189 protein-coding genes, 1 tRNA gene and 2 pseudogenes (2 of these 192 only partly in view) are annotated in these 230,686 nt (G+C 50.0%); 91 read left to right on the top strand and 101 right to left on the bottom strand.

Annotated elements, in window-relative coordinates; all coding sequences use genetic code 11:
• From fliG to FIM25_RS01415, 12 genes are all read right to left on the bottom strand, one after another.
• Nucleotides 1-380, bottom strand: the start of a protein-coding gene (gene fliG / locus FIM25_RS01470; protein ID WP_139445425.1) for a flagellar motor switch protein FliG. It extends 619 nt beyond the left edge of the window; only the first 380 of its 999 coding nucleotides appear in the window; the start codon lies at nucleotides 378-380; the stop codon falls past the left edge of the window.
• A 99-nt stretch (nucleotides 381-479) separates the two neighbouring features.
• On the bottom strand, nucleotides 480-2,078 hold the full coding sequence (fliF, locus tag FIM25_RS01465) for a flagellar basal-body MS-ring/collar protein FliF (protein WP_139445422.1): 1,599 nt from the start codon (nucleotides 2,076-2,078) through the stop codon (nucleotides 480-482).
• A 30-nt stretch (nucleotides 2,079-2,108) separates the two neighbouring features.
• Nucleotides 2,109-2,411: a flagellar hook-basal body complex protein FliE gene (gene fliE, locus FIM25_RS01460; protein WP_139445419.1), complete on the bottom strand. Its 303-nt coding sequence runs from the start codon at nucleotides 2,409-2,411 to the stop codon at nucleotides 2,109-2,111.
• Between the two features lie 135 nt (nucleotides 2,412-2,546).
• Nucleotides 2,547-3,047, bottom strand: coding sequence for a flagellar basal body rod protein FlgC (gene flgC, locus FIM25_RS01455; RefSeq protein WP_218961209.1), 501 nt, complete (start codon nucleotides 3,045-3,047; stop codon nucleotides 2,547-2,549).
• Nucleotides 3,047-3,454, bottom strand: coding sequence for a flagellar basal body rod protein FlgB (flgB, locus tag FIM25_RS01450; RefSeq protein WP_139445418.1), 408 nt, complete (start codon nucleotides 3,452-3,454; stop codon nucleotides 3,047-3,049). The genes flgC and flgB overlap by 1 nt, the downstream gene beginning before the upstream one ends.
• Nucleotides 3,455-3,938: 484 nt before the next feature.
• On the bottom strand, nucleotides 3,939-5,291 hold the full coding sequence (locus tag FIM25_RS01445; protein ID WP_139445415.1) for a sigma-54 dependent transcriptional regulator: 1,353 nt from the start codon (nucleotides 5,289-5,291) through the stop codon (nucleotides 3,939-3,941).
• A 93-nt stretch (nucleotides 5,292-5,384) separates the two neighbouring features.
• Nucleotides 5,385-7,886, bottom strand: a complete 2,502-nt coding sequence (locus FIM25_RS01440) for a tetratricopeptide repeat protein (protein WP_139445412.1) — start codon at nucleotides 7,884-7,886, stop codon at nucleotides 5,385-5,387.
• 361 nt (nucleotides 7,887-8,247) lie between these two features.
• Complete coding sequence (locus FIM25_RS01435; RefSeq protein ID WP_139445411.1) at nucleotides 8,248-9,306, bottom strand: sigma-54 interaction domain-containing protein; 1,059 nt, start codon at nucleotides 9,304-9,306, stop codon at nucleotides 8,248-8,250.
• A 153-nt stretch (nucleotides 9,307-9,459) separates the two neighbouring features.
• Entirely contained in the window at nucleotides 9,460-9,837 is a 378-nt protein-coding gene (locus FIM25_RS01430) for a chemotaxis response regulator CheY (RefSeq protein ID WP_139445408.1), read from the bottom strand.
• Nucleotides 9,838-9,884: 47 nt separating this feature from the next.
• Entirely contained in the window at nucleotides 9,885-10,346 is a 462-nt protein-coding gene (locus tag FIM25_RS01425; protein WP_139445405.1) for a chemotaxis protein CheX, read from the bottom strand.
• Between the two features lie 139 nt (nucleotides 10,347-10,485).
• Nucleotides 10,486-10,842 carry a PilZ domain-containing protein gene (locus tag FIM25_RS01420; RefSeq protein WP_139445402.1) on the bottom strand — a complete coding sequence of 119 codons (357 nt, stop codon included), beginning with the start codon at nucleotides 10,840-10,842 and terminating at the stop codon, nucleotides 10,486-10,488.
• Between the two features lie 123 nt (nucleotides 10,843-10,965).
• Nucleotides 10,966-12,474 (bottom strand): HD domain-containing phosphohydrolase, encoded by a 1,509-nt coding sequence (locus tag FIM25_RS01415; protein WP_139445399.1) that lies wholly within the window; start codon nucleotides 12,472-12,474, stop codon nucleotides 10,966-10,968.
• Between the two features lie 276 nt (nucleotides 12,475-12,750).
• Between FIM25_RS01415 and FIM25_RS01410 the strand changes: the two genes are divergently transcribed.
• The 3 genes from FIM25_RS01410 to FIM25_RS01395 all read left to right on the top strand — a co-directional run bounded on the left by FIM25_RS01410 (nucleotide 12,751) and on the right by FIM25_RS01395 (nucleotide 16,553).
• Nucleotides 12,751-14,202, top strand: a complete 1,452-nt coding sequence (locus FIM25_RS01410) for a DEAD/DEAH box helicase (RefSeq protein ID WP_139445397.1) — start codon at nucleotides 12,751-12,753, stop codon at nucleotides 14,200-14,202.
• Between the two features lie 117 nt (nucleotides 14,203-14,319).
• Nucleotides 14,320-14,805 carry an Lrp/AsnC family transcriptional regulator gene (locus tag FIM25_RS01405; protein WP_139445395.1) on the top strand — a complete coding sequence of 162 codons (486 nt, stop codon included), beginning with the start codon at nucleotides 14,320-14,322 and terminating at the stop codon, nucleotides 14,803-14,805.
• Nucleotides 14,806-15,293: 488 nt separating this feature from the next.
• Nucleotides 15,294-16,553, top strand: coding sequence for a diaminopimelate decarboxylase (locus tag FIM25_RS01395; protein WP_139445392.1), 1,260 nt, complete (start codon nucleotides 15,294-15,296; stop codon nucleotides 16,551-16,553).
• A 441-nt stretch (nucleotides 16,554-16,994) separates the two neighbouring features.
• Here FIM25_RS01395 and FIM25_RS01390 read toward each other — a convergent pair whose 3' ends face one another.
• Nucleotides 16,995-19,184, bottom strand: a complete 2,190-nt coding sequence (locus FIM25_RS01390; protein WP_139445391.1) for an acetyl-CoA hydrolase/transferase C-terminal domain-containing protein — start codon at nucleotides 19,182-19,184, stop codon at nucleotides 16,995-16,997.
• A 620-nt stretch (nucleotides 19,185-19,804) separates the two neighbouring features.
• Here FIM25_RS01390 and FIM25_RS01385 point away from each other — a divergent pair.
• On the top strand, nucleotides 19,805-21,154 hold the full coding sequence (locus tag FIM25_RS01385; protein ID WP_139445390.1) for an acetyl-CoA hydrolase/transferase family protein: 1,350 nt from the start codon (nucleotides 19,805-19,807) through the stop codon (nucleotides 21,152-21,154).
• 606 nt (nucleotides 21,155-21,760) lie between these two features.
• On the opposite strand, the gene FIM25_RS01380 is transcribed toward FIM25_RS01385, so the two are convergent.
• From FIM25_RS01380 to FIM25_RS01370, 3 genes are read right to left on the bottom strand one after another with little or no spacing between them, the layout of a single operon-like run.
• Complete coding sequence (locus FIM25_RS01380) at nucleotides 21,761-24,829, bottom strand: efflux RND transporter permease subunit (protein WP_139445389.1); 3,069 nt, start codon at nucleotides 24,827-24,829, stop codon at nucleotides 21,761-21,763.
• The gene (locus tag FIM25_RS01375) at nucleotides 24,826-25,935 is read right to left on the bottom strand and encodes an efflux RND transporter periplasmic adaptor subunit (protein ID WP_139445387.1); all 1,110 of its coding nucleotides are present in this window, start codon (nucleotides 25,933-25,935) and stop codon (nucleotides 24,826-24,828) included. Before FIM25_RS01375 ends, FIM25_RS01380 begins: the two co-directional genes overlap by 4 nt.
• Nucleotides 25,932-28,358, bottom strand: coding sequence for a TolC family protein (locus FIM25_RS01370; protein ID WP_139445385.1), 2,427 nt, complete (start codon nucleotides 28,356-28,358; stop codon nucleotides 25,932-25,934). The genes FIM25_RS01375 and FIM25_RS01370 overlap by 4 nt, the downstream gene beginning before the upstream one ends.
• A gap of 639 nt (nucleotides 28,359-28,997) precedes the next feature.
• On the opposite strand from FIM25_RS01370, the gene FIM25_RS01365 reads away from it, so the two are divergent.
• Nucleotides 28,998-30,635 carry an NAD+ synthase gene (locus FIM25_RS01365; protein ID WP_139445716.1) on the top strand — a complete coding sequence of 546 codons (1,638 nt, stop codon included), beginning with the start codon at nucleotides 28,998-29,000 and terminating at the stop codon, nucleotides 30,633-30,635.
• Between the two features lie 114 nt (nucleotides 30,636-30,749).
• Here the strand turns inward: FIM25_RS01365 and FIM25_RS01360 are convergent, their stop codons facing one another.
• The 7 genes from FIM25_RS01360 to FIM25_RS01330 form a co-directional block, all read right to left on the bottom strand.
• A complete protein-coding gene (locus FIM25_RS01360; RefSeq protein WP_139445383.1) occupies nucleotides 30,750-31,460 on the bottom strand; it encodes an ABC transporter ATP-binding protein in 711 nt (236 codons plus the stop codon).
• A complete protein-coding gene (locus tag FIM25_RS01355) occupies nucleotides 31,454-32,230 on the bottom strand; it encodes an ABC transporter ATP-binding protein (RefSeq protein ID WP_139445381.1) in 777 nt (258 codons plus the stop codon). Before FIM25_RS01355 ends, FIM25_RS01360 begins: the two co-directional genes overlap by 7 nt.
• The gene (locus FIM25_RS01350) at nucleotides 32,227-33,183 is read right to left on the bottom strand and encodes a branched-chain amino acid ABC transporter permease (RefSeq protein ID WP_139445379.1); all 957 of its coding nucleotides are present in this window, start codon (nucleotides 33,181-33,183) and stop codon (nucleotides 32,227-32,229) included. The genes FIM25_RS01355 and FIM25_RS01350 overlap by 4 nt, the downstream gene beginning before the upstream one ends.
• Nucleotides 33,180-34,085 carry a branched-chain amino acid ABC transporter permease gene (locus tag FIM25_RS01345; RefSeq protein ID WP_139445377.1) on the bottom strand — a complete coding sequence of 302 codons (906 nt, stop codon included), beginning with the start codon at nucleotides 34,083-34,085 and terminating at the stop codon, nucleotides 33,180-33,182. The genes FIM25_RS01350 and FIM25_RS01345 overlap by 4 nt, the downstream gene beginning before the upstream one ends.
• Nucleotides 34,086-34,236: 151 nt before the next feature.
• Nucleotides 34,237-35,358, bottom strand: a complete 1,122-nt coding sequence (locus FIM25_RS01340) for a branched-chain amino acid ABC transporter substrate-binding protein (protein WP_139445374.1) — start codon at nucleotides 35,356-35,358, stop codon at nucleotides 34,237-34,239.
• 183 nt (nucleotides 35,359-35,541) lie between these two features.
• The gene (gene ahcY, locus FIM25_RS01335) at nucleotides 35,542-36,966 is read right to left on the bottom strand and encodes an adenosylhomocysteinase (RefSeq protein WP_139445372.1); all 1,425 of its coding nucleotides are present in this window, start codon (nucleotides 36,964-36,966) and stop codon (nucleotides 35,542-35,544) included.
• Nucleotides 36,967-37,532: 566 nt separating this feature from the next.
• Nucleotides 37,533-38,450: an ArsR/SmtB family transcription factor gene (locus FIM25_RS01330; protein ID WP_179953069.1), complete on the bottom strand. Its 918-nt coding sequence runs from the start codon at nucleotides 38,448-38,450 to the stop codon at nucleotides 37,533-37,535.
• Nucleotides 38,451-38,649: 199 nt separating this feature from the next.
• On the opposite strand from FIM25_RS01330, the gene FIM25_RS01325 reads away from it, so the two are divergent.
• The 6 genes from FIM25_RS01325 to FIM25_RS01300 all read left to right on the top strand — a co-directional run bounded on the left by FIM25_RS01325 (nucleotide 38,650) and on the right by FIM25_RS01300 (nucleotide 43,026).
• A complete protein-coding gene (locus FIM25_RS01325; protein WP_139445368.1) occupies nucleotides 38,650-38,964 on the top strand; it encodes an Hpt domain-containing protein in 315 nt (104 codons plus the stop codon).
• 17 nt (nucleotides 38,965-38,981) lie between these two features.
• Complete coding sequence (locus tag FIM25_RS01320) at nucleotides 38,982-40,127, top strand: PP2C family protein-serine/threonine phosphatase (protein ID WP_139445366.1); 1,146 nt, start codon at nucleotides 38,982-38,984, stop codon at nucleotides 40,125-40,127.
• 48 nt (nucleotides 40,128-40,175) lie between these two features.
• On the top strand, nucleotides 40,176-40,604 hold the full coding sequence (locus FIM25_RS01315; protein ID WP_139445364.1) for an ATP-binding protein: 429 nt from the start codon (nucleotides 40,176-40,178) through the stop codon (nucleotides 40,602-40,604).
• A gap of 137 nt (nucleotides 40,605-40,741) precedes the next feature.
• A complete protein-coding gene (locus FIM25_RS01310; RefSeq protein WP_139445362.1) occupies nucleotides 40,742-41,530 on the top strand; it encodes a class I SAM-dependent methyltransferase in 789 nt (262 codons plus the stop codon).
• A gap of 26 nt (nucleotides 41,531-41,556) precedes the next feature.
• Entirely contained in the window at nucleotides 41,557-42,441 is an 885-nt protein-coding gene (locus FIM25_RS01305) for a UbiA-like polyprenyltransferase (protein ID WP_246051946.1), read from the top strand.
• Nucleotides 42,442-43,026, top strand: coding sequence for a UbiX family flavin prenyltransferase (locus FIM25_RS01300; protein ID WP_139445360.1), 585 nt, complete (start codon nucleotides 42,442-42,444; stop codon nucleotides 43,024-43,026).
• 115 nt (nucleotides 43,027-43,141) lie between these two features.
• Here the strand turns inward: FIM25_RS01300 and FIM25_RS01295 are convergent, their stop codons facing one another.
• From FIM25_RS01295 to mnmL, 3 genes are all read right to left on the bottom strand, one after another.
• Nucleotides 43,142-43,957: a hypothetical protein gene (locus FIM25_RS01295; protein ID WP_139445358.1), complete on the bottom strand. Its 816-nt coding sequence runs from the start codon at nucleotides 43,955-43,957 to the stop codon at nucleotides 43,142-43,144.
• Nucleotides 43,958-44,364: 407 nt separating this feature from the next.
• Nucleotides 44,365-47,169 carry a PD40 domain-containing protein gene (locus tag FIM25_RS01285; RefSeq protein WP_139445354.1) on the bottom strand — a complete coding sequence of 935 codons (2,805 nt, stop codon included), beginning with the start codon at nucleotides 47,167-47,169 and terminating at the stop codon, nucleotides 44,365-44,367.
• Between the two features lie 487 nt (nucleotides 47,170-47,656).
• On the bottom strand, nucleotides 47,657-48,583 hold the full coding sequence (gene mnmL, locus FIM25_RS01280) for a tRNA modification radical SAM protein MnmL/YtqA (RefSeq protein WP_139445352.1): 927 nt from the start codon (nucleotides 48,581-48,583) through the stop codon (nucleotides 47,657-47,659).
• 160 nt (nucleotides 48,584-48,743) lie between these two features.
• On the opposite strand from mnmL, the gene mnmG reads away from it, so the two are divergent.
• From mnmG to FIM25_RS01235, 9 genes are all read left to right on the top strand, one after another.
• Nucleotides 48,744-50,618, top strand: a complete 1,875-nt coding sequence (mnmG, locus tag FIM25_RS01275) for a tRNA uridine-5-carboxymethylaminomethyl(34) synthesis enzyme MnmG (protein WP_139445350.1) — start codon at nucleotides 48,744-48,746, stop codon at nucleotides 50,616-50,618.
• A gap of 9 nt (nucleotides 50,619-50,627) precedes the next feature.
• On the top strand, nucleotides 50,628-51,233 hold the full coding sequence (locus FIM25_RS01270) for an ABC transporter ATP-binding protein (protein ID WP_139445349.1): 606 nt from the start codon (nucleotides 50,628-50,630) through the stop codon (nucleotides 51,231-51,233).
• Between the two features lie 10 nt (nucleotides 51,234-51,243).
• On the top strand, nucleotides 51,244-52,038 hold the full coding sequence (locus FIM25_RS01265) for an ABC transporter permease (RefSeq protein ID WP_246051944.1): 795 nt from the start codon (nucleotides 51,244-51,246) through the stop codon (nucleotides 52,036-52,038).
• Nucleotides 52,039-52,152: 114 nt separating this feature from the next.
• Nucleotides 52,153-53,043: a DnaJ C-terminal domain-containing protein gene (locus FIM25_RS01260; protein WP_139445344.1), complete on the top strand. Its 891-nt coding sequence runs from the start codon at nucleotides 52,153-52,155 to the stop codon at nucleotides 53,041-53,043.
• A gap of 137 nt (nucleotides 53,044-53,180) precedes the next feature.
• The gene (gene hpt, locus FIM25_RS01255) at nucleotides 53,181-53,699 is read left to right on the top strand and encodes a hypoxanthine phosphoribosyltransferase (protein WP_139445342.1); all 519 of its coding nucleotides are present in this window, start codon (nucleotides 53,181-53,183) and stop codon (nucleotides 53,697-53,699) included.
• Nucleotides 53,700-53,714: 15 nt separating this feature from the next.
• Nucleotides 53,715-55,766 carry a DUF3426 domain-containing protein gene (locus FIM25_RS01250; protein WP_139445340.1) on the top strand — a complete coding sequence of 684 codons (2,052 nt, stop codon included), beginning with the start codon at nucleotides 53,715-53,717 and terminating at the stop codon, nucleotides 55,764-55,766.
• A 91-nt stretch (nucleotides 55,767-55,857) separates the two neighbouring features.
• Nucleotides 55,858-55,934 (top strand) — tRNA-Met (locus FIM25_RS01245).
• Nucleotides 55,935-56,186: 252 nt separating this feature from the next.
• Nucleotides 56,187-59,135 carry an AfsR/SARP family transcriptional regulator gene (locus FIM25_RS01240; protein WP_179953068.1) on the top strand — a complete coding sequence of 983 codons (2,949 nt, stop codon included), beginning with the start codon at nucleotides 56,187-56,189 and terminating at the stop codon, nucleotides 59,133-59,135.
• A 315-nt stretch (nucleotides 59,136-59,450) separates the two neighbouring features.
• Nucleotides 59,451-60,329 (top strand): lipoprotein, encoded by an 879-nt coding sequence (locus FIM25_RS01235; RefSeq protein WP_139445336.1) that lies wholly within the window; start codon nucleotides 59,451-59,453, stop codon nucleotides 60,327-60,329.
• 50 nt (nucleotides 60,330-60,379) lie between these two features.
• Here FIM25_RS01235 and FIM25_RS01230 read toward each other — a convergent pair whose 3' ends face one another.
• The gene (locus FIM25_RS01230) at nucleotides 60,380-60,808 is read right to left on the bottom strand and encodes a hypothetical protein (protein ID WP_139445334.1); all 429 of its coding nucleotides are present in this window, start codon (nucleotides 60,806-60,808) and stop codon (nucleotides 60,380-60,382) included.
• Between the two features lie 172 nt (nucleotides 60,809-60,980).
• Here FIM25_RS01230 and FIM25_RS01225 point away from each other — a divergent pair, with 172 nt between their 5' ends.
• A complete protein-coding gene (locus tag FIM25_RS01225; RefSeq protein WP_139445332.1) occupies nucleotides 60,981-62,660 on the top strand; it encodes an IS1634 family transposase in 1,680 nt (559 codons plus the stop codon).
• 58 nt (nucleotides 62,661-62,718) lie between these two features.
• Here FIM25_RS01225 and FIM25_RS01220 read toward each other — a convergent pair whose 3' ends face one another.
• From FIM25_RS01220 to FIM25_RS01190, 7 genes are read right to left on the bottom strand one after another with little or no spacing between them, the layout of a single operon-like run.
• Entirely contained in the window at nucleotides 62,719-65,547 is a 2,829-nt protein-coding gene (locus FIM25_RS01220) for a M16 family metallopeptidase (protein ID WP_139445330.1), read from the bottom strand.
• 29 nt (nucleotides 65,548-65,576) lie between these two features.
• Nucleotides 65,577-66,746, bottom strand: coding sequence for a tetratricopeptide repeat protein (locus tag FIM25_RS01215; RefSeq protein WP_139445329.1), 1,170 nt, complete (start codon nucleotides 66,744-66,746; stop codon nucleotides 65,577-65,579).
• On the bottom strand, nucleotides 66,739-67,425 hold the full coding sequence (locus FIM25_RS01210; RefSeq protein ID WP_139445327.1) for an energy transducer TonB: 687 nt from the start codon (nucleotides 67,423-67,425) through the stop codon (nucleotides 66,739-66,741). The genes FIM25_RS01215 and FIM25_RS01210 overlap by 8 nt, the downstream gene beginning before the upstream one ends.
• Nucleotides 67,422-67,832 (bottom strand): ExbD/TolR family protein, encoded by a 411-nt coding sequence (locus FIM25_RS01205; protein WP_179953067.1) that lies wholly within the window; start codon nucleotides 67,830-67,832, stop codon nucleotides 67,422-67,424. The genes FIM25_RS01210 and FIM25_RS01205 overlap by 4 nt, the downstream gene beginning before the upstream one ends.
• Nucleotides 67,829-68,251, bottom strand: a complete 423-nt coding sequence (locus FIM25_RS01200; RefSeq protein ID WP_139445324.1) for a MotA/TolQ/ExbB proton channel family protein — start codon at nucleotides 68,249-68,251, stop codon at nucleotides 67,829-67,831. The genes FIM25_RS01205 and FIM25_RS01200 overlap by 4 nt, the downstream gene beginning before the upstream one ends.
• 2 nt (nucleotides 68,252-68,253) lie before the next feature.
• Nucleotides 68,254-69,615 carry a MotA/TolQ/ExbB proton channel family protein gene (locus tag FIM25_RS17485; protein WP_246051942.1) on the bottom strand — a complete coding sequence of 454 codons (1,362 nt, stop codon included), beginning with the start codon at nucleotides 69,613-69,615 and terminating at the stop codon, nucleotides 68,254-68,256.
• Nucleotides 69,615-70,376, bottom strand: a complete 762-nt coding sequence (locus FIM25_RS01190; protein ID WP_139445322.1) for a DUF3450 family protein — start codon at nucleotides 70,374-70,376, stop codon at nucleotides 69,615-69,617. Before FIM25_RS01190 ends, FIM25_RS17485 begins: the two co-directional genes overlap by 1 nt.
• A 53-nt stretch (nucleotides 70,377-70,429) precedes the next feature.
• Between FIM25_RS01190 and FIM25_RS01185 the strand changes: the two genes are divergently transcribed.
• The gene (locus tag FIM25_RS01185; protein WP_139445320.1) at nucleotides 70,430-70,720 is read left to right on the top strand and encodes a hypothetical protein; all 291 of its coding nucleotides are present in this window, start codon (nucleotides 70,430-70,432) and stop codon (nucleotides 70,718-70,720) included.
• A gap of 96 nt (nucleotides 70,721-70,816) precedes the next feature.
• On the opposite strand, the gene FIM25_RS01180 is transcribed toward FIM25_RS01185, so the two are convergent.
• Both FIM25_RS01180 and FIM25_RS01175 read right to left on the bottom strand, forming a co-directional pair.
• Nucleotides 70,817-72,688 carry an MFS transporter gene (locus FIM25_RS01180; RefSeq protein ID WP_139445318.1) on the bottom strand — a complete coding sequence of 624 codons (1,872 nt, stop codon included), beginning with the start codon at nucleotides 72,686-72,688 and terminating at the stop codon, nucleotides 70,817-70,819.
• A 77-nt stretch (nucleotides 72,689-72,765) separates the two neighbouring features.
• Nucleotides 72,766-74,607 (bottom strand): LTA synthase family protein, encoded by a 1,842-nt coding sequence (locus FIM25_RS01175; RefSeq protein WP_139445317.1) that lies wholly within the window; start codon nucleotides 74,605-74,607, stop codon nucleotides 72,766-72,768.
• Between the two features lie 320 nt (nucleotides 74,608-74,927).
• On the opposite strand from FIM25_RS01175, the gene FIM25_RS01170 reads away from it, so the two are divergent.
• From FIM25_RS01170 to FIM25_RS01140, 7 genes are all read left to right on the top strand, one after another.
• Nucleotides 74,928-75,227 (top strand): LysO family transporter, encoded by a 300-nt coding sequence (locus tag FIM25_RS01170; protein WP_139445315.1) that lies wholly within the window; start codon nucleotides 74,928-74,930, stop codon nucleotides 75,225-75,227.
• Nucleotides 75,224-75,829, top strand: coding sequence for a LysO family transporter (locus tag FIM25_RS01165; protein WP_139445314.1), 606 nt, complete (start codon nucleotides 75,224-75,226; stop codon nucleotides 75,827-75,829). Before FIM25_RS01170 ends, FIM25_RS01165 begins: the two co-directional genes overlap by 4 nt.
• A gap of 146 nt (nucleotides 75,830-75,975) precedes the next feature.
• Nucleotides 75,976-77,259 carry a class II fructose-bisphosphate aldolase gene (locus tag FIM25_RS01160; RefSeq protein WP_139445312.1) on the top strand — a complete coding sequence of 428 codons (1,284 nt, stop codon included), beginning with the start codon at nucleotides 75,976-75,978 and terminating at the stop codon, nucleotides 77,257-77,259.
• 115 nt (nucleotides 77,260-77,374) lie between these two features.
• On the top strand, nucleotides 77,375-77,878 hold the full coding sequence (locus tag FIM25_RS01155; RefSeq protein WP_139445310.1) for an NUDIX hydrolase: 504 nt from the start codon (nucleotides 77,375-77,377) through the stop codon (nucleotides 77,876-77,878).
• 160 nt (nucleotides 77,879-78,038) lie between these two features.
• Entirely contained in the window at nucleotides 78,039-78,428 is a 390-nt protein-coding gene (locus FIM25_RS01150) for a DVU0524 family FlgM-associated protein (RefSeq protein ID WP_139445308.1), read from the top strand.
• A 149-nt stretch (nucleotides 78,429-78,577) separates the two neighbouring features.
• The gene (gene flgM, locus FIM25_RS01145; protein ID WP_139445306.1) at nucleotides 78,578-78,883 is read left to right on the top strand and encodes a flagellar biosynthesis anti-sigma factor FlgM; all 306 of its coding nucleotides are present in this window, start codon (nucleotides 78,578-78,580) and stop codon (nucleotides 78,881-78,883) included.
• Between the two features lie 290 nt (nucleotides 78,884-79,173).
• Nucleotides 79,174-79,629 carry a hypothetical protein gene (locus FIM25_RS01140; protein WP_139445304.1) on the top strand — a complete coding sequence of 152 codons (456 nt, stop codon included), beginning with the start codon at nucleotides 79,174-79,176 and terminating at the stop codon, nucleotides 79,627-79,629.
• Nucleotides 79,630-79,909: 280 nt separating this feature from the next.
• Here the strand turns inward: FIM25_RS01140 and hisF are convergent, their stop codons facing one another.
• From hisF to FIM25_RS01120, 4 genes are read right to left on the bottom strand one after another with little or no spacing between them, the layout of a single operon-like run.
• Nucleotides 79,910-80,698 carry an imidazole glycerol phosphate synthase subunit HisF gene (gene hisF, locus FIM25_RS01135; protein ID WP_281279277.1) on the bottom strand — a complete coding sequence of 263 codons (789 nt, stop codon included), beginning with the start codon at nucleotides 80,696-80,698 and terminating at the stop codon, nucleotides 79,910-79,912.
• On the bottom strand, nucleotides 80,695-81,327 hold the full coding sequence (gene hisH / locus FIM25_RS01130; protein WP_139445302.1) for an imidazole glycerol phosphate synthase subunit HisH: 633 nt from the start codon (nucleotides 81,325-81,327) through the stop codon (nucleotides 80,695-80,697). The genes hisF and hisH overlap by 4 nt, the downstream gene beginning before the upstream one ends.
• Entirely contained in the window at nucleotides 81,305-82,147 is an 843-nt protein-coding gene (gene mazG, locus FIM25_RS01125; RefSeq protein WP_139445300.1) for a nucleoside triphosphate pyrophosphohydrolase, read from the bottom strand. The genes hisH and mazG overlap by 23 nt, the downstream gene beginning before the upstream one ends.
• On the bottom strand, nucleotides 82,134-82,682 hold the full coding sequence (locus tag FIM25_RS01120; RefSeq protein ID WP_139445298.1) for a CvpA family protein: 549 nt from the start codon (nucleotides 82,680-82,682) through the stop codon (nucleotides 82,134-82,136). Before FIM25_RS01120 ends, mazG begins: the two co-directional genes overlap by 14 nt.
• Nucleotides 82,683-82,981: 299 nt before the next feature.
• Here FIM25_RS01120 and FIM25_RS01115 point away from each other — a divergent pair, with 299 nt between their 5' ends.
• From FIM25_RS01115 to FIM25_RS01085, 7 genes are all read left to right on the top strand, one after another.
• On the top strand, nucleotides 82,982-83,992 hold the full coding sequence (locus tag FIM25_RS01115; RefSeq protein ID WP_139445296.1) for a PhoH family protein: 1,011 nt from the start codon (nucleotides 82,982-82,984) through the stop codon (nucleotides 83,990-83,992).
• 26 nt (nucleotides 83,993-84,018) lie between these two features.
• Nucleotides 84,019-86,379 (top strand): HD family phosphohydrolase, encoded by a 2,361-nt coding sequence (locus FIM25_RS01110; RefSeq protein ID WP_179953066.1) that lies wholly within the window; start codon nucleotides 84,019-84,021, stop codon nucleotides 86,377-86,379.
• Nucleotides 86,348-86,746, top strand: coding sequence for an rRNA maturation RNase YbeY (gene ybeY, locus FIM25_RS01105; RefSeq protein WP_246051940.1), 399 nt, complete (start codon nucleotides 86,348-86,350; stop codon nucleotides 86,744-86,746). The genes FIM25_RS01110 and ybeY overlap by 32 nt, the downstream gene beginning before the upstream one ends.
• 24 nt (nucleotides 86,747-86,770) lie before the next feature.
• Nucleotides 86,771-87,490, top strand: coding sequence for a pyridoxine 5'-phosphate synthase (locus FIM25_RS01100; RefSeq protein ID WP_139445291.1), 720 nt, complete (start codon nucleotides 86,771-86,773; stop codon nucleotides 87,488-87,490).
• Nucleotides 87,491-87,493: 3 nt separating this feature from the next.
• Nucleotides 87,494-89,062, top strand: a complete 1,569-nt coding sequence (locus FIM25_RS01095; RefSeq protein ID WP_139445289.1) for an NAD(P)H-hydrate dehydratase — start codon at nucleotides 87,494-87,496, stop codon at nucleotides 89,060-89,062.
• Nucleotides 89,050-89,535, top strand: coding sequence for a tRNA (adenosine(37)-N6)-threonylcarbamoyltransferase complex ATPase subunit type 1 TsaE (gene tsaE / locus FIM25_RS01090; RefSeq protein WP_139445286.1), 486 nt, complete (start codon nucleotides 89,050-89,052; stop codon nucleotides 89,533-89,535). Before FIM25_RS01095 ends, tsaE begins: the two co-directional genes overlap by 13 nt.
• 156 nt (nucleotides 89,536-89,691) lie before the next feature.
• Complete coding sequence (locus FIM25_RS01085; RefSeq protein WP_139445284.1) at nucleotides 89,692-90,924, top strand: aspartate kinase; 1,233 nt, start codon at nucleotides 89,692-89,694, stop codon at nucleotides 90,922-90,924.
• 63 nt (nucleotides 90,925-90,987) lie between these two features.
• On the opposite strand, the gene pyrF is transcribed toward FIM25_RS01085, so the two are convergent.
• Nucleotides 90,988-91,719 (bottom strand): orotidine-5'-phosphate decarboxylase, encoded by a 732-nt coding sequence (pyrF, locus tag FIM25_RS01080; protein ID WP_179953065.1) that lies wholly within the window; start codon nucleotides 91,717-91,719, stop codon nucleotides 90,988-90,990.
• Nucleotides 91,720-92,045: 326 nt separating this feature from the next.
• Between pyrF and FIM25_RS01075 the strand changes: the two genes are divergently transcribed.
• From FIM25_RS01075 to cobA, 5 genes are all read left to right on the top strand, one after another.
• Nucleotides 92,046-93,407, top strand: coding sequence for an HDOD domain-containing protein (locus FIM25_RS01075; protein ID WP_139445280.1), 1,362 nt, complete (start codon nucleotides 92,046-92,048; stop codon nucleotides 93,405-93,407).
• A 16-nt stretch (nucleotides 93,408-93,423) separates the two neighbouring features.
• Complete coding sequence (gene selA, locus FIM25_RS01070) at nucleotides 93,424-94,878, top strand: L-seryl-tRNA(Sec) selenium transferase (protein ID WP_246051938.1); 1,455 nt, start codon at nucleotides 93,424-93,426, stop codon at nucleotides 94,876-94,878.
• A complete protein-coding gene (locus FIM25_RS01065; protein WP_139445278.1) occupies nucleotides 94,875-96,122 on the top strand; it encodes a tetratricopeptide repeat protein in 1,248 nt (415 codons plus the stop codon). The genes selA and FIM25_RS01065 overlap by 4 nt, the downstream gene beginning before the upstream one ends.
• A gap of 105 nt (nucleotides 96,123-96,227) precedes the next feature.
• Entirely contained in the window at nucleotides 96,228-96,470 is a 243-nt protein-coding gene (locus FIM25_RS01060; RefSeq protein WP_139445277.1) for an FmdB family zinc ribbon protein, read from the top strand.
• A 429-nt stretch (nucleotides 96,471-96,899) separates the two neighbouring features.
• Entirely contained in the window at nucleotides 96,900-98,420 is a 1,521-nt protein-coding gene (cobA, locus tag FIM25_RS01055) for a uroporphyrinogen-III C-methyltransferase (RefSeq protein WP_139445275.1), read from the top strand.
• A 357-nt stretch (nucleotides 98,421-98,777) separates the two neighbouring features.
• Here cobA and FIM25_RS01050 read toward each other — a convergent pair whose 3' ends face one another.
• The 12 genes from FIM25_RS01050 to panC all read right to left on the bottom strand — a co-directional run bounded on the left by FIM25_RS01050 (nucleotide 98,778) and on the right by panC (nucleotide 110,536).
• Nucleotides 98,778-98,987 (bottom strand): YgaP family membrane protein, encoded by a 210-nt coding sequence (locus tag FIM25_RS01050; protein WP_139445273.1) that lies wholly within the window; start codon nucleotides 98,985-98,987, stop codon nucleotides 98,778-98,780.
• Nucleotides 98,988-99,050: 63 nt separating this feature from the next.
• Nucleotides 99,051-100,025: a biotin synthase BioB gene (gene bioB, locus FIM25_RS01045; RefSeq protein ID WP_139445271.1), complete on the bottom strand. Its 975-nt coding sequence runs from the start codon at nucleotides 100,023-100,025 to the stop codon at nucleotides 99,051-99,053.
• A gap of 49 nt (nucleotides 100,026-100,074) precedes the next feature.
• Complete coding sequence (locus FIM25_RS01040; protein WP_139445269.1) at nucleotides 100,075-100,683, bottom strand: hypothetical protein; 609 nt, start codon at nucleotides 100,681-100,683, stop codon at nucleotides 100,075-100,077.
• A gap of 107 nt (nucleotides 100,684-100,790) precedes the next feature.
• On the bottom strand, nucleotides 100,791-102,563 hold the full coding sequence (locus FIM25_RS01035) for a sensor histidine kinase (protein ID WP_139445267.1): 1,773 nt from the start codon (nucleotides 102,561-102,563) through the stop codon (nucleotides 100,791-100,793).
• 3 nt (nucleotides 102,564-102,566) lie between these two features.
• Nucleotides 102,567-103,265, bottom strand: coding sequence for a response regulator (locus FIM25_RS01030; RefSeq protein ID WP_139445699.1), 699 nt, complete (start codon nucleotides 103,263-103,265; stop codon nucleotides 102,567-102,569).
• 10 nt (nucleotides 103,266-103,275) lie between these two features.
• Nucleotides 103,276-103,935 carry a phosphate signaling complex protein PhoU gene (phoU, locus tag FIM25_RS01025; protein ID WP_139445265.1) on the bottom strand — a complete coding sequence of 220 codons (660 nt, stop codon included), beginning with the start codon at nucleotides 103,933-103,935 and terminating at the stop codon, nucleotides 103,276-103,278.
• 16 nt (nucleotides 103,936-103,951) lie between these two features.
• Nucleotides 103,952-104,713: a phosphate ABC transporter ATP-binding protein PstB gene (gene pstB, locus FIM25_RS01020; protein WP_139445263.1), complete on the bottom strand. Its 762-nt coding sequence runs from the start codon at nucleotides 104,711-104,713 to the stop codon at nucleotides 103,952-103,954.
• A gap of 50 nt (nucleotides 104,714-104,763) precedes the next feature.
• Nucleotides 104,764-105,690 (bottom strand): phosphate ABC transporter permease PstA, encoded by a 927-nt coding sequence (pstA, locus tag FIM25_RS01015; protein WP_139445261.1) that lies wholly within the window; start codon nucleotides 105,688-105,690, stop codon nucleotides 104,764-104,766.
• The gene (pstC, locus tag FIM25_RS01010) at nucleotides 105,687-106,580 is read right to left on the bottom strand and encodes a phosphate ABC transporter permease subunit PstC (protein ID WP_139445259.1); all 894 of its coding nucleotides are present in this window, start codon (nucleotides 106,578-106,580) and stop codon (nucleotides 105,687-105,689) included. The genes pstA and pstC overlap by 4 nt, the downstream gene beginning before the upstream one ends.
• A gap of 95 nt (nucleotides 106,581-106,675) precedes the next feature.
• On the bottom strand, nucleotides 106,676-107,491 hold the full coding sequence (locus FIM25_RS01005; RefSeq protein ID WP_139445257.1) for a phosphate ABC transporter substrate-binding protein: 816 nt from the start codon (nucleotides 107,489-107,491) through the stop codon (nucleotides 106,676-106,678).
• Nucleotides 107,492-107,798: 307 nt separating this feature from the next.
• Nucleotides 107,799-108,965, bottom strand: coding sequence for a methionine adenosyltransferase (gene metK / locus FIM25_RS01000; protein WP_139445255.1), 1,167 nt, complete (start codon nucleotides 108,963-108,965; stop codon nucleotides 107,799-107,801).
• A gap of 716 nt (nucleotides 108,966-109,681) precedes the next feature.
• Nucleotides 109,682-110,536 carry a pantoate--beta-alanine ligase gene (gene panC / locus FIM25_RS00995; RefSeq protein WP_281279274.1) on the bottom strand — a complete coding sequence of 285 codons (855 nt, stop codon included), beginning with the start codon at nucleotides 110,534-110,536 and terminating at the stop codon, nucleotides 109,682-109,684.
• 239 nt (nucleotides 110,537-110,775) lie between these two features.
• Between panC and FIM25_RS00990 the strand changes: the two genes are divergently transcribed.
• The 8 genes from FIM25_RS00990 to FIM25_RS00955 all read left to right on the top strand — a co-directional run bounded on the left by FIM25_RS00990 (nucleotide 110,776) and on the right by FIM25_RS00955 (nucleotide 119,055).
• Entirely contained in the window at nucleotides 110,776-111,831 is a 1,056-nt protein-coding gene (locus tag FIM25_RS00990) for a glucosidase family protein (protein WP_139445253.1), read from the top strand.
• A 16-nt stretch (nucleotides 111,832-111,847) separates the two neighbouring features.
• Nucleotides 111,848-112,570, top strand: a complete 723-nt coding sequence (locus FIM25_RS00985; RefSeq protein WP_139445251.1) for an acyltransferase — start codon at nucleotides 111,848-111,850, stop codon at nucleotides 112,568-112,570.
• Nucleotides 112,571-112,576: 6 nt separating this feature from the next.
• Nucleotides 112,577-113,233 (top strand): DUF4390 domain-containing protein, encoded by a 657-nt coding sequence (locus FIM25_RS00980; protein WP_139445250.1) that lies wholly within the window; start codon nucleotides 112,577-112,579, stop codon nucleotides 113,231-113,233.
• A gap of 15 nt (nucleotides 113,234-113,248) precedes the next feature.
• Nucleotides 113,249-115,471 carry a sensor histidine kinase gene (locus FIM25_RS00975; RefSeq protein WP_139445248.1) on the top strand — a complete coding sequence of 741 codons (2,223 nt, stop codon included), beginning with the start codon at nucleotides 113,249-113,251 and terminating at the stop codon, nucleotides 115,469-115,471.
• Nucleotides 115,472-115,539: 68 nt separating this feature from the next.
• Complete coding sequence (locus FIM25_RS00970; RefSeq protein ID WP_139445246.1) at nucleotides 115,540-116,880, top strand: sigma-54-dependent transcriptional regulator; 1,341 nt, start codon at nucleotides 115,540-115,542, stop codon at nucleotides 116,878-116,880.
• Nucleotides 116,877-117,449 (top strand): 16S rRNA (guanine(966)-N(2))-methyltransferase RsmD, encoded by a 573-nt coding sequence (rsmD, locus tag FIM25_RS00965; RefSeq protein WP_139445244.1) that lies wholly within the window; start codon nucleotides 116,877-116,879, stop codon nucleotides 117,447-117,449. The genes FIM25_RS00970 and rsmD overlap by 4 nt, the downstream gene beginning before the upstream one ends.
• Before the next feature lie 192 nt (nucleotides 117,450-117,641).
• Entirely contained in the window at nucleotides 117,642-118,139 is a 498-nt protein-coding gene (gene coaD, locus FIM25_RS00960; RefSeq protein WP_139445242.1) for a pantetheine-phosphate adenylyltransferase, read from the top strand.
• A 4-nt stretch (nucleotides 118,140-118,143) separates the two neighbouring features.
• Nucleotides 118,144-119,055, top strand: a complete 912-nt coding sequence (locus tag FIM25_RS00955; protein WP_139445240.1) for a selenium metabolism-associated LysR family transcriptional regulator — start codon at nucleotides 118,144-118,146, stop codon at nucleotides 119,053-119,055.
• A 105-nt stretch (nucleotides 119,056-119,160) separates the two neighbouring features.
• Here FIM25_RS00955 and FIM25_RS00950 read toward each other — a convergent pair whose 3' ends face one another.
• From FIM25_RS00950 to htpG, 17 genes and pseudogenes are all read right to left on the bottom strand, one after another.
• Complete coding sequence (locus FIM25_RS00950) at nucleotides 119,161-119,949, bottom strand: hypothetical protein (protein WP_139445238.1); 789 nt, start codon at nucleotides 119,947-119,949, stop codon at nucleotides 119,161-119,163.
• 97 nt (nucleotides 119,950-120,046) lie between these two features.
• A complete protein-coding gene (locus tag FIM25_RS00945; protein WP_139445236.1) occupies nucleotides 120,047-122,125 on the bottom strand; it encodes a polysaccharide biosynthesis protein in 2,079 nt (692 codons plus the stop codon).
• A 46-nt stretch (nucleotides 122,126-122,171) separates the two neighbouring features.
• Entirely contained in the window at nucleotides 122,172-122,720 is a 549-nt protein-coding gene (locus FIM25_RS00940) for a sugar transferase (protein ID WP_139445234.1), read from the bottom strand.
• A complete protein-coding gene (locus FIM25_RS00935) occupies nucleotides 122,717-123,655 on the bottom strand; it encodes a UDP-glucose 4-epimerase family protein (protein ID WP_139445232.1) in 939 nt (312 codons plus the stop codon). Before FIM25_RS00935 ends, FIM25_RS00940 begins: the two co-directional genes overlap by 4 nt.
• Before the next feature lie 346 nt (nucleotides 123,656-124,001).
• Nucleotides 124,002-124,754 (bottom strand): glycosyltransferase family 2 protein, encoded by a 753-nt coding sequence (locus tag FIM25_RS00930; RefSeq protein WP_139445229.1) that lies wholly within the window; start codon nucleotides 124,752-124,754, stop codon nucleotides 124,002-124,004.
• Nucleotides 124,755-124,930: 176 nt separating this feature from the next.
• Nucleotides 124,931-125,914: a GDP-L-fucose synthase gene (fcl, locus tag FIM25_RS00925; RefSeq protein WP_139445227.1), complete on the bottom strand. Its 984-nt coding sequence runs from the start codon at nucleotides 125,912-125,914 to the stop codon at nucleotides 124,931-124,933.
• A gap of 67 nt (nucleotides 125,915-125,981) precedes the next feature.
• Entirely contained in the window at nucleotides 125,982-127,097 is a 1,116-nt protein-coding gene (gene gmd / locus FIM25_RS00920; protein ID WP_139445225.1) for a GDP-mannose 4,6-dehydratase, read from the bottom strand.
• 25 nt (nucleotides 127,098-127,122) lie between these two features.
• On the bottom strand, nucleotides 127,123-128,442 hold the full coding sequence (locus tag FIM25_RS00915; protein ID WP_139445223.1) for an O-antigen ligase family protein: 1,320 nt from the start codon (nucleotides 128,440-128,442) through the stop codon (nucleotides 127,123-127,125).
• Nucleotides 128,439-129,392, bottom strand: a complete 954-nt coding sequence (locus FIM25_RS00910; protein WP_139445221.1) for a glycosyltransferase family 2 protein — start codon at nucleotides 129,390-129,392, stop codon at nucleotides 128,439-128,441. The genes FIM25_RS00915 and FIM25_RS00910 overlap by 4 nt, the downstream gene beginning before the upstream one ends.
• 33 nt (nucleotides 129,393-129,425) lie before the next feature.
• On the bottom strand, nucleotides 129,426-130,670 hold the full coding sequence (locus tag FIM25_RS00905; protein WP_139445217.1) for an O-antigen translocase: 1,245 nt from the start codon (nucleotides 130,668-130,670) through the stop codon (nucleotides 129,426-129,428).
• Complete coding sequence (locus tag FIM25_RS00900; RefSeq protein ID WP_139445215.1) at nucleotides 130,657-132,183, bottom strand: DegT/DnrJ/EryC1/StrS family aminotransferase; 1,527 nt, start codon at nucleotides 132,181-132,183, stop codon at nucleotides 130,657-130,659. Before FIM25_RS00900 ends, FIM25_RS00905 begins: the two co-directional genes overlap by 14 nt.
• Nucleotides 132,173-132,466 (bottom strand): hypothetical protein, encoded by a 294-nt coding sequence (locus FIM25_RS00895; RefSeq protein ID WP_139445213.1) that lies wholly within the window; start codon nucleotides 132,464-132,466, stop codon nucleotides 132,173-132,175. Before FIM25_RS00895 ends, FIM25_RS00900 begins: the two co-directional genes overlap by 11 nt.
• Before the next feature lie 187 nt (nucleotides 132,467-132,653).
• A pseudogene (locus FIM25_RS17830) lies at nucleotides 132,654-132,848 on the bottom strand (DapH/DapD/GlmU-related protein); the annotation flags it as partial.
• Nucleotides 132,849-132,869: 21 nt separating this feature from the next.
• Nucleotides 132,870-133,103 (bottom strand): annotated as a pseudogene (locus tag FIM25_RS17825) (LbetaH domain-containing protein); the annotation flags it as partial.
• Nucleotides 133,078-133,500, bottom strand: coding sequence for a sugar 3,4-ketoisomerase (locus tag FIM25_RS00885; protein ID WP_139445209.1), 423 nt, complete (start codon nucleotides 133,498-133,500; stop codon nucleotides 133,078-133,080). The pseudogene FIM25_RS17825 and the gene FIM25_RS00885, both read right to left, overlap by 26 nt.
• Nucleotides 133,497-134,372 (bottom strand): glucose-1-phosphate thymidylyltransferase RfbA, encoded by an 876-nt coding sequence (rfbA, locus tag FIM25_RS00880; RefSeq protein ID WP_342774313.1) that lies wholly within the window; start codon nucleotides 134,370-134,372, stop codon nucleotides 133,497-133,499. Before rfbA ends, FIM25_RS00885 begins: the two co-directional genes overlap by 4 nt.
• 204 nt (nucleotides 134,373-134,576) lie before the next feature.
• Nucleotides 134,577-136,493 carry a molecular chaperone HtpG gene (gene htpG / locus FIM25_RS00875; protein WP_139445206.1) on the bottom strand — a complete coding sequence of 639 codons (1,917 nt, stop codon included), beginning with the start codon at nucleotides 136,491-136,493 and terminating at the stop codon, nucleotides 134,577-134,579.
• A gap of 743 nt (nucleotides 136,494-137,236) precedes the next feature.
• Between htpG and FIM25_RS00870 the strand changes: the two genes are divergently transcribed.
• A complete protein-coding gene (locus FIM25_RS00870; RefSeq protein WP_139445204.1) occupies nucleotides 137,237-138,106 on the top strand; it encodes a radical SAM protein in 870 nt (289 codons plus the stop codon).
• A 102-nt stretch (nucleotides 138,107-138,208) separates the two neighbouring features.
• On the top strand, nucleotides 138,209-140,212 hold the full coding sequence (gene tkt / locus FIM25_RS00865; RefSeq protein ID WP_139445203.1) for a transketolase: 2,004 nt from the start codon (nucleotides 138,209-138,211) through the stop codon (nucleotides 140,210-140,212).
• A gap of 142 nt (nucleotides 140,213-140,354) precedes the next feature.
• Here tkt and FIM25_RS00860 read toward each other — a convergent pair whose 3' ends face one another.
• The 4 genes from FIM25_RS00860 to thrC form a co-directional block, all read right to left on the bottom strand.
• Nucleotides 140,355-141,125, bottom strand: coding sequence for a tetratricopeptide repeat protein (locus FIM25_RS00860; RefSeq protein ID WP_139445201.1), 771 nt, complete (start codon nucleotides 141,123-141,125; stop codon nucleotides 140,355-140,357).
• Between the two features lie 40 nt (nucleotides 141,126-141,165).
• Nucleotides 141,166-141,492 (bottom strand): HepT-like ribonuclease domain-containing protein, encoded by a 327-nt coding sequence (locus FIM25_RS00855; RefSeq protein ID WP_139445199.1) that lies wholly within the window; start codon nucleotides 141,490-141,492, stop codon nucleotides 141,166-141,168.
• Entirely contained in the window at nucleotides 141,489-141,779 is a 291-nt protein-coding gene (locus FIM25_RS00850; protein WP_139445196.1) for a nucleotidyltransferase family protein, read from the bottom strand. Before FIM25_RS00850 ends, FIM25_RS00855 begins: the two co-directional genes overlap by 4 nt.
• A 72-nt stretch (nucleotides 141,780-141,851) precedes the next feature.
• Nucleotides 141,852-143,360, bottom strand: a complete 1,509-nt coding sequence (thrC, locus tag FIM25_RS00845) for a threonine synthase (RefSeq protein WP_179953064.1) — start codon at nucleotides 143,358-143,360, stop codon at nucleotides 141,852-141,854.
• A gap of 120 nt (nucleotides 143,361-143,480) precedes the next feature.
• Here thrC and FIM25_RS00840 point away from each other — a divergent pair, with 120 nt between their 5' ends.
• Nucleotides 143,481-143,813 (top strand): hypothetical protein, encoded by a 333-nt coding sequence (locus FIM25_RS00840; RefSeq protein ID WP_139445195.1) that lies wholly within the window; start codon nucleotides 143,481-143,483, stop codon nucleotides 143,811-143,813.
• 7 nt (nucleotides 143,814-143,820) lie between these two features.
• Here FIM25_RS00840 and serS read toward each other — a convergent pair whose 3' ends face one another.
• Nucleotides 143,821-145,098, bottom strand: a complete 1,278-nt coding sequence (serS, locus tag FIM25_RS00835) for a serine--tRNA ligase (RefSeq protein ID WP_139445193.1) — start codon at nucleotides 145,096-145,098, stop codon at nucleotides 143,821-143,823.
• Nucleotides 145,099-145,447: 349 nt separating this feature from the next.
• On the opposite strand from serS, the gene FIM25_RS00830 reads away from it, so the two are divergent.
• The 7 genes from FIM25_RS00830 (at nucleotide 145,448) to FIM25_RS00800 (ending at nucleotide 150,750) form a co-directional block, all read left to right on the top strand.
• Complete coding sequence (locus FIM25_RS00830) at nucleotides 145,448-146,038, top strand: 5-formyltetrahydrofolate cyclo-ligase (protein ID WP_139445191.1); 591 nt, start codon at nucleotides 145,448-145,450, stop codon at nucleotides 146,036-146,038.
• 19 nt (nucleotides 146,039-146,057) lie between these two features.
• Nucleotides 146,058-146,720, top strand: a complete 663-nt coding sequence (locus FIM25_RS00825) for a protein-L-isoaspartate(D-aspartate) O-methyltransferase (RefSeq protein WP_246051936.1) — start codon at nucleotides 146,058-146,060, stop codon at nucleotides 146,718-146,720.
• A gap of 167 nt (nucleotides 146,721-146,887) precedes the next feature.
• Complete coding sequence (locus tag FIM25_RS00820) at nucleotides 146,888-147,469, top strand: YqaA family protein (protein WP_139445189.1); 582 nt, start codon at nucleotides 146,888-146,890, stop codon at nucleotides 147,467-147,469.
• Nucleotides 147,470-147,528: 59 nt separating this feature from the next.
• Entirely contained in the window at nucleotides 147,529-147,804 is a 276-nt protein-coding gene (locus FIM25_RS17820) for a GDP-mannose 4,6-dehydratase (RefSeq protein ID WP_425456370.1), read from the top strand.
• Nucleotides 147,795-148,700, top strand: coding sequence for a UbiA family prenyltransferase (locus FIM25_RS00810; protein WP_139445185.1), 906 nt, complete (start codon nucleotides 147,795-147,797; stop codon nucleotides 148,698-148,700). The genes FIM25_RS17820 and FIM25_RS00810 overlap by 10 nt, the downstream gene beginning before the upstream one ends.
• Entirely contained in the window at nucleotides 148,697-150,013 is a 1,317-nt protein-coding gene (locus FIM25_RS00805) for an FAD-binding protein (protein WP_342774307.1), read from the top strand. The genes FIM25_RS00810 and FIM25_RS00805 overlap by 4 nt, the downstream gene beginning before the upstream one ends.
• Nucleotides 150,010-150,750 (top strand): SDR family oxidoreductase, encoded by a 741-nt coding sequence (locus tag FIM25_RS00800; protein WP_139445181.1) that lies wholly within the window; start codon nucleotides 150,010-150,012, stop codon nucleotides 150,748-150,750. Before FIM25_RS00805 ends, FIM25_RS00800 begins: the two co-directional genes overlap by 4 nt.
• Nucleotides 150,751-151,092: 342 nt before the next feature.
• Here the strand turns inward: FIM25_RS00800 and FIM25_RS00795 are convergent, their stop codons facing one another.
• From FIM25_RS00795 to FIM25_RS00780, 4 genes are all read right to left on the bottom strand, one after another.
• Nucleotides 151,093-152,325: a DNA recombination protein RmuC gene (locus FIM25_RS00795; RefSeq protein ID WP_139445179.1), complete on the bottom strand. Its 1,233-nt coding sequence runs from the start codon at nucleotides 152,323-152,325 to the stop codon at nucleotides 151,093-151,095.
• Between the two features lie 132 nt (nucleotides 152,326-152,457).
• Complete coding sequence (locus FIM25_RS00790) at nucleotides 152,458-153,048, bottom strand: cytochrome b/b6 domain-containing protein (RefSeq protein WP_139445177.1); 591 nt, start codon at nucleotides 153,046-153,048, stop codon at nucleotides 152,458-152,460.
• Nucleotides 153,045-154,613, bottom strand: coding sequence for a tetrathionate reductase family octaheme c-type cytochrome (locus FIM25_RS00785; RefSeq protein ID WP_246051934.1), 1,569 nt, complete (start codon nucleotides 154,611-154,613; stop codon nucleotides 153,045-153,047). The genes FIM25_RS00790 and FIM25_RS00785 overlap by 4 nt, the downstream gene beginning before the upstream one ends.
• A 365-nt stretch (nucleotides 154,614-154,978) precedes the next feature.
• Nucleotides 154,979-156,499, bottom strand: coding sequence for a SpoIID/LytB domain-containing protein (locus tag FIM25_RS00780; RefSeq protein WP_179953063.1), 1,521 nt, complete (start codon nucleotides 156,497-156,499; stop codon nucleotides 154,979-154,981).
• 142 nt (nucleotides 156,500-156,641) lie between these two features.
• Between FIM25_RS00780 and FIM25_RS00775 the strand changes: the two genes are divergently transcribed.
• The 4 genes from FIM25_RS00775 (at nucleotide 156,642) to FIM25_RS00760 (ending at nucleotide 160,151) form a co-directional block, all read left to right on the top strand.
• Complete coding sequence (locus tag FIM25_RS00775) at nucleotides 156,642-157,421, top strand: MlaE family ABC transporter permease (protein WP_179953062.1); 780 nt, start codon at nucleotides 156,642-156,644, stop codon at nucleotides 157,419-157,421.
• Nucleotides 157,414-158,088, top strand: coding sequence for a P-loop NTPase family protein (locus FIM25_RS00770; RefSeq protein WP_139445170.1), 675 nt, complete (start codon nucleotides 157,414-157,416; stop codon nucleotides 158,086-158,088). Before FIM25_RS00775 ends, FIM25_RS00770 begins: the two co-directional genes overlap by 8 nt.
• 16 nt (nucleotides 158,089-158,104) lie before the next feature.
• On the top strand, nucleotides 158,105-159,115 hold the full coding sequence (locus FIM25_RS00765; RefSeq protein WP_139445168.1) for an MlaD family protein: 1,011 nt from the start codon (nucleotides 158,105-158,107) through the stop codon (nucleotides 159,113-159,115).
• A 385-nt stretch (nucleotides 159,116-159,500) separates the two neighbouring features.
• Nucleotides 159,501-160,151 (top strand): lysophospholipid acyltransferase family protein, encoded by a 651-nt coding sequence (locus tag FIM25_RS00760; protein WP_139445166.1) that lies wholly within the window; start codon nucleotides 159,501-159,503, stop codon nucleotides 160,149-160,151.
• Between the two features lie 199 nt (nucleotides 160,152-160,350).
• Here the strand turns inward: FIM25_RS00760 and hisD are convergent, their stop codons facing one another.
• Complete coding sequence (gene hisD / locus FIM25_RS00755; RefSeq protein ID WP_139445164.1) at nucleotides 160,351-161,655, bottom strand: histidinol dehydrogenase; 1,305 nt, start codon at nucleotides 161,653-161,655, stop codon at nucleotides 160,351-160,353.
• Nucleotides 161,656-161,872: 217 nt separating this feature from the next.
• Between hisD and serC the strand changes: the two genes are divergently transcribed.
• From serC to FIM25_RS00740, 3 genes are all read left to right on the top strand, one after another.
• Entirely contained in the window at nucleotides 161,873-162,961 is a 1,089-nt protein-coding gene (gene serC / locus FIM25_RS00750; protein WP_139445162.1) for a 3-phosphoserine/phosphohydroxythreonine transaminase, read from the top strand.
• A gap of 148 nt (nucleotides 162,962-163,109) precedes the next feature.
• The gene (locus tag FIM25_RS00745; RefSeq protein ID WP_139445160.1) at nucleotides 163,110-163,388 is read left to right on the top strand and encodes a type II toxin-antitoxin system Phd/YefM family antitoxin; all 279 of its coding nucleotides are present in this window, start codon (nucleotides 163,110-163,112) and stop codon (nucleotides 163,386-163,388) included.
• Nucleotides 163,375-163,677 (top strand): Txe/YoeB family addiction module toxin, encoded by a 303-nt coding sequence (locus FIM25_RS00740; protein WP_342774306.1) that lies wholly within the window; start codon nucleotides 163,375-163,377, stop codon nucleotides 163,675-163,677. The genes FIM25_RS00745 and FIM25_RS00740 overlap by 14 nt, the downstream gene beginning before the upstream one ends.
• A gap of 107 nt (nucleotides 163,678-163,784) precedes the next feature.
• On the opposite strand, the gene FIM25_RS00735 is transcribed toward FIM25_RS00740, so the two are convergent.
• Entirely contained in the window at nucleotides 163,785-165,134 is a 1,350-nt protein-coding gene (locus FIM25_RS00735) for an acetyl-CoA hydrolase/transferase family protein (RefSeq protein ID WP_139445155.1), read from the bottom strand.
• 390 nt (nucleotides 165,135-165,524) lie between these two features.
• A complete protein-coding gene (locus FIM25_RS00730; RefSeq protein ID WP_139445153.1) occupies nucleotides 165,525-166,373 on the bottom strand; it encodes a flagellin in 849 nt (282 codons plus the stop codon).
• Between the two features lie 127 nt (nucleotides 166,374-166,500).
• On the opposite strand from FIM25_RS00730, the gene FIM25_RS00725 reads away from it, so the two are divergent.
• Together FIM25_RS00725 and FIM25_RS00720 are read left to right on the top strand one after the other, a co-directional pair.
• A complete protein-coding gene (locus FIM25_RS00725; RefSeq protein WP_139445151.1) occupies nucleotides 166,501-167,715 on the top strand; it encodes an L-lactate MFS transporter in 1,215 nt (404 codons plus the stop codon).
• 408 nt (nucleotides 167,716-168,123) lie between these two features.
• On the top strand, nucleotides 168,124-170,211 hold the full coding sequence (locus FIM25_RS00720) for a methyl-accepting chemotaxis protein (RefSeq protein WP_139445149.1): 2,088 nt from the start codon (nucleotides 168,124-168,126) through the stop codon (nucleotides 170,209-170,211).
• 51 nt (nucleotides 170,212-170,262) lie between these two features.
• Here the strand turns inward: FIM25_RS00720 and FIM25_RS00715 are convergent, their stop codons facing one another.
• The 3 genes from FIM25_RS00715 to cydC all read right to left on the bottom strand — a co-directional run bounded on the left by FIM25_RS00715 (nucleotide 170,263) and on the right by cydC (nucleotide 173,905).
• The gene (locus tag FIM25_RS00715; RefSeq protein ID WP_179953061.1) at nucleotides 170,263-170,754 is read right to left on the bottom strand and encodes an ATP-binding cassette domain-containing protein; all 492 of its coding nucleotides are present in this window, start codon (nucleotides 170,752-170,754) and stop codon (nucleotides 170,263-170,265) included.
• Between the two features lie 87 nt (nucleotides 170,755-170,841).
• The gene (locus FIM25_RS00710) at nucleotides 170,842-171,783 is read right to left on the bottom strand and encodes an Rpn family recombination-promoting nuclease/putative transposase (RefSeq protein ID WP_139445146.1); all 942 of its coding nucleotides are present in this window, start codon (nucleotides 171,781-171,783) and stop codon (nucleotides 170,842-170,844) included.
• 421 nt (nucleotides 171,784-172,204) lie between these two features.
• Nucleotides 172,205-173,905 carry a thiol reductant ABC exporter subunit CydC gene (gene cydC, locus FIM25_RS00705; protein ID WP_139445144.1) on the bottom strand — a complete coding sequence of 567 codons (1,701 nt, stop codon included), beginning with the start codon at nucleotides 173,903-173,905 and terminating at the stop codon, nucleotides 172,205-172,207.
• A gap of 454 nt (nucleotides 173,906-174,359) precedes the next feature.
• Between cydC and FIM25_RS00700 the strand changes: the two genes are divergently transcribed.
• Nucleotides 174,360-175,181, top strand: a complete 822-nt coding sequence (locus FIM25_RS00700; RefSeq protein ID WP_139445142.1) for a mechanosensitive ion channel family protein — start codon at nucleotides 174,360-174,362, stop codon at nucleotides 175,179-175,181.
• A gap of 111 nt (nucleotides 175,182-175,292) precedes the next feature.
• Here FIM25_RS00700 and FIM25_RS00695 read toward each other — a convergent pair whose 3' ends face one another.
• From FIM25_RS00695 to pilM, 6 genes are all read right to left on the bottom strand, one after another.
• Complete coding sequence (locus FIM25_RS00695) at nucleotides 175,293-186,572, bottom strand: type I polyketide synthase (protein ID WP_139445140.1); 11,280 nt, start codon at nucleotides 186,570-186,572, stop codon at nucleotides 175,293-175,295.
• Between the two features lie 509 nt (nucleotides 186,573-187,081).
• On the bottom strand, nucleotides 187,082-189,745 hold the full coding sequence (locus tag FIM25_RS00690) for a type IV pilus secretin PilQ (protein ID WP_139445137.1): 2,664 nt from the start codon (nucleotides 189,743-189,745) through the stop codon (nucleotides 187,082-187,084).
• 17 nt (nucleotides 189,746-189,762) lie between these two features.
• Nucleotides 189,763-190,752 carry a pilus assembly protein PilP gene (locus tag FIM25_RS00685; RefSeq protein WP_179953060.1) on the bottom strand — a complete coding sequence of 330 codons (990 nt, stop codon included), beginning with the start codon at nucleotides 190,750-190,752 and terminating at the stop codon, nucleotides 189,763-189,765.
• Nucleotides 190,753-190,802: 50 nt separating this feature from the next.
• Nucleotides 190,803-191,483, bottom strand: a complete 681-nt coding sequence (locus tag FIM25_RS00680; RefSeq protein WP_139445133.1) for a type IV pilus inner membrane component PilO — start codon at nucleotides 191,481-191,483, stop codon at nucleotides 190,803-190,805.
• Between the two features lie 36 nt (nucleotides 191,484-191,519).
• Entirely contained in the window at nucleotides 191,520-192,056 is a 537-nt protein-coding gene (locus tag FIM25_RS00675) for a PilN domain-containing protein (protein WP_139445131.1), read from the bottom strand.
• A complete protein-coding gene (pilM, locus tag FIM25_RS00670; RefSeq protein WP_139445129.1) occupies nucleotides 192,053-193,108 on the bottom strand; it encodes a type IV pilus biogenesis protein PilM in 1,056 nt (351 codons plus the stop codon). Before pilM ends, FIM25_RS00675 begins: the two co-directional genes overlap by 4 nt.
• A 575-nt stretch (nucleotides 193,109-193,683) precedes the next feature.
• Here pilM and FIM25_RS00665 point away from each other — a divergent pair.
• Nucleotides 193,684-195,150, top strand: coding sequence for a sensor histidine kinase (locus FIM25_RS00665; protein ID WP_139445127.1), 1,467 nt, complete (start codon nucleotides 193,684-193,686; stop codon nucleotides 195,148-195,150).
• A 12-nt stretch (nucleotides 195,151-195,162) separates the two neighbouring features.
• A complete protein-coding gene (locus tag FIM25_RS00660) occupies nucleotides 195,163-196,551 on the top strand; it encodes a sigma-54-dependent transcriptional regulator (protein ID WP_139445125.1) in 1,389 nt (462 codons plus the stop codon).
• Between the two features lie 556 nt (nucleotides 196,552-197,107).
• Here FIM25_RS00660 and FIM25_RS00655 read toward each other — a convergent pair.
• From FIM25_RS00655 to FIM25_RS00610, 10 genes are all read right to left on the bottom strand, one after another.
• Nucleotides 197,108-197,776: a tetratricopeptide repeat protein gene (locus tag FIM25_RS00655; protein ID WP_139445123.1), complete on the bottom strand. Its 669-nt coding sequence runs from the start codon at nucleotides 197,774-197,776 to the stop codon at nucleotides 197,108-197,110.
• A gap of 12 nt (nucleotides 197,777-197,788) precedes the next feature.
• A complete protein-coding gene (locus tag FIM25_RS00650) occupies nucleotides 197,789-198,820 on the bottom strand; it encodes an adenosine kinase (RefSeq protein ID WP_139445121.1) in 1,032 nt (343 codons plus the stop codon).
• A gap of 34 nt (nucleotides 198,821-198,854) precedes the next feature.
• Entirely contained in the window at nucleotides 198,855-199,325 is a 471-nt protein-coding gene (locus FIM25_RS00645) for an SH3 domain-containing protein (RefSeq protein WP_246051931.1), read from the bottom strand.
• A 33-nt stretch (nucleotides 199,326-199,358) separates the two neighbouring features.
• The gene (locus FIM25_RS00640) at nucleotides 199,359-200,528 is read right to left on the bottom strand and encodes a hypothetical protein (RefSeq protein WP_139445119.1); all 1,170 of its coding nucleotides are present in this window, start codon (nucleotides 200,526-200,528) and stop codon (nucleotides 199,359-199,361) included.
• Between the two features lie 30 nt (nucleotides 200,529-200,558).
• The gene (locus FIM25_RS00635; RefSeq protein WP_139445117.1) at nucleotides 200,559-201,536 is read right to left on the bottom strand and encodes a polyprenyl synthetase family protein; all 978 of its coding nucleotides are present in this window, start codon (nucleotides 201,534-201,536) and stop codon (nucleotides 200,559-200,561) included.
• Nucleotides 201,524-202,870, bottom strand: coding sequence for a 30S ribosomal protein S12 methylthiotransferase RimO (rimO, locus tag FIM25_RS00630; protein ID WP_139445115.1), 1,347 nt, complete (start codon nucleotides 202,868-202,870; stop codon nucleotides 201,524-201,526). The genes FIM25_RS00635 and rimO overlap by 13 nt, the downstream gene beginning before the upstream one ends.
• A gap of 267 nt (nucleotides 202,871-203,137) precedes the next feature.
• Nucleotides 203,138-203,956 carry a crotonase/enoyl-CoA hydratase family protein gene (locus FIM25_RS00625; RefSeq protein WP_139445113.1) on the bottom strand — a complete coding sequence of 273 codons (819 nt, stop codon included), beginning with the start codon at nucleotides 203,954-203,956 and terminating at the stop codon, nucleotides 203,138-203,140.
• 466 nt (nucleotides 203,957-204,422) lie between these two features.
• Nucleotides 204,423-205,442, bottom strand: coding sequence for an FAD:protein FMN transferase (locus FIM25_RS00620; protein WP_139445111.1), 1,020 nt, complete (start codon nucleotides 205,440-205,442; stop codon nucleotides 204,423-204,425).
• Nucleotides 205,442-207,445 carry an ATP-binding protein gene (locus FIM25_RS00615; protein ID WP_139445108.1) on the bottom strand — a complete coding sequence of 668 codons (2,004 nt, stop codon included), beginning with the start codon at nucleotides 207,443-207,445 and terminating at the stop codon, nucleotides 205,442-205,444. The genes FIM25_RS00620 and FIM25_RS00615 overlap by 1 nt, the downstream gene beginning before the upstream one ends.
• A 14-nt stretch (nucleotides 207,446-207,459) precedes the next feature.
• On the bottom strand, nucleotides 207,460-208,344 hold the full coding sequence (locus FIM25_RS00610; RefSeq protein WP_139445106.1) for a molybdopterin-binding protein: 885 nt from the start codon (nucleotides 208,342-208,344) through the stop codon (nucleotides 207,460-207,462).
• 122 nt (nucleotides 208,345-208,466) lie between these two features.
• Between FIM25_RS00610 and FIM25_RS00605 the strand changes: the two genes are divergently transcribed.
• From FIM25_RS00605 to FIM25_RS00510, 20 genes are all read left to right on the top strand, one after another.
• Nucleotides 208,467-209,495 (top strand): IS630 family transposase, encoded by a 1,029-nt coding sequence (locus FIM25_RS00605; protein WP_139445105.1) that lies wholly within the window; start codon nucleotides 208,467-208,469, stop codon nucleotides 209,493-209,495.
• A 530-nt stretch (nucleotides 209,496-210,025) separates the two neighbouring features.
• Complete coding sequence (locus tag FIM25_RS00600) at nucleotides 210,026-211,078, top strand: tRNA dihydrouridine synthase (RefSeq protein WP_139445103.1); 1,053 nt, start codon at nucleotides 210,026-210,028, stop codon at nucleotides 211,076-211,078.
• 96 nt (nucleotides 211,079-211,174) lie between these two features.
• Entirely contained in the window at nucleotides 211,175-212,557 is a 1,383-nt protein-coding gene (locus FIM25_RS00595; protein ID WP_139445102.1) for a sigma-54 interaction domain-containing protein, read from the top strand.
• A gap of 10 nt (nucleotides 212,558-212,567) precedes the next feature.
• Nucleotides 212,568-212,927, top strand: coding sequence for a NifB/NifX family molybdenum-iron cluster-binding protein (locus FIM25_RS00590; RefSeq protein WP_139445099.1), 360 nt, complete (start codon nucleotides 212,568-212,570; stop codon nucleotides 212,925-212,927).
• The gene (locus FIM25_RS00585; RefSeq protein ID WP_139445097.1) at nucleotides 212,917-214,677 is read left to right on the top strand and encodes a sensor histidine kinase; all 1,761 of its coding nucleotides are present in this window, start codon (nucleotides 212,917-212,919) and stop codon (nucleotides 214,675-214,677) included. The genes FIM25_RS00590 and FIM25_RS00585 overlap by 11 nt, the downstream gene beginning before the upstream one ends.
• A complete protein-coding gene (locus FIM25_RS00580; protein WP_139445095.1) occupies nucleotides 214,674-215,054 on the top strand; it encodes a response regulator in 381 nt (126 codons plus the stop codon). The genes FIM25_RS00585 and FIM25_RS00580 overlap by 4 nt, the downstream gene beginning before the upstream one ends.
• 32 nt (nucleotides 215,055-215,086) lie before the next feature.
• Nucleotides 215,087-215,683 carry a sensor histidine kinase gene (locus tag FIM25_RS00575; protein WP_139445093.1) on the top strand — a complete coding sequence of 199 codons (597 nt, stop codon included), beginning with the start codon at nucleotides 215,087-215,089 and terminating at the stop codon, nucleotides 215,681-215,683.
• A 254-nt stretch (nucleotides 215,684-215,937) separates the two neighbouring features.
• Nucleotides 215,938-217,149 (top strand): response regulator, encoded by a 1,212-nt coding sequence (locus FIM25_RS00570; protein WP_139445090.1) that lies wholly within the window; start codon nucleotides 215,938-215,940, stop codon nucleotides 217,147-217,149.
• A gap of 170 nt (nucleotides 217,150-217,319) precedes the next feature.
• Nucleotides 217,320-217,754 (top strand): response regulator, encoded by a 435-nt coding sequence (locus tag FIM25_RS00565; protein ID WP_139445088.1) that lies wholly within the window; start codon nucleotides 217,320-217,322, stop codon nucleotides 217,752-217,754.
• A gap of 87 nt (nucleotides 217,755-217,841) precedes the next feature.
• A complete protein-coding gene (locus tag FIM25_RS00560; protein WP_139445086.1) occupies nucleotides 217,842-219,317 on the top strand; it encodes an SLC13 family permease in 1,476 nt (491 codons plus the stop codon).
• A 63-nt stretch (nucleotides 219,318-219,380) separates the two neighbouring features.
• Complete coding sequence (locus tag FIM25_RS00555; RefSeq protein ID WP_218961208.1) at nucleotides 219,381-220,886, top strand: ATP-binding protein; 1,506 nt, start codon at nucleotides 219,381-219,383, stop codon at nucleotides 220,884-220,886.
• A complete protein-coding gene (locus FIM25_RS00550) occupies nucleotides 220,886-222,328 on the top strand; it encodes a sigma-54-dependent transcriptional regulator (protein ID WP_139445083.1) in 1,443 nt (480 codons plus the stop codon). The genes FIM25_RS00555 and FIM25_RS00550 overlap by 1 nt, the downstream gene beginning before the upstream one ends.
• Nucleotides 222,329-222,541: 213 nt before the next feature.
• On the top strand, nucleotides 222,542-223,093 hold the full coding sequence (locus FIM25_RS00545) for a CBS domain-containing protein (RefSeq protein WP_139445081.1): 552 nt from the start codon (nucleotides 222,542-222,544) through the stop codon (nucleotides 223,091-223,093).
• A 58-nt stretch (nucleotides 223,094-223,151) separates the two neighbouring features.
• Nucleotides 223,152-224,624 (top strand): SLC13 family permease, encoded by a 1,473-nt coding sequence (locus tag FIM25_RS00540; RefSeq protein WP_139445079.1) that lies wholly within the window; start codon nucleotides 223,152-223,154, stop codon nucleotides 224,622-224,624.
• Between the two features lie 80 nt (nucleotides 224,625-224,704).
• Nucleotides 224,705-225,148 carry a response regulator gene (locus FIM25_RS00535; protein WP_139445078.1) on the top strand — a complete coding sequence of 148 codons (444 nt, stop codon included), beginning with the start codon at nucleotides 224,705-224,707 and terminating at the stop codon, nucleotides 225,146-225,148.
• Nucleotides 225,149-225,782: 634 nt separating this feature from the next.
• The gene (locus tag FIM25_RS00530; protein ID WP_139445076.1) at nucleotides 225,783-226,415 is read left to right on the top strand and encodes a PDC sensor domain-containing protein; all 633 of its coding nucleotides are present in this window, start codon (nucleotides 225,783-225,785) and stop codon (nucleotides 226,413-226,415) included.
• Between the two features lie 15 nt (nucleotides 226,416-226,430).
• The gene (locus FIM25_RS00525; RefSeq protein ID WP_139445074.1) at nucleotides 226,431-227,786 is read left to right on the top strand and encodes a methyl-accepting chemotaxis protein; all 1,356 of its coding nucleotides are present in this window, start codon (nucleotides 226,431-226,433) and stop codon (nucleotides 227,784-227,786) included.
• A gap of 269 nt (nucleotides 227,787-228,055) precedes the next feature.
• Nucleotides 228,056-228,322: a type II toxin-antitoxin system TacA family antitoxin gene (locus tag FIM25_RS00520; RefSeq protein WP_139445072.1), complete on the top strand. Its 267-nt coding sequence runs from the start codon at nucleotides 228,056-228,058 to the stop codon at nucleotides 228,320-228,322.
• Entirely contained in the window at nucleotides 228,322-228,852 is a 531-nt protein-coding gene (locus tag FIM25_RS00515) for a GNAT family N-acetyltransferase (RefSeq protein WP_139445070.1), read from the top strand. The genes FIM25_RS00520 and FIM25_RS00515 overlap by 1 nt, the downstream gene beginning before the upstream one ends.
• 612 nt (nucleotides 228,853-229,464) lie before the next feature.
• Nucleotides 229,465-230,686: the 5' portion of an SLC13 family permease gene (locus FIM25_RS00510; protein ID WP_139445068.1), read on the top strand. Its footprint extends 242 nt past the window's final position; the window shows 1,222 of its 1,464 coding nt (coding positions 1-1,222); its start codon is at nucleotides 229,465-229,467; the stop codon falls past the right edge of the window.

Below are 230,686 nucleotides of genomic sequence, written 5' to 3'. Positions count from 1 at the left end.
TGGGGATGCTCACCTTCCACATAGGAAGCCAGGGTATCGATGTTGATGCGGCGACTCCAGTCAAAGGGAATTTCCCTCTGGGCATCCTCAATCTCCTTGATGATGGCACTGGCCGCTTCTGGCCCCAGGGCCTTTTCCAGAGTTTTCCTGAAAAAATCACCACCTTCCACAAAAAGACTGATCTCGCCCTCAAAGGCTTCCACAAACATGGCAAGAACCTCTTCCATTTCATCAGGCTCCACCTTGTCTATGCTGCCCATGGCTGTGGCTGCTGTTCGGATTTCTTCAGGCTTCATCCGCCGGAACATCTCCGAAGCATATTCTTCTCCCATGAGCAGGAGGAAAATCGCTGCCCTCCGGGCTCCTTTGGTGATTTCCATACTCTTTTTCTTGTTATCTGCCACCTGTTATGCCCCCTTTTTTTAAAATCCCCGAACCTTTCTCACCAGAAAAGAATCGGCCAAAATAATCAGGTGTCATCATTCCTCATCCCGGAGCCAGCCTTTAAGAATATTGGCGGAACGATCCAGATCCGCCTGAGCCAGTTTGACAGCCTTTTCCTCCAGAGGCAAATCCTCCTCAAGGGACTCATCCGTAATATCCAGAAGACTTCCGGGTTCTTCCGGCAAGGCAGGTGGTTCTGCACCTTCACGGATTTCCTTCACTGTTTTATGAATGGGCCTAAGAACAAAAAGGAAAAGCATTAGCAGAAGAATCAGGTTCGCGGCAATACGCCCATAATCCTTACGCAAACGGGCAAGACCAGTCAGAGGATCTTCATCCATGGGAGGTTCTTCATCGGGGTTAAAGGCAAAGGATTCCACCACCACCTGATCTCCCCTGGCCTCTGAAAAACCCATGGCGTTTTTCACCACTTCCGTAAACTGCGCCATCTCTTCCGGTGTTCTCTGCACATAGCGGCGGGTCATTACTCCCTTTTCATCCCGCTGCCATTCATAACGACCATCAATCACCGCAGCCACGCTGAGGCGGCTTAATACGGCAAAGGGTTTTTCCGTAGTCCTTACCCGCTTGCTCAATTCATAATTAACCACATCATCCTGTTTCCTGCCCTTTTCCAGAGTTTCAAGGGGGCCACCTTCCGTTCCCGGTGGCACAACAGGATTGACACTGGAGATGGCGCCAAGAGGGCCACGCAGTCTTTCCGTTTCCTCATTCAGGTTTTTTCGACTCCGGACAAAAATGGCTTCGGTTTCATTGGGATCAAAAATTTCCTCACTCATTTCCTCACGGGAAAAATCCATCTCTGCCGTGACCCTTACAATGGCCCTGTCCTTTCCCACCACACGCTCAAGGAGACTTTCAATGCGCTGGGCCAGCTCCCTTTCCCGTATGGTTTTATACTGGACCTGGTTTCTCACCCGGGTATTTTCCAGCTCCGCCAGCTTTTCCTCATCACTGTGCCCTCTGTACAGAACCCGTCCTCTGGTATCCACCACCGTCACCAGCTCAGGTGTCATATCCTGAATGGCGGACGCCACCAGATGCACCACCGCCTCCACCTTGCTCTGGGGGAGGTCGGCACCCTGCTTCAGGCGTAACAGAACAGAAACACTGGGTGGCCGGGATTCTTCTATAAAAACCGAATCCTTGGGCATGACCACCATGACCCTGGCATCGGTAACTTCCTGAAACTGACGGATGGTGCGTGCCAGCTCTCCCTGCAGAGCCCGTTGCAGATTCAGTTTCTGCACAAATTCCGTGGTTCCGAAATCACTCTTGTCAAAAACCTCAAAACCCACACCGCCCCCCTTGGGCAGACCTTCACCCGCCAGAGACAGACGGGTCTCATGGATCTGACCTGAAGGAACACGGATGGCACTCCCCCCCCCTTCCAGCTCATAGGGAACACGCATCTCTTTAAGTTTGTCTACAATCTCTGATGCGTCCTTTTCAGAAAGATTGGTATACAGCACACCAAATTCAGTTCTGTTTGCCATGAAAAAGAGGGAAGCAAACCCGATGGTGGTCAGCACCACAACAGCCCCCAGAATAATTTTTCTTGGAAGGGGCATACTGCGCCAGATGGAAAGGATTTGTTCAATAACAGGATTCATGGCGTTCTCTCCGAAAAAAGTTGGCTATAATCAGAACTGCATGTGCATGATTTCTTTATAGGCTTCCAGGGCTTTGGACCGTGTCTGTACCAGAAGGCGCATGGAAAGATCCGCCTCCTGAAGAGCCATCATGCCTTCGTGCAGATCCAGCTCTCCAAGCATGACCTTTTCCGCTGCAAGATCCGAAACATTCTGCAGGGTATTCACCTCACGAACGGCACTGTTAAGACGCTCGGAAAAACTCATGCCGGAAAAAGGGGGCAGAGCAGTGGCGGAAATCTGCCCTGTATCTGCAACCGGAAGAGAAAAAAAACGGTTATTTACGGGATTCATTCTGTTCTCCTTTTCCAAGAGTATATACCCGGCAAGGACTCTTTGTCTGGGCTGTAGAAATTTCAAATTTCAAGTATTCGCCTCCCTGCATACTACACAGCACAGAGAGAGTCCGGCACGCCACGATAAAGGCAACTACTTACCAATTTCCAGTGCCTTCATCATCATGGCCTTGGTGTTGTTCATTACCGTAATACTGGCTTCATAAGCCCTTCTGGCCACCAGCATATCCGCCATTTCCGTGAGGTGATCCACATTGGGCATGGCCACATAACCCGTCACAGGGTCCGCATCCGGATGGCTGGGATTGTATACAAGACGAAAATCCTCCTGGGACTGCACCACATCGGTAACCTTAACGCCCCGCTGATCCCCCCCCCTGTCCCTTTCCCGCTCAAACATCTCATAAAATCCTAAGTCATCATAATTCTCCCTGGCTTCTGCCTTCTGCAGACCCAGAGGAATCTCCTCCAGCTGACGCCCCTCATAAACCACCATTTTCCGGCGATAGGGTCCACCTTCCTCCGTCCGGGTGGTGTCCACATTGGCGAGGTTCTGGGCAATGACGTTCATTTTCATCCGGTGTGCGGAAAGGGCCGTACCGCCAATTTTAAAAGACTTGATCAGATCTGTCATCAGCTGCCTCCTTCGGCAATGGCATGACGGAGGATGGTCATCTTTCTCACCATCATTTCAGCCGTTGTCCTGTATTTCATATTGTTTTCCACAAGATTACTCATCTCCTCATCAATATCCACCGAGTCCAGATGATAGGCATCGGCATTGTCATATATGGATGCCCGTATGGGGTCCGGAAGCGGACCGGCGTCCAGATGCTTTTCATGGGTCATGGCCACCTCCCTTGGAGGAGGACCGGCCATGGCCTGTTTCAGGGTTGCATTAAAATCCAGATCCCTCGGCTTGTAATGGATCGTATCCACATTGGCCACATTGGCAGAAATCAGGCTATGACGAAAACTGGAAACATCCAGCCCCTTGCCCATCATATTGTAGGTGGAATCAAATAAACGGTGACCGCCCAAAAGGCACCTCCTTTCTCTAAGGACAGATAATCAATCCTGCCCTGAAAAATATGCAACAGATGTGCCATAAAAAAAGCCCCGCTGGACAGCGGAGCTGAATGATTGGTACTTACGTAACTGTTCAGCACAGTTTATCCCAAACTGCCAATGCTGTAATTGCAGCAGCTTCGTACTATTGCAAGGCTCCTTGGCTATTTGCAAGTGACATTGCAATCGTTTCGGATTAGAGCTTTGCAGGCCTGTGCGAAAGAAGCGGCAAACTGTCTGAGCCGCCACAAAGGCAGCGTACCAAGGCCTGCTATGGTAATCAAAAAGCTTATCCTGCCTTTGGCGGGGAGTTTTTGCCGCTTCCGCACAGGGCAAGAAGCTTCCGAATAAGATTGCGTCACGGGCAAATAGCCTGGGGCCTGTGCATCTGTCTTGCAGCTATAGTACTTGGAAAACTGTGCTAAACAATTAAACGCTTACAATTATTGAAGTAAAATCAAACCGCAGCCGTCATATCCGGATCATTTTTATATTCATTGAGCTTGTTACGCAGGGTACGTACGCTGATCCCCAGAAGCTGGGCCGCATGGGTACGGTTTCCGTCAAAACGTTTCAGGGTATGGAAAATCATCTGCTTTTCCACCTCCTTTAAAGGAGCATCCAGAAAAGCTTCGGGCAGAGACCAGGAACCTTCCGCAAGGCCCGGGGAGAGACTGTGGGGAAGATCTTCTTCCAGCAGAAGGTCCGCAATCTTGATATCAGTACCGTCACAAAGAAGTACTGCACGACGGATCACGTTTTCAAGCTCCCGGACATTACCCGTGAAAGTGACGGAAGTTAAACAGTTTAAAGCCTCGTCCGTCAAACCCTTGACACTCCGCCCATCCTCTGCATTATACTTTTCAATAAAATGGCGAGCCAGCAGGGGAATATCTCCGGGACGTTCCCGCAATGGCGGAATACGAAGGGGGATGGTATTCAGTCTGTGATAAAGATCTTCCCGGAAAATACCCTCTTCCATGGCCTCCCGAAGATCCCTGTTGGTGGTGGCCACAATCCGAACATCCACATGGACAGGCCGCAAACCACCAACCCGGTCCACGGCGCCTTCCTGCAACACCCTCAAAAGCTTGGCCTGCAGATGTACGGGCATTTCCGTAACCTCATCCAGAAGAAGGGTTCCCCCATGGGCCAGCTCAAACTTTCCTTCCTTGCGGAAAGTCGCCCCTGTAAAGGCGCCTTTTTCATGACCGAAAAGCTCACTCTCCAGAAGATTTTCCGGCAGGGCCGCACAGTTAATAGCCACAAAGGCTCCCTGCCTTCTGGGGCTGTTATCATGCACCATACGGGCAAAAAGCTCCTTACCCGTACCGGACTCACCCTGAATAAAAACCGGGGCACGGCTGGCTGCAACCCTCAGGGTCAGATCCACAAGGCGCTGCATCCCAGGATCCTGGGTCACCAGACTTCTGCCGGATACAGGCATGGCTTTTTCCCCGAAAATCCCGGTGAAAATTTTTTGCAGACGATCCTCTTCCAGGGGCAGCAGCATGAAATCCAGGGCACCAGCACGAATGCAATCCACAGCCAGCTCCACATCCACGCTGCCAGAAAGTACCAGCACAGGAATCCGGCTGGACACCGCCTGCGCCACAAAGGGCAGTGGGTTCTTTCCATCCTCCCATACACCCACAACCAGGCTGGGAGCCTGGGACTGCATCAGCTGCAGGGCTTCTGTTTCCGTTCTTCCTGGACGCACCGAACAACTACAGTTTTCCAACATACGGTTCAGGGAATCACGGACTCCGGAGTCAGAAGCAAAAATCACGGCCTGTCGTGAACTCGTCATGATAAAACCCTGTATTATTAATAAAATACATCAGGACACATATCTTGAAAACAGGTGTCAGTACCATCGCCTTAACCAGACAGCAAACTTCAATCAGGAATCCAGCAACTTATTTTCTATACGCATTCCAGCCAGACGTTCCCGGGCCATGGAACCCCAGAGAGGATCCGCATCCTCAATTAAAAACTCATACAAACGCCTTGCATCCACCGTATCTCCTGTTCTCTCAAGAACTTCTGCAAGCCTGAAACGTACGGCATTCCTATCTGCCACAGCGATACCCGGTATGGCTTCAGCCTTCCCATAGGCCCCTGAGGCTTCTGCATATTTTCCCTGAGCCACACGTGCCTCTCCCAGAGAACGCAGAATGGTAAAATGAAGATCTGGGGAATCTTGACTTTCCAGGTCTGAAAATGCAAGGGCCCTTTCCAGAATTTCTGCTTCTTTCTGCCTTTGCCCCTTCTCCCTGAGGATTTTTGCAGCAGAGAAAAGGAAAACCACCTTATTTTCAGCGGTTTCGGCCAGACTGGCTGCATCCTGATACGCCTTGAGGGCAGCATCCAGCTCACCCGTTTCCAGACGAATATCTCCAATATGGCCCAGAGCAAGGGAACTGCGCAGTGGATCACCGGGAACAGCCCTTAAAAAAAGAGTGAGCTGGGCCAGAGCCATTTCTCCGTCTCCCGCCCCTTTTGCTGCCACGCCATACCTGAAACGAATCTCAGGAGGTACCGCTGCTCCGCCAAAAAGCATTTCAGCCCTGCGGTAGTGATTCACAGCCTGGGGGTAAAGATGCCCTTCCAGAAAAGCCCTGCCAACCTGGGCATGCAGCTCAGGCTTTTCCATTTCATACAAGGGCCCTTTTTCCATTTCATAGCGACGTATCACTTCAGGATAAAGACCGACAGAAAGAAACTCATCAAAAAGAGCTTCAAGGCTGCGCCCCATCAAATCCAACGCCCCCCTGCGAAGTGCCCTGGGATCTGCGACCAGAAGCCTGCGGATCAGATTCACACTGGCACTGTACTCGCCTGCTTCATAACGGGACTCGGCCAGACGCATCAGAGCCAGACGTGCAAGGGGATGGTCAGGATAGTCACGGATGACCATCTCAAAAAGTTCATCTTTTTTTTCTCTGTCCTCAAGGAGTTCCGCAAGACGGATGGAGCTGATGACAAAGCCGTCACTTCCAGGGAAAAGCTCCCGGACAAACTCATAGAGCTTTTTCGCCTTATCCTTTTCCTCCAGAAAAGCATAGGAATCAGCAATGCGGGTAAGGACCAGGGACCGCTCCGCCATATCCGGAAAATCATTGTATGCCCGTGTAAGGGATTCAATGGCCTTAGCATAGGAACCTGTATGGAAATGGCTGTTGCCCACAAGGAGCAGCAGGTCTTTGTCTTTAAATATTCTGTCGGGAGTTTCATGGAGCAACGTTTCCAGCATTTTCAGGGTATCAAAATATCTTTTTCTTTCAAAGAGCAGCCGCCCCAGCTCCATTCTGGCATCCTGAGCGAAAACCGTATCCCCGTAACTGGCCACAAGGTCCCTGAGCAGGGGCTCAGCTTCGTCAAGGCGCTGGATACGCATATACATCCTGCCAAGATTCAAAAGGATCTCTGGCATCCCGGCAAACTCAGGTTCCTTTTCCCGCAGCAGCTCAAAATAGCCCATCCCCACAGGGTCATTGCCCATCCTGTGATACAGAACCCCTAGCATGGCGTAGGCCCATGGCAAATAATCAGAGCCGGGGTTTTTCATCGCAAGGGAAACCAGATTCCTTGCCAGAGCAAGCTGTTCCACAGGCCTTAGCACAGAGTCAAAATCACACCAGGCACTTAAATAGTCAAAAACATCCCCGCATCCGTCCATCAGGCCCTGAGCCAGAGTATCCAGTCCCTGGCCGCACATCCCTTCACGGATGTTCCGCACTGCAACCCGCACATGGACGCCACCTCCGCAGGGAGAAGCAAGCACCGCATCCAGAAGCGTATCAATGCCGCCATAACCATCAAGGTCCAGCGGGGATTTCTCCTCCTGAAGAGATTCCACACGAATGGACTTTGCCCTGTCTCTGGCAACGGCAACCCTGTCCGCTTCAGGATCCGCAGGCTTCACTTCCCTCAAAGCCGTGTCCACACGCCTGCGCTGTTCAAGGCTGCCCCGGGGGACTTTATGTACCTGCTGAACTTCCGGATACAGATAAATTTCCAGAATCCGTACCCCACCCCGCCAGCGGGTTTCCACGGAACGAATGGCAGGGCCTGTTTCCACAATAAGGGTGGCATCCCCGTCCGCTGTTCTTTTATAAACGATACGCTGCACAACGGGAAGGGCCGAACCACTTCGTGCCAGATCCCTTGCCACAGAAGCTCCGGCCAGCGCCACCACAAGCTCCCTTGGCCCCGTCTGAAAAACCCGCCACTGCACATCCCTGTCAAAACGCAGGGCAATCCGGGCAGGATTTTCAGCAAGCTCTATTCCTTCCAACAAAGATGCGGCTGCTACCGGAAGGACCAGCATGAAGAAGAATATCCCCCCCAGCCAGACCCGGCATAACATTTTCATGAATTTGACCATAAGGATTCGATCCATGGACAACCGCCTCGTTCAATACCCGGTTTCTGCCTCCTTGAAGACAGGCTTTTAGAACAGCAGCCTTCCGGCTTTCAAAATCCATCAACCACAAATAACTTTTACATCAAGCAGAACCGAAGCTGCAATAAGGGTAAAAACCTTCGGGCAGGTCCGGTGGGCTGCAAAAGCTAATGCCCTGATATTTGCAAAGAAGGTGCCACTATGCACAATTAATGCACAGCTGTAGAAAAATGGCGTTTCCAAAAAAAAACCGGCGGTTTTGCCGCCGGTGACCGTGTCATAAATCCAACACCTCTGCCAAAAAGACCCGACGCTGACTAAAAAAACCCATCGGCATACGGGAGCAAAAACTTTTATCTTAAAAAAAATCCAGATCCGTTGGCAGAGGTTCTTCCCGCACAATCTGCAGTTTTTTTATCTTTTCCACAAGGGTGGTACGGTTCATCTTCAAAAGGGCTGCAGCCTTGGCCTTCACCCAGCCACAACGGTTAAGGGCCTCAATAATCAGGGTTTTCTGATACAGATCCACAGCTTCGGCAAAACCCATTCCATTATGCAAAGGATTTAAAGCCAGTACCCGCTCCGGAGTACGGATTCCCCTGACGGATTCCGGAAGGTCCTCTTCGCCGATAAGGGAAAACTCACTCATGACGGCCATACGTTCCATCATATTCTCCAGCTCCCGGATATTTCCGGGCCACTCGTAGGCCAGAAGGAGATCCTGAGCCGCCGGAGAAAATGTTTTAGTTTCTTCATCAAAACGGGCAGCCAGACGATCGAGAAAATAGCTGCACAAAAGGGGGATATCCTCTTTGCGCTCCCTTAAGGGCGGCACTTTAATGGGGATAACGTTCAGGCGGTAGTAAAGATCCTCCCGGAAATCACCGGTGCCAATGGCAGACACAAGATCCCTGTGGGTGGCCGACAGCACGCGCATATCCACATGAATGGACTGGGTACCCCCAACACGTTCAAAGGTCTGTTCCTGTATGGCACGGAGCAGCTTGACCTGAAGCCCCGGACTCATATCCCCGATTTCATCGAGGAAGATGGTCCCTCCATGGGCCATTTCAAAGCGCCCCATACGACTGCGGTGGGCACCTGTAAAAGCTCCTTTTTCATGACCGAAAAGTTCTGATTCCAGAAGCTCCCCTGGAATAGCACCACAGTTAATCACTACCAGAGGGCCATTTTTTCGGGAACTCATATGATGAATGGCCCGGGCAATCAATTCCTTCCCAGTACCGGATTCTCCGGTGATAAGAACGGAACTGTCCGTTGCAGCCACTTTCCCGATGGTCTTGAAAACCCTTTGCATCGGAGCACTCTGCCCCACAAGGCCCATAAAAGACAGGGGAGTTTCCCCACGACAGGTATCTTCCGATAAAAGTTCCCGCTGCATCACTCCAAGACTCATCTAAACGCATCCGATCCGGCTACGGTAACCCGCAAGCCTGTTTCATGCCCCGGCCCAACTTCCACCCTGTTCATTACAGCACAATTATCTTAATGGTATAAAAAGATAATCAAAAAAATACCCTTGAAGAAAAATCACAAAAGCTGCCTATGCTTATTTTGCAAGAATTTTTTCTATCTTCTCAGATATGGACTCAGCAGTGAAAGGCTTCACAACATAATTGGAAACCCCAGCCTGCACCGCCTCCACAACATTCTGCTTCTGGGCTTCCGCCGTTACCATGAGAAAGGGAATATCTTTGTAATCATCCATCCCTCTGACTGTCTTGAGAAGTTCAAGTCCTGACATTTTCGGCATATTCCAGTCTGAAATAATCAGATCAAACTTTCCTTTTTTCAACTCTTCCAAAGCCGTTGTTCCGTCATCAGCCTCAGTGATATTAGTAAAACCAAGCTGCTTGAGAATATTCTTCAAGATACGACGCATGGTGGCAAAGTCATCAACGCAAAGGATTCTAATGGAAGTATCCATGGGAAATAAGCTCCTTTTCTTGCAGTATTTGCAGCCAAATTGAGAAGTTACTTTTCCAGACAGACTTCAATTGTAAACTGTCCGCCCTCCGTTGTGAAGGGAATGGCAATCTTAGGTCCATCCGTATAATGGGTAATGGTATGATTCTTACCGCTGACCACAGAGGGAATTGCCGCTTCAAAAACCTTGCCCAGCCCTTCCAGCTCCCGACGGGCCTGACCGGATATCATATTGGTAATCTCACCCACTGCATCGGCCACCTCACTGTTAAGCTCCGTCATGGGTTCTCCGAACATATTGGAAACCACCTTTAAAATAGAACCTTCGTCAAAGGTAACGGCTATGGTGCCATTGGCAGCACCGGTCAGTCCGATAACCCCGGTAACATCTCCCCGGGCCACATCTTCCTTTTTTAAAAAAGGCTTACCCGGCTTTGATTTAACAAAGGCCATGGTTTCCAGCACATTGATGGTTGCGTTGATAAAAGGATTGATCAGTGTTGCATCCATGCAGGATTCCTCTCTGATACATTTTTTCTGTATATTATAAAATAACGTTTCTGACACGCCCTGACTGTAATCTGTCGTTCTTCATACTTTAAATGCCATGCTCAAAAAAACCACAAGACGGTGATCCATATTTTATCCATTATAAACCACCACCATTATCACTATTATAAAGTACCACATTCCGTAAATGGGTAAAAGTTTCCAGATCCATTTCAAAGAATTCTACGCCCACCCCCTTATTAACAATGCGTGCAATTTTACCCTTCATGAAAAGACGGATCGGCTCTTCCATACCGGAAAGCTGGATCTCCACACGGCATTCCGTTCCTTCTTTTAAAGGAACTTCCGTAGCAACAAAAACCCCCTTCTGGCTCAGGTCCAGAGAACTCCCCTCAACACGAATCTCATGTTCCCCCACATGAAGACGCACCTCGGTCTCAAAGGCCACCCGCTTCATCCGTCGCCTTTCACCCATACCATCCACTGTTTCAACCATATGGCCTCCTTCATGGAAACATCATTCGCCGTCATGACTTTCAGGCAGATCAAACCTTGTTTTCATTTTTTTCACACATTTATTTTGAAGACCTGCATAAAAAACACAGATGTTCATCTTCTGTCATGCAAGCCGCCCATCCTGGCCCAGCCGTAAAAAAACATCCAGTATTTCAGGGTCAAACTGTTTTCCCCGTACTTCCTGCATCACAGAAAAAATATCCTTTTCTGCCATACGTCTGCGGTAGGCACGATCCGAAGCCATGGCATCGTAGGCATCCGCAACACTGAGAATACGGGCCAAAAAAGGAATTTCCTTCCCGGAAAGCCCCTTGGGATAGCCAGTGCCATCATAACGCTCGTGGTGGTACAGAATAATTTCCTGCTCACGGTTCCAGAGTCCGAGTTTACTCACTATGCCCGCACCAATAACCGGATGCTCCTTGATGGCCTCATATTCAGCATCATTCAGGCGACCAGGTTTAAGCAGCACCTCATCCCGCACACCAATTTTACCAATGTCATGCAGGCGACCGGCAAAAAGCAGGACATCCAGAGATTCCGCATCCAGCCCCAGCTCCCTGCCCAGAAGAACGGAAAGATCGGCAACCCGGTTCGAATGCTGCTGGGTATAGGCATCCTTGGCTTCTATGGCAGAAACAAAAGCATAGAGGGTTGCAAAAAGATTTTCATAAATATTTTCATACAATGCAAGGTTTTCTATGGCATGGGCCGCATGCACCGCCATGGCACTGGCATAATAAAGATCCTTATCAACAAAGGCACCCCCGGATTTTTCCCTGACCGCATAAAGAAGGCCAAAGACTTTTTCCCTGATTTTGAGGGGAATAACCATTGCAGAACCCACATTATCCGGCAGAGATCCATCCATGGGATTATTTTTCAAAAGAAAAGGAAGACCGTCCGATGCCACATCCTGCAGCAGCATTGACAGGCCGGAATCCGGACCGCCTGCCCCCGGAACCATTCCCGAAACCGCAGCCACTTCTCTGGGAAAAGGAAAAAGATCATTTACCACATAAAACCAGGCAGCACTTGCAAAACAGAACTCACGGGCCATATCGACCAGGCGGCGGAACACATCCCCGCTTTCCGGAACATGGGTGAAGGCATCCATGATACGGTTCAGAATTCCCAGCTCCGAAACACGGGCTTCCAGATCCCTGTTCAGACTTTCCAGCTGAACCTTGCGGGCCACCTCCTCTTTCAGAAGAAGGTTTTCCACAAAAAGCCTGCGTTCCCGCAGCACCCGCTTTACACAAAGATCCATCTGATTGAGATTCACAGGCTTGATCAGAAAATCCACAACACCATTTTTTAAGGTCCGGATGGTATTTTCTAAAGAAGGGTATCCAGTCATGACCACAACAGGCAGTGTATTATCCATGCGCCGGATATGTTCAGCCAGCTCAAGTCCGTCCATTTCCGGCATATTTATATCCGTAAAACAGCATCCAATACGTTCTTTTTCTAAGATTTCAAGGGCCTTAACGCCATTCACCGCCGTAAAGACCCGGTACCCTTTATGCTGAAAAAATTCCTGAGCAATTTCAAGAATACTTATTTCATCATCAACAAAAAGAATAGTTTCTTTTTTATCCTCTTTTCCCATGCCCTGGCATCCTTTTTCAGACACATACATCAAAAAATGCATACGGATGATTCAACATACAAAACAATAATACTGAAAGCAGAACCCGCATACAGGACAAAAAATGATCCTCTGCTGTCATTGTATTGAAAAATTCAAAAAAAGCTGGTTTTCATGCGGTCTCTGTCCTAAGACAGACTTACGACAACAACCGGGGGCTTCTGTACCGGAATAGCGGAAAGCCGTGCCCTCAAGGAACCATCTCCTGTAATTCCAAATGCAGAATTTTATTCTATCATGCAGACCACATCCTTTTCAACCGGGAATACCAATTCCCTCCCTATACTCCGGCTGAGCCGGGACCTTGAGGTACTCCGCCTGCCGGAGCAACTGAAAGAAGATCTGTGCCGGACACTCCGCATGGAAAACCCGAAATGGCTGGAAAATCAGCGCATGGGAAGATGGAACGGCAACACTGCAAAACACCTTTTTTTTTATACCGAAGAAAAAGAAGGCTCCCTTCGTATCCCAAGGGGATTTACCCGAAGTCTTATGCTGATGCTCCGCAGCCACAATCTCTCCTGGGAACTGGAAGACCAACGCCTCTGCCTTCCGGAAGTTGAATTTAATTTTACAGGAACCCTCAAAGATTTCCAGAAGCAGGCCGTCTCTGCCATGGCTGCCAAAGAATTCGGCACCCTCAATGCCCCTACGGGTGCAGGAAAAACCGTCATGGCTCTGGCTCTGGTGGCCGCAAGGAAACAACCAGCCCTCATTGTGGTCCACACCCGGGAGCTGGCCCTGCAATGGGCATCCCGCATTGAACAGTTTCTGGGCATTCCCAAAGACCTTATAGGCATGATCGGCGGCGGAAAAAACCGGACCGGAGAAAAAATTACCGTGGCCCTCGTCCAGAGCCTTGTAAAAAATAAAGAAGAAATCAGCCCCCATATTGGCCACATCATTGTGGACGAGTGCCACAGGACACCTTCAAAAACCTTCACAGACGCCGTTTCCGCCTTTCCCGCCCGTTACAGCCTTGGGCTCTCAGCCACCCTTTTTCGAAGAGATAATCTGGCCCGGCTTATTTTCTGGTATCTGGGCGACGTTCATCACGCTGTAGACTCCAGAAAGCTGGTCCGGAACGGGGATATTCTGGCAGCGGAGGTCCATTTCCGGAAAACGGATTTCAAACCCTTCCACGACCCCGTAACAGCTTACGCAAAAATGATGAAGGAACTCATCACGGACAAAGACAGAAACCATCTCATTGCCGAAGATGTGGCCCGGCAGTGCCGCATACACGGAGATGGTGTGATGCTGGTTCTCTCCGACAGACGTCAGCATTGTGAAATTCTCCACGGCCTGCTCCGTTATGGCCATAAAATCCAGGCATCCCTGCTCACCGGAGATCTCAAGGCGGCGGAAAGAAAAGAAGTCATGGAGGACCTGGATGCAGGTGAAGTACAGGTGCTGGTGGCCACAGGCCAGCTCATTGGTGAGGGTTTTGACTGCAGAGATCTCTCCACCCTGTTTCTCGCCACGCCCATCCGTTTTTCCGGTCGTCTCCTGCAATACCTCGGCCGAATCCTTAGACCTTCGGACGAAAAAAAAACCGCAAGGGTTTTTGATTACGTGGATATCAATGTGGATGTTCTCACGTCCATGGCCCGGCATCGCCTCCGTGTTTACGGTGAGAATCAGAATAAAGACGAGTGGAACAGACTCTTCCCAGAAGATTATTCATAATAAAATAGAATTCTGATAATTTTATTCTTGACCAAGATGGCAAAACAGGAATACCATGCCCTTAAAAATGGCCCTGATCAAGGGCCGTATCCCGAGAAAGCAAGAAAGAAAAACAGCATGATCGATGATATCAGTCTGCAGATTCTGAAAATACTTCAGGAAAAGGCCAGGATTCCCAATGTGGAAGTGGCCCGGCAGGTGGGCCTTGCTCCCTCAGCAGTACTGGAACGTATCCGGAAACTGGAAAAACAGGGTATCATAGACGGCTATGAAGTCCGTCTGAACCCTGAAAAACTGCACCGGAATCTGGTGGCCTTTTTACAGATCTCCCTTGTCCGACCGGAAGCATATGAGGATGTGGCTGCGGCACTGACAGCCCTTCCCGACACCCAGGAGGTACATTTTGTCTCCGGAGATGATGTCTTTCTTGTGAAAATGCGCAGCTCCTGTGTTGCAGAACTTCACCATACGATTCAAAAACAGATTGCAGGCCTTCCGGGCATTGCAAGGGTCAATACGCGGATTGCCCTGGCCACCCACAAGGAAAGCGCCACAATTCCGCTGGATGCCATCAGCCCTGAAACCCGCAGCAGCACAGTATAAAAAAGGTAACTGTTCAGCGTAGTTTTCTAAGTACCATAGCTGCAAGACAGATGCACAGGCCCCAGGCTATTTGCCCATGACGCAATCTTATTCGGGAGCTTCTTGCCCTGTGCGGAAGCGGCAAAAACTCCCCGCCACAGGCAGAATAAGCTTTTTGATTGCCATAGCAGGCTTAAGCACGCTGCCTTTGTGGCGGCTCAGACAGCTTGCCGCTTTTATTAGCACTCCGGCACTCAAGCTTGCAAAAGCCCATTGTTTTCATCGCAGGCTCTGGGTTTCTGGCTTGAGTGCCGGACAAAGCTCTGATCCGAAACGATTGCAATGTCACTTGCAAATAGCCATGGAGCCTTGCAATAGTACGAAGCTGCTGCAATTACAGCATTGGCAGTTTGGAATAAACCGTTCTGAATAATTACTAAAAAACATATAAAGCACTTTTGAAATAAAAGAGCCCCTCTGTCACAGCGATCTGAAAGGAGCCCCTTCCCATGCCCATGTCCGGAGAGTTCAAAGACCGTCTTTTTCCCCGGCTGCCTGAAATTGCAGCCCACTTTGGCACCCCTTTTCACATTTATGACGAAAAGGGCATTCTGGAAACCGGTGCAAAGCTGAAAAAACATTTCAGCGGGATTCCGGGTTTCAGGGAATATTATGCCGTCAAGGCCCTGCCCAATCCCTCCATCCTCAAACTCATGCAATCCATGGGATTTGGCTTTGACTGCAGCTCCAGAGCCGAACTGACCCTGGCAAGGAAGATCGGTGCAGGCCAGCAGGACATCCTGTTCACATCCAACAACACATCACAGGAAGATTTTGACATGGCCCTTGAAAACGGGGGCTGCATTCTCAACCTTGATGACATCAGTCTCATTCCCAAGGTTCCCGTGATGCCTGAAACCATCTGCTTCCGTTACAACCCCGGTCCCAGACGCACAGGAAATGCCATCATCGGTAATCCCGTGGAAGCCAAATACGGCATCACCCACGAACAGGTGATTCCCGCCTACAGGGCTGCCATGGAAAGGGGAGCCACCCGCTTTGGCATGCACACCATGGTGGTATCCAATGAGAGAAATTATACCTATATGGTGGAAACAGCACGCATGCTCCTCACCCTTGCGGCAGATACGGAAGATGCCCTGGGCATACGATTTGATTTCCTCAATATCGGAGGCGGGCTTGGCATTCCCTACAGACCGGAGGATTCACCGCTGGACCTGGAAGCCATGGGAAAAGAAGTCACAGCCCTTTTCAAAGATTTTGAAGAAAAACGGGGATACATGCCCGCCCTTTTCATGGAGTCCGGCCGTTTTATGACCGGTCCCCATGGCGTGCTGGTGACCCGGGCCATCAATCACAAGGAGACCTACCGCAGCTATGTTGGCGTAGATGCCTGCATGTCTTCGCTCATGCGACCGGGGATGTATGATGCCTACCACCATATCGATGTTCTGGGAAAAGACAGCAGCCCGACAGATCAGCCCGTGGACGTGGTAGGTGCCCTCTGTGAAAACAACGACAAGTTTGCAGTCCAGAGGCCCCTGCCCCCGGTGGAGGAAGGAGACCTTCTCGTCATCCATGACACCGGTGCCCACGGCCATGCCATGGGTTTCAACTACAACGGCCAGCTTAGGCCCCAGGAACTGCTCTTCCATGAAGACGGAGGCATCTCCCGCATACGCAGGGGAGAAACCATAGAGGATCTTTTTACCACCCTCACCTTTCAGGAAAGCAGGCTGAATCCGTGATTTTTAAAATCCTGTCCTAACTGCTCAGCATATTTTATTCAGCAATACCAGCATTGTAATTTCAGCAGCTTCGTACTATTGCAAGGCTCCATGGCTATTTGCAAGTGACGTTGCAATCGTTTCGGATCAGAGCTTTAAAGGCCTGTGCGTAAAGAATCGCCAACTGTCTGAAGTCGGCACAAAAGGCAGCGTACTTAAGTTTGATATGGAAATAAAAATGTTCATTCTGCCTGTGCCGACAAGTTTTGGCGATTCAGCACAGGGCAAGAAGCTCCCGAAGAAGATTGCGTCACGAGCAAATAGCTTGGGTGCCTGTCCATCTGTCTGCCAAGTATGATACTTAGAAAATTGTGCTGAACAATTACTTCCGACCAAACCATAAAGCCGGTTTTCCCTTCTGGAAAAACCGGCTTTATATATAGAGTAAAAAAACTGAATTCCTTAGATTGCGCCCGTATCCTTCAGGGCACAGAGAACAACCTTCTGCATGGCTTTTTCTTTAAAGTTTGCAGGGTTTTCAAGGTCCATCCGCTTGAGATAGGGCTTTGCCGATTCAGGAACAGATGCCATAAACTGACCGATAACACCCTTGGCTGCGGCAAACTTGCTGATCTCCGCCTTGGTCTTAAATGTTCTCAAAGCCTTGCCGATGGCAATTTCCTCGTCCGTAAAGACAGTACCAAAGGGGAAGGGTCCGAACAGGCCGTCCTTTTTATATGGCGCAATTACTTTCTCCAGCTTTTCAGGATAATTATTCCGGAAAGCATCGGGAATTTTGTAATCCGCCTCAATCTTGCCCGCCTGCTTGGCTTTTTCCAGCAGACCTTCCTGGAAACGGGAATCAGCCACATTCAAAAGCTGCTTGATAACATTCTTATCGGACTGCCCCCTGAGATCCGCAATACCATATTCCGTAATAATAATATCCCTCAGGTGACGGGGTACGGAGCAGTGACCGTAATTGAAAACAACATTGGAAACTGTTTTCGGACCTTCCCCGCGGGTGGCCCGGATCATAAGGGCACCCCTGGCATCCGCAAGGGCATGGGCCATGGCCACAAAGTTATACTGACCACCGATACCGGAAACCACCTTCAGGTTGTCCAGGCTGTCCGAAACAACCATGCCGGACAGGGTCACCATAAGACCCGCATTGATGAAACGGGCGTTTTTACGCTGCAACACCCTCAGCTCAAGGCTGCCGTACTTATTGTTTGAATAAAGCTGGTTTACATTGAGTACGCTGGTCATGTTAATCAGCGCCCTCTCTTCGTCACTCATTGCATTGAGTGTCTCATAAAGCTTCAGGGGCCCGAGATAGAAACCCGCATGGGCCCAGTAACCCTCCTTAAGCTTATCCCCCAGCATGGTTCCGGCAACAACCTTAAGGTTTTCCACATCTCCCATATCAGCAGACACGGTAGTGCCACCATCCACCAGCTTACCATCCTGATAGACAACACTCTCCTTCAGAACACCGAATCGCTTAAGGAAAGTCACATCCTTTTCCGTGAGTACCCGGTGCACACCGCCATCCACAATAATCTGACGGAAGCCTTCAGGAGTTACATTTCTGTCATCGGTAAAGAGACCGGCATTGACCACCCTCTGAATTCGGATATCATCATAGACCCTGCGGTTCATGATGCCTTCCTTATAAAGGTCCACAAAGGTGTCCACCAGCATTTCGGTGGATCCGTAAAGACCTTTTTTAAAGGGATCTGTTCCACCCCAAGTATCAATCATGTCCTTGTACTTGTCCATGATCCCTGCTTCGTTCAGCAGCTTCTTGTACTGATCATTATGCTTGTGGCGCACGGTGAGTCCATAGGTAATGGCATCACCCAGGGAGCCGATACCTATCTGCAGGGTGCCATCATCAGGAATCAGGGCACTGGCATGCAGGCCGATGCAGTAATCAATTGTATTGATGGATTCCTTGGGCGCTCCAAAAAGCCTGTAATCGCTCTGGGGGCTTTCCAGGATAGCATCAAAAACTTCAGGCTCCGTAACGGCATCACCGAACATGAAGGGGAGATTATTATTAATCTCACCAATGGCTATCCCTTTGAAACCCTTCTCGCATTTAGCCTTCATGATATCTACTGCATCAATGGCCGTATCCGCATTACATCCCACAGAGTACTTGAGCTGCCCATTGATCTCTTTTTTGCCCAGAAGGGCTCCCGCCACATTCATGCCGTTGAGGTTCACGTCACGGGCCGCATGGGTGTAATTACTGTTGATGTAGTTCTGCTGCATATGGGCATTATTCATGAATGCCCCGGCCTTATAGAAAAACTCGCTGATGGTCACATTGGGCGGCAGCTTCTTAAGGCGCATGTCCCTTGCATAATCCAGTTCCACATAGCCACCCCATACCCTTTCCACAAGGGGACCGAGAAAACGACGTTCCAGCTCGCTTCCCGGTACGGGGGGCTCCAGGGAAAGACCCGTAATGATATGCAGACTGATGCTCTGGTCTTTCTGGACGCGCCTGTACACCGCATTGAGGATATTATTGGGTTTTCCAAGACCCAGCTGTGTCCCGAACACCAGTTTTTTTCCCACATTCTCAATGATGAAATCCACCATCTGTTCAGGATCATTGAATATAACAGGTTTCTTCATACTTCCCCCCGCAGCTCTTTTTAGGTTGTTAAGGTGTTAAATATTTTCCCTTTGCACACTAAGCAAGACCGACCACTCTCACACCGTAAACATTATTCACTTTAAAAATTGAAAGTATCTTATATGCATAGACGCAGCAAAAGTCAACATTTCCCATCATGCATTAACACTACCCTTTTCCATGGCAACACAGCCACTACAGCATCACACCACCTGTCATTCAGGCTTCTTTATTAATTTTTACCCTTGAAAGAAGCATAGACCTTCCTTGGGATACAAAATAAAAAAAGGCTTTTTTAAAAGAAAAACAACAAAAAAAAGAGTGTTTTCAAAATTAAAGGACGCAAGCAGCCCTCAACAGGGCATAATATCAATTCAGCGCCCACCACAAAGAACTCAGTTTATACTTGACAGAAACAAAAAAGAATTTATATGACGCGCAAGCTATTATGCAAAATAAACTATATTTTCAATTGTTTGCATCTGATAACCGTGTTTACACAAAGAATCCTCAACTAAACCTAGAAGATATTGAAATGAGAGAACAAATATCTCATTATATCAAAAAAAACAGAAGTAATTAACGCAAAAATCAAAAAATTTAAATGAAAGGGAAAGTAATGAACCACCAGAAAGAGTATCAGCAGAAACTTGTTTCTGCGGAAGAAGCCGTTAAATGCATACGCTCCGGAGACCGGGTGGACTACAGTTTCATGACCACCAAGCCCATTGCCTGCGATGCGGCCCTGGCTGCCCGCAATGGAGAGCTGCAGGATGTGGAAGTATATGCGGCCATAACTGTGCTTCCTGTTCCGGAAGTGGTCAAGCATCCCCAGAGCTTCCATTACCACGACATGCACTTCAGCAAAATCAGCCGCATCATCCAGCGGGATTTCAACCTCTGCTATTATGTACCCATTATGTACCATGAGGCTGGGAAATGGCTGAGGGAAGGGATTGCAAGCCAACACCATGTTTTCATCGGTCAGGTCTGCCCCATGGATAAACACGGATACTTCAATTTTTCCATAACCAACTCCGCAAGCCTTGCCAATGCCCAGCACTGCGAAAAGGTCATACTGGAAATAAACCCCAACCTTCCCATAGCCCTGGGAGGTGCGGAAGAATCCATCCATATCTCTCAGGTGGATTATATAGTGGAAGTGAAGGAAGACATGCCCGTTTTTGAGGCTCCTGCAGCAGAGCCATCAGAGGTGGACCGGCAGATTGCCGCCAATGTCATGGGTTTCATCCATGATGGCTGCTGCATTCAGCTGGGAATTGGCGGAATGCCCGATGCCGTGGGGAAAATGATAGCCGCATCGGACCTGAAAAACCTTGGGGGCCATACGGAAATGCTGTCCGAGGCCTATGTGGACATGATTGAATCCGGACGCATGACGGGAATTCACAAGCCCTTTGACAAGTGCAGGGTGCCCTATACCTTTGCCCTTGGGCCTAAGCGTCTTTATGATTTCATCCATAACAACCCTGCGGTGGCTTCCTACCCGGCCCAGTACACCAATGACCCCCGCCGCATTGCCCAGATCGACAACTTCATTTCCATCAACAATGCAGTGGAAGTGGATCTCTACAGTCAGGTAAATGCGGAAAGTGCGGACATTCACCAGATTTCCGGCAACGGCGGTATGTGGGACTTTGTCATGGGTGCCCAGTGGTCCAAAGGTGGCAAAAGCCTTATCTGTCTGGCTTCCACCGCCACCAACAAGGAAGGCCAGCGCATCTCCCGCATTGTGCCCCACTTTGATCCCTGCTCCATCACCACCATTCCCCGCCAGCAGGTGGATACCATTGTTACAGAGTATGGTGTAGCCGAGGTCCGGGCCCGCTCAACATGGGAGCGCGCCGAAATGATGGTGAACATTGCCCACCCCGACTTCCGGGATGAGCTGATCAAAAAAGCCGAAGCCCAGAAAATCTGGAAGCGCTCCAATAAAAAGGATGCCTGATACGGCAAAAAATAGTTACTGTTCAGCACTATTTTCCAGGTATCATACCTGCCAGACAAATGCACAGGCACCAAGGCTATTTGCCCGTGACGCAATCTTATTCGGGAGCTTCTTCCCTCTGCGGAAGCGGCAAAAACTCGCCGCCACAGGCAGGATAAGCTTTTTGATTACCATGGCAAGCTTAAGCACGATGCCTTTGGGGCGGCTCAGACAGTTTGCCGCTTCTTATTAGCACTCCGGCACTCAAGCTCAATAAAGTTTTATTGTTCTAAATGATTGGCTTTGAATTTATGGCTTGAGTGCCGGACGAATCTCTGATCCGAAACGATTGCAATGTCACTTGCAAACAGCCAAGGTGCCTTGCATCGAGCACGAAGCTGCTGAAGCTACATCATTGATACATCTAAATAAAATGTGCTGAACAGCAACGCAGGTCCTGCTACGGCATCTTGTCATAAAGTAACTTATGCCGGATTCAAACTCATTTCGATCCGTGATGGGCTACTGGTCATTTTTTAAACTTCTGAATTAAAAGAACTAAATTTAAGCTGCTCAGAAGTTACAAAACACAAAATTGCAGGGGCAGGCCTTCACGCCTGCCCCTGCTCAGTTAAAACGCACACGAAAAAGCAGGGCATAAAGGACAGGCACCACCCCAAGGGTCAGCACCGTTGAAAAAATCAGACCAAAAATAATCCCCACGGCCATGGGTGCCCAGATAGGGCCTCCCCCCCAGAGCAGGGGAACCATGCCAAGGGCTGTGGTGGCTGTACTCAGAACAATGGGCCGCATACGCCTGCACCCCGCCTCCACTATGGCCTCCTGGGGCGTCCGTTTCATTTCCTCCATTTCAATGCGGATACGATCCAAAAGCACAATGGCATTGTTCACCACAATACCCGAAAGAGAAATAATCCCCAGCAGAGTCATAAAGCCAAAATACAGACCTGTGATATGAAGTCCTGCCACAACACCGATAAGACCCAGAGGGATTGTGGTCATGATGATGAGGGTTTTACGGAAAGAATTGAACTGCAGCATTAGCAGCATCAGAATAATAAAACCTCCCACGGGAATCTGCTCCATGATGGCAGCATTGGCCTGGGTGGACTTTTCCCTTTCACCTCCAAAGGCATAGCGGAATCCCATACCCCAGGAAAGCATTTCCTGATCCAGCCAGGGCTGCATGCTGCGGATGATCTCTTCCGCCGTATATCCCGGCATAAGACCGGAACTGACTGTCACCGTACGCAGCCTGTCCCTGCGCAACACCTCCGAAGGCTGCCAGACGATCTCAATATCTGCCACCTGACTCAGGGGAACGGAACGCCCCGTGGCCTGGGCATAAACATGGATGTTCTCCAGCTTGCCTATATCCTTTCTGTCTGCGGCCACACTTCGCAGGGAAACCGGAATCAGCTTATCATCCTCCCTGAATTCCGTGAGGGTAAAACCGGAAAGGCCGGTCTGAAGACTTATGGCTATATCCTGACTGGAAACCCCGGCCATGCGGGCTCTGGGCTGGTTGACACGGACCACAAGTTTTTTTATTCTTCGCCCCCAGTCATCGGAAATCTGCCGCACCCCCGCTTCCCCGGCAAGACGCTGCTTCACCTCTTCGGCAATGGCAAAAAGCTTTTCCGTATCCCTTCCGGAAATCCTTATCTGCACAGGATCCTGCACAGGCGGGCCATTCTGGATTCTTTTCAATTCAATTTTTGCATCGAGATATCTTTTTTCCACATAGGCTTCCATCTCGGCCTTGATACCCGGCATTAGATCAAGGTCCGTTATATTAATAATCATAAGAGCATAGTGGGGCACCCCCTGTTCAGGTACATGGGTAAGCAGATACCTCGGTCCACCCTGAGCGATATGGGTCACCCAGCTCCGGATACCTTCGCTGCGCTCCGGCCCCGTAAGAAAGCGCTTTTTCATGAAGGCTTCCACATCCTTTACCATGGCCTCGGTACTTTCTATGGTGCTGCCTGCGGGAAGCTCCAGCTCGGCCGTGAAAAAAAGCCGGTCCGATGGCGGGAAAAAAATCACGGGAAGATAACGGAAGGTATACATCACCGAAAGAAAAACCATAAACACAAGACCCAGACTCAACCCCCTGTGCCTCAAAGAAAGCCCCAGCATCTTTCTATAGATACGGTAAAAACCGCTGTTATAGGTCTTTTTCCCGGCCCGGCTTTTTCTCACCTTCAGAACCTTCGTCGCCAGCAGGGGAATCAGGGTCATGGAAATCAGCCAGGAAGACAGAAGAATCAGGGTAACCACCTTGAAAAGGGGAGCTGTATATTCCCCTGTGGTGGATTTAGCGAGGAATATAGGCAGAAAAGATGCCGCAGTTGCCAGCGAAGAGGTCAGAAGGGGAACGGTGAGTTCTCTGGCAGAAGCAATGGCCGCAGCTACAGGTGCTTCCCCTTCCTCCATACGGACACTGATGGACTCACTCATGACAATGGCGTTATCCACCAGCATACCCAGAGAAATCACCAGAGAAGCAAGGCTCATCTGATCAATACCGATGCCGAAAAAAGACATAAGCATCAGCCCCATGAACATGGTCATGGGGATCAGAGCCGCCACCACAAGGCCCGTGCGCAAGCCAAGGGCAACAAAGGTGATACCTAAAACCATCAAAACCGCCTGAAAAAGATTTTTCTGAAACAGGCTCACCTTGTCCCGCACTTCACCCGGCGAAAAATTCACCAGGTGAAACTCAATGCCATAGGGATAATAAAGCCGCACCCCTTCCAGAAGCCCGCTCACGGCATCTCCCAGATCAATGAGATTACCTCCCTCGCGCATGGATACGGCAAGACCTATGGACGGAATGCCGTTGGCCCGCATCATGCTGGACGGAGGGTCGGCGTAGCCCCTGCGGATATCCACCATATCCGCGAGAAACAGCATCTCCGCCCGGCCGGGTACCTGCACCACGGTCTGACGCAGCTCATCCAGGGACTCAAAATTTCCGGAAGGTTCAAGGGCAATGCGCTCTCCCTCCACATCAATGGCTCCTCCGGGAATAATGATGTTCCTTGACTTCAGTATACCCATGAGCTGATAGGGGGATATGCCCATCTCCCCCAGCCTTGCATTGCTGTACTCCACAAAAATCCGTTCATCCTGAACACCGTAAAGGTCCACCTTGGCCACTTCGTCCAGCATGAGCAGGGCATCCCGCACCTCATCCGCCACAGCTTTGAGTTCCCTGTAGCTGTAATCTTCACCTGTTATTCCTATGAGAGTGCCAAAAACATCGGAGAATTCATCATTTACAATGGGAGCATATACGCCTTCGGGAAGATCCAGAGCGGCACGCTCCACCTTGCGCCGCAAATTATCCCATATGGGCCGCATGTTCCGGTACCGCTCCTTCACCCACACATCAATGATGGAAACCCCGGTTTTTGACTGACTTTTCACATAATCCAGCTCAGGAATCTCCTGAATCACCTTTTCAAGCCTGTCTGTGACCAGCTGCTCCACCCTCTCCGGAGAAGCACCGGGGAAATAGGTCACCACCCTTGCAACCCGCAACACAAAACCCGGATCATAATCCCTGGGAAGATCCCTGTAGGCAATGAGTCCGCCGACAATAATAACAAAGAGAAAAACAAGGGATATGCGGTTTTTTTCTATGGCAAGGCGGGTCAGGTTCATGGCCTCTCCTCCTTCCAGAGCTTCACCCTGAGCCCATCATGGATATGGGCAATACCCGCTGTCACCAGAAGATCACCGATCTGAAGCCCCTGAGCTATCTCAAGCCCATCGGGTGTCATCCCTGCTATTTCCACAGGCTGCCTCTTAACCATAGCTGTCTCCCCGTCCTCCAGAAGCTCCAGAGAATAGACAAAGCGCCCTTTTTCATCCTCGCCAACACTTCTGAAGGGAACCACAAGCCCCCTGCTGCTGCTCACATCCATGGAAACATCCACTTCCGCAGCCATGCCGGGAAGAATGCGTACATCAGGATCTTCCAGTCTTACCGTCACGGGAAAGGTGGTTTCAAGACCCATGGACGAAACCCCCACCTCAGTTATAATGCCGATATATTCGCCATTGCCAAGGGCATCCACCCGGACTTTAACGGGCATACCCTCACGCACACCGGAAATGTGGATGGCAGGCACTGCGATGCGGACATCCACGCCTTTACCGCAGTTAATGACTGCCACGGCCTGACCGGCTCCCACATTCTCGTTTTTCTCCACGGGCACAGCCGCCACGGCACAACGATCCGGTGCTTCCAGCCTGGCATAGGTAAGCTGGCGTCTGGCCAGAGCCAGCTGGTTCTCAATGGAACGTACCGCTGCTTCCGCTGACTCCGCACCCGTTCTTGCCGCATCCAACTCACTGCGGGAAGCATTACGCCGCTCATAAAGGGCCTGCACTCTGCCATAAATGGCTTCGGCATTCCTTGCCTGGGCCTGGGCCCGGCTGAGGGCAGCCTCGGCTTCCTGGAGTTTCAGCTGAAAATCCGTGGCATCCAGCTCGGCAATAAGCTGTCCCTTTTCCAACACGTCTCCTACCCGCACATGGAGTTTCTGCAGGGTTCCGGGTACACGGAAACTCATGCGGGATGCCATACCCGCACGGGCAAGACCTGTAAATGTCCTTATCCGAAGCCCTTCATCGGCCTGCACCTCAATATAACGAACGGGCCTCAGTTCGGGTTCCTGCACTTCATGGGGAGCTTCCCTGCAGCCTGCAAAAACCAGCAGTATCAAAAAAACGCATCCCAGTATCAAAGGTGATTTTTTATTCATTCCTCTCCCCCTCCCGCAGAAACCAAAGGCAGATCCATCCCCGAATCCTCAAAATGCCTTTTCAGGCGCTCAAACATGGCATCTCTTGCCTCCAGAGTTGCAGAGAAATCCACATTGCCCAGAAGCCGCTGCACTGCCATCAGATCCTTTAGAAAATCATAGACACTGGTGGCAGACATCTGCTCTGCCACAAGACTTGCATGCTGGGCATCCAGAAGTTCCATGGCGGAAACAAGGCCCCTTTCATAAGCATCAGTAACCAGCTCCAGATTCTTTGAGGCAGCCGCAGCAGCATCCGCAGAAAGACGAATTCCCGGCCAGGATGCCGTTGTCCTGTGCAGGGACACTCTCATCCTTGCCTCCAGCCCTTCGGCTATCTGTAATCTCCGGGTACGAAGAGATTCCAGTCTTTCAAGCCCCTCATCCAGGGCAGCAGGTCTGGCCCCGCCGGTTATAAGGGGATAAGAAGCCTTTATCCCCACCTGCCATCCGAAATCCTCGCTTTCCGGCAGCCTGATGGGCGGCACCCCCGGCATAAGTTCGATTTCTGCGGCACCACTGCCCTTACCTTGGGAAAGCAGACGCTGACGCATCCCGCCTTCAGCCAGAAGATCCGGCAGATACCATGATCTTCTGGCCGCAAGAATGCCCCTTCGGGCCGCTTCCATGGCCAGCTCCACACGCTCCAGCTCCGGTGCCTGATCCCTGGCCTCTGCCACCACAAAATCATGGAAAACTCCCATACGACCCGGATTCTCCGAAAACCAGCGGATACGGGGATCACTCACAAAGAAAAGGGGATCAGAAAGCCTGGTATCCGAAAGAAACACAGGCTGATCCAAAGGCCGGTTCAAAATAAGGTTCAGGCCCGTTTCCGCCTGCCGCAGCAAAGATCTGGCTTCCAGAAGTGCCTTGCGGGCCGAAGCCAGACGGCTCTGCCATCGATAAACTTCCGAAGGCCCTGCATATCCAACCTCTCTGCGGTTTTCCGCCCGTTCCAGGTTCGCCCGGCTCAGATCCAGATCATCTTTACGGATCTGCACCAGACGCCCTGCCCGGAGCACATCCAGAAAAGCCAGAGCTGCAGATTCTGCAATATCCAGCTCCACCTGCCGCCTCATCACCTGCTGGGTCTTAAGCTCTATGTCCGCCACATCCGCAACACTTCTTTTTTTTTCAGAAAATAGAATCTGTCGCAGCATCACTTCAGCCCAGATCTCCTCTTCGGGCTGACGCCCCATACTGGAAGCCGCATTTTTACTGTCCGTAACACGACCTTCCAGGGAAAAAAGTCCCTGGGGCCGCAAGGGCGAACGCTGGCTCCGGGCCAGGGCTTTACGGATGGCCTCCTCCCTTTCCGCCAGCCTGATTTCCAGATTGGCGGAAAGGGCAGCCTGCACGGCCCCGTTAATGGCAAGGGGCCTGCCAATGGGATGCGGGTCTTCATGGATCAGATCCGCATCCAGCAGAATATCCCAGTCCGGATACACCCCGATGCGTCTGGCTGTTTCCATATTAACCGTAAAATCCATGTCCGGATGAAAGGCAACGGAAAGACTTCCCGCATCCCTGCCCAGAAGAATCTGCTGTACATGAAGGGAAATACGCCTGGAGAGACGATTAATACGCTCCGAAGGCGCCATTCCAGCCAGAATACCCCTTTCAACCTCATCCCTGCCCCAGAGGGAAAAGGAAGGCAGTTTTTTTTCTTCAAGCCCCTGAATCAGGAGGGCAAATTCATCATGGGAAAATCTCATAAGAGGAGTAATGAATACCGCATCCACAGATTCCGGCAGAGAAGCCAGAACATGAGAAGCCCGGGATGTCGCAGCAATGAAGTCAATCTCCACCCCAAATTTTTTCCCTGCGCTTTTTGTCCTTTCCGCAAGATCAGGCAGGCCAGCCACAATGGTTTCATCACCAATGAGGGCAAGCCTCTTAAAGGGCACCATGCGGCCGAAGGCTTCCATATCCCTGTCAAAATTCTGAAATGATTTGATGTAATTCAGATTCCTGACTCCGGAGCTTCCCTGACTTTCGGGCAGGTTCTGGAGATTTGCATCAATAACCAGCGAGGCAATGGCAGGTTTTTGAAGATTATCCCTGTGGCAGAGAAGGTGTGAAGAAATAACGCCTGCGGCAATGACGATATCCGTCACTGGATTCGTCAGGGCCCTTTCCACCTGCCTTCCTATCTCTTTCACATCCCAGCTTCCTGAAAAATGCAGGGTCTCGGGGAAACGGACGTCAAATTCATTTTTTGTCAGATCCAGAATCTCGGCCTTCAGCTCCGCAATGCCCCCATAGCGCATGGCAGGGCCATCTTCTATGACAGCGATATGCACGACAGGGAGATCCGCAAAAACAGGACTGCCGGAAAAAAAGCAGAGTATCCCCAGCAGTAAAAATAAATTCCGCCGCATTCTTCCTCCGTCACAAATAAAAACATCGTTTCACAAACATCCGATAAAATTACAGCATTAGAATTTCAGGACAGAATGTTCAGAACTCTTATCTTATTGTAACTGTCCAACACCCTCTTCGCTGGCTAAGGACCATAATGTCAGACAGGTGCACAGACACCCAGGCTGTTTGCCCGTGACGCAATCTTTTTCGGAAGCTTTTTGCCCTGTGCGGAATCGGCAAAAACTCCCCGCCACAGGCAGGATGAACTTTTTAATTACCATAGCAGGCTTAAGCACGCTGCCTTTGTGGCGGCTCAGACAGTTTGCCGCTTCTTTCGCACAGGTCTGCAAAGCTCTGATCCGAAACGATTGCAATGTCACTTGCAAACATCCAAGGTGTCTTGCAATGATTCAAAGCTGTTGAAATTACAATACCTGAATTTCAAAATAAAATTTGCCGAATATTTACATCTTTTTTATAAATTTTTCTTCTACCATGCACCGATTCATTGAAACTGTCAAGAAAAGGTAAAGATCACTCACCTCTCTTCTTTTTGCCATAAAAGGCATATTCTGCTAGACATCTGAACCGGAACAAACTTGCAGATGAAGATGCCGGAAAAACCTCCGGCCAAATACACTAAGGGAACACTATCCATGAAAATTACCATGGCCCAGCTCAATCCTCTGGTTGGAGATCTTGAGGGAAATGCGACAAAAATCATCGAAGCCTGCCAAAGTGCCAGACAGAAAGGTGCTGAGCTTATCATTTTTCCGGAGCTCACCCTCACGGGCTATCCGCCTCTGGATCTGCTGGAGCGAAAGGCCTTTATAAGCGCCAATCTTGCCATGAAAGAAAAGCTCATCGAAAAAATAATGGGCATCGCATTTCTTTTCGGCTATGTGGCCATAAATCCGGGCAGTGAAGGGCCGGAGCTGCAGAACGCCGCTGTGTTTGCAAAGGACGGAAAAATTCTCGGAGAAATCCGGAAGGTTCTGCTGCCCCAGTACGATGTCTTTGATGAGTGCCGCTACTTTGCACCGGGAAAAACCGCAGAACCGGTTCTTTACGGGGGGCTTCGCTTCGGCATCACCATCTGCGAGGACGCCTGGAACAGCGAAGATATACCAGTCCAGAAAGGCTACACAGAAAATCCCGTGGCAGACATTGCCCCGGGCTCCGATATTCTCATCAATCTGTCCGCCTCTCCCTTTCATGTGGATAAGGTCCGCCTTAGGGATCAGCTCTTTTCAGGCATTGCAAGGCAGTACGCCATCCCAGTTCTGGAAGTGAATCAGGCGGGAGCCAATGACACTCTGGTCTTTGACGGGGCCAGCACGGCCTATGACAGGAAGGGAAATATCATTGGAAGGGCAGCAGCCTTTGAGGAAGATCTCATACTCGTGGATCTGGAAAAAAATACCGGTGATATCCGGCTGCTGCCGGAAAGGGAAGAGGACCAGATTCATAGGGCTTTGGTAACTGGGATCAGGGATTATCTGCATAAGTGCGGTTTTACAAAGGCTGTGGTGGGTTCTTCCGGCGGAATTGACTCCGCCCTTGTTCTGGCACTGGCTGCGGAAGCCCTCAGTGCTGAAAACATCATCAGTGTTTTCATGCCCGGACCCTACACGGCGGCGGACAATTTTGAGGATACCCGGCTGCTGGCGGAAAATTTGAAAATCCGCCTTGACATTGTGCCCATCCAGCAGACCATGGAAGCCATGGCGGCCTCATCTTCCCTCTTTGATCCTGAAAGCCATGGGATCACAGAACAAAACCTCCAGGCCCGTATCCGGGGAACCCTGATAATGGGCTATGCCAACCGCTACCATGCCCTGGCACTGCCCACGGGCAACAAGGCGGAAATGGCCGTGGGCTACAGCACCCTTTACGGGGACATGAACGGCGGACTTGCCGTGCTGGGGGATGTTTCCAAGACAAGGGTCTGGGCCCTTTCACGCCGCATCAATGAAAAGGCTGGTTTTGCCCTGATTCCTGAGCGCATCATAGAAAAAGCACCCAGTGCGGAACTCAAACCCGACCAAAGGGATCAGGACGATCTGCCCGATTATGGTGTGGTGGATGCCATTGTGGCCCATCATGTGGAAGATCTTGAAGATGCTGAAAGTATAATTGCCAGGGGATATGCTGAAAATGAAGTACGGGATGTGATCCGAAGAATCCAGCTCAATGAATACAAGCGCCAGCAGGCAGCCCCTGTAATACGCATAACATCCAGAAGCTTTGGATACGGCAGACGTTATCCCATGGCCTGCAGGCTGCACTATTAGCTTATACTTACTAAGGCGTACCGGGGTGTTTGTGGGTGACTTTGTAAACGTTTTGAATGCGTCATGGGCAAAGAGCCTTTGTACCCATAAACCCCTTGACGGTATTAGCGAAGCCTAATTCCCATGACCAAGATAAGCGGAATGAATCTCAGGATTGGCAAGAAGGCTGCCTGCCGTATCCGCCAGAACCACCTTGCCCACCTCCAGAACATAGCCCCGGTGGGCCAGACGCAGGGCAGCCCTGGCATTCTGCTCCACCAGAACAACGGTGACACCGCTGCCGTTAATCTCCCGAATGGTTTCAAAAATGGCCTTGATGATTAGGGGAGCAAGGCCTAAGGAAGGCTCATCCAGAAGCAAGAGGCGGGGATGGGCCATCAGTGCCCTTCCTATAGCCAGCATCTGCTGCTCTCCGCCGGAAAGGGTGCCAGCAAGCTGTTTACGCCTTTCCTTCAGAATGGGAAAGAGGGAAAAAATCCAGTCCCGGGTTTTGGCATCCCTGTTACGGTCTTTACTGGTAAAGGCTCCCAGCCTTAGGTTTTCCGCTACCGTCAGGGTACCGAAAACCCGCCTGCCTTCGGGAACCTGGGCAATGCCCATTTCCACAATCTTATGGGCTGGCAGGGTATGAATGGGCTTACCTTCAAAGACAATACTGCCGGATGCGGGTTTCACAAGCCCGCTGATGCTCATCAGGGTAGTGGATTTTCCCGCACCATTGGCTCCGAGAATACTGACTATCTCCCCTTCGGCCACCTCCATGTCAATGCCGTGCAGGGCCTCCACATTACCGTATTTCACCACAAGATTCTCAAGGCTCAGCATGCATCCTCTTCCTCGTCACTGCCCAGATAGGCCTCAATGACTCTGGGGTTGTTTTTCACCTCTTCGGGACTGCCCACGGCTATTTTAGTGCCGTACTCTATCACCACCAGCTTTTCACAGGCGCGCATCACAAGGCCCATATCATGCTCAATGAGCAGTACGGTAATGCCTTTGCGGCTGATTTCCCGGATCAGATGAAGCAGCTCCGCCGTCTCCTGATCGTTCATACCGCCTGCGGGCTCATCAAGAATAATGAGGCGGGGACGACTTGCAAGGGCACGGGCAATCTCAAGCAGCCGCTGTTTTCCATAGGAAAGACTGGAAGCGGAAAGACCTGCATATTCCCAGAGCCCCACAAAATCAAGAACTTCCCTTGCGGTTTCCAGGGCTTTTTTCTCTTCCCTGCGCTGCCCCGGTGTGCGGATCATGGAAGCAAAAATACCGGATTTCATGCGACAGTGACACCCGGCCAAAGCATTTTCCACCACAGGCATGTTCTGGAAAAGACGTATGCTCTGAAAAGTCCGGGCAATACCCATATCCACAATCTTATGGGGCTTTTTCCCCTTTACGGACCTGCCTTCAAAAAGAATATCACCGGAATCAGGTGTATAATTTCCGGTAATGAGATTGAATAGCGTGGTTTTACCGGCACCATTGGGACCGATCAGCCCCACGATCTCCCCGGCTTCCACGGAAAAGCTCACCCGATTGACGGCGGTGAGACCGCCAAAGGTTTTCACCACCTTTTCAAGGGATAAAAGACTCATGCATCCCCTCCCCTGACCCTGGGCACACCGGCATATTTACGGACCAGAGGCGGCAGCAGGCCTTTGTTACGGAAAATCATCATCAGCACCATGGCGGCTCCGAAGAAAAGCATACGGGCATCGGCAAAATTCCTGAAGAATTCCGGCAACCCCACCAGCAGAAAAGCTCCCAGAATCACACCTGGAATGCTGCCTGCACCGCCCAATATGACAATGGCAAAAATCAGCACCGACTCCCAGAAATTAAAAGAACCCGGAGAAATAATGGTCATTTTAGCGGCAAAAAGCGTTCCTGCCATACCAGCCCATACCGCTCCTATGACAAAGGCCGCCAGCTTGTACCAGGCCGTATTGATGCCCGAACCTTCGGCTGCCGTCTCATCTTCTTTGATATAGTTTAAGGCCCGGCCGAAACGGGACTGCTCCAGCCTGTAGAAAAACCATATGGTAATCAAAAGAAAGCCGCCGATGAGATAATACAGCTGCCATGGACGGCGAAGACGCATATCAAAGATTTCCGGCCTTGGAATACCAAAAATCCCATTGGATCCTCCGGTCAGGCCAAAAATATCGTTTTCAAGGGCTATGCGTACAATCTCCCCCACACCGATGGTAACAATGGCCAGATAATCCCCCCGCAGATGAATGATGGGCCGGGCCACGGCCAGGGCAAAAAGACCTGCGGCAGCACCGGCAACGGGAATAAGCCAGAGGATAGGGATGTTGTACCGGGTACTTAAGATGGCTGCCGTATAGGCTCCCACCGCATAATAAGCTGCATGACCAAGATTGAACAGCCCCGTATGCCCCACTATCCAGTTCAGGCTCAAACCTAAAATGGCATAAAGCCATATATCGTTAAGCACACCTATCCAGTAAGGATTGCTGAAAAGTACAGGGAAACAGGCAAAAAATGCCAGCAGCACACTTATGACAAAAACTTTCTTATTCATAACTTATCCGCCACACGTTCTCCCAGAATGCCCCTCGGACGAACCAGAAGAATGAGAATTAGAACAGCAAAGGCAATGGCATCCTTCCATGCTGTGGAAATATAAGCAGCTCCCATGGCTTCCAGAACACCGAGAAGAAGACCACCCAGCATGGCACCGGGAATATTACCGATACCGCCTATGATGGCTGCAGTAAAGGCCTTGAGACCAAAAATCCACCCCATGGTGAAATTAATCTGACCGTAATAAATCCCCACCATGACACCCGCCGCAGCACCTAAGGCAGGCCCGATAATAAAGACAATCTGAATCACCCGGTCCACATTGATACCCATGAGCCGTGCCGCATCCTGATCAATGGCTGCAGCACGGATGGCTGTGCCTATCCGGGTTCTCTGAACAAAAAAGTAGAGAGCCGCCATCATCAGAATGGAAACCACAAACAAAAGTATCCTGAGCAGGGGAATATCAACACCAAAAACAGATATGGGAGTATTGGGCAGAATACCGTGGGGATAAACCTGAAAACGGGCACCATACATCAACATAATGGCATTCTGAAGAAAAATCGAAGCACCAAGGGCAGAGACAATGGCGGAAAGACGGGGAGAATTGCGCAGGGGCCTGTAGGCCACCCGCTCCAGAAGCACACCCATAATGGCTACCATGCCCATGACCATCAGAATGAGCACAAATACACCGCCAAAGGGCCCCAATACCTCTGTAAAAGCAAAGGTACCGAGAAGGGTCAGCCCTAGAAAAGCACCCATGGTAAAAAGCTCCCCATGGGCAAAATTCATGAGCTTCATGACACCGTAGACCATAGTATACCCTAAGGCAACCAGGGCATAAATGCCACCCACGGCCAGACCGTTAAACAACTGCTGCAGAAAAAATTCCATGGCTTCTTCCTGAAAAACAGGGAAAAGATACCCGTAAAGCGGACAGGAATACGGGGCCGCTTCCCTTACAGAAGCGACCCCGCACAGTCTCAAAAAGCTGTCCGGCAGATATCTTTAAGGATAAAAATCCAGAAGAGACAAAGCCCTTATATTAAGGATTCATCAGAACAAAGGCACCCTCAGCATTCACCTGATACACCCGGTAAACATCACCGATGCGGTCTCCGACACTGTTAAAGGAAATGGTGCCGGTGAGGGCAGGCATATCCTTAAGCCGGGTACGCATATACTCGGCAACTTTTTTGGAATCCGTGGAGCCAGCCCCTTCAATGGCTGTCACAATGGCCGTAAAGGCATCCCCCGCCAGAACCGCCCAGATGGAACCAGGCAACTTGCTGTATTTTTTCTCAAAGGCTGCAAGGAAGGCACGGGCTTCATCCGTGGGCAGATCCTGGGGAACCGGAGGGCTTAAAAAATAAAAACCACTGGCCGCCTGAGTACCTGCTATTTCCACAAGATCCGGGTTGTTGGTGGCATCCCCGCCCATCATGGGAACATCCCAGCCCATTTCCATTTTCTGGCGCAGCAGAAGGCCTGCTTCGGGGTAGTAACCCGTAAACAGAATCACATCCGGATCAGATGCCCGCATACGGGTCAGTACCGTATTGAAATCCCGCTCTCCTGGAGTCAGGGCATTGAAAAACACCACTTTTGCATCGGAAACCTCACCAATGAATTTTCTGGCATCATCGGCAAGGCCTCTGGCATAGGAAGTATTATCATGGAGAATGGCTATCTTTGAAAAACCCATGCTCTGAAGGGCTTTTGCCGCTACCATGGCCTGCTCGTCATTTCTGGGGCAGGTGCGGAAAAAGAAATTCAGACCCTTTTCCGTCAGGCGGTTACTGGTGGCACCATTGGCAACCTGTATGATATCATAATCGTCATAGATGTTCTGGGCAGCTTCTGCCACGGAAGAACCATAGGTGCCTATAACCGCAGCCACTTTCCGTGTGGAAAGACGCTGGGCTGCCAGTGCCGCAGCCCTGGGATCTCCCGCATCATCTTCCACCACAATTTCAACCTTCTTATCGAGAACACCGCCTTTAGCATTCAGCTCTTCGGCCATAAGCGTCACAATATCCCGCATATCCTGACCTTCACTGGCCCAGGATCCGGTCATGGGGGCCATGAGGCCAATACGGATGGTTTCGGCAAAGGCCGGAGCCGCCATAAAACACAAAGCTGCCGCAAGACACAGAACTTTTTTCATGTATTCCTCCCTGCTTCATTAAGGATATCCGCAAAATCAATGGATACGGTGAATTTTTTCAAATAGCAGAGGGGAACAAGGCCTGTCAATTGCTTTGTTTCCACACCGGAACAAGTATCCGTCTGAATTTCATGGCGTTTTTGCTGTCATGCAGCATAGGGTTTCCCCCATGCTGCTATTCCCTTAATAACGATAATGATCCGGTTTGAAGGGACCTTCGGGAGAAATTCCCAGATAGGCAGACTGCTCCGGTGTCAGCTTTGTGAGCCGCACACCCAGCCTTCCAAGGTGAAGGCGGGCAACCTCCTCATCCAGAGCTTTGGAAAGGGTGTAAACTTCCTTTTTATGGGGCTCCGTTGCCAGAGCAATCTGGGCAAGGGTCTGATTGGTGAAGGAATTGCTCATAACGAAACTGGGATGCCCCGTGGCACAGCCAAGATTGACCAGACGGCCTTCGGCCAGCACAATGATGGAACGGCCTGATTTCAGCGTCCATTTATCCACCTGGGGCTTGATGTTCAGGCACAGACATTCCGGAGTTTCCTCCAGATAAGCCATGTCAATCTCATTATCAAAATGACCGATATTGCAGACAATAGCCTCGTTTTTCATGGATTCCATGTGCTCACCCGTAATGACATGGAAATTCCCCGTGGCCGTAACAAAAATATCTCCCATGGGGGCAGCTTCTTCCATGGTAAGTACCTCAAAGCCTTCCATGGCAGCCTGCAGGGCACAGATGGGATCAATCTCCGTAACAAGAACCCGTGCGCCAAAGCCTTTCATAGACCGGGCACAACCCTTGCCCACATCCCCATAACCGCAGATCACAACCACCTTACCGGCAATCATAACATCGGTGGCCCGCTTGATACCGTCTGCAAGGGATTCCTGACATCCGTAAAGATTATCAAACTTGCTCTTGGTAACGGAGTCATTCACATTTATGGCAGGAAAGAGGAGCTCTCCTTTTTTCTGCAACTGGTAAAGCCGTCCTACGCCTGTGGTGGTTTCTTCGGAAACCCCACGGATTTTTTCTGCCATGCGGGTCCATTTGCCGGAATCCGTTTCATAGGCCAGACGAAGACGGTCCTGCAGGCATTTTTCCTCAAGGGAGCCCGGCTTTTTATCCAGAAGGGAAGGATCTTTTTCCACACGAACACCCTCATGGATCATAAGGGTGGCATCCCCGCCATCATCCACAATAAGGTCCGGGCCGGACCCATCGGGCCAGGTCAGGGCCATTTCCGTACACCACCAGTATTCCTCAAGGGTTTCACCCTTCCAGGCAAAAACCGCTGCGGAACCATTGGCTGCAATGGCGGCGGCGGCATGGTCCTGGGTGGAAAAAATGTTGCAGGAAGCCCAGCGTATATCCGCCCCAAGCTCCTTTAAGGTTTCAATGAGCATGGCCGTCTGTATGGTCATGTGCAGGGAACCCGTTACCTTCAGACCTGCAAGGGGCTTTTCCTTACCATATTTTTCCCTTGCAGCCATAAGACCGGGCATCTCGTTTTCCGCAAGCTGCATTTCCTTACGGCCGAAATCCGCACCCGCCATATCCGCAACCTTGTATCCAAGGTCCAGTTCCATCGGCTGTACTGACATGAATTCACTCTCCTTTTGGGTTATACATCTATAAATATCGTAACTGTTCAGCATGGTTTTTTCTGAACTGCCAATGCTTTAATTGCAGCAGCTTCGTACTGTTGCAAGGCTCCGTGGCTATTTGCAAGTGACATTGCAATCGTTTCGGATCAGAGCTTCGTCCGGCACTCAAGCCAAAAACCCAAAGCCTACTATAAAAGGCAATAAGCTTTTTCAGGCTTGAGTGCCGGAGTGCTAATAAGAAGCGGCAAACTGTCTGACCCGCCACAAAGGCAGCGTGCTTAAGCCTGCCATGGTAATCAAAAAGCTTATCCTGCCTGTGGCGGGGAGTTTTTGCCGCTTCCGCACAGGGCAAGAAGCTCCCAAATCCGGCACTCAAGATCCATAGGCACTTTTTGCTCCCGTAAAGGGCTTGAGCTTTTCAGCTTGAGTGCCGGATTGCGTCACGGGCAAATAGCCTGGGGCCTGTGCATCTGTCTTGCAGCTATGGTACTTGGAACACTGTGCTGAATAATTACTCAATATCATAAACTTTATGTTCTTGCTTTCCCTAAACTCTGCTGACCTCAGGCCCTGCGTATGGCCCGGTAAAGATGCAGGCGCAGGGAAGAAGGCAGGGTAAAGGTTTCCAACTCCATAAGCTCAAAACCGGCTCCATCAAGAAAACGACGGATGGTTTCCTCGGCAAAACCCAGCCACCTGTCCCCGAAGCGCTCCCGCAGAAACTCTTTCTCATGCCTGTCAAAATCCGCCAACAACAGCACACCACCCGGCACAAGAATACGGGCCGCATCCCGGATACCACCCTCGGGATCGGGCAGGTGGTGGAGGGCAAGGGAAATCACCGCCAGATCTGCCACACCATCGCCCACGGGAAGATGCTCAATGGCACCCAGCCGGAAATCTCCTTCAAGGCCTTCCTCAAGAAAACGCCGTTCAGCTTCGGCCAGCATTTCCATGGAATAATCCACACCGATAACACTCCGGGCCTGGGCTGCAAGCCCCCGGAGAAGTTCCCCCGTACCGCAACCAAGATCCACCGCAAGCCCCGGCTTTCCAGCCCGGTCCAGCAGGGTTGCATTCAAGTCAAAGGGACCAAGAATCTCAAGCCTGAGACGGTCCCAGTCCGTTGCAATGGTATCAAAAAAGCGGGATGTGCTTTTCCTTCTTGCCTCAAGTACTTCTGCTGCCCGGACCATGTCCGCTTCCAGATCCGGCTCCTGCCGCAGCCATTCCCGGACAGCCGTAACAAAATTTCTTCCACTGCCTTCGGAAGGCACACCATAAAAGGCCCATACACCGTCTCTCCTGCAGGAAAGAAGCCCTGCATCGGTCAGAATTTTTAAGTGCCTTGAAATACGGGACTGGCCCATACCCATCACCGCAACGATTTCATTGACGCTGAGTTCATGTCGATCCAATATATGGATTAGTCGGATTCGTGTGGGGTCGGACAGAGCCTTGCAAAATATTAAAATATCCATATCTCTTGATATATCTCCCAAAGAAACCATGAGGTCAAGCTTTTTATGAACACGCCATGGGCCTTCTTTTTCTTCTCACAGGCTTTGGACTTGCAGTCCTGAGCCTGTCAGGGTAAAGTAAAAGGCATTATATGTCCCAACCTGAAAAAAGCATACTTTTTATCCCCTTCCTCCTCTTCTCCCCCATGGAGACGCTGCCATGACAGACTTTAAAAAACTTGCCGAAGAACTCGGACTGGAGATAGCGGATTTTATCGAACTGACAGAACTTTTCATTCAAACAACCACTGATGATATTGCACGCCTTGAAAAAGCCCTTGAGAACCAGGATGCCAATTCTGTAAAGGATATTGCCCACAACATAAAAGGAGCCTCAGGTAATCTTGGCTTTAAAGCCATTTATGTCCTCACCACTGTGGGTGAAAAAAAAGCAGCTGAAGGCAAACTCAGCGTCCTTGCATCCCTGCCTGCAGCCCTGAAAAAAGAAGTTACCATCCTTCAAAGCGCCCTGTAATACAAATGGAGACTTCCATGCCCGATCTCCCGGCTTCCCATATACCTGCCCCAAAGGAACTGACCCTTCTTGTGGTGGACGACAGCCCCATAAACGTCAGACTTCTGGAAACGGCTCTCTCCAAGGAAGGTTACAGAATTCTTACGGCAGCCAACGGGCCAAAGGCCCGGGAGCTTGCGCTGGAAAACATGCCGGATCTGATTCTGCTGGATATCATGATGCCCGGTGAAGACGGTTTCAGCGTGATCCGTTTTCTTAAAAACCACACAGCCACCGCATCCATTCCAGTGATCTTTCTCACGGGTGTCAGCGAAATAGAATCCAAAATCGAAGGTTTTGATCTGGGTGCTGTGGATTATATTATAAAGCCCTTTCATCCCATGGAAGTGCTGGCAAGGGTAAGACTGCATCTGAAGCTGTCCATTGCCACCAACTCCCTTATCATCAGCCAGGCCCAGAAACTGAGGCAACTCAAAAAAGCCCAGACATCCCTGCTGGTAACTCCGGAATCTTTACCGGAAGCCCGCTTTGCAGCCATTTATGAATCCTTTCAGGAGGCAGGTGGCGACTTCTATGATGTTATTGCCATATGCAAAGACATACACGGCTACCTTGTGGCGGACTTTTCCGGCCATGACATCAGCACCTCCTATCTTACGGCATCCATCAAAGCCCTGATGAAACAGAACTGCACTCCCATATACCAGCCAGCAGAAAGTATAAAGCTTATCAATGATGTTCTGGTAGAGATTCTGCCTGAAAACAAATACCTGACAGCATCCTATGCCCACCTGAACCGTAAAACCATGAAACTGACCCTGGTAAATGCCGGCCACCCTCCTGCGGTATATGTACCGGAAAATGCTCCGGCCCGGCTGATCCGTATAGATGGGGATATTCTGGGTATGTTCCGCAATGTTATCTTCGGAACACAGGTTCTTCCCGTTAAGTCCGGGGACCGTTTTTATCTGTATTCAGACGGCCTTGTGGAAAGCAGCCTGGACCGTTCCGTATGGTCCCAGGCATCGGAACGCATGCTGGGTGCCTGTGAAGAAGTACGCGGTCTTCCCATTGCAGAGGCCGTAAAAGGTATCCGGAATATTCTTCTGCCTCCGGAAGTCCCCATTGAAGATGATATTGTTATCCTGGCCATTGAAATCTGAACTTCTGCCTACAGGATAAACCCTCCGCTTTTTTTATGGAGCAAAGCCATGAACCATAAACTTTTCATCGTGGAAGAAATAGCACAGGGCCTTGCCATCCGCATGGGTGCCGATATGAGAAATATTGACCTGGCCAGCCATGAAACCCAGCTTTTTTTAAAAAAACAAAATCTTGAAGCCCTCACCTTTTCCATCTGCCTTGGGATGCGGGAAGCACTGACCAATGCCGTCCGCCACGGCAGCATCAATCTTCCGGAAGGAATAATCACCTACCAGGTCCAGATCATCGGTCAGCGCATTGTCCTTGAGATTATGGATGAAGGTCCTGGGTTCAACTGGCGAACATCCCAGAAAACAAATCCGGACGCAGAAAACGGCAGGGGAATCCATATCATGAAAAACTATTTCAACACCTTCCGTTATAATGAAAAAGGAAACCGTCTGACTCTGGAAAAAGACATTCCCGGCTGTTTTTGAACCCCTCCCCCCTCTGACACTGCTCCCCCACCAAAGACCATATTTCCGAAAAACACAGACCGAAAACCATAAACTAAAAAGCAATCACCCTGTTTTTTACTTGCATACACCGCCCGAATTGCCTAAAAATCTTTTCTATGGGACACGTATTCGACCAAAAAGACAGCGAAACCTACCTGAAATGGCGACAGAGTGAAGAAGGCCTTCTTTCCACAACCCTGGAAACCAGACTTTTCTTTGACCTTCTCTGCCCTGCACCGGAAGACTCCATTCTGGATATAGGATGCGGGTACGGAGAAATTCTGGAAGCCTGCATCAGCCGGGGCCTGGACTGTACGGGACTGGAGCCCTCTCCCTTCATGCTGGATCTTGCTCTGGAAAGACTGGGAAACAAAGCAGGCCTTTTCCGTGGCTATGCAGAAGACCTTCCCTTTGATGACAATTCCTTCAACCACGCCTGCCTTTTCACCACCCTGGAGTTTGTTTCTGAACCGAAAAAAGCCATGGAAGAAGCCTTCCGCGTGGCCAAAGACCGGGTTTTTATCGGGGTACTCAACAGATACGCCATCAAGGGTGTACAACGCCGCATTCAGGGTTTTTTTGGCAAGGGCATCTACGCAAAGGCCCGTTTTTTTTCATTGTGGGAAATGAAAACCATGGTAAAGGAACTGGTCGGAGATGTCCCCGTCACCTGGAGATCCATCTGTCTTTTTCCCGAGACATCCGGCTCCATAAGTTTTTCTCCGGATACCTGGCCCCTGGCCCGACGCATGCCCTTTGGTACCTTTGTGGGCATGGTTGTTACCCTGAAACCCAGATTCCGGGTCCGGCCCCTGGCCCTTCCCTATCCTTCGGAATCCAGATATAATGAGGGCATTACGGGCTTTGCTGCCCAGTCCGGGGAAAAAATGCGTAAGGATTCCTGATACTGAAACCCGCCTGAAAGAAAGCCATGAGCCCCCTTCATAAAGCCATAGACACAACAATCACCTACGGTCAGATGATCAAATTTTCCCATTCCGTTTTTGCCCTGCCCTTTGTTCTTTCTGCTGTGGTGCTGGCAGCCCGTGAAACACCCATACATGCCATAGAGCTCCTTTTCATCCTTGTGGCCGTAGTATCGGCCCGTACCGCTGCCATGGGCTTTAACCGCATTGCCGATGCAAAACTGGATGCTGGCAATCCCAGAACCGCCATGCGTGAAATTCCAGCAGGCAAAATATCCCCCAATGCAGCCCTTCTTCTCGTTATACTTTCCAGCATGGTTTTTATTATTAGTGCTGCAGCCCTTGGTCCCCTATGCAGAAATCTTTCCATTCCCGTTCTCTTATTTCTTTTTGGCTATTCCTACACCAAACGTTTTACACTGCTCTGTCATTTCTATCTGGGGCTGGCCATTGCCATGGCCCCGGCCGCCGCATGGGTGGCCCTTACGGGCAGTCTTTCCTTGGAAGTTCTCCTGCTTTCCGCAGTACTTTTCACCCACATAGCAGGCTTTGACATCCTCTATGCCTGTCAGGATACGGACTTTGACAAAAAAGCAGGACTCCACTCCATACCTGCACGATTGGGCATCAGAAAAGCCCTTCTGCTTGCCAGAACACTCCATGGCATCTGTGCCCTTTTCATCTTCTCCCTTTATCCAGCCTTTGATCTGGGGCCTGTATTCATCATTTTTGCCCTTATCATCTGCGGTCTTCTCATACTGGAACACAGCATGGTAAAAGAAAATGACCTTTCCAGCATACCCATAGCCTTTTTCCATGTGAACAGCATCATAAGCCTGCTTCTCTTTGTGGGTATACTTCTCGACATCTGGACAGGGAAAGGCTTTTAAATGCGCTTTGTTCTTGCCATTACAGGCGCATCCGGCGTCATCTACGGCATCCGGACCTTAGAAAACCTTCTGCTTCAAAGGGCAGAAGTTCACCTTGTAATCTCGGATTCGGGAAAAAGCGTGCTGGCCCATGAAATGGGTTCGGATAAGATCTTAGACATTCTTGAAAACCGCAATAAGCTCAGCAGTATTTCCGGCCTGAACATCCATGAAGTCCATGACTTCTTTACACCTCCGGCATCGGGATCGTTTGCCCATAACGGCATGGCCATCGTCCCCTGTGCCATGCGCAGCATAGGCAACATTGCCGCAGGCATAGGAGACAACCTCATTCACAGGGCCGCAGATGTCTGCCTCAAAGAAAAAAGGCCCCTCATTCTGGTACCCAGAGAAGCCCCCCTCCACGCCATCCACCTGAAAAATCTTCTCTCCCTCGCAAATACCGGGGCCACCATCCTTCCGGCAAGCCCGGCCTTTTATCATTTCCCCAAAGACATGGAAGCCCTTGTGGACTCCGTTGTGGCCCGGATTCTTGACCACCTGGGCTGCCCCCAGAATCTAATGCCACCCTGGCAGGGGGCATAGACAAGCAGACCATTTCTTAATTACGAAACGATTGCAATGTCACCCACCAACAGCCTGACTGTCTCTTCCACTTGAAAACCCACACCTGTATCTCAAGAATAAAGATGCTGAATATTTAAATTTTTTCAACCACCTCACCTCTTACCTGAAAGAGGCGATGCCCCAGACTTTCTTCCGCAGCCATATTGATTTCTCCCAAAGCCTGATTGAGTCCATAGCCTTCCTGAAGACAAAAGACCTCTGCCATATCCACGGAAACCGGGGCTTCTTTTTCCAGAATTTCCCGTATCACAACCAAGGGCACTGCCAGAGCTTCCAGCCCTCTTCTCTGGTCAGTTCCGGAACTTTCCGGCACAGATGCAGCCTGATCAACTTCCTTCTCCTGCCCGTCCTCAGACCCTTGAAATAAAATGGCATCCTCCTGTCCAGAAAGCAGGGGAGCTTCCTCCTCAGGCTTTGCTGCACCCTTTTTTTCCTGAACAGGAACCGGAGATATTTCTTTTGAAAGGGCATCTTCGAGCCAGTCGCCCGGATCCAGCTCTTGTGACAATTGACTCTGCCCACTTCGGGATGTTCCATGAAAATCGGGCTTACGAACTGTATTATCTGAAGCCGTATCTGCCGCAGCATTGACTGAAGTCTCTTTTTCCCCGCCCTCTTTTTTCAGAATTTTCTCCCTTTCTTCTTCCGAAAGCCCTTCATCCTGCATCCGGGAAAAAGCCGTTCTGAAGCGGGTCTTTTTTTCCCTGTAACGCCCCTGCACATAGGGCAGTCCCAGAACCAGCCAGAGAGCTGCAACAAAAAGCAACAGAACCTGAAAACCCATGAGAAGGGCATGACCAAAGGACCATACGTTCAGAATCAGGGCCAGAGCCAGCCCAGCAAAGGCTGCGGGATAGGACAGAAACCATGGAAAGGGATAGGGCGACATAAAACAGATCTCCTTTATGCTAAAAATTTTGTGTAATTATTCAGGAAATTTAATTTTGAATTTCATGCATTGTAATTTCAACAGCTTTGAACGATTGCAAGGCACCTTGGCTGTTTGCAAGTGACTTTGCAATCGTTTCGGATCAAAGCTTTGCAGACCTGTGCGAAAGAAGCGGCAAACTGTCTGAGCCGCCACAAAGGCAGCGTGCTTAAGCCTGCCATGGTAATCAAAAAGCTTATCCTGCCTGTGGCGGGGAGTTTTTGCCGCTTCCGCACAGGACAAGAAGCTTCCGAATAAGATTGCGTCACGGGCAAACAGCCTGGGTGCCTGTGCATATGCCTGACAGCTATGGTCCTAAGCCAACGCAGACGGCGTTGAATAGTTACAGCATTGTTTTTATTCACAGTTTAAAAGGAAAAACCTAAGGCCGTATAGAACTGATCTTCTCCCAGATCCTTATCCAGCCCCCTGGCATACCCGAGCACAAGGGGTGCTGTGAAATGATACCCCAGCACCAGTTCCACATGAAGCTCAAGACCTGCTCCGGTAAGCTGACGCATGGCCCTGCCCTCATCCCAGGCGCTTCCGGAATCCACGTGAATGCTTCCGGAAATATCCCCCAGACCAAAGGGCATCAGGGACCAGTTCCGCTCCACCCGAAAAAGCATGGAAGTAAGACTCAGGCGCTGGGCCGCATATATGTTTCCCGTCTGAACGGAGCGGGGATAACCCCTGAGGACAGCCTCATTCCTGCCGAAAAGCCTCATTTCCTCCCCTGTACGGGTACCACCGATGCGAAAGGGTTTTGCTTCCTGATCCGCATAACCCCCGGCAAGGCGTACACCAAGGGTACGTGGCCCCGGCAGATTCCATATTTTACGGATGGCACCCTGCACCACAGCGCCCTTGTAATCGCTGTCCAGAATCTCATTACTTTCTGCTATCAGCTCTCCGTAAAAACCCCATCCTATACCGGGCACATGGATATAGTGTTCCTCGTCCCTGAAGGTCAGGGCCATACCGGCCAGATTGGATTCCATGGACACCCTTGAAAAAACTGAAGGAGCATCCACCAGAGTATCCCGCTCATGGACGAGCCCCCCGTGCAGGGCCAACCTGTCCTCAAAAAAATTCAAAAGATGGTTACGCTGCAGGGTCACACGGTCTTCACGTATGGTGTAATCCCAAAAAACCTCGCCGACCCTCACCTCACCAAAACGATGGCTCCTGTCCAGAAGCAGAAGCCATCGATTATCACAGGCATAGGTCAGGCTGCCGTTTACAAGATCATTTTTCATATCATAGGCAGCCATGAGACCATAACTGTGGCGGTCCAGGGCATCACTTCCATGGGTCTCAAATCCCAGCTGGCTTGACTCCCCACTGGAAAGCCACACAGGAAACCAGTACCGGGGCCTAAGGCTTTGAAGGGGAGAATATTTTCTTTCCGACCCCAGATTCTCTATTGCATCAAAAAGAAAGGGGGAAATCTTTTCACCGGCCACATCTTCCTTGGGAAAAGCCTTCAGGGCAGCAGGATGATCCACCCGCATAAGCCTGAATCCATCTGCGGTATAGGCCTGATAATAAAGACCCTTATTCCCTGCAAAACCGGGACTGAATGCACCACCGGAAGAACGGGTCCACTGCTCCAGCATCCCCGTTTCCGTATCCATGACATAGACATTATAGACACCATCATAATCCGCAGAAAAAAGGATACGACCATCCGGCATAAAAGAAGGCTGGTTCTCCATAAAAGGAGTAGATGTCAGCCCGCTCCATCCTCCTGTGGCAAGGTCCATAATTTCCAGATTCCAGCCCTGTCCGGCCCGCTTCAGACCTGCTACCAGCCGCTCCCCTGCGGCATCCACATCAAAGGCCCCCAGCACATCCCCTTCGCTTCCCCGCCAGAGGAGCCGCATACTTCCTTCCATATCAAGGAAATACAGCTCACTCAGCCCCGCCTGCTGCCGACTGACCAGAAGACTCTCACCTGAGGGCATCCAGCGTACCCTGCTGAAACGCTGATTCCGGGTCAGTCTCTTCCATCCCACCTCCGGCATATGGATAAATATATCATGGAACACCCGGCCATCCACACTCCTCAGGATACGGGAAACGGCAAGGCGGCCATCTTCGGCCACATCCATATCGCTCAGGGGCCGCAGGGCCATTATGGGCTCACGCCCCTTTTCCGTATACCTGAAAAGCCTGCGACGATCCTTTCCACTGTCTTCCACAAGAAAAAAATCATCTCCTGCAACGGCAGTCACCTGATGGAAAAAGTTCCCGGAAGGCAGCATCCTTTCTTCCATGCCTTCCCCTTCGGAGTGACCATCGGCAAAGCGTTCTTCCATGGCCAGCCGGAAATCTTCCCAGAGTGCAGGAAAAATTTTTCCAAACACCCGCTTTGCCTGAAAATTCAGTGTGAAAAAAGGAATCAGCTCCCCACTCTGGCGGTACAGAAATTCAGCCACAGCATCTTTGCCATAAACGGAAATCAGGTAGTCAATAAAAAAGGCCCCATAAAGATAAGCCTTATTAATGGGCCAGTTCCGCAGGGGAACCACCACTTCCTGAAGATCCTTCCAGTTTCCGTTTCTTACCTCAAGGGCCATCTGGGCTGCATAATGGCTGCCCTGCAACCGACCGTAACCTGCGACCGCATCGGATTCAAAATAAACGGCCATACCCTCCAGCAGAAAAACAGGAGTCAGGACATGGGGAAAAAGCAGGGGAAAACGGCCAAAAATCTTTCTGCCTGCATTTACAGCTCCCCGGCCCATTTCCATATGAAGGATATGTACATACTCATGGCGGATAAGAAGATGCAGCCATTCATCATAACTCTCAAGACTTCCGGGATCGGAAGGTGCTGCAACAAAAAGCCTGATCCGGCCATAGGGCAGAACCGTTGCCCAGCCATTGGAAAAATCCGTATCATCGGACAATACGATATGCGTTCTTTTTACAGGCCCGGACCCAAAAAAAGGAAGAAGCTCAAGGTGCACACCTTCTGCAATGGCAAGACAGCGCCGGGCCATCTCCTGAAAACCATCTTCGAAGTGAATTTCAAAATGCTCACTTTTAAGGGTTTTCCAATCCCCGCCCCAGGCAACGGAAAGGGCATCCGCCCTTGAAGCTGACAGACTGAAAAACAGTATGACCAGACAGATACCAAAGCAGCCTTTCAGGCTGTTGTGGCCCATGAAAACCTCCCTTATCCGAACAGGCCGAAAACAACCCGTAACCCATGGAATAACTGCATGAATGAGTGTTGATGGAAGAGCATAACCCGGAAGGAAAAAAGCCGCAAGCGGACTCTTTTAAAAAACGCTGCTATTCAGCACAATTTATTTTGAAAATCCAATGCTGCAATTGCAGCAGTTTCGTATTATTGCAAGGCACCTTGGCTATTTGCAAGTGACGTTGCAATCGTTTCGGATCAGAGATTCGAAGGCCTGTGCGAAAGAAGCGGCAAACTGTCTGAGCCGCCACAAAGGCAGCGTGCTTAAATCTGCTATGGTAATCAAAAAGCTTATCCTACCTGTGGCGGGGAGTTTTTGCCGCTTCCGCACAGGGCAAGAAGCTCTAAGAATAAGATTGCGTCACAGGCAAATAGCCTGGGTGCCTGTGCATCTGTCTGGCAGGTATCATACTAAAAAAACGGTGCTGAACAATTACAAAAAAACAAAGTTAAAAACCATACCGGCTCCCCTGCCGGGTATTTCTTTTTTCCAGACGTTCCAGAATGGCATTGCGGGTTTTTTCCTTTTCCATGGCCCAGAGCGGTGCCACAAGCTCATCTTCATGTGGATCTCCGGTCAGGCGCTGTATCACCATATTTTCCGGAAGAATCTCCAGAAAATCACAGACCGCCCTCACATAAACCTCCTCTTCCATGCAGACATAATCCCCTCCCCTGTACATGCCTTCCAGCGGGGTTCCCTTCACCACATAGAGCAGATGGATTTTCACTCCATCAATACCCATGGAGGCCAGAACCCTTGCACTCTCCTGCATCATGGCCTCATCTTCGCCGGGCAGTCCCAGAATCACATGCACGCATATGAAAATCCCCCGGCCACGGGTCATGGTCACGGCCCTCTCAAAGGATGCAAAATCATGGCCCCTGCCGATGAGGGCAAGGGTTTCATCATGCACACTCTGCAGGCCGTACTCTATCCATACCAGAATACCCTTTTTCACATAGCTTTCCAGCAGATCCAGAATCTCTTCACTGACACAGTCCGGCCGGGTACCAATGGCAAGCCCCACCACCCCATCCACGGACAAGGCCTCATCCCAGATGGCCTTCAGGTTTTCCAGCGGAGCATAGGTATTGGTATAACTCTGAAAATATGCCATGAATTTTCTGGCTTTGTAGCGCCTGCCCATATTGCGTTTTCCCTCAAGGATCTGCTCTGTGATGCTTTTCCCCACTCCCAGAGCGCCTGTACCCGAACCTCTTGGGTTGCAGTAGATACAACCTCCGGTTCCCAGAAGGCCATCCCGGTTCGGACAGTCCATGCCCGCATCCACGCTGATTTTCTGCACCCTTTCCCCGAAATGATTTCTTAAAAAGGCATTAAGATCATAAAAACGGGCATGATTCTGACGCATCTGAAACACTCCTTGACCCGAATAGCTACAGGGTCTTATACTTTAATGTTTTTTAAGTTCCCGGCATCGGGGCCTTATACAGCAGAGGGACAGGGCAAAGGCACTTTGCCCCGACCGTAAAAATCAGATACCACAGCACAGGGGAGATCACCAGAAAACCATGTCCCATATACCTGCATATGATATCCTTGTCATCGGCGCCGGTCATGCAGGCTGCGAAGCCGCTCTGGCCGCCGCCCGTATGGGATGCCGCACCTGTCTTTTTGCCATTGATCTGGATAAACTGGCATCCATGCCCTGCAGTCCTTCCATTGGCGGAACAGCCAAGGGCCACCTGGTACGGGAAGTGGACGCCCTTGGCGGAGAAATGGCAAAAATAAGTGATCTCACCGCCATCCAGTATAAAACCCTTAACACCAAAAAAGGTCCGGCTGTCTGGTCTACCCGTACCCAGAATGATAAAAACCTCTACCACAGAGCCATGAAACAGGTGGTGGAAAAATGCCCCGGACTGGATCTCCGTCAGGCTCTGATTGAGGAACTTCTGGTGGAAGACGGCCGCATTGCCGGTGTTATGGACCACACGGGCTTTGAGTACAGGGCCAGATGCGTCGTCCTTGCCACAGGCACCTTTCTTTCCGGAAGGGTGCACATAGGCCTTCGCTCCATTGAAGCAGGAAGAGCCGGAGAATTTGCCGCCTACGGACTGGCCGCCAGCATGAAAAAGCTGGGCTTATCTCTGGGACGCATGAAAACGGGCACACCCCCCAGACTCAAAAAAAACTCCATTGATTTTTCAAAATTTACGCTCCACATCGCAGACAGTGACCCCAGACCCTTTTCCTTTTCATCCCTGCATCCTTCTACTTTACCCCAGCTTCCCAGCTGGATGGGACACACCAGCGAAAAAAGCAGGGAAATCGTACTGGCCAATCTGGACAGATCTCCCCTTTATTCCGGCCGCATTCAGGGAGTATCCGCCCGATATTGTCCTTCCTTTGAGGACAAGGCCGTTAAATTTCCAGAGAGAAAAACCCATCAGGTGATCCTTGAACCCGAAGGCATTGATACGGATGAAATTTATGCCAGCGGCCTTGGCAACAGCCTGCCCATGGATGTGCAGATTCCCTTTGTCCGCTGTGTCCCCGGACTGGAAGAAGCGGAAATCATAAGACCCGGTTATGCCATAGAATATGATTATGTGGATCCAGTGCAGCTTCAACCCACCTTGGAAACAAAAAGCGTAAAAGGTCTTTTTCTGGCAGGCCAGATCAACGGAACCTCCGGGTACGAGGAAGCCGCAGCTCAAGGAATCTGGGCCGGCATCAATGCCGCATGCAGGGTTCAGGGCCGTCCACCATTTATACCGGACAGATCCGAAGCCTACATGGCCGTTATGGTGGATGATCTGGTTACCCGTGGCACCATAGAACCTTACCGCATGTTCACCTCAAGGGCAGAGTACCGCCTTCTGCTCCGGGAGGACAATGCGGATCTGCGCCTTGCGGAAAAGGGCCATGAACTTGGACTGGTGGATAAGATCAGCGTAGAGAAGGTAAGGGAATACCGCCGCCGGACAGAGCTTGAAATTCAGCGCATCCGGAGCATCCATCTAGGCCCGGCTACGGCCAACCATTTTCTTGTGGAAAAAGGATCTGCGGAGCTGAAAAACGGAGTACCGCTGGATCAGCTGCTGAAAAGGGCGGAGCTGGACTATTCATGCATAGAAGCCCTGGCACCGCCGGAAAAAACCCTTCAGGACCGGGTAAAACAACAGGTGGAAATCGGCATCAAATATGAGGGCTATATCCAAAGACAGATGCAGGAGGTTGACCGCTTCCGGGATCTTGAAAAAATCCGCATCCCTGAGGACTTCTCCTATGAAGGCATGCCCGGTCTTTCTTCTGAGCTCAGTGCCAAACTGCAGAAAATCCGGCCAAGGACACTGGGGCAGGCTTCCCGCATGGAAGGCATCACCCCTGCAGCCCTTGCCCTGATCCGGATGGCACTGAAAAAAGTACCCACTTCTGCCTGAGGGGACCTTATGTTCCGTGCACAGAATATCAGAATCCACAATATCGGCCCCCTTTCCCTTAACCTCAGCCCCGGAGAATGTGCCGGGATATCAGGTCCTTCCGGGGCAGGAAAAAGCATCCTTATGCGGGCCTTTGCAGATATGGAACCCTTTTCAGGCGATCTGAGCCTGAAGGATATTCCCCATAACAACTTTTCAGGCCCGGAGTGGCGTAAGAAGGTCGCCCTGATGCCCGCTGAAAGCCAGTGGTGGTTCCATACGGTGGGCGAGCATTTCACAGAAGAATTTCCTGAAGAAGCTGCCGCTTCCCTTGGCTTCCCTACGGATGTACGGAACTGGGAAATCCATCGCCTTTCCAGCGGTGAAAAACAACGGCTCGCCCTGCTGCGTATCCTGACCCATCAACCTGAAGTGCTGCTGCTGGATGAGCCCACAGCCAATCTGGACAGCCTGAACACTGAAAAAGCTGAAAATTTTATTCTGGCGTATCTGAATAAAACCCGGTCTGGTCTGGTATGGATCAGTCACGATCCGGAGCAGTTGCGCCGGGTCTGCCATACCCTTTACAAGCTGGAAGACGGCAGGCTTTCCAGAACAGGCAAGGTTCTGTATTGAAGGAATTGTCATGGTAACACTCTCTCCATTTGATCTGGCACTGGCAGGCACGCTGATTTTCATCAACGCCGGACTCTCCCTGCTGCTGCGCCTGAACATCGGACGTCAGCTGATGGTATCTGCCCTGCGCACGGTGCTCCAGCTTTCTCTGCTGGGTTTTGTTCTGAAATTTATCTTTGATCTTGTAAATCCCGGACTCATTGCCCTCATGGCCTTTTTTATGATCACCACCGCCGGGTGGGAGGTCATGCAACGGCAGTCCTACCGTTTTTCAGGTATATGGGGGTTCGGCATCGGTACCTCTGCCATGTGTCTTTCCTCCTTTCTCATCACCCTCTTTGCCCTCATCGCCATTATCGGTAAAGATCCATGGTACGCTCCCCAGTATGCCATCCCCCTGCTGGGCATGATTCTCGGGAACACCATGACGGGCATTGCCATCGGTCTGGACAGACTTACCCAGACCGTCTGGGAAAAAAAAGCTGTCATTGAAACCCGCCTGATGCTCGGCCAGAAATTTTCCGAAGCGGTTTCAGACATCCGCAGAGACAGCATACGCAGCGGTCTGATCCCCATTATCAATGCCATGAGTGTTGCCGGTATTGTCAGCCTGCCCGGAATGATGACCGGCCAGATCCTTGCCGGGGCACCGCCCATGGAAGCCGTAAAATATCAAATCCTTATCATGTTTCTCATTGCAGGCGGGGCCGGTTTCGGAACCATCTTTGCCGTGGGTGCTGGTGCAAAAAGACTTTCCGATGGCAGGGACCGCCTGCGGCTGGATCGCCTTGGAAAGAAAAAATAACCCTGCGGCAGAATCAGCGGCCAGCTCATGCGCTTGACACTTTTAAAAACCTTTTTATCTTTTTTCCGGAAAAAAAGACTTTAATACCGGAAAGATATCCACTTGTGAGGGACTATGGGCAATACGGATTACTATAAAATTCTTGGTGTGGATCGCAAAGCAAGTACAGAAGAAATAAAAAAAGCTTACCGGAAACTTGCCGTTAAACATCATCCGGATAAAAACCCTGATGATCCCGGTGCAGAAGCCACCTTCAAAAAAATCAGTGAAGCATATGCGGTTCTGAGTGATCCTGAAAAAAGACAGCAGTATGATATGTACGGCTCCGCAGGCTTTCAGCAACGCTACAGCCAGGAAGATATTTTCCGGAACTTCGATTTTTCAGATGTTTTCCGGGAGTTCGGATTTGGCGGTTCCGGTTTTACTTCTTTTTTCGGAAGCGGACGCAACGGCGGTACCCGTTTTCACCATACACCGGCCAAAGGACAGGACAGGGTGTATCAGCTGCCCCTGACTTTAAGGGAAATGGCCGAAGGCGCACAAAAAACCTTAAGTTTTTCCATACAGGGGAAAAACGAGCAACTACAGGTCCGCATTCCAAAGGGAATGCTTCCGGGCAAAAAAATCCGCCTTACGGGCAAGGGCAATCCCAGCCCCACCGGCGGACCTCCCGGAGATCTTTATATTCAGTCATCTTTAATCCCGGACCCCGTTTTCCGCCATGAAGATCAGGACCTTTTCATTGACCATCATATCGGACTGACGGACGTTCTGCTGGGTACCCGCATCCGTGTCCCAACCCTGGACGGCAAAGAGCTGGAAATAAACATCTCCCCCGGCACCCAGCATAAAACCAGAATGCGCATTCCCAACCGGGGCCTTCCGCAAATGCAGAATCCGGATCAGAAGGGTGATCTCTACATCAATATTATTGTCCGCATGCCAAAGGAGTTAAGCAGTGAACAAAAAGAACTGATCATAAAACTCAAAGATACGGGTCTTTAAAAAAGTTCACTTTTTTTCAAAAGTCCACTTGAATCCGGCAGATCGGTTGACTTTCTGCCGGATACCGGATATTTTTTTACAGATTTAAAAAATATTGAAATAATAATATACAAAAACCTGTAAGGATTATATTTTATATGACGGAACTGATGCCCTTGCTTTCCGAAGAACAGATTCATACCCGCATAAAAGCGGTGGCCCAAAAAATTTCCGAAGATCACCAAGGAAAAAACCTGATCATGATCGGCGTACTCAAGGGAGCCTTTATCTTCCTTGCAGACCTTGTCCGCCAGATTTCCATCCCCTGCACCATTGACTTCATAGGGGCATCCAGCTACGGCAAAGAAAAGATGTCTTCCGGCCATGTTCGGATCACAAAAGACGTGGATCTCAACCTTGACGGTGCCCATGTGGTTCTTGTGGAAGATATCGTTGATACAGGCCTTACCCTCAGCTATCTGATCAAGCACCTGGAAAACCGGGGAGCAGCATCCGTAAAAATCTGCACCCTCCTGGATAAGCATGAACGACGAGAAAACAATGTCCCCCTGGACTATGTCTGCCACACCATTCAAGAAGGCTTTATTGTGGGATACGGCATTGATTACGCTGAAAAATACCGCCACCTGCCAGCCATCTACCATATTCAATCCTAAGGAGAGGAAAGCCGCATGATCATCACGTGCGAGGCCTGCGCCGCCCGATTCCAACTTGACGATCATTATATTCAACCCACGGGCACCAAGGTACGATGCGCCAGATGCCAGCACGTATTTAAGGCCTTCCGGGATCCGGAACCTCCTGTGGGCGAACCACAAGATGATCTGCTGAATATTGATGATATTCAAAAACCACTCCATGCTGCCCCGCCACCAACAAAAAAAGATCCGGACAAACCAGAAAGCCAGAAAAGCCCCCACGATTCACTGCCAGATCTTGCACCCCTGCCAACAGATGAACTGCCGGATGAAACTGACTATCCTTCTTTTGATATTCCAGAACTCACTGATATGGATGTCGCATATCCGATCGTTGAAGGCATTGTTGAAGATCATAGCTTTGATCTGGAAATGGAAGCAGAAACTCCTTCGGATCAGGATGGAATAGAAGATCTGGACTTTGAACTGGACCCGCAGCCCAAAGCAAAACCGGAGACTCAGGAAAAAGAAGACTTCTCCTTTGATCTGGATCTGGACATGGAAGCAGAAGCTCCTTCGGATCAGGATGAAATGGAAGATCTGGACTTTGAACTGGACCCGCAGCCCAAAGCAAAACCGGAGACTCAGGAAAAAGAAGACTTCTCCTTTGATCTGGATCTGGACATGGAAGCAGAAGCTCCTTCGGATCAGGATGAAATGGAAGATCTGGACTTTGAACTGGACCCACAGCCCAAAGCAAAACCGGAGACTCAGGAAAAAGAAGACTTCTCCTTTGATCTGGATCTGGACATGGAAGCAGAAGCTCCTTCGGATCAGGATGAAATGGAAGATCTGGACTTTGAACTGGACCCGCCGCCCAAAGCAAAACCGGAGACTCAGGAAAAAGAAGACTTCTCCTTTGATCTGGATCTGGACATGGAAACAGAAACTCCTTCGGATCAGGATGGAATAGAAGATCTGGACTTTGAACTGGATCCGATAACTGAAGCAAAAGCAGATGCTCAGAAAAAAGAAGATGATAATATTTCTTTTGATCTGGACTTCAATCTAGAACCTGAAATACCAGAAACTGAAGAAGATACTCATAATATTGATTTTGATTTCGATCTGGATCTGGGTGACGAAACACCCAAAAAGCAAGAAGAAGTTCAGGATCTCGACTTTGATCTGGAACTGGATCTGGGTGACGAAACACCCAAAAAGCAAGAAGAAGTTCAGGATCTCGACTTTGATCTGGAACTGGATCTGGGTGACGAAACRCCCAAAAAGCAAGAAGAARCTCAGGATCTCGACTTTGATCTGGAACTGGATCTGGGTGACGAAACACCCAAAAAGCATACCGAAGACGACGAACTGGAACTTAGTCTGGATGATTCTATTCCTGACCGACCAGCAATAGAAGAATCATCTTCGTCAGACGAAGCACTTACTCCTTATTCCATTTCGATTCCAAAAAGAGATACGCCAGATAGCATTGAAAAAGATCCTGCTGATGCACCACCTACTGTTCAGAAACCAGACATGCTTCGTTTTATCCTGATTCTTCTTCTGCTGCTCATTCTTATGGGAGCTGGAATTTTCGGTGCTGTTTTATACGTTCAGAAAAATAATATTACCCTGCCATTTATTGGCAAGACAACTGTCAGCACTCAACCCGAGTTTCAGGATCCGGGCAACCTTAGAATCCGCACAAGCGCAGTCAACCACAACTTCATCAACCATGAAGAAGCAGGGAGATTGCTAATCATCACCGGTCAGGCCCAGAATAATTATCCACAGGCAAGACGCCACATTCACATAAGGGCAAAAATCTTTGCTGGAGAAGCCCCAACCTCTACCCGTATGATTTATGCAGGAAATACACTTCCTGAAATAGAACTGATGCGTATGCCCCTGACGGAAATAGAAAAAGAGCTGAACAAAATATCAGGAGATCGTAATATTAACGAAAATGTTTCCCCAGGACAGATGATCCCATTTATGTTCGTCTTTTCAGACCTTCCGCAAGGGCTTTCCGGATTTGAAATTGATGTGATGCGTTCTTCCCCTGCAGAACAGAGATAAAAAAACAGGGCCTTCAAAAAATAAGGTTGACGTATGATAAAGGCCCTGTTAATAAAGCTGTCGTTTGTCGGGCAAGGCCCTGATCAAATATGGCGATGTAGCTCAGCTGGTTAGAGCATGCGGCTCATATCCGCAGAGTCCGGGGTTCAAGTCCCTGCATCGCCACCAACACCAAACTTTAGGCCGCCGAAAGGCGGCTTTTTTATTGCCTGAAATCCAGCATCCCCCCCTTTTTACCCAACCACTTCAACATATTGATTTTACATACCACCACATTTCGAGTAAACTTAGTTTCAGTTTTTCATTGTCCACAGACATACTAACATTATAAAATCAAAGCCGTACAATCACTGATTTTAAAAAAACCATATTTTTCCCCGGGGGCTTCCAAGAATAATGACCTTACGGAGCATTGTAGCTATGGAATCAGGCCGGTTCATCCCTCCCGCCCTCAGGCAGGACCAGTATCTTTTCCGGAAAGATCTGGTTTATTTTGCTCGCTCCGTACTGCATGAATCCGGCAGGCTTGCAACTATAGCTCCGGCAGGTCAGGGGAAAACCTCCTTTGCCGTACAGGTTGCCGGTACAAACCCTGTTATCTGGCTTTCCTGTGATCCTGCGGATGCAGATCCTTCCGTTCTGGCCACAGACCTTCTCCTTGCAACCCATACAGCCCTCAGGGACTGGCAGGACCAGGGGCTGCGCACACGGGCTCAAAGGGCCGAACTGATGCTGCAGGGAGCTGAAAAGTTTGCCCGTTCCTATTATGCAGCCCTTACCCGCCACACCCCGGATATACTCATTGTTCTGGATGATCTGCACCTTGCTGCCCATGCAGTCAACCAGCCTCTTCTGGAAGCCATTGCCACACAAAAACCTAATAAGATCCGCCTCCTCTGGCTTTCCCGTACACTTCCCGAACCTCTGCTCAAAGGGCTTGACACAGGGGATTTCCCACGTCTGTCCATGGACCGGCTCGCCATGGCCAAGAGTGAAATACACAGGCTTTACAAAGACGTTTACAATATTCCCATCAGCCCGGAAACCGCCGCACAGATCTACAAAACCACCCATGGGTGGAGTATGGCCGTTGCCTCTGTGCGACAGAGAGTCAAAGGCAGCCCTTTTATTACTGATGAAATCTTTCCGGACACAGATCTTCAGCGTTTTTTCCATGACACCTTCCTTGGCCGCCTCACGGGCCTGCGCAGAAGCTTTGTCCTCTGCCTCAGTGCCCTGGAACGCATCCCCCTTGCCATGGTTGAAGAACTGGCTCCTGACACAGAATTCCCATCCATATTTAAAAAACTTGGGGAAGAAGGCCTTCTTCTGCAGCAACCGGGTACGAATACCTGCACCTTCCACCATCTTATCCGAGATTTTCTTCAAAATAAAAGGGATCATGAAGAACCTCTGCACAGCCGCAGATCTTTTTTTTCAACCATGGCCCGCTGGTATGAAGAAAGAAATTTTCTTACCGAAGCATTAAGATGCCTTACCCTCACAGGGGATGGGGAAAATGCTGAAATTCTTTTGGACCGTCATTTTCCGGATTTTCTGGAGCTTAGGCAGGATGCCCGCATTGCCTCATACCTGAGTGTCTTTGAAGTATCCGAAGGCTGCCCTACACTGGCCCTCTCCCTGGCTTTTTTCTCCATGGCGGAATCTTCCCCGGAAGAAACATCGAAACTTCTCCATACAGCAGCACAGGGCTTTGCTGATAAACAGCATCCCGCGGGAGAACTCCGGACTCTGGTAATCATGATACGCAGACGCCTTTTCGGTGATCCCCTTTATGATCATCCTGACAGTCTTTTTCTCCGCATGAAGGAACTGCTTCAGCATCCGGATCTGCATCTTTCAGAAGTGGATCATCTCCTTGTGGCACTGGGCTGGGGACAGTTTGCCATCCTCCATGCCTTTTCACGGAAAATGGTTCAGGAAAAGGTATCCCCTGTCCTTGGAAAAAAACTGCCTGCCTCCCTTGTCTCCATAGAGGCCGAACTCACCGCCATCCTCACCCATGGCGAAGCCATGACCGGGAGGCACAGAACAGCCCTTGAAATATCTGAAAGGGGACATGCCCTTCTGGCCGACCCGGGAATTTCTACCTGGAGTGCCTTCTCCCTTCGCTTTGCACGGGCCAATACCCTTGGGCTATGCGGTATGGAAGCAGCCTTTGTACGGGAAAGCAGCCATATTCTACGCATGCCACCTCCCCTTCTGGAGCTAACACTGGCAGTTCCCTTTATCCGTATCCGGGAAATTGCCTTCCTTATACAAAAAGGCCATTATGATCAGGCAGAAGCAATGGCAGCTGTAAGGCTTCAGGATCCCCACGTGGCAGGACAAGCCTCCCTAAGGGGCGAATTTCTCCAGTACAGGGCATGGGCCCTTGCCCTTGCCGGAAAAAAAGAAGAAGCCCTCAAAGTGGCGACACTCTCAGAAAAAGCCCAGACAGAAGGTGGCAATGCCTTTTTTCAGTTGATGAATCTTCTTATTACCGGAGCCGTTGCCGTTCTTTGCGACAAAGAAGAAGATGCCCTGAAAAGGCTGCATTCCCTGCTCCAGCAAAAACTTGTGGCAGAAGAGATCTGCCTCCGGGAAGGAGCCTTCTGGATGCTGAGCCTTCTGCATTTTCGAAGAGGAAGAAAGGACAAGGCATGCCTTCATCTTGAAGAAGCCCTGAAACTGTCGGGAATTCGGAATGCACCCCACTTTCTTTTTACCCCCTGCTGGTTGCCGGAACTTCTGGAGCTGGCCATGGAACAGGGCATCCTGAGACAAAGAACAGCCATTCTGGCTAAAGAAGTACTGGGCATGGCCTTTGATGCCAAAAATAAAGCAGCTCCCCTGATAAAAATACGCCTGATGGGAAGTTTCACACTCTGCTACGGTGAAAAATACATGACTGCATCGGATTTTTCTCCCCTTCACCGCAGCCTTCTCGGACTGCTCATCCTTGCTCCGGGCCACAGCGTGGCCGTCTCCACGATTCAGGAAAAACTCTGGCCCCATGTGATGGCGGAATCTGCCCGGACATCCATGGACACGGCCCTGCTGCGTCTCAGAAAGCTCCTTTCGGAAAAACTGGGAAAAGCTGCGGTTAGCAGCCTTGTACTCAGCAACGGCATTCTTTCCCTGAGCCCCCTTGATGTGGATGCCCTGGCTTTTCTTGAAGAAGTGGATGCAGCGGAAAAAGCCAGATTCTCAGGCTATCCATGGATGGCCGAGGCCCATGCAGCCCAGGCCTCAGCCCTGGATGAAGGAGATTACAGCGGAGAAATTCTGGGGATTGAAGAAGCATCCATCCTTGGAGAGCGCATTGCTGCAGCCCGCAAAATTCTTATGGATTATTTCAAAGAATAAAACTCCCTCTGACCTTCTCCAGCTTTCATTCATGGCTATATAAAAGACCTTCTTTTCGCAAAACACCTGAGAATATTCATTTCTAAAGCAAGATACCCTTCCAATACCCACCCAACCACTTTAAAACAAAGATAATTTGCCAGAGCATCCTGTTGAGTCAGAAATATGTCAGATGCCATGGGGGCTGTTTTAGCCTAATGTTTCATCGTAGCATAATGGGTTCTGGTTTTTTTATGTAAACGAGCAGAAACTCTACATATCTTTTACGGAGACACTGTTCCGAAAACTGACTTATGATTTTAAACTGGAGGCAGCATGAAACGTTTTCTGATCTTTTTATTTCTGGCGCTTTTTGTGGTTGCGGGATGCAACAGCAGCAGTTCTTCAAGTAACGAAAACCCCACAAAACCTGACCCCACCAACCCTGTGACGCCGGACCCCGGCGGAGTTGATGATACAGGTGGCATCATGCCCGGTATCTGCGGCAAAATGTTCATGACCCCATCCACCTTCAGGAATGCTGCCTTTGCCGGTGCGCCGTCCGGTTATTCTTTCAGTGATGAAGAAAGTGAATGCACTGATTACGGTGGCACCTATGAAATCCGCTTTGCCAGTGGTCAGCAGTTTGTCATGATGGAGCTAGAATCTCTCTGGGGCGGCAGAACCCCCACATGGAGCCCCGGTGCGGAACGATTTAAACTTGACGGAATGGATGCGGAATACATGGAAATGTCCACGGGAAGCATAAACTTGGGCTATCTTGCTATCCATTTACCCTACATTGAAGCTTCCCTTTTAATTTCCAGTACAGGAATAAGGAACAGGGCAGACCTTGAAACCGTCGCAAGGAATACGGGACTGCTGAATAAAAGAGTACCTGATATTAAAGACAGTGACTGGCCCGTTGAAATTATTCCAAGTTACAGACTCAAAGGGATGGTTTATGAAATTACAAGGGACGATAATCCTGCAGAATCACCGGAACACCGCATACGCTTCAATATAAGTACCATGATGAACCCTGAGCTGAATGAGTCCTATAACAGAGTGAAAACCTTTGCTGTAGATGAAGGTGGTTTTCTGAGGTTTCCAGACAGTACAATACTTAACCTCCCCTTTGAAGATGAAGATCTTTACAAGGGAGGTCATAAGAATTTTGACTGGCCAGTACAATTCGAATACTTTATTAAATAATGAATAAAATATAATTTCAAAGGCCCATGCCCTTAAGGGTAGGGCCTTTTTTAATTTGAAGTTTTCGATAGGTAAATCATCTGGCTCTTGAAACGCCCCTCCCAGAACCTGCCGCTTATCCCCTCTTCCTGATTGGCTTTCCTTGCAATGGATTCATTGAGCATACGCATGAACCATGAAATATCAAAAAGGCGACTACGGTAAAGGCCAGCAAGCTCTGCAAGCTGATGCTGATCCGAATGGCTTAAATCCGAGTCTTGGGCAAGGTATCGTCTCACCACATCCGGGCCTTTAAAAAGCTGAACCCAGCGGGTGAACACCTCATGATCTGACCAGGAAAGGGCACGGTCTTCATCGGCACGCAAAACGATGTGATAATGATTACTTAAAATGGCATAGGCAGCCACATCAATGGAAAAGATGGCGGCAAGCTCCATGATGCGTTCTGCTATCCAGCCACGACGATGCTCAAAGTCCATGCCGGACTGTTTGTCTTTGCCACAGAGAAAAGCCCTGCGGACGCACCGACAGCTTACTTTCGACAGTAGTCTTGCATCAGTTTATAGATTTTTTAATACAAAAAGCTCAAAAAAACATTTGACAACATAAAATCCCTGCAATTATAGATTTTTATTTTGCAAGGAGGATATTGTGGAAGCCCCATTTCAGTTTGAGATAGCAGATGTTGATCACCTGCCCATCATTCGTAAGTTTGCAGAGAAACTTGGAATCTCGGATATTGTCAATGATATGGTTTCCACTGGTATGAATCTTGATGTTGGAAAAACTCTTATCTTTTTGATCCTGGATACATTGTCCGGCAGATCTCCTCTTTATCGGGTTGCAGACAGGTATACAGACTTGGAGGTGGAGGCCCTCATGGGTGCTGGCTTTGAGCCATCATCCCTCTTGAGCCACAATCTGGGACGCATGTTAGACTGTCTCCATGAAACAGGGACCCATAAGATTCTTTCTGCCATCTCCCATAGGGCTGTCAATGTTTTTAGTCTCAACCCCAAGGTATGGTATTTCGACACCACCTCTATTTCTCTTTATGGGAACGCATATCCGGAGCCAGAGCAGGATAGCGAGACACCTCATGTCACCCACGGTTACAGTAAAGACCATCGGCCGGATCTAAAGCAATTTTTAATCTCTCTCTTGTGTGTTGATCGGAATATACCGATGCTTGGCCGGGTAAAAAATGGGAACGCTTCTGATGTTACGCTCAATAATCAAGTGCTTACCGATGTATCAAAGTACCTTGCCGCCCACGGATTTGATGATAAGGCTACCATCTATGTTGCAGACTCTGCCATGGTGAGTGAAGATAACCTTGCAAAAGCGGATCAAATGCGGTTCCTAACCCGTCTCCCCGCCCGATACAAGGAATGCTCACGAGTAATTGAGGGGACCGTAGCTGAAAATACAAGGGACTGGCATCCAATCGGAGTCCTCTCGCAAGATCCGGGGAGTCCTAACCGTCCCGCTGCTGAATACGAATATAAGGAGACAACTGTTTCTCTCTATGGGAACACCTATCGGGCCATTGTCGTTCATTCCTCTGCCTATGATAAACGACGGCAAAAAGCTGTGGACCGTATGATCAATAAAGATCATGAGGAGACAAAGATCCGTTGTAAAAAAACCGGAGATGTTCTGTTTCATTGTGAAGAAGATGCTGAGGATGCGGCCCGCAGACTGGTAGAAACCCAATCATTTCTTCATAGCATTCAAACTCGGGTTGCCACTGTTTTTCTGTATGGAAAAGGACGCCCGCCTAAAGGAAAGGAGCGTAATCCACTCAGAACGGATTACCGGATTGAAACGGAAATATGCCAGAATGAAGAAACCATCACGAAACTACGTCGAGAGGCTGGTTGTATTGTCCTGTTGACCAACCTGGCATCTGAAGCTGAACGGGAAGAGTACGACGCTAAAGCCCTGCTTACGCTGTATAAGGAACAGTACGGTATTGAGCAGAATTTTGGATTTCTCAAAGATCCAGCCATCGTAGACGGCATTTTTTTAAAGAAACCGGAACGGATTGAGGTTCTCGGTCTGATCATGATTCTGGCTCTTATGATCTGGCGACTGATGGAACGGGAAATGAGACAATATCTCGACCGCACCGGAGAAGATCTGTCAGACTGGCCCAAACGCAGAACAACAAGACCCACGTCATTTATGATGACAACCAAATTTCATTCAATCAAACTTATCAGATTTGAAGGCAAGCTGATTTTGGCTCAGTCGTTCACTGAAACACAGAATGCATGGCTTAAGGCACTTGGGGTCAAGCCAGCTGATTTTTTGCCTCCACCAAATTAAAAAATCACTAAGGAGGCGTCAAAAAGGTGTTTAATGTAAGTTTAAAAATTAAAGCCCGCTATTTTTCCGTCTCAACACGTAAAAGAGAAGCCTTTTCAGGATTCAGCACCCTTGCAGCAAGGGTACTTAAGTCTTCGGCGGTCCAGGCCATATAGTCAGATATCAGGGTTCTGGCCCATTCCCGCAGCTCAGGCTTTTCTCCGGAACCATCCATGACGCCCATGAGCCAGTACATATTATTTTGTTGACGGGTTTTCAGATTGTTGATGAGGGGTCCCCTTACCCTTTCCAGAAGCTCCGGTGTCAACCCTCCCGCCCCCAGATCTGCTGCAAGGGAAAGGATGCGGTCTGAAACCCCCTCTGCTTCTTCGGGTGTCACGGAAACCCCTGCCATGATGCCGCCCCAGTCGACCCAGCCCGTATAATTCCAGTACCAGGCAAAGGGAGCGTAGGCAATACCCATATTTTCCCGGATTTCCTCACGCAGACTTTCCCTAAGGATTTGAGCCAGCAGATTCAGCCCCCGATGCTCCAGTGAAGAGGAACTGCCGCCAGTGGGAAAACCCCACTGCACAAGGCTTGCGGGCGGATGGGCATTGACCCTGACGGTTTTTGAAAGCCCGGAAGTAAAGACGGGGCTTTGGGCCAGAGGCTCATTAATCCTGCCATATGAAAGGGGTCTTTTTCCAAGAATACTACGCACAAGCCCTTCCACTTCCAGCATATCCATGTCCCCTGCCACGGAAATCTCCAGGGGAGCGGATGCTAAAACCGGAGCCAGCCAGCTTCGGATATCGTCTAAGGACCATAGCTCAGAAGCCTTGGCATCCGGCGGACAGAGCCTTGTATCGCCGCCGGTGAAAAAGCAGGGATTCTCCCGGCTAAACGTCCGGTCAATGCTCCCGGCCGCCTGCTCCAGCTCTCTCATATGACGATTTCTGGCAAGCTCAAAGGCCTCTTCCCTGAATCCCGGATCTTCCAGGCGGGCACGAAGGAGATGAAGCAGGGTGGCAAAATCGCCCTTCCGGGCCTCTCCGTCAAAAAATATTTCATGGGGCCCCATGCCCATGTTCAGGGCGATGCGTTTACCCGCAAGGGCCTGTTCCAGAGACTCCCGCCCGAGGGTACCCGTACCCGAAAGGTTCAGGGTCTCGGTGGCGATAAAGGAAAGACCGGGCCAGGGCTCACCGCTGCGGCCCGTACCCAGACGCACACGCATCCGCACCCGGCCCGCCTCGAAATCCGTCTGCCGGATATGGAGAAGGGTGCCGTCTTCCAGCAACAGATCCCGGATGCCAAGCCCTTCATCCTCCCAGACCTTTTTGACATCAGCCACTTTTTCCGGTTCAGGCAGATAGGGAAAGGTAAAACTTTCGGACCAGAGCCTGTCTTTTAAAATATCATCACCTGCGGCAATATAAATGGATCGCATCCGCTGTTTTGCCTGACCTTCGGGCAGATCCACCCCTTCTCCCAGCATGCGTACCAGCCTGTGAGTGCCGGACCAGAGCTGCCGGAAAGAGCGGTTCACTGCGGCCAATTCCACCTTCTCAAGAAAAGGAATCACCAGCGATGCCATGGCTTCAGGACATACAGGCACCTGATCCGTATAAAAATCCCGGAGAAACTCCCCTGCCAGCTCCCCGCTTTCCCTGCGCTGGGATGCCTCTGCCCTTTCCTCAAACCAGGCAATGAACTCCTGCCTTACCCTTTCCAGCTCCCCTGCGGTAAATCCATGCACCAGGGCCTCCCTCAGGGTTTTTGTGGCAATTTTGAGATTTTCTTCCCATGAATCCGGCCTTGAAACCATCCGCAGATCCGCAAGCCGGATACTTCCGAAAAGGTCATGGGTAAAGGCGGCAAGGGAAAGTACCGAAAGATCCCCCTCCTCCTTCAGCCGCTCAAGGCGCTGGGACAGCATACGCATGCCCATGTGACGCAGAAGAGCCTCCTTGTCCGACTGCATTGTATGGATATAAGGCTTTATGGATGAGACAGTGGAAATTCCAAGGCGCAGCTCTCCGCTTCCCGGTTCATTGTGATACATGAATTCAAGACCCCGATGATCCGGCATACCAATTTCAGGCTCCGGCAACAGGGGGCCACGGGACTTGAGATCCCCGAAGGCGGCATGGATCTTTGCCTGAACCTCAGCCAGATCCATATCCCCGACGCCAAGAAGCAGCATACGCTCCGGCCTGTACCAGGCATGGTAAAATGCCCTGAAATCTTTTGCATCTGCAGAGCGGATCACAGAAGCCAGACCAATGGGCGGCCTTTGGGGAATGCGGGTTCCCCTGAAAAGAAAGCCCTGCTCCGCCCGGTGCATGCGGTAGGCTGCTGAATTTCTGTCCCTTTTTTCGGCAAGGACAATGCCCCGCTCCCGCTCAATTTCTTCCGCCGGAAAAAGAAGTTCTCCTGCATAATCGGCCATGATCCGAAGACCCTGATCCAGGGTGTCGGATTTGCCTTCGGGAAGCACAATGTCATATACCGTCCGGTCGAAGGCCGTATGGGCATTGGTATCTCCGCCAAAATTCATGCCGATTTTCTGAAAAAAATGGATGAGACTGCCCGGAGGAAAGTGGGTGGAACCGTTAAAGGCCATGTGCTCAAGGAAGTGGGCCAGCCCTTCCTGACCTTTAGCCTCATGGCGGGAACCCGATCGTACCAGAAGGTGAAGATGCACCCTGCCCGAAGGATGGTCATTGGGAAAAAGGGCATAACGGAAACCATTGGGAAGCTCACCAAAAACCAGCTTCGGATGGGGAGAAAGATCCGACCTTTCCCATGCCCAGCCGGAAGAAGACTCCCCGGCAAAGGCCTGTGTGCCGCCAGATATAAGCAGCAGAATCAGACAGACAAAAAACAGGAATGTCTTGCGCATAATTTTCTCCTCTACCTTAAAAATTTACATCAATAGGATTCACCCACCCCGGCCTCCTCCATTGCCTGGATCCGGCTTAAAAGCCCCTTCACCCTAAGATCCCATCCCGGCTCCTCCGCAAGGAGGGCAAAAACCCTGCGGGCCTCACTGTAACGGCGAAGCTCCCTGAAACAGAGACCTTTTATATATAAAACTTCCGGAGTTTCTTTCAGGCCGGAGAGACTGGCCAGAGCAGCTGAAGGATCTCCCGCCTGCCGGTAAAGCCGGGCTGCCAGCATCCCTGCCTCCGGTCCACCGTTTTTCTGAAGAAGAAGCAGAGCATCCCGATACCTCCCTGCAGCCAGAAGATGGGGCAAAATATCCATTGCATCCAGGCCCGCCCTTTCCATTGCCCCTGCCGCCAGATGGGGAAGCCCTGCTGATGCATAGAGACCTGCCAGCATCTGCCAGTCCTCAGGACCGGGTTTTTTAAGAAAAAAAGCCGTTTCAAAGGCCAGTGCCGCCCTGCCGGTATAGCCTGCCATATGCAGGCCCGAAGCAAGAAGCTGCCAGTCTTCGGCACTCCCGCTTTCAAGGGCAAGACCTTCCATCTGCCGAAGAAGCTCAGGCTTTATGCCGCCTTCTGTCAGGGAAGCATGGACAAAAAGCCGCAGCCAGTCAGGGGGGGTATCGGCCTTAAGCCATTCGGCCATTTTTTCTTTCGCAGCCACAGCATCCCCGGCTTTAAAAAGGCATAGGGCAAGGCCGTAGGCATCCTTTCCCTCTTGGGAAACCTTCAAAGCCCTTTGAAAGGCATCCGCCCCGTCCTTCCACCGGTCCATCGCATGGAAGGTCCATCCCAGATTCCGCCACAGATCCGCACTCTCCGGTTCCAGACTCAAGCCCCGCTGAAAATCTTCCGCTGCCCCATCCAGCTCTCCCATGCGGAAACGGGCCGTGGCCCGAAGACTCCAGTAATGGGAAAGCCCCCCTAAGGAGGCCTCCTGGGAAGCCAGCACATCAAAGGCCTTTTCAGGTTTTTCGCCTTCAAGAAATAAGAGAGCCTGCTGTAAAACCCCTCGGGAAGCAAAGGCCGGAGGCGGTGCCAGAGCCATGGTTGACAGGCATATAAGGAGCAAACAAATAAAGCCACCTGACGGAGTGGAGATCCCCGGAAACAAAGCCATCACCCCAACCCTCTCCCATACTTCTCTATCCATCCGGCTCTCCGAAAACAAGGGGCAGCTCAAAGCGGGTAATCACATCCGCATCTCCAAGCCTGCCCGGCGTAAAGCGCCACCTGCGGGCCGCATCCAGGGAAACCGCCTCAAAATACCCCGGCGGGTCTGCGGATATGACCTGTACATCCCGCACCCGGCCCTCCCTGTCCACCTCCATGAGAAGACGTACCCGACCATGGCGGATACCCTGCCTTCTGGCGGCATGGGGAAAGGTGGGGACTACCCTGTGGATGGGACGGGGCATCGCATCCAGCTCTCCTGGACCATACACAGCATCGGCATCAACAAGCTGCTGCGGTGCAGGGGCATCGAGACTGCTGGTCAGGGAGGCCGCATCCGGAGGCCTTACATCCGGTATCACCTCGGCAAGGGTAAGCTCCCTTTTTAAAAAAAACGTATCCGGGAGACTCAGGACGGAATCATCAAAGGGCAGAGGTTCAAGCCTTTCAAGCTCCGGCAGCACAGGAATTTCCACGGGCCTTTCCGTTACAGACTCCGGTCTTTCATGGAACAGGTCCTGACTCAGGGTAACGGGCACACCCTCCCATGGCTCCTCAGGAACACCACTTTTACCGGAAACAAGAAAAAGACCAAAAATCAGCAGGGTAAGCCCGGCCCCCAGCCCCCAGCATACCAGCCAGACCGTAAAGGACCTCATTCCGGTCTCCGGGCTGCCAGAGCCAGATGCTGAACACCTGCCATGCGGCAGATATCCAGTACCCGCATCAGGGTGCCGGATGCAGCCTCCTTATCCGCCGCCACCACAACGGCAGCACCGGGATTTTTTGCGGCAAATTCCTGCATACGTCCCCGGAGTACTCCGGGGTCCACAGGCCTGTCCTCAAGAAATATTCTGCCCGAAGCATCCACCGCCAGAACCAATCGTACCTGATCCGAGGATACGGCACTCCGGGCCGAAGGCCGGTCCACAGGTACCGATGTTTCCCGTATAAAGCTGGCATTCACCACAAAAAAAATCAAAAGAATAAAAATCATATCCAGCAAAGGGGCCATATCCAGCCCCGGTGTGGCCCGTTTCCGCATCTGCCGCAACCGTCTTTTCACAGGCCCCTCCTTTTCCATATTACCATATGCCGCCTTTCCAGAAGATGGGCCATGAGAATACCCGGAATGGCTGCCAGAAGCCCCGCCTGTGTGCTCACCAGAGCCTGGGCAATTCCCCCGGCCATGGCCCTGTCCCCTGAAAAGCCTTCGGCATGCAGCCCTGCAAACATGGTGATCATGGCAGATACGGTACCCATCAGTCCCACAAGGGGAGCGGCAACGGAGAGGATGCGGATAGCCCGGATGCGGTGGACAATGAGATCAGAACCCAAAGAGAGCTCTTCACAAAGACCCAGATCCCTGAAGGTCCGAAGGCTTAAAGCCCAGATGGCAGCAGACATCAGGGCCAGCAGCCATATCCATATGCCGCCCGTCATCCATGCATCCCGGAAGGTGCTTATCCACACAGGTCCTGTCATGGCTATACCTTTTCCCCATCCGGATTATCAGACACTTTTTCCATAAGGGACAAAGCTTCTGCTGCCCTGTCCTCTGCATCCAGAGCCAGCCTTTCAGCCCTTCTCGAAAGCAGATGATGGGCCAGAAGCAAAGGCACGGCCACGGCCAGACCCCACTGGGTGGTAACCAGTGCTTCGGAAATGCCTCCGGACATGAGCCGGATATCCCCGGCACCCATTCGGCTCATGACACGAAAAGACGCCATCATGCCCGTTACCGTTCCCAGCAGGCCCAGCATGGGCGCCAGTGCGGCCATCACACCGAGGCTGGCAATACCCCGCTCCATTCTATCCGACCAGCCCGCCACGGCACTTTCCAGCATCTGTTCCCGGACTTCAGGGGCCTCATCCCTGAGATCCGCAGCCATGACAAGCATGGAAAGTCCCGGACTCTTTGCCGCCCTTAAACCCCAGTCCCCCTGCCTGCCATGCAGTCTGTCCTTTATCACCATGGCCGCATCGCCTCTGAAAAAGGAAAGGCGGAAAAGATCAAAGGCACGGACAATAAAAATTATGATACCCGCTACCCCCAGAAAAAGGATGGGCCAGATGAGAAGTCCCCCTTCCCTTACCCGGTCACGCAACCCCCTGCCGCCGCTTTCCGTATCCAGAACCGTACCTCCGGAAAGATCCACAGGAAGCATCCCTCCCCCTTCTCCGGTCAGGGCCCTTTCAATGGCACGACCCTCGGAACGGGAAGGCAGCCTCCGGGCCTGCTTATACATTTCCCCGCTTCCGTGGCTTACAAGAAAAAGGGGACGGCCTCCGGCATCCTGCCCCATGGCGGCCAGGGCTCCAATACGCAGCACCTGAGCTTCATGCATGCGACCATCCCGGCCCATAAAGGAATGACTTTCCACTGCCGTGGTGTCGGAAGCCCTGAGATGAAAATCCAGGGTTTCAAGAAAGGAGCGAAGGCGGTCTTCCGGGGCATCGCCTTTGGGTTTCAGAGACTTAAGGGGCAGGGTGATGCCGGAACCCAGCAGGGTTTCAAAACGGTCTGCAGCATCGGCCATCATGGCCAGCAGGGCCATTTCCGTACTACGGGAAGTCTCCCTTTCGGCCTCTGCCTGCCGGGTGCGGGCCATCAGAGTATCCAGATCTGCCTTTTTTTTACGGTTTGCCGCCTCTAATTCCCTGATTTCTGTTTCCAGAGACTTTCGCTGTGCGGCAAGGTCCTCCCTTTCCTTCCCAAGAATCTGACGCTGCAGCGCCGCATCTTCCCTAACCCCCTGAAGAACCCTGTCCTGGGGCAGGAGCTTTTCCCCATGGGATGGAGAAAAGAGAAAAAGAATCAGCACAAGACTTATAAAAACAGAGCGCATCACGGAACCTCCTGCAAAGAAACGGGCAGGGAAATCAGCTCCGTGGGCATGCGCCTCTCTACCATGGCCAGGGCCCTTTCCACAGCCCTGGCCTCCCTGCTCTCCAGCAGATGAAAGTTGCGGGTCTCTCCATCCCAGCGGGCCACAATGTCACCATCCGGGGAAAGAAAGAAAAGGCCTGCGGCCCCCAAATGCAAAAAAAGCCCCCTGAGGGTCTCCCCCTCCTTTTCCCATATGCCCGGTTCCATATCCGGAAAAACCCCGAGGTTCAGCTCCGCTTCCATGCAGTCCAGAAGCAGACGGAAGCGGTCTTCTGTATTTTTCTCTCCGTCTTCCATGGCCTCACGCAACCTTTGAACCCGCATCTTCCGGGCTTCCATCCCAAAGGGCGGCAGGGTTTCCATTCGTTCTTCCAGTGCAGCCGCAAGTTTGCCAAGCATGGGCTCCACCAGACGGGCCACCCTGCCGGGATCACTGGCCGCCTCCAGCCCCTCCAGTTTCTGGTGCTGACCGGCAATGCGTTTTTCCAGCATATGGTTTTCAAAATGAAGGGCTTCGACCTCCATGCGTAAACGCATAAGAAAGGCTTCTTCCTCCTGACGCTCCCTTAAAAAGGCATCGGCCTCTGCCTGGGCATCCAGGGCCACGGTAAGGACTGAATCCATTTCTTCCAGAACACCCGCCTGCACAACCCTGCCTGCGGACAGAAGACAAATACCTGCAAGACAGAGGCAAAAACATGACTGTCTGATTTTTTTCATAAGCTCCCAGCCTTCACAAGATCTAACTTCTGAGTAACTTCAAAAGTTACTTTATGACAAAACGCCGTAACACGGCGTGGGTTGCTGTGCAGCAAAATGAATTCCGAAATTCCAACCCTGTAATTGCAGCAGCTTCGTGCTTTTGCAAGGCCCCCTGGCTATATGCAAGTGACATTGCAATCGTTTCGGATCAGAGCTTAGAAGGCCTGTGCGAAAGAAGCGGCAAACTGTCTGAGCTGCCACAAGGCAGCGTACTTAAGCCTGCTATGGTAATAAAAAAGCTCATCCTGCCTGTGGCTGCGAGTTTTTGCCGCTTCCGCACAGGACAAGAAGCTCCCGAATAAGATTGCGTCACGGGCAAATAGCCTGGGGGCCTGTGCATCTGCCTGACAGGTATTGTACTTGGAAAACTGTGCTGAACAATTACCACAAAACAAAAACTATGCAAAATCTCCCCTCAGAGCCTTCACCCGCTCCTCAAGCAGCTCTGCTGAAGCCATTTCCGGAGCCACGGCCTCTCCTGCCACAAGCCCCACCCTGGACCGGAAACGCCCCTTGAATTTCATGGCACCCTTTCCCTCGTGGCTGAAAAAGGACCCCCACAGCCCCTGAAGGGCCATGGGCACCACAGGCACAGGGCTTCTGGAAAGAATATGCTCAATGCCCGGCCTGAAAGGATTCATTTCACCATTTTTTGTCAGCCGGCCTTCGGGAAAAATACATATGAGGTTACCTTCGGCAAGTTCCGAAGCAACGCTGTCAAAGGCCTTCTCAAAAACAATGGGATCTTCTTTTTTACTGCATATGGGAATGGTTTTTGCGGCACGGAACAGGGCGTTCAGAACTGGAAGCCTGTAAATGGCCCTTTCCATGACAAAACGCACAGGCCGCCTGCATGTACCTGCAATGAGCAGGGCATCCACAAAGCTTACATGGTTTGCAACCAGCACAGCAGGGCCTTCTTCGGGTATGTGATGCAGATTTTCACTGCGCACCCGGTACATGGCACGGGTAAGGAGATACACCACAAAGCGCAAGAGAAACTCAGGCACCTGAATATACACATAAAGGGCCACCACAAGGTTCATGATGGCCAATACGAGAAAATAATGGGAAATAGCCAGCTCAAAAATGGAAAGAAAGACAATGCCCGCAAGGGCACTTCCCACCATGAAAAGTGCATTGAAAATATTATTGGCGGCAATGACTCTGGCCCGCTGGCCTGGTTCTGCCCGCTTCTGCAGGAGGGCATACAGGGGAACAATAAAGATACCACCCGCAACACCTATCAAGCCCAGACATATCAATACAGCCAGACCGTGGGGCTGGGCCAGAAATGCCCCGATGTTCATCAGCTCGCCCGTTCCCGGCTCCGGGCTGACGGAGTAAAGGGCAAGGCCTGCCAGACTGATACCCATAGACCCCATGGGCACAAGACCCAGTTCCACCCTATCCGACGAAAGACGTTCACAGAGCATGGAACCAATTGCCACCCCTACGGAAAAAGCCACGAGAAGGGCCGTCACAACGGTATTATCCCCCATGAGGACACTTTTTGTAAAATTGGGGAACTGGGTCAGATAACTGGCTCCGAGAAACCAGAACCAGCTGATGGCCATAATGGAAAGGTAAAGGGTTCTGTTGGCATAACTGATGCGGACAATTTCCAGGGTCTGGGACCAGGGAGCAAAGGAAAATGATGATGCCGCCCCCACTTTTCCTACAAAGGGAATCATGCGGCTGGCAAGGTATCCCAGAAGGGAAAAAAGAACGATCATCACACCCGTCCACAGTGCGGCATTTTCAAAGCCCACCAGGAGTCCTCCGGCAATGGTGCCCAGTAAAATGGCAAGAAAGGTTCCCATTTCCACCCAGGCATTCCCCGCGAGAAGTTCTTCATCATTCAGCAATTGTGGAATCACCGCATATTTTACAGGCCCGAAAAAAGCAGACTGGGTCCCCATGAGAAAAAGAAGGCCCAGAAGAATAAAATAAAGGTGAAAATAAAAGGCCAGAGCCGCAAGGGCCATCAGGATCATTTCCGTAATCTTCAGCGCACGGATCAGGCGGGTTTTGCAGACACCATCGGCAAGGCTGCCCGCTGTGGCAGAAAAAAGAAGAAAGGGCAGAATAAAAAGACCTGCGGCAAGGTTCATAGTGAAATTGGTGTCCCAGGGCAGAGCCGATGCTGCGGTAAAGGCCAGGAGAAGCATCAGGGCATTTTTAAAGACATTGTCATTGAAGGCCCCGCTTGCCTGAGTAAGAAAAAAAGGAAGAAAGCGCCTGCTCACAATAATTTTACCTGCTATCATATTATTTATCCCCTGTGATCTGATGAGCCTGTCTCTTTTCACGCCCCGGATGTGTTTTCAGGATACATGGAAATAATCTATGGCCGGATACGATCTGCCCTTATCACTTCCTGATGGCTGTACATGCGGGCCACGGCCTGACGAAAAAGCCGCAGATCTTCCGGAGAAAGCTTTTCAATGATATTTTCCTCTCCCATGGGATCTTTTTCAAGGTCAAAAAAATATTCTTCTTCCAGCTCCGCACCGTAAACGTATTTTTTTCTGCCCTGCAGAACCACAAAAAACTGACCATTATAAGGCTGAACCAGATAATGCATCCTTTCTTCATCATCCCAGAAAACAGACTGCCCCATCCATGGCCATGTACCGGCAATACCCAAAAGATCCATCAGGGTAGGTGCAATATCCACCTGGGTGTATGGCCTGTCTTTAATGCGCCCCGGTTTAAGCTTCTCCGGCCAGACAATCAGAAGAGGTGTACGGAAATTGCTCTCGCCGAACCCCACCTGGGGAGCATAGGTGCCGGACTCTCCCATGGGATGGCCATGGTCTCCGGTGATGATCACCAGCGCCTCCCGCCCCCCGGGCACCCCATGCAGTTTTTCAAAAAACACCTTCAACCAGGCATCCGTGGCAGCAAGGGAGTTCATATAAAGATCCCGGTAAGATTCAGGAGCATCCACCACCCGCATTTCCGACTCCGGGAGGCCTGAAAATCCCATGTGATTGGTGATGGTGGCAAGGGCACAGAAAAGGGGCCTGTCCCCATCCCTTTTTTTCTCGAGATCCCCGAAAACCTTCTCAAAAAAAACATCCTCCTGCAGCCCCCATGGACTCCAGAGGGCATGGGAGGGTACACCTTCCAGCATATCCTGATCCATGGCCCGGACAATCTCAAACCCGTTTTTCTCAAAAAAAGGCCCTGTATTATCATAAAGAATATCATACTGGGCCTGATAAAAGGCCGTCTGATACCCTTCATTTGCGAGAACTTCCGGGAGACAATTCAGACGGATTTTTGGAAACTGTTCCATTATTTTTCCCCGGATGGCGGGAAGCACTGAACAGAGGGTGGCCACATGGCCCTTGGCCGTTTGAATTGAGTTACCGTAAAAGGACTCCACATAGACCCCTTTTTCCAGAAGACTATTAAAAAATGGCGTAACCGCCCTTTCACCGTGGGCATATTCCACAAAAAAGGGATTAAAGGACTCCACCATGATAAGATAGATATCGGGCAGAGCCTCGGACCGACTGTGTCCTGATGTTAAATTTTGAAGATAAGAAAAAGAGCCTTCCCCATGGATACGGCTTTCCATAATAAAAGCGGCTGCGGTATTTCCTGTGAATACACCGATACTTCTCTGGAGAAGATATCCCCCCTGGTCCGTAAGCCGCAGGGGCAGAATCAGCATCAGGACCATCAGGGCACCCGGTATCACAGGAGAAAAAATCTTTTTTCCCGACCCTGCTCCCAGATGAAAAAAAGACAGAATAAGAAGAATCAGGGGAATGAGAAAGAAATCACTGACCTGAAAAACCGAGGAAAGCACATAAAAGACTTCCCCCGGAGAGCTCAGTGCCCCGGCATTATCCAGTAAAATGACAGGATCAAAATATGCCCTCACACGGATATGATAAAAACCCGCAAGGATCTGTACAGCCAGCAGCAGCCAGAGTACGGAACGCCCCCATCTTCGTTTTTTGTGAAAAATCCTGGCGCAGAATTCCCCCGCCACCAGAGTAAAAAACAAACCGGAAGCCATAAGCCTCACCTGAATGATATCCAGAGGAAAGCCAAACCCGCTGATTTGCTTGTCCATCACCTTGATATAAAAAAGCAGCTGTATCAGAAGGGCCAGCAGAGTAAAGGGTGCCAGGGAAAAAGACAGACCCCCTGCATATCCTGGAAATCTCATTAAAGTAAAAACCTGTCTTTTGGATTGACGGAATATAGCAGTATAATCTGCTTAAAAAAGCCTGGAAACAGAAAAGGAGCAATACCACAACTTTGACCTTACCGCCAGCCATCATTTAAGATATAGTCACAGGAAAAACAGACACTTCACCAACCCTGCACCAGGCTCTCAGGCAGCCTCCGTTAACCCGGCCCGAGAACCGTATTGACAGACACCGATGCCCCGGTGTATGCCCCCACTCAGCAGAATTGCCTGACCCCTTAGGCTCCTTTTTTCATCCCCATAAAGCTACCCAATGTTTCAGAAAGATAAAAGCATCCATGCAGACGGTACTTTTGTTTCTCATCACAGGTCTCTTTGCTGGGTTTATGCTCCGCAGGCTACCCCGGCTGCTGCACAGGGCAGATCAGGCTGCCAGCCTTGCGGTTTATCTTCTTCTTTTTTTTCTGGGGCTTGCCGCAGGGCTTCAGCCTGAAATTCTCTCGGCCATAGGCCCAACCGGATTCTATGCCCTCATCCTCAGCCTTGCGGCCACAGCTGGCAGCATTCTGCTGGTCTGGCCCCTCTACCCCCTTCTTTTTAAAACTCAGAAGAAATCTCCGGATCAAAAAATAAGATGAGCAGCTTTAAAATAATAGCGGCTTTTTTTGCAGGGCTGGGCTGCGCCCTTCTTCTGCCCTTTTTTCAAAAACTTCCTGCGGAAACCCTTTCCAGCATGGCCCTCTATCTGCTTCTCTTTCTTGTGGGAGTAAGCATTGGAGGCAGAAGGGAAACCCTTCAAATGTTACGGGGTATCCGGCCCTCCCTTCTACTACTTCCCCTGATGGTTGCCTCAGGTTCCATACTGGCCCCCGGCCTTGTGGCAGCCCTTTTCCTTCCCCTGTCATTTCAAGAAGGAGCTGCCGTGGGGGCAGGCATGGGATACTATTCCCTTTCCAGTATTCTCATTACAAAAATATCCGGAGAAACCCTTGGTCTCATTGCCCTGCTTTCCAACATTTTCAGGGAAATCCTTGCCCTCACTATGACCCCACTTCTGGTGCGCTACTGCGGCAGGCTGTCGGGCATAGCCGCAGGTGGAGCAACGGCCATGGATACCACCCTGCCTGTCATTGTAAGATTCACGGGCAAAGAATTTGCCATCATCGCCGTATTCTCCGGCCTTGTCCTTACCCTATGCACCCCAGTTCTGGTAACGGCCATTCTCTCTTACGGAGCTTGATCTTACAGACTTTCTTCATTATAAAGAACCGGTCGTATATAATATTAGTCCCCTGCCATAAACAAACGGGCCCCAGAATCCGGCCCCTGATTTCATAACCCTTTTCCAAACCGGGGCTGCAAAAAAGCCACCCCAAGGAGATTTTCATGACTTTGTACAATGCGGATTTTGAAAAGGCCATACAGACAGGCCGTCCGCCCAATATCACCCGCCTTTTTCCCAACTCCAAAGCCCTTCTGGTCAGCGGTAAATACATTGACAATGCCATGATCAGAAAAGGCCAGTGCATGACCATTGCCGCCAATGCCAGAAGCCATGTCATCATCCGCGGCGTTCTTCAGGCGGCCCAGAAAGCCAACTCAGCCATCATCATTGAAATTGCAAGGTCCGAAGGCGGAGCCGATGCTTACTGCCCTGTAAGCCTCTGGAACATGGCCCGTCAAGTGGATGCCATTGCCAATGAACTGGGCATTACCATCCCCGTGGCCATACACGCCGACCACTACGGCATCAAAAAAGAAAGTGATCTTCCCGGTGCCCGCAGGGAAATTCCCTCCCTCTTTGAGGCTGGCATCACCTCCATTGCCATTGATGCCTCCCACATGCCCGATGATCTCAACCTTCTCACCAATATTGCCGTTGCCGACCTCATCCCTTCCTGGGCCGGACTCGAAACAGAAGTAGGTGAGATCAAAGGCAATCAGGGTCTTTCCACACCACAAGAAGCCCTCTTCCTCATTCAGGGCCTCAACGCCCACGGTATTTTCCCCAACTGGATTGCCCTTAACAACGGTACCACCCACGGGATTGAAGCCAATGAAGACGGCATACAGATTGAACTGACCTCAGAAATCCATAAGGCCCTTGCTCCTTATAAAATATCCGGTGCCCAGCACGGCACTTCCGGCAATGATGCGGAAAAACTCCGACGCATTGCAAAGGAAACCGCCACCACCAAGGCCAATGTGGCCACAGCCCTGCAGATGATAGGCTGGGGCATGGAAGTCAACCCCTTTGGTAATGCAGTGATGGATGAAAAGGGTGATGTGAAAAAAATTATCGGAGAGGGTCTGGATGACAGCCTATGGGCGGAAATGAAAGCCTATGCCGATGAAAGGGGCATCAAGGGAAGCAACTTCAAAAAACTCAACCTTCCCTTTGAAAATAAAATTCTAGGACAGCCCAAGGAAATCCGGGACCGCATGGCTGCCCGCATTGAAGCCTTCACCTATGATCTTCTGGTGAATGTGTTCAATGCAAAGGATACGGCGGATCTTGTCATGGAAGAAATCCTTGAAAAAAAGAGTTTTGATCCCGGCCCCAAAGCCCAGCGCATTGAAGACCCCGCAGACTGGACAAGGGAAAAAATCATACACAAAGCCTCCCTCATGGACACGGATAAAGGCCCTGACGGAGACTTTGACGAATAAGTGCCCGATTCTGTTCTCCGGCAGTCTTCTTAAGGCACATAAGAGACTGCCGGATCAGAGCCATAGTAATTCGGATTCTGCAAAAATCAGCAAAAAAAGGTTTTAAGGAAAAAATATGCAGAAAAAAATATTCTGCCCCTTCTGCGCCGGTTCCCTGAAAGAGCATTTCACCGAAGGCCGGATGCGGTCCTGCTGCGGCAGCTGCGGAAAAATCATGTATGAAAATCCCATCCCGGCAGCATGCACCCTGGTTCTGAACAAGGAAAACCATCTTCTTCTGGTCAAGCGCGGTGTTCCGCCCAAAGAAGGAGAATGGTGTCTTCCCGGCGGCTTCATGGAGCTGGAGGAAGGCCCCGAAGAGACAGCCTTGCGGGAACTGAGGGAAGAAACTGGATTACAGGGTAAAATAGATAAGCTCATAGGTGTAACAGCCCACCCAAGTGCCATGTACGGAGCCGTACTTATTACAGGTTTTCTTGTACGCAGCTTTTCAGGCAACCCGGAATCAGGAGACGATGCCGAAGACATTGCCTTCTTTCCCATGGACCAGCTGCCACCCCTGGCATTTGACAGCCATATGCGCTTTGTGCGTATATATCGGGATCTTTATATGTCCTGAATCTGAAAAAAACATCCAGTTCAGTTTATCTGACCGTATAAAATGCAAAATCATCAGAAACCATAGAATCTTTTTTTAAAAAAATGTGCAAAGTAAAACAAAAGGACTAAAGCTCCCCTTTTTAAAGGCCGATAGTATAACCAGCATAAAGGAGTGGGCCATGCATGTACCGAGCTACCAGATTCACAATGTACTGAAGCTCTACAGTCGGCAGATAACCCAGGACCGCCTTAAGGATATGAATGGCACAAACCCTGACTCCGAAAATTCTGCGACCCTTTCAGCTGAAGGCAAACGGGAGAGCATGATACATAAAATAACATCAGACATTGTGGAGAAAATCACCAGAGACGGTTCACAGGAAACAGATAAAAAAGAGACACAGGTAAAAAAAGAAAAAAGCACGAGAGAATCCGAAGCATCTGCATCCTGTGATTCCAGGACAAAGGAATTCATCTATAACACCCTGGATAATGAGAACAGAAAAAAAACGCAGAGGGTCTCTCTGGAAGGGGCTGAAATTGTACTCAAACGGCTGGATACCTTTTAATTTTATACAGTATAAAACATACATAATAAATCATACCCGGCCGAAAATCTTTTTTTAACAGATATTCAAGGATCAGGGTCCGTATAAAATTCGGTACAGATCAAAAAAGATTTTCGGGCAGATATGATGCAAAGGGAAGGGAGGAAATCATGAAAATTCATACAATGCTGTCGGGGGCCAAAACAAGCTCTCTTACAAAAGAGTTACAGCAGGACAGGGAAAAAGCAAAGGGCAGCCACAAAGCCCAGGCCGAAAACAAAGCAGACAGGGTGAGTATTTCCAGCGACTCAAGGGAAGTCATGGAAACCAGACAGACGAACTCCAGAACTGTGGGAGACCTGCGTTCAGAGCGTATTGAAAAACTCAAATACCAGATTCAGAGCGGTACATATACGCCGGACCCGGAACGTATTGCCAAAGCAATGTTCTCTGCCCACAGAGATTCCATGATATAGAAAAATGTTCCTCCTTAATGCCCGTAAATCTTCCGGTAGGAAAAAAGTTCCTACCGGTTTTTGTCCGCTGATGGTATCCCCTCCCCTGCCCCTTTCCTTCAGACCATGTATGTGCCCGAATTGTTCTCCCTTAAAAAACTGTAATACAGACATCTTCAGGCTGCAGATAATAAAGAATCAAGCCCAATAAAGGCCTGCCAGTAAAAAAACATTCCTGCTGAGTTTAAGTCTGGCACTACATTTGCTAAAAATACTTCCTAAAGAGATTCCCCTTTGAATAAGGAGGCCGTATGGACCGCATTACAAACCGCCCCGAATATACACCGGCCCCTGATATCCGAAATACGGAAAAGGATTCGTCCAGTAAAACTTCCGGAACGGGCTTTCAGGATGCCCTCAAAACGGCCATGACTCCCATGACACCATCTTCCAGCAGCATGACGGTACAATCTCCCCTGCCGCCCCCCAGAACCATGGGCTTTGCCGGACTTTTTGATTCTTCCAGTATGGAAGACCGTACCCGGGATCTTGTGAGTAACATGGAAAGATTTTCTTCTGCCCTGATGAACCCTGATCAGGGAATCCGTGAGCTGAAAACCATGATTGAAGCCCTGGAAAAAGAAGCCGAAACCCTTATGAAGGAAAGCATGGAACAGGAGGAAAACCCTTCAGGCAACCTTGCAAAGAGAACAGCACTTCTGGCCAGGGTGGAAGTGGAAAAATTCCGCAGGGGAGACTTCTTCTGAATTCTTTCACCGGAAAAGAACACCTGTACAGCAAAAAAGGCCTGTTCTGAAGTCCTGCCCTAAATGATACAAGTTTTTTTCCGCTGGCTGCCCCGGCTCAGCCACCGTTCAATGGCCCGGTTGTTGTCCTTCCATAATCGGGCCAAAGACCTTGATATGGCCAGACGCAAGGCCTGATCCAGACATGGTTTTTACGGCCCTCTTTTGTGCAGGGGCACCCTTCACGGGTGCCCGCAAAAATACGAAAAGAGTTACACGAACATTTTTCCACCTCAGGCGGTCACCAGCTTCTGCGTACGGCCACACCCGATCCATGGAGATCGTCCTTAATTCCGGGAATGGTGTAATCTCCATAATGCACCATGGAAGCAATGAGGGCTGCATCTGCCATTCCCTTTGTCAGCACCTCTGCCAGATGGGCGGGAATACCACCTCCGCCGGAAGCAATCACGGGAATGGGTACTGCTTCCGAAATCATGGCCGTCAGGTTCAGCTCATAGCCATCCCGTGTTCCATCGGCATCAATGGAATTCAGACAGATCTCCCCTGCCCCCAGCCGTACAACCTCCTCTGCCCAGGCCAGAGCATCCATGCCGGTATAGGTTCGGCCGCCGTTTATAACCATTTCATAACCCGAAGGGATTTTTTCGCTTTTATCCACCTTCTTCACATCCATGCCCACCACAATACACTGACTGCCAAAGGCCTCAGCCCCTTCGGAAATAATACGGGGATTTTTGATGGCCGCAGAATTCACGCTTACCTTTTCAGCACCCGCCAGCAGCACATCCCGCATATCAGAAACCGAAGCAATACCGCCGCCCACGGAAAAAGGAATAAAAATATTTTCTGCCACCCTGCGCACCACATCAATCATGATGCCCCGTTTTTCATGGGATGCGGTGATGTCATAAAAAACCAGTTCATCGGCACCGCTTTCATAATAATGACGGGCCATTTCCACAGGGTCACCGATATCCACATTGTTTTCAAAACGGATTCCCTTGGTGGTTCTGCCTTCCCGGACATCGAGACAGGGAATGATGCGTTTTGTCATGGCGCTTTTCATACTTCTCCCCCCCACCTGCAGAAATTATCCAGAAGCCGCAAACCCGGTTTTCCGCTTTTTTCCGGATGAAACTGGGTAGCCACAAGATTAGCAAAGCCCATGGCTGAAACAAACTCAATGCCATAGGGCGTTGTTGCCAGCACATGATCCGGGTTTTCAGGCTCAGGATAATAGCCATGGACAAAATAAAAGGCATCCTCCCCGCCGATATCCGACAATACTGGATGCGCCTTTTTCACCTGGACCCTGTTCCATCCCATGTGGGGAATCTTTAAGGCTCTGTCCGCATCATCCTTCATGGACGCGGAAAAAGCCCTTACCCTTCCGGGAATCAGGCCGAGACAGGGAACATCCCCTTCCTCACTGAACCCCGTGATAATCTGGGTGCCCAGACAGATCCCCAGCAAAGGCATCCCTGCGACCATCACCTGATGCAAAACAGTATCCAGCCCATAGTTTTTAAGGCTTTCCATGGCAGATGCCGCAGCCCCTACTCCTGGGAAAATCACCCTGTCCGCCTGAAGAATCTCATCGGCTGCACGGGTGATCCGATAGGCATGACCCAGATGGGCCAAAGCCCTTGCCACGCTGGTCAGGTTACCGGCGTCATAATCTATGATCGCAATCATGGCTTTCCTTTTTTATTTCACTTTTCTTGGCATCCTGCCACAGATGTTCCAGAGCTTCCTGCCCCACAGAAGCTGGCTCTTTACCAGTTTCTGCAAGGGCTGCCTCCATATGCTGAAAACGGCAGGTAAATTTTGCCACCATCTCCCGCAGGGCTTCTTCCGGCTCAATATTTCTAAACCTTGCCACATTCACAAGGGAAAAAAGCAGATCCCCGAATTCCATGGCTGCTTCCTGCTCAGAATTTTTGTCCACAGCATCCTGAAATTCAGCCATTTCTTCCTTAACTTTGTCCCAGACAGCGGACTCCTTCTCCCAGTCAAAACCACAGGCCGCCACCTTCCGGGAAACCTCCATGGCCAGAGACAAAGCCGGCTGACTCCGGGGAATACCTGAGAGCAGAGATTTTTTTTCATTCCCTGCCTTTTCTTCGGTTTTAATTTCTTCCCAGCGCCGGGCCACCTCAGATACGGTATCCAGCTGTTCCGATCCAAAAACATGGGGATGGCGGCGGATCAGCTTGTCTTCTATGCGCCTGATCACATCGGAAAAAGAAAAAAGACCCTTTTCCTGATACAGAAAAACAATAAAAAGGAGCTGAAACAATACATCCCCCAGCTCCTCACAAACAGCATCAGCCCGACCTTCCCCAATGGCATCGGCCAGCTCATAACCTTCATCGAGAAAATATTTCACCATGGTTTCAGGTGTCTGCTTTCTGTCCCAGGGACATCCCCCCTCACCCCGCAGGCGCTCCAGAATTTTCCACAGGGGAGCTGTGCTATAAAAATCCGGATTCATTTCAAACTCATTTTTTTTCAAAACGTCCTTTTTCCTTTTCCTGCCATGCTTTTTTTAAGGAACCTGCCTTTTCATAAAACTGTTTTTTCATATCCTCAGGCACCAGTGCAGCCAGCCCTTCGGATACCACAAGAATATCAGGAGCAAGACGGGATTCCGGAAGAAGGCTGTTTTCCTTTGGCAGAAAGGATGCCAGAGCCACCAGAATAACAGAAACTATCAATACACCCTTTACAAAACCGAAGCCTCCCCCTGCCAGACGATCCACCCAACCCAGAAACACCACGGAAAGCACGGTGCGGATCAGAGAACCCAGCAGGGCAACCAGAATAAAAATCCCAAGAAAAATGCCAAGAAAGGCCAGCATTTTTGCCAGCTCGAGGTCCGTAAACCAGCGGGAGATCATTTCCGTCAGCATAGGATAATAGGTATAGGCCGCATAAAAACCCGCCAGTACACCAATAATGGAAGAGACCTCCCGAATCAGCCCCCGGAAAATACCACGGATCAGACAGAAACCCACAATACAGAGTATGGCAATATCCAGCGGATTCATAAAATACACCTTTCAGGGGAAAAGAAAATGGAACGGTCCATATACAGCAAAGAGAAATTGCAGGATTTTTCGTAACAGATCCCCCCCATGCCGTCAATAAAACGGAACCTCTTTCACTGATTCTGATGTTTGCCTTTGGAAAAGGGAATATGCTATGAAGGTATGTCCGAAAGGATGAGTCTGGCCGGACCGCCGGACACCATTGCCCCACCCCCGAAAAGTCTTAAGGGGACTGGGGCTCCGTGCTTTCTTAAGGCCGGCATACGTCAACACAGGACGGCGCACTCCGCCGAACAGGTATGAAAAACCAGAAAACAAACAGCATTCAGGCAAACCATGCCTTTGATGACCCCATGCTTGCACGCCAGCTCTTTGGCGAGCAGAACAGAAACCTCCACCGCATTGCTTCAAGCCTTGCCATTACCCTGCACTCCAGAGGAGACCAGCTTCTCATGGAAGGTCAGGCTTCCCAGATCCAGCTTGCCAGAAAAATTCTGGATCAGCTCTACGGTCTCCTCCGCAGCGGATACCCCATATACCCCAATGACATAGACTACGCAGTTCAGGCCATTCAGGCCAACGACAGGGTAAACCTCAAGGATATCTTTCTGGATACCATCTACGTCACTGCAAACAAACGCTGCATCACACCCAAAAACCCCAACCAGAAAAACTACATCGAGGCCATCCGCGGTCATGACATTGTATTCGGCATCGGCCCTGCGGGCACGGGTAAAACCTATCTGGCCATGGCCATGGCCGTTGCAGCCCTCAGCCGGGGAGAGGTAAACCGCATCATCCTGACCCGGCCTGCGGTTGAAGCCGGGGAATCCTTAGGTTTTCTTCCCGGAGACCTTGCAGAAAAGATTGACCCCTACCTCCGTCCCCTTTATGATGCATTGCATGATATGATGAAGTTTGAAAAGGCCGAGGGTTTTATCCAGCAGGGAGTCATTGAGGTGGCCCCGCTGGCCTTCATGAGGGGCCGGACCCTAAACGATGCTTTCATTATTCTGGATGAGGCCCAGAACACCACAACGGAACAGATGAAGATGTTTCTCACCCGCATCGGTTTCAATTCAAAAACCATTGTGACAGGAGATGTCACCCAGATAGACCTGCCCAGCAAAAAAAAATCCGGCCTGCTACAGGCTGTGGACATCCTCCAGGGAATTGAGGGGATTGCCTTTACCTTTTTTGATCAAAAGGATGTGGTGCGCCATCACATCGTTCGGCGCATTATCAATGCCTATGAAAAACTCCAGGCAAAGGAGAACGGCATGGAGGAATTCCTGCCGCTGTCACCATGACGAATATTTCCCAACGGAAAAAAGCTGTGGCCCGTTTTCTCGGAACCAATAACGGTGTCCGGCTGGGTATGCTTTCTTTGATTATGGCCTCCCTTGCCCTGATGCTGATACCCGGAATGCCTTCCCTTTATTACCATCTGGAAATCGGGGATGTGGCACCGAGAAACATCAAGGCTCCCAGGGATTTCATCATTGAAAACAGTGAAGCCACGGAAACCAGCCGTCAACTGGCCGCAGCAGCCGTACTCACGGTATATGACCTTGATGCAACCATGGGCAACCGGACCATCAGCGGTGTACAGTCCGGATTTCAGGAAATGCGCAGTATTCTCGAACTACCTCTGCCTCTTCCGGTGGAAGGTATAACACCAACGCCACCTGAAAACATCCGCTCCCAGAAAATATGGGCCGCCAAGCCCCGCTTTGAGAATCTGCTGGGAATTCCCGTCAGCGACGGTGCCTTCAGGCTGCTGGAAAGGGAAAAATTTTCCCAGGACATAGAAGATAAAATAACAGAAATACTGAGGGCCATCTTTGAAAACGGTGTGGTTGCCAATAAAAACATTCTGCTGGAAGAGCAGGACAGGGGTATAAACCTGAGAACCCTGGATTCCGAAAAGGAAAGCACAGAAACCAATCTGCGTCGTTTTTACGGGCCCGATCAAGCCCGGACCATGGTCCGCATTGTGGGAGAACCCCTGCTCCGGGGCATGCACTACAACCATATAAACCTCATTGTGGACCTCAGCCAGAGGCTTATCCGACCCAATATTACCCTGAACCGCAGCGAAACCCAGAAACGGATACAGGAAGCCACAATCCTTGCCAAACCCGTTCTCTACCAGATCAAAGCAGATGAAATGCTCCTCCGGGAAGGGGAAAGGGTCACGGATCTGCATAAAATAAAGCTGGACGCCCTGGCTTCCCAGATCCGTACCCAGGATATTTTCCGAAGCAATTCCGGCAGCCTCCTTCTCAGCCTTTTCATTCTTCTGACCGGCTACTGCCTCTGTTTCCGCCGTCCCCTGTCCCATACCCGGAATCCCAACAAAAACATCTTTTTTCTAAGCTCTGTACTCATCAGTGTACTGGCCATGTCCAAGGGATTTCATATCCTGATCCAGCCCATGATCAGTGAAGCAGGCACCTTTGCGACATCTGCGCCTCTGCTCATGGCCCTGCCCGTGGCCGGAGCCGCCATGCTGGCCTGTCTTTTCTTCTCCATGACACAGGGCCTGCCCTTTGCCCTGATCCTTGGCAGTCTCGTGGCCATTACCCTTAAGGCGGATCTTCCCCTGGCTTTCTTCTTCATCCTCAGCAGTGCCATGGGTGCCTACTGGATGCAGAACTGCAAGGAACGCAAGGTATTTGTCAAAGCGGGCTGGAAGCTGGGCCTTTTTCAGATGGCCCTGGCCATAGGTCTTTTTCTGCAGATGGAAAGTTATTCACCCACACTGATGGCCTGGACCCTGATCTTGGCCTTTACCGGCGGTATGCTTTCAGGAATTCTGACGGCGGGAATGGCCCCCCTCCTGGAAATTCTTTTTGACTACACCACAGACATCAAACTTTTAGAACTGGCCAACCCGGACCAGCCTCTGCTGAGAAGGCTAATGCTGGAAGCACCCGGAACCTACAATCACGCCATGATTGTGGGAACCCTTGCGGAAGCTGCTGCTTCGGAAATCGGTGCCAACTCACTGCTGGCAAGGGTGGGGGGTTATTATCACGACATCGGCAAACTCTCAAAACCCCTTTATTTCATAGAAAATCAGGGGGGAGGCAAAAACAGCCACGATAAACTGGCCCCTTCCATGTCTGCCCTCATCCTCATTACCCATGTGCGGGATGGTGTCTCCATGGCAAAGCAGCACAAGCTGGGAGAAGCCATCACAGACATCATCGCCCAGCACCATGGACGCAGCCTTATCAAATTTTTCTATGAAAAGGCCAAGACCCTCAAGGGAGAGGCGGATAACATCAATGCCGATGACTACCGCTACCCCGGCCCCAGACCCCAGAGCCGGGAAGCAGCCATTGTCATGCTGGCTGATGTGGTAGAGGCGGCTTCCCGCACCCTGGAAAATCCCACAGGAGCCCGAATACAGGGGCTGGTCCAGAAAATGATCAATAATATTTTTTCAGATTCCCAGCTGGATGAATGCGACATAACTTTAAGAGACCTGCACAGAATTGCCCGAAGTTTCAACAAAATTCTTACGGGTATCTATCACCACCGCATTGAGTATGCGGAAAGTGCTGCCCCAGGAGGACAGAAGAAAAAACATGCCCATACAGATCGACAACTCCCAGAATCTGATGATGCTCAAAGAAGAGATCCTGACGGAAAAGGCGATGCGCATCTTAAGCGCCTTGGGATTTCCTGAGGCGGAACTCTCCCTTCTCTTCGTGGATGATGAAGCCATGCGGGAAATCAACCTTGAATACAGAAATGCGGATAAAAGTACCAATGTTCTGGCCTTTGCCATGAATGAGGGGGAATTTTCCGACATCAACCCGGAACTGCTGGGGGATGTTGTAATTTCCACGGAAACAGCCCTGAAGGAAGCCAGAGAGTGGGAAATGAACCCCGATGTCCGCATCACCCAGCTTATGGTACACGGCATTCTCCACCTTGTGGGCTTTGACCATGAAAAAGGCCCGGATGCAGAAGCCGAGATGGAAGTTAAGAGTACGGAACTGGTTCGCATGCTGGAAAACAATGAGCAACTTGCAGGATGGCTTGACCCCTGACCCTTAAAACCCAAGGAGGTTCCCATGCCCAGACTCGCCGTAAATGTGGATCACATTGCAACCCTCAGGGAAGCCCGGAAAACCAACTACCCGGATCCAGTGGCCGCCGCCGTCATCGCTGAACTGGCCGGTGCCGATGCCATTGTGGTACATCTGCGGGAAGACCGGCGGCACATCAAGGAAAGGGACGTGCGCATCCTCAGGGATACGGTACAGACCCGGCTGATCCTTGAAATGGGCGCCACTTCTGAAATGCTGGAATTTGCCCTTGAAATCCTGCCGGACCTTGTGACCCTTGTGCCGGAACGCAGACAGGAGGTCACCACCGAAGGCGGACTGGATGTGCTGGCCCATCGGGCCACCGTCACCAATGCCATAGAAACCTTAAAAAGTGCGGGGATTCCCACCTGTCTTTTTGTGGATCCGGATATAGCCCAGATTGAAGCATCCAAAGCCGTGGGAGCCCGATATGTGGAACTCCATACGGGAGTTTTCTGCGACACCACAGACACCAGAGAAAAAGCAAAGGCCTTTGAAGCCCTTCTGATGGCCGCCCGCAGGGGAAAAGAAATCGGCCTTGGTGTAAATGCCGGCCACGGCATCTGCTACCGCTCCATCCAGGCCTTTAAAGGTGTCCATGAAATTGATGAGTTCAGTATTGGTCACAGCATTGTATCCCATGCCGCCCTTGTGGGCATGGAAAATGCCGTCCGTCGCATGGCTGAACTGATCCGGGAACTTTAAGGTATGAAGCGGCTTGTAAGTGCTGCCATCATGGCTGCCATGGATAAAGACACCATTGAAATCTTCGGACTTCCAGGCCGCATCCTCATGGAAACCGCAGGCCGGGAGTCCGGCCGCATCATTTTTGAAAACTTCCCCCTCAGAAAAATGTCTGTTCTGGTCCTCTGCGGCACGGGCAATAATGGCGGTGACGGCTGGGTGGCTGCCCGCTACCTTCTGGGCTGGAACACTGATATCCATGTTCTGCTGGCGGGTTCTGCTGAAAAACTCAGCCCTGAAAGCCGCATCAATAAAAGTCTTTATGAAAAGGCCGGTGGCAGAGTTTTTATGGCAGAGGATGAGGCTGCCCTGAAAAACCTTGAACAAAAACTCTTTAAGGCAGATCTCTTTGTGGATGCCCTTTTCGGCATAGGACTGGATCGCCCCGTACAGGGCTTTTATGCAAAACTCATGGAGACGGTTACAGAATCAGGCATACCTGTGGTGAGTCTGGATATTCCATCCGGCATCCATGCGGATACCGGAGCCATACAGGGTATGGCCCTGAAGGCCAGCCATACCATCACCTTCGGGTTTGCCAAACCCGGCCTTCTTCTGGAGCCGGGCCGCAGTCACAGCGGAACAATCCATGTGGTGGATATCGGCATACCGGGTATCATCAGCCAGAAATACCCTTGCAGTCTGGAGCAGGTTACAGAAAAATGGGCAGCTGCTCAACTGCCTGAGCGATCAGCAGCCAGTCACAAGGGGCATTTCGGACATATCCTCCTTGTGGGCGGAGCCCCTGCCACAAGGGGAGCAGCCGTACTGGCAGCCACTGCTGCCCTCCGCTCCGGCTGCGGCCTCATAAGCCTTGCCGTACCGGAAAGCAGCCTGCCCCTTCCGGGAATGCTCCCGGAAATCATGGTGCAGGGTCTTAACGGCAATGCTAAAGGCTTTTGCAAAAAAGCTGCGGAAAGTCTCATTCCCATGCTTGAGGGCAAAAGCCTTGCCGCCGCAGGACCGGGCATGGGTACGGGGAAAACAGCTGCAGCCATACTCCGCATCCTTCTGGAAAGTTCCCTGCCCCTGGTACTGGATGCCGATGCCCTGAATCTGCTGGCCCTGCATGGGGAGCTCATGGATCTGCTCTCCCGCAAAAAAGAAGCCTGCGTACTCACGCCCCATCCCGGAGAAATGGCAAGGCTCTGCGGCATGTCCGTTCAGGCCGTGCAGGAAGACCGTATCAGTGCCGCCAGCAATTTTGCCTTAGAAAAGGGCTGCCACCTTCTGCTCAAGGGTGCTTCTACCGTAGCAGCAACTCCGGACGGCATCTGCCGCATCATAACAAAAGGAAACCCCGGCATGGCCACGGGAGGCTCCGGTGACGTGTTGTGCGGTATCCTTGCAGGGCTCATGGCCCAGGGCAAGGCTGCAGATACGGCAGCTCCCCTTGCTGCTTTTTTACACGGCATGGCTGCGGATCATCTGGCGGAAAAACAGGGCCCCCAAGGGTATCTCCCATCGGAAGTGGCGGCAGTCCTTCCGGAAATTTTCAAAATAATCACCACAGGATCACAATGGAAACCCTGAGCATCACACGGAAAAGCCACTCTCCGGAAGAAAGCTTCAGACTTGCTGAAAGCTTGGGGCTGCGGATTCAGACCCCATGCCGCATTGCCCTTTACGGTGATCTGGGAGCCGGAAAAACCCACTTTGTTCAGGGCCTTGCCTCAGGCCTTGGCGTGGCCGAAGGCAGCTATGTAACAAGCCCCTCCTATGCCCTGATCCATTCCTATGAAGCCCGGCTGCCCCTGCACCATGCAGATCTTTACCGACTTTCCCACAGCGACGAGGTTTTTGACATCGGCCTTTATGAACTCATGGCCTCGGAAGCCGTCACCGTAGTGGAATGGGCTGAACGCATGGAAGGTATGGAAATCTTTGACCTTGAAATCCGTATAGAAATCCATGGGGAAAGTGAACGGACTATCCGTGCACAGGCCTCTGGACTTCATTTTCAGGATCTGCTAAGGAGCTGGCAACAAGTCAGCCATCCGGAATAAAACCGGATAAGGATACCTGATGAAAAGCCTCTCCTTATAAATTTAAAAGGAAAAGGCTTTTTTTGGGCTTTGGACACCCTTTCAGCATCAGGGTTTTTCGCCTGCGTATCCGGCTTATACTGATATTTTTTTAGGCCTCGAAGGAGGAGTTTCGTCATGGGACTGATCGTACAGAAGTACGGAGGCACTTCCGTCGGCGACATTGACCGCATACGCAATGTCGCCCGCAGGGTTGCCAGAACCTATGATGCCGGAGACAAGGTGGTGGTGGTACTTTCCGCCATGTCCGGCACCACGGACAGACTGATTGCCATGGCCGAGGAGGCCTGCGAAAGACCGGATAAACGGGAAATGGATGTTCTTCTGGCCACAGGGGAGCAGACCACCGTGGCTCTGCTGGCCATGATTTTAAAATGCATGGGATATCAGGCCACATCCCTGCTGGGATTCCAGGCGGAAGTAGTCACGGACTGCTCCTGCGGTGCAGCCCGCATCCTCAACATCGGAGCCTCCCGTATCCGCAGCCTCCTCGATGACGGACAGATTGTCATTGTGGCAGGCTTTCAGGGCAGCGATGCCCAAGGCAACATCACCACCCTGGGCCGGGGTGGCTCCGACACCTCCGCCGTGGCCATTGCCGCAGCACTCAAGGCAGATACCTGTGAAATCTATACAGATGTGGACGGTGTATATACAACGGATCCCAATATCTGCAAAAAAGCCCGGAAGCTCTCCAGAGTCAGCTACGATGAAATGCTGGAAATGGCAAGCCTCGGTGCCAAGGTGCTGCAGATCCGGTCTGTGGAATTTGCAAAAAAATACAATGTGCCCGTACACGTAAGATCATCCTTCAAGGATGAGGAGGGAACCATGGTCATGCAGGAAGATGCGGATATGGAACGCCTGGTGGTTTCCGGCGTTACCTGCAACAAGAATGAGGCAAGAATCACCCTCAAGGGAGTACCTGACCGTCCGGGAATTGCCTTCAGAATCTTAAACCCCATTGCCGAGGCCGGTATCCTCGTGGACATGATCATCCAGAATACCCGGTCCGGTAATATCACAGACTTTACCTTTACCGTTCCCAAGACGGATATCCGGGACGCCCTCGAAATCAGTAAAAAGGTGGCCGAAGAAATCGGTGCCGAAGAAGTCATGGCAGACCCCAACATTGCCAAGGTTTCCGTCATAGGTGTGGGCATGAAAAATCACTCCGGCGTGGCTTCCAAAATGTTTGCCGCCATGTGTGAGGAAAACATCAATATGATCATGATCAGCACGTCTGAAATCCGCATTTCCTGTATCATAGAGGAAAAGTATACAGAACTGGCCGTGCGTGCCCTGCACACAGCCTTCGGTCTTGACAGACCCGAAGAATGCCTCAACTGAAATCAATGAAAGCCTTCACGCCGGACCAGCTACGCTTTGCCCTGATTATGGGCGTACTGCTTTTTATTCTGGCCCTTTTCCGGCTGCCATTTCCTTAAGAATCTGATCCACAGCCCATCCGGGATCTGCCGCATCCCGGATGGGCCTTCCAACCACCAGCATATCAGCACCCGCAGCAAGGGCCCGCTCCGGTGTCATGACCCGCTTCTGGTCATCACCCGTCCCAAGGCTCCATGCCGGACGGATTCCCGGTGTCACCGCAAGAAAACCGGCTCCGCACCTTTCCTTCACCCCTGCGGCTTCATGACCTGAGCATATCACTCCGGCAAGCCCCGATTCCATGGCAAGAACAGCCCGTTTTTTAACCAGATCCTCCATGGCCGCATCATCTTTCAGCTCCAGCCCCGTTTCCTTCAGGGTGGAAAGTCCGCTGCTGGTGAGCACGGTGACACCCAGAATCTTCATGCTGTCCCCTGCGGCATCCGCAGCCTTTGACAGCATCTCCCGGCCCCCTGCCGTGTGCAGGGTAAGGTAATCCACCCCCAGTTTTTTGAGATTTCTCACACTTCTTTCCACGGTGGCGGGAATGTCATGGAGCTTTAAATCTAAAAAAACCTCCACACCGCTTTTATCTCTGATTCTGGAAACAATGCCAGGCCCTTCACCAAGAAACAGCTCCAGCCCGATCTTCACCACACCCACCCTGCCCGCAAGGAGGGGCAGAATGGGAGCAGCCGATGCAAAATCCGGATAATCCAGCGCAAAAACAAGATGTTTTGATAATAAAACAGACACAATACCTCCTGAAAAGTAAAGATTCACGACTTTCTTCAGCTCTGTAAATTTATCATACCAGTACTGCTAAAGGTATCTGCCTGACAAATATGACCCTTAACAAATGAAAATTGTACTGAATAATTACCTTGAAAAAAAAATTGCGGGACATAACAAACATAATCAAAACACAATAAATAATACATCTTAAAATCAAACACATACACATAAATACAATAATCAGTTTCCCATACAGGAGGAATGAGACTTGAATCCAAAGTCACTGAAATGCTATGGAGTAATGTTTTTCAATACTCTGGTATACACCAGAAAAACCGGGAGTCTCTATGGAATCCAATATTCACTATGTGGCATCTGGCCAGTTCCTGGTTGCCGCAGGCAGACAGCCCCTGATCCTGAAAGCCCTTCTGGGTACCTGTGTGGGTGTCTCCATCTATGATACAGTGGCAGGTATAGGGGGACTTCTGCATATCCTTTTGCCCGAACCCGTATCCGGTGCATCGGACACACACCCCGGGAAATACGCCAGTACCGGTGTCCCTGCCTTCCTCAAAGCCCTCATTGAAAAGGGAGCCCATCCGGACAACATGCGCGCCACCGTTGCCGGTGGTGCCCTTGTGGGTCCGGTGAGTGAGCAGGATATGGCCTTAGATATCGGTGGCCGAACCGCAGAAAAGGTACACGAGCTTCTGAAAAGATACAATATCCCCGTCAATGCTTCGGAAACCGGTGGCTTTTTCACCTGTACCCTGGAGCTGGATCTGAACACCGGCAAAAACCGCATCTGCCCCTCCGGCCTGCTGCGGGATCCCGAAGAAGCCTTCCACTATACAGCCCCTTCGGCAGATGCCATTGCCGCCAGTGTCACAGGGCTCAAACCCATTCCCCAGGTTGCCTTAAAAATCCTGCGCATGGTGACATCGGAAGAAGCAGATTTCAAAACCATTGCCGCAGAAGTCCGCAAGGATCAGGTGATTACCGCCCAGACCCTGCGCATGTGCAATGCAGCCCTGTATTCGGGACGCAATCAGGTAGCCTCCATTGATGACGCCCTTATTCTGCTGGGACAGGATGCCCTCATTAAATCCATTATTTCTTCTTCCCTAAAAACCTTTTACAGGCAAAGCGATTCCGTATATTCCCTGTGCAAGGGCGGCCTTTTTCACCATGCCATGGGCACGGCCATTGTGGCCGATCAGCTTGCCGCCCATACGGGTGCTGCCCACAGGGCCACAGCCTATACTGCGGGCCTGCTCCATGATATAGGCATGGTGGTGCTGGATCAGCACATCACCTCCGCCTGCCCCCTCTTTTACAGGGGCATGAAAAAGGAAAACCACCGCATTCTCGAAGTGGAAAAACGTATACTTGGTGTGGATCACTGTGAAGTGGGAGCCAAACTGGGTCTGAAATGGGCCTTCCCGGGAAACCTCATCCACGCCATCCGGCACCACCACAGCCCCGAAGAAGGAAAAGACGGGGACAAGCTGGCCTATATTGTCCATGCTGCTGACATCATCATGTCCCGTTTTCAGTCCGGTGTTTTTCCTGAATCCAGCAAAGGCAGCATTGCAGACCGCCTTGCCGTAATCGGTATGGGTCCTGCGGATTTTGAAAAATTCATTGACCAACTGCCCATGGGTGTTTTCAGTATGCAGCCGGAAACTGTCCTTTTCAAAAAAACCTGAACATCGGAAAAAGAAAGTGTACGAAAAATCCATGGACACCCAGCAACTCCTCAGGCAGCTTCCGGGAGTGGACACCCTTCTTCTGAATATGGAAACCCTGGAAAAATGGCAGGATCTTCCCCATAGCCTGAAAACCCGTATCATCCGGGAAGTGCTGGAAGAAAAACGCAGAGCCGTTCTTGAAAACCGGTTTCATGAAGAAAAAGAACTGACCGTCTCAGCCCTGATGCCCCTGATCATTAAGAAGCTGGAGAAGGCTGTAACACCAAACCTCCAGCGCACCATCAATGCCACAGGCGTTGTTGTACACACCAATCTTGGCAGATCCCTCCTTGCGGAGGAAGCCCTTGAAAGAATCATGGCCGTTGCCAGCCATTACAGTAATCTGGAGTTCAACCTTGAAAATGGTAAAAGGGGACTGCGTTACACGGCCGTTTCTTCTCTGCTCACGGAAATCACCGGTGCAGAAGCCGCCATGGTGGTCAACAACAATGCCGCAGCCGTTCTTCTCTGTCTGGATACCCTGACCAGAGGAAAAGAAGCCATTGTTTCCAGAGGAGAGCTGGTGGAAATCGGCGGCTCCTTCCGTATTCCCGATGTCATGGCCAAAAGCGGTGCCATCCTGAAGGAAGTGGGCACCACCAACCGCACCCACCTGAAAGACTACGAAGGGGCCATCGGAGAAAATACGGGGCTGCTCCTCAAGGTACACACCAGCAATTTTCAAATCATGGGCTTTACTGCCTCCGTAAGCATGGATCAGCTCTCGTCTCTGGGCAGAAAACACGGCATTCCTGTCATGGATGATCTTGGCTCCGGCACATTCATGGACTTTTCTCCCTTCGGCCTTTCAAAAGAACCCACAGTACAGGAATCCCTAAGGGCCGGTGCCGACATCGTCACCTTCAGCGGGGACAAGCTGCTCGGTGGCCCCCAGGCCGGTATCATTGTGGGCAAAAAAGAATGGATAGAAAAAATCCGCAGCAATCCCCTGACCCGTGCCCTGCGCATCGACAAGCTCACCCTTGCTGCCCTGGAAGGCACCCTGCGCCTTTACCGGGACCCTGAAAAAGCCATGGCCAGAATTCCCACCCTGCGCATGCTCACCATGGATGAAAGCCTCTGTACAGAAAGAGCCAATACACTCCATAAAAAACTCATGGCCCTTGTACTGCAAGGCTTTGATATTGAAATCCAGCCCAGCATAGCCAGGGCAGGAGGCGGCTCCCTGCCCACCCAGGACCTACCCAGCCGCTGCATAAGCATAAAAAGCAGGGCTGTCTCCGCAGCATCCATGGAACGCCAGCTCAGAAAACACCAGCCCCCCATTATCGGCCGGGTGGAAAACGATGCCTTTCTCATGGATGTGCGTACCCTGCAGCAGGGAGAGGAAGACATCATTGCTACGGCATTTTCCTCCCTTTTTTCCCAATCTCCCAATCCTCCCAGTCCTGAAAAGGAGAAGCCATGAAGGCCAGTTCTGCCCTGCAAGGGGAATGTCCGGATCCTTTTCTCCGGAGTAATGGAAGTCTTGATCCGTCCTCACCCTGCTCCAGATCCCAGGAAACACCAGTGTTGCTTCCAGATGGCCCAAGCTTTCCTTCTCCGGAATCCCTGCACGCCCTTTTCATTGAAGAGCCCTGTACGCCCTTCACAATCCTGAGCCTGCAGGTGGAAGACTTATCCGGGGAGATGGAAAAGGCCCTTGCCGATCTTGGAAAAGAACAGCAACTGCATATAGCCCAGGACAACAAGCTCTTTTTCCTTCTTTTCCAGGACAAAGGACCCGAAGAGGCTGAAAAGATTTTTAAGAAACTGAAACAAAATCCTGCAAAGGCAATGAATGCGGGGATTTTTACCTATCCCCTTGATGGCTTTGCCGCAGCAAAGGCTCTGGAATACAGCAGAAAAACCCTGACCCACAGCCTTCTTCTGGGGCCGGATTCCCTTGCAAACTTTGATGCCGTCACCCTGAACATTTCCGGGGATGAGGCTTATCAGGAAGGCCGCATGGATGAAGCCGTGGAAGAATACGGGGCTGCCCTGCGTCTTGACCCTGAAAATGCCAATGTACTCAACAGTCTTGGAGTCTGCTTCGGTGTTATTCAGGATTATGAAAAGGCCCTGGACGCTTTCCGCCGCAGCCATGCTGCCGATCCGAAGGAAGCCATGGCCGTTTACAATCAGGGACTTATCCATGAAATGCAGGGGGAAAGACAAAAGGCAAAGGAGTGTTTTGAAAAGGCCCTTAACCTTTCTCCGGAAAGCTTTGAAAGTGCCTTTCACTTAGGCAAAAGCCTCGTGGCCCTTGAAAACCCGGAGGCTGCCCTGCCCTTTCTGGAAAAAGCCAGAACCATCAAGCCGGAAAACGGGCCTGTACTGAAATTTCTGGCGGAAGCCTGTTTCAGAACCAAAGACATCGGGAAAGCCTTTAATCTCTTCCGCCAGGCCCTGCGCCGCATGCCAAGGGACGCGGAAGTGCTTTCCGGCCTCGGTGCCTGCTTTGATCTTAAAGGGGAAAACCCTGATATAGCCGCCACCTTCTGCGAGGAAGCCCTTGCCATAGAGCCGGATAACGGTCTTTTTGCCCTGCGCCTTGGCAGAATACGGATGCGTCAGAACAAAAATGAAGAAGCCCGCAGTCTTTTCTTAAAGGCAAGAAAAAACGGACAGAAACTGAGCCGGGAAGAAGAGGAGGGGCTGGACTGCGAATGAATCATAAGGCAGAGAAGCAATTCATCTGCTTGACGAAGATTGCTTCTATCAAACTGAGAGTGCGTTGAAATTTACTTTTATTCTTTTATATAATATGGAGGCCCTATGCCCATCTATGAATATCACTGCAAATCCTGTGAAAAAAACTTTGAATCTTTAGTCCTGAAACGGGATGAGGTTCCAGGCTGTCCCTTCTGTAACGGGGAAAAGGTACAGCGGCTCATGTCCGCCTGCGGTTTTATAAGCAAAGGTACAGGTGCCGGTGGAGAAACTACTGTCACAAGCAGCGCAGGTGCTTCCGGCTGTGGTGGATGCTCTGCCTCAAGCTGTGCCGGATGCGGGGTTTGAGACGCAGGCTGTCGCAATGTAAATCAAAAGTAATTGTTCAGCACAATTTTCCTTTGACAAATCGATAACTTTCAATCAGGTGCATAGACAACCGAGCCATTTGTTCATGACGCAATCTTATTCGGGAGCTTCTTGCCCTGTGCGGAAGCGGCAAAAACTCCCCGCCACTGGCAGGATAAGCTTTTTGATTACCATGGCAGGCTTAAGCACGCTGCCTTTGTGGCGGCTCAAACAGTTTGCCGCTTCTTTCGCACAGGCCTTCAAAGCTCTGATCCGAAACGATTGCAATGTCACTCACAAACAGCCCGATTGTCTTTGATTGGAACCAAGATTCTGAAATTAAAAAAATAATTTTTCATGATAAAATTTGCTGAATAATTACAATCAAAAATCAAAATTGAGTACCCAGATATCATACAAGGAATACCCATGGAACCCGGAAAAGTTTATCTAGTTGGCGCAGGTCCCGGAGATCCCGGCCTTTTTACCCTCAAAGGCAGGGACTGCATGGCCCGTGCCGGAGTGATCATCTATGATTATCTGGCCGCTCCGGCCCTTCTGGCCCTGGCTGCTCCGGATGCGGAATGCATTTATGTGGGCAAAAAAGGCGGTGACCACACCCTTTCCCAGGAAGGTATAAACCAGCTCATTGTGGACAAAGCCCGCACGGGCCGTACCGTGGTCCGGCTCAAGGGGGGCGATCCCTTTATCTTCGGAAGGGGGGGAGAAGAAGCAGAAGTTCTCAAAGCAGAAGGTATTCCCTTTGAAATAGTACCCGGAGTCACAGCGGGCATTGCAGCCTCAGCCTATGCGGGTATCCCCCTGACCCACAGAAAAATGACAGCAACCCTCGCCTTTGTCACGGGCCATGAAGACCCCACCAAGGAAGACTCCCGCATTGACTGGGAGGCACTGAGCCGGGGCATCGGCACCCTGGTCTTCTATATGGGTGTGAAAAACCTCCCCCTCATCACAAAACAGCTTCTGAAATACGGCAGAAACCCGGAAACCCCCGTGGCCCTCATCCGCTGGGGAAGCACCAGCCAGCAGCAGACCGTAACCGGCACCCTTGCCACCATTGAAGAGGAAGTCCGCAGGGTGGGCCTGAAGGCACCGGCCATCATCGTGGTGGGTGAAGTGGTGGAACTGCGCAGCACCCTTGCATGGTTTGAAAAGGAACGCCCCCTTCTTGGCAGACGTATTCTGGTGACCCGTGCCAGAGAGCAGGCCAGCGATCTTATTGCTCAACTCACACAGCTGGGGGCACATTGCATTGAGATGCCCACCATACGGGTGGTGCCGCCTGAGGATATGTCGGACATGGATGCTGCCATTGACAGGCTGGGAGAGTATGACTGGCTGGTTTTTACCAGCGTAAACGGAGTAAAATATTTTTTCAAAAGACTCTTTGACAGAGGCTTGGACGTGCGGGCTCTGCACCGGGTAAAAACCGCCTGCATCGGACCTGTAACTGCGGAAAGACTTCTGGATTATGGCATCAGGTGTGACATTCTTCCGGAAAACTATCGCGCTGAATCCGTGGTGGATGCCTTCAGAAAGGAAAAAATGTCCGGAGTCAGGGTTCTGCTGCCCAGAGCGGCCGAAGCCCGGAGTGTACTGCCGGACAGCCTGAGGGAAATGGGTGCTCATATGGATGAGGTCACAGCCTATGTAACCCTTCCTGTTAAGGATCAGGCGGAAGAACTCATCGCTCTCCTTGAAAAAGAAGGAGCGGATATGGTCACCTTTACCAGCTCGTCAACAGTAAAAAATTTCAGAAGCCTGATACCAGATGAACACTTTGGAAACCTTATACAGAAACTCAAGGTAGCGTCCATCGGTCCCATCACTTCGGATACGGCAAGGGAGCTTGGTTTCCATGTGGATACGGAAGCCCTTGAGTACACCATACCCGGCCTTGTACAGGCTATTTGTGGCACAGCAGATTAAGCTTTCATGGAAAAAACTGTTCAGCACCATTTATTATAAAATTCCAAGGCTGTAATTGCAGCAGCTTCGTACTGTTGCAAGGCACCCTGGCTATTTGCAAGTGACGTTGCAATCGTTTCGGATCAGAACTTTGCAGACCTGTGCGAAAGAAGCGGCAAACTGTCTGAGCCGCCACAAAGGCAGCGTGCATAAGCCTGCTATGGTAATAAAAAAAACCATCCTGCCTGTGGCGGCGAGTTTTTGCCGCTTCCGCACAGGGCAAGAAGTTCCCGAATAAGATTGCGTCACGGGCAAATAAGCTTGGGTGCCTGTGCATCTATCTGGCAGCTGTGATACTTGGAAAATTGTGCTGAACAGTTACCTTTTTTCAAAGGCCGTTCCCGGCTTCATGCCCAGTTTACCCAGAACAATGGCAAGGGGACAGAAACCCGTAAAGGCCGCCTGCAGCAGATTGGCTCCCACAAAAACGGTAAAAAGCAGCCACCATCCGGAATGCAGCCATGAAAGAATCAGGGAAAGCAGAATCATTGTTCCGGCAAAGGCCATGACCACACGTTCAATGCTCATTTTCCACCTCCTTTGAATGTCTGTATCTGGTTCTCGGACAAGTCAGCCAAAACATACCAGTTTTTACAGGCCCTGCACAAGCTCCCAGCCCCCATCCCCCAGCATGGCCAGATCCCTTTCCACAGCCTTTCCAGGTGTGGTGAGGTAATTTCCCGTCATAAGACCCGTAGCTCCGGCAGAAAAAATAAGGGCTTCCAGGGAAGCAAAGCTCTGCTGCCTGCCCCCGCAGACAATCAATGGTGTCTCCGGCATAAAAAAACGGAAAGCGGCCAGTATCTTCAGGCAGCGCAGGGGGCTGAGTAAAGGATAACTCTCTGTTCCCGTTCCCGCAATGGGCACCAGAAAATTCATGGGGATGGCATCAACCCCAAGGTTTTTCAGGGTTTCTGCAAACTCTAAGATCTGTTCATCCCTTTCCCCCAGACCGAAAATACCACCGCAGCAGATTTCAAGGCCTGCCCTTTTTGCCGCTGCCAGGGTTTCCATACGATCTTCATAGCTGTGGGTGCTGCATATGGACGGAAAAAGGGAAGCAGCGGTTTCAAGATTGTGGTGATAACGGGTCACACCTGCGTTTTTAAGACGCTTCAGTGCAGCTTCCGGCAGAATACCCAGGGAAGCACAATAGGATATACTTTCTCGGGGAAAGGATTCATAGGCCCGGATAATGGTGTCCAGCTCAGATCCTTCCATTCCCCTGCCGCTGGTCACAATGCTGTAGCGGTCCAGCGGAAAAAGCGAGGCCATGGCAGCCTCTTCCCGCAGTTTTTCTTCTGTCCGGAGGGGATATATCTCTATATCACTGCGGGCATGAACCGACTGGGAGCAGAAGGAACAATCTTCGGAACATCTGCCGGATTTACCGTTGCAAATGGCACAAAGCCGCACTCCCCTTTTAAAAAAAAATCTGCGGATACGATCCGTACCCGCAAGAATTTCTGCCATATCAGCAATGTCCGCACCAAGCACCCACAAAAAAAAATCCTTAGTTATACTTTTACCGGAAAGAACCCTTTCCGCTTCCTTCAGAGGATCCAAAACCATACTCCTGCATAATTAAATACTGCCCTTACTTCTAAAATCTCCACTAAGAGCGCAGATGACGGCCCAGATTATCCAGCAGCCTGTCCGCCTCCTCAAGGGTTTTTACCCTGTGCACATCTCCTGCCGCCCCAACACCGGGACATTTTGCCATATCCTCAAAAAGAAATCTCATGGACTGGCCATCTTCCATCACCCGTACAATGGGATCCGCCTGCATCTGGATAAAGGCATAGGCTGTCTTACGGAAATAAAAACGGGCCCTTGAGTCCAGATCAGAAATCATTTTCCGAAGATCCACAACTACTGTAAAACCCGGACGAAGATTCTCCATAACCGATAAAATGGCATTGGAAATGAGCTTGCCGGAGTTTTTTTCCACCTTACCGAAAATCTGAATATACAATCTGTTTTTTCTCTCATCCAACCATATTTTCCATGCAGCCAGATCTTTCTTGCCGGTTCTGTGGCTAGGCGGGCTCCGCCTCAGCATACCCGCCAGATGCTGAACCCTCCTGTCTGATTCCGCAAGGGCCTCTTCCAAACGTATCACCTCACGCACCAGAAAAGGTGCAGCCCTCAAAACCAGATTGATATCTTTTAAATCCGCTACGGCTTTACTCTGGAATTTTGCCTTCAGTTCTTCAAGATCCATGGGACACGGCCCCGCCTGTTTGAGTCAGAAACTGTCTGTCTTCTCCGCCCTCCCCAGGGCATGAATACATACTCTATCATATCCCAATCAGCGGAGAATACAAGTTTCTACATGGGCAGAAAAAGCGTAAAAACACTTCCCTCCCCAGGGCGGCTGCGCACCTCCACCCTTCCACCGTGGGCATTCATAACATGCTTTACAATGGCAAGCCCCAGACCGGTACCACCAAGCTTACGGGTTCTGGCCTTGTCAACACGGTAAAAACGTTCAAAAAGCCGGGGCAGATGCTCTTCCGGAATACCCGGACCACTGTCTGCAAAGGCAATGGATATAAAATCATCCTCCTGTCCGGCATGAATATCCACCCTTGAATGATCGGAAGAATATTTCAGGGCATTATCCAGAAGATTTACGAATGCATGTTCCATAAGATGGGAATCCATTTTTACCTTAAGTCTTTCGGGACAGTCCACCACCACCTCAATACCCTTTTCCTCCATCCTTGGCATACAGAGCTGAACAGCTGCCAATAGAACTTCTTTAAGATTTTTTTCTTCCAGCAGGAGGTCCTCATTTTCCGCTTCCTGCTCAATGGCAGATAATTTAAGAAGATCATCCACAAGAAGAATCAGACGGTTCACATTTCTGTCTATAATATGCATGAAGCGCTTTGCTTCTTCGGGATCGGTGCCGCCATCCTCCCTTAAGGTTTCCACAAAACCCTTGATGGCCGTAAGGGGTGTTTTCAGCTCATGGGAAACATTGGCCACAAAATCCTTTCTCATATGCTCCAGCCTCCGCAGCTGGGTAACATCCTGAATGACAAAAAGGGTTCCCATGCGCTGATCATCCGCATCCTTCAAAGGAGAACTGTGGGCATGGACAAGCTTTTTACCGTACTGATAAAGATCCATGTCCGCTTCAACGGCACTCTCTGCAGCAAGGGCTTTATCCACAAAACGAAGAGCCTCCAGATTCCTTACAATTTCATGGACGTTTCTGCCCTGATAAAGCGCAGCATCCACATCAAACATCCGGGCTGCGGCCTGATTCATACGTAAAAGCGATCCTTCAGTATCCAGGGCAATCACCCCTTCCACCATACTGGAAAGGACGGCTTCCAGCTCGTTACGCTGGCGGACCACCATACGGATACGCTGATCCAGATCTTCTGCCATCCGGTTCATAGCTTCCGAAAGGGCAGCCATCTCCTGAATATCGGGAACAAAAAGCCTGTGGGAAAGATCCCCGGAAGCAAAACGATGGGCACCCTCACGCAAAATAATCAAAGGTGCTGAAATTTTTCTGGACAGAAACCATGAAAATCCGGCTGCAAAGATAAGAACCAGAAAACCACAGAGAAAAATCCGTTTCTGCAGGACAAGAATAGCCTCATCAATGGCTGTAAGCGGCACAGCAGCCCTTAAAACAGCCAGCAGGTGCCCTGAACTCTCCAGGGGAATGGCCACATACATCATGGGCTGACTCACCGTTTCAGAATACCTTGAAACCACGCCCGTAAGACCTGAAGCAGCTCTGGCAATCTCCACCCTGTCCCTGTGATTCTCCATTTCCATGGGATTTTCATCCGTGTCTCCCACCACAACTCCCGAAGGAAGAACCACGGTGAAACGGGTATCTGAGGCTGATCCTGTTTCTTTGCATATGCGCTGAACTTCCAAAAAATCACCCACTTTTATAAGGGAAATAATCTTTGGCTTAAGGATCAGAGTCCTTGAAACAAGCTCTTTTTGGGTATTTTCCATGAAAAACTGTTTCATGGTGCCTGCTGCATAAAGACTGACCGCCACAAGTCCCACAAGAATGATCAGAAAATAAGATGGGTAGAGCTGCCATAAAAGCGATCTTTTTTTTATCATGTCTTACTTCCTGAAACGATAGCCAACACCCCGTACCGTTTCTATTCGTTTTCCATGGACCCCCAGTTTTTTACGCAGACCTACAATCTGCACATCCACGCTGCGATCCGTCACAGGATAATCATCACCATGGATGGCATCCACAATCTGTGTCCTTGTAAACACCCAGCCCGGACGGCGGGCAAGAAAATGGAGAATCTGAAACTCAGACCAGGTCAGAGACAAAGACTCACCCTCGGCCAGCACCTCATGGCGACCCGGATGGATGAGAAGGCCCCCTGCATCCAGAGCTTTTTCCCCTTCATCGGGCTTTTCCACCCCCAGCAGCTTTCTGCGCCTCAGAACCGAACGGATTCTCGCCAGAAGAATCCTGGGGCTGAAGGGCTTGGTCACATAATCATCTGCTCCCAGCTCAAGGCCCGTCACCACATCGGCCTCTTCTCCCTTGGCCGTGAGCATGACAATGGGAAGACTGGAATCTCCAGGCTGCCTGCGTATGCGGCGGGTCACTTCAAGGCCATCCACACCGGGAAGCATAAGATCCAGCACCATCAGATCCGGAGAATGATCCCGCACCAGCCGCAGGGCTTCCTCGCCGCTACCCGCCAGCAGCACGCCATAACCCTCACGGCTCAGGTGATAACGGATGAGCTCAAGGATATCCTCCTCATCATCCACCACAAGAATATCTTCCTTTGCCATTTCAACCCTTTCATACCTTAATCTGGCTGTGGCGGACAATCTGCCCTTCAATCACATAAATCACCTCTTCGGCAATGTTTGTGGCATGGTCCGCCATGCGCTCCAGATGACGTGAAATCAGAAACATATTGATGAGATAGGCAACATCATCAGGATTTTCCCGAATCCGCTCCTTCACCCGGCCATAAACCGCCGTATTCATGGCGTCCACCTCATCATCCATGGCACGAACGGAATTGGCAAGGGAGGCATCCATATTGACAAAGGCGTCCAGACTTTTTTTAAGCATCAGCCCAACCTTGGCAGACATTTCTGAATAATCATAAAAGGGCATGGCTCTTCTGGCTGCCATGGTCATAACCCTTCTGCCTATATTGACGGCCAGATCTCCGATACGCTCCAGATCATTATTTATTTTAATCACGCAGACAAGAAAGCGCAGATCCACGGCAACTGGCTGATACAAAGCTATGATCTTAAGACACTCCTCTTCTACCTCAACTTCCATATCATCAATTTCATGATCCGCCTCCACGACAAACCTTGCCATCTCAGAATCCATGGCCGCAATGGAAGCACAGGCCGTATGCACCCGGTCTTCCACCAGGGTTCCCAGAGACAGAAGATTTTTTTTCAGACGTTCCAGTTCATGATGCAGAAATAATCCCATATTTCCCCCTCCAATATCAGCCGAAACGGCCCGTTATGTATTCTTCTGTCTGTTTGTTTTTGGGATTTGTGAAAATAGTATCGGTCTCATCCACTTCTATAATACGACCCATATAAAAAAAAGCCGTTGTATCGGACACCCGGGCCGCCTGCTGCATATTATGGGTGACGATGATGATGGAATAAAAGCGCTTTAGCTCATGGATCAGCTCCTCAATCTTCTGGGTGGCCAGAGGATCAAGGGCAGAGGCAGGTTCATCCATGAGCAGCACCTCCGGTTCCACGGCAAGGGCCCTTGCAATGCAAAGACGCTGCTGCTGACCACCACTCATGCCCAGAGCGGATTCATGCAGCCTGTCCTTCACTTCTTCCCAGAGTGCCGCCTGCCGCAGGCTTTTTTCCACCTGCCCTGCAATGATATTTTTATCCCGCACGCCGTTCACCCGAAGTCCGTAGGCCACATTCTCAAAAATCGTCTTTGGAAAAGGATTAGGCTTCTGGAATACCATGCCAATTTTCCTTCGGAGGCGAACCACGTCCACGGAAGGAGCATAAATATTATTGTCATCCAGAAGAACTTCTCCCTTTACCCGACTGATGGGAATCAGATCATTCATCCGGTTCAGACAGCGCAAAAAGGTACTTTTACCACAACCCGAAGGACCTATCAGTGCCGTTACATCCCTCTCCCGAAAGCCAAGATCAATATCGTAAAGTGCCTGAAAATTACCGTAATAAAAATTCAGCCCCTTTGCCTGCATTTTCCATTTTTTTTCCATGGCTCACCCTTTATCTCACCATACCTGTAAAAAAACTTTTTCCTTCATTCTTAACGCATTTTCTTACGCAGCTTTGAACGGTAAATAATCGCCACCAGATTCATGCCCAATACAAGGGCAATGAGCACAAGGGCCGTTCCATACTGCAGGGGTCTGGTCTGCTCTATACTGGTGCCAGCCGTTGCCAGAACATAAATATGATAGGGCAGAGCCATGACCTCATCCATGATGGAAGAAGGAATCTTCGGAGTAAAGAAAACCGCTGCGGTGAACATAATGGGAGCCGTTTCCCCGGCAGCCCGGCTGATCCCAAGAATTGCTCCTGTGAGAATTCCCGGCAGGGCAGAAGGCAGGACCACCCGCCAGATGGTCTGCCACCGGGTGGCTCCCAGCCCCAGAGAAGCTTCCCTGTAGGTATCCGGAACGGATTTCAGGGCTTCTTCCGTGGCACCAATGATCACCGGCAATGTCATGGCACCAAGGGTAAGCGCCCCCGCAGCAAGGCTTACTCCCATACCAAGGATGATACAGAAGAAAGCCAGGCCGAAAAGCCCGAAAACCACAGAAGGAACACCTGCAAGGTTACTGATGCCCAGGCGAATGATCCGCATGATTTTCCCTGAGCTGGCATATTCATTGAGATAGATGGCTGAGGCCACGCCGATGGGCAGTGCCACGGCAATGGCCCCCAGAGCAAGACCAAGGGTACCTATTATGCAGGGAAAAATGCCCCCCGCTGTCATGGAGTCCCTGGGAGGCTGGGTGAGAAACTCCCATGAAATGGCCTGCCATCCCCGGGAAAACATGAAAAAAAGAATGAGACCAAGGGCAAAGCCATTGATGAGGGCTGCGCCCCGGAAGAAACCAAACCACAGTGCCTGCATTCTGCGCCGTCCACCAAGGCCTGCACCCTTCTCAAAGATCCCTTTTATCCCGCCGTTTTCATCAGAAAGGGACTCTTCAGACAAATCTTTCATAATGAAGCCTCCCCGCTCTGCCTGTAACGCTGTGCAATCTGGTCCGCCACAAGGTTAAAGGCCATGGTAAAGAGAAAAAGCACTATGCCAATGGCAAAAAGGGCGTGATAATGTTCTCCCCTGAAGGGAGCCTCGGCCATTTCTGACGCAATACTTGCCGGCATGGGCCGCACCGGATCAAAGATGGAACCCGGCAGCATGGCTGCCCCGCCAGCCACCATGAGAACCACCATGGTTTCACCTATGGCCCGGCTCATGCCCAGAATAATGGCAGTGCTGATACCCGAAAGACCTGCCGGAACAATCACCTTGACAATGGTCTCCAGCTCTGTGGCCCCAAGGGCCAGAGATGCTTCCCTTAAGGAATCAGGAACGGAATACAGGGCATCTTCGGCGATGGAGCAAATGGTGGGAACAGACATAAAGGCCAGCATCAAAGAGGCATTGAAAAGATTCAGACCTATGGGAATACCAAAAGTTTTCTGAAGAAAAGGCCCCACCAGCACCATTCCGAAAAAACCAATTACCACACTGGGAAGAGCAGCCAGCAGCTCTACAACGGGCTTGACAATTTCAGCAACCTTTCTGGATGCAATTTCAGAAAGATACACAGCAGTCATAACCCCCAGGGGGATTGAAATCATAGCGGAAAGCAGAGTAACAAAGAGGGAGGCCACAATGAGGGGAAGTATACCGAAATCCGAAGGATCATCGGTCGGGTACCAGTAATGGCCAAGAACAAACTCCTGCACCGTGACGGTCTTAAAAATGGGCAGGCCCTCATGGAACAGAAAAAACATAATCAAAACAAGAATACCGATGGAAACCGTGGCAATACCCAAAAAAAGCCAGTGAATCGCTTTTTCCGTCCTATTGCGTAAAACTGCCATGCCAAGTTCCTTATGATGAATGTAAAAAAAGCGGTGTGCGCCTGAAAAGATCCTCCACACACCGCATCCTTCATTATTTTTATTCCCTGCAAGGATCAGTAAACGGGTATGCTGCCGGAAGCCTTAACCTCTTCCTGTCCCTTTTTGGAAAAAACAAAATTAATGAAATCCAGCGTCACACCTTCAGGCCAGCCCCTGGTGAACATGAAAAGTGGTCTTGAAATGGGATAGCGACCGCTGATGGTATTTTCCTCACTGCCCATAACCCCATCCACAGAAACCATCTTCACATCCTTGTTCACATAACCCAGAGCAATGTAACCAATGGCACCGGGTGTTGTGGTAACGGCCTGAACCAGCCCTCCATTGGAAGGAACCGTCAGGGCACTGGGCACCACGCGCTGCTTGTTCATCACAAGATCTCCCCAGGATTCAAAGGTTCCTGATGAAGAGTCCCTGGAAATAACCACCACGCGCATATCCCTGCCACCAACTTCTTTCCAGTTGCGGATTTTACCCGTGTACATATCCCTCAGCTGATCCAGAGAAAGATCTTTAACGGGATTGTCCGGGTGAACCACGGGCACGATACAATCAAGACCAATGCGGAAGGGAACCGGATAGGTATCCTTTTCCACTGCCATCCTGACTTCACTGTTTCTGATAAAACGCGAGGAATTGCCAACGTGGGTGGTACCATCAACAATAGCTTTGATACCATTACCGGAACCACCGCCTGCAACGGAAACCGTCACATCGGGGCGGACCTTCATAAAGGCTTCGGCAAGCTTCTGGGCTGCGGGCAATACGGTAGTGGAACCGTTAATGGAAAGCCTTTCAGCAAAGGCTGCACCACTTCCCAAGCAAAGGAAGGCAAGGGCAGTAAAAAAAAGACCGGCTTTTCTCAGCATCTTATCTTCTCCTTATTCATTTGTTGTAACTAAAACCCCGGAATGGGTGTCAGAACATCATCGAGAAGAAAGATAGGGGAGGATTGTTCAGAAAAGATTAGGGGAAAATGCAGCTTTTGTGAGACCAAACAAAAATCATACAAAAAAGGGCAGCCAGAAGGCCACCCCTTTTTCATTCTTCGATAACAAACGTCCTTAGGCTACTTCCGAGATTAAATATACCCGAAAACAAAACCCTCACCCCGGGCCTTTCCCAGAGGAAGGAGGAGTCAAAAGGTTTCTCCATTCCAGGAACTAGCCTTAACGATCAGATACCGGCTACCGCCTTCAGGGCTTCCACCTTATCGATTTCCTCCCAGGTGAAGCCGGGCCGCTCATTCCGGCCAAAGTGACCATAGGCTGAGGTCTGGCGGTAAATGGGCTGAAGCAGATTCAGCTGACGCACAATGGCAGCAGGACGCAGATTAAATACGGCGCGTACAATCTCTGCCAGACGCATATCAGACACCTTGCCCGTTCCGTAGGAGTTCACCAGAACGGAAACCGGATCCGCCACACCGATGGCATAGGCCACCTGAATCTCGCACTTATCCGCAAGACCCGCAGCCACAATATTTTTAGCTATATAACGCCCCATGTAGGAAGCACTTCGATCCACCTTGGAAGGATCCTTGCCGGAAAAGCACCCTCCCCCATGGCTTCCCTGTCCACCATAGGTATCCACAATGATCTTCCGGCCCGTAAGACCGCAGTCTCCCATGGGTCCACCAATCACAAACTTACCCGTGGGATTAATATAATACTTGGTTTTTTCATCCAGCATATGGGCCGGAATCACGGAACGGATCACCTCTTCCATCACCGCTTCCTTCAGTACCGCATAGGGCACATCAGGCGCATGCTGGGTGGAAAGCACCACCGCATCCACACGCAAAGGCCTGCATCCCTCATACTCCACAGTAACCTGGGCTTTACCATCAGGACGAAGAAAATCTATGGTGCTTTCCTTGCGTACGGCAGCCAGCCTGCGGGTCAGCTGATGGGCCATCATGATGGGAGCAGGCATCAGCTCAGGTGTATCATTGCAGGCAAAACCGAACATAAGGCCCTGATCCCCGGCACCCTGCTCGTCTTCACTTTCCCGGTCCACGCCCTGGGCAATGTCCGGAGACTGCTGATCAATACTGGTCATGACGGCACAGGTCTGCCAGTCAAAGCCCATATCCGAGGAATTGTAGCCGATCTCCCGGATGGTATTGCGAACGATCTGGGGCATATCCACATAGCAGGATGTGGTAATTTCCCCGGCAATGATGGCCATTCCCGTTGTGACAAGGGTTTCACAGGCCACACGGCAGCGGGTGTCCTGGGCCATAATGGCATCAAGAATGGCATCGGAGATGGCATCAGCCACCTTGTCAGGATGACCTTCGGTCACGGACTCCGATGTAAACAGCATACGTTCCTTACTCATAGTCCAACTCCTTTATATACGGCCCTAAGGACCGGATGAAAAAAACAAATTTTTACGCAGCCTTCAAAGTTTTCAGTACTTTTTACCCGTAATTATTCAGTGCATTTTAACCTGAAAGATTGTGTTTAATTTCAAGGTTTTGATTCTAGCAAAAGACAGTCGGGCTGTTTGTGAGTGACATTGTAATCGTTTCGGATCAGAGCTTCGCAGGCCTGTGCGAAAGAAGCGGCAAACTGTCTGAGCCGCCACAAAGGCAGCGTGCTTAAGCCTGCCATGGTAATCAAAAAACTTATCCTGCCTGTGGCGGGGAGTTTTTGCCGCTTCCGCACAGAACAAGAAGCTCCCGAATAAGATTGCGTCACGAACAAATAGTCCGGTTGTCTATTCACCTGATTAAAGGTATTCGATTTGCTAAAGAAAAATTGTGCTGAACAGTTACTTTTATCCCATGGATTTACAAAATTACAATTTCAGTCATTTGATACCTGGATTTGGTAATTTGCAGGTGATATTGGCATAAGGCACACGGGCTATTTGTATGCGAAAGAAGCCGCAGACTGTCTAAAGTCGGCACATAAGGCAGCGTACCTGAAGCGGCTATGGCAATCCATAAGTTAAGCCTGTCTGTGCCGATAAGTTTTTACCGCTTCAGCACAGGGCAAGAAGCTCCCGAATAAGATTGCGTCACAAACAAATAGCCTTTGTGCCTGTGCACCTTATGCAAGCCCCACCCGTAAGACCTGATTATCAATCAGCCGGGTACTGCCCACCTTCACGGCAAGGGCCATGAGGGTGGGTCCGTCAATGAGGTCAACGGCCTCAAGGGTTTGGGGATCACAGAAGGCAATATAATCTATTTCCGTATGGGGCCGGGAAAAAATGGTCTTTTCCGCTGATGCCTTCAGCACGGCTACATCCCTTTCTCCTTTTTCCACCTCAGCCGCCGTATTCTTCAAAGCCTCGGAAAGACAGAGGGCCGACGCCCGTTCTTCGGAAGAAAGGTAGGCATTTCTTGAACTCATGGCCAGCCCGTCGGACTCACGGACAATGGGCCCACCCATGATGCGTACGGGAAAATTCAGATCCTCTGTCAGCCTACGGATTACAGCCAGCTGCTGAAAATCCTTTTCCCCGAAAACCGCAATATCCGGAAGAACAATATTGAAAAGCTTGCTCACCACCGTTGCAACCCCTCGGAAATGAACAGGCCGGGACAGGCCACAAAGATGATTGGGAAGTTTTTCAAGACTCACATAACTCTGGTATTCCTGTCCATAAACATCGGAAGGCTCCGGTGTAAATACAGCGGCCACGCCCCGCTCCCTGCAAAGGGCCAGATCCCTCTCAAGATTTCTGGGATAGGCCTCCAGATCTTCCGTCGGACCGAACTGGGTGGGATTTACAAAGATACTCACCACCACAAGGTCGGCATGGGCAGCGGCAATGTCCATCAGGGACAGATGCCCCTCATGCAGAAAACCCATGGTGGGTACAAGGCCGATACGAAGGCCCTGCCTTTTCCAGTTCAACGACTGTGCCTGCATGCCTGTTGGGGTCGTATAAGTTTCCAAGGTTTTCTCCTGAATTGCTAAAGATTAATACATCAAGATTTATTGATTAAGACAGAAAGCATCAAAAGTCAACGGCCAAAGGATGGTGGGTACATCCTTAATATATTGCAGCCAAAGGATTTTTTTGATATCTGTCGGGATTGTATTTTCTATACAAACTAAACAGACCGTCAAACATAAAAAACAGTTTTGTTCAACCCTTATACAGCCGGGTTACCCGGATTGCAAAAAGGAAGAAAATGGAAGTCAAAACCTCAAAACAAAACCTTCCCCTACCCCTGGATACGGACATTGTCGGTGCCAGCATCCTTGCCACCCAGAGGGAGTCCGGAGAAATCCCCTGGTGCGGGGGAGACAAAACAGATCCCTGGGACATGGTGGAATCCATCATGGGGCTCTCCATTGCAGGCCACCATGCTGCAGCACGCAAAGGCTTTGCATGGCTTAAGGATCAGCAGCTGGAAAACGGTGCCTGGTACGCCTCCTATAAAAACGGTCTTCCCGATGACCGCACCCAGGACACCAACATGACTGCCTACATTGCCACAGGCCTTTTCCACGACTGGCTGATCACAAAGGACAGGGCTTTTCTGGAAGAATACTGGCCCGTGCTGGAAAAGGCCATGGCTTTCATTCTGGATATGCAGTCTCCGGACGGAGAAATCTGGTGGGCCAGAAGCCCGGAAGGCAAACTTGATCCCATGTGCCTTCTCACGGGCTCAAGCTCCATCTTCATGAGTCTCAAATGTGCCTGCGCCATTGCATTCATCCTTGAAAAGCCCTCAGAAGCATGGCAGAAAGCCCTTACAAAGCTGGGCCATGCCATCCGCCACCGCCGCCATGTCTTCAACGTATCCAAGTCCCGCTACTCCATGGACTGGTTCTACCCCGTTCTCTGCGGTGCCCTTTCCGGGCCGGAAGCCCAGAAGCGCATTGATAAATACTGGAAAAAATTTATTGTGGAAGACATGGGTGTGCGCTGTGTTTCAGACAACCCCTGGGTAACCATGGCAGAAACCTCGGAGCTGGTTCTGGCCCTGGCCGCCATGGGCAATACCGGACAGGCCCGCATTGTTTTCAACTGGATTCTGGATCGCAGATACGAAGACGGCTCTTTCTGGTGCGGCTTCACCTTCCCGGACATGGTCATCTGGCCCGAAGACAGGCTGACCTGGACCAATGCGGTGGTACTCATGGCTGCAGATGCCCTTTACGGTATTACTCCGGCAGCGGGCCTTTTTGACCATGCTTTCTGGGCAGACAATCCCTATGGCGTCATTACGGACGCTTTTTAAATAAAGAGGTTTTCCTTTGCGTAAAGATCATCGCCCCTACTTCATAAAAAAAGCATATAACCGGTTTCAGAAGTTTTACTTAAAAAAATTTCTGAAACCGGAATTTGAAAGCTTAGGCCATGGCATCCATGCCATCAAACCCTGGTATATGGAAGTTTTCGGAGGCCCTGTCCGGGTCGGCAGTTTCACCACCATCATAGCCAGCCCTGATTCCAGGGTAAGACTCTGTGTCTGGAGCGACAAAAAAGACATCCATGGCATTGAGATCGGTGACTACTGCCTCATCTGTCCCGGCACCCGCATCAGTGCTGCAGAAAAAATAATCATCGGCTCCAACACCATGATGGCCAACGGAGTTTACATCACTGATTCTGACTGGCACGACCTCTATGACAGATCCATGCCCATCGGCATCACAAAACCAGTGATCATAGGCGACAATGTCTGGCTGGGGGACAGTGCCATCATCGGCAAGGGTGTGACCATAGGCAATAACAGTATCATCGGTGCCGGCAGTGTGGTGGTCAAGGATATTCCAGAAAACTGCATTGCCGCTGGCAACCCTGCAATGGTTGTACGGCAGCTGGACCCTGAAAGGAAAATCGTAACCCGGGGAGACTGGCTTTCGGACCCAAAGGAAGTAGGCCGACAGTTTGACCTCCTGGACAGGGATCTTTTGCGGGGAAATACGGTCTTCGGCTGGCTGCGGTCCCTGGTGGCTCCCCGTCATCAGGACTAAAAAAAGATGCTGGTCAATACCGAAACACAGGGGCGCAGGGCTATGGGTTTTTCACCTTTTCTACAAACTCAGATTCAAAAAAAAACAAGGCACCATGCCCTGCATTGCCTTAAGGCTCTGCTTTTATTTCTCCTGCTCCAGCCCCTTATATTCATCCAGACGGCGGATGCAGGGGAAGCATCCATAACAAGCCTTATTCTGGCCCAGAACGATTTGTCCATTGAAATTCACCTGCGCACGGAAGGAGCCTTCACACCCAAAATAGAAGCCGCCGTGCAAAGCGGTGTTCCTGTGACCTTCTCTTTTTTCCTTGTTCTGGAAAGCCCCCGCCGTTTCTGGCGTTTTGCTGAAATTGCCAATATCACGGTCACCCATACCATCCGCTACAATGCCATACGGGAAAGTTATACCGTTACCCGCTCCTGGGAAGGCTTCGCCCCCCATGAAACAAGAGATTTTGAAGAAGCCAAACGAAAGATGGGCTCACTGTCCAACCTTGTCATTGCCCAGGTCGATGAACTGGAAAGAAAACAGCAATACAGGCTGCGGGCCAAAGCCAAACTCAGCGAATTTACCCTGCCCCTTTATCTGCATCACATCCTTTTTTTTCTTTCATTCTGGGACTTTGAAACAGACTGGTACAGCATTGATTTTATCTTCTAACTTCCCGGAGGCCCCATGCCCCATAACCACACCCCCAGCGAGGAGAGAAAACGCCGTAAACGGGAACTTATTATTATTGTATCTCTTCTGCCCCTGGTGGCACTCCTTACCTTTGCAGAAACCCGCTTTCTGAATTTCGGCGCAGACTTTCCCCTGTCCCACACCCTGCTGATGTTTGCCATCATCAACATCAATCTTCTTCTTCTGCTGCTTCTCATCTTTCTGGTTTTCCGAAATCTGGTCAAACTCTACTATGACAGAAAACATGGACAGCCCGGTGCAAAGCTGCGTACCCGGCTGCTAATTGCCTTTGTTACACTTACCCTGCTGCCCACCACGGTACTTTTCATCTTTTCCATCAACTTCATTTCCACCAGCATAGCCTTCTGGTTCAACATACCCGTTGAACAGGCCCTGGACAACTCCATTTCGGTGGGAAGACACATCTACACACAAGCAAATGAAAACAATAAGTTTTTTATAATAAAAACCTCCGATGAAATTCACAGAAAAAAACTGATGCATACTTCTGCGTCAAAACGCCTTCAGGCCCATGCCGCAGGCTGGCTGGCAGACCTTCCCGTGGATACGCTGGACATCCATGATCCAAAAGGGAAAATACTTTTTTCCGGCAAATCAGACAATATGGATGCCAGCCTCACTCCCCTTTCTCCCGAAGAAATATTCAAACTGAGTCTGAACGATACACCCACAAAAAATATCACCGAAACCTTTCTTTCCGGTGAACTCATCCGCACCATTGCCGCCATTCCCTACGGGGCAGAAAGCGAGGCCGTTGAAGGCTATCTGGTAATGGGCAGCCGCATTCCCGCAGCCCTTATCCGTAATCTTGAAGCCATTTCCCAGGGCAGCAGTGAATATCAGCAGGTGAAACTGCTCCGGCAGCCGGTACAACAGGTATATTATCTGGCCCTCACCATCGTGGCTCTGCTGGTGCTTTTCTGCGCCATATGGTTTGCCTTCTATCTGGCCCGCACCATTACCACACCCCTTATGGAGCTGGCCGATGCCACCCGTCGCATCGGCGAGGGAGATTTACAGTTTCAGATTGCCCCCGCAGGCGATGATGAAATAGGAACCCTTGTGAATGCCTTCAACCGCATGACCAGGGATCTGCAGATGGGACAGGAGCAGCTGGCCCTTTCCGCACGAATGCTGCGCCAGCAGAATACAGAAATTGAAGAACGCAGGCGCTACATTGAAACCATCTTAAAAAATGTTTCTGCCGGGGTGATCTCCTTCAATTCATCGGGCATTGTCACCACCATCAATCCTTCAGCGGAAAAAATGCTGGGCCTTTCCGCAGAAAGCCTGCTCAAACGCCCCTACAGAAAAGCAATTCCCGAATCCTACCACAAGCTGGCCGATATCTACTCAAAAAAAATACAGGACAGCCACAGCGACCTGGAAATACCCATCTCCCTTACCGTAGGCGGCCAGCCAAGGAATTTTCACATGCACTTTTCTGCACTCATGGATGATACAGGCAGACGCATGGGAACGGTCATGGTCTTTGATGACGTAACAGAACTGGAAAAGGCCCAGCGCATGGCCGCATGGCGGGAGGTTGCAAGGCGCATTGCCCATGAGGTAAAAAACCCCCTCACCCCCCTTTCCCTTTCTGCCCAGCGCCTGCGCCGCAAATACAAAAACATGCTGAAAGATCCGATTTTTAACGAATGTACCCGCACCATCATGGATCATGTGGATGTCATCCGCAATCTTGTAAATGAATTTGCAGAGTATGCCCGTTTCCCGGCAGCAAGGCTCAGGCCCGGAGATCTTAAGCCCCTTGTTTCGGACACTGTGGCTGCCTTCCGTGAAGCCCACCCCGGCATTCACTTTTCCTTTCACGCAGAAAAAAAACTTCCCCGTATCCCCATGGATGCCCAACAGACCCATCAGCTCCTCCTCAACCTTCTGGGCAATGCCGCAGGTGCCCTGGAAGAAAAAGGTGAAATTCAGGTTGCCCTTTTCAAACCATCGGGTAAAAACATCCTGCGCCTTGAAATCCGGGACAATGGACCGGGAATCTCACCGGAGGAAAAGGGACGGCTTTTTGAACCCTACTATTCCACCAAAAGCAGCGGCACCGGCCTGGGACTGGCCATTGTCAACTCCATTGTCATAGAGCACAAGGCTACCATTGAGGTTCTTGATAACAGCCCTTCGGGTGCATGTTTCCGTATCGACTACCCCCTCTGCGAGGAAAAGTAAGCACCCTCTGCCTGCCACCCTCCGGCCAGCAAGGCAGACAGGAGCTATGACTTATAAGGAGAAAATCCATGTTTCCCACACTCCTCATTGTGGATGATGAACCCGGCATCCTGAAAACCCTGGGCGACCTTCTGCAGGATGAAGGTTTTGAGATAAAAACCGCAGCCAACGGATATGAAGCCTTAAAACGCATTGAAGAAGATATACCGGATCTGGTGCTGCTGGATATCTGGATGCCTGGTATGGACGGCATTGACACCTTAAAGGAAATCAGAAAAACAGAACCCCACCTGCCCGTGGTGATGATCACAGGCCACGGCACCATAGATACCGCTGTCACAGCAACAAAAACAGGGGCCTTTGATTTTATAGAAAAACCACTGTCCATAGACAAGGTGCTAATCACCATTCACAATGCCCTGAATTTCCAGAAACTGGAGGAAGAAAACCGCTACCTCAAGAAAAAAAATCTGGACCGCCACGCCATCACCGGTAATTCTGCACCTGTGCAGCAGCTGCGACTTCAGGTTTTCCAGGCAGCAGGGAGCCTTATGCCGGCCCTGATTCTGGGAGAAAACGGTACGGGCAAAGAACTGGTTGCCCGCAGCCTTCACCAGCTCAGCCAGCGTTCCGAGGAAGCCCTCATCTGTGTGAACTGTGCGGCCTTTTCTCCGGAACATATTGAACATGAGCTCTTTGGCATGGAAAAGGGCGGTACAGACACTACCCTTGCCCGCCACAAGGGCAGCATAGAAATGGCCCACCAGGGCAGTCTTTTTCTGGATCAGGTGGCAGATCTTCCCATGTCCGCCCAGGGACACCTTCTGCGCTTTCTGGAGGATGGGCGCTTTCACAGGGCCGGGGGCAGTCGGGAGATACAGGTGGATGTACGGATCATAGCCGCCACCAACAGAAATCTGGAGCAGGAAATCCGTCTGGGTAACTTCCGGGAAGATCTTTATTACAGGCTGGCCGTGCTTCCCATTACTGTTCCACCCTTAAGGGAAAGAAAGGAAGACATCGCTCCACTGGCAAGCCTTTTTCTTGAAGAAGCATCGCTCAGGGGAAAGATACCTGTAAAAACACTGAGCACCGAAGCCCTTGCCCTCCTATGCACCCATGACTGGCCGGGAAACGTACGGGAACTGAAAAACATCATGGAAAGGATCGCCATCTCCGTACAGGAAACAGACATTTCGAAAGAAATCCTTGAGGAACTGGGCTTTGGCCTGCCTGCACTGCCCGATCCCATGGCAGCAAGGGATTACCGGAGTGCCATGGATCTTTTCAGTGTCATGTATCTGCGCAGACAGCTTGCCATACACAACCACAGTATTTCGGAAGCATCAGAGGCCTGCGGTCTGGACCCGGAAACCTTTCAAAAACTCATGGAAGCTCTGGCAGGATGAGGATTATTGCGGGCAGTCTCAAAAGGCGCAGCATCAAGGCCCCCTCCGGCACCGATACCCGCCCCACCAGCGACCGCCTCCGGGAAAGCCTTTTCTCCATACTGGGATCAGACCGTGTGCAAGGGGCAAGGGTACTGGATCTTTTTGCAGGAACCGGTGCCCTTGGCATGGAAGCCCTCAGCCGTGGTGCCCTGTCTGCGGTCTTTGTGGAGCAGCACCCCCAGGCCCTGAAGGTACTGTATTACAACATTGAAAACTTAGGCCTTGAAGACAGAAGCCGTATCATTAAGTGGAATATCAGAAAAGACCTCAGGTGCCTGCGCAATGAAGCCCCCTTTGACCTTATTTTCATGGATCCTCCCTATGGCAGGGGCCTTACGGCCATTACCCTTGAACACCTGAAAAAAAGCGGACTTCTGACATCCGCATCCTGTATCATCTGTGAGCACACGGCAGAAGATCCCCTGCCCCCGGAAAAGGAAGGGTTTATAAGGGAAGACCTTCGTGTCTACGGAAAAACCCTTCTGGCAAGGCTCTCCTTTCTGTCAGACAAAGAAGAGAGCCATTGATTTTTTCTATATCTTAACATAAAGAAACTTCCGGATAGATTAGCAAGCTGCTCTACAACAAGGCGTCGCTGTGCGCTGCTATCGTGTACAGATGTAACCCAGCCGCCGCAATCATACTTATAGCCATATCTTCCAACTGGACTGTCGGAAATCAAGGCTATGATATAAAACAAAAAAACCAGGTGAACTCCCATGGAACCAACAGAAAAAATTGCCATTTATCCCGGCTCCTTCGACCCTTTGACCAACGGCCACACTGACATAATAGAACGGGCACTGGGCATTTTTGACAAAGTGATCGTCGCCATCCTCCACAACCCGAAAAAAACAGGTCTTTTTACGGTGGAAGAGCGCAAGGAACTTATCCGGGAGAGCCTTTCAGAATACAAAGACCGCATTGAAGTGGACAGCTTTGGTGGCCTGCTGGTGGATTATGCAGAACAAAAGGGGGCCGGAGCCATTGTCAGGGGCATGCGGGCCATGGGAGATTTTGAAAGTGAATTTCAGATGGCCATGATGAACCGCCGCCTGAACAGGGATGTACAGACTGTCTTTCTCATCACAGGGCTGCGCTGGATTTTCACCAGCTCTTCCGTAATCAAGGAAGCGGCCAGCTTCGGTGCGGATATCTCCGGCATGGTCAGCCCTGTGGTGCATCAGCGGCTTAAAGAAAAACTGGGCAAGGGATAATCCAATGGATTTATGGCAGTTAAACATTTTCTGCAAGGTAGTGGAGCGCAAAAGCTTTTCCAGGGCAGGTCAGGCCGTGCACCTTTCTCAGCCCACCATCAGCAGTCATATCCGGGATCTGGAAAGCCATTTCGGATGCCGACTCATTGACAGACTGGGTAAAGAAGCCGTTCCCACCAAGGCAGGCCGCCTTCTGTATCAGCATGCCCGCCGCATGCTGCAGCTGCGGGATGAAACGGAAACTGCCATGGCGGAATTTCAGGGATCAATCAAAGGACGTTTTGTGGTGGGAGGCAGCACCATTCCGGGTGCATATATTCTTCCAAGGCTGGTAGGCGGATTTGCCGAACGCCATCCCGATGTCACCCTTTCCCTTGTCATCGGCGACAGCGAACAGATCCTTGCGGAAACCCTGGAAGGCACTCTGGAATTGGGAATTATCGGTGCCCTTGCCAAAGACCGCAGGGCGGAACAGGTCTGTATACTGGAAGATGTCATGGGACTGATGGTTCCTGCCTCTAATCCCCTGGCCGACCGCAAAAGCATTGATCTTGAAACTCTGTCCAAAACACCTTTTATTCTCAGGGAAAAGGGCTCAGGCACCCGTCAGGCCATCAGCAGCCACTTAAGAACCCTTGGCATCGCCATAGAAGACCTCTCTGTGGTGGCGGAAATGGGAAACACCCAGGCTGTGATACAGGGGATAAAAAGCGGACTAGGCGTTTCCATTCTATCTCCCATAGCCGTGGAAGAAGAGCTTGCTTCGGGCCGCATCCGCTGCATTCCCGTGGAAGGCCTGCACCTTTCCAGAAACTTCTACCTCACCCGGCACAAGGACAGAACACCTTCTCCCCTGTGCACGGCTTTTATCCGCTACATGCAGGAAGTGTACAAACTGCCGGAGGACTTAATTTAAAAATTCCGATTACCACGATTCCTCCACGCCCCTTTTTTAGGGTAAAATGGAAAAAGCAGGCCTTTAGCCTGCCTTTGGTCTTCGCCCAGTCTGACTTGACAACGCTTATTTTTCTCTCAGGGCATGCCTTACCCTTGCACCAAACTCTGCCAAAAAAGGTGCCATAATACCCGACATGAATGCAAGCATTCCAACAACTGCTATCATAAGGGCTTTTTTACTTTCCTCAGGCTGCACTTGGGCAAGCTGAAGAATCTCTCCAGAATTAAGGGTAGCAAGATCATTTTTTGCCTGCGCAATCTGATCCATATATTGTATAGAAAATTCCACTACATTAAGATTGGCTGATTCGCTTAAAAGCTCCAGCGCCTTTTCTGCAGATTCAATCTTTCGGCTTAAAATTTCTACTTTTTTCCCATGAACTAAACCTTCTTCTTTAACTATCATACTAAAAAACATTTTATGAATAGTTCGTATACTTTCAATTTTTACATTATCTTTCACTGAGGACCTGGATTTAGCAATTATCATACCTGAATTATCTGCGACTTCTATATCAAACGGAAATGACAGGGCCTTTACATTTTTCTGAGCCAAAAAATCATTAACAACAAGCCCCTTATAATAAACCTCTGCTTTTTCCCCCGTTGACTTAAGAGAAATCAGCGGATTTCCCGGTGAAGATTCAGCCACTCTATAGATTGAAAGATACTCATGAGAGTTGTTATTATACAAAAAAATCAAGCTGAAGCCTGTCGCCAAAACCGCCATAAAAACAATTGCGAACCATGGCCACCTTTTAACAAGAACTTTTGCAATATCCACAAGGGATATTTCATCTTCTTCCAACGCTCCGAAATATCCATCTTGGATTTTTATGGAATGTTTATTCATGAATAATACAGAACCCTTACATTAAAAAAATAGTGAAAATACATTCTATTCAAAAACATACAAAAAACTTTAATTTACAACTCAATGCAAAAGCAAATTAAACCTGTTGATTATCAATACAATTTCTCCTAGACATTTTTTCCCAAATCAGATCCGAAATATCACACTGTGGCATATATCCATCCACGTTTTCCATAAGAATACGCCGGATGGCATCACAATCACAAAACGCCGGAGCCCCATGGGGGAAACAATAATTCATAGCCCCATGAATACGATCCAGACAAAGGGAAAATCCATGCCAGTCCGGGTGTGCTTCATGGGCTCGAAAAATTTTGGGATGGGATGTACTTTCCTTACCTGCTATATCAATAAGTAACTCTTCAAACAGTTTCTCGCCAGGCCGCAATCCAGTAAACACGATTTCTATATCCCCATCACTATTATCACTGTCTTTTATACTGCTGCCCGAAAGAAGAATCATTCTGCGGGCAAGTGACAGAACAGAAACAGGTTCTCCCATATCCAGCAAAAAAACATCGCCTCCTCTGGCCATCGCACCGGACTGAATCACCAGTTCTGCAGCCTCAGGAATGGTCATAAAATAACGGGTCATATCCGGATGCGTAACGGTTACAGGACCGCCTGCTTCTATCTGTTTTCTAAAAAGTGGAATCACAGACCCAGAAGATCCTAACACATTACCAAAGCGCACCATGCTGAAGCATGTTCTGTTTTCTACACCAAAGGCCTCTTCTCTGGGAATCAAAAGGGGCTGATCCAACACGGCTACCTGACTTAAGGCCTGCAGGAGCATCTCCGCCATCCGCTTGGTAGCCCCCATGACATTGGCAGGGCGTACGGCTTTATCCGTTGAAATCAGGATAAAGTGCTCCACCCCTGCAACCATGGCTGCCTGAGCCACAACCAGCGTACCAAATACATTGTTTCGGACCCCTTCAGCCATATTCTGTTCAACCAGGGGAACATGCTTGTATGCGGCTGCGTGATAAACGGTATGAATATCAAAAGCTCTGAGTGCTGCGAGTACTCGTCCCCATGCGCAGACAGATGCCAGAACCGGAACAATAAGGGTTTCAATGGATTCTCTGGACCGAAGTTGAAGAAGTTCCCGTTCAATTTTATAAAGGGCAAATTCAGAGTGCTCAAAAAGTACAAGCAACTCAGGATTTTGCCTCAGAGCCTGACGGCAGAGTTCAGAACCAATAGATCCTCCGGCACCGGTAATCATCACATTTTTTCCTGTGATGCAATGAGACAAAAGCTCCTTTTGGGCTGCAACAGGATCACGCCCCAGTAAATCAGCAATATCCACATCCTGAATATCCTGAACAGCTACCCTGCCTTCGGCGACTTCATTCACGCTGGGCAGGGTTTTTACATGCACATTCAAAGGCTCAAGCATATTAATAATCTGCTGTTTTCTGGACCTTGATACGGAAGGCATGGCCAGAAGGACATAACGCAGGTCATATCTTTCAATTAAACCTGAAAGGCTTGCGGGAGAAAAGACTCGATAACCCGCCATAACCCGCCCATGCAGTTTCTTATCATCATCAATAAAAGCCACAGGAAGAAATTCCCTGCTGCGCACCAAAGCTCCCATGACCTCAAAACCTGCGGCACCCGCACCATATACCACTACTGGTGAGGCATGTGTTTTAGTTCTTTTTATTACCGGAAGAAAAAGTCCCCGGACCTGCATATTCCGGTTTACAATATTCCTTGCCAGAAAACGGCTACCTCCGATAAAAAAAACGCACAAGAACCAATAGTTAACAACTATAGATCGTGGAACCACAGTCCCTTCAGGCACAAAAAAAGTAAAATCCCTGAACCAGAAAAAAAACAAGGCAAGCAAAAGAGAAGAAAGGGTAACGGCATGAAAAATGGTTTTCAGAGCATCTGAGCCAATATAACGAATAATAGCCCGATAGAGGCCCATGCGGATAAAAACAGGTATGGACAGAAGCGGTGCCGCAATAAAAACCCATATAAGATCCTTTACATGAACAGCACTATGCCCCATTCGTAAAACAAACGCCAGCCAGAGAGCAAAAATGACAAAAAAACAATCTACAATAAGGCAAAGCAATCTTTTCTGCCATCTGGGAATACCGACAAGAAAATCTACAGTTTTTTTTATTGATAACATAAATAAATCCAGCAAAACCCAACATTATTAAGATCATATATCCAACTCATGACACCCTGTCTCCAGCCCCATGACCCGATAATGTCATAAAAATATAATAAAAATAACTCTTAATACTTAATGTCCGTAGCATCAAAGCATCCGTTTCAGCAAGTAGGGCTGGGCCAGACATATCAATTCCATTCACCTGAGCCAGACCTGTAATACCCGGAAGAGCTTCGAAAACTCTGCGCTTCGCCCGTTCTGAAGTCAGATCTTTCTGATTAAACAGCCCCGGACGCGGTCCAACAAGACTCATATCCCCTTTCAGAACATTCCACAACTGAGGCAACTCATCCAGCTTCGTCCTGCGAAGAAAATGTCCAAAACGTGTAATGGCAGCAGCGCTGGCTAAATGGCTGGCAACGGAAGGCGTATCAAGCTTCATGGTCCGAAACTTAATCAGGGTAAAGGGTTTCTGATGCCGTCCTACCCTTTCCTGTCTGAAAATTGGTGAGCCCGTGTCAAAATACCCAATTACTGCCAGAAGCAGGAGCACAGGAAAACCAAACACCAGACCTGCCAGAGAAAATATAAAATCAAAAAAGCGGATCACTTAATACACCTCCTCAAACCTTCTTCCACAGATAAAGGTGGCTTCCAGCCCAGCAGTTCAATATTTTTGCTTATATCCACACGAAGCGAACCCAAAAGACGCTGAGCCACTACTTTTTTACCCAGTAATACAGCTCCAAAGTGAAGCCAGCTATCAGGAACAGGCAGTAAACGGGAAGGCCTTCCCATGGATTTACCCACTGCACGAAGAAGGTCAGTTGTGGAAATATCGTTTCCGTCACTGACCAAAAAAACTTCATTGGCTGCTGAGGCATGCTTCGCACAAAGCACAATAAAATCTGTAAGATTCTCCAAAGAAACCATGCTGCGAAGATTATTTACTGCGCCCAAGGGCAAAGGCAGTCCTTTATCCAACCATATAAGTATTTTGTTGAAGTTGCCCTTTACCCCAGGACCATAAACCAGCACAGGCCTGATAACAACCAGTTCCATTCCTGTATCTGAAGCAACTTCCCAAAGACCTTTTTCTGCCTCCATTTTAGAAATGCCATAAGCATCACGGGGATTATACATATCATCAGGTTTAAAAAAAGAAATTCTGGAAGTTTCCTCTCCGTTTACCTTTATGGAACTTAAAAAAATAAAACGCCTGACACCCGCCTTTGCAGCCTGTCGTGCGAGATTCAGGGTTCCTTCCACATTCACTTTCCGAAACTCCGCAAGGGGATCAGCAGCCCGATCCTGCATCACATGCACGCGGGCAGCACAGTGAACAACAATATCCTGATCTTTAAGAATTTCATGCCAATTCTGCTTTTCATCCAAATTATCAATTTTTTTGACCGTACAATTTTCAGGGAAATTCTCTAAATAAGCAGAACGCACAACAGCTGTCAGAATGTAACCCTTCCCAGATAGTGAAGCCAGTAAATATTTCCCAATAAAACCATTTGCACCTGTTACTGCTAATCTCATTTTTTCACCTAAAAATTATTTACAAATCAATTCCAAGTACACTTTCTAATAAGTAACGCACGCCATGTTACGACGTTCTGTAATAGAGTGACTTGTTGCCAGATTCAAAATCATTTTGAGCACAGATAGATAATTAGCCAATCCTTAAGCACCTGAATTGTAAGAACTAAATCCAGGCTACTCAGAAGTTCGGACCTAATCTAGAATATATAATATTCCGATAAGATGCTTAAAGAATCAGCTACCAGATCTATGCCGCACGATAAATAAACCTATCCGCCAGGACAGGATCCATAACCTTCTGGCAACTACACTGACACAGGGGGCCGGGACAGGGTGCTAATCATTACAACCTTTTAAAATATTGAGAAGGCCTGGATAAAAGCTTTAAAAATAGCGCAGTTAACGGCTGAGGAACACCGTTAATCCTGTACGCCTTATAGCATTCGATGTTCGCTTTAAAAATATTCCACAAACTCTGGTTGCTTGTTCCTCCACATCTCATTTTAACCAAAATTTTAGAAATATAAAAAGGCCTTACATTATATCGCTCAATAAAACGCAGCATAATTTCTATATCTGATGCAATCATAAAGCTCTCATCAAAATTACCAAATTTTAAATAGAGTTCTTTTTTTACAAAAAAAGTAGGATGTGGTGGATGCCATCCTCTCTGAAAAAGACCATGCTTGTACGGTGAAGATTTCCAATATCGAACAATACGTTCAGTATGAACAGCATCAACATAAACAAGATCACCGAAAACACAATCTACCTGTTCCCTTTCGAAAGTTTCTGCAACTTTTGACAAAATCCGATTATTGGCATAAAAATCATCGCTGTTCAAAATACCAACAATATCTCCCGTTACCAAAGCCAAGCCCTTATTCATAGCTGAATAGATACCGTTATCCGGTTCACTAACAATCTTAGCAATTCGATTTTTGAAATTAGAAATTATTTTGAGAGTATCATCAGAAGATCCACCATCAATAATGATATATTCAACATCGGAATGAGTCTGAGAGAACACAGATTTTATAGTATCCAATATTGTAGACTGACTATTATAGCATACTGTTATAATTGATATCTTCAAGATGTTCCTTTTCATTTCAACAAATATTAAAAACCGCAATAAAGATAGCAGCACAGGATACAAGACAAATTTATTATTAATATCTTTACCACAGCCAAATAACTTTAAAATACAAGAATCCGAGAAAAGCCCAGAAACATAACAGCACAACAATACAAAATCAGATCAATAATAACCTATTCCCTGAAGTTTTCCTGATGACTTATAAACCAGCCGTAAGCATCAGCAAGGCCTTCTTCCAGAGCAATACTGGCTTCCCAGCCAAGAGAACGGAGACGGGAAACATCCAGCAATTTCCGAGGGGTTCCATCGGGCTTTGTTGTGTCAAAGGTGAGACGACCCCGAAAACCCGTAACCTTTGCAATAGTCTCTGCAAGCTCACGTATGGTACAATCCACACCCGTACCCACATTGATATGAGAAAGCATGGGAAGGGTGTGAGCCTTGTATGTGGTTTCATCCAGCTGCATCACATACGCAGAAGCAGCAGCCATATCATCCACATGCAGAAATTCACGCATAGGAGTACCACTGCCCCAGATCACCACTTCATCTATATTCTGCAGCACAGCCTCATGGAAACGGCGCAGGAGAGCAGGTATCACATGACTGTTTTCAGGATTAAAATTATCTCCAGGCCCATATAGATTTGTGGGCATTACACTACGATAATCTCTTCCATATTGACGGTTATAGCTCTCGCAAAGTTTGATGCCCGCAATCTTGGCAATAGCATAGGGTTCATTTGTCGGCTCCAGCACACCTGTCATAAGAGCTTCTTCAGTCATAGGCTGTATCGCTTCCCTTGGATAAATACAACTACTCCCAAGAAAAAGAAGTTTCTGAACACCACCCAGATGGGCTGCATGTATAACGTTGGCCTCAACCATAAGATTTTCATATATAAATTCAGCAGGATATGCGTTATTTGCATAAATGCCACCAACCTTGGCCGCAGCGAGATAAACCTGATCTAACTTCTCAGATAACATGAAATCGGAAACAGATTTCTGGTCCAGAAGATTAAGTTCCTGACGGGTTCGGGTGAGAATATTAGCATACCCTAATGTCTGCAAACGCCGGACAATGGCGCTTCCCACCATGCCTTTGTGACCTGCCACAAAAATTTTTTCATTATGGCCTAGCGTTTCTGTTTCCATAAAAACCTCACCTTCCATGAAAATCCCTTTTTCCCTAGAATACAGCTTACTGCATAAAGAAAAAAAACTACTCAAAGGAAACGGGGACTCCATATCCATTTTGCTTTAAAAGAGCGTGGCGCCTTGCAATACGCAGGTCTTCATTCACCATTTCAGCACACATTTCCTGCACTGTAATTTCAGGAACCCAACCCAGCTTTTCCTTTGCTTTGGATGGATCTCCCAAGAGGGATTCCACCTCCGTTGGCCTGAAATAGCGTGGGTCAATGCGCACAAGCACATCACCGGGCTGAATAAATGGAGCTTTATCTCCCTCCACAGAGTCCACAACAGCAACTTCATCCACTCCAACTCCCTCAAAACGTAAGACAAGCCCCAGCTCTGAAGCAGACCAGAGAATGAACTGCCGCACGCTGTACTGCTTTCCTGTGGCAATGACATAGTCTTCCGCAAAATCCTGCTGGAGCATCAGCCACTGCATGCGAACATAATCTTTGGCATGGCCCCAGTCTCGCAAGGCATCAAGATTGCCCATATAAAGACAGGACTCAAGGCCTTGAGCGATATTGGAAAGGCCACGGGTGATTTTACGGGTCACAAAGGTTTCTCCCCTACGGGGGGATTCATGGTTGAAAAGAATACCATTGCAGGCATACATGCCATAGGCCTCCCTGTAGTTCACCGTAATCCAGTATGCGTAAAGTTTGGCAACAGCATAGGGGCTTCTGGGATAAAAGGGTGTGGTTTCTTTCTGGGGAGTTTCCTGCACAAGACCAAAAAGCTCGCTGGTGCTTGCCTGATAAAAACGGGTTTTCTTCTCAAGGCCCAGAATGCGGATGGCCTCCAGAATTCTCAAAGTACCCATGGCATCCACATCTGCCGTGTATTCAGGGGATTCAAAACTTACCGCCACATGGCTCTGAGCCGCAAGGTTATAGACTTCATCTGGCTGAATTTCCTGAATAATGCGGGTGAGATTGGAAGAATCCGCAAGATCTCCGTAATGGAGCTTAAAACGCATGTTTTCGACATGGGGATCTTCATAGATGTGATCGATACGCTGGGTATTGAAAAGTGACGCACGGCGTTTGATTCCGTGAACCTCATAGCCTTTTTCAAGGAGAAACTCGGCAAGATAACTACCGTCCTGACCAGTGATTCCGGTTATAAGAGCTTTTTTCATATTAGGTAAAACTCCTGCAGTAAAATCATTTATCCTGACAAACCAAGCCATTACAACTTTTTTTTAATAAATTCATCCTGCCATAACTTAATTTTCTATTATAATGGCCTGCTAAAATACCAACAAACAGCCAAAAAATCACCCCTGTATTGGGTTGAAAAAGCGTATTTGCTCCAAAGTTATTAATGAGGATCATTATTAATAACCCATAAAAACAATATAAATTATTCTGCATTAAGCTATCAGAACTCCTTACAGAAAACCTAACAGCTCGTTTTATTTGTTTAATCAAATAAAAAATCAAAACTAAAAAAATTAAGAGGTATACAATACCACCAGAAAACCAGAGATCGAAAAAACCATTATGGTTCATAGGACCTTCCTGGGCTAATGTACCTGCCATTGCCTTAAAACCGGCTCCAACAATGAGAATTTCCTCGCCATAAGCATGCAAAACTTTTTTAGGCAGCAAAACAAGTCTTTGCCCCATACTTTCCAAAAGAGTGTAATCATAGTAAGCTTTAGCGGTTTCTTTTTGATCTGAAGTTATTGTTTCACTAAAATTTGAAGCCATAAATCCTATTAAATATTTTTCCGCTACTTCTGACCTAATAATAAAAACCATCAAAAGAACTAATATAAATAAGGTTTTTAATAAAGACCGAACAAGCACACACTTTGATATTTTACCCGAAAACCATAAATATATAAAAAAGGCCAAAAGAATATTAACTAAAGACGCCTTTTGTAAACTAAAAATCATACCTACCAATATAGACAAAACCAATCCGAATCTTATGCTACTATTAATATTGGAAAGCAGCAACAAAACCACAAGACCAGCACCACCTGCAATACCAGTAACGGTTACACTTCCCATAAGGCTGCTATACCTTGGCATTCCAGCCCTTTCAAAAACAGAGCTAAACCAGTTGATTGGCCCTATAAAATGCTGCAAGGGGACTGTAGAACAACTTACAGCTATAAACACAGCATAAAAAATCAATATTTTTCTAACTTGTTCTTCATTATTAATATACAAATAGCCAAAAATACCCATCGGCATTAATAAAAAAAACCGCAAAAACCCATTGAGAAAATCGCTCGCTTCATGGGTAAATGCAGAAATAAAAACAACATAAAAACTGAAAAGTATAAAAAGCAAATAAGAGAAATAAAGATGGTTTGTTTTTATCATTAAGGTTTTTTGATTCAAAACACCAAAAAAAAGGACAATATACAAAGAACCAATCAGCCCAAACATTAAAACCATGCTTAGATTACGAAGCAAATGCAAGTTAATGCAAACAAACAAAGCAAAAAGTAAATTATATGCTCTAATCATTTTTTTTCTTCACTTCTTAATCCAGCTACTCCTTTAGCCATTATAAATTGCTTAAGCCTTCTCCCTACAGTAAATATGAACATTAAAAACTTAGAATCCTGTTTATATTCAATACTCAGTAACCATAAAAGAAAAACCATATAAATAGCTGAAAAATACATGCGCTGCCCGATCATTTCTTTAATTACAACTTTTTTTCTAAATGATCTAAGATTCATATAATGCAAATTATATCTTTTACTGGTTTTATAATCAATTAAACACTCTGGTTCTCTCACTCTGTATTTACAGGTATAAACATCCAACAATTCAAATCGATAACCCAATCTGGAAAGCATTAAAATAAAAGGGTAATCTTCCATCATTTCATACTCTTCATTATAAAACCCAACCCGTTTTAAAAGATTTATGCTATAAAATCCACCAACAATTATACTGAACGGAGTTGTCAATCTCAGTAGTGCTTTGTACTGCTCATCTCTTTTTTTATTAAAAAAATAATCGTAATTAAACCTGTCATCTTTTATCTTAGTCTTGATATAATCTGTTTCTTCATTCTCAGAAAATGGTAAAACCCTCGAAAAACAAAATTCCAGCTCATTGTTTAAGCAAAATTGCAATAAATCTTCTATGCAATTTTCTAAAAGAAGATCATCAGCAGCTATCAGCTTTACATATTGACCATTAGCAGATTTCAGTCCTCTGTTACAATTTGCTGTTATACCTGTATTTTTATTATTTGCCACAAGCTTACACATCTTAAATAAGCTTTTGTTCTCATTCAACCAGCCATCTGCAAGCAAAACCGTTTTGTCGGTTGAACCGTCATCACTTATAATAAGTTCTAAATTTTTATATGTCTGCCATTTTACACTTTCTAAAACATCCAGAATATATTTTTCAGAGTTGTATGAAATGATCACAACACTTACAAGATTCTTATTATTCATTGCCAAAATCCTTTACAAATGTACCAACCGTATTCATAAAATTTCACTTTTAACAACCCAAATCATTATCAATAAATACAATGCATAATTAGTTGCATAAGCATATGTAACCCCAACCAGTCCATAAAAACCTACAAAATAGAAGGTTAAAGCCACAAAAGAAGCTGCAAAAATAATCTCCGTACAGATAAAAGCCTTGATCATAGCCTTAGCCAACATTAAATAAGCTAGCAACCAAGAGACAATCTTTACAACATCCCCCACAAGCTGAACCAGAAAAAGTTCCCGCATGGGATAAAAATCCGGAGTAAAAAGAAGTAAGATAATAAAATCTTTCAGGATAAAAATTCCTGCTGACAGCAATGTTACTATAGGGAAAATAATTGCGTAGCCATTCAATATTTCTCTGCGAAGTTCAGCCTTCTCTTTAATCTCTGAAAGCCTTGGCAAGTAATAGATGCTTAAAGATGTTGTCACAACCATGAGGTACATGGTGGAAATATACCAGATAGCCTGCCAGTAACCAGCCTCATCCCATCCAAGGGTTTCTCCCAAAAAATTTCGTATAATAAGGTGGGATACAGGAACCGTTGCTGCAGAAGTCAGGGTCATGGCAGCGTAACCCAGGAGTTTTTTACCTTCCGGCCTACTGAAACCCTTACAAAAATTATAAAGACGGATAGTGGAATGTTTCCGAAGGAGGTATAAAACTACAAAAAAAACAACAGACTGATTGGTTGCAAGGGCAAGCAAAGCACCGTGCAAGCCCATAAAAACTATAAGAACAGATGTAAAAACAAGACTATAAAGGCTTTGTATAATACTAATACTTACAAAAGTTTTTATCTCTTTAAGTCCGTTAATAATGGATAAAAGAAAATTATTCAGAACAAAAAGCACAGCTGTAAAACCAAAAACCACAAAAACATATGCATAATCCCCTGATTTTAAAAACCACTCAGAAAGCCATGGTGCTGCTGCAATGGTTGCAACACCAACCACCAATGAGCACACAATACTTATTCTGGCCGCTGTGCTAAACAGCATTGGAATCTTTAAGCTTTCCTTACCATATTCTGCAGTATATTTTGTCACACCGCTATTGATGGCACCTTGCGCAAGGGTCATCGTTAATTGCATAAAATTATGAAACTGTCCCACCAGTGCAAGCCCGGACGGGCCAATATAAATAGAAACAGCCTTGTTGATCACAAGGCCGGAAATCATTTTGACTGCTGTGGCTATAAAGGTAAGAAAAGATGTCTTAATTAAATTCATTGAGAACCTTTATCACCTCAAAAACATCAATTTTACAGATTATCGATCCCATAGGCAGACTCAAAACCTCCCTGTGAATCTGCTCCGTAAGGGGTAATCTAATCCCCTTCCATGCCCCATAAGCTTTCTGTTTATGTGGAGCTACAGGATAATGGATCAGGGTCTGAATACCCTTTTCAGCGAGATATGCCTGCAAAGCATCCCGTCTCTGACAGCGCAGTACGAAAAGATGGAAAACATGGGAAGCATCCTCCTTCCAGGCAGGAAGTAAAATTTCAGGGTGATTTATGCCCTCCATATACTGCCTTGCCACAGCCTGTCTTTTTTCAATGTCCTTATCCAAATGGAAAAGCTTCACCCTCAAAAGGGCGGCCTGTATTTCATCCAGCCTGCTGTTGACACCCTGATAAAGGTTTTCATACTTTATATGGCTTCCATAATTGCCAAGGGCACGGATGGTGAGGGCCAGTTCTTCATCATGGGTGGTAACAGCTCCGGCATCGCCTAAAGCCCCAAGGTTTTTTCCCGGATAAAAACTGAAACCAGCCGCATCCCCCCAGCTTCCTGCCTTTTTACCGCCGATGATGGCACCATGGGCCTGAGCCGCATCTTCCAGCACTAACAGATCATTCTTTTCCGCAATTTCCTTAATGGCTGGCATATCCGCCATCTGCCCGTAAAGATGCACAGGCAGAATAGCCTTTGTTTTTGAATCGAGAAATTTAAGAATTTCTGAAGGACTGATATTAAAAGTTGCAGGATCCGGCTCCACCAGTACGGGGATCAGGCGGTTTTCCGTGATGGCAAGGATACTGGCAATGTAAGTATTGGCCGGTACAAGAATTTTATCCCCTTCCTTGAGCCTGCCCATTTCCTTCCAGGCCCTGAGGGTCAGGGTCAGGGCATCCAGGCCGTTGGCAACGCCAATACAGAAAGGCGTTCCGCAGTATGCAGCAAATTCCGATTCAAAGGCTTTCACCTGCTGCCCCTGAATGTACCAGCCGCTATGCAGTACCCCGTCAAAGGCCCTTTCAAGCTCCGAGGCATGGGCTTCGTTGATGGCTTTCAAATCCAGAAAAGCAATGTTCTTTTCTTCCTGAACCGGAAGGGATAAAAAATCATCTATGGAAACCGCATACTCGGAAGCACGAAGGAAAGCCGTATCACGGGTAATGATTTTTGCCCCGACAATTTTTGCGGATGCCTCGATAAGGTAGTCCTCCGTGTCTCTTTGAAACAGGGGATCATTCACATCCAGATAGGCAGGTGTTTTTATCAAGGTAAAAAATTTTAAAAAAAGCTGCCATTCCTCCTGAAGGATATGCAGGGGTCTGCTTTTTCTGCCTTCCTTAAAAAAAATAAAAGCTATGGTATGCAACTGTGAGGTAGAAAGGTAAATAGTTGGAAGAGCTTTCAGCTTTTGAAAAAGCTCATAGATTCTTGGAGATGTATCCAGCCTGTCCAGCAGAATATCCAGTGCGATGTTCACATCTATGAGAAATTTATTTTCCATATTTTTCCATCAGGGCTTCGGCAAGAATGTCGTCATCACTGCGGCTGCTGGTATGGTTATAGTTTTCCGGAAGGTGTTTCAGCTTGAATGAAAGATAGTCATCCCCGCCTAAGATATCATTGAGCTCCCTGAGCTTAGCGATGGTATCGCTTTGACCAACCCGAAACAAAATGGCTTCAAGGGAGGGGTCAATCTCCACATAAAAAGAATCCAGCTCCAGATCCGTATTTTCCAGAATCGGAATAACATAACTAGAGCCCTGTCTTATGACTTTGACCTTCATCTTTCTAAGTCCTGTCTCTTACAAAAAATGACTTCAATGCTTCTGGATTCCAGATACCGATAAGCTTCAGGCACATCCATTCTACCACTTTTTACCTGGGCCTTAAATTTATGGCATGAATGGGATCCGCCTATTTATTTAAAGCTGTTCTGATCTCAATACATCAAAAAGACTTTCCGCTTAAAAACCTCAAAACTCTGGCAGGGTTACCCGCAACAACAGCATACGGTTCCACATCTTCTGTAACAACAGTCCCTGCACCAACCATGGCATATTCACCAACTGTCACCCCGGGAAGCAAGGTTGCATTGGCACCTATACTGGCTCCCCTCCTGATTGTTATACCGAAAAAACGATCAGGATATACCTTTGATCTTGGCATGGGATCATTGGTGAATGTAGCATTGGGACCAATAAAAACATCAGATTCAATACGTGCACCATCCCATAAATACACACCAGATTTAACCGTCACCCTGTCTCCGATGATGACATCACCTTCTATAAGGGTATGGGCACAGATATTACAGTCTTCACCCAGAACAGCATCCTCAAAAACAACCGCATACTGCCATATCCGGGTGCCTGTGCCTATCTTATCCGTTTTTACATCAGCAAGAGGATGAATGATGTACATCACAAACCCCATTTAAAAAAGTATCGTAATCCCGGATATAATCCCCTTCATCATAATACTCACTGGCAAACACCATCAATACACAGTTCGGGCTGAAATCATGCATCTCCCGCCAGATCATATCTCCAATCAGAAGGCCCTTTGACGGAGAATCCAGCCAGGCTTCCTCGCGGATTCTTCCATCGTCCAGAACCATCCTGCATTTTCCACTGACGCATACTGCCACCTGCTGCAGGGATTTGTGGGCATGAAACCCTCTGGCAACGCCTTCATCGGTTCCGAAAATATAGTACACCCTTTTTATCTCAAAGGGGATATTCATTCCGCCCTCAATGGCCACAAGGGAGCCTCTTTCATCACCCCGTACAACAAAATCAATCCAATTAAGAAGTGTCATGTTTTCTCCCTGCAGAGCCTCAGCAGATACTGGCCATAACCAGACTTTTTCAGCATTTCTCCTGCCTTGCAAACATCTTCTCTACTCAGCCAGCCATTATTCAGGGCTATCTCTTCGAGACAGGCAACCTTCAGCCCCTGCCGTGTTTCTATCGTCTGCACAAACATACCTGCTTCCTGAAGGCTTTCATGGGTTCCCGTATCCAGCCATGCAAAGCCCCTGCCCAGAAGCTCTACATGCAGGGTTTCACGCTTCAGGTATTCTTTATTTATGCTGGTTATCTCGAGCTCTCCCCTATCCGAGGGTTTTACTTCCTTCGCAATCCGAACGACCTCATTATCATAAAAATAAAGACCAGTCACAGCATAATTGGATTGAGGGCTGGCTGGTTTTTCTTCAATGGAAACGGCTCTCCTGTTTTCATCAAAAGCTACAACGCCAAATCGTTCAGGATCTCTCACCTGATATCCAAACACTGTGGCCCCTATTTCTCTGGCTGCGGCTTCTTTAAGTTTGGGTGTAAAACCCTGCCCGTAAAAGATGTTATCCCCCAGCACCAGGCATACCTTGTCTTTTCCGATGAAGTCTTCACCAATGATGAAGGCTTGGGCCAGGCCATCCGGGGAGGCCTGAACAGCATAACTCAAGCTGATGCCGAAATCCGAACCATCTCCCAAAAGCCTCTCGTAGGAAGACTGGTCTTCCGGGGTTGTGATCACAAGGATATCCCGTATGCCCGCCAGCATAAGAACAGAGATGGGATAATAGATCATAGGCTTATCATAGATAGGCAGAAGCTGCTTGGATACACCCCTTGTTATGGGATACAATCGGGTACCAGAGCCTCCGGCAAGAACAATGCCTTTTATCATAGCAATCAAAAAAAGGGTTCTCCCCTTTTCCTTTCTTCTTAAAAGTTACTTCTTCTTTTTCACATTAAACATTTACACAATTTTATTGTTTTAAACTTTTCTGATTACCGATCCAGCCCTTTAAGGAATGGCATAATACGACTGCAAACTTAAAAAAGAAGCGCATAAAGCTTACCTTCTAACCAGACTGGATCGGGGAGTATCTTACAGTGATTTTGCCATCAGCTCACCCACCAGCCTGGAAAAGCGGGAGGGGTTTTCAATGCGGCCGCCTTCACTGACCACGGCAAGGTCAAAGATCATGGCAGCCCAGTCTTTCATGGAAGGGTCTGCGGGATCTGCGCCAAAGCGTTCCTTAAGCCGTTCAAGTACAGGATGGGCCGTATTCAGCTCCAGTACCCTTTTTTGTTTGGGCATTTCCTGACCTGAAGCCTGCATGACCTTTTCCATGAAAGCACTCATGGCAAAGGCATCGGCGGAAAGGCAGGCTACGGACTCCTTGAGCCGGGCTGAAGCCTTGACCTCTTTTACGTCCTCTTCCAGTTCTTTTTTGATGAATTCAAAGAGACCCTTATAGCTTTCGGCCACCTCTTCGGAAGGTTTTTCCAGTTCAAGGTCGCCCTTTTCGGCACTTTTCAGGGGCTTGCCGTCAAATTCCCTCAGGCTGTCCACCACCCACTCATCCACGGGATCCGTCATGAGCAGCACTTCATAATCCTTGGCTTTCAAAGCTTCCAGATGGGGGCTGTTTATCAGGGCCGTAAGATTTTCACCTGAAAGGTAGTAGATGGCTTCCTGTCCTTCGGCCATGTTTTCCACGTATTCCTTGAGACCTTTGAGTTTTTCTCCGGATTTTGTGGTGGGATAGCGCAGAAGTTCTGCAATTTTTTCCTTGTTTTCAAAATCCGTGGGAATACCTGCCTTGAGCATGGGGCCGAATTCTTTCCAGAAGGAGAGGTATTTTTCATCTTCCATTTTGGAAAGCAGGTCAAAGACCCTCTTTACAATGTTTTTGCGTATATTGCGCACAAGGCTGTTCTGCTGGAGAATTTCACGGCTGACGTTGAGGTCCAGATCCGGTGCATCCACAACACCGTGAACAAAGCCTAAGTATTCAGGCAGAAGCTCCTTGCAATCGTCCATGACAAAGACCCGCTTGCAGTAAAGGTGCAGGCCATGTCTTCTGTCCCTCTGGAAGAGGTCAAAGGGAGCTTTGGAGGGAATGAAAATGAGAACGTCATATTCCACGGCTCCTTCCAGATGCAGGTGCAGTTTTTCTGCGGGTTCATCCCAGTTTTTTGAGATATGACGGTAGAACTCCGTGTATTCTTCGTCTTTTACCTCATCTTTTTTTCTCGCCCAGATGGCCTTCATGGAATTTAATGTTTCATCCTTGCGCACCTTGCGCATGGTTTTCTTTGCTTTGCCTTCCTCATCCTTTTCCTGCTCTTCCTCGGGAATAGGCTCATGGGATTCCGTCTCCATGAGAATTGGATAGGCAATGAAGTCGGAATGGCGCTTGATGATGTCCTTGAGGGTCCATTCCTCGGTGAAATTGAGATCCCCTTCCTCACCGTCCTTCAGAAAAAGGGTGATACGGGTGCCCCTGCCTTCCTTTTCAAGCTCTGCCACGGAATACTCACCGCTGCCTTCGGATTCCCAGCGCACGCCTTTGTCCGCACCGGGGGTACGGCTTTCCACCACGACTTTGTCCGCCACAATGAAGGAAGAATAAAAACCCACACCGAACTGACCGATCAGCTCCGGGGTGAGGGTACCTTCTTTTCGGGTGGCCTCCAGGGCTTCCATGAAGCCGGCCGTACCGCTCTTTGCAATGGTGCCAAGGTTTTCAACGGCATCTTCAAAGCTCATGCCTATGCCGTTATCTTCTATGGTAAGAGTTTTATTCTCTTTATCCGGCGTAATGCGGATATAAAAATCTGTGTCACTTCCAAGAATTTCAGGGTCGGTCTGGGATTTGAATCTCAGCTTGTCTATGGCATCCGAGGCATTGGAGATCAGCTCCCTTAAGAAAATCTCCTTATTGGAATATAAGGAATGGATGATGAGGTTGAGCATCTGCTTAACTTCGGTCTGGAAGGCATGGGTTTCCTGCTTCATGGATCTTTTTCTCCTTGCTGTGGTACATTGAAAAACAAAGCTTGCACATGGTTTCAGTTTCCGACAAAAAATGGGGTGAAAAATGCACTTGTCAAGGGCAGACCTTGCAAGCAGCGGAAAGTGTTGTATCTTTTGTCACAGTTTGCTCTTTTAGGGTCTGTGTTTCTCCCCTCTCTCTGAGGGCTGGGCTTTACCTACAATTTTTATCAAGCCTGTTGAGTTGCAAAAATGTAGTTTTGAGGGTGTTCAAATGCTCTTTTTCCCTCACGTTCCTTAATGACCTTAATGACCTTAAAGTCCTTAACGACAATACTCACGACCGGCCTCAACGCTATAAAGGAGCAGGTAGGGCAGACACAATCTGCACCTGCGAATGAATTATGCAGCCCCTGTTTTGTAGGGGCAGGCCCCTGTGCCTGCCCCTTGGATGAGAGTTCCATAAAGAATATTCTCACCCAAGGGGGGGGAAGGCCTGCTGCCCACAATTTCCTCTATGTTAGTACCCCTGATTTCATAATTCCGGACTTATGGGTAAAGATAAGCCCTGAGGGAGAGGGGGCGGAGGTGAGGGCAAAAGGGCCCTGGAGAACCCTTAAAACTGTATTGTTATACCTTAACGGGCTTGATAAGCACTGTGAAGCCCAGTCCGCTGGCAGACGCAAAAACGGGCCATGCAATTTTTTTTGAATGAAGGATCGCATGGCTGAAAGTTCATGAAAATAATGCAATAAAGGTGAGAAAATATGGATTATCAGGGTATGATTTTTCGTCCCCCCAGCGAAGGGGATTCAATTCTGCTGCAGGTGACCGTGGGCTGTTCCCACAACAAATGCACCTTCTGTGAGATGTACAAGGCCAAGCGTTTTTCCATTAAAAGTGATGAACAGATTTTTAAGGACATAGACTACGCAGCAAGTAAGTACCGCCGCATCCGCAGGCTTTTTCTCTGTGACGGTGATGCCATGATCCTGCCCATGAAGAGACTGGTGCCCATTATGGAACGTATCAGGGAAAAGCTGCCCTGGCTGGAAAGGGTTGGAACCTACGCCAACACAAAAAGTATTGCCTCTAAAAGCGTTGAAGAAATGAAACAGCTTAAGGATCTGGGGCTTACCATTGCCTATTTTGGTCTTGAGACTGGAGATGATGTGACCCTGAAAGCCATCAATAAGGGAGCGGACAGTGCCCGTATGATAGAAATGGGCAAAAAGATTCGCTCCGCAGGGATCAAGCTGTCCATTACCGTCCTGAATGGCGTTGCCGGAAGGGAGCGCTCCATGATCCATGCAAAGGAAACGGGCAGGGTGCTGACGGCCATAGACCCTGAATTCGTGGGTGCCTTAAGCCTGATGCTGACTCCTGGGGCTCCTTTGAACAAGGACCATAAGGAAGGACGTTTTGAGCTGATCGGTGCCGAAGAAATGCTTCAGGAGCTGGGCATGATGATAGCCAGCACAGATCTTTCCGATGGACTTTTCCATGCCAATCACGCATCCAACTACCTGCCCATACGGGCCCATCTGCCTAAGGACAGGGATAAAACCCTCAAGATGATCAATGATGCCCTGGCAGGAAAGATTAAGCTGAAGCCCGAATACCTGAGGGCCCTTTAATCCCTGAAAAATTCTTGCAACATTAACGCATCCGGTGTAACCAATGGCCCGGACTGCCCCTTATCAAGGATGCTTTTTTCTTTTTTTCCAAGGAGATGCCCCATGAGTTCCACCCCGTCCACGGACGCCCTCTGCGTTACCACCATCCGAACACTTGCCATGGATGCCATAGAAAAGGCCAATTCCGGACATCCCGGAGCTCCTATGGGTCTTGCGCCCGCAGCCTATGCCCTCTGGACCCGGGTGATGAACCATAACCCCAAAAATCCAGCATGGCTGGACAGGGACCGCTTTGTACTTTCCGGTGGTCATGGCTCCATGCTGCTTTACGGTCTGCTGCATCTTTCCGGATACGGCGTATCCCTGGAAGACCTGAAAAACTTCCGGCAGATGGGTTCAAAAACACCGGGACATCCGGAGTTCGGCCATACACCGGGTGTGGAAACCACCACAGGTCCTTTGGGGCAGGGCATTGCCAATGCCGTGGGCATGGCCATGGCGGAACGTCATCTGGCTGCCCGTTTCAACCGTCCCGGTTTTGATCTGGTGAATCATTTTACCTATGTGATGTGCGGTGACGGAGATCTCATGGAAGGTGTTGCCTGTGAGGCCATGTCCCTTGCCGGGCATCAGAAGCTGGGCAGGCTGATTTGCATCTACGATGCCAATGACATTTCCATTGAAGGATCAACGGAGATTGCCTTTACGGAAAATGTGGCTGGCCGTATGGAAGCCATGGGCTGGCACACCCTCACCGTTACAGACGGCAATGATATGGATGCCATCACAAAAGCGCTGGAAACGGCAAAAACCATTACGGACAGACCTTCCCTCATTGTTCTAAAAACCCGCATTGCCTTTGGCAGCCCCAACAAGGAAGGTTCTGCCGATGCCCATGGTGCCCCTTTGGGAGCCGAAGAGGTCCGTCTGACCAAAAAAGCCTATGGCTGGCCCGAAGATGCCGATTTCCATGTTCCCGAAGAGGTTTACGCCCATTTTGCAGGTGTTCAGGCAAAGATGCAGGAAAAGGAAGATGCCTGGCTGGAACTTTTCCGCCTTTATGCGGCAGAGCATAAGGATATGGCTAACCTCTGGCTGGATGCCATGAGCGGTTTTCTGGTGGACGGCTGGGATAAAGATATCCCCTACTTTACCCCTGGCGAGAAAATTGCCACAAGGGCGGCATCGGGCAAGGTGCTCAATGCCATTGCCGCCAAAGTACCTGCCCTCATGGGCGGTTCCGCAGATCTTGCCCCTTCCAATAAAACCTTTTTGAATGGTGAGACGGAATTTCAGGCTGAAAGTCCCGAAGGCCGCAATATTCGTTTTGGAGTCAGGGAGCACGCCATGGGTGCCATCATGGCTGGTATGTTCCTGCACAACGGTATCCGGCCCTATGGTGCCACCTTCCTTGTCTTTGCCGATTACATGCGGCCTGCCATCCGCGTGGCCAGCCTCATGCGTCTGCCCCTGATCTATGTATTCACCCACGATTCCATAGCCGTGGGCGAAGATGGACCCACCCATCAGCCAGTGGAGCATCTGGCCTCCCTGCGTGCCATCCCCAACCTTACGGTTTTCCGGCCTGCGGATGCCAATGAGACGGCAGTGGGATGGAAGGTGGCCATGCGCAGCAATTCCAGCCCCACGGCTTTGATTCTCAGCCGTCAGGGACTTCCCGTTCTTAATACTGACAATAAGAGGGGGCGGCCTGAAAGGGGTGCCTATATTCTGGAGGATGCCGATGGTACGCCGGATATTGCCCTCATTGCTTCCGGCTCTGAAGTGCATCTGGCTGTGGAAGCCCGCAGGATTCTTCTGGAAAAAGGCATTCAGGCAAGGGTTGTCAGCATGCCCTCATGGGAGCTGTTTGAGAAAGATACGGATGAATATAAAAAACGGATTCTGCCCCCAGCCCTTAAAAAACGTCTGGTGATAGAGGCAGGCATTGCCATGGGCTGGCATAAGTATGCAGGAGACGAAGGCGACATTATTTCCATAGAAACCTTCGGTGCATCCGGTCCTGATAAGGAAGTTCTGCGTCATTTCGGGTTCTTTGTGGAAAACCTGGTGAACCGGGCTGTGATTCTGGCGAGGAAAAAGTAGTGACGTTATCCCGGAATCTTAGTGGTTTGATTCCGGGATTTGTTTATTTTCATGAGGTCTTTGCATAAGGCATACAGGCTGTTTGTGGGTGATGTTGAAATCGTTTCGTCACGAGCAAATAGCCTGTGTGCCTAAGCAGATTTTATTTCAAACGCCTTAGGGCACTTTCCGCATCATCCTTCATAGCCGTATCCTCCCCTGCCGTGCGCAGGGCTTCTTCATAGGCCTTTTTTGCCTCTTCCTTCTGATTCATTTTTTCAAGAATCTCACCTTTAAGCATCCACGCCGCATCATTTTGCGGGAGTTCAGTGGTCAGGCGATCCGCAGATCGCAGGGCTTCAGACATTCTGCCCATGGCGGAAAAGGTCATGGCCTGCCCCCGCAGGGCCGGAGGATGCCTGGGTTCATGGCGCAGAGAACGGTTATAATATCTCAGGGCCGCATCATAATTACTGAGGTTGTAATATGCCCAGCCCAGGTTGGATAAAGCGTAATGGGGTGTGGCATAAAGCAGATCCTCACTCAGGAGTTTGAGGACCTCAATGGCTTCATCCCAATTGCCTGTGGCCATGTAGGCTGTGGCCAGATTATTCTGGGCAGGGGCATAGTCTGACTTGATATTTACGGCTTTTTTAAAGCTTAATACGGCGGATTCGGGCCGGTCCAGGGCAAGGTAGGTAAGCCCCATATTATTATAGAGGTAGGGATCTCTGGGATTCAGCTGTTCCGCCTTCAGAAATTCCTGTAAAGCCCTGGAATAGGAACCCTGAATCAGGTAGGCCTCGCCCAGATCCCGGACAGCCCTGGCTTCATTGATATTGGCAGCCCTCTTTCCCGCACATCCCCCAGAAAGAAGGAAGGCCAGCGCAAGTATGAAAAACAGCCTGACACCAGTTTTTGTTAAGCAGTGCATCTGTGCCTCCTATTTTATCTAAGTGAGATGATCTGGGTTGTTATAAAGATTTTAAAATTATTTCTTTTAATTCCGGAATATTGTTTTTTATGGCAGACCAGACTGTTTCTATATCAATACCCAGATAGTCATGGACGAGAATATTCCTTAATCCGGCAATTTTATACCATTCAATCTGAGGATGATCTGTTTTAAAGGTATCTGAAAGGCGTTGTGTAGATTCAGCAAGGGTTTGAAGATTCCGCAGGACTGCATCCTGTATAAGGGTCTGCTTTGCAAAGTCACTGAATTTGAGTCCTTCCGTATAAGATTCAATCCTTTCAATGCTTTCTGATATATGAATAAGATAAAGTCTGTTGTCTTTCATAAAGGCTGGGCTTCCCGTATAATTTTTTCCTTAAGATACCAGTGAAGCCCCTTTTCCGTTACGATATCCACCTTTCGTCCAAGCAAGGCTTCAAGCTTTATGCTCATTCCTCCGAGATCCATCAGAGATCTTCCATGATCCAGATCCACTAGAATATCAATGTCGCTGTCCGGTCCGGCCTGATTACGGGCCACAGATCCAAAAACCCTTATATTTTTTGCACCATGCTGCCTTGAGATGCGCAGAATTTCTTCCCTTTTGTTTTTCAGCAGATGGGATGTATCCATTTTCTGGCCTTTCAGGCAGCAGGGGTTAATGTTTAATGGCTGTATGCGAGATGCTTTGTGAACAGGCAAGCTTTACTTCTCCCTCAGGGAAAGGGTCAGTTTTTCTGCAATGGCATCCGCCGTCTGCCGGACAAATTCCCTGAAGGCCTCACCCGAAAGGGGTGCTCCCGGCGCTGGTACTTCCTTCAGGCCTTCGGGCCGCATGAATACCGGAGCGTTCTGCAGCTCTTTTTTCGGAGTGATACCATACTCTGCTGGCATGCGGTCTTCAAAATACATTTCCTGAAAACCTGAAAACTTCAGGGCATGGGCCGTGGAATCAATGATGGCAGTTTCATCGCTGTGCACAAGGCCTTCTTTCCTGGCACGGATAAGACCTGCCAGGGTTTCGCCACCATGGGTACAGGCAATGTGACCGTTGCGGTTGGCCACAAGCTGACAGTCCATGATTTCCTGCTCCGTGACGCAGGTGAAAAAGACCATCTGTTTTCCAGCCCTCTGATTGTACTGGTTGACAAGAGAAATGACCCTTGGCATGGAAACGGGATTTCCGATCATGGCTGCCTGGGCCACACTGGGTTTTGCGGTCATGGGTTCAAAGCGGCGTTTTTTTGCATCCGGCTCAAGGTAATAACTGTACACGGGGTTGGCGTGCTCGGACTGAACACCCACTATTTTTGGAAGATCTGTAATGATACCGGCTTCGAAAAACTTCAGGAACCCGGCCATGACTGCGGTGATGTTACCGGCATTGCCGATGGGTACCACCACAACCTTGTTTTTCATCTCATATTCCAGATCCTGGGCCACTTCATAGGAGTAGGATTCCTGACCCAGAATACGCCATGCATTCTTGGAGTTCAGCAGGGCCACATTGTATTTTTCGGAAAGGGCTTCCACCACCTTCATACAGTCATCAAAAAGGCCGGGGATTTCAAACACCGAGGCACCACTGCCCAGTGGCTGGGAAAGCTGCTGGGGTGTTACCTTGCCGTGGGGCAGGAGTACTGCAGACTTTACCGAAGGTTGCAGATAGCTTGCATAAAGGGCTGCAGCGGCACTGGTGTCTCCGGTGGAGGCGCAGACGGCCAGAATATTTTCCACACGACCGCTTTTCACAAGATAATGGATGTATGAAAGAGCGCTGGCCATGCCCCTGTCTTTGAAGGAGGCACTGGGGTTCTGGCCGTCATTTTTGTAGAAAAAGCGCATCCCGGCAGCCTCCTGCAGGGTGGCGTTGGCCTCCACAATGGGGGTGTGTCCTTCTCCCAGATAGACAATGGCATCCAGAGGGATCACAGGCCCTATGAACTCATGGAAACGATAGATGCCCTTGAGGGCCGGTATTTTGAGCATACGGCGGTAATCTAAAATATCCCGCCAGGTTTCTCCGGAAAGGCCTTTCAGGCGGTTTTTTTCCAGATCCTGAAGTAAAAGAACCTCACCGCAGGCGGGACAGGTATAGAGAAGCTGCTCAATGCCAAAGGTTTCGGAGCATCCAAGGCAGTGGTAACTCATTTCTCCGGAAGGGGAGGGAAGAATATGATCCCGTATATGTTCGGGGAATTTTTCTGGTGTCACAGTTTTTCTCCGGTTTTTATGATGTTGAAGTCGTAGCCTAATATGTTTTTGGAATTAGCTGATATGTCTGTCAGGCACCCTGGCTATTTGTTCGTGACGCAATCTTATTCTTAGAGCTTCTTGACCTGTGCGGAAGCGGCAAAAACTCACCGCCACAGACAAGATGAGCTTTTTGATTGCCATAGCAGGCTTGAACACGCTGCCTTTGTGGCAGTTCAGGCAGTTTGCCGCTTTTATAGCACTCCGGCACTCAAGCTTGCAAAAGCCCATTGTTTTCATCGCAGGCTTTGGGTTTATGGCTTGAGTGCCGGACAAAGCTCTGATCCGAAACGATTGCAACGTCACTTCCAAATAGCCTGGGTGCCTTGCAATGGAACAGGGCTGCTGCAATTACAGCCTTGGAATTTCAGGATAAAACCTGCTGAAAAATTGCATCTGCCCATAAATTATTAATTATCAATTATACCTTCTCAATTATCTTCATCCCCCCCATGTAGGGCTGAAGGGCCTCTGGAATGCGGATACTTCCGTCGGGATTCTGATAATTTTCCAGGATGGCGGCAAAGGTACGGCCCACTGCAAGACCGGAACCGTTTAAGGTATGGACAAGCTCCGTGCCTTTTTTCCCTTTGCGCTTGAACCGGATATTGGCCCTTCTGGCCTGATAGTCCTCAAAGTTGCTACAGGAAGATATTTCCCTGTAGGCATCCTGTCCGGGCATCCAGACTTCAATATCATAGGTCTTTGCGGAAGAGAAACCAAGGTCTCCGGCGCAGAGGGTGACGACCCTGTAGGGAAGCTCCAGCCTTTGCAGAATGGTTTCCGCCTGTTTCAGAAGACTTTCCAGCTCCTCCCAGGAGTTTTCCGGCAGAGAGAATTTAACAAGCTCCACCTTGTTGAACTGGTGCAGCCGGATCAACCCTCTGGTGTCCTTTCCGTAGGAACCTGCTTCGGACCGGAAACAGGGGGTATAGGCCGTATAATAGAGGGGGAGGTCCTCTTCGGAAAGAATTTCATCGCTGTGCATGTTGGTGACGGGTACTTCCGCCGTGGGAATGAGAAAGTAGTCCGGCCCGTCCAGATGAAAGAGGTCTGATTCAAACTTGGGAAGCTGGCCTGTACCGGTCATGGCTTTACGGTTGACCAGAAAAGGGGGTATGGTTTCCGTGTATCCGTGTTCTTCGGTGTGGATGTCCAGCATGAAATTGATTAAGGCCCTTTCCAGGCGGCTCCCCGCGCCGAGATAAAGGGCAAAGCGGGCACCTGTGATGCGGGCTGCCCTTTCAAAATCGAGAATCCCAAGATTTTCCCCCAGCTCCCAGTGGGCCTTGGGAAGGAATTCAAAGTTTTTCGGAGTTCCCCAGCTTTTTTCAAGGCGGTTTTCGCTGTCGTCCTTTCCTGCGGGAACGGAAACATGTGGAACATTGGGGATGGCCATGAGAATCGTCTGGAGCTGTTCATCCAGTTCTCCGAGGCTTTTTTCCATCCCTTTGATGTCCGCCGATGTCTGGCGCATGGCCAGAATCTTTTCTTCGGCATCTTCTTTGTTTTTTTTCATGCGGGCAATTTCTTCGGAGACCGCATTGCGTTCATGACGCAGAGTTTCAAGGCGGGCAAGGATTTCCCGGCGTCTGGTTTCGGTTTCGCTGAAGGAATCCAGGGTACTTTCGGCCCCCCGTTTGGCAAGTCCTGCACGGATTTCAGACAAATTTTGGCGTAGAAACTTGATTTCCAGCATTGTGACCTTTATATTGAATCGATTTATGATGGTTTCAGAAAAAAGCCTTTTGGGTATTCCCTTGGGCCTTGCCTGACAAATGCAAATGTCTTCAAAGATTTTTATAGCAGATCTGTTTAGACTGGAACATGGTAAAAGTAGATTTCCGGCATAAGGCCGGGAATAATAAACGATCCGGAAGAAAACGCCGCTTCCGGATTTTTGGATTTTTTCAGCTCTTCCGGATAACTGAAAAAAATTATCACAGGGTCCATAGGGCGTCAACCATCCCTGAAGTCAGCAGTCTGAAGTCCTGCACTAAGGGCTTTAAGCGGTTACGACTGGCAGGGGCAAGATAAATGGAGCCACCATGGAGGATGTTCGCGAAAAACGCCGCAGGATTGTCTCCGAGATTGAAAAAAGATTTTCTGCCCTGAGTGAGACAGAAATCAGGGAAAAGCGCAAGCTGGCGGTGGATCGGCTTTTTGAGTTCGCCAATTATGTGGAAGCCCGAATAGCACTTCTTTACCTTCCAAGAAATCCCATGGAAATGGACATAGCCGACATTATGGCCAGATCCTATGAACACAAGAAGGTTGTGGTGCTGCCCCGTTTTGACAAAGAGCGCAAAACCATTCGTTTTTACAAGGTGGATGATCCCAATACCCATATTATCGGAAAAACACCGGAGGAAAGGGGACCTGATCCGAAAAAATGCCGGGAAATCCCCATGGACAATATTGATATTGCCCTGATTCCCGGAGTGGCCTTTGATGAAAAAGGCTCCCGCATTGCAGCCGATGGTGGCGAGTTTGACCGGCTCATGGGCAAGCTCCCCGTGACCACCCGAAAGGTCGGGGTTACCCTGGAGGATCAGATTGTACCCCAGATTCCCATGGAATCAAAAAGCAGGTATGTGGACATTCTGGTGACGGATAAGCGGGTAATTTACAAAATTTAAGAATTTTTTTCAGGATACCATGCAGATACAGGAAACGCTCAAATTCAGAAGACGACGGGAGGCCATGGTGGCGGAGCAGCTGCAGGCCCGTGGCATACATGATGCTGCGGTGCTGGCTGCCATGGGCCGGGTTCCCCGCCATCTTTTTGTGAGCGAGGCCCTCATGGATCAAGCTTACGGGGATTATCCCCTGCCCATAGGCTATCAACAGACCATCTCCCAGCCCCAGATTGTTGCGGAAATGACCCAGGCCATTGCCGCCTCTTCCGAAGACCGGGTGCTTGAAATAGGCACAGGGTCGGGATATCAGGCTGCGGTGCTGGCGGAGATGGTTTTTCGTGTCTATACCATAGAACGCCTGCAGCCCCTCTACATGAAGGCCCGCAGGCTTTTTGATGCCCTGAAATACCACAATATCGTTACCCGCTATTCCGACGGAACAACGGGCTGGAAATCCGAGGCCCCCTTTGATGCCATCCTTGTAACGGCTGGAGGACCCTCTGTACCAGAGATCCTCCTTTCCCAACTGGCGGAAGGGGGGCGCCTTGTCATGCCCGTGGGCAGTGCGGATGTACAGCAATTGGTCCGTATCACCCGCAGCTCTTCGGGTTTTGAAAGTGAAATTTTATGCTCCTGCCGCTTTGTGAAGCTTGTTGGTGAAAATGGCTGGCGGGAAGAATAATGTTTTTGTAGGGGCACCCTTTACGGGTGCCCGTTGGCAAGCGCAAGATCTGGTTGTGTGTATTTCAATGGCTAAGGTCTGTACGCCTGAAAGATCGTTGCAACCAGATAATACCTTGGGAAGCAGGAAGATGATTCTGCAATATTTTTTTCTGAAAGGTTGGCTTTGTGCTGCGTCGTTTATATAACTGGGTCTTAAGCTGGGCTGATTCCCCCTGGGGAGTTTTTGCCCTTTTTATCATCGCCTTTGCAGAATCTTCATTTTTTCCCATTCCACCAGATATTCTTCTCATTGCCCTCTGTGTGGGCAGACCTTCAAGAGCTTTTTTCTATGCAGGGGTCTGTACAGCGGGTTCTGTCCTTGGTGGCATTGCTGGCTATGGTATCGGCTGGTTTTTCATGGGCAGCATTGGTGCCCCCATTGTGGCTTTTTACGGCGCAGAGGAGCAGGTGGCCCGTATCGGAGAGCTTTACAATAATTACGATGCCTGGGCCGTTGCCATTGCCGGATTTTCGCCCATACCTTATAAGGTTTTCACCATTGCCGCAGGTATGTTTGCCATAAGTCTGCCAGTTTTTATTACAGCTTCTCTTTTCTCCAGGGCCGCTCGCTTTTTTCTTGTTGCAGCTCTGATATGGAAATTCGGTCCCGGTATACGGGCCTTTATTGAACGTTATTTTGACAGGCTGGCTATTCTTTTTGTGATTCTTCTGGTTAGTGGTTTTCTTCTGATCCGTTTCATAGGCTAAAGCAGGCATATAATAAAAATTGAACTTTTAATCTGTCCAGACAGGCTGTATTTAATTTCTTGAGATGTTTGATGAAAATAGCACTGGTTACGGGATGCAAGACTCTCTGGCGGGCCGAAGGGCTGGATGAAGAAGGCTTTGGTCTGAAGACCGGGGAAATCCAGGTACGCCTGGTCCCGAGATTTTATAGGCCTACGGAGGTGTACACTTTGGCGCGAGATGCTTCCAGAACAAAGAAGGCATTGAGCTGGCAACCTAAGACTTCGCTGAAAGAACTTTACCCAATGATGATGGAAGCGGCCTTCAGAAGAAACCGGGACGAACTTTGTTTTTAGAAACAGACAATTTTTTGTCCCTAAGGGTCTGGGCTAAAGCCCTACGCCTTCACCAGTGGGTAAAAAATTTTCTGATTTTTATTCCCCTTCTGGCCAGTCACAAAATGCTGGAACCGGGTCTTTTCCTTCAGGCTTTACTGGCATTCTTTTGTTTCAGCCTCTGCGCATCCAGCGTCTATATTCTCAACGATATGGTGGATCTGGAGGAAGACAGGCAGCACCCTTCCAAGCGCATGCGACCCTTTGCTTCGGGGGCACTGCCCCTTTCCATGGGTTTTGCTGTTTTTCCTCTTCTGTTGTTTATTTCCTTTCTGCTTTCCTTTCAGTTTCTGCCAATAGCTTTTCTTTTTACCCTTGCCGCTTATTACAGCCTGACCCTTGCCTACTCCTTTGGCCTGAAACGCCTTGTGCTTATGGATGTTTTTACCCTTGCGCTTCTTTATACCCTGCGGCTTGTGGCGGGGGCTTTGAGCGTGGATGTTCCCCTGACCTTCTGGATACTGGCCTTTTCCATGTTCATATTCTTAAGCCTTGCCCTGGTAAAACGGTATGCGGAACTGCATCAGAATCTTGAAAACAATGGAGGAGGAAAACCTCCGGGCAGAGGCTATCATACAAAAGACATGGGGCTTCTCCTTGTCATGGGGGTGGTTGCAGGCTATCTCTGTGTGATGGTGCTGGCCCTCTATATTCAGGATGAGGCCACAAGGAAGCTTTATTCCAGACCTGAATGGATATGGTCTGCCTCTGTATTGCTTCTTTTCTGGATCAGCCGTATCTGGCTTCTGTCCCACAGGGGAGAAATGCATGATGACCCGGTTGTTTTTGCCGTCAGAGATAAGGTCAGTCTTGTTATCGGATTCCTGCTCGGACTCATATTCTGGATGGCCCTGTGAAAACAGAGCTTTTATATTCCTGGGGTCTTTTCCCCCCCTTTGGCCAGACACCACACCCTGTTTTCTGGCGAAAGGATTTAAATGATACCATGGCAAAGCTCGTCCGGGATCACGGCTCCACACTGGCCTTTGGCAATGGTTTGAGTTACGGTGATTCCTGTCTTGCCTTAAGTGATCAGGTGCTGCATCTTCGTCATCTTAAAAGGTTTATTTTTGCAGACTGGGAAAGGGGAGTTCTTCGTGCCGAAGCAGGAGTGAGCCTTGAAGAGGTACTTGCCTTAAGTATCCCCAACGGCTGGTTTCTTCCCGTAACTCCCGGAACCCGCCATGTCACCCTGGGAGGTGCCCTTGCCAATGACGTCCATGGAAAAAACCACCATGTCGGCGGAACCTTTGGCTGTCATGTGAAAAGGTTCTGCCTGCTCCGCTCCGATGGCTCAGAGCTTATATGTTCGGTGGATGAGAATGCAGCGCTTTTCAGGGCCACCATCGGAGGGCTTGGTCTCACCGGCATTATTCTATGGGTTGAGTTTTCTCTCCTTGCCATTGCCTCAAGGGATATGAATGTTTTAAACTTACGGTTTGGGGGGCTGGATGAATTTTTTGCCCTTTCTTCAGAACTTGATCATATTCATGAATATACGGTTTCATGGATAGACTGCCTTGCAAAGGGTAGAAATCTTGGCCGGGGCATTTTCATGGCAGGGAATCATGCTAAAGAAGGTCCCCTTTTGCCGGATACCGGAGCAAGGCCTGGCATTCCCTTTACCTTTCCTTTTTCTGCTGTGAACAATCTCACCCTGCCCTGGATGAACAGGCTTTATTACCAGATGGCTTCGCCGGGCAGAAAATATATAAGCCAGTCCTATGCACCCTTTTTCTATCCGCTGGACAGTATTGCAGAATGGAACCGATGTTACGGGAAAAAAGGATTTCAGCAGTATCAGTGTGTGATTCCGGAAAAGGAGGCGGAACATGGTATCCGTAAACTGCTGGCCATGATATCTGGTTCAGCTACGGGTTCTTTTTTGGCTGTTCTCAAGCGATGTGGCAATATTCCATCTCCAGGTCTTATGTCCTTTCCCCTTCCCGGTATTACCCTTGCTCTGGATTTTCCAAGAAGAGACCTTAATGACGACCTGTTTAAAAAGATGGATGCACTGCTGCGTGAAACCGGCGGTAGGCTGTATCCGGCCAAGGATACTGTGATGTCTGCTTCGGATTTTAAACATTTTTATCCCCAGTGGGAAGAGTTGGAAGCCCTCAGGGATTCTGGCTTGTGTTCCCGTTTCTGGAAAAGGGTGATTTCATGAAAAATATTTTGATCATTGGTGCTTATTCTGCAATTGCTTCTGCCACAGCCCGGATGTGGGCTGAGAAAAAAGCCCGTTTTTTTCTGGTGGGAAGGGATGGGGAAAAACTGAAGCAGACAGGAGAGGATCTGGCTGCAAGGGGAGCCACAAGCTTTTATACCCATACCATGGATGTCAATGATACGGATGCCCATACTGTGATGCTGGCAAAGGCTTTCTTTGAGCTTGGTCAGGTCGATCTGGTTTTGCTGGCCTACGGTACACTACCGGATCAGCTGGCCTGCGAGGGTGATGTTAAGATCACCATGGAGGCTTTGGCCACCAATGGAGTCAGTACTCTGGCTCTGCTTACGGCCATCTCGCCCATGATGGAAAAACAGGGCAGTGGCTGTATATCAGTAATTTCTTCGGTGGCTGCCCTCAGGGGAAGGCCTTCCAACTACGTGTATGGCTCGGCCAAGGCATTGGTGGAAACCTTTTGTGAAGGTCTGCGGGCAAGGCTTTTTCAATCCGGAGTGCATCTGCTTCTTATTCGTCCGGGCTTTGTGGACACACCCATGACAAAGGATTTGTCCCTGCCGGGGTTGCTGCTTGTAACACCGGAACAGGTGGCAAAGGATATTATCCGTGCTGTGGACAATAAAAAAGATACCCTTTTTACCCCATGGTTCTGGCGGTGGATCATGCTGGTGATCCGGAACATTCCGTCACCTCTTTATAAAAAGTTTAAATTATGAAAGTCATAGACCCTCGGCAAAGCCAGTTGCCTGTGACTGTTTTAAGTATACCTTTGTAACTTCTGAGCAACTTAAATTTAGTTCTTTTAATTCAGTATTTTAAAAAATGGCTAATAGTCCAACACTGATCGAAACCAGTTCGATTCAGGCAACAAGCTACTATATGACAAAACGCCATAACACAGTATTTTCAATTTCTTAGCCCAAAAAATGAGTCTTCCAGCCGTAGAAAATAACCTTGAACATCTTAACCCAAAGAAACTATCTCTTCCAGGGTACTCATGGGTGCATCTTTTTCGTAAAGAAATCCTACTCAAACGTCCGGGCAAAAAACAACAGGTTTCAGTTTTTTAACTTAAGGGTGTTTTCCACATGTCCGGGTTCGGGAATACGGGTATCCCCTGCTATGCCCAGCTCTTCAAACTGACGAAGGCAGGGCATGACACGGCGGTCAAAGGAGCCGGTCATCCCGTTATAGGTGGCAAGGCTTTTTTCAAGATCCTGCCCCATTTTGTTCATGTGGGAAGTAAAACGTAAAAGCCGCTGGTGCAGCTCCTTGCCCATGGAAACAATTTTCCTGCTGTTTTCAAAGGACTCCTGCTCCCGCCATACAAGGGCTATGGTTTTCAACATGGCAATGAGGGTTCCCGGTGTGGCCAAAAGTACATTTTTTGTCGCTGCCTGTTCCAGAAGTTCGGGTTTTTCATTCAGTGCGGCGGAAAAAAAATTTTCTCCGGGTATGAAGAGAATTACAAATTCAGGGGATGGCTGAAACTGCTGCCAGTAGCTTTTTTTTGAAAGCAGGCGCACATGCTCGGCCACCTGACGGCTGTGGGCAATCAAGGCCTGTTTTCTCTTTTCATCGCTTTCTGCTTCCATGGCATCCAGATAGGCGGCAAGGGGGACTTTAGCATCAATCACCACCTGCCTGCCACCGGGCAGGGCAATGAGCATGTCCGGCCGAAAGATACCCCCTTCGTTTTCCGTATGCACCTGCTCGGCAAAGTCACAATGGGCAGAAAGACCACTGATTTCAACCACCCTTCTCAGGGTGCTTTCGCCCCACCGGCCACGGGTCTGGGGCTGACGGAGTGCAGAAACAAGCCGTCTGGTCTCACTTTTCAGATCTTCCTGCGCACTTCCCAGCATGGAAAGCTGACGGTTAAGCTCTCCAAGGGTGCGTTCCCTGTCCTTTGCAAAGGTATGCACCTCCTTTTCATAGGCCGAAAGCATTTCCCGCACAGGATCCAGAAGATTGCGGAAATTCAGCTCCCTTGTTTCCATGGCATGTCCCGCACTTTCCAGATGATGGCGGAAATTTCTGTCTGCCATTTCCAGAAAATGACGCTGATTTTCTTCCGATATTTTCGCACAGAGGTTTTCTAAGGAACGCTCAAGACCCTCCTGCCCCTTTTCGATGAAAAGTCGTTTTTCCTCACTGATGGCAAGGGAATATTCCGCATTCCTGAGCTTTTGTTTAAGTCTTTGGCCGGAATACAAAAGCAGAAGACAGATCAAAAAAGCGGTAAAAAGCAGTAAGCCAAGAATATGGGGTATTTCAAAGGTAAAGGGCATGGCATTTCCGGGTAATGAACTTTTTTTCCTGTAAACATTCTTCCAGGCTAAGGTTTTTACTGGAATCTGTATTATACCATTGCCTGTTTTGCTGCAATGCCCATGTCCTGAAGTCCTTTCATCAGTAAGACTTCACGGTGCCTCTTCCCAGCCTGTGATCATGGCCTTGAGATGGGCAAAGGGAGTGTGCCCTGTGGTTATCATGTACACATGGATCACAAGAAAGATCAGAAAGAGAAAGGCCCCCGCCACATGCACAAAGGCCAGAAGGCCAAGGTCCATGGAAAAACCGAAAAGATGCCAGTCGTTATAGGTCCAGTACAAAAGCCCTGTCACCACCTGAACAGGTACAATAACCAGGGCAACACCAAGATAAGTGAGACGCTGCAGGGGGTTGTGTTTGGCCTCAGGAGTTTTGGCAACGGGATGGGCTTCTCCTTTGAAAATGCCCAGAAGATAGTAGCGGGCCACAGCAAAAAGTTTACGGGTAGTGGGAACATAGTGCCGCCATTCTCCCGTGGTGGCCTCCCAGAATATAATAAAGGCAAAAAGAATCAGCCAGGCAATGCCCAGGCGGTTGTGCCAGATGACAGCATTATAAAAATCCGGCCATGGCAGATCGCCGTGGACGGCAAAGCCTGTCCATAAAAGCCCGCAGATGAGAAGAGCCTGAGCCCAGTGCCAGAAACGCTCAAAACGTGTATAAAGGTATATTTTTTTCATTTTTTCCCTCCAAGACCTGTGATACGGAGACAGGCATGAAGCCCCACACCCAGCAGTGCAAGGGCTGTCAGAATCCATCCCGCCACCGACAGGGGGCCGCCGCTGTCACGACCCGGAATATATACCCCCGAAATACCCGCAAGACGGCTGCCTTCACGGACATGGCATTCGCTGCAGGAAAGGGCCTGATCCTTTGGCATCACCATATGGGTAATGGGATAGCGGAAGGTGCTTTCCACAAAACCCACCTCTCCACTGAAGGGCAGCCCCCTTGAAGCCATTCCCTTTTCAATGGATACCACCCAGTCAAAGTCAGACCAATAGGCTCCGCTGCCCTTGGGGCCGAAAAGTTTTGGAAAAACAAGGGTGTTCAGTTCTGCGTCATAGGGCTGAACGCCCCTGTGAACCTTGAAGGGATAGATCCTTGCATTGGGATCACCTGGTTTTGTATCCAGATAATTCACGCCAATAACAGTATCCGGATCAATGGTGTCCGTGACCAGAGTATTACGGATCACGCCCTTGAACCATGCATACTCAGGGATAACATTTTCCGCCCATTCAAAGACACCCTTCTGACTGTCATAAACAGGTCTCCCAAGATCCCCGGCTACTTTATAGGGTTTTCCATCCTTCAGCTTCCCTGCCTCAGACCAGTCCCAGAGCATTTTTGTAGGCACACCGCCCCTGGCATAGCTTGGAATATGGCAGGTCTGACAGGCCACCTTGTCCGTATGATCATTGAGCTTGGGGATTTCTAAATGGGGGCTGCTACCATGGCAGGCGATGCAGGTGATACGGGAAGCCAGATCATCCTCTATCAGACTTTTATGCTCTTCCACGGCTGGTGTCTGATAACAGCGGCCGCTGATTCTGTGGGCCACGGTGGTATGGCAGCGCACACAGGCAAAACCACCACCATCTTCGGACATGTGCACATCCAGCTCCCTTGGCGGATAAAAAAGAGAGGAATCCAGATCTCCGTGCTTGACCCCGTCACCACCTCCACCGTAAAAATGACAGGTTCCGCAGTTTTCCCTGCCCGGCCTTGACACACTCTGGGCAACGGCATTCCAGTCCGGAGGCTCATACAGCTCACCGCTGGCCGGAAAGCGGGTGGGTTTTTCCACAGGGTTCCCTGCTGCCGTGGGATATTTTTTATAGCTACCCGTCTGTTCATGGCAAACCAGACAGTCAATGTTCTCTTCCTTTGAAAAATCAAAGGAATCATCCTTCCAGCCGTAGCCTGCATGGCAGGAAGTGCATCGGGTTTCGTTTTCAGGGATACTGATACAGTAGTTGTTCATGGAAAGCCCAGCCTTACCCAGCTTCCCATCCCCGGATTCCGGACAGATCCAGGTCCAGTGAATGGTTTTCATAAACTGGCTTCCCGCCTCATTGTGACAGCTCAGGCAGGCCTGTGTCACCTCCGGACCGGATGCAAATTCCTTTTTCAGCTGTTCAAAGCGGCTGTGATCCGCTGTACTCACAGGGGCGGCAGCCCAGCCCGGTACTGTAATCATCCAGACAAAGGTCAGTATCCATATGGCACACTTTTTTTTCATTCCTACCTCCAGGCACATGAAATTGGTGGATATTTCCTTTCAGGAGGCCTGCACAGGTAAAAGGTTACAATTATTAGCATCAAAATCTTTTTTCCCCTGAACAAGTTCCTGGAGATTACAAACCACAACTGTCATACAATTTGCCGAAGCATTTATTTTTCCTTTTAACCCCTGCATAAAATCCTATTATTACAAACAAAACTCTGAAATGATCCACAAAAAAATCATACAAATTGCAAAATAAAGATTCTCTTGGGAGGTGAAATAAAATACAGCCAGTTATCTACTGTGTGAACCATAATATTTCGGGTCAAAATGAAAGAAAAAGCATTGGAAACAACGAAAGCATCTGTTTTATGCAGCTGTTATTCCATCTTCCCCCGATGAAGATGAGGATAATAAAAATCCAGAATCTCTCTGTAACTTTTGCCCGCCTCCGCCATCCTTCTGGCCCCCCACTGACTCATACCCACACCGTGACCAAAACCCTTCCCCTGAAAGTGAAAAGCCCCCCTTTCATGGCGCAGGGTAAAATCTGTGCTTTTCAGGGTCATGGGACCCACGCGGGTACGGAAACGGCCTGCAGGCATGCGCAGATCCCCCCGACTGCCTTTGAAAATAAGAAAATGCACCCTACCCGAAGGCGTTTTACCCTCCAAACGAATTTCCAAAATGCGGCCAAGATTCCGAAGTTCAGGCAAAAACTGAACCAGCTCCCTTTCCGTAAAAGAACATTCCCAGAAATCGTTGGGTGTATTGCGACTCCATGGGTCTGAAACAGCCCTCAGGTAGGGCAATTCCCCTCCCCAGAGAATTTCAGCAGACTCCGTGAAACCGCCACTGTCCGCATGAAAAGCTGTCAAAGCCGCCTGACCGGCCCATACCAGCACTTCTCCCCTTGTGGCTTCCACAGCGGCACTGCTTCTTGCATCCTCCCGCTCCGTGGAGAAAACCTGGGAACGGACATCGGACTTCACATCATAGGCTTCATAGGCCCTTTCTCTCATATGGTGGAGGGCATAGGTTCTGGCTGCCACAGCCTGAGCCTTCAGGGCTTCGGCAGGCCAGAACGGGGGCATTTCCGCAGGCACAACTCCCTTGAGATAACTTTCCATATCCAGCATGTTCACCAGAAGCAAACGTCCGCCTGCGCCACTGACCCGGAGAGTGCCCCGCTGCCTGCAGCCATCCAGGGTGAAGAACTCTCCGCTCTTTTCCACCATCAGGGGCTGACCTGTGACACGGCCATTGAGACGAAGGCTGCCGTCATTTCCCAGCTGCAGGACCACTTTGTCGCCGGAAAAAAGATAGTTCCCCGTCACCATATCCCTTATCCGAAGTTCCTTCCCTATAAGCTGCACACGGTTGGATGCCGCAGAAAGGGCCACACGAATTCCGTCTCCACCCATCAGTAAAGGCTCTTCGCCCTTGAGATAACGCCAGAAAGCACCTGCACTCTCCCTTCTGGGATGATCTGGAAAAAGCGAAACAAATTCCGCAAAGGCCTGAAAAGCCCTCTCCTTATCCCCCCGTTCCATGGCCAGCACAGCTTTTTCAAAGCGGATATCCCCCTGAATACGGGTTCCAGGATATTTTTCCAGCGCCCTGTCCAGCACAACTTCTGCAGCACTAAAATCTTTAAAATAAAAAGAATGAATACGGGCCTCCATCCAGAGGGCCTTTGCCCGGTCTTCGGAGCTTTCAGAAACAGCAGACCAGGACCTCAGTATATGCAGTGCAAGAACCGGCTGCTCCCGGTTCAGGGCAAGGGTGACCTCTTCGGGCATGGCTGCAACAGACAAAGGGCGCAGCAGCAGCAGACACAAAAAAGAGCAGATAAAATAAAACGGAAACTTCCGGACAGTGTTCCCATGAAAAGACATCATCATCTGCACCCTTTTTTCCCTGTAACAAGCCATGTTCCTGAGATTGCCTTATCCATTTCTTTAATGTAGAAAAGAAAATCTAGGGATAATGTTTTTTGGCTTCTTTTACAAGAAACCCGGCATCAAAAAAAGGAAAAGCGCCATGCTGACCTCCATGGTGGGAAAAACAGGACGCCGAACCCTTGCACTGCTGGACTACATGACCCGCATTTTTGCCCTGTTCTGGCGGCTGCTGCACCTAAGCCTTTTTCGCCAGAAAGAAGGCCGTATAATGGTACGCAGAGGCATTGTAGAGCAGGTCTATTTCACGGCGGTTCAGGCCCTGCCCATTATCATACCCATAGCCCTCATTGTGGGCATACCAACCATCCTGCAACTGGCCGTTCTTTCCGGCCAGCAGGAAGCAGGACGCATTGCAGTCATCCTCGTGGTAAGGGAACTTGGCCCCATACTCACCGCCCTTGTGGTAACCCTGAGATCCGCCACGGCCGTAACCATTGAACTGGGCTACATGAGTGTACTCAAAGAAATCGAAGCACTGGAAATGGCAGGCATAGACCCCCTTCGGCTGATCTGTCTTCCACGCCTTGTGGGTATCACAGTGGCCATTGTCTGCCTTTTTGTCGTTTTTAATCTGGTGGCCATTGCTGGCAGCTATGTACTGATTTTAACCTTTACGGAAGCCAATATTTCCCAGTTTCTTATCAGTTTCAGTCAGGCCATTACAGGCATTGATATCATCGCAAGCTTCATCAAGGCCTTCTCCTTTGGCATCATCATTTCTTTAGTCTGTATCTACAGAGGGCTTTCCTGCCACAGTAACTTCACATGGATTGCCATCAATACGTCCAAAGCTTCCATGGAAAGCTTTTTCTTCTGCCTTGTGGCCAATATTTTCATCACGGTGGTTTTTTATGGATGAGGTTCAGGGTTTTTCCATACAACTTAAAAACATACACCTTTCCACGGGCAGTCTGGAACCCTTTTCCTTTGACCTTGCTCCGGGGGATGTCTGCGAGATTCAGTCGGACTCTTCGGATAATGCAAGGCTGATACTCAAGCTGCTGGCAACACTGGAACGTCCTGCGGAAGGGCTCTTCATGCTGGACGGGAATGAACTGGACTTTTCCCATTACCAGTCACTTCTGCCCGTAAAAAGGCGGATTGCCTGCATCACAACGGATGCTGCCCTCATAACCAACCGAAGCCTGCAGGAAAACATTCTCATCGGCAAAGCCTGGTATAACAACACCATGCAACCGGACATGCCGCCCCTGTGCCGGGATCTCTGCCGCAAATTCTGCATCGAAGACAAGCTGCACCTGCGGCCTGCAGCCACAAGCCCCATGGAACAGCGGGCTGCCATTGCCGTACGGGGCCTTGCCAAATCCCCCCGCCTTATCCTTGTGGAAAGACCCGAGGATTTTGTGGGAAGGCGGAGAAAATCCCTTTTTCTGGAGGCCTTAAAAAACTTCAGCAAAAGCGGAGCTTCCCTTGTATTCTGGAGCGATGACTCAGAAACCGGCAGGGGCTGGACTACCCGGAAATGGCTTCTGGAAGAGGGCAGCTTCCGGGAAATAAGGCTCTAAAGAGGAGAATAATAATATGGATCTGGAATTCAGCCGCAGAGAACGTGTGGTGGGTACCTTTGTGGTGGCCATTATGGTGCTGCTGCTATCAAGCCTTTTCATCCTTGGCAGGGGAAAAGGCTGGTTTGAAAGGCACATCAGCTACCATACAATTTTTGCGGAAAGCTACAACCTGCAGCGGGGAGCCGCTGTAAAACTCTTCAATACGGATGTGGGCCGGGTACGCAGGGTAACAGTCAAGGGTGAGCATGTCCGGGTGGATCTGGACATACTGGAAGCCTACAGCTCCCGCATCCGTGAAGATACCATGGCCACCGTGGAAAGCCCGACACTCATAGGCTCGGAATATGTGTCCATACGCACGGCAGGCCGCAGTGATGCCCCCCTTGTTCCCCATGGCGGAGAAATTTTCTCCCAGGAAAGAAAATCCATATCTGACCTCATTGCGGAATTTGAGATAGAAAAAACCGCAAAAATGGTCATAGGAGCTGTGCAGGATCTTTCGGAAATGACAAGCGCGTTCCGTGACCCCAAGGGTCCGGTCTTCACCGCCATGGACACGGTGAATCTTATTTTAATGGAATTACAGGAAGGAAAAGGTACCCTTGGCTCCATTCTGAAGTCCCGTGAACTGATGGAAGAAATCCATGCCCGCATGGCAGAGGTCAGTGCCATCCTTGCCCATGTGGAAGAAGCTGCGGGCAAAACCCCTGAAAGCGTGGATCTTGTCAATGAGAATCTGGCTCAACTAAAGGTCATGGGAGAACGCCTGAACAAAGATATGGACACCATCATGGAGGGGCTGCATGGGGAGCTGGACAAAATTTCCCGCATGATAGATGATATTGCCACAGCAGGACATGATGTGCCCGCCATAACATCAAACGCCCGGTCCGGCATACAGGAAGTTCGTGAAACCCTCCGGGAGCTGGACAAGGTAGTAACTTCCGTCCAGAAAAACGTTCTCATCAGGGGCAATATTCCGCAGGAAGCACCGGGGATGGCCCTGGAAGCGGACGGCAGATAAAAATTAAAAAAGGACGCAACTGCCCAGCACATTTCAAGCTGAAACATTGCATTTTAATTTCAATGCCTTGGCTCTAACAAAAGACAATCGGGCTGTTTGTGAGTGACATTGCAATCGTTTCGGATCAGAGCTTCGCAGGCCTGTGCGAAAGAAGCGGCAAACTGTCTGAGCCGCCACAAAGGCAGCGTGCTTAAGCCTGCCATGGTAATCAAAATGCTTATCCTGCCTGTGGCGGGGAGTTTTTGCCGCTTCCGCACAGGGCAAGAAGATCCCGAATAAGATTGCGTCACGAACAAATGGTCCGGTTGTCTATGCACCAGATTAAAGATATTCAATTTGCCAAAGAAAAATAGTGCTGAATAATTCGAATGAAAAAAGGATACTCATGAAAGCCATAAGAAAACAGCTGGGCAACCCCGTACTCGCCATAGTTATTTTATTCATCATCCGCCTCATCAGTGCCACCTACCGCTACAGAACCAGAGGGCTGGATAAGGTAATGACAAGGCTTGAAAAGGGTGAAAAAATTCTCATCTGCCAGTGGCACCAGCAGTTTTTTCCTGCCATTGCCCGCTATGGCAGGTGGTTCAACCGTTTTAAACCGGGGCTGATGATCAGCCGGAGTGAAGACGGCAGAATCATCGCCAATGTGGCAGAGCGGGTCGGCTGGCATACGGTACGGGGATCTTCCACACGGGGAGGCAGTGAAGCCATGGCGGAGATGATCGCCCACATCCGCAGAACCGGACTGGGGGGGCACATACTGGATGGTCCCACAGGACCCATAGGCATCGTTAAACCCGGAGCCATCCGCATTGCCCAGCAAAGCGAAGCCCTGCTCCTGCCCGTACTGCTTATAGCAGAAAAACGCTGGCAGGCCGAAAGCTGGGATCGCTTTGTCATCCCCAAACCCTTTTCCACTGTCATTCTCAGCTTTGAAGAGCCCCTGAACCCGCCGGATATGGACGCAGACCCGGAAAGCTTTGAAGTGGTAAGAAAGACCCTGGAGGAAAGAATGCGGCCTGAGCTTTACTGATTTGCAGGCTCCGCTTTACGGGTGCGGGCAGTCTCTAAGGTCTTTAGGGTCCTTAATGAAGGCAAGCACCTGAGGCCTGCCGAGTTTAGAGCCTTTAAGATATTTAAAAAAGACCGTGAGGGTAAAAGATGTTGTAGGGGCAGGCCCCTGTGCCTGCCCGCAGACAGGCGCAAGGTATCTTTATTTGCATACCAGCAGATCAACCCTTTTCCAGCCGCACCCGCACCGAATGGGCGTGGGCCTCAAGGCCCTCAATGCCTGCAAGATGCATCACATCTTCGGCTTCCTTCATAAAAGCATCCCTTGTATAGGATATCAGGCTGGATTTTTTCACAAAATGATCCACTCCAAGGGCAGAGGCAAAACGGGCAGTGCCTGCCGTAGGAAGCACATGGTTGGGTCCTGCAATATAGTCCCCCATGGGTTCCGGCGTATGGGTGCCGCAGAAAATGGCTCCGGCATTACGGACCTTTCCTATCCAGGAAAGGGGGTCTTCCATGAGCAGCTCCAGATGTTCCGGGGCCAAACGGTTGGAAACATCAAAGGCCTGCTCCAGGGTATCCACCACAAGGATGGCTCCGAAATCCCGCAGGGAAGCTTCCGCCGTATCCTTTCTGGGAAGGTTTGCCAGCTGCTTTTCCAGCTCAGCCAGCACCTCTTTGGCAAAGGCGGCATCCGTTGTCACCAGAATGGCCGAAGCCATGGTGTCATGCTCCGCCTGGGAAAGAAGATCGGCGGCAGCATAGGCGGCAGGAGCTTTTCCGTCACTGATCACAAGTATTTCCGAAGGACCGGCTATCATGTCTATGCCCACCATGCCGGAAACCAGCTTCTTAGCCAAAGTCACCCAGATATTGCCCGGTCCCACAATCACATCCACCCTGGGGACCTGCTCCGTTCCCCAGGCCATGGCAGCAATGCCCCAGGCACTTCCAGCCCGGATAACCGCATCCATACCCACTTTGCGGGCCGCCACCAGAAGATGGGGGTTCACGGAACCATCCGCCATGGGCGGCGTTGTCATGATAACCTTCTTCACACCGGCAATACGGGCGGGAATTCCCCCCATTAGTACGGAAGAAACCAGCGGCGTCATACCTCCGGTGGCTCCGGGAACATAAACCCCTGCCGCATCCACGGGCTTCACAAGCTGGCCCAGCATAACTCCGTCTCTGGGGGTATCAATCCAGGAATTCTGCACCTGTCTTCTGTGAAAGGATGCTATCTGCTCCACGGCCCTGTCCAGTGCCTTCATAAAAGCAGGATTGACCATTTTTTCTGCGGCATCTATCTCCACTTCCGTCACGCAGAGGGCATGGGCCGACAGATCCGGTGCATCAAAACGGCGGGTATATTCCAAAACCGCCTCGTCTCCCCTTGTGCGGACATCCTCAAGAATACGGGCCACCTGGGCTGTCATTTCTTCCGTTTCTCCAAGGCCTCTGGCCACAATGGCCTGAAGCCTCGCTTCGGCTTCAGCCGAAGGATATTTCAGCATTTCCATATCTAAAACTCCCGATAACCAGACAGGTTAAAATTTCACCATTTTAAATGAGCTTATACACTAAAGCTTTCATAACACAGGAAAGGCTTTAAGGTAAGACTATGCACACAGGATAAATGGGTATTGACAAGTTTTTTTCATCCGGGGATAAACGGCAGGCATGCAAAGGCAAAAAACTGAAAAAAAACAAATCTCCATCCCGAAAGGGGGTTTTTCCATGACAGAGCGTATCCACAATTTCAACCCCGGCCCCGCAGCCCTGCCCCTTTCCGTGCTGGAGGAAGTGCAGGCGGAAATGCTGAATTTCAAGAATTCAGGTATGTCTATTCTGGAAATCAGCCATCGCTCGGATCTCTTCGCTGAGGTGCTGGCAAGTGCCAGAAACAGGGCCAAAAGACTTTTAAATCTGCCGGACAACTACCGTGTGCTTTTTATTCAGGGCGGTGCCAGCCTGCAGTTTGCCATGGCACCCATGAACTTTCTGGGTCCCGATGACAGGGCGGATTACATAAACACAGGCACCTGGGCCACCAAAGCCTTTGAACAGGCCTCTCTTCTGGGGAAAAAGGTCCGTTATGCCGCATCTTCCGAAGAAAAAGCCTTTTCCTTTATTCCAAAAAACGCAGATTTTGACCCAAAAGCCCGCTATGTGCACATCACATCCAACAACACCATACGGGGTACCCAGTGGCAGCATTATCCGGATACGGGAGAAATGCCTCTGGTTTGCGACATGTGCTCTGATATTTTCAGCAGGCCCGTACCCGTGGAAAAATTCGGCCTCATATATGCGGGAGCCCAGAAAAATCTTGGACCTTCCGGCCTTACGCTGGTCATTATCCGGGAAGATATGCTGCACTGGAATCCCGATGCCGTCATGCCCACCCTAATGCGATACAAAACCTATTCCGACCACTATTCCATGTACAATACTCCACCCTGCTTCGGCATATATGTTGCAGAAAAGGTCATGGCCTGGCTGGAAAATGAGATCGGTGGACTTGAAAAAATGGCAGCCCTTAACAGGGCCAAAGCAGAACGCCTTTATCAGGCTCTGGATGCCACGGACTTTTATCAGGGCACAGCAGAAAAAGAAGACCGCTCCCTGATGAATGTCACCTTCCGGCTAAAAAACACGGAACTTGAGCCTGTATTCATCAAGGAAGCCCTGAACGCAGGCTTAAGCGGACTCAAGGGACACAAAAGTGTGGGCGGGTGCAGGGCATCCCTTTACAATGCCACGGGCATGGATGCCGTGGAAAGTCTTCTGGCATTTATGAAAGATTTTGAAAAAAGAAAGGGCTGAAAAAATCAGGTTACGGATAAGGGCATAGCAAAGCCAAGAAATTAAATCAGCTGACATCGGCAGAAGCAATCATCAGGCAGGCCGATATATTGACACATCTGCACAGCATAAGTACTGTTATCGTGTACATTATACAGGGAGGCAGACAATGACCATACAGACAACATATACTCAGGCCCGTGCAGGCCTTGCGTCTTTACTGGATACAGTCACGGATAACCGGGAAATTGTCATTATTCAGCGCCGTGGGCGGGAAGATGTTGCCATGATAAGTGCCAACGAGCTTTCCGGCGTGCTGGAAACCGCTCATCTTCTCAGATCCCCTAAAAACGCAGCAAGACTTCTTAAAAGCCTTGAAAGAGTCCGTGAAAATTCCGGCTCTCCTCAGAGAATCGATGATCTGAGAAAAGAGGTTGGTCTTGGGTAAAAAGGGAAAGCTTCCATCTCATACCCAAAAACCTAAAGAATCCGTATTCCAGCCGGAATTCAGAGAAGATCTAAGGTATTGGGTGGAAACGGATCGGAAAACCGCTCTCCGGATTTTTCAGCTGATCGAAGCCGTTATGAGAGACCCTTTTCAAGGTATCGGTAAGCCGGAACCCCTCAAATTCTTAGGCTCCGGTGTCTGGTCGCGCAGGATCACACAGGAACATCGGCTGGTTTATGTTGTTACCCATGATAAAATAGACTTTGTGCAGGCAAAATATCATTACTGAAGCTGAGAACTGCGTCTTTTCAGTCATCTGGATCTGAGCCCAATATATCAGGGGCACCCGTGAAGGGTGCCCATACAAGTACAGAATTTAATCCCTGTAATCAAAATTTATGCATCGTGCTTGTTGCTGTTCACCCAGATTTTCATCTTATCGGCTTCTTTGATCAGTTCATCCCTGAAATCCGGATGGGCCAAATTAATCAGCTCCTCGGCCCGCTGCCAGGTGGATTTACCCTTGAGCATGGCAATGCCATACTCCGTAGCCACATAATGGGTGATGGACCTTGGCACCGTGACAATGGCTCCGGGTTTCAGTGTGGGGACAATCCGGGACTTCAGGGTGCCATCCTTGTCCGTGTAAGTGGAAGTCAGGGCAATGATTCCTTTGCCGCCTTTGGAATTGAAAGCTCCGAAAATAAAGTCAAACTGCCCGCCGGTACCGGAAATCTGACGGTATCCCGAAGATTCTGAGCAGACCTGAGAAAAGAGATCCACCTCAACGGCATTGTTTATGGCAACCACCTTGGGATTAAGGGCCACAATCCTCGGATCATTGACATAATTGACAGGGTAGGATGCGCCTGCAGGGTTCAGGTGCAGAAAGTCATAGAGTTTTTTTGTACCCATGGCAAAGGTGTAGGCCATCTTGAAATGATCAATATTCTTCTTCCTTCCCGTCACCCTTCCTGACTCATAAAGATCCACACAGGAATCCACCAGCATTTCCGTGTGGATACCGATATCCTTCAGATCACTTGCTGCGATCATCTCACCAATAAGATTGGGCAGGCCGCCGATGCCCAGCTGAAGGGTGGCACCATCTTCAATTTCCTTGAGAATGTGTGTGGCAATTTCCCGGTCGACATCTTTGCCCGGTGCAGGCGGCACCTCAATCAGGGGGAAATTACTGCCTTCCACTATGTAATCCACCTTGGACACATGGATGGACTCAAAATTACCGCCCATGCAGTAGGGAACATTTTCATTGATCTCCACCACAATTTTCTTTGCCTTGCTAAGATTGGCTCCGGTCACGGAATTGGCAAGGCCGAAATTGAGAAACCCGTTTTTGTCCATGGGGGCTGTGGTAATGAAAGCCACATCGGGCTGGATGTATTTTCTTATGAACCTCGGACTCTGGTGATAGGTGATGGGCACATAATTGCAGAGATTCTGATCATGCAGCCGCCTTGAAATGCCGCTGAAATGATAATCTGAAACCACAGCATGCTTCCTCTGGGGATCCTTTTCTATCACCTTGGGAAACTGGGTAAAACATACTCCCCTCACCTCAAGACCGTTCAGCTCGTGGATTCTTTCCGCAAGGGCCTCATCCAGTCTGCGGGGAAAGAGAACAAACTCTCCGTAAAAAACATGGTCACCGGACTTGACGACTTTCACGGCATTTTCCGCACTTGTCAGCTTTGATTTGTATTCATTCATTACATTTACGGCCATGGTTTCTCCTTATAAAAAATCTATTATTTTTTTGTTCCTGCCCGAAAACAAGAACACTAATTCTTAATTATGAAGCAAAATTCATACATCATATTCTGTTTTTTTTAAACTATAAAATCTGAAACTTATATTTTTTTATGTTTAACACTCTAGCTCAGCCATTTTTCCCGGACACCGGCTCAGTACATGAGATGCTTCCCTATAGGAGAAAGACCTTCAGCGGGTATTTTATGGTCAGAGATCACAGAGAATAAGCCTTTACGGATAGCCGTGAGCAGACTCAAGAACTGCCTGCTGTCTTCCAGCATAGAAAAAGGACAGCAGAGCTAGAGCTGTCCTTTCTCATTTTAAATTAATTTATCATATCCACAGATGCGTCAGGCCTCTGGCTTATGCAGCACCCGGCATCAGAATGGAAAATACATTCTCCCGGTTGGCCCGCCCCTGAATCTGGGCAAAAAGACTGGCATTGGTAAGATTTTTTATCCGATTCATATTCATGGATTCTTCGGCAATATCCACATCCCTGATGGAAGATTCCGCAGCAGATGTCTGAACACGGCTGGTGGCAATGCTTCTGATACTGCTTTCCAGCTGATTATGGGCCGAACCCAGATTGGCACGGTTAGCATTAACCTGCCCAAGGGCAGCATCCACAATACCCAGAGCAGTCCTGGCACCTTCTTCTGTGGTCACATCAATATCCGCAACAGTACCAAGATCCGGATCTCCAAGACGGCCGGAATTGACGGCAGAGATGGAAAAGTTTAGTGTCTGGCCCGGCAGGTTTCCTATCTGAAAACTTTTATCCGTAAAAGTTCCGGAAAGGAGGGGCTGATTGTTGAAACGGGTATTGGATGCAATGTCATCCATGGCAGTAACGGCCTTTGAAATATCTGCCTGAATGGCAGTCCTGCTCTCGGTGGACTGACTGGCATTGGCCGCCTGTAGCACCTTTTCCCGGATACCGTGAAGGGTTGCGGATACACCGGACATCCCGCCATCTGCCACCTGGGCAATGCTTATGGCATCGCTGGCATTGCGCATGGCCTGACCGAATCCCCTTGCCTGTGAAGAAAGATTATTGGCAATGGTAAGACCGGAAGCATTATCCGCTGCCTTCTGGATCTGCAGACCGGACCCCATGCGGGAAATGGACGAACCCAGCCCCTGCTGCAAACGGGAAAGCTGGTTTGCCCCGAACATGCCTGTTATGTCTGTATTGAACCGGAGGGTCATGGCGGACCTCCTTTTTTAAAAAAGGTAAAGGTGTCATGCAAAGACCAAACCTTACTTAAAATACTATAAACCTTAGATTTTTAATGTCAATTCTTTCTATTCATATCATAACGGAGAATACAGATTCATGATGGAAAATTTTGAAAAATCCTCCCTTCCCAACCGCTGGCTTGTGGTTGCAGGCTCCCTTCTCATGCAGCTCAGTCTGGGGGCCATTTACACCTGGAGTCTTTTCAACCAGCCCCTTGTGGAAACCTTCGGCTGGTCAGCAGGAGATACGGTATTCACCTTTTCTTTGACCCTGGCCTTCTTTTCTCTGGCTGTTATTGTGGCGGGAAGAATACAGGACAAGGTGGGCCCCCGCAAAGTGGCCATAGCCGGGGGCATCCTGACGGGCCTTGGCGTATCCATGGCAAGCTTTGCCACAAACATCTATTTTCTTTATTTAAGCTATGGTGTGATTGCGGGTATCGGCATCGGAGCCGCCTATGTTACACCCCTTGCCACCTGCTCCAAGTGGTTTCCTGAAAAAAGAGGTCTTATTACAGGCCTTATCCTTGCAGCCTTAGGTCTGGGTGGTATGCTTTTCAAGCCAGTAATTCTTTTTTTCATAGAAAACTACGGCGTTTCCAAAGCCTTTCTCTATCTGGGGCTGATTTATGGCAGCCTTATCGTTGCAGGTGCCATGGCTCTGGTGGTTCCCCCCAAAGGCTACCAGCCGCCGGGCTGGAATCCGCCCGCCCCTGAAAAAGGAAAGTCTGCAAGGCAGGAATTCACACCCCTGCAGGCCATGGCCACGCCCCAGTTCTACATGCTTGTCGTATGGATGTTTTTCGGAGTTTCCGCAGGGCTGATGATAATCAGTGTTGCCGCCAGTATAGGTACGGAAATGGTAGGGCTGAGCCTTGCGGCCGCAGGAAACGCCGTTGTCACCATTTCCCTTTTCAATGCCTTTGGCCGTTTGGGCTGGGGATGGATTTCCGACAGGCTGGGCAGAAAATTTTCCATGCTGGGAATTTTCATACTCCTCAGTGCCGCCATGTTCTATATGGCCCTCATGCCCATGAATTATGCGGGTTTTCTCATGGCAACCTGCGCCGTTGGCTTCAGTTTCGGCGGCCTTGCAGCCATGCTGCCCACCATTACCGCAGAATGGTTCGGCCTTGAAAATGTGGGAAATAATTATGGTGCCATCTTTATCTTCTACGGCCTTGCCGCCCTCATCGCTCCAAGACTGGCCATTGCCATAGGATTTGAAAAGGCCCTTCTGGTTGCAGGATTTGCCTGCCTCGGATGTATCATAACAGCGGCATTTGCCAGGGCACCTGATCACAGGTCATAAGATCATTCAAATTATCCGAATGGAAGATGCCACGAACATACGCCGGGGCATCTTTCCATTATTAACCAAGACAGTTTAATCCCGCCTTGAGCTTAAATCCAATTATGACATTTTTTCAAAATCTCCGAGAAAAAGGTGGACTTAAGCCTTTTTGCTGGGTTATTCTGTTTTAAATCATACTAGCACCTGTTTTTCTTGCCAAATTTTTATACTCCAAATGATCAACAATCAAACATAAGAAAATTGTAAACAAACTGGCCAAAGTTTTTCTTATGTCCTCTTAAAAAAGGACGATCAGAGTATATCCTTACGTTCTTCACTCTCCCTGTCACACCATCAGACAAAGCAGAATAAAATATTGTTTTATATGGATTTCTGCCAAAACCAGCAGAAAAGGATGTCCTAAACATGATAAATCTTCAAAAAATGACCATTGGACAGAAACTTATAGGCTCAGTTCTCGCAATCATTACGGCAGGCGTTGTTTGCATGGCAACGGTAATTTATATAAGGGCTGGGACCATGCAGACTGCCTCGGCAGTGGAATATGCGGAGGTTCTTGCCGACGGATATGCCAAAGACATAAGGGCTCAGTTTGAAGAAGGCATGCTTGCAGCCCGCACCATGGCCCAGATCATGGAAGGATTTGAAAACCTGAGGGCAGAAGAAAGACGAGCCCATTTTAACAGCATCCTCAGAAGAGTATTGGAAGCCAACCCAGGATTTATAGGAGCCTGGTCCGTATGGGAGCCGGATGCACTGGATGGCCTTGATAATCTGCACCGCAACAAAGAAGGTACGGATGCCAGCGGAAGATTCATACCCTTCTGGAACCGTGGCAGCGGAAGGATCGCCGTAGAAGCCCTAGTGGGATACAACAGCGCCGGTGACGGAGACTACTACCAGATTCCCCTTAAAACAGGTAATGAATCCATTATAGACCCCTACTCTTATAATATCGGCGGTGCAGAAACCTGGATCACAAGCTTTGCCGTACCCATTAAAAGCAAGGGAGCCGTGGTGGGTGTGGTCGGCATAGACATGTCCATCAACCATCTTCAGTCCCAGGTAGAAAAAATCCGGCCCTACGGCACAGGTGTCGCCGCCATATTTGCCAACGGCGGGACAGTAGCCGCTCACTTTGATTCTTCCAGACTCGGCAGACAGATGCGTGAAAGCGAAAGGGACATGACAGGAGACAAGGTCAATGATTTTGCCGATGCGGTAAAAAACGGCAGACAATACACATTTACCGTATATGCAGAGCAAATGGGTACGGATATTTATGTACTGGCACATCCCTTTTCCATAGGCAGATCCACAACACCATGGTCCTTTGCCGTGGGAATACCCATGAATCAGGTTCTGGCCCCAGTAAAAAGCCTTCTTTACTATATTGTTGCCACAGGTCTTGCAGTCATTGCCATTGCAGCCTTTGCTGTTATACTTTTTTCAGGCTCCATCACCCGCCCCATCCGCAGAGTAGCTGATAATCTTAAAGATATATCCGAAGGTGAAGGAGATCTTACCAAGCGCCTGTTTGTGAAAGGAAATGATGAGATTGCACTGCTAAGCCGCAGTTTCAATACCTTCATGGAAAAACTGCAGGCTATGGTAGGACAGATTCAGAAGAATGCCCTCAGCCTTGAAAAATCCTCCTCCGGCCTTAACAGTATTGCAGTAAACATGGCCAGAGAGACCGAAGGCACCGCAATAAATGCAGGCCGTGTTGCCGCAGCCAGCCATGAAATGAGTACAAGCATCCATGCCGTGGCATCGGCCATGGAAGAAGCCAGCACCAGTATCAATATGGTAGCCACAGCCACAGAACAGATGACCTCAACCATAACGGAAATAGCCGGGCATACTGAAAAGGCAAGAAAAATTTCAGAAAAAGCCGTCAATACAGGCCAGGCAGCTTCAGAGCGCATGCAGGCCCTTGAACAGGCCGCCCGTCAGATTTCCACGGTTACGGAAACCATAACGGAAATATCTGAGCAGACTAACCTTCTTGCCCTCAATGCCACCATTGAAGCCGCCCGTGCAGGTGAAGCAGGAAAAGGCTTTACCGTTGTGGCCGGAGAAATAAAAGAGCTTTCACGACAGACCAGTCATGCTACCCAGGAAATCCGCACCAGCATAGAAGGGGTTCAGGCCCTTAGCAGAGAAACCATAAATACCATATCAGAAGTTGTAAGTGTAATAGGCGAAATATCCGAAATAAACACCACCATTGCCACTGCTGTGGAAGAACAGAGCGTTGCCACAAGAGAAATTGCAGGTAACATCTCCCAGGCCTCTGCAGGGGCACAGGAAGTCAATTCCAATGTAAGCCAGCTTTCCACAGTTTCTTCTGATATTTCAAGGGATATTTCAGGCGTAAATGAAAAAACCGTCAACCTGAAAAAAGAAGGCGACGAAGTTATGAACAGCTCCAGCGAACTTGCCCGTCTCGGATCGGAACTGAGTCATCTTGTGGTACGCTTTCGGGTATAAAAAACAAGCTACTGAATCCAATTACAGATCACCATGGAAACAGAAATTATTTCATGAGGCAGACAGACGAAGATAATGGGTGAAGCTCCCCTTCAGATGCTGGTGACTGATCACAATGAGAATCCCCTCCTGCTGCCTTCTGCGCAGCATGGTAAGCAGGGCATCCGCCGTGTCCGCATCCAGACCTTCAAAGGGTTCATCCAGAATAAGAACCGGCGTTTCCATGAGAAGGAGCCGGGCCAGGGCCAGTCTCCGGGCCTGGCCCCAGGAAACCCCTGTCCCGTAATCCCCGATGGGCGTATTCAGCCCTTCGGGAAGCTCCCTTGCCCAGTCGCCAAGGGCCACCTCATCCAGCAGGTCCATCAAAAGATCATCCCCGGCAAGGGGGCTGGCAAGCCGGATATTTTCTCCCAGCGTCATGGGAAAAAGATGCACATCCTGATCCAGAAGCCCCACATGGCGGCGCAGGCAGCCTTCCTCAACATCAATCGGGGGGGGTGATACGGAAGAACTGTTGGATACAAGGCCAGGCACAAGAGCCACAGAATACCCCACAAGACAACAACCGGGCACAACCCATGTGAAGGCTGCGTCCGGTCATGGATGGGTAAAAATCAAAATCAGAAGGGCTTAATGTTTGGTAGTATCCTCTCCTATGAGAAGATCCAGCCCCTTGTCCCCTGCGGCAATAACAGCCCGCACCTTCTCTGGTGTAAGTCCAACACCATGGGCAATATCTTCAGGTTTGATATTCAGTTCTGAGAAGCGCATAATGGTCTGGTACTTCTCGCTATATACACCTTCATTACGGCCCTCATTTATAAGTCTTTCCGCTGTAGTCATAGCAAGCTCCTTTCCTTTCAGGCTTACACTACCTATCGTCTCAGCCACATATTCAGGCTGAAGATCTGTGGCTTTAAAAATGTACTCTATGACATTTTTGATGATCTTGAGACCATCTTCATCTTCAAACAATGAGGATGCCAGCTCAAAATATTCCTTTATATTGTCTTTCAGCTTATCAGGATCAAAAACGTTCTTAAAAATGAGCATGCAGAACTTCATGGAAACCATGGCAAAGAGCTTATTCTTGATATCTTCATCTTGCCAGCTTGAAAGATCCACAAAAATGTACTCTGAATCCGGGATGAAGGGCTTGATCATGGGGGGCAGGTCTTTAAAACAGTCACTGAGAAGACCGGGCTGCCATTTTCTTTCTCCATGATAGATCACTATGGGAATTATGGGGGTTCGTTCTATCTTCTGCTTACGGCAGCGTTCCCAGAAACCACCCGTGTATAAATGAATCTGAAAAGGAAGATCATTATCCACATAGCTTTTATGCTCAAAAAGCAGGGCTATACGGATCAGCGTACCTTTAAACTGGCATGTGTAAAGCAGATCAGAAAAATACTCTGACAGCTCCTCTCCTAAAAATGAGCCTTTTTCCTCCTTCAGGGTACTCAGATCCAAGCCCTCAAGTATGGCAGACGGCAGTGATGACCGTACCAGTTCCTCTGCATGGCCCTCTACATCTAAAATCTTCTTGAAAAAAATATCATGGTTGCCCACTGGCTTCCTCTCATTTCTATTACTCTATTCTTACAGTAAAAAATCCTGCATGGCTACAGACTTGCATTAACCATGGGCCGATAACCTTTATTATCTAAAATTATAATCCCCTGAATCATAAAGCGCAAGAAACAGCCACCAAAAGATCACTCCGCCCGATACCGCCCGGAAAACAGGATTTAAACCTTATAGATAGGAGGCCACAGGATCAGCCCCCCTGCCCTGACGGCCTTTACCTGTTCGGGGGTAAGCCCAATACCTACGGCTATTTCTTCTGGTTTAAGATTCATTTTTGAAAAAAGCATATGGATTTTCAACAGGCTGGCCATTGCCATAGGATTTGAAAAGGCCCTTCTGCTTGCAGGCTTAGCCTGCCTCGGATGTATAATAACAGCGGCATTTGCCAGGGCGCCGAAACCCGTTATGCTGGAGACAGACGAAGATAATGGGTGAAGCTCCCCTTCAGATGCTGGTGACTGATCACAATGAGAATCCCATCCTTCTGTCTTCTGCGCAGCATGGTAAGCAGGGCATCCGCCGTGTCAGCATCCAGACCTTCAAAGGGTTCATCCAGAATAAGAACCGGCGTTTCCATTAAAAGAAGCCGGGCCAGGGCCAGTCTCCGGGCCTGGCCCCCTGAAACCCCTGTCCCGTAATCCCCGATGGGCGTATTCAGTCCTTCGGGAAGCTCCCTTGCCCAGTCGCCAAGGGCCACCTCATCAAGCAGGTCCATCAAAAGATCATCCCCGGCAAGGGGGCTGGCAAGCCGGAGATTTTCTCCCAGCATCATGGGAAAAAGATGCACATCCTGATCCAGAAGCCCCACATGCCGGCGCAGGCAGCCTTCCTCAACATCAATCAGGGCTACACCGTTTACCCGAACCTCCCCTGCTTCCGGAGAAAGCCAGCCCGCCATAACCGCAGCCAGAGTGGACTTTCCACAGCCCGAAGGCCCTTCTATCCAGAGACTGTCGCCCCTATGCAGGGTCAATGAAACCCCCTGCGGTCCCGTTGCCGCATTTTTCTGACGGGCACTTACATTTTCAAGGCAAAAGGAAAGATTTTGTGGCAGGGATCTCACACCGCCCTTTATTTCCCTGGCTCCTGCCACAGAATCAGTGATCCGGTCCCTGGCTTCAAGGGTGAAACCCAGTGACTGAAAGGTTGCAGATAATGGCAAAAACACTTCCGTCAGTCCCAGAATCACGCAGGCGATACCCACCAGCACAGCCCCAGAAAACTGACCGGCCTCAACGGCCCTTCCCCCATGGAACACCACCATCCATAGCACTGCGGAAAGGCTCAGCAGAATAAAAAGCTGGGCGACAAGACCAAACACCTGTATACGCCACTGGTTCCCGAGGATTTCGCTATCCATGGCTTCCAGAGCTTTACCTCTGGCCCTAAAAGCACCCGTGGTACGCAGGGTGATGAGACCTGCCAGAGTCTCAAGGAGAAACTGCCTGCGCTTTCCCTCCATCCGGGTATGGGAACGGGTACATCGAAGAACCGGCAGCAGTATGAAACAGGGCAGAAGCCCCCATACGGCAATGATAAAAAGAAGAAAAATCACTGCAAGATCAGGCTGCAGCCAGAACAGCAGAGCAGAGACAAGGGCAGAGAGCCCTGTGGCCCAGGCCCATGGGGCAAGCCCCCGCAGGGGCCACTGATCCAGACGATCCATATCCGCCAGCATACGCTGCATCAGCTCACCGCTGCCAAAACCTGCCATACGAAAACGGTTCATGCTGGAAAGTCCGTCAAAGAGCCAGAGCCTCAAGCGCTGTAGAAGACTAAGAATACCATCGTGGGAAACAATACGCTCCCCGTAAAGGGCCAGGGTACGGCTAATGGCCAGAAGACGGATCAGGGCTGCTGGCTGTAGATAATTAAAGCTGTGCAGGGTAGCAAGGGAAAGTGCCGCCACCCCTGCTGCTGTGATAAACCAGCCCGAAACCGCCAGCAAAAGCACAGCCGCCCCCAGACCCAGCATTCCAAGCCCCAGTCCGGCAAAACCCATGGGACCCTGAAGAAAAAAAAGCGAAGACAGGGCCAGGAGCTTTTTTCCAAAAAAACCTGCACCTTGCTCTGCTTGTTTCTTTCTCTTTTCTAGTTTTTCCATAAAATCATATTTCCTTCCAAAAATACATACCTGCCATGCAGACTTTTCAACAGGGAGTGTTCATAAGTTTTTTTATTCCACAAGCCTTGCCCGGCTGGACTCTCTGGTGGCAAGCAAAAAAACAAAACCTTTCATACCTGCCCATTTTATAGACAGGTTTTGAACGTATCATAAAATCGACATCCGATGGCAGGAAGAAGTACTGACCTATGCCTTATCGTTCAAGCACTTTTGAACAGTTTTTGAACATGCATTTTTAAAACTCGTTCAAAACTCTGCAATGATCATCCTGTGCATCTGCGGTTCCGTGTCATTGGGCTTTCTTAAAAATTATCCGCCTTTCATGCTCCGGCAAAAAACACCTTGCCTGCCATCCAAAAGCTCCTGTACCTTTAAACAAACGGTCCCTTCACCATAAAACATTTCCGTCAACCCGAAAACAGGGAGAAAATCCATGCCATCCGTTGATTCCATGATTGTTGATGTTCAAAGCTTTCTGGCCCTTTACGGCCTGCGGGTTCTTGCAGCCCTGGCCATTTTCATTATCGGCCGTATGATTGCAGGGTCCATACGCAAAATGCTGAAAACAGCCATGGACCGGTCAAAGATAGATCCCACCCTCTCCGGATTTTTCACAAGTGTTGTTTATTTCGGCATCCTGACCTTTGTGATCATCGCAGCCCTTGGAAAACTGGGAGTGCAGACCACCTCCTTCATCGCCATCCTCGGTGCCGCAGGTCTGGCCGTCGGTCTCGCCCTGCAGGGCTCCCTTTCCAACTTTGCAGCAGGGGTGCTCATGATCATTTTCCGCCACTTCCGGGTCGGTGATTATATTGAAGGAGGCGGCACAGCTGGCACCGTACAGGATATTGGCATTTTCACCACAGAACTCACCACGCCGGACAATAAAAAGGTGATTGTACCCAATGCAAAACTCACTGGAGACAATATCATCAACTATTCCGTAACCGGAACCCGGAGGGTGGACATGGTTTTCGGTGTCAGTTACGGCGATGACATCGATAAGGTCAAAAGGGTGATTGCAGAGGTTCTCAACGAGGAAAGCCGAATACTGGAAGAACCCAAACCCCTTATTGCCCTTTCTTCCTTGGGCGACAGCAGCGTGAACTTTTTTGTCCGGCCCTGGGTAAAAAGTGGTGACTACTGGCCCGTGCTTTTTGACCTGAATGAAAAAATGAAAAAACGCTTTGATGCGGAAGGCATCTCCATTCCCTTTCCCCAGCAGGATGTGTATCTGCATAAAATTGAGCGCTGATTCTTATGAACGCCCATAACAACAGGTACCCGCAGTGAAAAAGAGGGGCAGGCCCGGCACCCCCGGAAAACCCGCCCCTTTTCACTTTAAAAGCACATCTCCTGTCTCACCCTAAGAAACCTTCTTCACCCCAAAGGCCTCCACCTCCCCTTCCAGGGAAAATCCCGCCGCCGCAGGAATGCGGATCATCTGAAAATCCTCCACCCGCACCATGAGGCGGCCGTTGGCATCCACAAGGGCCATGTCAAAGAGATCCGTCTTTTCCAGTTCCGCCTTTTTCTCCGTCACGCAGACATAGGCCGTACGGGCTTCGGGCATATCAAAAATCCGCATCCGACTAAAGGAAGAGGGCAGCACAGGCGTACCCTTTCCCAGCATGTTGAACAGGCCTCCGGTCTGGAACATGGCATCCAGCAGCACCACAGGGATTCGGAAATCAGGTGCCTTGACACCGGCAAAGAAAAAGCCCTGCCCCGGATCCCGCATCAGGGTGACAAGCTGCCTGCCGTCAAAACCCGCCACGGACTCAATGCTGCGGAAAACCCCGTCCATGAAAAGCCGTGTGGGCCGGTAGATGAGATCCCCGAGGCTGCCCTTGTGGCGCAGGCCCGGCAGATCGGGAATGACCATGAGCTGAACGCCGGGCCGCAGATCCGCCGTCTGCACCCTGCCCGTATAGTGCAGGGTTTCCGTGGTTTCCGAAGAACCGGGCCGTGTGAAGGAAGAAAGCATTTCTACAGCCACGCTATCCGCTTCAGGGCCTTTGGCCCGGATTTCCAACCGTTTGGAACGGTTTTTCAAAAGCTTGATCCCATAGGGAATGGAAAATTCCTCGATTTCCGTCACATAGCGCCTTCCGCTCACCTGAAGGGCCGCCTCGGCCAGGGTTTCAAGACCCGTGGCTCCGAGGAAAAGGGGAACGCCGTCCAGACTGTGATCTTTGAGGAAAAGATCCCGCTCCAAAGTCAGGGTGCGGACAAAACGGGCCGTTTCACCTTCCAGCTCCAGCCCTGCATCCAGAAAGGCATCCAGCACCGGCCCCTGACCGGCAAGGGGCAGCAGGCCATCGGGATCAAAGGCCCGGTCTTTGCCCGTGAACACGGCCTCGCAGGGTTCGGGGCTGCGGCACTCCCCAAGGAAGAAGCGGATTCCCGCCTTTAAGGGCAGGAAGGTGAGGCCCCGGCTTTCCAGCACGGTTTTCACAGAACCCCGTGTGGCCATGCCCGTGCCTTCCCAGGCTGTCCAGGCCAGCACCTTGGTGACGCAGTGGGGCCGCTTCACCTGCTCCGCCAAGACCATTTTGCCCAGCATGTCGTTGGCTGCGGTGTAATCGCACTGACCGGCATTGCCAAAACGGGCCGTGACCGAGGAAAAGGCGAAAATCGCCTTGAGATCATGGCCGGAGAAGGCTTTCAGCAGATGGGCCATACCCCTGACCTTGGGCGTGAAGACCCGGAGGAAGGAATCCAGAGTTTTCTTATCAAAGACCTGGGATTCCTCCACACCTGCCCCGTGGATGATGGCATCCACCTCCGGGAAGCTTTCGGCCAGTTTCTGAACGGCGGCAGAATCCGTCACATCCGCAGACACATAGCGTACGGAAACGCCCTTTTCCTCCAGAAGACGGAGACTCTCCGCCGTGCGGTGCAGGCCCTGCATGCGCTCTGCGGTTTTTTTCAGGTGAAGGGGAGACAGGCCCGGCATTTTATCCGCCAGACGGGCCATGAGATCCTTTAAAGAAAGACCTGCGGTCTCCGGAGTGAGATCCTTTAAGTCCGAACGGCCCACAAGGATGAAGGCCACATCCTTTTCTTCCTCCGCAAGGGCCTTCACCATCTCAAAGGTAATGCCCCCTGCCCCGCCGGTGACAAGGACGGTGCAGCCGGAAAGGATGTTCTTCTGCCCCTGAACCTTTTTTTCAAGGAGGGTGGGCAGAAAGCGGGTTTCCCCCACAAAGCCCGTTTCCACCCGGCCATCGCCGGTGAGGAGTTCCTTCACAAAGCGGCTGGCCATGGAGGGGCCGTCAAAGCGCTTGTCCCCGAAATCCGTAACCTTGATGCGGGTATGGGGAAACTCCCGGGCAAGGCTTTTCAGAAAACCGGAAAAGGCCGCCTGCACCGGGTCCGGACGCATCTCGCCTTCCCGGATGCCCATGGCCGTGGGAAAGATCACGGACTGGAAGGCGGGCATGGCAATGAAGGCTCCCTGCCGGTTTAAAGACTCCCGCAGGGCATGGATGGCGGTAAAGAGGGCGGCGGGCATGCGCTCACGGCCTTCTGGCACCTCCGTATTCAAGGGATGGAGCAGCACAAGGCCGCAGAGATCCGGATGGGCCTTGGCAATTTCTTCGAAAAGGAGGGCGCTTTTTTCCGCATCCCGGTCTTCAAGGAGATAATCGCCCCTGTCCCGGCCTGCGGTGAGAATCACGGCACCTGCGGCTTCAAGGCCTTCCATCACGGGTGCGGCAAGGCCCTGATCGTCTAAGGTCACCAGCACCTTACGACCTGAAATACCAAAACGGGGGCCTGCCTCCGCAGGAGCTTTGCGTACATCCGGCACAAAGCGGAAAAGCCCTTTTTCACTGCCGCTAGGGTCTGCCGGAAGAAGAGAAGGATCTTCTTCGCTTCCGGGACTTTCAGAAACAAGGCTCTCCCCCCTTCCGTCTTCTTCGGGAGCGCTGGCCCCCTTCTGGGCCGCAATGTAGTCGGCAATTTTACCCAAGGTGGAAAGCTCCCGCAGGGGCGCGTCCTCTTCGGCCCCAAGGCCAAAATGCCCCATGACCTTAGAGAAAATCTCCACCTGTTTCACCGTATCAATGCCGAGATCCGCCTCAAGATCCAGATCTTCGGCCAGCATGTCCGTGCCATAGCCCGTCTGCTCGGAAAGAATGTTCCGAATTTCTGAAAGGATGGCCTCCCTTCCGGAAACACCTGCGGCAGAAACTTCTGCCACCTCTTTCTCTTCAAGGGATACCGCGCCCGACTGGGCCGCAATGTAGTCCGCAATTTTACCTAAGGTGGAAAGCTCCCGCAAAGGCGCATCCTCTTCGGCCCCAAGGCCAAAATGCCCCATGACCTTAGAGAAAATTTCCACCTGCTTTACCGTATCAATACCGAGATCCGCCTCAAGATCCAGATCTTCGGCCAACATGTCCGTGCCATACCCCGTCTGTTCGGAGAGGATGTTCCGGATTTCTGAAAGGATACCCTCTCTCCCGGAAACACCTGCGGCAGAAATTTCTGCCACCTCTTTTTCTTCAAGGGATACTGCGCCCGACTGGGCCGCAATGTAGTCCGCAATTTTCCCTAAGGTGGAAAGCTCCCGCAAAGGCGCGTCCTCTTTGGTTCCAAGGCCGAAATGCCCCATGACCTTGGAGAAAATTTCCACCTGTTTTACCGTATCAATGCCGAGATCCGCCTCAAGATCCAGATCTTCCGCCAGCATGTCCGTGCCATAGCCCGTCTGCTCGGAAAGAATGTTCCGGATTTCTTCCAGAATCTTCACCCGGGAAGAGACCTTCGGCTCAGCCTTTGCCTTCATAACAGGGGCAGGGGGTTTTTCCTTTGTAAGGACGGGAAGACTTTCTCCCGAAAAACCCGGAGCGCTTGCCAGCACCAGCACCCGGTTTTTCATCTTGAGGTCGGGCTTTTCCATGCCGGAGATGGCAGAGAGCCAGGCCTCATAGGCGGCGTTATTTTCCGTGGCCCGTTCTTCCGTGCGCTTCACCATGAGCAGGGCAAAGTGGGAGCCAAAACCTGCGGAAAAATGCAGGCCGTACTGGAAGTCTCCCTTTTCTCCACGGCTGAACTTCAGATCGCTGAAATGCTCCGGCACCTTCTTCAGGTGGGCCACGGGCGGGGTCTGGCCCCTTTGCAGGGCTTTCACCATGACCGCGTCTTCAATGGCCGCCCCCAGGGTATGGCCCGTGAGGCCCTTGGTGTTGGTGATGGTGATTTTGCCCGCATCCCGGCCATAGGCCGCACGCAGGGCCTCAATTTCCGCATCCGCACTGCCGCCCCGCGCAGGGGTGAAGGTTTCGTGGGACATGAACACCATGCGGGAAGCGTAGCTTTCCGCATCAAGACCATGGCGGGCCTCCACCTGCCGCACAAAACGGGCCATGGTTCCTGCCAGATAAGGCACATCAATGCGGGTGGTGTGGAAGGCCGCATTGGCAAGGAAGGTGCCAAGGATTTCCGCCTGCCCCTCAAGGCCGCGTTCCCGGATACGGTCCCTTCTTTCCACAACAAGGGCCGTGGCTCCGGCACCCAACAGGGTGCCGTTGCGATCCGCATCAAAGGGCTTGGCTGCTTTGGAAATCTCCTTTTCAATGGAGGCAGCGCCCAGGCTTAAAAATCCCGCACTGATCCAAGGGCCCTGACCCGATGCCGTGGCCGTTTCCGAACCAATCACCACCACCCGCTCACAGCGGCCGCTGCGAATCCAGTCTTCGGCCACGGCAATGGCCTGAGTGGTGGAAGCACAGGCTCCGCTCAAGTGCACATTAGGACCACGGGCCCGGATCATTTTGGCAAAGTGGGCGGAGGCAAGGGGGGTGATTTTATCGAGGAAGGTACTGTCAAAGCGGTACTCCTCCTTCTTCTCCCAGAGGGGACGGATGGCGTGGAACCAGCCCGCCACCCTTTGTTTGAGATTGCGCTCGCCGATGTTTTCCATGAGATCATAGTAGAGACTTTCAAGGGCCCGTCCCGGCCCTTCCTGATAGCGGTGCTGCTGGAAGGCCTCCATTTCATGGATGAGGGTTTCCCATCCGGGGAAAAGGCCGGTGAAGATGACACCGGTAGTTTCCTGCATGGAAGCAGGCAGGGCCAGCTCCTCTCCGGCAAGGCGGGAGCCTGCTTTGCTCTGGCCCTCCAGCAGGGGAATGCGGGCATCCTTCAGGGCTTCCAGACCTGCGGCCATGGCAAGGGCAATGCTGATGTCCTGCCCCTTTTCCAGACCGTACTCCCCTTCCGGATCAAAGAAGCCGAGTTTTCCCGCAAGATGAATCACCTCGTCCGTGGAGGCGATGTCCACAAAACGTGCATTGCCTTCCGGCGTTTTGTGCAGCCTGCGGATATTGCGCTGGAACATGGCTTCCTTTTCTTCCTGCCCCAGTGCTTCAATGAAATTCTGCCCCTGTATCAGGCTGTCAAAATGATCATCGGAAAAAACGGCCCTGCCGCTTCCGGGAAGGCCCACGGAAACACCAGCAATGGAAACGGCACCCGTGTAGAAACCAAAATTTTCATAGGCTTTTAAGCGAAGACCATCCTGCTCCTTCTCATATTCCTCCAAAAGGGCGGCTTCCATGCGGCTGCGGTTGGCCTCCAGAAATGCGGCAAACCCTTTGTCCTCATCCTCTTTCATGGTGAAACTCCCCTTGATATCGGCCTGATTTCTGGCGCTATGGTTCTTCGTCTGTGGCGGCACCTCTCTTTTTTCAGACAAGCCTTTTTCCCTGCCAAGGCTTGTGAAGAGGGTCTCCATGCTGGCGCTTTCACCCTTTTTGGGGTCAACGGCAGAGCGCAGATCCAACCCTTCCAGGCGGTGGCTTTCCACCAGACGGGCCAGAAGATTGCCCGGCCCCACCTCAAGGAAGGAGCGGCAGCCCTGATCATAGAGATGGCGCACCCCTTCCATGAACTCGACGGGAGAAACCATCTGCCGGGTGAGAAGCTCCTTCACCGCGTTCTCATCTTCGGGATAGGGTTTTGCCGTGACATTGGAGATGATACGGGGCAAGGCTTTGGTCTGAAAATGCAAGGGGCCGAGGGCCTTGGCCATGCCTTTGGCGGCATCGGCAAAGAGCGGCGTGTGAAAGGCTCCGGAAAGGTTCAGCTTGCGGAAAAGCACACTTTTCTGGGTGAGAAACTCCCCGAAACGCAGCATGGCCATTTTTTCGCCGGAAACCACGGTCTGACCGGGGGCATTCTTATTGGCGATGTACACCCCTTCGGCATTAAAGGCAGCAATCAGATCCGCCACCTCCTGCGGCCCCTTGAAGACAGCCATGATGCTGCCGGGAAAGTCCCCTGCGGCCCGCTGCATCAGAGAAGAGCGGGTGAGCACCAGAGAAAAGGCCGCATCAAAATCTAAAGCGCCCGAGGCAAAGAGGGCCGTATATTCCCCAAGGCTGTGGCCCAGCCAGGCATCGGGCTTCAGGCCCTTTTTCACAAGCAGGCTGTGGATGGCGGCAGAGGCCAGAAATACCGCAGGCTGGGTATTTTCCGTGTGGTTGAGATCCCCGCCCTTTCCTTCAAACATCAGGCGTAAGAGACTTTTTCCCCGTTTTGCCTGAAAGAGCCTTTCCGCCTGATCCCCGAGGCTGCGGATTTCAGGATAGGCTCCGTAGAGATCCTTCATCATGCCCACCTTCTGGGCTCCCTGACCGGAAAGGAGCACGGACATTCCGCTAAGGGTGGCTGGCAGGGCCAGAGAGGGCTGCAGGGAATCGGCCAGCCTTTCTTCTTTTCCGACCTCTTCTTTCCGGAGGAAGGGAGGCAGGGCAGAAACTACCATATGCCCATGGTTGCCCCCAAAGCCATGAAGGTTGGTGGCAAGGGCCGGTCTTCGCATCGGACCAAAGTCTTCGGCCTCATCCGGGCTCACCAGAGGGCCGCCTGCTTCCATGAGGGTGGTTTCCGGATCAAAGCTGTGATGGGGCAGTCTTTTTCTGTTTTTTTGCATGAGAAGGAGCCGGGAAAGGATGATGGCGGGATTGGCCCCTTTGTAATACCCGTATTCCGGCTTGATATTGCCAAAGGAAATGCCCGATGCGCCGTCAAGGCCCATGTGCACGGCCCGTTTTTCCATGCTGTCGGGAATTCTGTGACCAAAGCCGAAGGGATCGAGGTGGTGCAGGTCCGAAGGCAGCATGCCCGCTTCCCGGTAGGCTGCCCCCATTTCCCTTGCCAGCAGATTTTCTGAAAGGGCGAAAACACTTTCTCCTGCTCTGGAGGCCATGGCAATGCTGCGGATTTCTCCTAAAATGGGAAGGCCCTTTTCCTTTGCCTTGGCGTAAGTGGTCAGCACCTGCACCGCAGCTCCTTCCGAGAGGTTCACCCCTTGAGACTTGCCCTTATCCCAGAACCGGGTGTCCTCCTTGGAAAGCAAACCGAGACGCTTGAAGACCAGAAGGGCCGCAGGATAAAAGGCCGAATCCACCCCGCCGCTGATCACATAATCGCAGCGGCCGGACACAAGGTGCATCATGGCTGCCCGCAGGGCAAAGCCCGAAGAGGCACAGGCCGCATCCACGGTGAAGTTGGGTCCGTTGCAGTTCAGCACATTGGCTACCCTGCCGGACACGATATTGGTGAGCAGCCCCGGCGTGGTGTCTTCCGTATTGGGCGGCAGGCGCTTGCGGAAGACGGTGGTCAGGGCTTCCGCCAGCTTTGCGCTTTTTTCCGGCGAAAGCCCCCTGGTTTTTTCCATACAGGCCGCCACAAAATCAAGGCGGATGCGGAGAATGTTTTCAACATGGCGGGTACTGGATATGGCACCCAGCATCACCCCGACCCGGTTGGCAGGTGTTTTCAGCTCCTCTTCCAGACCCGCCCCACGGATGGCCCGGTCCGCCGCCGTAAGGGCGAGAAGCTGGCCCCTGTCGATGAAGGCAAGGCTTTTGGGCGGAATGCGAAAACGCATGGAATCAAAGGTGAAATCCCTGCACAGACCGGCCTTGAGATAGGGAATGCGGTATTCCCTGTCTTCCTCGGCATAGGCCTTTGCATCAAAACCCAGATGGGCTTTTTCCGTGAGAAGGCTTTTTCCCGAAGCCATGGTTTCCATGAAGCTGTCTTCATCTTCAGTTCCGGGCAGCACCAGCCCCATGCCCGCCACCACGATGCGCTGATCATTGGGATCAAAAGAAAGGTCGGGAAATACCTCCCTCTTAAGGGGGCTGTAGTCTGAGGCCGGGGCTTCCAATACGCAGTGGTAGTTAATCCCTCCGAAACCATAGGCGCTGACGGCGGCCAGAAGGGGCTGGTCTTTTTCTACGGGCCAGGGAGAGGCATCCTTTACCACAAAGATGCCCGTTCCCGAAAGATCATGCACCGGACCCAGTTCCTCAAAATCTCCGTTGGGCGGCAGAATACCGTGGTTCAGGGCCAGAAGGGCCTTTAAAAGCCCTGCGGCTCCGGCCCCTCCCAGAAGGTGACCCACCTGACTTTTGGCGGAACTCACCCCAAGGCTTGGGTTTTTGCCGTAAAAACCCTTCACGCTTTCAAGTTCTGCCGCATCGCCCATGCGGGTGGAGGTGCCATGGGCTTCCAGAAAGGTGACGGCTTCGGGCAAAAGGGGCCGTTTCATGTTTTCAAAGGCCCGGCCCATGGCCAGTATCTGCCCCTTCACATTGGGGGCGGCAATGGCCTTGCCCTTGCCATCGGAGCTGGCTCCCATGCCCCGGATCACGCCAAAGATTTTATCCCCTTCGGCCACAGCATCCCGCATGCGCTTCAGGATAAAAACCACAGCCCCTTCGCCCAGCACAAAGCCGTCGGCCCGGCCGTCAAAGGGCCAGGAGCCTTTGGAAGACAATGCCCCCATCTTGGAAAAGCCCACAAAGGTTTCCGGAGCGAGGTTGGTATTGATGCCTCCCACGATGGCCGCCTGGGCCCTGCCGGAAAGAAGCTCCTGCATGGCGCAGTCCAGGGCCGCAAAGCTGGTGGCGCAGGCCGCATCGATGAGATAGTTGGGGCCTTCCACTCCCAGACAGGCGGCCACCCGGCTGGCCTCAATGTTGAGTACAGCCGTATCCGGCGGCTCATTACGAAATTTTCCCGCAAGGCTTTCTCTGATCCCTTTCACCAGAGCCGTCTTTTCCCCTTCTTCAAGGGTCTCAAACTCAGGCAAAGCTTTCAGGACAGAAAGGATTTCCGGAGTCCAGTATTTCATGTGCAGATCATGGGTCAGCTCATTGCCAAGACAGGAGGCCAGAATCACAGGCGTTTCTAAAGGAAGGGTTTTACTCCCCTTACTGTTTTGCACAGAAAAACCACCGGATCTGGCCGCCTGATACGCGGCTTCCAGAACCAGCTGCTGACTGCGGGAAAGGCGGGCTCCGGTTTTTGCATCCAGCCCGTATTTTACCGGATCAAAGGTAAAATCACGGACATCTGCGGCCACGGAGGTATAACTTTTATCTTCCGCACTTTTATCCTCACTCACATAGAGGGAAGGCAGGCGGCTTTCCTCCATCTTCCGGATGGAAACATGGCGGTGTAAGATATTCTCCCAGAAAGCCTCCGGCGAAGGAGCATCCGGCAGCACGCAGCCCATGCCCACCACGGCAATTTCATCAAATATTTCTCCATCGGGACGGGTAAGCCGTTCCAGGGTATCAAGATGCCGCCGCAGGGCCGTCTTGTTGTCAAAAAGACGGCCGTGGATGGACTTCACCGTGCAGGTGTCTTTGAAAAAGACCAGGGAATCGCCCACGCAGAAGTTGCCCTTTTCAAAGATGTCCTCTTCTTCCAGCATCCGGCATTCGACACTTTTTCCGGAAAAATCCGGCACCATGCCCTTGGCCGCAATGAGAAGGGAGCCCATGTTGTCCTTTTCAAAGGCATCCTTGCGGCCGGAAAGGGGATCGCCCTTTTCCATGCGGCTGTGCTCCAGCTCCCGCATCCTGACGGAAAAGGGGCTTTCCACGGTGCGGCAGGGAAGGCCTACGGTGCGGCCAATCACCTGAGTTTCCTTCTGGTGCAGCACTTCCTTCTGGTACCGGGTATGGAGAGCACCCGTTTCCACAATCTCACGGGTGAAAAGATAGGCCGTTCCCACCTGAATGCCTATCTTAAGACCCCTTTGGCAAAGGCCTGCTGCCATACCGGAGATGAAATGGGAGGCGGCTTCCGTGGAAATGCCCCCTGCATACACAAGGGTTTTTTCCTGCAATGCAGCGTCATCCAGCTGAGACAAAAGCTCCGTGCCCATTTCCCAGAGCACAAGACTTGTGAGGGAGCCCACATGCCCGCCGCACTCCGTACCTTCCAGAATGAAACGGGACACCCCGCCGACAAGGGCATTTTCCAGCATGCGGGTGGCGGGGGTATGCAGGTAGGTGCGGATACCGGAGGCTTCCAGCTCCCGCACCTGGGCGGGGCTTCCCCCTGCAATGAGGGCAAAGGGAATGTTGAATTTGCGGGTAAGATCCATGTGCTCGGGAAGGCGGCGGTTGAAGGCCTCAATGCCGATGAGCCCCGCACCGCAGGGAATGCCCTTTTCCGAAGCCTTTTCCAGCATAGTTTCCGCCAAGGGAACAGGCAGGCTGCCCATGGCAAAAAAGGGAAGGCCTCCGGCCTCTGCCACCTTCTCGGCAAAGTCCACGTTATCACTGATGTTGGCCATGGGGCCCTGCATGATGGGGTACCTCACCCCGTGCTCTTTTGCCAGGGGACTTCCGGCCCGTAAGGGGTCGGCCGTTTCTAAAACGGCAAGGCTTTTTCTCACTTCCTCAAAAAGCCCGTGGATCATGGCTTCCACACCCTCGCCCCTGCGAAGGAAATGCCTTGCGAACACGGCATCCTGACCCAGATAGAAAAGACTCTGCACACTTTCCGCAGCCCCATCGGAAAGATCGGCCATTTTTTCCTTCAGGGTTTCAGAAAGGATGCGGGCTTCTTCGCTTTTTTGATCCGCACCCAGCACAAAGCGGGGCTCCAGCTTTTTCAGATCCTGGGCCACACGGGTGCCGAGCCTTGCAAAAAAACGGTAACGGGAGCCTTCCGGGCCTTCCAGCAGCAGGGTGTCGAGATCCTCAATGCCGTTCAAAAGCTTGCGGAAATTCTCCCCAAGGGGGGATTCCCGGCAGAGCCAGAGCTGGGCATCCAGCACAAGGCCGCTGGCTCCTGCACTGAAAAACCCCGCTGCCGTGTGCATGCCCACACCCCCGTGGATGAAAAGGGGAAGATCACTTGTCTCAAGATATTCCTGCATGAGAATGAGGGCCGTGTGCCGGGAAACGGAACCTCCGGCCTCAAGTCCCTTCAGTACCAGCCCATGGATGCCCATGCGGGAAAGCTCTGGGCCATGGCCCGTGTGTTTCAGCTCCAGAAGGCGCTTGACGGGCCAAGCTTTCAAATCCAGATTATTTAGGGCATCTTCAAAATCATAGGAAAAAATGAGGGCTTCCAGATATCGGGGGGGATTTTTTTTAAGCTTTTCCAGAAGGTCTTTTCGGGAAAGGGGAACCCGGATGGCAAAGAGGATATTTTTTTCATCCAGCGTCCTGCCTGCCTCCAGAATAGTTTCTGTGTCCATGAACTCCGCATCCAGAACCGGAAGGACCCCTGCCCTGTGCAGGCTTTCCATGTAGCGGAGGTTGAAAACTTTCTGGGGCAGACAGGCAAGCAGGGGAAGGCGGCAATCCAGTATTCTCTGCATGGGCTTTTTTTCTCCTTTTATGGCGGGGCCTTAAAATATTGTAAGACCCGGGTCTTGCGGAAGGATGGGTAAAAATAAGGGCATCCCTGTTCACGGGGAACCGAAACAGGGCCTTTAGCAGGATGTGTGCCAGAGGGGAAAAAGGCAGAGATAGCAGACGGGAAATTAGCCTTAAGAATCTTAAATAAAAAGGAGTATTAGAAATAGGCAAGAACATAGAGTATACGGCTGAGCTTTTAAGACATTATGCATTTGATGCTCAAAAACGAGCAAAAATTGAACAAATCCTTGTTACATGGTGCAGCAACATCTAACCCGCCATAGCCTGCACAATATTAACGCTTAAAAGATTGAGACTTTCAAACAAAGAAGGGGAAAAACCTTCAAGGTTTATCCCCTCCTATATAAAAAACTAATTTTTATATACAAAAATCTAAATTCTATGTTTAATCAAGCTAAAATGACAACTACGCCGACACAAAAGCAAATACGATAATAGCCTTAAACTTTCATTGCATTGAATTTTCCAACTGCACAATCCTCGGGGTTAAAAAAATAAGAAGTTCATCTTTACGCTCGCTCCTGTCCGCACTCTTAAAAAGCCACCCTAAAAGGGGGATTCTGTGAAAAAAAGGAATTCTATTTTGGGAAAAACTGGTCGAAGTCTGAACCACGCCACCAATAACAATAGTATCCCCATCATTAACCAGAAGCTCTGTTTGAACCTCTTTTGTCTGAAGAGCCCAGCCATCGGATGTAGGCATATAAAGATCATCTTTCAAAATTTTTATAGCCATGGCAACACGATTATCAGCAGTTACATGGGGTGTTACCTCAAGTTCCAGATTGATATCCTTAAACTCCGTTACAGGATTTCCGTCTTTATCAACGCTTTGATAAGGATACTGAAAACCCTGTTTGATGGTAGCCTTTTTATTATCCAAGGTAACAATACGGGGAGAAGAGACTATTTTTGTCTCACCTCTTTGCTCACTTAGATTCAAACGGGCATTCAGAGCCAATTGCGTTCCCGCAATTCGGGCAAAATGCAAACCTATGCTTCCTGTTCCCGTAGGGGTATTCATGGAAACATTGTATCCATACTTTCCGCCGATCTCTTTCCTGTTAATTGTCGCATAGTCACTGCCATCAACGCTACCACGACTGCTTCCCTGCCATTCCGCCCCTAAAGCCCTGGCAAATGAATCACTGGCCTCCACTATTCTGGCTTCTATAACAACCTGGGGGGTAATTTTATCGATTTTTTCAATAATCGTTCTTGCACTGGCAATGACTTCCGCCGTATCCCTTATTATCAACTGATTGTTACGGTTGTCTGCACTGACACGCCCTCTTTCCGTAAGAACATTCTGGATATGGGGGATAATCTCGGAAGATACATTGGAATAATTAATGAGAATATATTCCGTCACAAGGGGAGCCAAATCACTCTCCCTCTGCTCATTTTCCTGCCTTGCCCTGAGAACCTCCTGCCTGAGGCTTTCTTCCCTGCGCAGGGTGGTCATGGTGGCAATACGGATAATATTACCTTCATGCACCATACCCAGTCCATTCATGCGCAGGACCAGATCCATGATCTGGTCCCATGGTACCGGATGCTCCAGACTCATGGTCACCTTACCAGCAACATCCTTATCTATGGCAAAGTTCTTACCACTGATGTGCTGAAGAATACGGAAAACATTTTTAATATCTGTATCAAAAAAATCTATGGATATGGGAGTCCCCGTGAAAACCGCCACAGATGATAAAGGTGGCTTAGGAAGACCGACTTTCGGCTCTACTACCACTTCAGACTGTCCAGTCGAAGGCACAGCTGGAATCACTGCAGGTGCAGACACATTATTATTTACATACGAAATAGCAATACTTTGTGAAGCAACTTCCACAGCCTCTTTTTCCCCATAGGCAAAAGCTCCCTCAATGGGTCTCGGGCCTACGGAGCTGGCTTCAAAACGGACTTCCAAGCGATTCCCCTGAGGATTGACAACATAAGCAACCGGCTCGCGCATATCAATCAACAAAAATGTTGCACCAGAAGCTCCCTGCTGCGGCATCACCTGATCCAAGGCACTTTCAAAGCGAGTTGTTATCAAAGGCCTCTGGTATCTTTCGGGAAGCCGGGTATTTGCAAGGGAAAGCCGGACACGGTTTTTTCCTTCAGAAATCACCTCATGGACAACTGGCCTGTCCGTTTCAATAAAAAGCTGTGAACGTCCCTCGGGCAATTGGGTAAATCCCATATCCTTTACAAGGGCTGGCTTTTCAGAAACTACAAGGGCTTTATCCTCTCTTTTTTTTACCTGCGCTGTATGTAAAAGAGACGGAGCCTTTGCAACAAAGATTTCATATCCTTCTGTAACCGAACTGCCTTCAAATGCCCCAAGACCCTTCACATCCGTATCCAGCACCACCCTGACCTTATCCGGATAGGCATAGTGACGGACTGAGCGGACATGGGGGCTGTCCACAGCAAATCGCTGCTCACCGGTAAAGGGAGAAACAAGACCTGCAATATCCAGAACAATTCTGGGGGGATTTTCCAGGGTGAAGGTATGTACATCTTTAAGGGAGCTGCTGGCCATTATCCCAACCCTTACGCCATCATCTTTTATTTCAGACTTCACTTCCAAAAGGCGTAAAACCCCGTTATCTCCACGACTGATATTATGAACACGTATACGGCCCTGACTGCCAGCTCCATCCCCTCTTCCATCTGAAGAAACTCCACCCACGGCAATTCGTATACCCGAATCCCCTTGGGATTTGACCTCATAGGGCATATCTTCCGCCAGAATCATTGACAGGCGTACCTCTGTCTCTGATATGCTTTCAGCAGAGACAGACAAAACAGACCCGGCAGAGCCTTTTAACGGCAAAGCGTCTGAAGCCAGAAGGGTATCCGGAAAATACAGCCTTACCCCGGGTGGATCATGCTCTTTGACTGCCGTATAGGCAAGGTGACCTTTGGATTGCACAAAAAGAAGGGTTTTTTCATCTTGAACATCCAGATAAATTTTTTCTATCCGGTTTTGAACAGAATTGACCTCCCCCTGACTGATCTCCTTTTCTGCGCCCGACCTGGGTGTACAGGCCACCAGCAAACCAGCCACGAGAATCCCCGCCATCTGCCATTTTTTGAATATTCGCATTATACCCCCTGAATTATCTATTCTCCGGTTGGCTTCTGGAGTCTCATTTCACGTTCTTCCTCCCGGAATTCACCGGCAAGATTTTCCACAATTTCCGTAACTACCAACCTCTCCCGCTCTATGGCCGTCACCCTTCCGCCGTGCAGCCCCATATAGGTTCCTTCCGTTACCACATATCCGCGGCCGCTGGACTCTTCCACCATGGCCCGGGGTCCCATGGGAGAACGGACAATACCCACAAGCTTCAACTGACTTAAATCCACCTTTTCAAGGGGGGTCTGGGGAATACGCCTCTCAGGTCTCTCCTCACTTCTCTGTTGCTGCTGCACTCTTGGTCTTTCCTGAATTAAGGGCCTGAAGGGATCAATGCGACCTTCGGGCTTATACACAGGTTGTTCTGGAACTGCCACCAGCATTTTGTCATCTAAAACTTCTTCCCCTGAAACAATTTCTTCAAAATCCCCTGATAAAACACCATCTTCTTCTGAAACAAGGGAGATGTCACCTGCTTCAGGAGCTTCTGCAGGTTTTTTTTCATTATCCACAGAGGGGGAAACCGTATCTTTTACCGGAAAAAAATCCTTGCTCTCCTGTTTTCTTTTTTTCTCAAGGAGAGCCAAAGCATCCGCATCCATTTCAGACACATCAGAAGCTTTTACCGGATCTGTATCAGAAGGCTCAACCAAAGCCTTGGCTTCTTCCACTGGCTCCAATGAAACCACCTTCTTTTCAGAAACTTCTTCCGATGGAAGCCTTACAGTCTTGACACCATTCAAAGCCTTCTGTTCATTTGAAACAAGAAGCTTTTCCAGATCTCCGTCATCGGAAGTTTCCTTCGAATATTCAGTTTCTGTCTCTGTTTTTCCGTATAAGGAATCTCCAGACCTGATATCCTTCTCAGCTTCCTGAAAAATAATGGATCTTCTGAGTATCTCAGCCTTTTCAGGTGCAGGGGGTGGCGGAGGCTCCTGCCCGCATCCAAAAGACAAAACGAGAAGCACAAGCATAAAAAACAGCCACGCTGTGCCCCGACAACCTGATTTCTTATCAAATCGTATCATTTTCTGCGGCCTCTCTGTGCGGGCTGTCCCGATTCAGGTTCCGGTTCCACAAAACGATAGGTCACAATCTGGCAGCGGGTACGAATGATCTGCCCCCTGTCCCTGTCAGCCTGGCTCTGCAGATCCACACCCCGTACATTCACCACACGATGCATACGGGCCAGAATATCAAGGAAGGTCACCGTTTCATGGAAACCACCCACCATTTCAACGGACACGGGGATTTCTGCATAAAAATCCCGGCGAACCTCTGACTCCGGCTTGAACAGTAAAAACTCAAGGCCCGCATCCCTGCCGTATGCAGAAATAGTAGCCAAAAAAAGTGGAATTTCGCGTCTTTCCGGAAGTGCCCGCATGGCTTCTTTGAAGACCAGCTCCTTTTCTGCCTTTTGCTCCTGCAATGGTTTTAACTGACGCAGATCCGATCTTGCCTTCTGGATGCGGCCCTCAACCCTGCGGGTATCCTCAGCTATTTTTGTAAGCTCCTGCATTTTAGGGAGATAGACAAAATAAACAAAACTCCCACAGAGGAGGGTTATGGTGATGGCAACCACCAGGATACGCTGGGGACGAGTCAGGGCATTGATCTTTGCCATAAGCGGTTCCAGTTGGGCAGACAGGGCCTGAACCTGCTCCTTCAGTCCTCCCCCTATTTTCTTTTTCTGATCATCTGTCATGGCTGCTTACCTTTTTTATGGACACGTAGCCCCCTCTCATTTCTGACACACCAGAGAAAAAGACCGCAGGGCAATATTTCCCTGCATCTGCTGCCTCACGCTGTCAAGACTAACAGATGAAAAAAAACCGCTCTTTTCAAGGTTTGTCATAAAATCCGCAACGGTCTTATCATCCAGTGCCAGGCCGTTCATACGGACACTCCCGCCATCTTCCTTATAATTCAGCAGCCACATCCGCTGGGGAACCACTGCTTCCGTCAATGCCTCAAAAATTTCCACAGATCCCCTACGGCCTGTTTCCAAAGACTCAAGGACTCCCAGCTTCTGTTCCAGAATCTCAAGCTCCCGGCGGATCACACCAACCTCTTTTGCCTGATTTTCCAGATTCCTTGCCTCTGTCTGAAGCCTTGCAAGATTTTCGCGCCCTTCATTCACCTGGGTATCCATACGCTTATATACAATCCCCATAACAAGAAAAACCAGCACCAGAGACAGCATGAAAACAGAAACCTGCCTGCGGATGTTCTCTTTCTTTCTTGCGGATCTGAAGGGCAGAAGATTGATTTTTATCATTTGTCTTCCACCTTTCTCAACGCCAGCCCCATGGCAACGGCTGCCTGCGGAGCCATCTTGCGAAGATCATCCATATCCAGCCTACCGGGCTCCATCTGAAAACCATTAAAAGGATCCAGCAGCAAGACCTCAGACCCGGTCTGCACGGAGAGGGCATCCATAAAGGTTTGCAGATGGGCTCCCCCACCGGAAAGCACCATCTTTTCCACCCGCTCTCCCGGATAGGTTGAGTAAAAGAAGTCCAGGGCTCTTCCAATTTCCGTACACCATTGACCGACCACCTGCCCCACAGCACCCAAATACTCATCCTCCGGCATATTTTCTCCCCCCGATGCAAGCTTCAGAGCCTCTGCCTCCTCTTCGCTGCACCCCGTAGAAGCCCGAATCCTAGAATTGATCTGCCTGCAACCCAGGGAAACATCCCGCATAAAAACGGAATCCCCATTTTTTATTATATTTAAGGACATCTTGGCTGCGCCCACATTCAAAAGGACCACCTCTTCCGAAGTTATCCCATAGACAGCCTCATAAATATTCTGAACCGCCAGGGCATCCACATCCACAATACAGGGAGTCAGCCCAGCAAGTTCAGCAACGTCCACATACTGATTCACAAGCTCTTTTTTTGCCGCCACCAGCAGAATATTCAGATGCTCAGGATTCTGGGTACTGGGACCCATAACCTGAAAATCCATACGTATATCCTTAATATCAAAGGGTATATATTGTTCCGCCTCCACAAGGATACTTTTCTGCAGTGCCTCTTCTGCCATGGCAGGCATGGTAATTTTTTTCACAATGGCAGAATACCCGCCAATGGAAAGCGCAACCCTCTCATTACGGATTCCGTGAAGGGAAAAAAGCTCCCGGATCACGCCAGCCACATATTCCGGATCCCGGATGAGACCATCTTCAATGGCCCCGGCTTTTAAAGGAATCATCCCAAAACGTTTCAGTATTCTTCCCTTTTTAGAATCAAGTACTTCCGCCGCCTTGACCATGGATGAGCCTATATCCAGCCCCACAAGATGATTTTTCTTTGAAAACAGCATGGCAGCCTTTCTTATCCGAATTTTTACAAAATAATTGCAATGTTCAAGTCCTGTACTCAGGGAAAAACCTTCAGAGACAAGGCCTTTGACAACTGCGGAGAAACCTGCCGACCGAACCCAGATATACAAGCAACAACAATGATTGTTCTGTATTTTTCAGATAAAACAGCGTTCAAGTCAATATTTTTTATGTTTTCCGCTTCTTTTCCAAGGAACCTTCCATGGCAAGAGGCAGTAGAAACAAGGTCTTGGAAAAAAATAATCCCGCCCCCGAAGAAATTAAAAACATAAAAAGATCCCTACAGCCAAAACGAGTGAATAACAGCAAATATCGGACCAAATATGAAGACAGACCCATAAAAACTTCTTCGGAATCTTAGGATTCTTAGTGTTAGCGGACATATCAATCAACCTTGCCCTTTCCACCATTGCAGGACCTGACCCATCCACAGCTGACATATTTTGTATTTTTATGACAAAAATCGACAACAACACCCCTTGAGCTTCCCTTAAAAATCTTTTACACTTCTCCCGCTATCATTCGCAGTTTCAACCCCATACAAAAACAGGAATACATGAACAGCTTTAAACTCATTTCCGCCCCGGAACCCCCATCCCCCCACAAAAAATCTTCGCCCGGGCAATCCTTTACCCTGGTGAAATATTTTACCTTGAGCAGCCTGATTCTAATGTTCAGCGGTGCCATCATACTCTCCACCCTGCATACCCATCTGGTACGCAATCTTTTGATTGAAAAAAGTGAAGAATATGGGAATCTTCTGATAGAAAACCTCAATCATCAGATTTTCATGCAGTTTCTGCTACCAGTTTACTTTCAGTTCGGACAGATTCAGCTCAAGGATCCGGATCAGTTCCAGCGTATGGACAATGTGGTCCGGAACACCCTGCACAGCTTCCATACGGACATGGTCAACATCTATGATCTGGACAATGTCATATCCTACAGCTTTAATCCTGAAATTATTGGAGAAAAAGACATTGGTGGTGCCGGATATGAAAAAGCCATGCAGGGAGAATCCACCACTTCCTTCATACAGATTGGCAATCAGTGGGAAATGCTTTTCCGCATTCCAAGAATTACACGAATAACCACCTTTGCCCCCCTGCGCATGGAGGATTCCACCTCTTCCCTTTCCGGCCCCATCATCGGTGTTGTGGAAATTGTTCAAAATGTTTCTGATGACTATAAAAAAATCTTTCGATTGCAAATCATTGTAATACTGACAAGTTCCCTTGTCATGGGTTTTCTTTTTATTATCCTGAGAAGCATTGTAAAACACGGTGAACGTATCCTCGAAGAAAGAAACGAAGAGCAGCTCCGACTGAAAGAAGAAGTTAACCGTAATCGTCATCTTTCAGCCCTTGGTGAAATGACAGCTGCCATCTCCCATGAAATCAGAAACCCCCTTGGCATAATACGGAGTTCTGCGGAACTGCTGCAGACAAAGATGAACCGACTGGAGCCCGGCAACACCATTGCAGACATCATTGTTGAAGAATCCACAAGAATGAATGCCATCATTACAGATTTTCTGACCTACGCCCGCCCCAGAATCATGTCTCCAATCCCTTGCCATATATTTGATATTATAAGCAAAAACAAGTTGTTTTTAAGCAATGAACTTAAATCGGGCAGCTTTGATCTTCACATTTACTGTGCACCAAAAGTACCAGAGATCATTGCAGATCCAGACATGCTCTATCAGGCCTTTTTAAATCTGATCCTCAATGCCATGCAGGCCATGCCAGAAGGAGGCAGAATAAACATTTCCATTCTGAACGGACCCGGCAGAGTCCATATTGTCTTTGAAGACAGGGGACCGGGAATTAAGGATCATATTCTCGAAAAAATAAAGGAGCCTTTTTTCACGACAAAGGAAAAAGGAACAGGTCTGGGACTGGGCATTGTGGAAAAAATCATTGCCGCCCATGGTGGCAAAATGGAAATCAGTAACCGGCAGGAAGGCGGAGTCCGGGTCAAAGTATCCCTTCCCACAACAGAACCTGCGGAAACCGCCTGAGAGGAACACAGCATGGAAACCATACTAATTGTGGATGATGAGAAAAATTATCCCCTCATCCTCAGCGCGATACTTGAAGAAGAGGGCTATGAAACCCTTAGAGCCCATTCCGGAGAAGAGGCTCTGGGCCTTCTGGGAGAATCCGGCATTGACCTTGTACTGACGGATATGCGGATGCCCGGCATGGACGGCATAGCCCTGCTCCGCGCCATCAAGGAAAAACAGACTGACCTTCCCGTAATCATGATGACAGCCCACGGAACCGTGGAAAAAGCAGTGGAGGCCATGCAGCTGGGTGCCTACACCTATATTCTGAAACCCTTTGAAAATAAAACACTGATACAACATGTTTCCAAAGCCATGGATCTCTACCGGGTAGTACTGGAAAACCGGAGACTGCGGGATATGGTGGCAGACCGTTTTTCCTTTTCAAAGCTCATCGGCAAAAGCGAAGCCATGCAGAAAATCTACACCACCATCCGAAAAGTGGCACCGTCAACGGCTACCATACTTATTGAGGGAGATTCCGGCACAGGTAAAGAGCTGGTGGCAAGGGCCCTGCACTTCAACAGCCCCAGAAAAGATAAGCCCTTTGTGGCTGTCAATTGCGCAGCCCTTGCAGAAAATCTTCTGGAATCAGAGCTTTTCGGCCATGAAAAGGGGGCCTTTACCGGAGCAGCCACCATGAAAAAAGGCCGCTTTGAACTGGCCCATGGCGGCACTCTGTTTCTCGATGAAATAGGAGAAATCAGCCTGCCTATGCAGGTAAAACTCCTTCGGGTACTTCAGGAAAAATCCATAGAACGGGTAGGCGGCAGCAAAGCCATTTCCGTAGACTTCCGCCTGATGGCCGCAACCAACAAAACCCTGAAAAGTGAAGTCATCAAAGGAACCTTCAGGGAAGACCTGTATTATCGACTAAACGTGGTCCACCTTCAGATACCTCCTCTACGGGAAAGGGATAACGATATTCTTCTGCTGGCCCAGGCCTTTCTGCAAAAATTTGCTGATCAGCGCACAGACAGCCAGTCCATTTCCGGCATCAGCCATGACTGCAGAAAACACCTTCTTGCATACCCATGGCCCGGGAATGTACGCCAGTTGGAAAATGTTATGGAAAGGGCCGTACTACTGTCTGCCGGACCCCATATCCAGCCAGAAGATCTCCCTGCAGAAATCCGTGAATCCAGCAGACAGGCTGGTATAACCCTGATATTTAAGGAAGGAACCCTCAGTGAAACCCTTGCTCAGGTTGAAAAAGAGCTGATAGAACGGGCACTGAAAGCAACTTCCCACGTTCAGGCCCATGCCGCTGCCCGTCTGGGCATCACCAAAAGCGGATTGCACCAGAAAATAAAAAAATACAAGATAGACCTGACCAGACCTCTGGATACAGAATAAGCTCCCAACAAAACATTTACATGGGTGCGGGTGACAAGCAAGAACACCCTTCAGAGATGGCAGCAGACAGAAGCAAGGACTGCAAACCCTGCTTTTCAGGCCTTCATCAGAATTGGGTTTTGCACATGCATACCACTCCTTAAAAAAGTTCAAAAAAATGAACCGGCCAAAAAAACTAGATATATCAGAGACATGAAAGACATCACTCCAAGAAAATAAAAATGACAGTTCATTTTTATGAACACAGCCTCCTCCAACAGCCAGCCCCCACCCCTCCAGCAAAAAGATAAGTAATTGAATAAAAACAAAAAAACCGCGCCACAAAACATGGCACGGCTTTTGCTATATTAACAATCAACAAACAGCCATTCTCCCAGAAAAGCGGACCGACTGACCCCGGTCCGCTTTCTTATTCTCAAAAACAGACAGGCCGCTGACAGACAAGCTTCATTCTGAACGGATTACGATGCAAGACACCCTAATAACAGATATGACCGTCAGCAAATAAAAAAGTGCCGGACAACCACAGGTCATTTAAATCTAGAAAATCAAGCTCTTAAAAAAGCCGTGTCTCTCTGTAGGGGGAATCAGGGTACTGATCCAGCATACTTTCATAGGCGGCCCGGCTTTTATCCATGGCACCCATTTCGGCTTCCAGGCGAGCCACATGGAAAAGGGCGGATTCCTGCAAAAAGAAATCCTTCTCCGAAGAAACCCTTTTAAAATCAGCAAGGGCAGAAACCTTATCCCCCAGCACCAGATGCACATGGGCCCGTTCCCATACAACAAGACGACCCAGAATTCTGTCCTTTCCGAGCACAGAGAATGCCGAATTATAGGCTTCCAGAGCTGCGGCCGCATCTCCGCCATCAAAAAGCATACGGGCCTCATAAATATGGGCAATACGTCCGGCAAGGGTAGCAGACCTGGATTCCCGGATATCTCTGATCTCCTGAATCAGGGCTGGCGAGCTGCCATTTTCTGTCAGCCCTGCTGTCTGCAGTACTATTCCCAGCCTGGCAGAAGCATCCCTTTCCGCACTCACCTTCCAACCCCAGTATCCAAGACCTGCAGATACGGTTACAAGCAGCGCGATCCCTGTCAGCACCAGTAATTTTGTGTGTACATGACAGAAATCCCAGACCCGGGTAAAAAACCGGGCCATGGGATCATCATGAATCATATCAAGGGGAATTCTTGGTACATTGGTATTTTTTTCTTCCATCGACACTTCTCCTCAGGAACCGGAAGGGGGCAGGCTGCCCCCGGGGGATAAAAAACGGGATGCGATCCGTGACCATCCGGCCTCCGGGATCTGCGCCCCCACCACACAACAGACCTCATACCCACAGGCTGAAGCCAGATTACCGCAGCGCTCCATGGGCCAGTCCTCGACGAGTCCATGCAAGAATCCTGCCGCCCAAAGATCTCCGGCTCCTGTTGTATCCCTTACCCCTTGCCCTGCACAGGCATCAATGACCCAGCTTTCATGGCCCATACGAATGCGGCTCCCCTCACTGCCCAGCTTCAGAACCGCAAGGTCAACCTCCGATGCCATTGCCTCCAGCGCTTTTTCAGGATCTGAATATCCTGTGTAGGCCTGTGCCTCATCCTCATTGGCAATGAGAATGTCCACATATTCAGGAATAACCCTGTGCAGAAGATCCGGAGCAGCCTCAACCACGGTAAAACTGGCAAGATCCATGGCAGTAACAGCACCCGCAGCCCTTGCCTTTTCCAGAACGGCAAGCCCCAGATCCGGGTTGAAAAAAAGATACCCTTCCATAAACACAATGGCCGCCCTGGAAAATAAATCTTCAGGCAGATCAGCAGGCCTCAGTTCCGAAGAAGCCCCCAGAAAAGTGAACATGGAACGCTGGGCATCAGGGGTGATAATGGAGAGGACTCGACCCGACGGGGTTAAAGATGTTGACAGAACAGGTTTCACCCCCGAAATCCGAAGGGAAGATTCAAAGGCCTCACCCGTGGCATCATTTCCCCGTTTTCCAACAAAGACTGTATCGCCTCCCAGCCTGGCAAGCCCCTGTATGGTATTACAGGCAGCACCTCCGGGCACAATCTCCTTATCCTGCGGAACCTTTGGCAGGCACCCATCCAGAAACTCCGACTCCACCAGTGTCATCCCGCCCTTGATATCACTTATACTGCGCAGCACCTCATCGGAAGTCTGCACCAGAATATCCGTAAGGGCCGAACCCACGCCCAGCACTTTTTTCCCACGGGCCCTTATGCGACCTCTCAGATCCATGTTCCCTGCCTTTCATTAAAAAAACCATCCCCCATCACCAGACAAGATTCCCATGAATCCAGCCCTCATCCCCATCCGCATGCCGAATCTGAATCCAGTCTCCCTGACGGCCCAGCACCCGGAAAGGCACTCCTTTTTCAACGGTAAACACAATGGAATGACCGGTGCCTGGCCCGGAACGGACATTGGCCCTTGGATTTTTAACAACCACAGAGGGTGTACGGCCAAGCAGCCGTCCGGAAACCCAGCCCTCATAACCTTCAAAATCCCTGAAACGAACCCATCCATCCTTTTTTTCAAGGACTTCCACCGGATAATTGGCTTCCGCCTGCCAGAGAACACTATATTGTGTCCCCGGTCCCGAGCGAACATTCAGAGTCGGTCTTTCCACCGTAAGACGTTCTGCCGCAGCAGCGGCAGAAATCATCAGCATCCAGAAAAGAATTGCTGCAAAAGCTGCCAGCCGCAATCCGTAACTCCGCTGCTTTTTTGCCGTCTGTGTCAAAACATGCCTCCTTCCTTTATAATAAAAAAAATCTCAAGGCGAAGAAACCAGAGTCACACGCATCCTGTTATCCTCCACATCGGAAATACGAACACCAAAACGATCATAATTCTTTCCCATCAGAAGACCGGCAAGCTCTTCGGCCGTTCCCCGATACCGGACACGGACATCCATACCCTGCCCTGTTATTTCCCGCCTTTCAATGGAAACAAGCCCCTCAATCTCACCCAGAATCCTTCGGAAATGGGTAAAACGGGCCAGGTAATTCTCCCCGGCAATATCCATGCGGATTTCCCGCACCTCTGCATCTTTTTCAGCCTTACGCAACCATGCTGCCTGCAAATCCGGCACAATACGGGATGCAGCCTTTCTTCCAGCCTCAGACAGAGCCTCCCTCTCTCCGGCCGCAGCCGTCTCACTGACCACCACAAAAGAGTCCTCAACCTCAGCCAGCACATCACCGGTATCCGTATCCAGAGCAATAAGAAGCACATCCGCACGGAAAGACTGCTTCCGGTCTCCCATAACATTGCCCCCTGGTGTCACCCGGACCCGTCCGGCCATCACCACAGCTGCCTCAAAAAGAATGCCAATCCGCCTTGCCTCACGCATATCCAAAACAGGCCCTGACACCCCGCCACCAGAAAGATTCCGGCCATCGGGAACCACCAGATCAAATCCTGCTCCCCCCATCACCGATGCCATGGCTTCCGTACTGCGTCCGCCAAAAAACACCATTTCAGCACCCGGCACCCACCATTTCAATGGAGATGCGTCCTCCAGCCCCTGCTCCGACACCATAAACAGGATTGCAGGAAGCCGTGAAAAATCCATGCCAAGCTCTTTCATGCGTCGTTTTATAGACTCAGCATCCGGCGAAACCCTGGCCACCATTCGGTAGCTTCCCTTTTCCTCGATGGTGGCAAGAATCCTGAAATCCCTGACATAATTTTTGGGATTCTCCTCCAGCAAAGGCGCAAGAGTTCTTAGGGCCGATGATATGCGGGCTTCCGGAAGACTTTCCAGAACAAAGCGTTCCACAGCCCGGGCCAGCACAGCCCTTTCAGCACGGTTTCTTGCCTCCCGGGCATCCACACCCTGAGCAGGCACAGCATCCATAACAAGAAAGCCTTCCCTCTCTTTTGCCCATGAAGTCTGAAAACAGAGAAAAAGCAAAATACCACACAGCATAATTCTGATCATAGTCATTTCCTGTCAGTATCAGATAAAATCCTACTGTTTCCGCACAAGGGCATATTCCGCCAGCATTCCCAGAAGATCCTTTTCCGCCCCGGCAGGCAATACTTCTATGGCTTTTTTTGCAGAAGCCACATGATCCATGGCCCTCTGCCGGGTCATCTCCATGCCTCCGGCTTTTTCCACGGCTCTTTTTACAAAGTCAAAATCCTGCGCCAAAAATTCTGTGCCTGCAATATTTCTTATAAAAGCCGCCGTCTCTGTATCGGCAGAGCGCAGGGCACATATCAGGGGCAAAGTGGCCTTACCTTCACGAAGATCCGCCCCCGGAAGCTTGCCTAAGCCCTTTTCATCCTCCGTATAATCCAAAAGATCATCGGCCATCTGAAAGGCCATGCCCAGCTCCCATCCATAAAGGGCCGCAGCATCCGCATCTTCTCTGTTCACGCCCGCCAGAAGCGCACCGGTTTTACAGGCTCCTTCGATGAGTACTGCGGTTTTTCTCTCTATCACCCGGTCATAGGCCGCTTCCGTAAGATCCAGATTTCCCTTGTTGCGAAGCTGCTCAATTTCCCCCTGAGCCATCTGCTCCGTGATCCTGGCAATCACCGATATGATTTCAGGATTTGCCGTAGCCGCCGCAAGGTTCAGGGAGCGAGCCAGAAGAAAATCCCCCGTCAGCACGGCTTCCGCAGGCCCGAAAAGGGTATGGGCGGCAGACTTCCCCCTCCTCAGCACAGCCCCGTCCACCACATCATCATGGATGAGGGTAGCTGCGTGGAGAAACTCAAAAATCCCTGCCACGTCCAGTACAAGATCATGCTTTCCTCCAAAGGCCCTGTGCATTAGCAAACAGAGCAGAGGACGCAGGCGCTTGCCCCCGGAAAAAAGAATATGCCCCGCAATCTCCCGGACCAGATCCAGCTCCGGCGCAAGATTGGCCTCCAGCCTTTTTTCTATGGCTGAAAGATCTCCGGCCACGGCTCCGACTATTTTTTCCTTCAGACTTCCCATCCGTCCACCACATTTCCCGCAAGATCATAATCAAAGGCATCGGTGATCTCAAGGAGCACCACATCCCCCACCTGAAACCCGCTGCCGTCCACATAGGTGATACCATCCACCTCCGGTGCCTGAAAAGGCGTCCTTCCCTCAGCCAGCTCCCCTTCGGAAAGTTTTTCTATCAGTACAGGGTATCTTTCCCCAAGTCTCTGCCTGTTTTTTTCCCATGAAATACCAGCCTGTACCTCCATCACGGCATCCCTGCGAGCGGCGGCAATCTCCGGCGGGACATGTTTTTTCAAATGATGGGATGGCAGATCTTCCATATCCGAATAGGTGAAAACCCCCAGATGATCAAAACGCATGGTTCTTACAAATTCAAGCAGCTCCAGAAAATCTTCTTCGCTTTCACCGGGAAAACCCGTAATCAGCGTGGTGCGCAGAACCACATCCTTGACCTTTTCCCGTATACGGGAAAAAAGGGAATAAAGATCCGAGCGGGTATAATGCCTTCCCATGCGCCTCAGCACCGTATCCGAAGCATGCTGCACAGGCAAATCCAGATAGGAGCAAAAATTCTTTTTTTCCGCCATGAGATCCAGAAGGTCATCACTTAAACTCTCAGGATGCCCGTAGAGAAGCCGTACCCAGACACCATCACCCACCGTATCGCAGACAGCCCGTACAAGGTCGCAGATAGTCTGATCCCTTGCAAGATCCTTTCCCCAGTCCGTGGTTTCCTGGGCCACCAGCACCAGCTCCCGAACCCCGCTTTCCGTAAGATTGCGGGCTTCCGCCACAATGTCCTCCAAGGAACGGCTGCGCTGCACTCCCCTTAGCATGGGAATAATACAGTAAGTGCAGTGCCGGGAACAGCCTTCCGCCACCTTAAGATAGGCCGTATGAACCTGAGTTCTGTGCCTTTCCATTTCTGAGGTCTGCAGGGGAGCTGTCACGGGATCCGGGCAGAAAAGGCTTCCCTTTTCACGGATAAAGGCTTCTCCTTTTTCTAAAAAGGAGAGAATGGAAAAATAGGCGGCGGTGCCTGCAAAAAAATCCACCTCAGGAAGGGATTCCAGAATATCTTCCTGAAAACGCTCGGGCAGACAGCCCCCCACAATGAGATAACGGCAGGAGCCTTCCCTGCGGTATGCGGCCAGCTCCAGAATGGTATCAATGGAATTATCAATGGCATCCTGTATGAACCCACAGGTATTAATGATAATAATTTCAGCACTTTCAGGATTGTCTACACCGGGGAAACCGGCCAAGGACAGATGCCCCGCAAGAACTTCACTGTCCACCTGATTTCGGGCACAGCCCAGAGTTTCAATATAGCATTTCATAAAAAGCTCAGCCGCCCCCTGCAAATTTCAATGCCCACGCCGTGACACCGGCGCGGGCCCCCAGTAAAAAACATGAACAATCCATGTTTTAAAAAAAATCTGATTACCACAAGCTTTCAACCATAAAAAGTCTGCCTTGGTTTTGGCCCCCCACGGGGGGGGTGCCCCTACAGAAAACCCATTTCCGATTCAAGATCGGTAAATTGCCCGCAGGCACCCGTAAAGGATGCCCCAAGGCCCTTTTACTGAATAATTACCAAAAAAAAATTATTTCCCGGTAAACTTCGGCGCCCTGCGCTCGGCAAAGGCCGTAAAAGCCTCAATGAGATCATCGGAGGGCACAATATTGGCGCTCACCGAAGCTACATAGTCAAGGCCCTCTCCAACGGTGCGGCCTGCACCAAAATTGAGAACGTCCTTGGATGCCTGCACGGCCAGCGGAGAATTAGCCGCAATTTCAAGGGCCATGGCTTCTGCGGCAGCCATCAGGCTCTCCTGATCCGCATACACCTCATTGACCAGCAGAATTTCTCTGGCACGGCGGGCATCAATGGTTTTTGCCGTAAAGGCCAGCTCACGGGCAATACCTTCGCCCACAATGCGGGGAACCCGCTGCAATGACCCCACATCCGCCACAAATCCCACGGCAGCCTCCTTGAGGCAGAAAACAGCATCTGCGGAACAGAGACGGATGTCACAGGCACTGATCATGTCAAGCCCGGCACCGATGCAGTGACCATGCACCGCAGCAATCACAGGCTTACGGCATTTTTCTATGCAGCTCATGGTCTCCTGCAGCATCTTGATCTTAGGAATAAAGCGCCACTTCACTCCGCCCTTCTGCTCTTCCATCAGCTCGGGCATGGCCCCCATCATTCCCATGAGATCAATACCAGCACAGAAGGAAGGCCCCTTGGCTGCCACAACAATGACACGGATATCAGGATCTGCATCCAGATCCGCATAAATTGCCGGAGCATCCTGCCATGCAGGCATATGCATGGCATTTTTCTTTTCCGGTCTGTTCAGATAAACCCATGCCACTTCACCTTTTTTTTCCACAAGATAATAGCTGCTCTCCGTCATGCTTCATCCTCTTTTCTTTATTTTTAATGTAAAGGTTTAAGATCTGGTAATTATTCAGCACCGTTTTCCAAGTACCATACCTGCAAGACAGATGCACAGGCCCCGGCTATTTGCCCGTGACGCAATCTTATTCGGGAGCTTCTTGCCCTGTGTGGAAGCGGCAAAAACTCCCCGCCACAGGCAGGATAAGCTTTTTGATTACCATGGCAGGCTTAAGCACGCTGCTTTTGTGGCGGCTCAGACAGTTTGCCGCTTCTTTCGCACAGGCCTGCAAAACTCTGATCCGAAACGATTGCAATGTCACTTGCAAATAGCCACGGAGCCTTGCAACAGTACGATGCTGCTGTAATTACAGCATTGGCAGTTCAGAATAAACTGTGCTGAACAGTTACAAGATCTGAAAGATTCCCACTTCCCACTTCCCACTTCCCACTTCCCACTTCTTTAATATCCGATTCACCATGCGTCAACGCAGATTTTCCATAAAACCCGGACTCATCCAGCTTTCCGCAAAGCCATCTTCCTTTTCCTTTATAATAAAGGCTTCCACACCATCAAGCCCCAGAATCATTTTCTTTGCCCTTTCCATACCCATAACCGGTATGGCCGTAGCAAAAGCATCGGCCATCATGCAGTTTTCATGGCGCACCGAAGCACTGATTATTTTTGTATCCACAGGCTTTCCCGAAACCGGGTCCAGAATATGGGAAAAACGTCTGCCGCCGGATTCAAAGAAATTACGATAATCTCCGCTGGTGGCAAGGCAACCCTTACAGATTTCAAGGCGCATGACAAGTTCCGAAGGCAGGGCTCCGGGCACAGGCCGGGTGATGCCCAGAACCCATGGACTGCCATCGGGCCTGCATCCCGACACCCGGATCTCTCCGCCAATCTCCACCAGATATTGTTTAACTCCGGCCTTTTCCAGCACTTCGGCCAGCAGATCAACACCATAACCCTTGGCAATGGCGCCGAGGTCCAGACTCACGCCGTCTTTTTCTTTTCCTATACTGCCATCCCCATAAAAAAGAATCCTGTCAAATCCCACCAGCGCCTTTGCCCCGGAAAGGACCTCTTCATCGGGAACACTCCCATCATAGCCTGCAGGCCCAAAACCCCATATATTTACGAGGGGTAAAACCGTTGGATCCAAAGCGCCTTCCGTCAGGGTATATGCCCTGTAGGCAGATTCCAGAACCCTCTGCAGATAATAATCCGGCTGCATTGTTTCTCCGGCTTTCATGGCATTGAATCTGGAAACAGTGCTGTCCGGCTGGTAAACGGAAAGGGACCGGTTCACTTCCCCAAGACGCTCATTCAGAAGGCTCTCGATGGCTTCCCTTCCCACAGATGAGGGCAACAGACCCTTAACCTGCCAGGTGGTTCCCATGGTATTACCGGAAAAAGTTTCCATGCGAACCCGGTCACAACCACATAAAATCACAGGAATTAAAAGAAAAAAAACCACATGAAAAACTGTTTTCATCACGTCTCCCGCTTGATCAGATCCAACACAGCCTGACGCAGCTGTGCATATTTCACAGGCCTTGGAAGGCAGAAAGCAAAATCCCCTCCAACAGTGCCGCTGCCCGGACAGAACATCCGGGAAGATAAAAGTCCCCAGGGCGGGATCCCATTCTTTGCAGGGAAATCCTCCAGAGACAGAAGCCCGAAATCCTCCGCATCCTCATCCACCAGAATCAGAGAAAAGTCTTTCATTTCACCAGCCGGAAGAACCTGAATCTCTTTAAGGGAAACAAAACGCCTGACAGTTCCTCCCCACTCCTGAAAATAGCCTTCCAGCTGAGAGCTGAGCAGGGGATGGGACATCACAAGCACAACCCTCCTGCCAGCCAGAAAACGGGAAACCCTCTCTTCGTCCTTAGTCCCCTTAGCCAGCACAGCCGTGAACCAGAACATACTGCCTCCGGTTTCTCTGGCGACAAAACCCATCTCTCCACCCATGAGATTCACAAGCTGCTTTGAAATCACAAGCCCCAGCCCTGTACCACCATAGCGTCGGCTCATGGAAGAATCCCCCTGAAAAAAGGGCTGAAACAAGGCGTCCCCTGCATCCTCGGGAATACCTATCCCCGTATCCGAAACCTCAAAGCGAAGCATAAGGTTCTTTTCAGATTCACTTTCCATAGCAATTTTGAGACAGACTTCGCCTTTTTCCGTAAACTTGACCGCATTGCCCAAGAGATTGACCAAAACCTGTTTCAGCCGCAGGGCATCTCCTTCAAGGGCATCCGGAATCTCCCGGCTGATCCACCCGGTGAGGCCAATTTTCCGGGTAGCCGCAGAAATGGCCAGCACATCAAGGCTTTCTTCCATCAGATCTCTCAGGGAAAAAGACTCCTGACTGAGATTCTCGCATCCGGCCTCCATTTTGGAATAATCCAGAACCCTTGTGATGATTTCCAGCAAACCCTCCCCCGAAGAACGTATCATTTCAGCATAGTTTCTCTGCACAGGGTCCATCTTTGTTTCCAGAAGCAGCTCAGCCATGCCAATGACCCCGTTCATGGGAGTACGGATCTCATGGCTCATATTTGCAAGAAACTGCCCTTTGGCCTCACTGGCCGAATGGGCCTGGGAAGCAAGAATGCGGGTTTTTTCCATGAGATGTTCCAGCTGGATAAAATTATCCGCAAGGTGCCTGCCTATCCTTACAAAAATATCCTGAAGAGCTTCCATCTCACGGGTGGTCACCTTCACATCCTCAGGCCTCATTTCTTCAAGACGCTGACGCAGCATCAGTGGAGAGTCCGCCCCTTCCAGGCGGGCCAGCTCCCGGGTAATCTCGGAGAGGGGGCGAAGATGGCGGTTCAGGGCCATGGCTATCGTACCCACAAGGGTCAGCAAAAGAAAAAGCCCCCCCAAACCGGTCATGAGGTAGAGACCAGTGAGCTGCTGACGCAGCTTTTCCGTGGAAAAACCCATGCGCAGATAGCCCATGAGCTCTCCAGTATAATGTATGGGGCGGATAACATCCAGAACGGGTTCTCCGGCCCTTCCCCGTTCCCCGCCCATGTACACGACAGACTGATTCAGGCGGGCGTGGCTGATCTGAAAAGATTCTTTTCCACCATATGGAAAAAGGTGCAGATCCCTTTCATCCGCAAGCTTAAAACTTTGAGGTTCCAGAGGCAGTGCGGAATCTTCCGCCATATCCATCAGGGCATCATTCTGGGCAAGGAGAATTATCCCTTGGGGATCTGTAACAAAAAAATAGATGAGGTCCGGATCATTGAAAAAATCATGGCTGAGATTCACCGCCAGATTGGCCCAGTTGGCATGGTATAAAAGCTGACCGCTGCGGCGGGAAATTTCATTTACAACAAAATGAATTCGCCCATAGCTGGTTTCCCGCAAGGCTTTCCCAGCCTTCTGGGAAATAAAAATACCCAGAAAAAAAATCTGAATAGAAATCAGCAGGGTCACAATTAAAATAATTCTGCTCCGTAAACTGGGCTTATGCCTCATCCGTTCTTCCCCCTTTATTCCAGAACAATCTCATGGATGAAAAAAAGTGAATCCGGATTGGGCAGCTTTTCTGCCAGCTGGGGATATTGCTGTGGTGGTACCCAGAGAAACCATGGACCTCCGCAGGGAACAGACAGGGGAACACCATCTTTATGGGAAAAAAGAAAAATTTCTTTTCCTTCGATATCCCTGCGCTCAAGGTGCAGATCCCGTCCTGCCAGAGATTTTAAAATCATGGTATCAAAGGAAAGGCCTTTTCTTTTTAAAAGATCCTCCACAATAAAACCCCGGACCTCCTGTTTTCCGACACTGCCGAGGGGCGTATGGCGATAGCCCTTGGGAACCGGAACCAGCATATCAAGTAAAACTGCGCCCGGTTCCAAATACTCCTCTCCGGATACAAGATGCACCACATCCCCCTTAACAAGACGCAGGGGAACGCCCTGACCTTTTCCGGGAATAAGAGCCGTCACATACCATGCATTGGCAGATGGATGCAGACTGTCTTTTTTTTCAAAAATAAGCTTCAGGGGACCACCACGGGTCCGGGGAATCCCCCTTCCATTCTCGGACCAGGCCAGCATGGCCCCTTTTTCACGGATAAAATCCATGGGGAAAAAAGCCATATACTGATCTGCACTGAGCAGAGTCAGGTTTTCCACGTCTTTGCTCACCAGATCGCCAATAAAAGCTCCATGAAATGAATGAAGCGTATTTCCGGGGAAATTGGGATCCAGACTTTTAATCTCCGAAGTTCTGGCGGAAAGAGCCTTGCTGACAAAGGAGATCTTTTCCTTGTGAAACTCCAGCACGGTAATTTCCGGACCTTTTTCAGCAGAAAAGGCATTGACCGTGAGAAGAAAAAACAGAATGAATAATCCTGCAAAAAAGAAACGCACCCTGTCACCTCCTGAGTGGATGAGTAAAAGCAAGTACTCCTGTAATTGTTCAGCACAGTTTTCCAAGTACCACAGCTACTAAAAAGTTCAAAACCAACTCGACATGATGTATATTGCTGCTTATGAAAAAACAAGACGCTAGAAAACTCGATCATAAGACCCGTGAGGCTATCCGTATACGCGCTGTCCAGCAGATCGAATCGGGTGAAAGCCCAGAGGTTATCGCCAGGGCTCTGGGTTACCATCGATCCGCAATTTACCAGTGGATAGCCAAATACCGCAAAGGCGGCCTTGACGCTTTAAAGACGAAACCGATTCCAGGTCGGCCCGTTAAGTTCCATACCAAAGATTTTGATGAGCTTTTCTGGAAGATTGCGGATAAAAATCCTATGGACTACGGATTTCCATTTGCTCTGTGGACCCGTGAAATGATTCGGGAGTTTATCAAAAAGGAGTTCGATGTTTCCATAAGTAATGCCACTGTCGGTCGTCTTTTGAAAAAAATTGGTTTTTCGCCACAGAAGCCTTTAAAAAAAGCCTGGCAGAGGGACGAAGACCGGGTAAAGGAATGGGTTGAAAATGAGTTCCCGGAAATAAAGAAACAGGCTGAAAAAGAGAATGCAAAAATCTTTTTTGCCGATGAATCAACCGTAAGATCAGACTACCACAGCGGGACGACCTGGGCTCCCACAGGAGTCACCCCAGTCGTTGAAAAAACGGGGGCTCGCTTTGGTATCAACATGGTTTCGGCCATCTCTCCCTCGGGGGAACTCCGATTCATGACCATTGACGGAAAAATGAATTCCGATAAGTTTATCTCATTTCTGAAACGTCTGATTTACAAGGCTGATTCTCCCATCTTCCTCATTGTGGACGGGCATCCTGTCCATAAATCAGGCAAGGTCAATAAGTTTGTTGAAGAAACGGCAGGAAAGCTCCGCTTGTTCTTCCTGCCTCCATACTCCCCTCATTTGAATCCGGATGAAATGGTATGGGGATACCTGAAACATCACAAGATTGGAAAAATGGTTGTTTCAGGCCCGGAAGACCTCAGAAAAAAGGTCTTCTCCATCTTGAGATCATTGCAAAAGAAAACCGTAAGAGTTGCCAGTTTTTTTAGAGCACAAGACACCCAGTATATTTTAGCTTAATGTCGAGTGTGTTATGATCTTATTAGTACCAAACAGATGCACGGCACCCAGGCTGTTTGCCCGTGACGCAATCTTATTCTTAGAGCTTCTTGCCCTGTGCGGAAGCGGCAAAAACTCCCCGCCACAGGCAGGATAGGCTTTTTGATTACCATAGCAAGCCTTGGTACGCTGCCTTTGTGGCGGCTCAGACAGTTTGCCGCTTCTTTCGCACAGGCCTGCAAAGCTCTGATCCGAAACGATTGCAACGTCACTTGCAAACAGCCAGAGCGCCTTGCAATAACACCGAAGCTGCTGCAATTTCAGCATTGGAGTGTCGGAACAAACTGTGCTGAACAGCAACCCACGCCATGTTACGGCCTTTTGTCATAAGGTAACTTGTGAAGTTACTCAGAAGTCAGGTACTTCTGAAAGGAACACAGAAAAAATACCGTTCCCAAAAAATCAATCCAAGGTATAGTATCAGACCTTTTCTGATAGTTTAATATAAAATTCCTTACTCTAACCTCCCGAACCCGAAAGCGTCAAGCAACATGCATCTTCCCCCTTCTTCCTCTTACACCCCGCCATACGAGACACTGGCACAGAAACTTACCACACCCATAGATATCAGAGGAAGAACCGTATCCTCCCGTATATTTCTGGCACCCATGGCCGGTATTAATCATCTGGCATTCCGGGAGAGCATAAGAAGTTTCGGCGGCTGTGGCCTTCTTTTCACTGAAATGTGCAGCGCAAAGGCCCTGCCCCACGAAAACCCTGCCATCTCCGAAGTTTTCCGCTGGCATCCGGAAGAACTGAACAGCCTGGTCTGCCAGATTTTCGGTGCAGAACCCATTACCATGGCAAGGGCTGCCCAAAGGATAGAAAAGGAAGGTTTTTTTGGTGTGGATCTGAATTTCGGCTGTTCTGTTTCAGCCATCTGCAAGCATGGAGCCGGTGCGGCACTCCTCAGAAATCCGGATCAGGCCCTTGCCATCGTAAAAGAAGTCCGGGCCGCCGTTTCCATCCCCCTGTCTGTAAAATTCCGCACAGGCTGGGAGGACAAACCGGAGAAAGCCCTTGAACTGGCCCGTCGGCTGGAAGATGCAGGCTGCGACCTTCTCACCTTCCACCCCAGAGTAGCACCGGACCGCAGATCCAGAAGGCCAAGGTGGGAATACATCAAAGCCGTTAAAGAAGCCGTATCCATACCGGTTTTCGGCAATGGCAATGTCTTTACCCCGGAAGACGGGTTGAAAATGCTGGAAGAAACAGGCTGTGATGGTCTCAGCATCGGCCGCATGGCCGCCGCAAGGCCCTGGCTCTTTGCCCTGTGGACGGGAAAACTTGCAGGACCACCGGATACGGCAGAAGTCCTCCTTTCCATACACGAAAGCTGCTGCCGTCATTTCGGTGAAATCCGGGGCTTAAGGCTTTTTAAAAAAATCCTTCCCTATGCCATGGCCGTCTATCCCTTCGGACACCGCATGCACGCCCGTATCCGCAGCGCGGAAAACGGACAGATCCTGAAAGAACTAATCCTTGAGGTCTTTGCCGACAACCCCCAGCCCTCCCATGAACCCAACGGGAGCCTGATGGTATAAAAAAAGAATCCTTGCAAAAAAGACCTTCTTTATAATAGGTAGCCCATAAGAATATCATCAGGAAACCCAACGCTTTCATAAAGGGCGGAGTCTGACATGCCCACAGCCCATATCAACCATCTTTTTCAGACGGATCTGGATTTTCAGAAATTTCTGAACCACATTCCCATGGGTGTCTTTGTCACGGACAGGGAAAAACGCATTATCTGTGTCAACCACGGATTTGAGGCCCTTACGGGATTTTCTTCGGATCAGGCCTTGGGCCTTCCCTGCCGGGACATCCTCCGCAGCCGCCAGTGCATGCTGCACTGCCCCGTAAAAAAGGCCATGGAAACGGGGGAATCCCAGAGCATTGAAACGGACATCATCTCAAGGGACCGCCAGCGCATTCCCGTCCGCATAACCGCAGCCCCCCTCTGCGACTCCCATGGAAAAACCAGAGGATTCCTTGAAACCCTGGAAGACTTAAGGCCCCTTAAGCAGCTGGGAGAAAAGCAGAACAAGGCCTTCAGCTTTTCCAGCCTCATCGGCCGCAGTCCCCAGATGGAAAAAATATTTCAGATTCTTCCGGTTCTGGCCCAGAGCGATGCCTCTGTTCTCATTACCGGAGAAACGGGCACGGGCAAGGATCTGGTGGCCGAAGCCCTGCATCAAAGCTCAGAAAGAGCAAGGGGGCCTTTTGTCAAGGTGAACTGCGGTGCCCTGCCGGAAACCCTTCTGGAGTCGGAGCTTTTCGGGCATATGAAAGGTGCCTTTACCGGTGCCCAGGAAAACAAACCCGGACGCTTCCGCCTTGCACATGGCGGCACCCTCTTTCTTACGGAAATCGGGGATCTGCCCCTAAGCCTTCAGGTAAAACTCTTAACCTTTCTAGATGACCGCATCATCTTTCCTTTGGGCAGCACCAGAGGCTTTCCAGCCAATGTCCGCATTGTTGCCGCCACCCACAGAAATCTTGAAAACATGGTCCGGGAAAAAACTTTTCGTCAGGATCTTCTTTTCCGGCTCAATGTGGCAAGGGTTCACCTGCCGCCCCTGCGGGAGAGGGAGGATGACGTCCGTCTGCTGCTGGATCATTTTTTAACCACCTTCAACCGTCAGCTAAAAAAAAGCATCAGGGGCTATGCACCGGAAGCCCTGGGAATTCTTCTGGCATACTCCTTTGAGGGCAATGTGCGGGAGCTGAGAAATATTGTGGAATATGCAATGAATGTCTGCGCCGGCAGCACCATAAATACCTGCCACCTGCCCGCCTATCTGACCTGCACCGTATCCGGCCAGGAAACCACACAGGATAAAAAGCCTTCCGTGATGCTGCATCAGGGAAACCCGGAAGCCTCATGGAATACCGTGGAAAGGCAAATGATCCTCAATGCCCTGATCCAGGCTGGGGGCAGAAAGAGCAAGGCAGCCACCCTCCTTGGATGGGGCCGCAGCACCCTTTGGCGAAAAATCAAGCAGTACGGCATTGACGCATGAGGGATATGGCATGGAAAAAATACTGATCCCCATTTACGGTCAAGACATAGCCCCCCGTTTTGATCTGGCTACAGAAGTTGTGATTCTTATCCGGGAAGTGGGCAATCCCACACCGGAAGAACGCATGATGGTACTGCCCCAGGCTTCTGCGGAACAGCTCTGCCATCTCATCCTCAGCGATGGCATCGCTACCCTGATATGTGGCGGCATTGAAGAAGAATATTTTCAGTACCTCTCATGGAAAAAGGTAAAGATTCTGGATTCCGTGATGGGGCCCTGGCAGAAGGCTGCGGAACTCTTCATGGAAAACCGGCTCAAAGCAGGTGAAAACCTTCATAAACGACGTATGGAGGGGAAAGATGTTTCTTAGAAAACTCTGGCATAAAGCCGTCAATTCCATGCTGACCTTTCCCGAAGACAGCATCTCCCCCCACCGTTATGTCATTTTAAAACGCAATATCATCCTCATCATGTGCCTTGTCTGCATCATTCCCCTGGCCCTGATGGCGGGCATAAACTACAGCCTCTACAGAGCCAACCTTGAAAGCGAAATCCTGAGGCCCATACACGTAATGGCCGAAGACACCCGCCACTCCTTTGAGCTTTTCATAGAAGAACGCCTCTCCACAGTCCGCTTCATTGCCCACGCATACACCCACGAAGAACTGCAGAATGAACAGACCCTGCAGCGGGTACTGCGGACCATGCGCTCGGAGTTTGTGGGCTTTGTGGATCTGGGACTCATTAATGAGCAGGGAGCCCTTGTGAGCTATGCAGGTCCCTACAATCTTCTTGGAAAAGATTATTCCCAGCAGCCTTCCTTTCAGGAAGTTTCCGTCCGGGGCGTCTATATTTCCGATGTTTTCATGGGATACAGAAAATTTCCCCATGTGGTCATTGTGGTACAGCGCATGGCAGAAGACGGCAGCATATGGTTTATCCGGGCCACTCTGGATACGGGCCGTTACGAAGCCCTCATTGCCAGCATGGCCCTGCGGCCGGAATTTGATGCCTTTCTGGTCAATCCCGAGGGCATTCTCCAGACCAATGCCCGTTTCTACGGAAAAATACTGGAAAAATCCCCCTTTGATATTCCGCCGGGCATCCACGGCACCTACACCATTAAAACCAGAGATCCTGCGGGCAAGGAAGTACTTGTGGCCTTTGCCCCGGTACGCACCAATTACACGCTGGTACTGGTCAAACCACTCTCTGTGCTGCTGCGCAGTTTTTATGCACTGAAGGTGGAAATGCTCATCATTTTCGGCGTTGGCGTTGTGGCCATTATCCTTGCCGTGGTGGGCGTTGCCGACGTACTGGTGCAGCGAATCCGCAACTCCGATGAAAGAAGGGCCACAGCCATACAGGAGCTGCAGCATACCCAGAAGCTTTCCTCCATTGGCCGTCTGGCCGCAGGTGTGGCCCATGAAATCAATAACCCCCTGGCCATCATCAATGAAAAAGCAGGGCTGATGCAGGATCTTGTGGGCCTCTCAGAACCCTTTGAACATCAAAATCGTTTCATGGCCCTTACGGATAATATCCTGCAGTCCGTGGAACGATGCCGGACCATCACCCACAGACTACTTGGTTTTGCAAGGCGCATTGACGTGCAGTTTGAAAAGCTGGAGCTCAACGGCATTCTAAGGGATACACTGGGCTTCCTTGAAAGGGAAGCCAGCTACCGCCAGATTGACATGCAACTGCTTCTGTCTCCGGAACTGCCGCCCATTGTTTCGGACAAGGGCCAGCTGCAGCAGGTTTTTCTCAATATTCTCACCAACGCCTTTGCCGCCGTGGAAAACGGCGGCTGCATAAAAATACGTACCCGGTTTGAAATTCGCAAAAAAAAGGTTTTGGTCTCCATAGAAGACAATGGCTGTGGCATGACTGAGGAAACCCGGAAACATATTTTCGACCCCTTCTTTTCCACCAAAAAGGGCAGCGGTACAGGTCTCGGGCTTTCCATCACCTACGGTATAATTAAAAAACTGGGCGGTACCATACAGGTCAGCAGTAAAGAGGGAGAAGGCAGCATCTTCACCATTTCCCTGCCCCTGAAGGGAGACAGCAGAAGTAGTGAAGCAGAAAATCCTGCGGATGAAAGGGAAAAGGAATGAAATACCATTTAAGCATCCTCCTTGTGGATGATGAAGAGGAATTTGTGGTTACTCTGGCAGAAAGGCTGGAAATCCGTGGATTTTCACCCACCATTGCCGAAGACGGGGAAACGGCCCTTTCCATATTCACACCAGACACCTTTGATATTGTGCTCCTGGATCTCATGATGCCCGGTATAGGCGGTCTGGAAGTGCTGGCAAGGCTCAAGGAAATTCAGCCTTCCGTTCCGGTTATCCTGCTAACGGGCCACGGTTCTACCAGAGAAGGCATGGAGGGAATGCGGCTGGGCGCCTTTGATTACCTTATGAAACCTTTAAACATTGAAGAGCTGATCCGGAAAATACAGGAAGCCATACCGGATGCAAAGCAGCCTTAGAGGGGATAATTTACAAGAGGGGATAATTTACAATGAGTAATTTTGAGGAAATCCGTTTTGCAGGAAAAATCACAGCATCCGTCACCCACGAGCTTCGCAACGTTCTGGCCGTGATCCGGGAAACCAGCGGACTGATGCAGGATATTATGGCTCTGCAGGGTCAGGAAAAAGAAACCGACAAAGAAGAACGCATCCAGAACGGTTTTAAAGCCATTTCAGATCAGGTCCAGAGGGGAAGCCAGCTCATTGACCACCTCAACAGCTTTGCCCACAGTTCAGACCACCCGGAAGAAAGTATAGATATTCAGGAGGCGGCCGTTGATTTTTTTAAGCTGACGGAGCGCCTTTGCAGACTCCGGCGTATCACCCTTGCACCCGAAACCAAAGAAAAAATCATTCATATCAGGGCATCAAAATTTTATTTTTATGCAGCCCTCTTTCAGGCACTGGAGCTTTGTTTAAATCTTCCCGAAGACAGCCTCATTTCTGTATCCTTCACAGAAGGACCGGAGGTATGCTTCCATGGATCGGGCCTTTTTTCTGAACTGAATCCAAGAAAGCTGTCCGGTAACTTTCACCTGACAGGAGATGCGAGCAGTATCCGCATAAAACACAATTCTGATTCATAATGTTTCAAAAGGCCCAACAGACAGCGTGTCTTTTTGTTTCACATGGGTTCAAGGACAGACCTTTTCCCCTAGCCATCCCTGCCGCCAAAAAAAACACCCCCGCCAGCAAAAACAAAATACAACTTAAAATCAAGACCTTTAAAAACCAAAGCATCACAGAGACTGAAATTTTCTGACCTTTGGCCCCGCCTTTGCAACAGGATAATGATCCGAAAACAGGACAGCAGCATCTTTTGAACGCATCAGGAGCATCCATGACCATCCTTTCCCTTTTCAGTGTTCGATATGCAGGAAGCGAATCTCTGGTGGATGATCTCTGCCAGAAAACCCGCTCCCGAATCTTTCGGGATACGGACATTATCGAACGCTGCTCCCTCAGACACCACATAAAACCTGCGATTCTTAAAAAAGCCCTCTACTCAGGAACCAGCGTATTCAATAATTTCACCCACGAAAAAGAATATGCCACCGCCTGCCTAAGGGCCACACTCGCTGACCTCCTGGAAACCGAGGGCCAGATTTTTACAGGTCACACGGCCCTGCTTCTCCCCTTCTCCCTGAGCCACGTTCTGAGAATCCATATCACAGCAGGCCGCAGATGGCGGATCATGCAGGCGAAAGCCATGGGTACCACGGAAAAAGAAGCCGAAGAAGACATCCGCCGTCACGACACCATCACCGCCCTATGGACCCGCCACCTCTGGAAAAAACCGTCCATGGATAAAGACCACTTCCATATGATTCTGACCATGGACAAGGCAGAAAATCCCCTGGAAGAAATCCTTGAAACCATGACGCAGCCCCGGCACCAGATTACAAAAGAAGGCCGCTGGATTATGGAGGATTTCCGTCTTCGGACAAGGGTTGAACTGGAGCTCAATCTGGCAGGACACGATGTGGAGGTGGATGTATTTCAGGGCAGAGTACGCCTCACCATAGAAAAAAAATTCCCCCATCCTTCAAAACTGGCAAACGAACTGCACAGCATAGTATCCGCATCCCCCGGTGTACAGGAAGTGGAAATCTGCATCGGTCCCGTATCCACCGATGCCAGAAACTACCACAGATATGATGCTGCCGTGGCTTGCAAGGTTCTTCTGGTGGATGATGAGAAGGAGTTTGTCCAGACCCTCTCGGAGCGCCTCCGCATGAGGGAGTATCCAAGTCATGCCGTTTTTTCCGGAAAAGAAGCCCTTGACCTGCTGGAAACAGATGCACCGGATGTCATGGTTCTTGATCTCATGATGCCCGGTATTAACGGTTTTGAAGTACTCCGCAGGACAAGGCAGAAATACCCGGACATAGAAATCATCATTCTTTCAGGCCATGGCTCGGAGACTGACCGGCAGCGCTGCATGGACATGGGGGCCTTTGCCTGCCTGCAGAAGCCTGCGGATATCAATGAGCTGAAGGCAACCATAAACAAAGCCCATGCCCGTATCCTGAAAAGGCGGGAAACACCATAATATATAAGGAACCATTCAAGGATTCTTATGGACATTGACCATAAAAAATATAGGCAACACATAAATTACAGGGATATCTTCCCACAGACAGCCTTGTGGAACAAAGCAGCCCCTAAGGGTCCCCGAAACCTTTATGGTGGAATATTTCCTACAGGCGCCAAGGAGAAAAAATGAAAATCAGAGTCATGCTCGTGGATGACGAGGCTCCCTTTGTGGATACCCTCGCCCAGAGGCTTACCATGCGGGATTTCATCGTAAGCAAAGCTTACAACGGAAGCCAGTGCCTGGAAGCCATTGCCGAAAACCCCCATGAAACCGATGTTGTGGTGCTGGACATCCTCATGCCCGGCCTCAGCGGCATTGAAGTCCTAAAACAGATCAAGGCCATCAATCCCATGATGCAGGTTGTTCTTCTTTCCGGGCAGGCAACGGTGGAGACGGCCATTGAAGGCATGAAACAGGGGGCCCATGATTTTCTCATCAAGCCCACAGATGCCGAAACCCTTACCTTAAAAATTAAAGAAGCTGCCGCCGTCAAGGCCAGCCATGAAGACCGTATTCAAAAAGCGGAAACGGATAACATCATCCAGCATAAAGGCTGGTAATTTTTTCATTGGGGAAAGAACCCATGCAATCGGGGCTTTCCTGAAAACAAAAATCCATCTTCCAATATTATTCAAGGAGTTGTCATTATGAGTGCCTCTGCTGCCGTTCAAAAGGCTCAGGTTGACTACAAGCGCCTCTTTTTCATGTTTCTGGGGCTTTTTCTTTTCTGCATCGTTTACTGGGCTCCCCCCTTCCCCGACGCCATAGATCCCATGGGAGCTTCCTTCAGCCTCTCCCCCCAGGCCAAGGGTGCCATTGCCATCTTCCTTCTGGCGGGCACCTGGTGGGTCTTTGAAGTTGTGCCCATCGGCATCACCAGTATCCTCATCGGTGTCATGCAGGTAATGTTCCATGTGCGTTCCGCCAATGATGCCTTTAAAGACTTCATGACCCCTTCGGTCATGTTCATCTTTGCCTCCCTCATCATAGGCATTGTATTCACCAAAACAGGACTTACCAAACGCATTGCCTACAAAATGCTCGCCATTGTGGGTGAAAAAACCCATCTCATCATGCTGGGCTGTTTTCTCATCACAGTAGCCCTCACCCATTTCATGGCCCACACCGCCGTTGCAGCCACCATGTATCCCCTGCTGCTGGCCGTTTATGCCATGTACTCCGACGATCCTTCCAAGCCCACCAATTTCGGAAAAGGCCTTTTCATAGGCATGGCCTATGTGGCCGGTGCCGGAAGTATAGTCACCCTTCTGGGTGCTGCCCGTGCGCCTGTAGCTCTGGGTTTTTACAAAGACATTGTGGGTCGTGAAATTTCCTTTTTCGAGCTGACCTACTACATGGCACCAATAGGCTGGCTCATGGCCTTTCTCATCTGGGGCATGATGATACTTCTCCTTCCCCCGGAAAAAAAGAAAATTGACGGTGTCCGTGAAAGGGCTGCGGAACTGGCTGCACAGCAGGGTGGCATCACATCCAAGGAAATCATTGCCGCTTCCGTAGTTATCACCTGTATTGCCATCATGTCCTTAGGAAGCTTCATCCCCGCACTGGGCAAGCTGGATAAAACCGGCCTCATCCTCATAACCACCCTGATTTTCTTCACCACCCGCATCCTCACCATAGAGGATCTGGAATCCGTACCCTGGAACATCATTCTTCTTTTCGGCGGTGCCATGAGCATAGGCTTCTGCCTCTGGCAGACCGGAGCAGCCCAGTGGATGGCCGTGCACTGGCTGACCCTCTTTGAGAAAGCCCACTGGTTTGTATTTGTCATGGGCATGGCTGTCTTTGTTCTGGCCATGACCAACTTCATCATGAACGTGGCTGCCATTGCCATTTCCATGCCGGTGGCCCTGGTCATTGCGCCCTACCTCAACGTGGCTCCCGAGGTTATCACCTTTGCAGCCCTTGTCACCGCAGGTATGCCCTTCCTCCTGCTGGTGGGTGCCGCACCCAACGCCATTGCCTACAACTCAGGCCAGTTCACCACAGGAGAGTTCTTTAAATTTGGTATTATTGCCAGTATTCTGCTACTGGCTGTACTCAGTCTCTTCATTCTGGTTATCTGGCCCCTGATGGGTATGCCCGTTTCTATGCTGGGATAATAGCTTCGATACACAAAACAGGGGACGGACAGCATCGTCCCCTGTCTTTTCCAAGGATCTTATATGGAATCTCCAGCCTGCACCGCATCAAAAAAAGAAGACGGCATCCTAAGCTTAAGGAGCCGTCTTTATCTTTCTCTGGGTGGTATTCTTCTGCTGATGAGTGCGGGAACGGGCATCATGGCCTGGTACACCCGGACCCTTGAAAATCTGGTGAACGAGGACATTCCCCGCAGCATTGCGGCTTTCCAGTCCGCAGAGGCCCTGGAAACTGCCATGATAAATCAAAAGGGCTTTGTCACTTATTATATGCAGGACAAAGACCCGGAATGGCTGCGGAGGCTGGGAGAATACCGACGCATCTTCAGGGAAAAACTGGAAGATGCGAAAAGCCGGGCCAGAACACCGGCCCAGAAAGACCTGATCAGGGAAATCGACAAAAATTACCAGCGCTATATTCTCATGAAAGACGCTGTCATTGACCATTATGTTTCAGGCCGCCTTCAGGAGGGGCAGGAACAGCACCCGGAAATCCGTGTTCTTTTTTTCCGTATCATACAGCTCTGCGAAGACTTTAAAACCCTTCAGGCCACTGCCCTCAGAGACCTTCAGGAAAATGTAAGAAAGGAAACCCGGCAGGTCAGAAACCTCACCCTTTCCATTCTCCTCATCACATCAGCCTTTGTTTTCGTCCTTGGCATAGAAATATCAAGACAGATTCTAAGGCCCTTAAGGAAACTGGCCCAGGCCACGGGAGCCATGCACTATCAAAGGGGCAACGAGGTCAACGCTGTCAGCAGGGGCGTTCAGGGCCTGATCCGCAATGCAGGGGAAGCCTCCCGCAAACTGGAGCGCAGCCGGGAAAATCTGGAACAGGCCGAACGAATGGTCATTGTGGCAAGGCTTGCCGCTGGCATGGCCCACTCCATACGCAATCCCCTCACCTCCGTCAAAATGCGTCTTTTTTCCCTGTCCCGCTCCCTGAAACTGGATGAGGACCAGAGGGAGGATTTTGATGTTATATCAAACGAAATCAACCATATTGATACAATTGTCCAGCATTTTCTGGAGTTTTCAAGACCTCCGAAACTAAAAATCCAGTCCATCTGCCCCTCGGATGTGGTGGATCAGGCCCTGACTCTGCTGAAACACAGACTGGCCTCCTATGATGTCACCGTCACAGTGAAACGCAGAGAAAACCTGCCCCATATCGCAGGAGATCCGGAACAGCTCAAGGAGGTGCTGGTCAACCTCATTGAAAACAGTTGTCAGGCCATGGAAGGAAGGCCGGGGCACATAGAAATAACCGAAAGCCTTGAAACCCATGAGAAGCCCATGACCCGCATTCGTATCCATGACTCAGGTCCTGGAATTCCTGAAGAAATGCTCCCCCGGATCTTTGATCCCTTTGTCACCACCAAGGAGGATGGCACGGGCCTTGGCCTGAGTATTGCAAGTCGCATCATTGAAAACCACGGTGGCTCCATAGAGGTTATGTCACTGCCTGGAAATGGCACCTCTTTCGATATCCTGCTGCCCCCCATGGAACAGAAAAAAGGAGAGGCCTGATGGCCCATATTCTCATCATTGATGACGATGATCAGCTCAGAACCAGCTTTCAGCGCCTGCTCACCAAAGAAGGCTTTCAGGTCAGCACCGCCGCATCCGGAGAGGCGGGCCTGAGGCTTATGGGAGAAAAGATACCGGATCTGGTCATTGTGGACATACAGATGCCCGGCAAAAACGGCCTTGAAATCTTTGCCATCATCCACGCAAACCATCCCCGTCTGCCCGTCATCATAATGACCGCCTTTGGCACCACAGAATCCGCCATAGAAGCCACCAAGGCCGGAGCCTTTGATTACATTTTAAAACCCTTTGATATTCCGGATATGCTGACGCTCATAGGAAAAGCCCTGGATGCGGGAAAATTTATGAAAACCCAGATTTCTCAGGGTGAAGACAGCGAAACCCCTGTCATCGTAAACGAGGCCATCATCGGCCGCAGCCCTGCCATGCAGCAGGTTTACAAGGCCATCGGCAGGGTTACGGCCACCGAGGCCACAGTACTTATCCGGGGAGAATCCGGCACGGGCAAGGAACTTGTGGCCAGCGCCATTTACCAGCACAGCAGCAGATCCAAAAAACCCTTTCAGATCATCAACTGTGTTGCCATACCGGAAACCCTTCTGGAATCCGAGCTCTTCGGCTATGAAAAGGGAGCCTTTACCGGTGCCGTACAGCGGCGCATGGGGAAAATCGAACAAGCCAACGGCGGTACTGTGTTTCTCGATGAAATCGGAGACATGCCCCTTTCCCTGCAGTCCAAGCTGCTGAGGCTGCTGCAGGAACGCAGCATTGAACGCATTGGCGGAAGGGACACCATTCCTGTGGATGTTCGCATCATTGCCGCCACCAACCGCAATCTGGAGCAGGCCATAGAAGAAGGTATATTCCGGGAAGACCTCTACTATCGCCTCAATGTAGTCAGCCTCACCCTGCCGCCCCTAAGGGAAAGAAAGGGAGACATTGCCCTTTTAACGGATTATTTCCTCCATCGTTTTGCCATGGAGTCGGGCATGGAAAATCCTGGAATCAGTGATGAAGCCCGTGACAGACTTGAGCTGTATGACTGGCCCGGCAATATCCGGGAGTTCGGCAATATCCTGCACAAGGCCATCATCTTCAACCGGGGCATGCCCGTTGCCGCCGAGGATCTGGATATGGGCAGCATGCCTGCAGCTGCTCCGGAAAAAAAGGTGCCGGATCTGGAGTCGGGTATCCGCCAGTGGATACGCGCCGGTCTGGAAAAGGGAGAAAGCAGCTCTTTTTTTGATGAAACCATTGATACCTGCGCCAGGCTTATGGTCAGCGAAGCCCTTAAGTTCACTGGTGGCAACAGGTCTCAGGCCGCAAGGCTGCTTGGCATGTCACGGCCCACCCTCCACGCCCGCATTGATAAGTACAACCTGAAAATGGAAACCTCCATACGGGTTGAACCCGAAGACTGATCCCCTCCACCGTCCAGAGACCTTACACCCCCCTGGACAGGCTGGAAACAGTCCGGACACGCCCCTCTTTCCCATCCTAAAAAAAATCAAATAATTTCAAGGCCATAACAAGAAAAAAACATCTGGCACTTCCCTTGCAATAACTCCTTCCAGCAAACACCCGGGCTTAAAAAAGCCCGTGTCCATGAACCCCAGCGGGAGGAGAAAAAGCCCATGCAACAATTTGTCAGAGATTTCATGGTCCCCACGGAAAAATTCCCCACCATTCAGGACAACGCCACCTTCACCGAAGCCGTACTGGCCCTTGAGGCATCCCAGGAAGCTTTTCTTGCGGGCAGACAGGAACAGCGCATCATTCTTGTCTATGATGAAGCCGGTAAAATTGTGGGCAAACTCACCCCCATTGATATTGTCCGGGGGCTGGAACCCAATTTTGACAAGGTAGTGGACAAGGAGGCAGGTGCCTTTATCTCCAATGTCAATTACGTCATTGAATCCATGAAAAAGCAGACCCAGCTATGGTCAAAGCCCGTTGACGATCTCTGTCTCAAGGCAAAGGACATACGGGTCAGAGATTTTATCAAAAGCACACCCCGCTCCCAGATCATTGCCGCAGATGCCAGCCTCAATGATGCCCTTCACGCCTTTGTGATTTTCGGCCATGACGCCATATTTGCCATGGACGGGCCAATGGTGGCCGGTGTTCTGCGTTTTTCCGATGTGTACCGGGAAATCCAGAGACAGATCAAAGCCTGTAAAATTTAACGACAGATAAAACTGTCCGCTTTTTAAATTCATTCTTTTATTACAAGGAGACTGAAACATGGCTGAAAACACACAGGAGCTGAAAAAACCCGGCCCCAATGAACTGGTGATTGATGAGCATCCGGAAACACCTCCCCAGTCCGGCATGAGCATCATCATCAAATGTGCCATTGCCCTTGCCTTAGGGATTTTTGTTTATATCCTTCCCACACCGGACAACCTTTCCCCCGAAGGCCACAAACTCCTGGCCCTTCTGGTAACAGTTCTTGTTCTCTGGATCTCCGAAGCCATACCCATTGGTGTCACGGCCCTCTGCGTGGGTGCAGGCATGATCGCCTTAAAAATTGTGGGAAGAAACGACGCCTGGACCCCCTATGCCAACCCTGCGGTCATGTTCGTTCTCATGATCATAATGTTCGGCGTAGTCTTAAATGAGGTCGGCCTTGCCAAGCGCATGATGTATCACCTTTTAAAGCTTGCCGGAACCAACGTTAAAAAACTGAGCTTCATCCTTGCCGTGGGCTGCACCACCCTGGCCACCATCCTCCACGATGCCACTGTCACCGTGGTCATGGTATTCGCCTTTGTGCCTGTGTTCATGGCCATGGGCATGAAACCGGGACAGGGGCATAAATTGCCCAAGTTTTTCCTAATGCTCATTCCCATGGCCGCATCCGCAGGGGGCTTTGGCACCATGATCGGTGGCGGCCGAAACCCTCTGGCCCTGGAAATTCTCTACCGCTACACCAATGAAACAACGGGAGTCGGTAAAGTTATCGGATTTATGGAATATCTCATCATACAGTTTCCCATCAGCCTTTTCACAGGTGTTGCCACCTGGGCTGTGGTTTACCTTCTCTTCAGGCCCGAGGAAAAGGAGCTTGTGGGTGTGAAGCTGGAAGATCCCGGTCCCATGAGCACGGCGGAGCTGGGCGTGGGCCTTGTTTTCCTTGGTGCCTTTGTTCTCTGGTTCCTTGGAGATATCACTGGCTGGCATGTGAGTGTGGTGGCTGCCATGGCCATGGTGGGCTTCTGCGCCCCGGGATGGGTCTCCTTTAAAACCATATGCGACAAATTTCCCTGGGAATCCTGGATTGTATTCGGTGCCGGTGTTTCCTTAGGCCTTGCCATGCTGAAAACCGGAGCCGGACAGTTTCTGGCCGAATCCTGCCTGCCCCTCCTTGAAGGTCAAGGCTCCTTTGTCACCTTCTTTGGCCTTGGTTTCTTCGGCTCTTTCCTCTCCAGTCTCATGAGCAACTCCGCAGCGGTGGCACTGACCCTGCCCATCACCCTGCCCATGGCGGACATGCTGAACATGTCCCCTGTGGCTGTAGCCCTGCTGGCGCCCATCACCACCTCCTTCATCATGCTGGTCATCGGCTGCCCTCCCACCATCATCGCCTACAGTGCTGGCTACTTCACCCAGGTGGACTTCATTAAGGTGGCCGTACCATGGTGTATAACCCTGCTGGTGATTTCCGTGGCAGCAGCCCTTTTATACTGGCCCATGATCGGAGTGTATGGAGGCTAAGGGCCTGTTTTCAAGCAACAACACCGTCAAAAAAACCGGGCCTCTTCAGGTCCGGTTCATAAAAAAAGGAGACAAACCCCATGGAACCCATACGCATTCTGGTGGTGGACGATGAAAAGGATTTTACGGAAATGCTCTGCCTGCGGCTGACTGAGGCAGGACACAGCGCAGAAGCTGTGCATGACGGCCAGTCCTGCCTCAAAAAACTGGATGAAAAGCCCTTTGACGTTCTGATTCTGGATATCCGCATGCCCGGCATGGACGGACTGCAGGTTCTCAGACAGATTAAAACAGACCATATTTCAACGGAAGTGATCCTGCTCACAGGTCATGGTTCAACGGAAACCGCCGTGGAAGGCATGAAAAAAGGTGCCTTTGACTATGCCCTGAAGCCCTACGACTTTGAGGATCTCTTAGATAAAATCAAGGAAGCCCGCATGGTCAAAAATGAAAGGGAAGAGCGGATCATAAAGGCGGAGGAACGCTCCCGCCTCGACAGACTGGAAAAACACATGCGTTTTTAAAAGGCCAATGGCCTGCTTGTTGCATTTAAATATTTATTGAATACCTATTGAACAGGCCCCGAACGGGGAGTTCCCGTCCAACCCCGCAGGTTCCTTTCCACCCCCTCCGGAAAGGGATCATACAATCCTCCAGATTCAGCGGGGTCCCGCCCCCCCGGACGGGAACCTCCCCCCATACTCCCCTTGATTAAGGACACCGGTTTTCCGGTGTCCTTTTTCTTTGGGTGGATATAATGCGAAAAATAAACACTCCCTTGCCAGAACAAAGCCTTTCCTTATGACCTGCCTGCTGATGACAGCTAAAAGTGTAAAAACCGCTGACAATGCCCCAAAAAAAGTGTCGGCTTTCTTTTCAATTCAGTGATAGAGGGGCCTGCAGTCCCAAAGCTTTTGCCGAAACCCAATATCTTTCCAGAGAAAAGCCCGAAATCTTTACCACAGACCGGCATGGGCCTGATCCTTACTGGAAGACAAAATTTTTTATTTTAAGGAAGATCCCGTTTTCAATGGACTTATACACAGAATCATGAGCAACCATTCATTTTCACCAATCTATTGATCTTGCAAAAACATTTTCTCAGACATATGAATGAAATATCTATTTAATGTTTAAGTCCGAATAAGGAGAAACTCCATGAAACTGAACATTCACTCCATTTCTTTCAGGCTTATCTGCATTGCCCTGCTGTCTGTAACCATTCCCCTTCTTGCCATCGGCATACTGGCCGTTTCAAGATCCACTTCCGCTTTTACCCATGCAGCAGCAGAAAATACACGGGATGTTGCCAGAGACCTTGCTTCCCTTGTGGACAATATGCTCACTGCTGAAATCCGGCTCACAGCAATCTATGCAGCAGATGAAACCACTGTGGATCTTGCCAGGGCACTTGCAGACAATGACAGTCAGTCCGTGGAAATATCCAGAAAAAGGGTTTTTGAAAGCCTCAAAAAACAGTTTGAGCGCATGGGCAGCAATTATCAGGGAATTTTCATGGCGGATCAGCAAGGAAACATCTTTACCGGTATTCTGGCCGATGGCAGGGAGTACAGAGGCATAAGCATCGCCACCAATCCGGACTTCATCCGCACAAAACAGACCGGAGAAAGCTTTGCTGGAAAACTGCTCAGATCCGCAGCAACGGGGGAACTGATCCTTCCGGTCATATCTCCCATCGTTTCGGAAAATGGCCAATTTATAGGAGCCTTTTCCATCATTATCAAGGCGGACTACCTGACACAGATTGTTTCCCAACGTACCTTTGGCTAAACGGGCTATGGATTCATGCTGGATGGAAACGGGCAGTTTCTGGCCCATCCCGACTCTTCTCTGGTACTGGAAGCCAATATCAGGGATTTTGAAGGAATGAGGGGAATTGGCGAAGAAATGCTGAAGGGCAGACCCGGTGCTTCTCCCTATGTCTTTCAGGGAATAACCCGCATGGGGGGATTTGCACCCATAAACAGTACCGGATGGTATATTTTCATGGCTCAGAATGAAGAAGAGTATCTTTCCAATGCCAGAGATATACGAAAAGCCCTGATACTGGTCATGCTGATTTCCATTGCCGCAGCCTCTGCCGCCATTGGCTTTGTCAGTCGTTCCATTGTAAGTCCTGTTAAAAAAGCTGTGGCAGGTCTCAGGGACATTGCCGAAGGGGATGGGGATCTTACCATGCGCCTTGAGGTCAGCACAAAGGATGAGGCCGGAGAGCTGGCCCTCTGGTTCAACACCTTTGTGGAAAAGCTCCAGGGTATTATCGGAAACATAGGCAACAATATCCACAGTCTCACGGCTTCTTCCGTACAGCTTGCGGCCATTGCCCAGGAAACTCAGGAAAGGGTGCAGGATGTATCCGGCAGAGCCGGAAGCGTTGCCGCAGCTTCAGAAGAAATGAGCGCCAATACGGCCCAATCCACGGAAGCCCTGCAGCAGTCTTCCCACAACACCAGTCTTCTGGCAACGGCAACGGAAGAAATGTCTGCAACCATAAGGGAAATCGCCCAAAATTCCGGCAAAGCCAGAGCCATATCCCAGGATGCAGCAGGCCGTGCTTCCAGGGTATCAATAAGTATGGATAATCTTGAAAAAGCCGCAGGAGGCATCGGCCGTGTCATTGAAACCATCACAGATATTTCCGCACAGGTAAACCTGCTGGCCCTGAATGCCACCATAGAGGCAGCCAGAGCCGGAGATGCGGGCAAGGGCTTTGCCGTAGTTGCCAATGAAATAAAACAGCTTGCCACTCAAACCGCCGAAGCAGCCCGGGACATAAGTGATAAAATTCAGAAAATACAGGAAACAACCTCGGCATCAGTAAAGGATGTGGCAGCAATTACATCCGTAATTAATGATGTCAGCGATGTTGTGGGAGGCATTGCCGCTGCCGTAGAAGAACAGTCTGCTGCTGCGGAAGAAATTGCGGATAATGTTGGGCAGGTATCGAGAAGCATTGAGCTGGTACACGAAAATGCAAGTGAAAACAGCCTGGTAGTTGAACAGGTAGCCAGAGATATTGCCGGAATCAGCCATGTCATGGGAGAAATGCAGAAGAGCGGCAGTCAGGTAAGTGCCAGTGCCAGTGATTTATCCGGTCTCTCTGAATCCATCAAAAAGCTTGTTGAGCAGTTCCGTACATAAATCAATCTGATTACCTCCTTCTTTCAGCCATGCGAACTTCAAATCATTAACATTGCAAGGGCAGCTTTTACACCTGCCTGAGGGCATCCGTAAAGGGTGCCCTACATCACAGAGCCGTAAAAACCCTTCCAGTAAAAAATCCGGAAACCTTACCGCAGACCGGCAAAAGCCTGCGCCTTACTGACTTACAGATTTTTCTATTGCAGAGCAGTAAATAGTGAGCTATCTTTATGTACGGAAATAATCCGTACATAAAAAAGGAGACTGAAATGCCAACGGCAAGATTAGACATAAGACTTGATGAAAAAATAAAAAGAAAAGCAGAAAAGGCATCCACTCTTTTAGGTTTAAAAAACCTTACAGAATATATTGTCAAAATAATGGATGAAAATGCCACACAGGTCTTGGAACAGCACAAAAGTATCATTGTAGAAGATAATATTTTTGATAATTTTATTTCTGCTTGTGAGAAAGCTCAAAAACCCAATGAGGCTTTATCAAAGGCTGCTGTCTTTGCCAGAGAAAAAGGGTTTTGATGCTCTGTAATAAGATTTTTAAAGAACTGAACAAGAATTCACATGATCGGCTTTCTTTTGATTGTGGGGAAGAAGAGCTGAATTATTTTATAAAAAACCACGCTGCCAAACACATGAAAGCAGGTATCAGCCGTACAATGGTACTCCCTGCAAAGGATATTTTAGCAAATCAAAAGCATCTGATCTGTTCTTTTTTCACGGTTTCTCCTAACACGATCTCTCGTGAAACCCTGCCTGTCAATCATGCTAAAAAATTACCACTTTATCCTGTTCCTGTATTTTTGATTGCTCAACTTGCAGTTCACAAAGAATGTCATGGTTATGGGTTAGGAAAAATAACGCTGATAAAAGCCTTGGAATATTTATGGAAAGCAAATGCATACCTTCCTGCCTATGCCGTTATTGTAGATTGCCTTAATGAATCTTCCCAAAGCTTTTATACAAAATACGGTTTTGAGAAACTATGCGACCATAATCAAAAAATCAGAATGTACATACCCATAAAAACACTTGATACTTTATTTTCTTAGCTTCACATCCATCCGCATTCATCAAAGCTTCCCATGCATGATTCTCCCATAAAGTAATCTGATTACCACTGTCTTTCAGCCATAGGAACTTTAAGTCATGGAGATTACATGACCAGATTTTATGATTGTTGGCTTAGCACCCGTAAAGGGTACCCCTACATCACAGAGTCGTATGAAAGCCCCCACCATGGGCCAGACAACAACTGGACCAGCAGACTGTGGCTGGGTCAGAGTAGTCATCAGAAAGTGTAAAAAGTGCTGACAAGGCCCCAAAAAAAGTGTCGGCTTTCTTTTCAATTCAGCCCCTGCCTTCTCCCATCTTTATACCCCTTGCTTTTCCTTCCCAAAAAAATAATGTCAGATCCTTCAAACCATAAAAATCCCCATCTTCGCCACCTTCAGGGAATCCCAATTCAAAAAAAGAAATGTAAACAACTTTACTGCTTTTAAAAAAAGCCAGAAAAGCTCCTTCCGGTATCATCCTTGCACAAAAAACCTTAAAAAGCGGCCTGAAATAAAAAAGCTTCAAGAATTCAGGCCTTTCTTCAACCATCCTTCCCTGTTCAGGGAAGCATAAATAAAACAGAAGATTGTGTGAAAGGAGTTTATACCATGGGAGCCCAGGATCATGCGACCCCGCCCCCCAACCGCCTCGTTGACCACCATGAGGAACCCCAAAGTCCCCCGCAGTCCGGCATGAGCATCATCATCAAATGCACCATTGCCGTTGCTCTGGGTATCTTTGTCTATCTTCTTCCCACACCGGAAAATCTCTCTCCCGAAGGCCACAGACTGCTGGCCCTTCTGGTCACCATTCTTGTTCTATGGACCACAGAAGCCCTGCCCATAGGTGTCACAGCCCTCTGTGTCGGGGGCGGCATGATAGCCTTTGACATTGTGGGCAGAAACGATGCATGGACACCCTATGCCAACCCTGCGGTAATGTTTGTTCTCATGATCATCATGTTTGGTGTCATTCTGAACGAGGTGGGCCTTGCCAGACGGCTTATGTATCATCTGCTGAAATTTGCAGGAACCAATGTCAAAAAATTAAGCTTTATTCTTGCTGTAGGATGCACCCTTACGGCAACGGTTCTCCACGATGCAACGGTCACCGTTATCATGGTGTTTGCCTTTGTTCCTGTTTTTATGGCCATGGGCATGAAACCGGGCAGCGGGCACAAACTTCCAAAATTCTTTCTCATGCTCATTCCCATGGCCGCATCCGCAGGAGGCTTTGGCACCATGATCGGTGGCGGTCGTAACCCGCTGGCCCTGGAAGTCCTCTACCGATATACCGAGGAAACCACGGGCGTGGGAAAAGTTATCGGCTTTATGGAGTACCTCATCATCCAGATGCCCATCAGTATCTTTACGGCCGTTGCCACCTGGGCCGTGGTATATTTTCTTTTCAGACCCGAAGAAAAGGAACTCAAAGGCATTGAACTGGACGACCCCGGTCCCATGAGCAGGGCGGAACTGGGGGTCAGCATTGTTTTTGTTCTGACCTTTGTCCTCTGGTTTCTGGGAGACTTTACGGGCTGGCATGTCAGTGTTGCCGCCTGTATTGCCATGGTTGGTTTCTGTGGTCCCGGATGGGTCTCCTTTAAAACCATCTGCGACAAATTCCCCTGGGAATCCTGGATTGTCTTCGGTGCCGGGGTTTCTCTTGGTATGGCCATGCTGCAGACAGGAGCAGGCCAGTTCCTTGCGGAAAGCCTTCTGCCCATGCTGGAAGGAAAAAGCAGCTTCACCATTTTCTATGGCCTTGGACTTTTCGGCTCCTTCCTCTCCAGCCTTATGAGCAACTCCGCAGCGGTGGCACTGACCCTGC

It is taken from the genome of Desulfobotulus mexicanus (assembly GCF_006175995.1).
Taxonomy (GTDB): domain Bacteria; phylum Desulfobacterota; class Desulfobacteria; order Desulfobacterales; family ASO4-4; genus Desulfobotulus; species Desulfobotulus mexicanus.
The sequence above is the reverse complement of the archived record's forward strand: the minus strand, read 5'-3'. Positions and strand labels throughout refer to the sequence as shown.

Excerpts from the sequence above, each read along its gene's own strand:
- rimO (WP_139445115.1), bottom strand. The coding sequence starts at position 202,870 with ATGAAATGCTATATTGAAACTCTGGGCTGTGCCCGAAATCAGGTGGAC.
- FIM25_RS00635 (WP_139445117.1), bottom strand. The coding sequence starts at position 201,536 with ATGGGAAGTCTGAAGGAAAAAATAGTCGGAGCCGTGGCCGGAGATCTT.
- FIM25_RS00625 (WP_139445113.1), bottom strand. The coding sequence starts at position 203,956 with ATGACGGAGAGCAGCTATTATCTTGTGGAAAAAAAAGGTGAAGTGGCA.
- FIM25_RS00580 (WP_139445095.1), top strand. The coding sequence starts at position 214,674 with ATGAAATACCATTTAAGCATCCTCCTTGTGGATGATGAAGAGGAATTT.
- cobA (WP_139445275.1), top strand. The coding sequence starts at position 96,900 with ATGGAACCCGGAAAAGTTTATCTAGTTGGCGCAGGTCCCGGAGATCCC.
- hisF (WP_281279277.1), bottom strand. The coding sequence starts at position 80,698 with ATGAAAAGCGCCATGACAAAACGCATCATTCCCTGTCTCGATGTCCGG.
- FIM25_RS00620 (WP_139445111.1), bottom strand. The coding sequence starts at position 205,442 with ATGAAAACAGTTTTTCATGTGGTTTTTTTTCTTTTAATTCCTGTGATT.
- fcl (WP_139445227.1), bottom strand. The coding sequence starts at position 125,914 with ATGGAAACAGAAACGCTAGGCCATAATGAAAAAATTTTTGTGGCAGGT.
- pilM (WP_139445129.1), bottom strand. The coding sequence starts at position 193,108 with ATGCTGTTTTCAAAGAAAAATCATCTTGTGGGGCTGGATATAGGCTCA.
- FIM25_RS00825 (WP_246051936.1), top strand. The coding sequence starts at position 146,058 with ATGCAGATACAGGAAACGCTCAAATTCAGAAGACGACGGGAGGCCATG.
- FIM25_RS01430 (WP_139445408.1), bottom strand. The coding sequence starts at position 9,837 with ATGGATACTTCCATTAGAATCCTTTGCGTTGATGACTTTGCCACCATG.
- FIM25_RS00660 (WP_139445125.1), top strand. The coding sequence starts at position 195,163 with ATGGAAACCATACTAATTGTGGATGATGAGAAAAATTATCCCCTCATC.
- FIM25_RS00975 (WP_139445248.1), top strand. The coding sequence starts at position 113,249 with ATGCCCCATAACCACACCCCCAGCGAGGAGAGAAAACGCCGTAAACGG.
- FIM25_RS01360 (WP_139445383.1), bottom strand. The coding sequence starts at position 31,460 with ATGCTGAGCCTTGAGAATCTTGTGGTGAAATACGGTAATGTGGAGGCC.
- FIM25_RS01140 (WP_139445304.1), top strand. The coding sequence starts at position 79,174 with ATGGACCGCATTACAAACCGCCCCGAATATACACCGGCCCCTGATATC.
- FIM25_RS00790 (WP_139445177.1), bottom strand. The coding sequence starts at position 153,048 with ATGAAAAAAATATACCTTTATACACGTTTTGAGCGTTTCTGGCACTGG.
- hisH (WP_139445302.1), bottom strand. The coding sequence starts at position 81,327 with ATGATTGCGATCATAGATTATGACGCCGGTAACCTGACCAGCGTGGCA.
- FIM25_RS01190 (WP_139445322.1), bottom strand. The coding sequence starts at position 70,376 with ATGAAAAAAATCAGACAGTCATGTTTTTGCCTCTGTCTTGCAGGTATT.
- FIM25_RS00800 (WP_139445181.1), top strand. The coding sequence starts at position 150,010 with ATGAAAAATATTTTGATCATTGGTGCTTATTCTGCAATTGCTTCTGCC.
- FIM25_RS01215 (WP_139445329.1), bottom strand. The coding sequence starts at position 66,746 with ATGGATAGAGAAGTATGGGAGAGGGTTGGGGTGATGGCTTTGTTTCCG.
- FIM25_RS01445 (WP_139445415.1), bottom strand. The coding sequence starts at position 5,291 with ATGACGAGTTCACGACAGGCCGTGATTTTTGCTTCTGACTCCGGAGTC.
- FIM25_RS01095 (WP_139445289.1), top strand. The coding sequence starts at position 87,494 with ATGAAGCGGCTTGTAAGTGCTGCCATCATGGCTGCCATGGATAAAGAC.
- FIM25_RS00745 (WP_139445160.1), top strand. The coding sequence starts at position 163,110 with ATGACCATACAGACAACATATACTCAGGCCCGTGCAGGCCTTGCGTCT.
- FIM25_RS01035 (WP_139445267.1), bottom strand. The coding sequence starts at position 102,563 with ATGATAAAAAAAAGATCGCTTTTATGGCAGCTCTACCCATCTTATTTT.
- FIM25_RS00855 (WP_139445199.1), bottom strand. The coding sequence starts at position 141,492 with ATGAAAGACAACAGACTTTATCTTATTCATATATCAGAAAGCATTGAA.
- FIM25_RS01005 (WP_139445257.1), bottom strand. The coding sequence starts at position 107,491 with ATGCTGAGAAAAGCCGGTCTTTTTTTTACTGCCCTTGCCTTCCTTTGC.
- FIM25_RS01330 (WP_179953069.1), bottom strand. The coding sequence starts at position 38,450 with ATGGATATTTTAATATTTTGCAAGGCTCTGTCCGACCCCACACGAATC.
- FIM25_RS00735 (WP_139445155.1), bottom strand. The coding sequence starts at position 165,134 with ATGGCCGTAAATGTAATGAATGAATACAAATCAAAGCTGACAAGTGCG.
- FIM25_RS00780 (WP_179953063.1), bottom strand. The coding sequence starts at position 156,499 with ATGATGTCTTTTCATGGGAACACTGTCCGGAAGTTTCCGTTTTATTTT.
- phoU (WP_139445265.1), bottom strand. The coding sequence starts at position 103,935 with ATGGGATTATTTCTGCATCATGAACTGGAACGTCTGAAAAAAAATCTT.
- FIM25_RS01220 (WP_139445330.1), bottom strand. The coding sequence starts at position 65,547 with ATGCGCAAGACATTCCTGTTTTTTGTCTGTCTGATTCTGCTGCTTATA.
- FIM25_RS01050 (WP_139445273.1), bottom strand. The coding sequence starts at position 98,987 with ATGAGCATTGAACGTGTGGTCATGGCCTTTGCCGGAACAATGATTCTG.
- pstB (WP_139445263.1), bottom strand. The coding sequence starts at position 104,713 with ATGGAAAAAAAATGGAAAATGCAGGCAAAGGGGCTGAATTTTTATTAC.
- serS (WP_139445193.1), bottom strand. The coding sequence starts at position 145,098 with ATGCTGGAAATCAAGTTTCTACGCCAAAATTTGTCTGAAATCCGTGCA.
- FIM25_RS01120 (WP_139445298.1), bottom strand. The coding sequence starts at position 82,682 with ATGAATCCGCTGGATATTGCCATACTCTGTATTGTGGGTTTCTGTCTG.
- FIM25_RS00775 (WP_179953062.1), top strand. The coding sequence starts at position 156,642 with ATGCTGACCTCCATGGTGGGAAAAACAGGACGCCGAACCCTTGCACTG.
- coaD (WP_139445242.1), top strand. The coding sequence starts at position 117,642 with ATGGAACCAACAGAAAAAATTGCCATTTATCCCGGCTCCTTCGACCCT.
- FIM25_RS00655 (WP_139445123.1), bottom strand. The coding sequence starts at position 197,776 with ATGGAAGAAAAAAATACCAATGTACCAAGAATTCCCCTTGATATGATT.
- rfbA (WP_342774313.1), bottom strand. The coding sequence starts at position 134,372 with ATGATAAAAGGCATTGTTCTTGCCGGAGGCTCTGGTACCCGATTGTAT.
- FIM25_RS01415 (WP_139445399.1), bottom strand. The coding sequence starts at position 12,474 with ATGGGAAAAGAGGATAAAAAAGAAACTATTCTTTTTGTTGATGATGAA.
- rsmD (WP_139445244.1), top strand. The coding sequence starts at position 116,877 with ATGAGGATTATTGCGGGCAGTCTCAAAAGGCGCAGCATCAAGGCCCCC.
- FIM25_RS01355 (WP_139445381.1), bottom strand. The coding sequence starts at position 32,230 with ATGAGTCTTTTATCCCTTGAAAAGGTGGTGAAAACCTTTGGCGGTCTC.
- FIM25_RS00650 (WP_139445121.1), bottom strand. The coding sequence starts at position 198,820 with ATGGATCTGAGAGGTCGCATAAGGGCCCGTGGGAAAAAAGTGCTGGGC.
- FIM25_RS00935 (WP_139445232.1), bottom strand. The coding sequence starts at position 123,655 with ATGAGATTAGCAGTAACAGGTGCAAATGGTTTTATTGGGAAATATTTA.
- FIM25_RS00605 (WP_139445105.1), top strand. The coding sequence starts at position 208,467 with ATGAAAAAACAAGACGCTAGAAAACTCGATCATAAGACCCGTGAGGCT.
- FIM25_RS00695 (WP_139445140.1), bottom strand. The coding sequence starts at position 186,572 with ATGCAGAGAATACTGGATTGCCGCCTTCCCCTGCTTGCCTGTCTGCCC.
- mnmL (WP_139445352.1), bottom strand. The coding sequence starts at position 48,583 with ATGCGTCAGAATCATGCCCGTTTTTATGATCTTAATGCCTTTTTAAGA.
- FIM25_RS00730 (WP_139445153.1), bottom strand. The coding sequence starts at position 166,373 with ATGACCCTCCGGTTCAATACAGACATAACAGGCATGTTCGGGGCAAAC.
- FIM25_RS01185 (WP_139445320.1), top strand. The coding sequence starts at position 70,430 with ATGACAAAACGCCGTAACACGGCGTGGGTTGCTGTGCAGCAAAATGAA.
- FIM25_RS00795 (WP_139445179.1), bottom strand. The coding sequence starts at position 152,325 with ATGCCCTTTACCTTTGAAATACCCCATATTCTTGGCTTACTGCTTTTT.
- tkt (WP_139445203.1), top strand. The coding sequence starts at position 138,209 with ATGAGTTCCACCCCGTCCACGGACGCCCTCTGCGTTACCACCATCCGA.
- FIM25_RS01305 (WP_246051946.1), top strand. The coding sequence starts at position 41,557 with ATGAGCCCCCTTCATAAAGCCATAGACACAACAATCACCTACGGTCAG.
- FIM25_RS01320 (WP_139445366.1), top strand. The coding sequence starts at position 38,982 with ATGCCCGATCTCCCGGCTTCCCATATACCTGCCCCAAAGGAACTGACC.
- FIM25_RS01170 (WP_139445315.1), top strand. The coding sequence starts at position 74,928 with ATGCAGACGGTACTTTTGTTTCTCATCACAGGTCTCTTTGCTGGGTTT.
- FIM25_RS00540 (WP_139445079.1), top strand. The coding sequence starts at position 223,152 with ATGGCTGAAAACACACAGGAGCTGAAAAAACCCGGCCCCAATGAACTG.
- flgC (WP_218961209.1), bottom strand. The coding sequence starts at position 3,047 with ATGACAGATCTGATCAAGTCTTTTAAAATTGGCGGTACGGCCCTTTCC.
- FIM25_RS01300 (WP_139445360.1), top strand. The coding sequence starts at position 42,442 with ATGCGCTTTGTTCTTGCCATTACAGGCGCATCCGGCGTCATCTACGGC.
- FIM25_RS00690 (WP_139445137.1), bottom strand. The coding sequence starts at position 189,745 with ATGCGAATATTCAAAAAATGGCAGATGGCGGGGATTCTCGTGGCTGGT.
- FIM25_RS01160 (WP_139445312.1), top strand. The coding sequence starts at position 75,976 with ATGACTTTGTACAATGCGGATTTTGAAAAGGCCATACAGACAGGCCGT.
- gmd (WP_139445225.1), bottom strand. The coding sequence starts at position 127,097 with ATGAAAAAAGCTCTTATAACCGGAATCACTGGTCAGGACGGTAGTTAT.
- FIM25_RS00770 (WP_139445170.1), top strand. The coding sequence starts at position 157,414 with ATGGATGAGGTTCAGGGTTTTTCCATACAACTTAAAAACATACACCTT.
- FIM25_RS01350 (WP_139445379.1), bottom strand. The coding sequence starts at position 33,183 with ATGAATAAGAAAGTTTTTGTCATAAGTGTGCTGCTGGCATTTTTTGCC.
- FIM25_RS00785 (WP_246051934.1), bottom strand. The coding sequence starts at position 154,613 with ATGAAAAAAAAGTGTGCCATATGGATACTGACCTTTGTCTGGATGATT.
- FIM25_RS01370 (WP_139445385.1), bottom strand. The coding sequence starts at position 28,358 with ATGCGGCGGAATTTATTTTTACTGCTGGGGATACTCTGCTTTTTTTCC.
- FIM25_RS00720 (WP_139445149.1), top strand. The coding sequence starts at position 168,124 with ATGATAAATCTTCAAAAAATGACCATTGGACAGAAACTTATAGGCTCA.
- FIM25_RS01060 (WP_139445277.1), top strand. The coding sequence starts at position 96,228 with ATGCCCATCTATGAATATCACTGCAAATCCTGTGAAAAAAACTTTGAA.
- FIM25_RS01270 (WP_139445349.1), top strand. The coding sequence starts at position 50,628 with ATGTTCCGTGCACAGAATATCAGAATCCACAATATCGGCCCCCTTTCC.
- FIM25_RS01260 (WP_139445344.1), top strand. The coding sequence starts at position 52,153 with ATGGGCAATACGGATTACTATAAAATTCTTGGTGTGGATCGCAAAGCA.
- FIM25_RS00950 (WP_139445238.1), bottom strand. The coding sequence starts at position 119,949 with ATGAATAAACATTCCATAAAAATCCAAGATGGATATTTCGGAGCGTTG.
- FIM25_RS00570 (WP_139445090.1), top strand. The coding sequence starts at position 215,938 with ATGACCATCCTTTCCCTTTTCAGTGTTCGATATGCAGGAAGCGAATCT.
- FIM25_RS00850 (WP_139445196.1), bottom strand. The coding sequence starts at position 141,779 with ATGGATACATCCCATCTGCTGAAAAACAAAAGGGAAGAAATTCTGCGC.
- FIM25_RS00945 (WP_139445236.1), bottom strand. The coding sequence starts at position 122,125 with ATGTTATCAATAAAAAAAACTGTAGATTTTCTTGTCGGTATTCCCAGA.
- FIM25_RS00565 (WP_139445088.1), top strand. The coding sequence starts at position 217,320 with ATGAAAATCAGAGTCATGCTCGTGGATGACGAGGCTCCCTTTGTGGAT.
- FIM25_RS00545 (WP_139445081.1), top strand. The coding sequence starts at position 222,542 with ATGCAACAATTTGTCAGAGATTTCATGGTCCCCACGGAAAAATTCCCC.
- serC (WP_139445162.1), top strand. The coding sequence starts at position 161,873 with ATGACAGAGCGTATCCACAATTTCAACCCCGGCCCCGCAGCCCTGCCC.
- pstA (WP_139445261.1), bottom strand. The coding sequence starts at position 105,690 with ATGAAAGATTTGTCTGAAGAGTCCCTTTCTGATGAAAACGGCGGGATA.
- htpG (WP_139445206.1), bottom strand. The coding sequence starts at position 136,493 with ATGAAGCAGGAAACCCATGCCTTCCAGACCGAAGTTAAGCAGATGCTC.
- metK (WP_139445255.1), bottom strand. The coding sequence starts at position 108,965 with ATGAGTAAGGAACGTATGCTGTTTACATCGGAGTCCGTGACCGAAGGT.
- FIM25_RS01115 (WP_139445296.1), top strand. The coding sequence starts at position 82,982 with ATGAAAAACCAGAAAACAAACAGCATTCAGGCAAACCATGCCTTTGAT.
- FIM25_RS00665 (WP_139445127.1), top strand. The coding sequence starts at position 193,684 with ATGAACAGCTTTAAACTCATTTCCGCCCCGGAACCCCCATCCCCCCAC.
- FIM25_RS00535 (WP_139445078.1), top strand. The coding sequence starts at position 224,705 with ATGGAACCCATACGCATTCTGGTGGTGGACGATGAAAAGGATTTTACG.
- FIM25_RS00575 (WP_139445093.1), top strand. The coding sequence starts at position 215,087 with ATGAGTAATTTTGAGGAAATCCGTTTTGCAGGAAAAATCACAGCATCC.
- FIM25_RS01155 (WP_139445310.1), top strand. The coding sequence starts at position 77,375 with ATGCAGAAAAAAATATTCTGCCCCTTCTGCGCCGGTTCCCTGAAAGAG.
- FIM25_RS00600 (WP_139445103.1), top strand. The coding sequence starts at position 210,026 with ATGCATCTTCCCCCTTCTTCCTCTTACACCCCGCCATACGAGACACTG.
- FIM25_RS01395 (WP_139445392.1), top strand. The coding sequence starts at position 15,294 with ATGCCCATGTCCGGAGAGTTCAAAGACCGTCTTTTTCCCCGGCTGCCT.
- FIM25_RS01345 (WP_139445377.1), bottom strand. The coding sequence starts at position 34,085 with ATGGAATTTTTTCTGCAGCAGTTGTTTAACGGTCTGGCCGTGGGTGGC.
- FIM25_RS00685 (WP_179953060.1), bottom strand. The coding sequence starts at position 190,752 with ATGCTTGTGCTTCTCGTTTTGTCTTTTGGATGCGGGCAGGAGCCTCCG.
- pstC (WP_139445259.1), bottom strand. The coding sequence starts at position 106,580 with ATGGCAGTTTTACGCAATAGGACGGAAAAAGCGATTCACTGGCTTTTT.
- FIM25_RS00515 (WP_139445070.1), top strand. The coding sequence starts at position 228,322 with ATGCTCTGTAATAAGATTTTTAAAGAACTGAACAAGAATTCACATGAT.
- mnmG (WP_139445350.1), top strand. The coding sequence starts at position 48,744 with ATGTCCCATATACCTGCATATGATATCCTTGTCATCGGCGCCGGTCAT.
- FIM25_RS00640 (WP_139445119.1), bottom strand. The coding sequence starts at position 200,528 with ATGATCAGAATTATGCTGTGTGGTATTTTGCTTTTTCTCTGTTTTCAG.
- FIM25_RS00595 (WP_139445102.1), top strand. The coding sequence starts at position 211,175 with ATGCCCACAGCCCATATCAACCATCTTTTTCAGACGGATCTGGATTTT.
- FIM25_RS01325 (WP_139445368.1), top strand. The coding sequence starts at position 38,650 with ATGACAGACTTTAAAAAACTTGCCGAAGAACTCGGACTGGAGATAGCG.
- FIM25_RS00520 (WP_139445072.1), top strand. The coding sequence starts at position 228,056 with ATGCCAACGGCAAGATTAGACATAAGACTTGATGAAAAAATAAAAAGA.
- FIM25_RS00525 (WP_139445074.1), top strand. The coding sequence starts at position 226,431 with ATGCTGGATGGAAACGGGCAGTTTCTGGCCCATCCCGACTCTTCTCTG.
- FIM25_RS01310 (WP_139445362.1), top strand. The coding sequence starts at position 40,742 with ATGGGACACGTATTCGACCAAAAAGACAGCGAAACCTACCTGAAATGG.
- FIM25_RS01420 (WP_139445402.1), bottom strand. The coding sequence starts at position 10,842 with ATGGTTGAAACAGTGGATGGTATGGGTGAAAGGCGACGGATGAAGCGG.
- FIM25_RS01425 (WP_139445405.1), bottom strand. The coding sequence starts at position 10,346 with ATGGATGCAACACTGATCAATCCTTTTATCAACGCAACCATCAATGTG.
- FIM25_RS00895 (WP_139445213.1), bottom strand. The coding sequence starts at position 132,466 with ATGAAGGTCAAAGTCATAAGACAGGGCTCTAGTTATGTTATTCCGATT.
- FIM25_RS01385 (WP_139445390.1), top strand. The coding sequence starts at position 19,805 with ATGAACCACCAGAAAGAGTATCAGCAGAAACTTGTTTCTGCGGAAGAA.
- ahcY (WP_139445372.1), bottom strand. The coding sequence starts at position 36,966 with ATGTCAGTACAGCCGATGGAACTGGACCTTGGATACAAGGTTGCGGAT.
- FIM25_RS00830 (WP_139445191.1), top strand. The coding sequence starts at position 145,448 with ATGGAGGATGTTCGCGAAAAACGCCGCAGGATTGTCTCCGAGATTGAA.
- FIM25_RS01235 (WP_139445336.1), top strand. The coding sequence starts at position 59,451 with ATGAAACGTTTTCTGATCTTTTTATTTCTGGCGCTTTTTGTGGTTGCG.
- FIM25_RS01075 (WP_139445280.1), top strand. The coding sequence starts at position 92,046 with ATGGAATCCAATATTCACTATGTGGCATCTGGCCAGTTCCTGGTTGCC.
- FIM25_RS01340 (WP_139445374.1), bottom strand. The coding sequence starts at position 35,358 with ATGAAAAAAGTTCTGTGTCTTGCGGCAGCTTTGTGTTTTATGGCGGCT.
- FIM25_RS00530 (WP_139445076.1), top strand. The coding sequence starts at position 225,783 with ATGAAACTGAACATTCACTCCATTTCTTTCAGGCTTATCTGCATTGCC.
- FIM25_RS01390 (WP_139445391.1), bottom strand. The coding sequence starts at position 19,184 with ATGAAGAAACCTGTTATATTCAATGATCCTGAACAGATGGTGGATTTC.
- FIM25_RS01440 (WP_139445412.1), bottom strand. The coding sequence starts at position 7,886 with ATGGATCGAATCCTTATGGTCAAATTCATGAAAATGTTATGCCGGGTC.
- FIM25_RS01295 (WP_139445358.1), bottom strand. The coding sequence starts at position 43,957 with ATGTCGCCCTATCCCTTTCCATGGTTTCTGTCCTATCCCGCAGCCTTT.
- hisD (WP_139445164.1), bottom strand. The coding sequence starts at position 161,655 with ATGGAAATGCTGAAATATCCTTCGGCTGAAGCCGAAGCGAGGCTTCAG.
- FIM25_RS00590 (WP_139445099.1), top strand. The coding sequence starts at position 212,568 with ATGGAAAAAATACTGATCCCCATTTACGGTCAAGACATAGCCCCCCGT.
- FIM25_RS01285 (WP_139445354.1), bottom strand. The coding sequence starts at position 47,169 with ATGGGCCACAACAGCCTGAAAGGCTGCTTTGGTATCTGTCTGGTCATA.
- FIM25_RS00680 (WP_139445133.1), bottom strand. The coding sequence starts at position 191,483 with ATGACAGATGATCAGAAAAAGAAAATAGGGGGAGGACTGAAGGAGCAG.
- ybeY (WP_246051940.1), top strand. The coding sequence starts at position 86,348 with ATGCGCATCTTAAGCGCCTTGGGATTTCCTGAGGCGGAACTCTCCCTT.
- FIM25_RS01085 (WP_139445284.1), top strand. The coding sequence starts at position 89,692 with ATGGGACTGATCGTACAGAAGTACGGAGGCACTTCCGTCGGCGACATT.
- FIM25_RS01210 (WP_139445327.1), bottom strand. The coding sequence starts at position 67,425 with ATGAGGTCCTTTACGGTCTGGCTGGTATGCTGGGGGCTGGGGGCCGGG.
- FIM25_RS00900 (WP_139445215.1), bottom strand. The coding sequence starts at position 132,183 with ATGGAAAATAAATTTCTCATAGATGTGAACATCGCACTGGATATTCTG.
- tsaE (WP_139445286.1), top strand. The coding sequence starts at position 89,050 with ATGGAAACCCTGAGCATCACACGGAAAAGCCACTCTCCGGAAGAAAGC.
- FIM25_RS00725 (WP_139445151.1), top strand. The coding sequence starts at position 166,501 with ATGATGGAAAATTTTGAAAAATCCTCCCTTCCCAACCGCTGGCTTGTG.
- FIM25_RS01175 (WP_139445317.1), bottom strand. The coding sequence starts at position 74,607 with ATGAGATTTCCAGGATATGCAGGGGGTCTGTCTTTTTCCCTGGCACCC.
- FIM25_RS01150 (WP_139445308.1), top strand. The coding sequence starts at position 78,039 with ATGCATGTACCGAGCTACCAGATTCACAATGTACTGAAGCTCTACAGT.
- FIM25_RS00555 (WP_218961208.1), top strand. The coding sequence starts at position 219,381 with ATGGAATCTCCAGCCTGCACCGCATCAAAAAAAGAAGACGGCATCCTA.
- FIM25_RS01240 (WP_179953068.1), top strand. The coding sequence starts at position 56,187 with ATGGAATCAGGCCGGTTCATCCCTCCCGCCCTCAGGCAGGACCAGTAT.
- fliE (WP_139445419.1), bottom strand. The coding sequence starts at position 2,411 with ATGAATCCCGTAAATAACCGTTTTTTTTCTCTTCCGGTTGCAGATACA.
- FIM25_RS01365 (WP_139445716.1), top strand. The coding sequence starts at position 28,998 with ATGAAAATTACCATGGCCCAGCTCAATCCTCTGGTTGGAGATCTTGAG.
- FIM25_RS00760 (WP_139445166.1), top strand. The coding sequence starts at position 159,501 with ATGAAAGCCATAAGAAAACAGCTGGGCAACCCCGTACTCGCCATAGTT.
- FIM25_RS01375 (WP_139445387.1), bottom strand. The coding sequence starts at position 25,935 with ATGAATAAAAAATCACCTTTGATACTGGGATGCGTTTTTTTGATACTG.
- FIM25_RS00870 (WP_139445204.1), top strand. The coding sequence starts at position 137,237 with ATGGATTATCAGGGTATGATTTTTCGTCCCCCCAGCGAAGGGGATTCA.
- FIM25_RS00585 (WP_139445097.1), top strand. The coding sequence starts at position 212,917 with ATGTTTCTTAGAAAACTCTGGCATAAAGCCGTCAATTCCATGCTGACC.
- FIM25_RS00970 (WP_139445246.1), top strand. The coding sequence starts at position 115,540 with ATGTTTCCCACACTCCTCATTGTGGATGATGAACCCGGCATCCTGAAA.
- FIM25_RS00990 (WP_139445253.1), top strand. The coding sequence starts at position 110,776 with ATGGAAGTCAAAACCTCAAAACAAAACCTTCCCCTACCCCTGGATACG.
- FIM25_RS01380 (WP_139445389.1), bottom strand. The coding sequence starts at position 24,829 with ATGAACCTGACCCGCCTTGCCATAGAAAAAAACCGCATATCCCTTGTT.
- FIM25_RS00675 (WP_139445131.1), bottom strand. The coding sequence starts at position 192,056 with ATGATAAAAATCAATCTTCTGCCCTTCAGATCCGCAAGAAAGAAAGAG.
- FIM25_RS00860 (WP_139445201.1), bottom strand. The coding sequence starts at position 141,125 with ATGCACTGCTTAACAAAAACTGGTGTCAGGCTGTTTTTCATACTTGCG.
- FIM25_RS01030 (WP_139445699.1), bottom strand. The coding sequence starts at position 103,265 with ATGGCAAAGGAAGATATTCTTGTGGTGGATGATGAGGAGGATATCCTT.
- cydC (WP_139445144.1), bottom strand. The coding sequence starts at position 173,905 with ATGGAAAAACTAGAAAAGAGAAAGAAACAAGCAGAGCAAGGTGCAGGT.
- FIM25_RS01200 (WP_139445324.1), bottom strand. The coding sequence starts at position 68,251 with ATGACAGGACCTGTGTGGATAAGCACCTTCCGGGATGCATGGATGACG.
- FIM25_RS00955 (WP_139445240.1), top strand. The coding sequence starts at position 118,144 with ATGGATTTATGGCAGTTAAACATTTTCTGCAAGGTAGTGGAGCGCAAA.
- FIM25_RS01180 (WP_139445318.1), bottom strand. The coding sequence starts at position 72,688 with ATGATAGCAGGTAAAATTATTGTGAGCAGGCGCTTTCTTCCTTTTTTT.
- FIM25_RS00550 (WP_139445083.1), top strand. The coding sequence starts at position 220,886 with ATGGCCCATATTCTCATCATTGATGACGATGATCAGCTCAGAACCAGC.
- FIM25_RS01410 (WP_139445397.1), top strand. The coding sequence starts at position 12,751 with ATGCAGACCACATCCTTTTCAACCGGGAATACCAATTCCCTCCCTATA.
- FIM25_RS00905 (WP_139445217.1), bottom strand. The coding sequence starts at position 130,670 with ATGAATTTAATTAAGACATCTTTTCTTACCTTTATAGCCACAGCAGTC.
- FIM25_RS00910 (WP_139445221.1), bottom strand. The coding sequence starts at position 129,392 with ATGAATAATAAGAATCTTGTAAGTGTTGTGATCATTTCATACAACTCT.
- FIM25_RS17485 (WP_246051942.1), bottom strand. The coding sequence starts at position 69,615 with ATGCGCTCTGTTTTTATAAGTCTTGTGCTGATTCTTTTTCTCTTTTCT.
- FIM25_RS01065 (WP_139445278.1), top strand. The coding sequence starts at position 94,875 with ATGAAGGCCAGTTCTGCCCTGCAAGGGGAATGTCCGGATCCTTTTCTC.
- flgM (WP_139445306.1), top strand. The coding sequence starts at position 78,578 with ATGAAAATTCATACAATGCTGTCGGGGGCCAAAACAAGCTCTCTTACA.
- FIM25_RS01405 (WP_139445395.1), top strand. The coding sequence starts at position 14,320 with ATGATCGATGATATCAGTCTGCAGATTCTGAAAATACTTCAGGAAAAG.
- FIM25_RS00885 (WP_139445209.1), bottom strand. The coding sequence starts at position 133,500 with ATGACACTTCTTAATTGGATTGATTTTGTTGTACGGGGTGATGAAAGA.
- FIM25_RS00765 (WP_139445168.1), top strand. The coding sequence starts at position 158,105 with ATGGATCTGGAATTCAGCCGCAGAGAACGTGTGGTGGGTACCTTTGTG.
- hpt (WP_139445342.1), top strand. The coding sequence starts at position 53,181 with ATGACGGAACTGATGCCCTTGCTTTCCGAAGAACAGATTCATACCCGC.
- FIM25_RS01165 (WP_139445314.1), top strand. The coding sequence starts at position 75,224 with ATGAGCAGCTTTAAAATAATAGCGGCTTTTTTTGCAGGGCTGGGCTGC.
- FIM25_RS00560 (WP_139445086.1), top strand. The coding sequence starts at position 217,842 with ATGAGTGCCTCTGCTGCCGTTCAAAAGGCTCAGGTTGACTACAAGCGC.
- FIM25_RS01100 (WP_139445291.1), top strand. The coding sequence starts at position 86,771 with ATGCCCAGACTCGCCGTAAATGTGGATCACATTGCAACCCTCAGGGAA.
- FIM25_RS00915 (WP_139445223.1), bottom strand. The coding sequence starts at position 128,442 with ATGATTAGAGCATATAATTTACTTTTTGCTTTGTTTGTTTGCATTAAC.
- FIM25_RS00700 (WP_139445142.1), top strand. The coding sequence starts at position 174,360 with ATGCCATCCGTTGATTCCATGATTGTTGATGTTCAAAGCTTTCTGGCC.
- FIM25_RS00615 (WP_139445108.1), bottom strand. The coding sequence starts at position 207,445 with ATGAGGCATAAGCCCAGTTTACGGAGCAGAATTATTTTAATTGTGACC.
- FIM25_RS01435 (WP_139445411.1), bottom strand. The coding sequence starts at position 9,306 with ATGAGTCTTGGAGTGATGCAGCGGGAACTTTTATCGGAAGATACCTGT.
- FIM25_RS01265 (WP_246051944.1), top strand. The coding sequence starts at position 51,244 with ATGGTAACACTCTCTCCATTTGATCTGGCACTGGCAGGCACGCTGATT.
- FIM25_RS00980 (WP_139445250.1), top strand. The coding sequence starts at position 112,577 with ATGCTGGTCAATACCGAAACACAGGGGCGCAGGGCTATGGGTTTTTCA.
- fliF (WP_139445422.1), bottom strand. The coding sequence starts at position 2,078 with ATGAATCCTGTTATTGAACAAATCCTTTCCATCTGGCGCAGTATGCCC.
- FIM25_RS01315 (WP_139445364.1), top strand. The coding sequence starts at position 40,176 with ATGAACCATAAACTTTTCATCGTGGAAGAAATAGCACAGGGCCTTGCC.
- FIM25_RS01230 (WP_139445334.1), bottom strand. The coding sequence starts at position 60,808 with ATGGACTTTGAGCATCGTCGTGGCTGGATAGCAGAACGCATCATGGAG.
- FIM25_RS01040 (WP_139445269.1), bottom strand. The coding sequence starts at position 100,683 with ATGGATCTTGAAGAACTGAAGGCAAAATTCCAGAGTAAAGCCGTAGCG.